The organism is Streptomyces sp. NPDC031225 (genome assembly GCF_055570355.1).
In genome coordinates this window covers 1-230,686 of the sequence record NZ_JBVIHJ010000014.1, presented here as the reverse complement: position 1 = coordinate 230,686, position 230,686 = coordinate 1, and the positions used below count along the sequence as shown (strand labels likewise).

General features: G+C 71.3%; 186 protein-coding genes and 2 pseudogenes (1 of these 188 cut by a window edge). 104 read left to right on the top strand and 84 right to left on the bottom strand.

The features are described from left to right. The 3 genes in view from ACZ48Z_RS24585 to ACZ48Z_RS24575 are tightly spaced (at most 53 nt apart) and all read left to right on the top strand, a layout consistent with a single transcriptional unit that may run on beyond the window. On the top strand, nt 1-210 hold the final stretch of the coding sequence (locus ACZ48Z_RS24585; protein ID WP_307671973.1) for a primary-amine oxidase. Its footprint begins 1,779 nt before the window's first position; the window shows 210 of its 1,989 coding nt (coding positions 1,780-1,989); the start codon falls outside the window, past its left edge; its stop codon occupies nt 208-210. Nucleotides 211-214: 4 nt separating this feature from the next. Continuing rightward, on the top strand, nt 215-652 hold the full coding sequence (locus tag ACZ48Z_RS24580) for a hypothetical protein (RefSeq protein WP_307671974.1): 438 nt from the start codon (nt 215-217) through the stop codon (nt 650-652). A gap of 53 nt (nt 653-705) precedes the next feature. Further along, nucleotides 706-1,458 carry an AMP-binding protein gene (locus tag ACZ48Z_RS24575; RefSeq protein ID WP_468738018.1) on the top strand — a complete coding sequence of 251 codons (753 nt, stop codon included), beginning with the start codon at nt 706-708 and terminating at the stop codon, nt 1,456-1,458. Between the two features lie 742 nt (nt 1,459-2,200). On the opposite strand, the gene ACZ48Z_RS24570 is transcribed toward ACZ48Z_RS24575, so the two are convergent. Genes ACZ48Z_RS24570 through ACZ48Z_RS24560 form a run of 3 tightly spaced genes read right to left on the bottom strand, consistent with a single transcriptional unit; the run spans nt 2,201 to nt 3,978 of the window. Continuing rightward, nucleotides 2,201-2,341: a hypothetical protein gene (locus ACZ48Z_RS24570; protein WP_468738017.1), complete on the bottom strand. Its 141-nt coding sequence runs from the start codon at nt 2,339-2,341 to the stop codon at nt 2,201-2,203. 59 nt (nt 2,342-2,400) lie between these two features. Continuing rightward, complete coding sequence (locus tag ACZ48Z_RS24565; protein WP_468738016.1) at nt 2,401-3,354, bottom strand: hypothetical protein; 954 nt, start codon at nt 3,352-3,354, stop codon at nt 2,401-2,403. 30 nt (nt 3,355-3,384) lie between these two features. Beyond that, nucleotides 3,385-3,978, bottom strand: a complete 594-nt coding sequence (locus ACZ48Z_RS24560; protein ID WP_468738015.1) for a site-specific integrase — start codon at nt 3,976-3,978, stop codon at nt 3,385-3,387. Nucleotides 3,979-4,028: 50 nt separating this feature from the next. On the opposite strand from ACZ48Z_RS24560, the gene ACZ48Z_RS24555 reads away from it, so the two are divergent. From ACZ48Z_RS24555 to ACZ48Z_RS24545, 3 genes are all read left to right on the top strand, one after another. Next, on the top strand, nt 4,029-4,418 hold the full coding sequence (locus tag ACZ48Z_RS24555) for a beta-xylosidase family glycoside hydrolase (protein ID WP_468738014.1): 390 nt from the start codon (nt 4,029-4,031) through the stop codon (nt 4,416-4,418). 154 nt (nt 4,419-4,572) lie between these two features. Then, complete coding sequence (locus tag ACZ48Z_RS24550; RefSeq protein ID WP_468738013.1) at nt 4,573-5,616, top strand: LacI family DNA-binding transcriptional regulator; 1,044 nt, start codon at nt 4,573-4,575, stop codon at nt 5,614-5,616. Between the two features lie 131 nt (nt 5,617-5,747). After that, on the top strand, nt 5,748-6,149 hold the full coding sequence (locus ACZ48Z_RS24545; protein ID WP_468738012.1) for a VOC family protein: 402 nt from the start codon (nt 5,748-5,750) through the stop codon (nt 6,147-6,149). Here the strand turns inward: ACZ48Z_RS24545 and ACZ48Z_RS24540 are convergent. Together ACZ48Z_RS24540 and ACZ48Z_RS24535 are read right to left on the bottom strand one after the other, a co-directional pair. Further along, complete coding sequence (locus ACZ48Z_RS24540) at nt 6,132-6,797, bottom strand: helix-turn-helix domain-containing protein (RefSeq protein WP_468738011.1); 666 nt, start codon at nt 6,795-6,797, stop codon at nt 6,132-6,134. The genes ACZ48Z_RS24545 and ACZ48Z_RS24540 overlap by 18 nt on opposite strands. 20 nt (nt 6,798-6,817) lie before the next feature. After that, nucleotides 6,818-7,759, bottom strand: a complete 942-nt coding sequence (locus tag ACZ48Z_RS24535; RefSeq protein WP_468738010.1) for an AraC family transcriptional regulator — start codon at nt 7,757-7,759, stop codon at nt 6,818-6,820. 81 nt (nt 7,760-7,840) lie between these two features. Between ACZ48Z_RS24535 and ACZ48Z_RS24530 the strand changes: the two genes are divergently transcribed. Then, nucleotides 7,841-8,677, top strand: coding sequence for an NmrA family NAD(P)-binding protein (locus ACZ48Z_RS24530; RefSeq protein WP_468738009.1), 837 nt, complete (start codon nt 7,841-7,843; stop codon nt 8,675-8,677). 174 nt (nt 8,678-8,851) lie between these two features. Here ACZ48Z_RS24530 and ACZ48Z_RS24525 read toward each other — a convergent pair whose 3' ends face one another. After that, nucleotides 8,852-9,994 (bottom strand): YihY/virulence factor BrkB family protein, encoded by a 1,143-nt coding sequence (locus tag ACZ48Z_RS24525; protein ID WP_468738008.1) that lies wholly within the window; start codon nt 9,992-9,994, stop codon nt 8,852-8,854. Between the two features lie 584 nt (nt 9,995-10,578). Between ACZ48Z_RS24525 and ACZ48Z_RS24520 the strand changes: the two genes are divergently transcribed. The 21 genes from ACZ48Z_RS24520 to ACZ48Z_RS24420 all read left to right on the top strand — a co-directional run bounded on the left by ACZ48Z_RS24520 (nt 10,579) and on the right by ACZ48Z_RS24420 (nt 34,734). After that, nucleotides 10,579-11,787 carry a heparan-alpha-glucosaminide N-acetyltransferase domain-containing protein gene (locus ACZ48Z_RS24520; RefSeq protein WP_468738007.1) on the top strand — a complete coding sequence of 403 codons (1,209 nt, stop codon included), beginning with the start codon at nt 10,579-10,581 and terminating at the stop codon, nt 11,785-11,787. 35 nt (nt 11,788-11,822) lie between these two features. Then, the gene (locus ACZ48Z_RS24515; RefSeq protein ID WP_468738006.1) at nt 11,823-14,291 is read left to right on the top strand and encodes a Pls/PosA family non-ribosomal peptide synthetase; all 2,469 of its coding nucleotides are present in this window, start codon (nt 11,823-11,825) and stop codon (nt 14,289-14,291) included. A gap of 53 nt (nt 14,292-14,344) precedes the next feature. Next, a complete protein-coding gene (locus ACZ48Z_RS24510; RefSeq protein ID WP_468738005.1) occupies nt 14,345-16,432 on the top strand; it encodes a non-ribosomal peptide synthetase in 2,088 nt (695 codons plus the stop codon). 13 nt (nt 16,433-16,445) lie between these two features. Then, a complete protein-coding gene (locus ACZ48Z_RS24505) occupies nt 16,446-17,432 on the top strand; it encodes a TauD/TfdA family dioxygenase (RefSeq protein ID WP_468738004.1) in 987 nt (328 codons plus the stop codon). Beyond that, the gene (gene sbnB, locus ACZ48Z_RS24500; RefSeq protein ID WP_468738003.1) at nt 17,429-18,460 is read left to right on the top strand and encodes a 2,3-diaminopropionate biosynthesis protein SbnB; all 1,032 of its coding nucleotides are present in this window, start codon (nt 17,429-17,431) and stop codon (nt 18,458-18,460) included. The genes ACZ48Z_RS24505 and sbnB overlap by 4 nt, the downstream gene beginning before the upstream one ends. A 31-nt stretch (nt 18,461-18,491) precedes the next feature. Beyond that, on the top strand, nt 18,492-19,475 hold the full coding sequence (sbnA, locus tag ACZ48Z_RS24495) for a 2,3-diaminopropionate biosynthesis protein SbnA (RefSeq protein ID WP_468738002.1): 984 nt from the start codon (nt 18,492-18,494) through the stop codon (nt 19,473-19,475). Nucleotides 19,476-19,876: 401 nt separating this feature from the next. After that, nucleotides 19,877-21,511, top strand: a complete 1,635-nt coding sequence (locus tag ACZ48Z_RS24490; RefSeq protein ID WP_468738001.1) for an acyl-CoA dehydrogenase family protein — start codon at nt 19,877-19,879, stop codon at nt 21,509-21,511. Nucleotides 21,512-21,814: 303 nt separating this feature from the next. Continuing rightward, nucleotides 21,815-23,104: a GAF domain-containing protein gene (locus tag ACZ48Z_RS24485; protein ID WP_468738000.1), complete on the top strand. Its 1,290-nt coding sequence runs from the start codon at nt 21,815-21,817 to the stop codon at nt 23,102-23,104. 149 nt (nt 23,105-23,253) lie between these two features. Then, entirely contained in the window at nt 23,254-24,549 is a 1,296-nt protein-coding gene (locus ACZ48Z_RS24480; RefSeq protein ID WP_468737999.1) for a hypothetical protein, read from the top strand. Nucleotides 24,550-24,660: 111 nt separating this feature from the next. Continuing rightward, nucleotides 24,661-25,233, top strand: coding sequence for a GNAT family N-acetyltransferase (locus ACZ48Z_RS24475; RefSeq protein WP_468737998.1), 573 nt, complete (start codon nt 24,661-24,663; stop codon nt 25,231-25,233). Nucleotides 25,234-25,360: 127 nt separating this feature from the next. Further along, nucleotides 25,361-25,444, top strand: a complete 84-nt coding sequence (locus tag ACZ48Z_RS24470) for a putative leader peptide (protein ID WP_349817346.1) — start codon at nt 25,361-25,363, stop codon at nt 25,442-25,444. A gap of 125 nt (nt 25,445-25,569) precedes the next feature. Then, a complete protein-coding gene (locus ACZ48Z_RS24465; protein WP_468737997.1) occupies nt 25,570-27,267 on the top strand; it encodes a nitrite/sulfite reductase in 1,698 nt (565 codons plus the stop codon). Further along, nucleotides 27,264-27,443: a hypothetical protein gene (locus tag ACZ48Z_RS24460; protein WP_468737996.1), complete on the top strand. Its 180-nt coding sequence runs from the start codon at nt 27,264-27,266 to the stop codon at nt 27,441-27,443. Before ACZ48Z_RS24465 ends, ACZ48Z_RS24460 begins: the two co-directional genes overlap by 4 nt. Further along, complete coding sequence (locus ACZ48Z_RS24455) at nt 27,440-28,147, top strand: phosphoadenylyl-sulfate reductase (RefSeq protein ID WP_468737995.1); 708 nt, start codon at nt 27,440-27,442, stop codon at nt 28,145-28,147. Before ACZ48Z_RS24460 ends, ACZ48Z_RS24455 begins: the two co-directional genes overlap by 4 nt. Next, a complete protein-coding gene (gene cysC, locus ACZ48Z_RS24450; RefSeq protein ID WP_468737994.1) occupies nt 28,147-28,710 on the top strand; it encodes an adenylyl-sulfate kinase in 564 nt (187 codons plus the stop codon). Before ACZ48Z_RS24455 ends, cysC begins: the two co-directional genes overlap by 1 nt. Continuing rightward, nucleotides 28,707-29,642 (top strand): sulfate adenylyltransferase subunit CysD, encoded by a 936-nt coding sequence (cysD, locus tag ACZ48Z_RS24445; protein ID WP_468737993.1) that lies wholly within the window; start codon nt 28,707-28,709, stop codon nt 29,640-29,642. Before cysC ends, cysD begins: the two co-directional genes overlap by 4 nt. A 2-nt stretch (nt 29,643-29,644) precedes the next feature. Continuing rightward, complete coding sequence (locus tag ACZ48Z_RS24440) at nt 29,645-30,982, top strand: sulfate adenylyltransferase subunit 1 (RefSeq protein WP_468737992.1); 1,338 nt, start codon at nt 29,645-29,647, stop codon at nt 30,980-30,982. Nucleotides 30,983-31,204: 222 nt separating this feature from the next. After that, a complete protein-coding gene (locus ACZ48Z_RS24435) occupies nt 31,205-32,308 on the top strand; it encodes an aliphatic sulfonate ABC transporter substrate-binding protein (RefSeq protein ID WP_468737991.1) in 1,104 nt (367 codons plus the stop codon). Nucleotides 32,309-32,320: 12 nt separating this feature from the next. Next, the gene (locus ACZ48Z_RS24430; RefSeq protein ID WP_468737990.1) at nt 32,321-33,130 is read left to right on the top strand and encodes an ABC transporter ATP-binding protein; all 810 of its coding nucleotides are present in this window, start codon (nt 32,321-32,323) and stop codon (nt 33,128-33,130) included. Next, entirely contained in the window at nt 33,117-33,995 is an 879-nt protein-coding gene (locus tag ACZ48Z_RS24425; protein ID WP_468737989.1) for an ABC transporter permease, read from the top strand. Before ACZ48Z_RS24430 ends, ACZ48Z_RS24425 begins: the two co-directional genes overlap by 14 nt. A gap of 4 nt (nt 33,996-33,999) precedes the next feature. Next, entirely contained in the window at nt 34,000-34,734 is a 735-nt protein-coding gene (locus tag ACZ48Z_RS24420; RefSeq protein WP_468737988.1) for a sirohydrochlorin chelatase, read from the top strand. A 4-nt stretch (nt 34,735-34,738) separates the two neighbouring features. Here ACZ48Z_RS24420 and ACZ48Z_RS24415 read toward each other — a convergent pair whose 3' ends face one another. Continuing rightward, on the bottom strand, nt 34,739-35,752 hold the full coding sequence (locus ACZ48Z_RS24415; protein ID WP_468737987.1) for a ketopantoate reductase family protein: 1,014 nt from the start codon (nt 35,750-35,752) through the stop codon (nt 34,739-34,741). Nucleotides 35,753-35,813: 61 nt separating this feature from the next. Here ACZ48Z_RS24415 and ACZ48Z_RS24410 point away from each other — a divergent pair, with 61 nt between their 5' ends. Then, the gene (locus tag ACZ48Z_RS24410) at nt 35,814-36,653 is read left to right on the top strand and encodes a transglutaminase-like domain-containing protein (protein ID WP_468737986.1); all 840 of its coding nucleotides are present in this window, start codon (nt 35,814-35,816) and stop codon (nt 36,651-36,653) included. Here ACZ48Z_RS24410 and ACZ48Z_RS24405 read toward each other — a convergent pair. Next, complete coding sequence (locus tag ACZ48Z_RS24405; protein ID WP_468737985.1) at nt 36,643-37,008, bottom strand: nuclear transport factor 2 family protein; 366 nt, start codon at nt 37,006-37,008, stop codon at nt 36,643-36,645. The two genes, ACZ48Z_RS24410 and ACZ48Z_RS24405, sit on opposite strands and share 11 nt — an antisense overlap. Then, nucleotides 37,001-37,549, bottom strand: coding sequence for a DUF1697 domain-containing protein (locus ACZ48Z_RS24400; protein ID WP_468737984.1), 549 nt, complete (start codon nt 37,547-37,549; stop codon nt 37,001-37,003). The genes ACZ48Z_RS24405 and ACZ48Z_RS24400 overlap by 8 nt, the downstream gene beginning before the upstream one ends. A 234-nt stretch (nt 37,550-37,783) precedes the next feature. On the opposite strand from ACZ48Z_RS24400, the gene ACZ48Z_RS24395 reads away from it, so the two are divergent. Next, nucleotides 37,784-40,048: an MMPL family transporter gene (locus ACZ48Z_RS24395; protein WP_468737983.1), complete on the top strand. Its 2,265-nt coding sequence runs from the start codon at nt 37,784-37,786 to the stop codon at nt 40,046-40,048. 52 nt (nt 40,049-40,100) lie between these two features. Here ACZ48Z_RS24395 and mgt read toward each other — a convergent pair. From mgt to ACZ48Z_RS24370, 5 genes and pseudogenes are all read right to left on the bottom strand, one after another. Further along, nucleotides 40,101-41,358 (bottom strand): annotated as a pseudogene (gene mgt / locus ACZ48Z_RS24390) (macrolide-inactivating glycosyltransferase). A gap of 84 nt (nt 41,359-41,442) precedes the next feature. Further along, nucleotides 41,443-42,222, bottom strand: coding sequence for an ErmE/ErmH/ErmO/ErmR family 23S rRNA (adenine(2058)-N(6))-methyltransferase (erm, locus tag ACZ48Z_RS24385; RefSeq protein ID WP_468737982.1), 780 nt, complete (start codon nt 42,220-42,222; stop codon nt 41,443-41,445). A gap of 265 nt (nt 42,223-42,487) precedes the next feature. After that, complete coding sequence (locus ACZ48Z_RS24380) at nt 42,488-43,759, bottom strand: ABC transporter substrate-binding protein (protein ID WP_468737981.1); 1,272 nt, start codon at nt 43,757-43,759, stop codon at nt 42,488-42,490. Continuing rightward, complete coding sequence (locus ACZ48Z_RS24375; RefSeq protein ID WP_468737980.1) at nt 43,759-44,592, bottom strand: carbohydrate ABC transporter permease; 834 nt, start codon at nt 44,590-44,592, stop codon at nt 43,759-43,761. Before ACZ48Z_RS24375 ends, ACZ48Z_RS24380 begins: the two co-directional genes overlap by 1 nt. Next, nucleotides 44,589-45,524 carry a carbohydrate ABC transporter permease gene (locus ACZ48Z_RS24370; protein ID WP_468737979.1) on the bottom strand — a complete coding sequence of 312 codons (936 nt, stop codon included), beginning with the start codon at nt 45,522-45,524 and terminating at the stop codon, nt 44,589-44,591. The genes ACZ48Z_RS24375 and ACZ48Z_RS24370 overlap by 4 nt, the downstream gene beginning before the upstream one ends. Nucleotides 45,525-45,735: 211 nt before the next feature. Here ACZ48Z_RS24370 and ACZ48Z_RS24365 point away from each other — a divergent pair, with 211 nt between their 5' ends. Beyond that, nucleotides 45,736-46,590, top strand: coding sequence for a phosphotransferase enzyme family protein (locus tag ACZ48Z_RS24365; RefSeq protein ID WP_468737978.1), 855 nt, complete (start codon nt 45,736-45,738; stop codon nt 46,588-46,590). A gap of 57 nt (nt 46,591-46,647) precedes the next feature. On the opposite strand, the gene ACZ48Z_RS24360 is transcribed toward ACZ48Z_RS24365, so the two are convergent. Next, nucleotides 46,648-47,553, bottom strand: a complete 906-nt coding sequence (locus tag ACZ48Z_RS24360) for a LysR family transcriptional regulator (protein ID WP_468737977.1) — start codon at nt 47,551-47,553, stop codon at nt 46,648-46,650. An 80-nt stretch (nt 47,554-47,633) separates the two neighbouring features. Here ACZ48Z_RS24360 and ACZ48Z_RS24355 point away from each other — a divergent pair, with 80 nt between their 5' ends. Next, nucleotides 47,634-48,617: a DMT family transporter gene (locus tag ACZ48Z_RS24355; protein ID WP_468737976.1), complete on the top strand. Its 984-nt coding sequence runs from the start codon at nt 47,634-47,636 to the stop codon at nt 48,615-48,617. Next, a complete protein-coding gene (locus tag ACZ48Z_RS24350) occupies nt 48,560-49,084 on the top strand; it encodes a YbaK/EbsC family protein (RefSeq protein ID WP_468737975.1) in 525 nt (174 codons plus the stop codon). Before ACZ48Z_RS24355 ends, ACZ48Z_RS24350 begins: the two co-directional genes overlap by 58 nt. 28 nt (nt 49,085-49,112) lie before the next feature. On the opposite strand, the gene ACZ48Z_RS24345 is transcribed toward ACZ48Z_RS24350, so the two are convergent. The 4 genes from ACZ48Z_RS24345 to ACZ48Z_RS24330 all read right to left on the bottom strand — a co-directional run bounded on the left by ACZ48Z_RS24345 (nt 49,113) and on the right by ACZ48Z_RS24330 (nt 53,508). Next, a complete protein-coding gene (locus ACZ48Z_RS24345) occupies nt 49,113-49,835 on the bottom strand; it encodes an exonuclease domain-containing protein (RefSeq protein WP_468737974.1) in 723 nt (240 codons plus the stop codon). 111 nt (nt 49,836-49,946) lie between these two features. Further along, complete coding sequence (locus ACZ48Z_RS24340) at nt 49,947-51,191, bottom strand: SAV2148 family HEPN domain-containing protein (protein ID WP_468737973.1); 1,245 nt, start codon at nt 51,189-51,191, stop codon at nt 49,947-49,949. Between the two features lie 114 nt (nt 51,192-51,305). Continuing rightward, complete coding sequence (locus ACZ48Z_RS24335; RefSeq protein WP_468737972.1) at nt 51,306-52,628, bottom strand: copper amine oxidase; 1,323 nt, start codon at nt 52,626-52,628, stop codon at nt 51,306-51,308. A 58-nt stretch (nt 52,629-52,686) separates the two neighbouring features. Then, nucleotides 52,687-53,508 (bottom strand): Tat pathway signal sequence domain protein, encoded by an 822-nt coding sequence (locus tag ACZ48Z_RS24330; RefSeq protein WP_468737971.1) that lies wholly within the window; start codon nt 53,506-53,508, stop codon nt 52,687-52,689. A gap of 194 nt (nt 53,509-53,702) precedes the next feature. Here ACZ48Z_RS24330 and glgX point away from each other — a divergent pair, with 194 nt between their 5' ends. The 3 genes from glgX to ACZ48Z_RS24315 all read left to right on the top strand — a co-directional run bounded on the left by glgX (nt 53,703) and on the right by ACZ48Z_RS24315 (nt 60,099). Beyond that, complete coding sequence (gene glgX, locus ACZ48Z_RS24325; protein WP_468737970.1) at nt 53,703-55,832, top strand: glycogen debranching protein GlgX; 2,130 nt, start codon at nt 53,703-53,705, stop codon at nt 55,830-55,832. A gap of 231 nt (nt 55,833-56,063) precedes the next feature. Further along, nucleotides 56,064-58,424 carry a malto-oligosyltrehalose synthase gene (gene treY / locus ACZ48Z_RS24320; RefSeq protein WP_468737969.1) on the top strand — a complete coding sequence of 787 codons (2,361 nt, stop codon included), beginning with the start codon at nt 56,064-56,066 and terminating at the stop codon, nt 58,422-58,424. Between the two features lie 424 nt (nt 58,425-58,848). Next, entirely contained in the window at nt 58,849-60,099 is a 1,251-nt protein-coding gene (locus ACZ48Z_RS24315) for a M14 family zinc carboxypeptidase (RefSeq protein ID WP_468737968.1), read from the top strand. Nucleotides 60,100-60,126: 27 nt separating this feature from the next. Here the strand turns inward: ACZ48Z_RS24315 and ACZ48Z_RS24310 are convergent, their stop codons facing one another. The 3 genes from ACZ48Z_RS24310 to ACZ48Z_RS24300 all read right to left on the bottom strand — a co-directional run bounded on the left by ACZ48Z_RS24310 (nt 60,127) and on the right by ACZ48Z_RS24300 (nt 62,604). Beyond that, nucleotides 60,127-60,552: an SSI family serine proteinase inhibitor gene (locus tag ACZ48Z_RS24310; protein ID WP_468737967.1), complete on the bottom strand. Its 426-nt coding sequence runs from the start codon at nt 60,550-60,552 to the stop codon at nt 60,127-60,129. Further along, nucleotides 60,549-61,898 carry a M14 family zinc carboxypeptidase gene (locus ACZ48Z_RS24305; RefSeq protein WP_468738050.1) on the bottom strand — a complete coding sequence of 450 codons (1,350 nt, stop codon included), beginning with the start codon at nt 61,896-61,898 and terminating at the stop codon, nt 60,549-60,551. Before ACZ48Z_RS24305 ends, ACZ48Z_RS24310 begins: the two co-directional genes overlap by 4 nt. A 154-nt stretch (nt 61,899-62,052) precedes the next feature. Beyond that, nucleotides 62,053-62,604 (bottom strand): FHA domain-containing protein, encoded by a 552-nt coding sequence (locus ACZ48Z_RS24300; protein WP_468737966.1) that lies wholly within the window; start codon nt 62,602-62,604, stop codon nt 62,053-62,055. Between the two features lie 173 nt (nt 62,605-62,777). Between ACZ48Z_RS24300 and treZ the strand changes: the two genes are divergently transcribed. Further along, on the top strand, nt 62,778-64,523 hold the full coding sequence (gene treZ, locus ACZ48Z_RS24295; RefSeq protein ID WP_468737965.1) for a malto-oligosyltrehalose trehalohydrolase: 1,746 nt from the start codon (nt 62,778-62,780) through the stop codon (nt 64,521-64,523). Between the two features lie 27 nt (nt 64,524-64,550). Here treZ and ACZ48Z_RS24290 read toward each other — a convergent pair whose 3' ends face one another. From ACZ48Z_RS24290 to ACZ48Z_RS24260, 7 genes are all read right to left on the bottom strand, one after another. Continuing rightward, nucleotides 64,551-65,078 (bottom strand): hypothetical protein, encoded by a 528-nt coding sequence (locus ACZ48Z_RS24290; protein WP_468737964.1) that lies wholly within the window; start codon nt 65,076-65,078, stop codon nt 64,551-64,553. Between the two features lie 81 nt (nt 65,079-65,159). Then, nucleotides 65,160-66,113 carry an aminoglycoside phosphotransferase family protein gene (locus ACZ48Z_RS24285; protein WP_468737963.1) on the bottom strand — a complete coding sequence of 318 codons (954 nt, stop codon included), beginning with the start codon at nt 66,111-66,113 and terminating at the stop codon, nt 65,160-65,162. A gap of 45 nt (nt 66,114-66,158) precedes the next feature. After that, nucleotides 66,159-67,283 (bottom strand): aminopeptidase P family protein, encoded by a 1,125-nt coding sequence (locus ACZ48Z_RS24280; protein WP_468737962.1) that lies wholly within the window; start codon nt 67,281-67,283, stop codon nt 66,159-66,161. A gap of 578 nt (nt 67,284-67,861) precedes the next feature. After that, complete coding sequence (locus ACZ48Z_RS24275; RefSeq protein WP_468737961.1) at nt 67,862-68,446, bottom strand: PDZ domain-containing protein; 585 nt, start codon at nt 68,444-68,446, stop codon at nt 67,862-67,864. Nucleotides 68,447-68,649: 203 nt separating this feature from the next. Further along, entirely contained in the window at nt 68,650-68,844 is a 195-nt protein-coding gene (locus tag ACZ48Z_RS24270) for a hypothetical protein (RefSeq protein ID WP_468737960.1), read from the bottom strand. Between the two features lie 217 nt (nt 68,845-69,061). Continuing rightward, nucleotides 69,062-71,221, bottom strand: coding sequence for a germacradienol/geosmin synthase Cyc2 (cyc2, locus tag ACZ48Z_RS24265; RefSeq protein WP_468737959.1), 2,160 nt, complete (start codon nt 71,219-71,221; stop codon nt 69,062-69,064). 334 nt (nt 71,222-71,555) lie between these two features. Beyond that, complete coding sequence (locus ACZ48Z_RS24260) at nt 71,556-72,437, bottom strand: TIGR03619 family F420-dependent LLM class oxidoreductase (protein WP_468737958.1); 882 nt, start codon at nt 72,435-72,437, stop codon at nt 71,556-71,558. Nucleotides 72,438-72,631: 194 nt separating this feature from the next. Between ACZ48Z_RS24260 and ACZ48Z_RS24255 the strand changes: the two genes are divergently transcribed. Next, nucleotides 72,632-75,895 (top strand): tetratricopeptide repeat protein, encoded by a 3,264-nt coding sequence (locus ACZ48Z_RS24255; RefSeq protein ID WP_468737957.1) that lies wholly within the window; start codon nt 72,632-72,634, stop codon nt 75,893-75,895. Here ACZ48Z_RS24255 and ACZ48Z_RS24250 read toward each other — a convergent pair. From ACZ48Z_RS24250 to ACZ48Z_RS24235, 4 genes are all read right to left on the bottom strand, one after another. After that, a complete protein-coding gene (locus ACZ48Z_RS24250) occupies nt 75,853-76,560 on the bottom strand; it encodes a class I SAM-dependent methyltransferase (RefSeq protein WP_468737956.1) in 708 nt (235 codons plus the stop codon). The two genes, ACZ48Z_RS24255 and ACZ48Z_RS24250, sit on opposite strands and share 43 nt — an antisense overlap. 239 nt (nt 76,561-76,799) lie before the next feature. Then, the gene (locus ACZ48Z_RS24245) at nt 76,800-77,951 is read right to left on the bottom strand and encodes a damage-control phosphatase ARMT1 family protein (RefSeq protein ID WP_468737955.1); all 1,152 of its coding nucleotides are present in this window, start codon (nt 77,949-77,951) and stop codon (nt 76,800-76,802) included. A gap of 91 nt (nt 77,952-78,042) precedes the next feature. Beyond that, complete coding sequence (locus ACZ48Z_RS24240) at nt 78,043-78,690, bottom strand: ScbR family autoregulator-binding transcription factor (RefSeq protein ID WP_468737954.1); 648 nt, start codon at nt 78,688-78,690, stop codon at nt 78,043-78,045. A 71-nt stretch (nt 78,691-78,761) separates the two neighbouring features. Beyond that, the gene (locus ACZ48Z_RS24235) at nt 78,762-79,682 is read right to left on the bottom strand and encodes a ScbA/BarX family gamma-butyrolactone biosynthesis protein (RefSeq protein ID WP_468737953.1); all 921 of its coding nucleotides are present in this window, start codon (nt 79,680-79,682) and stop codon (nt 78,762-78,764) included. 144 nt (nt 79,683-79,826) lie between these two features. On the opposite strand from ACZ48Z_RS24235, the gene ACZ48Z_RS24230 reads away from it, so the two are divergent. Beyond that, entirely contained in the window at nt 79,827-80,489 is a 663-nt protein-coding gene (locus ACZ48Z_RS24230) for a ScbR family autoregulator-binding transcription factor (protein WP_468737952.1), read from the top strand. Between the two features lie 99 nt (nt 80,490-80,588). On the opposite strand, the gene ACZ48Z_RS24225 is transcribed toward ACZ48Z_RS24230, so the two are convergent. Next, nucleotides 80,589-82,373, bottom strand: a complete 1,785-nt coding sequence (locus tag ACZ48Z_RS24225) for a S8 family peptidase (protein WP_468737951.1) — start codon at nt 82,371-82,373, stop codon at nt 80,589-80,591. Nucleotides 82,374-82,763: 390 nt separating this feature from the next. On the opposite strand from ACZ48Z_RS24225, the gene ACZ48Z_RS24220 reads away from it, so the two are divergent. Further along, a complete protein-coding gene (locus tag ACZ48Z_RS24220) occupies nt 82,764-83,699 on the top strand; it encodes a lytic polysaccharide monooxygenase (RefSeq protein ID WP_468737950.1) in 936 nt (311 codons plus the stop codon). 18 nt (nt 83,700-83,717) lie between these two features. On the opposite strand, the gene ACZ48Z_RS24215 is transcribed toward ACZ48Z_RS24220, so the two are convergent. Continuing rightward, complete coding sequence (locus ACZ48Z_RS24215; RefSeq protein WP_468737949.1) at nt 83,718-84,380, bottom strand: Tat pathway signal sequence domain protein; 663 nt, start codon at nt 84,378-84,380, stop codon at nt 83,718-83,720. Between the two features lie 670 nt (nt 84,381-85,050). On the opposite strand from ACZ48Z_RS24215, the gene ACZ48Z_RS24210 reads away from it, so the two are divergent. Together ACZ48Z_RS24210 and ACZ48Z_RS24205 are read left to right on the top strand one after the other, a co-directional pair. Further along, nucleotides 85,051-85,716 carry a DUF6230 family protein gene (locus ACZ48Z_RS24210; protein ID WP_468737948.1) on the top strand — a complete coding sequence of 222 codons (666 nt, stop codon included), beginning with the start codon at nt 85,051-85,053 and terminating at the stop codon, nt 85,714-85,716. Beyond that, nucleotides 85,716-86,225, top strand: coding sequence for a DUF6114 domain-containing protein (locus tag ACZ48Z_RS24205; RefSeq protein WP_468737947.1), 510 nt, complete (start codon nt 85,716-85,718; stop codon nt 86,223-86,225). Before ACZ48Z_RS24210 ends, ACZ48Z_RS24205 begins: the two co-directional genes overlap by 1 nt. A gap of 64 nt (nt 86,226-86,289) precedes the next feature. Here ACZ48Z_RS24205 and ACZ48Z_RS24200 read toward each other — a convergent pair whose 3' ends face one another. Further along, nucleotides 86,290-87,021, bottom strand: coding sequence for a Type 1 glutamine amidotransferase-like domain-containing protein (locus tag ACZ48Z_RS24200; protein ID WP_468737946.1), 732 nt, complete (start codon nt 87,019-87,021; stop codon nt 86,290-86,292). Between the two features lie 403 nt (nt 87,022-87,424). On the opposite strand from ACZ48Z_RS24200, the gene ACZ48Z_RS24195 reads away from it, so the two are divergent. The 5 genes from ACZ48Z_RS24195 to ACZ48Z_RS24175 are packed head-to-tail and all read left to right on the top strand — an operon-like array spanning nt 87,425 to nt 92,538. Then, nucleotides 87,425-88,441, top strand: coding sequence for a substrate-binding domain-containing protein (locus tag ACZ48Z_RS24195; protein WP_468737945.1), 1,017 nt, complete (start codon nt 87,425-87,427; stop codon nt 88,439-88,441). Between the two features lie 44 nt (nt 88,442-88,485). Further along, nucleotides 88,486-91,161 (top strand): sensor histidine kinase, encoded by a 2,676-nt coding sequence (locus ACZ48Z_RS24190; protein ID WP_468737944.1) that lies wholly within the window; start codon nt 88,486-88,488, stop codon nt 91,159-91,161. 10 nt (nt 91,162-91,171) lie between these two features. Then, a complete protein-coding gene (locus ACZ48Z_RS24185) occupies nt 91,172-91,594 on the top strand; it encodes a roadblock/LC7 domain-containing protein (protein ID WP_424884253.1) in 423 nt (140 codons plus the stop codon). Between the two features lies 1 nt (nt 91,595). Beyond that, on the top strand, nt 91,596-91,955 hold the full coding sequence (locus ACZ48Z_RS24180) for a DUF742 domain-containing protein (protein WP_468737943.1): 360 nt from the start codon (nt 91,596-91,598) through the stop codon (nt 91,953-91,955). Beyond that, on the top strand, nt 91,942-92,538 hold the full coding sequence (locus ACZ48Z_RS24175; RefSeq protein WP_468737942.1) for a GTP-binding protein: 597 nt from the start codon (nt 91,942-91,944) through the stop codon (nt 92,536-92,538). The genes ACZ48Z_RS24180 and ACZ48Z_RS24175 overlap by 14 nt, the downstream gene beginning before the upstream one ends. A 28-nt stretch (nt 92,539-92,566) precedes the next feature. Here ACZ48Z_RS24175 and ACZ48Z_RS24170 read toward each other — a convergent pair whose 3' ends face one another. Next, a complete protein-coding gene (locus ACZ48Z_RS24170; RefSeq protein WP_468737941.1) occupies nt 92,567-94,075 on the bottom strand; it encodes a M81 family metallopeptidase in 1,509 nt (502 codons plus the stop codon). A gap of 90 nt (nt 94,076-94,165) precedes the next feature. Continuing rightward, on the bottom strand, nt 94,166-95,371 hold the full coding sequence (locus ACZ48Z_RS24165; protein ID WP_468737940.1) for an ROK family protein: 1,206 nt from the start codon (nt 95,369-95,371) through the stop codon (nt 94,166-94,168). Nucleotides 95,372-95,553: 182 nt separating this feature from the next. Between ACZ48Z_RS24165 and ACZ48Z_RS24160 the strand changes: the two genes are divergently transcribed. Genes ACZ48Z_RS24160 through ACZ48Z_RS24140 form a run of 5 tightly spaced genes read left to right on the top strand, consistent with a single transcriptional unit; the run spans nt 95,554 to nt 101,681 of the window. After that, a complete protein-coding gene (locus ACZ48Z_RS24160; RefSeq protein WP_468737939.1) occupies nt 95,554-97,299 on the top strand; it encodes a peptide ABC transporter substrate-binding protein in 1,746 nt (581 codons plus the stop codon). Next, nucleotides 97,299-98,258, top strand: a complete 960-nt coding sequence (locus tag ACZ48Z_RS24155; RefSeq protein WP_468738049.1) for an ABC transporter permease — start codon at nt 97,299-97,301, stop codon at nt 98,256-98,258. The genes ACZ48Z_RS24160 and ACZ48Z_RS24155 overlap by 1 nt, the downstream gene beginning before the upstream one ends. 8 nt (nt 98,259-98,266) lie before the next feature. Continuing rightward, nucleotides 98,267-99,139, top strand: a complete 873-nt coding sequence (locus ACZ48Z_RS24150; RefSeq protein WP_468738048.1) for an ABC transporter permease — start codon at nt 98,267-98,269, stop codon at nt 99,137-99,139. Continuing rightward, nucleotides 99,136-100,785 carry a dipeptide ABC transporter ATP-binding protein gene (locus ACZ48Z_RS24145; RefSeq protein ID WP_468737938.1) on the top strand — a complete coding sequence of 550 codons (1,650 nt, stop codon included), beginning with the start codon at nt 99,136-99,138 and terminating at the stop codon, nt 100,783-100,785. Before ACZ48Z_RS24150 ends, ACZ48Z_RS24145 begins: the two co-directional genes overlap by 4 nt. Beyond that, nucleotides 100,782-101,681 (top strand): ROK family protein, encoded by a 900-nt coding sequence (locus ACZ48Z_RS24140; RefSeq protein ID WP_468737937.1) that lies wholly within the window; start codon nt 100,782-100,784, stop codon nt 101,679-101,681. The genes ACZ48Z_RS24145 and ACZ48Z_RS24140 overlap by 4 nt, the downstream gene beginning before the upstream one ends. A 136-nt stretch (nt 101,682-101,817) precedes the next feature. Here ACZ48Z_RS24140 and ACZ48Z_RS24135 read toward each other — a convergent pair whose 3' ends face one another. Next, complete coding sequence (locus ACZ48Z_RS24135) at nt 101,818-102,783, bottom strand: ABC transporter substrate-binding protein (RefSeq protein ID WP_468737936.1); 966 nt, start codon at nt 102,781-102,783, stop codon at nt 101,818-101,820. Nucleotides 102,784-103,152: 369 nt separating this feature from the next. On the opposite strand from ACZ48Z_RS24135, the gene ACZ48Z_RS24130 reads away from it, so the two are divergent. From ACZ48Z_RS24130 to ACZ48Z_RS24115, 4 genes are read left to right on the top strand one after another with little or no spacing between them, the layout of a single operon-like run. Next, complete coding sequence (locus ACZ48Z_RS24130; protein ID WP_468737935.1) at nt 103,153-105,864, top strand: sensor histidine kinase; 2,712 nt, start codon at nt 103,153-103,155, stop codon at nt 105,862-105,864. Continuing rightward, nucleotides 105,861-106,337: a roadblock/LC7 domain-containing protein gene (locus ACZ48Z_RS24125; RefSeq protein ID WP_328751262.1), complete on the top strand. Its 477-nt coding sequence runs from the start codon at nt 105,861-105,863 to the stop codon at nt 106,335-106,337. The genes ACZ48Z_RS24130 and ACZ48Z_RS24125 overlap by 4 nt, the downstream gene beginning before the upstream one ends. 37 nt (nt 106,338-106,374) lie before the next feature. Further along, nucleotides 106,375-106,824 (top strand): DUF742 domain-containing protein, encoded by a 450-nt coding sequence (locus ACZ48Z_RS24120; RefSeq protein ID WP_468737934.1) that lies wholly within the window; start codon nt 106,375-106,377, stop codon nt 106,822-106,824. Next, a complete protein-coding gene (locus ACZ48Z_RS24115) occupies nt 106,811-107,413 on the top strand; it encodes a GTP-binding protein (RefSeq protein ID WP_468737933.1) in 603 nt (200 codons plus the stop codon). The genes ACZ48Z_RS24120 and ACZ48Z_RS24115 overlap by 14 nt, the downstream gene beginning before the upstream one ends. A gap of 32 nt (nt 107,414-107,445) precedes the next feature. Here the strand turns inward: ACZ48Z_RS24115 and ACZ48Z_RS24110 are convergent, their stop codons facing one another. The 3 genes from ACZ48Z_RS24110 to ACZ48Z_RS24100 are packed head-to-tail and all read right to left on the bottom strand — an operon-like array spanning nt 107,446 to nt 109,957. After that, nucleotides 107,446-108,114 (bottom strand): ABC transporter permease, encoded by a 669-nt coding sequence (locus tag ACZ48Z_RS24110; RefSeq protein ID WP_468737932.1) that lies wholly within the window; start codon nt 108,112-108,114, stop codon nt 107,446-107,448. Beyond that, a complete protein-coding gene (locus ACZ48Z_RS24105; protein WP_468737931.1) occupies nt 108,111-108,818 on the bottom strand; it encodes an ABC transporter permease in 708 nt (235 codons plus the stop codon). The genes ACZ48Z_RS24110 and ACZ48Z_RS24105 overlap by 4 nt, the downstream gene beginning before the upstream one ends. Then, entirely contained in the window at nt 108,815-109,957 is a 1,143-nt protein-coding gene (locus tag ACZ48Z_RS24100; protein WP_468737930.1) for an ABC transporter ATP-binding protein, read from the bottom strand. Before ACZ48Z_RS24100 ends, ACZ48Z_RS24105 begins: the two co-directional genes overlap by 4 nt. Nucleotides 109,958-110,236: 279 nt before the next feature. On the opposite strand from ACZ48Z_RS24100, the gene ACZ48Z_RS24095 reads away from it, so the two are divergent. Beyond that, a complete protein-coding gene (locus tag ACZ48Z_RS24095) occupies nt 110,237-112,294 on the top strand; it encodes a mannosyltransferase YkcB-related protein (RefSeq protein ID WP_468737929.1) in 2,058 nt (685 codons plus the stop codon). 78 nt (nt 112,295-112,372) lie between these two features. Here ACZ48Z_RS24095 and ACZ48Z_RS24090 read toward each other — a convergent pair whose 3' ends face one another. The 3 genes from ACZ48Z_RS24090 to ACZ48Z_RS24080 are packed head-to-tail and all read right to left on the bottom strand — an operon-like array spanning nt 112,373 to nt 115,162. Beyond that, complete coding sequence (locus ACZ48Z_RS24090) at nt 112,373-113,095, bottom strand: FAD:protein FMN transferase (RefSeq protein WP_468737928.1); 723 nt, start codon at nt 113,093-113,095, stop codon at nt 112,373-112,375. Nucleotides 113,096-113,103: 8 nt separating this feature from the next. After that, nucleotides 113,104-113,811, bottom strand: a complete 708-nt coding sequence (locus tag ACZ48Z_RS24085) for an FMN-binding protein (RefSeq protein ID WP_468737927.1) — start codon at nt 113,809-113,811, stop codon at nt 113,104-113,106. Nucleotides 113,812-113,821: 10 nt separating this feature from the next. Next, the gene (locus ACZ48Z_RS24080; protein WP_468737926.1) at nt 113,822-115,162 is read right to left on the bottom strand and encodes a ferredoxin reductase family protein; all 1,341 of its coding nucleotides are present in this window, start codon (nt 115,160-115,162) and stop codon (nt 113,822-113,824) included. Between the two features lie 149 nt (nt 115,163-115,311). Here ACZ48Z_RS24080 and ACZ48Z_RS24075 point away from each other — a divergent pair, with 149 nt between their 5' ends. From ACZ48Z_RS24075 to ACZ48Z_RS24065, 3 genes are read left to right on the top strand one after another with little or no spacing between them, the layout of a single operon-like run. Further along, entirely contained in the window at nt 115,312-116,001 is a 690-nt protein-coding gene (locus ACZ48Z_RS24075; RefSeq protein ID WP_468737925.1) for a response regulator transcription factor, read from the top strand. Between the two features lie 38 nt (nt 116,002-116,039). Continuing rightward, a complete protein-coding gene (locus ACZ48Z_RS24070) occupies nt 116,040-117,455 on the top strand; it encodes a sensor histidine kinase (RefSeq protein WP_468738047.1) in 1,416 nt (471 codons plus the stop codon). A gap of 52 nt (nt 117,456-117,507) precedes the next feature. Beyond that, nucleotides 117,508-118,509: an NAD-dependent epimerase/dehydratase family protein gene (locus ACZ48Z_RS24065; protein ID WP_468737924.1), complete on the top strand. Its 1,002-nt coding sequence runs from the start codon at nt 117,508-117,510 to the stop codon at nt 118,507-118,509. A 132-nt stretch (nt 118,510-118,641) separates the two neighbouring features. Here ACZ48Z_RS24065 and ACZ48Z_RS24060 read toward each other — a convergent pair whose 3' ends face one another. Next, entirely contained in the window at nt 118,642-119,754 is a 1,113-nt protein-coding gene (locus tag ACZ48Z_RS24060) for a sensor histidine kinase (protein ID WP_468737923.1), read from the bottom strand. A gap of 2 nt (nt 119,755-119,756) precedes the next feature. Continuing rightward, complete coding sequence (locus ACZ48Z_RS24055) at nt 119,757-120,470, bottom strand: response regulator transcription factor (protein ID WP_468737922.1); 714 nt, start codon at nt 120,468-120,470, stop codon at nt 119,757-119,759. Between the two features lie 103 nt (nt 120,471-120,573). Between ACZ48Z_RS24055 and ACZ48Z_RS24050 the strand changes: the two genes are divergently transcribed. From ACZ48Z_RS24050 to ACZ48Z_RS24040, 3 genes are read left to right on the top strand one after another with little or no spacing between them, the layout of a single operon-like run. Continuing rightward, nucleotides 120,574-121,278: a glycosyltransferase family 2 protein gene (locus ACZ48Z_RS24050; RefSeq protein ID WP_468737921.1), complete on the top strand. Its 705-nt coding sequence runs from the start codon at nt 120,574-120,576 to the stop codon at nt 121,276-121,278. Then, nucleotides 121,275-121,883 (top strand): TIGR04282 family arsenosugar biosynthesis glycosyltransferase, encoded by a 609-nt coding sequence (locus ACZ48Z_RS24045; RefSeq protein ID WP_468737920.1) that lies wholly within the window; start codon nt 121,275-121,277, stop codon nt 121,881-121,883. Before ACZ48Z_RS24050 ends, ACZ48Z_RS24045 begins: the two co-directional genes overlap by 4 nt. Next, nucleotides 121,880-122,842, top strand: a complete 963-nt coding sequence (locus ACZ48Z_RS24040; protein WP_468737919.1) for a methyltransferase domain-containing protein — start codon at nt 121,880-121,882, stop codon at nt 122,840-122,842. The genes ACZ48Z_RS24045 and ACZ48Z_RS24040 overlap by 4 nt, the downstream gene beginning before the upstream one ends. A gap of 292 nt (nt 122,843-123,134) precedes the next feature. Here ACZ48Z_RS24040 and ACZ48Z_RS24035 read toward each other — a convergent pair whose 3' ends face one another. Further along, on the bottom strand, nt 123,135-124,361 hold the full coding sequence (locus ACZ48Z_RS24035) for a molybdopterin-dependent oxidoreductase (RefSeq protein WP_468737918.1): 1,227 nt from the start codon (nt 124,359-124,361) through the stop codon (nt 123,135-123,137). Between the two features lie 113 nt (nt 124,362-124,474). Between ACZ48Z_RS24035 and ACZ48Z_RS24030 the strand changes: the two genes are divergently transcribed. After that, a complete protein-coding gene (locus tag ACZ48Z_RS24030) occupies nt 124,475-125,815 on the top strand; it encodes a hypothetical protein (RefSeq protein WP_468737917.1) in 1,341 nt (446 codons plus the stop codon). A 42-nt stretch (nt 125,816-125,857) separates the two neighbouring features. Here the strand turns inward: ACZ48Z_RS24030 and ACZ48Z_RS24025 are convergent, their stop codons facing one another. The 4 genes from ACZ48Z_RS24025 to ACZ48Z_RS24010 all read right to left on the bottom strand — a co-directional run bounded on the left by ACZ48Z_RS24025 (nt 125,858) and on the right by ACZ48Z_RS24010 (nt 131,958). After that, complete coding sequence (locus ACZ48Z_RS24025; protein ID WP_468737916.1) at nt 125,858-126,994, bottom strand: C40 family peptidase; 1,137 nt, start codon at nt 126,992-126,994, stop codon at nt 125,858-125,860. A 133-nt stretch (nt 126,995-127,127) separates the two neighbouring features. Continuing rightward, entirely contained in the window at nt 127,128-127,658 is a 531-nt protein-coding gene (locus ACZ48Z_RS24020) for an RNA polymerase sigma factor (protein ID WP_468737915.1), read from the bottom strand. Nucleotides 127,659-127,737: 79 nt separating this feature from the next. After that, the gene (locus ACZ48Z_RS24015) at nt 127,738-128,403 is read right to left on the bottom strand and encodes a M15 family metallopeptidase (RefSeq protein WP_468737914.1); all 666 of its coding nucleotides are present in this window, start codon (nt 128,401-128,403) and stop codon (nt 127,738-127,740) included. A gap of 333 nt (nt 128,404-128,736) precedes the next feature. Next, nucleotides 128,737-131,958 (bottom strand): AfsR/SARP family transcriptional regulator, encoded by a 3,222-nt coding sequence (locus ACZ48Z_RS24010; RefSeq protein WP_468737913.1) that lies wholly within the window; start codon nt 131,956-131,958, stop codon nt 128,737-128,739. Nucleotides 131,959-132,548: 590 nt separating this feature from the next. Between ACZ48Z_RS24010 and ACZ48Z_RS24005 the strand changes: the two genes are divergently transcribed. From ACZ48Z_RS24005 to ACZ48Z_RS23990, 4 genes are all read left to right on the top strand, one after another. Then, nucleotides 132,549-133,538 carry a hypothetical protein gene (locus ACZ48Z_RS24005; RefSeq protein WP_468737912.1) on the top strand — a complete coding sequence of 330 codons (990 nt, stop codon included), beginning with the start codon at nt 132,549-132,551 and terminating at the stop codon, nt 133,536-133,538. Nucleotides 133,539-133,669: 131 nt separating this feature from the next. Further along, a complete protein-coding gene (locus tag ACZ48Z_RS24000) occupies nt 133,670-134,137 on the top strand; it encodes a hypothetical protein (RefSeq protein WP_468737911.1) in 468 nt (155 codons plus the stop codon). Nucleotides 134,138-134,377: 240 nt separating this feature from the next. Further along, nucleotides 134,378-135,424 carry a lysylphosphatidylglycerol synthase transmembrane domain-containing protein gene (locus ACZ48Z_RS23995; protein WP_468737910.1) on the top strand — a complete coding sequence of 349 codons (1,047 nt, stop codon included), beginning with the start codon at nt 134,378-134,380 and terminating at the stop codon, nt 135,422-135,424. 57 nt (nt 135,425-135,481) lie between these two features. Beyond that, on the top strand, nt 135,482-138,538 hold the full coding sequence (locus ACZ48Z_RS23990) for a beta-N-acetylglucosaminidase domain-containing protein (RefSeq protein ID WP_468737909.1): 3,057 nt from the start codon (nt 135,482-135,484) through the stop codon (nt 138,536-138,538). A 76-nt stretch (nt 138,539-138,614) separates the two neighbouring features. Here ACZ48Z_RS23990 and ACZ48Z_RS23985 read toward each other — a convergent pair whose 3' ends face one another. After that, nucleotides 138,615-139,379 carry a sugar isomerase domain-containing protein gene (locus ACZ48Z_RS23985; RefSeq protein WP_468737908.1) on the bottom strand — a complete coding sequence of 255 codons (765 nt, stop codon included), beginning with the start codon at nt 139,377-139,379 and terminating at the stop codon, nt 138,615-138,617. A 119-nt stretch (nt 139,380-139,498) separates the two neighbouring features. Here ACZ48Z_RS23985 and ACZ48Z_RS23980 point away from each other — a divergent pair, with 119 nt between their 5' ends. The 6 genes from ACZ48Z_RS23980 (at nt 139,499) to ACZ48Z_RS23955 (ending at nt 148,752) form a co-directional block, all read left to right on the top strand. Continuing rightward, nucleotides 139,499-140,383, top strand: coding sequence for a MurR/RpiR family transcriptional regulator (locus tag ACZ48Z_RS23980; RefSeq protein WP_468737907.1), 885 nt, complete (start codon nt 139,499-139,501; stop codon nt 140,381-140,383). Between the two features lie 110 nt (nt 140,384-140,493). Further along, nucleotides 140,494-144,708 carry a glycoside hydrolase family 38 N-terminal domain-containing protein gene (locus tag ACZ48Z_RS23975; protein ID WP_468737906.1) on the top strand — a complete coding sequence of 1,405 codons (4,215 nt, stop codon included), beginning with the start codon at nt 140,494-140,496 and terminating at the stop codon, nt 144,706-144,708. Then, nucleotides 144,705-145,367 (top strand): peptidyl-prolyl cis-trans isomerase, encoded by a 663-nt coding sequence (locus ACZ48Z_RS23970; RefSeq protein ID WP_468737905.1) that lies wholly within the window; start codon nt 144,705-144,707, stop codon nt 145,365-145,367. The genes ACZ48Z_RS23975 and ACZ48Z_RS23970 overlap by 4 nt, the downstream gene beginning before the upstream one ends. Before the next feature lie 117 nt (nt 145,368-145,484). Beyond that, the gene (locus ACZ48Z_RS23965) at nt 145,485-146,861 is read left to right on the top strand and encodes an extracellular solute-binding protein (protein ID WP_468737904.1); all 1,377 of its coding nucleotides are present in this window, start codon (nt 145,485-145,487) and stop codon (nt 146,859-146,861) included. A gap of 17 nt (nt 146,862-146,878) precedes the next feature. Continuing rightward, nucleotides 146,879-147,880 carry a carbohydrate ABC transporter permease gene (locus ACZ48Z_RS23960; protein ID WP_468738046.1) on the top strand — a complete coding sequence of 334 codons (1,002 nt, stop codon included), beginning with the start codon at nt 146,879-146,881 and terminating at the stop codon, nt 147,878-147,880. Next, on the top strand, nt 147,877-148,752 hold the full coding sequence (locus ACZ48Z_RS23955; protein ID WP_468737903.1) for a carbohydrate ABC transporter permease: 876 nt from the start codon (nt 147,877-147,879) through the stop codon (nt 148,750-148,752). The genes ACZ48Z_RS23960 and ACZ48Z_RS23955 overlap by 4 nt, the downstream gene beginning before the upstream one ends. On the opposite strand, the gene ACZ48Z_RS23950 is transcribed toward ACZ48Z_RS23955, so the two are convergent. Next, nucleotides 148,716-150,926 carry a glycoside hydrolase family 3 N-terminal domain-containing protein gene (locus tag ACZ48Z_RS23950; protein WP_468737902.1) on the bottom strand — a complete coding sequence of 737 codons (2,211 nt, stop codon included), beginning with the start codon at nt 150,924-150,926 and terminating at the stop codon, nt 148,716-148,718. The two genes, ACZ48Z_RS23955 and ACZ48Z_RS23950, sit on opposite strands and share 37 nt — an antisense overlap. Next, a complete protein-coding gene (locus ACZ48Z_RS23945; protein WP_468737901.1) occupies nt 150,923-151,990 on the bottom strand; it encodes an N-acetylglucosamine kinase in 1,068 nt (355 codons plus the stop codon). The genes ACZ48Z_RS23950 and ACZ48Z_RS23945 overlap by 4 nt, the downstream gene beginning before the upstream one ends. A 15-nt stretch (nt 151,991-152,005) precedes the next feature. Between ACZ48Z_RS23945 and ACZ48Z_RS23940 the strand changes: the two genes are divergently transcribed. Continuing rightward, nucleotides 152,006-153,301, top strand: coding sequence for a glycoside hydrolase 5 family protein (locus tag ACZ48Z_RS23940; RefSeq protein ID WP_468737900.1), 1,296 nt, complete (start codon nt 152,006-152,008; stop codon nt 153,299-153,301). A 118-nt stretch (nt 153,302-153,419) separates the two neighbouring features. Here the strand turns inward: ACZ48Z_RS23940 and ACZ48Z_RS23935 are convergent, their stop codons facing one another. The 7 genes and pseudogenes from ACZ48Z_RS23935 to ACZ48Z_RS23905 form a co-directional block, all read right to left on the bottom strand. Beyond that, complete coding sequence (locus ACZ48Z_RS23935) at nt 153,420-154,901, bottom strand: glycoside hydrolase family 3 protein (protein ID WP_468738045.1); 1,482 nt, start codon at nt 154,899-154,901, stop codon at nt 153,420-153,422. 374 nt (nt 154,902-155,275) lie between these two features. Next, nucleotides 155,276-162,916, bottom strand: a complete 7,641-nt coding sequence (locus ACZ48Z_RS23930) for an SDR family NAD(P)-dependent oxidoreductase (RefSeq protein WP_468737899.1) — start codon at nt 162,914-162,916, stop codon at nt 155,276-155,278. A gap of 119 nt (nt 162,917-163,035) precedes the next feature. Beyond that, nucleotides 163,036-163,242 (bottom strand): annotated as a pseudogene (locus ACZ48Z_RS23925) (AMP-binding protein); the annotation flags it as partial. Between the two features lie 288 nt (nt 163,243-163,530). After that, the gene (gene msrB / locus ACZ48Z_RS23920; protein WP_389097834.1) at nt 163,531-163,938 is read right to left on the bottom strand and encodes a peptide-methionine (R)-S-oxide reductase MsrB; all 408 of its coding nucleotides are present in this window, start codon (nt 163,936-163,938) and stop codon (nt 163,531-163,533) included. A 13-nt stretch (nt 163,939-163,951) separates the two neighbouring features. Then, nucleotides 163,952-165,343, bottom strand: a complete 1,392-nt coding sequence (gene murC / locus ACZ48Z_RS23915) for a UDP-N-acetylmuramate--L-alanine ligase (RefSeq protein WP_468737898.1) — start codon at nt 165,341-165,343, stop codon at nt 163,952-163,954. 43 nt (nt 165,344-165,386) lie between these two features. Further along, the gene (locus ACZ48Z_RS23910) at nt 165,387-165,860 is read right to left on the bottom strand and encodes an indole-3-glycerol phosphate synthase (RefSeq protein WP_468737897.1); all 474 of its coding nucleotides are present in this window, start codon (nt 165,858-165,860) and stop codon (nt 165,387-165,389) included. 160 nt (nt 165,861-166,020) lie between these two features. Further along, nucleotides 166,021-166,818, bottom strand: coding sequence for a pyrimidine reductase family protein (locus ACZ48Z_RS23905; protein ID WP_468737896.1), 798 nt, complete (start codon nt 166,816-166,818; stop codon nt 166,021-166,023). 37 nt (nt 166,819-166,855) lie between these two features. Between ACZ48Z_RS23905 and zapE the strand changes: the two genes are divergently transcribed. The 15 genes from zapE (at nt 166,856) to ACZ48Z_RS23830 (ending at nt 182,565) form a co-directional block, all read left to right on the top strand. Further along, nucleotides 166,856-167,962 carry a cell division protein ZapE gene (gene zapE / locus ACZ48Z_RS23900; RefSeq protein ID WP_468737895.1) on the top strand — a complete coding sequence of 369 codons (1,107 nt, stop codon included), beginning with the start codon at nt 166,856-166,858 and terminating at the stop codon, nt 167,960-167,962. Between the two features lie 195 nt (nt 167,963-168,157). Continuing rightward, nucleotides 168,158-168,553: a hypothetical protein gene (locus tag ACZ48Z_RS23895; RefSeq protein WP_468737894.1), complete on the top strand. Its 396-nt coding sequence runs from the start codon at nt 168,158-168,160 to the stop codon at nt 168,551-168,553. 112 nt (nt 168,554-168,665) lie between these two features. Beyond that, on the top strand, nt 168,666-169,244 hold the full coding sequence (locus tag ACZ48Z_RS23890) for a carbonic anhydrase (RefSeq protein ID WP_468737893.1): 579 nt from the start codon (nt 168,666-168,668) through the stop codon (nt 169,242-169,244). Between the two features lie 5 nt (nt 169,245-169,249). Continuing rightward, a complete protein-coding gene (locus ACZ48Z_RS23885; protein WP_468737892.1) occupies nt 169,250-170,731 on the top strand; it encodes a SulP family inorganic anion transporter in 1,482 nt (493 codons plus the stop codon). Between the two features lie 100 nt (nt 170,732-170,831). Beyond that, the gene (locus ACZ48Z_RS23880; RefSeq protein ID WP_468737891.1) at nt 170,832-171,608 is read left to right on the top strand and encodes a slipin family protein; all 777 of its coding nucleotides are present in this window, start codon (nt 170,832-170,834) and stop codon (nt 171,606-171,608) included. 121 nt (nt 171,609-171,729) lie between these two features. Beyond that, nucleotides 171,730-173,097, top strand: coding sequence for a PhoX family protein (locus ACZ48Z_RS23875; RefSeq protein WP_468737890.1), 1,368 nt, complete (start codon nt 171,730-171,732; stop codon nt 173,095-173,097). Nucleotides 173,098-173,175: 78 nt separating this feature from the next. Next, complete coding sequence (locus ACZ48Z_RS23870; protein ID WP_468737889.1) at nt 173,176-174,072, top strand: polyphosphate kinase 2 family protein; 897 nt, start codon at nt 173,176-173,178, stop codon at nt 174,070-174,072. A gap of 21 nt (nt 174,073-174,093) precedes the next feature. Then, nucleotides 174,094-175,611, top strand: a complete 1,518-nt coding sequence (locus ACZ48Z_RS23865) for an FAD-dependent oxidoreductase (RefSeq protein WP_468737888.1) — start codon at nt 174,094-174,096, stop codon at nt 175,609-175,611. A 61-nt stretch (nt 175,612-175,672) separates the two neighbouring features. Next, a complete protein-coding gene (locus tag ACZ48Z_RS23860; RefSeq protein ID WP_468737887.1) occupies nt 175,673-176,500 on the top strand; it encodes a polysaccharide deacetylase family protein in 828 nt (275 codons plus the stop codon). A gap of 9 nt (nt 176,501-176,509) precedes the next feature. After that, complete coding sequence (locus ACZ48Z_RS23855) at nt 176,510-176,689, top strand: hypothetical protein (RefSeq protein WP_468737886.1); 180 nt, start codon at nt 176,510-176,512, stop codon at nt 176,687-176,689. A 16-nt stretch (nt 176,690-176,705) separates the two neighbouring features. Next, the gene (locus tag ACZ48Z_RS23850) at nt 176,706-177,422 is read left to right on the top strand and encodes a peptidyl-tRNA hydrolase (protein WP_468737885.1); all 717 of its coding nucleotides are present in this window, start codon (nt 176,706-176,708) and stop codon (nt 177,420-177,422) included. 189 nt (nt 177,423-177,611) lie between these two features. Then, the gene (locus tag ACZ48Z_RS23845; protein WP_468737884.1) at nt 177,612-178,916 is read left to right on the top strand and encodes an MbnB/TglH/ChrH family RiPP precursor modification enzyme; all 1,305 of its coding nucleotides are present in this window, start codon (nt 177,612-177,614) and stop codon (nt 178,914-178,916) included. A gap of 237 nt (nt 178,917-179,153) precedes the next feature. Beyond that, the gene (locus tag ACZ48Z_RS23840; protein WP_468737883.1) at nt 179,154-179,936 is read left to right on the top strand and encodes a DUF4142 domain-containing protein; all 783 of its coding nucleotides are present in this window, start codon (nt 179,154-179,156) and stop codon (nt 179,934-179,936) included. Between the two features lie 104 nt (nt 179,937-180,040). Further along, complete coding sequence (locus tag ACZ48Z_RS23835) at nt 180,041-180,844, top strand: TIGR04222 domain-containing membrane protein (RefSeq protein WP_468737882.1); 804 nt, start codon at nt 180,041-180,043, stop codon at nt 180,842-180,844. Between the two features lie 116 nt (nt 180,845-180,960). Next, a complete protein-coding gene (locus tag ACZ48Z_RS23830) occupies nt 180,961-182,565 on the top strand; it encodes an alpha/beta hydrolase (RefSeq protein ID WP_468737881.1) in 1,605 nt (534 codons plus the stop codon). 14 nt (nt 182,566-182,579) lie between these two features. On the opposite strand, the gene hemQ is transcribed toward ACZ48Z_RS23830, so the two are convergent. Both hemQ and hemG read right to left on the bottom strand, forming a co-directional pair. Continuing rightward, a complete protein-coding gene (gene hemQ, locus ACZ48Z_RS23825) occupies nt 182,580-183,311 on the bottom strand; it encodes a hydrogen peroxide-dependent heme synthase (RefSeq protein WP_468737880.1) in 732 nt (243 codons plus the stop codon). Between the two features lie 4 nt (nt 183,312-183,315). Further along, nucleotides 183,316-184,755 carry a protoporphyrinogen oxidase gene (hemG, locus tag ACZ48Z_RS23820; RefSeq protein ID WP_468737879.1) on the bottom strand — a complete coding sequence of 480 codons (1,440 nt, stop codon included), beginning with the start codon at nt 184,753-184,755 and terminating at the stop codon, nt 183,316-183,318. A 157-nt stretch (nt 184,756-184,912) separates the two neighbouring features. Between hemG and ACZ48Z_RS23815 the strand changes: the two genes are divergently transcribed. Both ACZ48Z_RS23815 and ACZ48Z_RS23810 read left to right on the top strand, forming a co-directional pair. Continuing rightward, nucleotides 184,913-185,917 carry a DUF4349 domain-containing protein gene (locus tag ACZ48Z_RS23815; RefSeq protein ID WP_468737878.1) on the top strand — a complete coding sequence of 335 codons (1,005 nt, stop codon included), beginning with the start codon at nt 184,913-184,915 and terminating at the stop codon, nt 185,915-185,917. A gap of 27 nt (nt 185,918-185,944) precedes the next feature. Further along, the gene (locus tag ACZ48Z_RS23810) at nt 185,945-187,342 is read left to right on the top strand and encodes an FAD-dependent oxidoreductase (protein ID WP_468737877.1); all 1,398 of its coding nucleotides are present in this window, start codon (nt 185,945-185,947) and stop codon (nt 187,340-187,342) included. 19 nt (nt 187,343-187,361) lie between these two features. Here ACZ48Z_RS23810 and ACZ48Z_RS23805 read toward each other — a convergent pair whose 3' ends face one another. Next, the gene (locus ACZ48Z_RS23805; protein ID WP_468737876.1) at nt 187,362-187,688 is read right to left on the bottom strand and encodes a hypothetical protein; all 327 of its coding nucleotides are present in this window, start codon (nt 187,686-187,688) and stop codon (nt 187,362-187,364) included. Between the two features lie 135 nt (nt 187,689-187,823). Between ACZ48Z_RS23805 and ACZ48Z_RS23800 the strand changes: the two genes are divergently transcribed. Then, nucleotides 187,824-188,651: a rhomboid family intramembrane serine protease gene (locus tag ACZ48Z_RS23800; RefSeq protein WP_468738044.1), complete on the top strand. Its 828-nt coding sequence runs from the start codon at nt 187,824-187,826 to the stop codon at nt 188,649-188,651. Between the two features lies 1 nt (nt 188,652). On the opposite strand, the gene hemE is transcribed toward ACZ48Z_RS23800, so the two are convergent. Then, complete coding sequence (hemE, locus tag ACZ48Z_RS23795) at nt 188,653-189,720, bottom strand: uroporphyrinogen decarboxylase (RefSeq protein WP_468737875.1); 1,068 nt, start codon at nt 189,718-189,720, stop codon at nt 188,653-188,655. Nucleotides 189,721-189,836: 116 nt separating this feature from the next. On the opposite strand from hemE, the gene ACZ48Z_RS23790 reads away from it, so the two are divergent. The 3 genes from ACZ48Z_RS23790 to ACZ48Z_RS23780 all read left to right on the top strand — a co-directional run bounded on the left by ACZ48Z_RS23790 (nt 189,837) and on the right by ACZ48Z_RS23780 (nt 192,820). After that, a complete protein-coding gene (locus ACZ48Z_RS23790) occupies nt 189,837-190,505 on the top strand; it encodes a DUF3000 domain-containing protein (RefSeq protein WP_468737874.1) in 669 nt (222 codons plus the stop codon). Between the two features lie 238 nt (nt 190,506-190,743). Continuing rightward, nucleotides 190,744-191,406, top strand: coding sequence for a response regulator transcription factor (locus ACZ48Z_RS23785; RefSeq protein ID WP_328751191.1), 663 nt, complete (start codon nt 190,744-190,746; stop codon nt 191,404-191,406). Between the two features lie 133 nt (nt 191,407-191,539). Further along, complete coding sequence (locus tag ACZ48Z_RS23780) at nt 191,540-192,820, top strand: HRDC domain-containing protein (protein ID WP_468737873.1); 1,281 nt, start codon at nt 191,540-191,542, stop codon at nt 192,818-192,820. Between the two features lie 79 nt (nt 192,821-192,899). Here the strand turns inward: ACZ48Z_RS23780 and ACZ48Z_RS23775 are convergent, their stop codons facing one another. The 3 genes from ACZ48Z_RS23775 to ACZ48Z_RS23765 are packed head-to-tail and all read right to left on the bottom strand — an operon-like array spanning nt 192,900 to nt 195,981. Next, nucleotides 192,900-193,730 carry a carbohydrate ABC transporter permease gene (locus tag ACZ48Z_RS23775; protein WP_468737872.1) on the bottom strand — a complete coding sequence of 277 codons (831 nt, stop codon included), beginning with the start codon at nt 193,728-193,730 and terminating at the stop codon, nt 192,900-192,902. After that, nucleotides 193,727-194,668: a carbohydrate ABC transporter permease gene (locus tag ACZ48Z_RS23770; RefSeq protein WP_468737871.1), complete on the bottom strand. Its 942-nt coding sequence runs from the start codon at nt 194,666-194,668 to the stop codon at nt 193,727-193,729. The genes ACZ48Z_RS23775 and ACZ48Z_RS23770 overlap by 4 nt, the downstream gene beginning before the upstream one ends. Then, a complete protein-coding gene (locus tag ACZ48Z_RS23765) occupies nt 194,668-195,981 on the bottom strand; it encodes an ABC transporter substrate-binding protein (protein ID WP_468737870.1) in 1,314 nt (437 codons plus the stop codon). The genes ACZ48Z_RS23770 and ACZ48Z_RS23765 overlap by 1 nt, the downstream gene beginning before the upstream one ends. A 163-nt stretch (nt 195,982-196,144) precedes the next feature. On the opposite strand from ACZ48Z_RS23765, the gene ACZ48Z_RS23760 reads away from it, so the two are divergent. From ACZ48Z_RS23760 to ACZ48Z_RS23745, 4 genes are all read left to right on the top strand, one after another. Then, entirely contained in the window at nt 196,145-198,553 is a 2,409-nt protein-coding gene (locus ACZ48Z_RS23760; protein ID WP_468737869.1) for a glycoside hydrolase family 2 protein, read from the top strand. Then, nucleotides 198,550-199,587, top strand: a complete 1,038-nt coding sequence (locus tag ACZ48Z_RS23755) for a LacI family DNA-binding transcriptional regulator (protein ID WP_468737868.1) — start codon at nt 198,550-198,552, stop codon at nt 199,585-199,587. The genes ACZ48Z_RS23760 and ACZ48Z_RS23755 overlap by 4 nt, the downstream gene beginning before the upstream one ends. Nucleotides 199,588-199,705: 118 nt before the next feature. Further along, on the top strand, nt 199,706-200,932 hold the full coding sequence (locus ACZ48Z_RS23750) for a thiolase family protein (protein ID WP_468737867.1): 1,227 nt from the start codon (nt 199,706-199,708) through the stop codon (nt 200,930-200,932). After that, nucleotides 200,929-203,055, top strand: coding sequence for a 3-hydroxyacyl-CoA dehydrogenase NAD-binding domain-containing protein (locus ACZ48Z_RS23745; protein WP_468737866.1), 2,127 nt, complete (start codon nt 200,929-200,931; stop codon nt 203,053-203,055). Before ACZ48Z_RS23750 ends, ACZ48Z_RS23745 begins: the two co-directional genes overlap by 4 nt. An 82-nt stretch (nt 203,056-203,137) precedes the next feature. Here ACZ48Z_RS23745 and ACZ48Z_RS23740 read toward each other — a convergent pair whose 3' ends face one another. After that, complete coding sequence (locus ACZ48Z_RS23740; RefSeq protein ID WP_468738043.1) at nt 203,138-204,163, bottom strand: DUF8189 domain-containing protein; 1,026 nt, start codon at nt 204,161-204,163, stop codon at nt 203,138-203,140. A 70-nt stretch (nt 204,164-204,233) separates the two neighbouring features. Between ACZ48Z_RS23740 and ACZ48Z_RS23735 the strand changes: the two genes are divergently transcribed. Continuing rightward, entirely contained in the window at nt 204,234-204,599 is a 366-nt protein-coding gene (locus ACZ48Z_RS23735; RefSeq protein WP_468737865.1) for a PIN domain-containing protein, read from the top strand. A 244-nt stretch (nt 204,600-204,843) separates the two neighbouring features. Here the strand turns inward: ACZ48Z_RS23735 and ACZ48Z_RS23730 are convergent, their stop codons facing one another. From ACZ48Z_RS23730 to ngcE, 9 genes are all read right to left on the bottom strand, one after another. Next, a complete protein-coding gene (locus ACZ48Z_RS23730; protein WP_468737864.1) occupies nt 204,844-206,328 on the bottom strand; it encodes an amino acid permease in 1,485 nt (494 codons plus the stop codon). Nucleotides 206,329-206,465: 137 nt separating this feature from the next. Beyond that, nucleotides 206,466-208,385 carry a 1-deoxy-D-xylulose-5-phosphate synthase gene (gene dxs / locus ACZ48Z_RS23725; RefSeq protein ID WP_468737863.1) on the bottom strand — a complete coding sequence of 640 codons (1,920 nt, stop codon included), beginning with the start codon at nt 208,383-208,385 and terminating at the stop codon, nt 206,466-206,468. Nucleotides 208,386-208,508: 123 nt separating this feature from the next. Continuing rightward, nucleotides 208,509-209,819 (bottom strand): sugar ABC transporter permease, encoded by a 1,311-nt coding sequence (locus ACZ48Z_RS23720; protein ID WP_468737862.1) that lies wholly within the window; start codon nt 209,817-209,819, stop codon nt 208,509-208,511. Further along, nucleotides 209,816-210,607 (bottom strand): ATP-binding cassette domain-containing protein, encoded by a 792-nt coding sequence (locus tag ACZ48Z_RS23715; RefSeq protein WP_468737861.1) that lies wholly within the window; start codon nt 210,605-210,607, stop codon nt 209,816-209,818. The genes ACZ48Z_RS23720 and ACZ48Z_RS23715 overlap by 4 nt, the downstream gene beginning before the upstream one ends. A gap of 268 nt (nt 210,608-210,875) precedes the next feature. Further along, a complete protein-coding gene (locus ACZ48Z_RS23710; RefSeq protein ID WP_468738042.1) occupies nt 210,876-211,967 on the bottom strand; it encodes a sugar ABC transporter substrate-binding protein in 1,092 nt (363 codons plus the stop codon). A gap of 133 nt (nt 211,968-212,100) precedes the next feature. Continuing rightward, the gene (locus ACZ48Z_RS23705) at nt 212,101-213,300 is read right to left on the bottom strand and encodes an ROK family transcriptional regulator (RefSeq protein ID WP_468737860.1); all 1,200 of its coding nucleotides are present in this window, start codon (nt 213,298-213,300) and stop codon (nt 212,101-212,103) included. A gap of 193 nt (nt 213,301-213,493) precedes the next feature. Continuing rightward, nucleotides 213,494-214,417, bottom strand: a complete 924-nt coding sequence (locus ACZ48Z_RS23700) for a carbohydrate ABC transporter permease (protein WP_468737859.1) — start codon at nt 214,415-214,417, stop codon at nt 213,494-213,496. A gap of 4 nt (nt 214,418-214,421) precedes the next feature. Continuing rightward, nucleotides 214,422-215,348: a carbohydrate ABC transporter permease gene (locus ACZ48Z_RS23695; protein ID WP_468737858.1), complete on the bottom strand. Its 927-nt coding sequence runs from the start codon at nt 215,346-215,348 to the stop codon at nt 214,422-214,424. 16 nt (nt 215,349-215,364) lie between these two features. Then, entirely contained in the window at nt 215,365-216,825 is a 1,461-nt protein-coding gene (gene ngcE, locus ACZ48Z_RS23690) for an N-acetylglucosamine/diacetylchitobiose ABC transporter substrate-binding protein (RefSeq protein ID WP_468737857.1), read from the bottom strand. A 358-nt stretch (nt 216,826-217,183) separates the two neighbouring features. Between ngcE and ACZ48Z_RS23685 the strand changes: the two genes are divergently transcribed. Continuing rightward, the gene (locus ACZ48Z_RS23685; protein ID WP_468737856.1) at nt 217,184-220,978 is read left to right on the top strand and encodes a GH92 family glycosyl hydrolase; all 3,795 of its coding nucleotides are present in this window, start codon (nt 217,184-217,186) and stop codon (nt 220,976-220,978) included. A gap of 20 nt (nt 220,979-220,998) precedes the next feature. Then, nucleotides 220,999-222,960, top strand: a complete 1,962-nt coding sequence (locus ACZ48Z_RS23680; RefSeq protein WP_468737855.1) for an alpha-glucuronidase — start codon at nt 220,999-221,001, stop codon at nt 222,958-222,960. Here the strand turns inward: ACZ48Z_RS23680 and ACZ48Z_RS23675 are convergent. The 5 genes from ACZ48Z_RS23675 to ACZ48Z_RS23655 all read right to left on the bottom strand — a co-directional run bounded on the left by ACZ48Z_RS23675 (nt 222,954) and on the right by ACZ48Z_RS23655 (nt 229,246). Continuing rightward, entirely contained in the window at nt 222,954-224,963 is a 2,010-nt protein-coding gene (locus ACZ48Z_RS23675) for a beta-galactosidase (RefSeq protein ID WP_468737854.1), read from the bottom strand. The two genes, ACZ48Z_RS23680 and ACZ48Z_RS23675, sit on opposite strands and share 7 nt — an antisense overlap. Beyond that, entirely contained in the window at nt 224,960-225,583 is a 624-nt protein-coding gene (locus ACZ48Z_RS23670; RefSeq protein WP_468738041.1) for a YesL family protein, read from the bottom strand. Before ACZ48Z_RS23670 ends, ACZ48Z_RS23675 begins: the two co-directional genes overlap by 4 nt. 122 nt (nt 225,584-225,705) lie before the next feature. Then, nucleotides 225,706-227,361, bottom strand: coding sequence for an ABC transporter substrate-binding protein (locus ACZ48Z_RS23665; RefSeq protein WP_468737853.1), 1,656 nt, complete (start codon nt 227,359-227,361; stop codon nt 225,706-225,708). Nucleotides 227,362-227,396: 35 nt separating this feature from the next. Then, on the bottom strand, nt 227,397-228,269 hold the full coding sequence (locus tag ACZ48Z_RS23660; protein ID WP_468737852.1) for a carbohydrate ABC transporter permease: 873 nt from the start codon (nt 228,267-228,269) through the stop codon (nt 227,397-227,399). Further along, on the bottom strand, nt 228,263-229,246 hold the full coding sequence (locus ACZ48Z_RS23655) for an ABC transporter permease (RefSeq protein ID WP_468737851.1): 984 nt from the start codon (nt 229,244-229,246) through the stop codon (nt 228,263-228,265). Before ACZ48Z_RS23655 ends, ACZ48Z_RS23660 begins: the two co-directional genes overlap by 7 nt. A 226-nt stretch (nt 229,247-229,472) precedes the next feature. Between ACZ48Z_RS23655 and ACZ48Z_RS23650 the strand changes: the two genes are divergently transcribed. Next, nucleotides 229,473-230,477: an acetylxylan esterase gene (locus ACZ48Z_RS23650; RefSeq protein WP_468737850.1), complete on the top strand. Its 1,005-nt coding sequence runs from the start codon at nt 229,473-229,475 to the stop codon at nt 230,475-230,477. Nucleotides 230,478-230,686: the final 209 nt, after the last annotated feature.

Below are 230,686 nucleotides of genomic sequence, written 5' to 3'. Positions count from 1 at the left end.
GTGGTCCTGTGGCACACCTTCGGCCTCACCCACTTCCCGCGCCCGGAGGACTGGCCGGTCATGCCCGTCGACTACACCGGCTTCAAGCTCAAGCCCGTCGGCTTCTTCGACCGCAACCCCGCCCTCAACGCCCCGCGCAGCACGTCGTCGCACTGCGCGGAGAGCAAGCCCGACAGCTCCGACAACTCCTCGCACTGCCACGGGTCCTGACGCCATGCCGGCAACCACAAGGGCGTACGGGATCCCGCGCCGGGCGGCCACCGTGACCGCCGGCCTGTCCGCTCTCGTCCACGTCACCATGCTCACGCAGCACACCGGTGCTCTCGCCCTCGTCCTGCTGGTCCTGGCAATGGCCTGTCTGGGCTGTGCGGTCATGCTGCCGCGCTCGCCCGGGCGGCGGGAGTGGACGGTCATGGCCGTGCTCGGCGCCACTATGGTGATCGCCCACCTCGCGTGGCCGTCGTCCCGGCCCATGGCCGATCACATGAACGACATCCACGGGCAGGGCGGTGGCGACACCGCTATGCACCTCGCCCTCGTCCTGGCCGCCGCCGAGACGCTCCTCGCGCTGATCGGACTGCTCGTCCCGGTGCGGGCACGCTACGCAAGCCGCACGCGGGCGGGACACCTCACGCAAGAGCCGATCCACTGAACCCCGCGGCCCGGGTACCACCCCGGGCCGCCCCACACCCGGAAGGTGCGGTCATGCCGAATCTGGCGCACAACGTCGTGCTCGCCGCCGAGCGACACCCCCACCGCCCAGCCCTGCGGCTGGGCGACCGGACCTGGACCTACCGCGAGCTGGACGTCATGTCCGCCCGCGTCGCAGCGGCACTCACCGCCGACGGGCTGTGCCCCGGCGACCGTGTGGGCCTGATGCTGCCGAACGTGCCTTCCTTCGTTGTCCTCTATTACGGAATCCTGCGGGCCGGTGGTGTGGTCGTGTCGATCAACCCGCTGTTCAAGGCCCGTGAGGTGGAGTACTACCTCTCCGACTCCGGCGCCGGCCGCCTGTTCGCGGTGGACCAGGCCATGACGGAGGCCGAACCCGCCACGCGCGCCACGGGCACCCGGCTACTCCGTGTCGACCCAACCGACCTCACCACGCTGATGGGAGCGCATGAACCGCTGCCCACGGTGTGCGACCGCAGCGGTGACGCGACGGCAGCCATCTTCTACACGTCAGGCACCACCGGCCGCCCCAAGGGTGCCGAGCTCACCCACGACAATCTCATCCGCAACGTCGACGTCGTCACCCATCTCTTCGACCTCACCGAGCAGGATGTGGTGCTGGGCTGCCTGCCGCTGTTTCACATCTTCGGTCAGGGCTGTGCGATGAACACCGCCCTCCAGCAGGGTGCGTGCCTCGTACTGATCCCCCGCTTCGAACCGGCCTCCGTGCTGCGCGCCGTGGCCGAGCACGGGGCCGTCCGGGGGAGGCGGCCCCGTCGTCGGTGAGGTTGCGGGTCTCGAAGTACCGTCCGGCGCCTCGCTTGTGCTTCTCCAGCTCGACTCGGTAGATCCGCAGGCCGTCGATGCCGGCGTCCGGGGCCGCTTGCGGCACCTTCAACCGGTTGATCACCGACAGGTTCCAGCCGAGCTCGGCCATCAGCAGCACCCCCAGCGCGACCGTTTCCATCCGGGTCAAGAACAGCCGCTGCCAGGTGTGTTCGGGCCGCTCCCCGCCCAGCACCCGCGCATAGCGGGCGAGCACCCGGCCACGCTGGCGACGCACCCTGGTGTCGTGGGGCGCCTCACCGGTCCGGGCCAGACAGTCCAGCGCCTCACCCAGCAGCCATGTCTCGCTGCCGCGCGCGAACGTTCCCGACCGCCATTGGGCGAGGTGGCGGGCGTTGCCTGTGATCCGCAGATGCGCGGCACGGAACATGCGCCGCGCCGTGGTGACGAGTGCGTCGAACTCGGCCTCTTGGAAGGAGGCTTCCTTAGCCGTGGGCTGCAGGACGCGGCGGGCGAGCGCTTCCCGTGCCGCAGCGGACAGCCGCGGGTCGTCCAGCAGCAGCCCCCGCACGGTGGTGATCTGCCGGTAGCCGAACCGGGTGTTCTGGCGGCTGAGCCTCCACTGCTGCCACACCCCCGCGGTCAGCTGGTCGAGGTCGGCAACCGGTGCGTCCAGCGTGGCCAGGTACGCGGCAAACGCCTGCAAGGGCAGCCAGAAGTACCTGCTGCTGTGGTGGGAGGTTCACCGGCTCGGCACGCACCGCGCGGCGAACAGGCGGGCCAGCGACCGGCGCAAGGCGTCCTCGACCGGCAGAGTACCGAAGTCGTAGACCGCGACGGCTCCCGCTCGGTCTCGGTGCTCGACGACGAGGCCGTCGTCCATCAGAACCGGTGGTCTGCGCACCGGCGTTGTCGGCAATGGCGCCGTACGCCCGCGCCGGTTCATCCTGTCGTCCGCGGGGTGACCTGCAGCTTGGCGTCGATGTCCTGGATGCCCTCGGCCTCCCGTGCCAGACGCGCGAACACCTCATCCATCCCCTCTGCCGGCCGTTCCCCTTCGCCGAACGGGGGCGCGGTGGTCAGCAGCGACCGCAGCTGAAGGTCGGCGACCGGGGCCAGATACCGCTCGCGGGTCGTCTCAAGGAACGCATGACCCAACAGGTCCTGCACCATCCGCCACGGATCCCCGTACAGCAGCCGGTAGTCCCGCCGCTCCTCCGGGCTCAGACCGAACCGCCGGTCCAACAAGTGGTGCAGGATCACCAGCATGTAGAGGGCGAAGCTGTGCCGGCAGGAATGCGGCGTCGCATACGGCGCCCGGCTGCGATGCGGGTCCAGCCGATGCTCCGGCTCCGGATCCAGCACCGCCCGGCACCGCCGGTTCGCCGCCGTGAAGACGTTGTTCCACGAATGCGGCTGGAACGGCAGACCCATCTCATTCAGCCACAGCCACAACGGCTCCGGTCCCTCCGGGCCTTCGGTGTACCACGTCATCCGTTCGTCCGCGGTCGCCTCCGTCAGCGCGACGCGGCCCGTGACGCCTTGGTGGTCGCACCAGTACACCGTCGGCTTCGGTCCCCGGCTCACCCGGGTGACCAGCCGCATGCCCGGCACGCCGTCGTACCGGCCCCGCGCCTGGGCCTTGCGGATTGCCTCGGCGCGCGAGGAGTCGATGTAGTTCTCGATATCGCCCACCACATGAGCCTCGACGTAGTAGGTACGCGCCTTCTTGGAACGCGTGACCGCCGCCGCGAGGCGTCCCGTGTAGTAACGGCCGCCCTCCAGACGCAGTGACGGCACCTCGAACGTCAACAGGGAGGAGCCCTCCAACCGCCGCACCCCCGACGAGGTCAACAGGTGCACGAAGGCGACGTTGCGGTCCTCCAGGCGACCCACCCAGCCCGGCGCGGGAAGACCGTCAGTGCCCTAACCGCGCAGCCCAATGTCCACCCAGAGCCGGAACGTCCAGGGTGTCAGCCAGTGAACGTTGCTGCCCCAGGCGTCCTTCGCCTTCCCGTCCGGCACCTCGACGATCTGCCCACGCCGACCGACCACGCGATGCATCGGCACCGGGTTGCGCGGCAGGAACTCGTTCCCCGGCTTCGTCGCCCACGTGTACAGGTTCATAAGCGCAGCCAGTTCGCGATTCCACTTGTTCCCACCCACCCGCACCGGGTTCTCGGGCGCCGTCTGCCGCCAGAACTGGAAGTCGTCAACATCCGTCTCGACCGCCTGCGTCCAGACCTTTCGGCGCTGCCACAGAAAGTTGAGGAACAGGCAGAGGTCCGTGATGTAGTTCCGCTTCGTCTCTTTTGTGTATCCCCGGAAGGGGCTACGGCGCGTGTACAGCCTGACGAGCTCGTCGATGCGGTAGTCCGGCGCCAGCAAAATCGGGTCGCCGGGTCGGATGCCTGTTGACGCTTCGCGCTCCGCCAGATCAGTCCACCCTGCCAGAACAGGTGCCTGCGGTGGGGCGATCGGCGCCAGCTTGGGAACCCAGAAGACACGCCACTTGCTCATTCCGCCACCCTGTCAGATCGGCTTCAACACGCCGATTCAATAGGGATGGCGTGCCATCTGTCCCTCGACCTGACCTGACCTGGGCGGAGCCGGAGGGCGAGCAGCAGCGCGGTCAGCAGTGGCGGGGCGGCGGGCGGACCGTGCTCAGTCTGGTCGAGCGGGACGAGGAGGGCACCCGGCAGGTGGCGGTGGTCGACGTCGGCACGGAAAGCGCCGTCACGATCGGCGTGACCGTGGCGGACGGGGTGGCCCGGTTCTGGCGCGTGGGCGACGACGGTGAACGCACAGCCGTCGGTCCGGGGCTGGACTTCACCCGGCTCTCCGACGACCACGGGGCAAAGTTGCGGTTCACGGGCGCGATGGCCGGAATCCACGCGGTGGACCTGGTCGACGCGGCCTTCATCGCCGACTTCGGTGGGTTCCGGCTCAGCTGCGGATGACGTTCGCAGTTTCGAAAGCCATGCCGCCGTGAAGACCTGCGAAGCCTGACCTCTTCCCGACTCCCCCGGGCGAACCTAGGGTAGGAAGCGCTTACTGTTTCCGCGCTGGTCGAAACTTTCGTGGCCCACGGGCGGGCCGGAGAGGTGGTTCCCGATGGTCCGCACGGGGAGTGCGAGCGTGGCGGCCGGTCCCACGCTGGCGGTCGTCGCCCGGGAGGCGGGCGTGTCGGTGCCGACCGCCTCCAAGGTGGTCAACGGGCGGGAGGACGTGGCCCCCGAGACCCGCCGCCGGGTCACCGAGGCGCTGGACCGGCTCGGCTACGTCCGCAGACCCAGGTTCGACGCGGTGAAGGCGTCGGGGCTGGTGGACCTGGTCGTGCAGACGCTGGAGACCTCCTGGTCGGGCGCGGTGCTGCACGGGGTGGAGGCGGCCGCTCACGACGCGGGTCTCGAAGTGGTGGTCTCGGCGGGGCTGAACCGCACCCGGACGGGCCACCCCGACCGCGGCTGGATGGACAAACTCACCGCGCGCGGCTCCGCCGGGGTGCTGTTCAACCTCGCCGAGCTGACCTCGTCGCAGTACGGCCGGCTGGACCAGCACCGCATCCCGTACGTCCTGATCGACCCGGTCCTGGAGCCGCCGCCGGGCGTGGTCTCGGTGGGCGCGGCGAACTGGCAGGGCGGCGTGACGGCGACCGAGCACCTGCTCGCGCTGGGCCATGAGCGCATCGCTGTCGTCGCCGGTCACCAGCGCAGGATGTGCAGCGGGGCGCGGGTGGCGGGCTACCGTTCCGCGCTCGCGGCGGCGGGGATTCGGCAGCGCCCGGAGTACGTACGGCACGCAGGCTTCGACGAGAGCGCCGCCCACCGCCGCACCCTGGAACTCCTCGACCTGCCCGAACCGCCGACCGCGGTCTTCGTCTGCTCGGACCACATGGCACTGGGGGTGTACGAGGCGCTGGCCGAGCGGGGTCTGCGCGTCCCGGACGACATGAGTGTCGTGGGCTTCGACGACCTCCCCGAGGCCCGCTGGACCACCCCGGCGCTCACCACGGTCCGCCAGCCGCTGTCGGAGATGGCGGCCATGGCCCTGCGTCTCCTGGTCCGCATGATGGAGGGCGACCGCCCGGAGAGCACCCGGACGGAACTGTCGACACGGTTGGTGGAACGGGCGAGCACGGCCCCGCCGCGTGACTGACCCACGGTCCCGTGGACGGCGCTCGTGACTGACCCACGGCCCCGTGGACCGCGCTGACGGGCCGGTGGCCCTCGGCCGGCGTGTCCGATTCCTTCAAGACCGGACGTCGGGCCGCTGCGTACGGTGACGTCATGACTCCACGATTCGATGCCATCGGCCTCGTCGCCTCCGACCTGGCCGCCTCCGTCGCCTTCTACCGGCGGCTCGGGTTCCCCTTCGCCGAGGGCGCCGAGACGCAGCCGCACGCGGAGGCCGAACTCCCGGGCGGTGTGCGGTTGATGCTCGACACCGAGGAGACCGTGCGCTCCTTCCACCCGGGCTGGCGGGCACCGGCCGGCGGCAGCCGCACCGGGCTCGCGCTGCGCTGCGCGGACCCCGCCGAGGTCGACGCCGTGTACGAGGAGCTGGTGGCCGAGGGGTTCCACGGTGAACTCAAGCCGTGGAACGCCGAATGGGGCCAGCGGTACGCCTCCCTGCACGACCCCGACGGCAACGGCGTCGACCTCTACGCCCCGCTAGCCGGCGGCGAGTAGCCGCCCGAGCGGAAGCCCGGCCAACTCCCGTACGTCCCGGGCGAGATGGGCCTGGTCCGCGTACCCGGTCCGCGCGGCCGTCTCCGCGAACGGCACACCGGCCCGCGCCAGTGCCAGAGCCCGTCGCAGCCGCAGGATCCGGGCCAGCGTCTTCGGCCCGTACCCGAAGGCCACGAGCGAACGGCGGTGCAACTGGCGTGCGCCGAGCCCGAGTTCGTCGGCGGTCACGGCGACGGGGCGCCCCGCGTCGAGGGAGGTGACGAGGGTGCGCAGGACGGGGTCGGGCGGGGCGGCGCGCTCCAGGGCGATCTCTTCGAGGGCCGTGGCGGGGTCCGGGGACCTGGCGATACGGCCCCGCAGCCGCCGTACCTCGGAGGGCGGCCAGAGATCGGCCAACTCCACCCGGAGATCGCGTAGTTCATGGGCGGGCACCCCGAGGAAGGCGGGCGCGGTACCGGGCGGGAAGCGCAGGCCCGTCCAGGCGCTCGGGGTGCCCCCGGTGACGTAGGCGCGGGTGTCGGGCCCGGCGACGAGCAGCCGTCCTTCGTTCCAGAGCAGATCCATGCACCCGTCGGGCAGCACCCGTCCGGCGCCGTCACCGCTCCAGACGGCGGCACCCGTGAGCCGAGACGCCCTCTCCGTGTACACGGATCCAGGCTACGACGCGCTCAGCCTCCGCTCACCCGCAGTCGGTGCTCCTGCGGACTGACCCCGTACACCCGCTTGAACGCGCTGGACAGGGCGAACGCGCTGCCGTAACCGACCTGCCGGGCGATCGCGTCGAGTGTCGCGGAACCCTCCCGCAGCCGGTCCGCCGCCAACGCCAGCCGCCACCCGGTCAGATGGGTCATCACCGGCTCCCCCACCAGTTCGCTGAACCGCCGGGCCAGCGCCGCGCGCGACACCCCCGCCTTGGCCGCGAGGGAGGCCACCGTCCACGGGTGGGCGGGATCGTCCTGCACCAGCCGCAGCACCCGCCCCACGACGGGATCCGCCAGCGCCGCGTACCACGCGGGCGGCTCCGCCTCGGGCCGGGAGAACCAGGCCCGGAGCGCGGCGATGACGAGCAGGTCGAGCAGCCGGTCCAGGACGACCTCCTGTCCCGGCTCGTCGCGCACGATCTCCTCCATCAGGAGCGGGGTGAGCGGGCACTCCCACACGTCGGTGGTCAGCGACAGCAGCGGCGGCAGGGCGTCCAGCAGCCGGTTGCTGATCTCGCCCTCCATCAGGTACGTCCCGATGAGGACGACCGTCTCGCCGTCGAGCCGGTCGCCCCAGGTGCGTACGCCGAGGTCCATGGAGCCGTTCAGGACCCGGCCGTCGGGGTAGCGGCACTCCGCGCCGGGCAGGATCAGCGCCTGCGGGGCGGTCCCGGGGGCGTCGGCACAGGTGTAGGGGGCGGGGCCGCGGGCGATGGCGAGGTCGCCGGGGCGCAGCCGTATCCGTTCGCCGGTGTCGGGCAGGATCCAGGCGCCGCCGCGGACCAGCAGCATCACGGTCAACGGCGCCCGGTCCTCCACCCGCACCGCCCACGGCGGGTCGAAACACGCACGGATCATGAAGGCGCCACGCGCCCGGGGTCCTTCCAGCAGACCTGCCAGAGCGTCCATGCGGCCAGCGTAGACGCGCACGCATGGGAATGAGCCGTTCAGCGATGGCCCCTTGCCGGGAACGGCAGTTGACTCGACGGCATGACACAGGACACGGCGAACATGACGGTGGTGGTGACCGGCGCCTCGGGTCGTACGGGGAGCCGGGTGGCGCAGTCCGCGACGGCGGCGGGGCTCACGGTTCGGGCGGCCTCGCGGGCGCGGGGGTTCGACTGGCAGGACCGGTCGACGTGGGCGGGGGTCCTGCGGGGCGCCGACGCGGCCTATCTTGCGTACCCCTCGGACATCGGTGCCCCCGGCGCCGCCGGGGCGGTCGGGGCGCTCGCGCGGGAGGCGGTGGAGATCGGCGTACGGCGGCTGGTGCTGCTGTCGTCACGGGGGCAGGACCGGGCGCGGCACGCGGAGGAGGCGCTGCACGCGTCGGGGGCGCAGTGGACGGTCGTACGGGCTTCCTGGTTCGCGCAGAACTTCAGCGAGGGGCCGCTGGTGGAGGAGTTGCGGCTGCGCGGGGAGCTGGTGTTCCCGGCGGGTGAGGTGCGGGAGCCGTTCGTGGATGTGCGGGACATCGGGGACGTGGTGGTGGCCGCGCTGACGTCGGGCGACCGGTACGCCGGACAGACGCTCGCCGTCTCGGGTCCGCGTCTGCTGACGTTCGGCGAGGCGGTCGCGGAGATCGCGCAGGCGACGGGGCGCGAGCTGACGTACCGGGCGGTGTCGGCGCGGGCGTACGCGGAGCGCCTTGCGGGGTTCGGGGTGCCGGAGCGGGAGGCCGGGGCGTTGGTCGAGGCGTTCGAGCAGCTGCTGGACGGTCGTAACGCGTATCTGTCGGACGGGGTACGGGAGGTTCTGGGGCGGGAGCCGCGGGACTTCGGCGACTTCGCGAGGGAGGCGGCGGCCGCGGGGACCTGGAAGGGCTGACCCCGGGCCAGGGGAGCCGTGCTGATGTGGGCGCGGCTCCTGCGCCCATCGATCGGCCCGCGGCCGGCGGTCCACCCTTTCAGGAGCCCGCCGTTGCGCGGTGGGTGGGCCGTCGGACGCCCGGACGGGTGGGGGGCTGTGTCGACACGCGGCCGCCGCCCACGGCCTGCCCTCTCAGGAGCTCTCCGGCTTCTGCGGTGGGTGGGTCGTCTTCGCGTGGGTGCGGAAGCGGGACGTCACGTCCTCCGGGGGAAGGAAGCGGGACCAGCGTTCCGGGAACTCCGAGGGCATGTCCGGGTCGTCGGGGTCGGGGTCCGTGCCGTGGAGGGTGGCCGCCCGGGCCACGTACTCCGCGACCTGTGCCTCCCGCATCCGCTCGTTCGCCGCACGGGCCGCCGCCGTGGACGCCGCCGGCCACACGCGGTCGATCGCGGCGTTCATCGCGGCGCCCACCAGCACCGCGAAGGCCGAGACGCCGATCCACAGCAGCACCGCCACCGCCGCGGCCAGCGAGCCGTAGATCGTCGCGCCCTCGATGGTGCTCTGGAGGTAGATGCGCAGCAGGAAGCTCCCCAGCACCCACATGGCCAGCGCCACCAGGGCGCCGGGTACGTCCTCGATCCACGGTGAGCGCACCGGTACCGACACGTGGTACAGCGTCGTCAGGAAGGCGATGGACAGGATGATCACCACGGGCCAGTACAGGACCTGCACGACCGTCTCCGACCACGGCACGATCCGCACCACCGCGTCCGGACCCGCCACCATCAGCGGCAGCGCGATCGAGCCGATCAGCAGTGCCGCGACGAACAGCGCGAACGCGACGAGCCGGGTCTTGACGATGCCGCGGACCCCGTCGAGGCCGTACATGACGGTGATGGTGTCGATGAAGACGTTGACCGCGCGCGAACCGGACCACAGGGCGAACAGGAAGCCGACGGAGATGACGTCGGGACGGCCGCCCTTCATCACGTCGGTGAGGATCGGCTGTGCGATCTCCCGTACGCCCTTGTCGGAGAGCACGGTGCGCGCGGCGTCCAGGAGGTTGGCCTCCAGGCTGCTGATGCTGTCGGTGCCGGTCCAGTCGTCGACGTAGCCGAGCAGTCCGATGAGGCTGAGCAGCAGCGGCGGCACGGACAGCAGCGAGAAGAACGCGGCCTCCGCGGCGAGCCCGAGGATGCGGTACTCGATGCACGAGTTGACGGTGTCCTTGAGCAGCAGCCAGGCGGTCCTGCGCTTCGAGACGTTCCGGTAGAGGGCACGCGCCCGGTGGAGCCGCCCGGAGGTCTGCTGAGTGGATTCGCTTGCTGACTGCACGACCTAACGGTATCCGCCGTGGGAGCGTGCACTCATCCCCTGGTCCCGGTCCGGGCACACCCGTGCGCAGAACGCTCGCTCGTGTTCGGTTCCGTCATACCGCGGAAAACGCCGGGCAACCCCGCGGAAATCACCAAGCAAATCGAACCAATTTTCTGTCATGAACCCGGTGGCCGAAATGCGAGTCCCCGAAAAGCGGAACGCCCGACGATATATGAACCACCGATCGGGAGAATGTCCCGGTGACGCCACCTAACGGACCGAAAAGGCCATATAGGCAGCGAACGTTCGACGAGCGAGAAACCGCCATTGACTGAAACGCGCTTGACCCGTTCATGAGCGCCTCGAAACAATTCGGATTGCATTCTCAGGGCCCTGACCAAGGCCCCTACCGGCCACCCCGTCCCCGTCACGTGGTCACTCCAGGCACATAACGAACCGCTTCTCCTCTTATTTCATTCAGTGTCTCACGGCACTTCTCTTTCTTCCGACACACCGGAAGCACGGGGGTTCTGCATCATGATTCTCCGCTGCGCGGTGAACAGCCGGCGACATTCCTTCGTATCTCTCTCTGGAGAATTCGCATGCCTGTTCCGTACACACCGAAGCATGCCGTGCCGCGCATCGTGGGGGTCGATGTGGCGCGGGGCATCGCCCTGCTCGGCATGTTCTCCGTTCATGTGTTCGGCGCATTCGACGCGGCCGGATCGCCCACGTACGCCTGGATGTTCGCGGGCGGGCGTTCCTCGGCGACGTTCGCCGTGACGGCCGGGATCGGGCTGGCCTTCACGACGGGCGGCCGGTGGCCGGCGACCGGACGGCCCGCGACCGTCGCGGTGGCGGCGCGGGCCGGCGTCATCGCGCTGATCGGGCTGCTGCTCGGCTACGCCTCGCGCGCGGCGGACCTGGACGTGGACGTGATCCTGGTGTTCTACGCCCTGTTGTTCCTTCTCGCGATCCCACTGCTGGGCCTCGGCCCCCGGCTCCTGGCCTGTCTCTCCCTGTTCCTGGCCGTGGGGGCGCCGTTCGCCGTCCACGCGCTGCGGGGCGTACTGCCGGAGCCCGCCTTCGACGGCGATCCGACGCTCCAGGACGTGGTCACCGATCCGCTCGGACTGGTGTCCGACCTGCTCGTGCACGGCGACTACCCGGTGCTCGCCTGGACCGCCTATCTGTGCGCCGGACTCGCCCTCGGCCGACTGGACCTGACGTCACGAAAGACCGCGCCCCGGCTGCTCGGCGGTGGTCTCGCCCTGGCGGCCGGTGTCTGGCTGACGTCCTCCCTGGTCCTGTTCCGGTTCGACGGGCTACGGCACCTGTGGAGCGCGGAGTTCCCGGGCGCCTCCCGGGCCGAGGCCCTGTGGGACAGCCCCGACGGCGCGACCTGGTGGGCACTGCTCTCCCGCGCGCCGCACACCACCACGCCGTTCGACATGCTCCTCACCCTGGGCTCGGCGGCGGCGATCCTCGGCGCCGCCCTGCTGCTGACCAGGAGCACCCCTCTCACGCGGGCGCTCACGCCGCTCGCGGCGGCGGGCACCATGCCGCTGACCCTCTACACCGCCCATGTGCTCCTCCTCGCCACCGGCGCGCTCTCCCGCTCCCCCGAGCTCCTCTACGCCGTCATGAGCACCGGAGCGCTCCTCTTCGCCCTCTCGTGGCGGCACGTCGGGCGTGGCCCGCTGGAAACGGTCGTCGCAGGCGCGGCCCGGCGGTGTCGCGAGGCCGTAACACCACCGCGGTTCCCGGAACCGGTGGAGAGCCCGGCCCGACTTACCAAGCACACCGAATAGTCCATAAGACCAAAAGTGATGATCTAGGAGCTCAAGTGGTGGTAAATCCCGGCGAGATCACGACAGTCGCCCCGGCGGACGGCACCGCACAGGTCTTCGCCGAGGTGCTGGCCGGGGTCGTGAAGACGGAGCACGTCCCCCTCGACAGCCACTTCTTCGACGACCTGGGCGCCAACTCCCTGGTCATGGCGCAGTTCTGCGCCCGGGTCAGGAAGCGGGACGACCTGCCGTCGGTGTCGATGAAGGACGTCTACGGCCATCCCACGCTCCGCGCTCTGGCGGCGGCACTCACCGAGGGCCCGGTCACCGCACCGGCCCCCACGCGGCCCGCCGAGCCGCCCCCGCCGGAGGGCAGCACCGCGCGCTATGTCCTGTGCGGAGTGCTGCAGTTCCTGGTCTTCGCCGTGTACTGCCTCGGTGCCGGGACCGCCATGGCCGAGGGGTACTCCTGGATATCCGGCGGCGACGGCGTCCTCTCCGTCTATCTGCGCTCGCTGGTCTTCGGCGGCGCCCTGTTCCTCACGGTGTGCACCCTGCCCGTGGTGGCGAAGTGGGTGCTCGTCGGCCGGTGGAAGGAGACGGAGTTCCCGGTCTGGAGCCTCGCCTACGTCCGCTTCTGGACCGTCAAGGCGCTGCTGCGCGCCAACCCGATGGTCCTGTTCACCGGCAACCCGCTGTACGTCCTCTACCTGCGGGCCCTCGGCGCCCGCATCGGCCCCGGCGTCACGATCCTGTCCCACTCGGTGCCGGTCTGCACCGACCTGCTGACCGTCGGCGCCGGCACGGTGATCCGCAAGGACGCCCTGTTCCTCGGCTACCGGGCGCACGCGGGCCGGATCCGCACCGGCCCCGTCACCCTCGGCCGGGACGTCTTCGTCGGCGAGAAGACCGTCCTCGACATCGGCACCTCGATCGGCAACGGAGGCCAGCTGGGCCACTCCTCCGCGCTGTACGACGGCGCCGCGATCCCCGCCGGCCAGCGCTGGCACGGCTCGCCGGCCCGCCGCACCGACGTCGACCACATCCGCGTCCCCGCGGCCCGCTGCACCACCCCGCGCCGGGCCGGCTACGCCCTGGTCGCCCTGCTCCAGACACTGCTGGTGTACGTCCCGCTCGGCCTCGGCGGCACCTTCCTGGTGCTGGACCTGGTACCGGCGCTGGACCCGCTCCTGGAGCCGGACGCGAAGGAACTGGCGTCGACGGCCTTCTACGCCGAGGCGCTGGCCCTGTCCGTCGCCTTCTTCGTCGGAACGATCGTCCTGGGCCTTGTCACCGTGACCGTGCTGCCACGGGTGCTGAACCTGACGCTGCGGCCGGACCGGGTCTATCCGCTGTACGGCTTCCACTACTCGGTGCAGCGCGCGATCGCCCGCATGACCAACATCAGGTTCTTCAAGTGGCTGTGCGGCGACAGCTCGTACATCGTCCCCTACCTGCGGTCCATCGGCTACGACCTCTCGACCGTCGAGCAGACCGGCTCCAACTTCGGCACCGAGGTCGCGCACGAGACGCCGTACCTGGCCACCGTCGGCAGCGGCACGATGGTCGCCGACGGACTCTCGGTCCTCAACGCCGAGTACTCCAGCACCTCGTTCCGGGTGTCGCGGGTCTCGATCGGGGCGCGCAACTTCCTCGGCAACCACATCGCCTACCCGGTCGGCGGCCGTACCGGCGACAACTGCCTGCTCGCCACCAAGGTGTTGGTGCCTCTCGACGGTGAACTCCGTGAGGGCGTCGGCCTGCTGGGCTCGCCGCCCTTCGAGATCCCGCGCACGGTGGAGCGCGACACCCGCTTCGACCACTTCCGCGAGGGCGACGAGCTGCGCCGCCGCCTCTCGGCCAAGAACGGCTCCAACGCCCGCACGATGGCCCTGTTCCTGTTCCTGCGCTGGCTGCACTGGTTCCTGCTGACGGTGCTCGGCTTCGCGGCCGTCGACCTCTACGGCGGCCAGGGCGCCCGCGGCGGCCCGCTCATCGGCGGCTACCTGATGGCCGCCCTGCTGCTGACCACCTCCTACTGGGTGCTGGTGGAGCGCGTGATCACCCGGTTCCGGCCGCTGCAGCCGCGGCTGTGCTCCATCTACGACCCGTACTTCTGGTGGCACGAGCGGCTGTGGAAGGTGCCGGACCACCACCTCGCCGTGTTCGACGGCACCCCGTTCAAGAACCTCGTCTGGCGGGCGCTCGGTATGCGCCTGGGCCGCCGGGTCTTCGACGACGGCTGCTACGTCACCGAGCGCACGCTGGTCGCGATCGGCAGCGACACCACGCTCGGCCACCACTCCAAGGTGCAGGCCCACTCCCAGGAGGACGGCACCTTCAAGTCCGACCACATCGTCATCGGCGACGGCTGCACCCTCGGGGCGGGCGCGCTGGTCCACTACGGCGTCTCGATGGGCGACGGCGCCGTACTCGCCGCCGACTCCTTCCTGATGAAGGGCGAGGAGATCCCGCCGGGGGCGCACTGGGGCGGCAACCCGGCGGTGGCACCGCGCCGCGCCTGAACCGCCGCACCGCCCGCACGACCTGCACGGAAAGACACAGGGGGAAGAAAGTCATGGAAACAGTTCCGCACCCGGCACCCGGTCCGATACCGGAGGTCACGGAGTACGCGGTCCCACTGCCCGACGGCACACCGACCGACCCGGCCGCGCTGCTGACGGCCCACGCCAGGGTCCTGGCCGCCCTCTCGGGCGAGGCGCAGGGCGCGCCCGGCGACGACCTGCGGGTCACCGTCACCGACGGCACCCTGCGGCTGCGTCACCGCACCGGCGTCCTCGACGCCGCTGCCGCCGCCCGCATCGCCGGCTACCACCTCACCGCGCTGGCCCACCCGGACCGCACGAGCCTGCTGTCCGAGGACGAACTCCGCTTCCAGCTGGAGGAGTTGGCGGGTCCGGTCCGTGAACTCCCGGACCGGCGGGTGCACGAGCTCTTCGAGGAGCGGGTCCAGAAGCACCCGGACGCCGTGGCGGCCGTGGAGGGCGAGCGGCAGTGGTCGTACGCGGAGCTCAACTCCCGGGCGAACCAAGTGGGTCGGACGCTGCTGGCCCGTGGTCTCACGTCCGAGGGTGTCGTCGCCGTCGTCATGGAGCGCACCCTGGACTGGATGGCGGCGGTGCTCGGCGTGCTCAAGGCGGGCGGGGTGTATCTGCCGGTCGAACCGCACTTCCCGGCCGAGCGGGTCGCGAGGACGCTGTCCCGGGCGGGCTGCGAACTGGTCGTCACCGAACACGGCAGCACGGGCTCGCTCGCCGGTACGTCGGCCCGGACGCTGTTCGTGGCCGACGCGTACGCCGAGGGCCACCCGGACGGCGATCTCGGGATCCCGGTCCCGGCGGACCAACTGGCCTACATCTACTTCACGTCCGGCTCCACCGGCGAGCCCAAGGGCGCGATGTGCGAGCACGCCGGCTTCGTCAACCACGTCCTCGCCAAGGTCGAGGACCTGGGGATCGGCGAGCACGACGTGGTCGCGCAGACCGCGCCGCAGTGCTTCGACATCTCCCTGTGGCAGCTCCTCGCCGCCACCCTCGTGGGCGGGCGGACCCTGCTGATCGGGCAGGACACGATCCTCGACGTCCCGCGGTTCGTGGACACGGTGATCGGGGGGCGCGTCAACGTGCTCCAGGTCGTGCCCTCATATCTGGAGGCCGTACTAGCCGAGTTGGGGCAGCGGCCGCGTGAACTGGCCGATCTGCGGTGTGTGTCGGTGACCGGCGAGGCGGTGAAGCGGGAGCTGGTGCAGCGCTGGTTCGCCACCGCGCCCGGGATCAGGCTGGCCAACGCCTATGGCCTGACCGAGACTTCGGACGACACCAACCACGAGGTCATGGACCGGGTGCCGGACGGCGACCGGGTCCCGCTCGGCCGGCCGGTGCGCAATGTGCGCGTGTACGTCGTCGACGAGGACCTGGTGCCCGTGCCGCTGGGCGCGCCGGGCGAGATCGTCTTCTCCGGGGTGTGCGTGGGGCGCGGGTACGTCAACGACCCCGAGCGCACCGCGGCCGCCTTCATGGCGGACCCCTACCGGCCCGGCGAGCGGCTGTACCGCAGCGGCGACGTGGGGCGCTGGGGGGCCGACGGCAAACTGGAGTTCCTGGGCCGCCGGGACACCCAGGTCAAGATCCGCGGATTCCGGGTGGAGATCGGCGAGATCGAGAACGCGCTGCTGCGGGTGGACGGGGTCCGCGACGGGGCCGTCGTGGTCGTCCGGGGCACCCAGCTCGCCGCGTTCTGCGCCGGGCCCGAGCCGGTGGGCGCGGACGCGGTGCGGGAACGGCTGGCCGTGTCGCTGCCGTCGTACATGGTGCCGGCCGTCGTGCACTGGCGGGAGCAGCTGCCGCTGACCGCCAACGGCAAGACCGACCGCCGTACGCTCACCGCGCTCGCCGAGGACCTCGACGCCGGTGCGGCGGACGAGCCCGTGACGGCGGGCGAGCGGCGGCTGGCGGACGCCTGGGCCGAGGTGCTCGGTGTCCCGGCGGACCGCGTGGGCCGTCTCGACCACTTCTTCGACCGCGGCGGCAGCTCGCTGTCCGCCGTGCGTCTCGCGATCGCCCTGGACCGGGCGATCACCCTCAAGGACGTCGTCCGCCACCCGGTCCTCGCGGACCTGGCGGGCCTGCTCGACCGGAACAGCTGAAAGGAACACCGAGATGTCATCCACGAGTCTCCTTCCGCACCTCGATCCGGCTCCGGGCGGTCCACCGGTCCTGTACGCCAAGTCCGTCGTCGATCCGACGAGTTGGGCCGCCGAGCACCACGACCCGCTGCGTGCGCTCGTATCCGAACACGGCAGCGTCCTGGTGCGCGGGCTCGGTCTCGCCGACCCCACCACGACCGAGAGTGTCTTCCGGCGGCTGACCGACGGCCTGATGCCCGACCGTGAACCCTTCGCGCCCCGGCGCCGCTACGCGGACGGCGTGTACTCGACGACCAAGTGGCCGCCGAACCAGCAGATGTGCATGCACCACGAGATCAGCTACGGCCTGGAGTTCCCGGGTCTGCTGCTGTTCGCCTGTCTGGAGGCGCCCGGGTCCGGGGGCGCGACCGCGCTCGCCGACGCGTCGGCGGTGCTGCGGGACCTCCCCCGCGACCTGGTCTCCCGCTTCGAACGGGAGGGCTGGCTGCTGACCCGGTCGTACCACGAGGACATCGGCGCGTCGGTCGGGGAGGCGTTCGGCACGGACGACCGCGCGGCCGTCGAGCGGTACTGCCGCCGGCACGCCATCGAGTGCGCCTGGCAGAGCGACGGTTCCCTGCGCACCCGGCAGCGGCGCGGCGCGGTGCTCCGGCACCCCGGCTCCGGCCTGCCCTGCTGGTTCAACCAGATCGCCTTCCTCAACGAGTGGACCATGGAGCCGGAAGTGCACGAATACCTGGTGGACGTGTACGGGGCCGACGGACTGCCCTTCAACACCCGCTTCGGAGACGGCGATCCGATCGACGCGGACGTCGTACGGGCGATCAACGAGGTGTACGACGCCCACACCGTGCGCGAACCCTGGCAGGACGGCGACCTCCTGCTCGTCGACAACATCCGTACGGCGCACAGCCGCGAGCCCTTCGAGGGGCCGCGCGAGGTACTGGCCGCGCTCGGCGACCCGGTACTGCGCACCGACGGCGAGGTGAGCGGCGTATGAGCACCGTCGGCGCTCCCTCCTTCGCCCTCGTCACCGGCAAGCAGGTCCAACAGGCCCTGCACGGCCGGGAACCGGAGATCGCGGACCTCGTCGAGGCCGTGTACCGGCTGCACGGCGCGGGCGACTCGGTGAACCCCCCGTCGTACTTCCTGAGGTTCCCGGACCGCCCGTCGTCCCGGATCATCGCGCTGCCCGCCTCGCTGGGCGGACCGCTGCGGGTGGACGGTCTGAAGTGGGTCTCCAGTTTCCCGGAGAACATCGAGTCCGGGCTGCCGCGGGCATCCGCGGTGCTGATCCTCAACGACCCGGACACCGGCTATCCGTTCGCCTGTCTGGAGAGTTCGGTCATCAGCGCCACGCGCACGGCGTCGTCGGCGGCGCTGGCGGCCGGGAGGCTCAGCGCGGGCCGGGTCCGCCCCACCCGGGTCGGGTTCATCGGCACCGGGCTGATCGCCCGCTACATCCACACCCATCTCACCGCCACCGGCTGGGAGTTCGAGGAGACGGGCGTGCACGACCTGTCCGCCGAGAGCGCCGCCGGGTTCCGCGGGTACCTGGAGCGGTCCGGGGCGCCCGGGAAGGTGGCCGTGCACGACACGGCCGAATCCCTCGTCCGCTCCAGTGACCTGGTGGTCTTCGCCACGGTCGCCGGCGCACCGCACGTCCACGATCCGTCGTGGTTCGGCCATCACCCCCTGGTCCTGCATGTCTCCCTGCGCGATCTCGCCCCGGAGATCCTGCTCGCGTCCGCCAACTTCGTCGACGACGTCGAGCACTGTCTCAAGGCCGAGACCTCCCCGCATCTGGCCGAACAGCTCACGGGGAGCAGGGACTTCATCGACGGCACGCTCGACGACGTGCTGACCGGACGGGTGACCGTCCCGACGGACCGGACGGTGGTGTTCTCGCCCTTCGGACTGGGGGTCCTGGACCTCGCCGTCGGCAGGTTCGTCCACGACGAACTGGCCCGGCGCGGCGAACTGCACGTCGTCGACGGGTTCTTCAACGAGCTGCGCCGGTACGGCTGAACGATCAGTGGCGCATGAGGAGGGGGGCGTCATGCCCGTCATATCCGATCCTTCGGAGTTCAACGAGTCCGACCTCTACGTCGACCTGCGGGCGGCGCTGGAGCTACCGCTGTTCCTGAAGTGCGAGGGCTTCAACTTCGCCGGGTCCATCAAGCTCAAGGCGGCCCGCGAGATGGTGAACGCCGCCGAGCGCGACGGCACCCTGCGGCCCGGGTCGATCCTGGTCGAGTCGTCGTCGGGGAACCTGGGGGTGGCCCTGAGCGTGATCGCGGCGAGCCGGGGCTACCGGTTCCTGTGCGTGACCGACACCCGGTGCAACGCGGTGACGATCCGGCTGATGGAGGCACTCGGCACCCGGGTGCACGTCGTCATGGAGCCGAACCTGCACGACGGATACCTGGGCGCCCGGCTCGCCTATGTGCGCGCGCTGTGCGCCTCGGACGAGCGGTACGTGTGGCTCAACCAGTACAGCAACCAGGGGAACTGGCGGGCGCACTACCGCACCACCGCGCCGGACATCGCGCGCCGCTTCCCCGACCTGGACGTCCTGTTCGTCGGGGCCGGCACCACCGGGACCCTGATGGGCTGCGCCCGCTGGTTCTGGCAGTGGCGGCGCCCGGTGCGGATCGTTGCCGTCGACAGCGTCGGCTCGGTCACCTTCGGCGGGCCGCCCGGCGTCCGGATGATCCCGGGACTCGGCACCAGCGTGCCGCCGCAGCTGCTCGACAGGTCGTACATCGACGACGTGGTGCTCGTCGAGGAGCCGGACACCCTCCAGGCCTGCCGCCGGCTGGCCGCCCGGGGCTTCCTGTTCGGCGGCTCCACCGGCACGGTCGTCAGCGGCGCCCAGCAGTGGCTGTCCGCCCACGGCCGACGGGGCCTCACCGCGGTCGCGATCGCCCCGGACCTCGGCGAGCGCTATCTCGACACCGTGTACCGGCCGGGCTGGCCGCACGGCGTCCCCGAGGCGGACCCGGTGCACGAGCCGGCGGAGGTGATGGCCCACCTCGCCTGAGAGCCCGCCCCTCCACACAGCGCCCGGCCCGCCCCACCCGGCGACCGGGCGCCACGTCCACGCGGTAACGGGCGCGCGCACCCTGCGACCGGGCGTCGGCGTCGCGGGGTGACCGGCGCACACACCCCGCGACCGGGCACCCCCTCCGCGAGCCAACCGACGCACACACCCCCCACCGCCCGGCACCACCTCCCCGCGACACGACCGACGCACACCTCCGGCCTCCCGGCAGCCACCCGACCCGCGCACCCCCGACGACCAGCCACCACACCCACCGGACCCCCGCGCACACACCCGCCAACCGCGCACCACTTCCGCGAAGTGCCCGGCACACACACCCCGCGGCCGGGCGGCGGCGTCGTGAGGTGACCGGTGCGGTGCCCCGGGGTACTTTCGCAGGCATGGCAGGCACCACGCACACCGTGACCAACCAGCCCCCACCCCTGACCGGCTACGACGTCTACCGCGCCGACCGCGCCCTCACGGCGGCCGTCGAACGGCATCTCGACCCGGCCCTGCTCGACGAGGTCCACGGCGAGCTGTCGGCACTCGGCCGGGCCTGCGGCTCCGCGCAGGTGCAGGAGTGGGGCGCCCAGGCCAACGACAACCCGCCCCGGCTGCGGACCCACGACCGCCACGGCCACCGGATCGACGAGGTCGAGTTCCATCCGGCCTGGCACCGGGTTCTCGGCAAGGGCGTCGCCGCGGGCCTGACCGCCGCCTGGGCCCGCCCCGGCGGACATGTGCGCCGGGCGGCCGCGTTCCTGTTGTGGACGCAGGTCGACGCCGGCAACTGCTGCCCGCTGTCGATGACCCACGCGGCGGTGCCCGCCCTGCGCACCGACCCGGATCTCGCCGCCGAGTGGGAGCCCCGTCTCACCTCCATGGTCTACGACCGCGAACTGCGGCCCGCCCACCTGAAGGCGGGGGCGCTGTTCGGGATGGGCATGACGGAGAAGCAGGGCGGCAGCGACGTCCGGGCGAACACGACGTCCGCGCGGCAGCTGCCCGACGGCGAGACCTACGAGCTGACCGGCCACAAGTGGTTCTGCTCGGCCCCCATGTCGGACAGCTTCCTGGTCCTCGCGCAGGCCCCGGGCGGACTCACCTGCCTGCTCGTCCCCCGCGTCCTGGCGGACGGCACCCGCAACACGTTTCTCCTCCAGCGCCTCAAGGACAAGCTCGGCAACCGCTCCAACGCCTCCGCGGAGGTCGAGTTCGACGGAACCTGGGCCCGCCGTGTGGGCGACGAGGGGGACGGGGTCCGTACCATCATCGAGATGGTCGCGGCGACCCGCCTCGACTGCGCCCTGGGCTCGGCGGGCCTGATGCGCCAGGCCGTGGCCCAGGCGATCCACCACTGCACCCACCGCGAGGCCTTCGGCGGCAAGCTCGTCGACAAGCCGCTGATGCGCAACGTCCTGGCCGACCTGGCCCTGGAGTCCGAAGCCGCGACCACCCTCGCCCTGCGTCTGGCGGCCGCCCACGACACGGGCGGCGAACAGGAGCGCGCGTTCCTGAGGATCGCGGTCCCGGCGGCGAAGTACTGGATCACCAAGCGCTGCACGCCCCTCGTCACGGAGGCCGCCGAATGCCTGGGCGGCAACGGCTACGTGGAGGAGTCGGGCCTGCCCCGCCTGGTCCGCGAGTCACCGCTGAACTCGGTCTGGGAGGGCGCGGGCAACGTGCAGGCGCTGGACGTCGTACGGGCCCTGCGCCGGGAACCCCAGGCCCTGAACGCCTACCTCCTGGAGATCGGCGAGTCCCGGGGCGCCGACCGTCGCCTGGACGCGGCGACGAAGGACCTCTTCACCGAACTGGCCGATCTGGACGGCATCGAGGGTCGTGCCCGCCGCGTGACGGAACGCCTCGCGCTGGTCCTGCAGGGTTCCCTGCTCGTCCGCCACGCGCCCCCCGAGGTGGCCGACGCGTTCTGCGCGTCCCGCCTGGGCAGCGACGCGGGAACGGCCTTCGGCACACTGCCGACGAGCCTCGACCTGACGAGCGTGGTGGACCGGGCCGGGCCACAGGCCTGAACCCGACAGGTGCGCGGGGAACTGCGCGACCGGCCCGTACCGGCATCACGGGGGCGACCCCTGCCACGGGAGAGAACGGGGGTGGTGCTGCGCCGACACGGCACCACCCCCGTTGCGGCCCTCGGAGGCCGAAACACGCCGCTGCGAGACGGCGTTGGCCCAATTTTCAACCAGTGTGGGGCCCACCACCAGGGTTGCAGGGGGTTGCAACTTCCTGGCGTCTGTGGGCGGACGGTGCTCCTTCCTCGTAGACGACCGGCACTATGAGACGGACAGTCAATGGACCGGAGAACGGGAGGACCTGTGCCGCTCTCGCCGACACACGTGACCCAGCTTGCCGCCGTGGACTCGGCGCGCGCGGCCCGGGTACTGAGCGAGGTCCGCTCCGCCACGTTGTCCGGCCGGCGCGCACCGTTGGCCCCGCGCCCCGTGATCGAGGAGTCCTGGAGTCGCATGCGGCGCGGTGGCGTCGACCCCGACCACGATTTCCGGTCAGGGTTGTTGCCTCCCGAGGAGGTGCAGCGGCGCCGGGAGGGCACCCAGCTCCGGCAGATCCTGCCGGTGCTGCGGGAGGGGCTGCTGTCGGTCGCGGACGTCGCCCACCACATCATGGTGGTCGCCGACGAGGACGGCCGGGTGCTGTGGCGGGAGGGCAGCTCCCCCGTGCTGCGCAAGGCCGACGGCACCGGCTTCGAACTCGGCGCCGACTGGCGGGAGGACGTCGTCGGCACGAACGGCATCGGCACCCCGGCCGTGGTGCGCCGCCCCGTCCAGGTCTTCGCCTCCGAGCACTTCGTGCGTTCGCAGACCTCATGGACCTGTACCGGCGCCCCCATCAAGGATCCCCGGGACGGCCGCCTGATCGGCGTGGTCGACGTGAGCGGGCCGCTGGAGACGATGCACCCGGCGACGCTCTCCTGGGTGGACTCGGTGGCCAAGCTCGCCGAGTCGCGGCTGCGTGAACTGCATCTGACCTCACTGGAGCAACTGCGCGCCGTGGCGGCGCCCGTGCTCGCGCGGCTCGCCGGGCGGGCCGTGGTGGTGGACCGGGACGGCTGGACGGCGGCGGTGACCGGAATGCCGTATGCACACCGGATCGCGCTGCCCAAGTCGCTGTCGCCGGGCCGCCGGTGGCTGCCGGCGCTCGGGCTGTGCACGCTGGAGCCGCTGGGAGGCGGCTGGTTGGTGCGGGCCGCCGACCAGCCGGAGCCGCCCGGCGTCAGCCGTATCGTCCTCGATCTCGCCCATCCGCGCCGCTGGACGGTGACGGTGTCGGGCGGCGCGGGCACCTGGAGTCACGAACTGAGTCCTCGGCACGCCGAGTTGCTGTATCTGCTGGCCCTGCACCGTTCGGGGCGCAGTGCGGCGGGCCTGGCCGAGGACATGTTCGGCGATCCGGCCCGTACGGTGACCGTTCGCGCGGAGATGTCCCGAGTGCGGCGCTATCTCGGGGCGTTCCTGGAACATCGGCCGTATCGTTTCTGCGAGGACGCCGAGGTCGAGGTGCTGCTGCCGGGCCGCCCGGCCGACCTGCTGCCGCACTCCACGGCCCCCGCCGTGCTCGGCTCCCGTGCCTCCGAAGGGGCGAACTGAGCACCCCGAGTGTGCGACTTCCGCATAATTGCAGGGTCTTCGTCCCCATCGGCCCTCCACTGCCGTAGCATCCCCTACGGGTCACCCCACCTGCTCCTCGGTCAACGTACGGATCATCAGGCGCAGTTGGCCCGCCTCGGGAGGACGTTATGAAGCATCGTGGCAGACACCGCAGGCGCAGGCGGGGCCAGGCGCTGCGAGCCTTCCTGGCCGGGACCGCCCTCGCGCTGACCGGCGCCGCCACCATGATCAGTGCCTCGCAGGCCACGGTGGCCGCCAACCCCGGGACCCTGAAGCCGCTCACCTCGGCCGCGGAGACCGCCCCGCTGCGACTGAAGGAGACCCGGGTCCCGGAGCGCTCCCTGGACCGGCTCTCCTCCTCGATGGGACGTCCCGTCGGAGTCTCCGCCGTCCTCGACTCCGCCGACCGGAGCCTGCGGGACGCGATCGGCTGTACGGCCGACGAGCGCCGGGCACTGCCCGTGGCGCCTTCGGCCACCGCCGCGTACTGCTGGGACGCCGCCGACACCCGGTCCTGGCGGGCAGGCGCGGTCACCACCTCGGGGGACGCCGACGACGACGGCCTGTGGGGCGCCAACCGCGTGATCCTCTCCGCGTGGAGCCGCACCGGCACCGCGGAACAGGGCGGGGGCCTGGCCCGGGTCGCCTTCGTCGACGCCAACGACCTGAACCGGCTCACCTACTCCTGGGTGCTCCTCGCCGTCCCGGTCGACGGCGGGCGCGACTACCGCGGCCTCGTCTCCCAGATCACCGGCATGGTCTGGTACGAGAACAAACTGCTGGTGACCGCGAGCGGCCACGGCGGCGACGCGCTGTACGTCTACGACATGAACCGCATCCAGCGGGCCACCGTCCACAGCGGCGCGGTCGGCAGGGTGCGCGGCGGCTGGTCGGCGCACGGCGAGCAGTGGGTCCTGCCCGCCGTCGGCTCCTACCGCCTGACCGGCGGGGCGGGCGCGACCCGCCCCGACTACCTCTCCCTGGACCGCAGCACCGTCCCGGACAGCCTGGTCGCGAGCGAGTGGACCTCCAAGGACGACGACGCGAGCGCCCGGCTGTGGCGCTACGACTACAGCAGCGACCCCGGCCGCTCGGGACTGCTGGCCACCGACGCCGGCGGGTACGCGCGCGTGGCCGAGGCCTACACCTCCAAGGCGTCCGGCTCCGGGCCCGCCCTGTCGTACGACTCGCAGTGGTATCTGAGCCGCCCCGCCGTCACCGAGGGCGACCACGGCACCCTGTGGCGTCAGAACACCTCGGAGCCCGCGAAGGCCACCCGCTGCGGCGCGGACGAGTCACGGAGCTGCTGGAGCGGGGAGTCGGAGTCCCTGTCGTACTGGGAACAGACGGGTGACGTGTGGTCCCAGTCGGGCCGGGCCCTGTTCGCGCTGCCCCTGGGTTCGATCGAGAAGTCGCTCGGCTGACGAGGGCGCGCGGGGCCGTGTCCATCTGCGGCCCTGTCGCGTGGGCGTGGCCGGTCACGGCTGCGGGCACGCGATCGACAGACCGGCCGCCCGGATGATTCCCTGACCGGCATGCCCAACATCGCCGTGACCACCTGGTCCCTGGAACAGACCGCCCCGACCGATCTCCTGCCCGCCGAGGTCCCGCAGGGCGAGATCCGGATCGTCCGTGCCGAGGTGCCCTCCCCCGAGTTCAGCCGCTACCTCTACGCGTCGGTCGGCGGTGACATCCTCTGGACCGACCGGCTCTCGTGGACGTACGCGCAGTGGCAGCGGCATCTGGAGCGTCCCGGCGTGGAGACCTGGGTGGCGTACGACCACGGCACCCCCGCCGGTTACGTCGAACTCGGCCCGCAGGACGACGGTGTCGTGGAGATCGAGTACTTCGGCCTGATCCCGGCGTTCCGCGGCAGGCGGATCGGCGGCCACCTCCTCTCGTACGGCACCGCCCGCGCCTGGGACCTCGCGACCCGCTGGCCGGGTGTGCCGGAAACCAAGCGGGTCTGGCTGCATACATGCAGCAAGGACGGTGAGCACGCGATGGGCAACTACCTGCGCCGCGGCTTCCAGCTCTTCGACACCAAGGTCGAGGAGGAGCCCGAGGTGCCCACGCCGGGCCCCTGGCCTGGGGCTTACCCAGTCTGACCTGCGGGAACAAGAGGGCTCGCGATCTTTGTGACCAACGACACCATCGTCTTGCCTGTCGAGACAAGGGTGTCCACATGGCGGATAAAGCTGGACTGTGTCCAGAACGCCGTGACACGCTTCCGTCATGTCTGGAACTGGAATTGCCTTGGTGAGTCGGCGGCACGTCGATCTCGGCCGCATGTCCAGCGCCATCTGTCCGGTGCGCTGACGAGCCGCAGCGTCACCCGGCACATCCTCTCGTTCTCCTCCCCGCGCAATGTCGCGCAGGTACACCCATGCGCCCGTACGCGCAGGTAAGAGCCGCTTCCCGCCTGTCCCGAAGGACGTACAACGATGGCCGCCACCCCGCAGAACCCTGCCGCCGCAGCGCCCCGCCGCAAGGTGAGCCGTCACCGCGGTGAGGGTCAGTGGGCCGCGGGGCACCACACCCCGCTGAACGGCAACGAGCAGTTCAAGAAGGACGACGACGGTCTCAACGTGCGGACACGCATTGAGACGATCTACTCCAAGCGGGGCTTCGACTCGATCGACCCCAACGACCTGCGCGGCCGAATGCGCTGGTGGGGGCTGTACACCCAGCGCAAGCCCGGGATCGACGGCGGCAAGACCGCGATCCTGGAGCCGGAGGAGCTGGACGACAAGTACTTCATGCTGCGGGTGCGGATCGACGGCGGACGCCTCACCACCCAGCAGCTGCGGGTGATCGGCGAGATCTCGCAGGAGTTCGCGCGCGGCAGCGCGGACGTCACCGACCGGCAGAACATCCAGCTGCACTGGATCCGCATCGAGGACGTCCCGGAGATCTGGAACCGGCTGGAGGCGGTCGGCCTTTCCACCACCGAGGCCTGCGGCGACTGCCCGCGTGTCGTCATCGGCTCGCCGGTCGCCGGGATCGCCGAGGACGAGATCATCGACGGCACCTGGGCCATCGACGAGATCCACGAGCGGTACATCGGCAGCAAGGAGTTCTCCAACCTGCCGCGCAAGTTCAAGACGGCGATCTCAGGATCCCCGCTCCTCGACGTGGTCCACGAGATCAACGACATCGCCTTCGTCGGCGTCGAGCACCCCGAGCACGGCCCCGGTTTCGACCTGTGGGTCGGCGGCGGCCTGTCCACCAACCCCAAGCTCGGTGTCCGGCTCGGCGCCTGGGTGCCGCTGGACGAGGTGCCCGAGGTGTGGGCCGGTGTGGTCGGCATCTTCCGGGACTGGGGCTACCGGCGGCTGCGGACCCGCGCCCGTCTGAAGTTCCTCGTCGCCGACTGGGGCCCGGAGAAGTTCCGCCAGGTCCTTGAGGACGACTACCTGAAGCGCAAGCTGACCGACGGCCCCGCGCCCGCCGAGCCCTCGGGCCGCTGGCGCGACCACGTCGGGGTGCACCGCCAGAAGGACGGCCGCTACTACGTCGGTTTCGCCCCGCGCGTCGGCCGCGTCGACGGCGCCACGCTCACGAAGATCGCCGAGGTCGCGGAGGCGCACGGCTCGGGCCGGGTCCGGACCACCGTCGAGCAGAAGATGATCGTCCTCGATGTCGAGGAGGCGCAGGTCCAGCCGCTGGTGGAAGCCCTGGAGGCGCTGGACCTGACGGCCAGGCCCTCGTCCTTCCGGCGCGGCACCATGGCCTGCACCGGCATCGAGTACTGCAAGCTCGCCATCGTCGAGACCAAGGCGCGCGGCTCCCAGCTGATCGACGAACTGGAGCGCCGCGTCCCGGACTTCGACGAGCCGCTCACCATCAACCTCAACGGCTGCCCGAACGCCTGCGCCCGTATCCAGGTGGCGGACATCGGTCTCAAGGGCCAGCTGGTCCTCAACGACCGGGGCGAGCAGGTCGAGGGCTACCAGGTGCACCTGGGCGGCGCGCTCGGCCTGGAGGCCGGGTTCGGCCGCAAGGTGCGCGGCCTGAAGGTCACCTCCGAGGAACTGCCCGACTACGTCGAGCGCGTCCTGAAGCGGTTCCAGGCCGAGCGCGAGGAGGGCGAGCGGTTCGCCGCCTGGGCCTCCCGCGCGTCCGAGGAGGCCCTGTCGTGAGCGAGCGGGCCGCCCCCTTCTACTGCCCCTACTGCGGCGACGAGGACCTGCGTCCCAGCGAGCAGGGCCACGGCGCCTGGGAATGCGCGGCGTGCAACCGCGCATTCCAGTTGAAGTTCCTCGGGCTGCTCGCCCGGGGCCTTCAGCCCACCGACGCAGGGGGAGATCAGATATGACCGCGATCCAGGAAGAGCGCACGACCGACGACCTCAAGGCGCTCGCCGAGCAGGCGGGCCGCGACCTGGAGGACGCCTCCGCGCCGGAGATCCTCCAGTGGGCCGTCGACACCTTCGGCAAGAGCTTCTGTGTGACCTCCTCGATGGAGGACGCGGTGGTCGCCCACCTCGCCTCCCGGGCCCGCAAGGGCGTGGACGTCGTCTTCCTCGACACCGGCTACCACTTCGAGGAGACCATCGGCACCCGGGACGCGGTCGAGGCGGTGATGGACGTCAACGTCATCACGCTGTCGCCGACGCGGACGGTCGCCGAGCAGGACGCCGAGTTCGGACCGAAACTGCACGACCGCGACCCCGACCTGTGCTGCAGGATGCGCAAGGTCGAGCCGCTGGAGCGGGGCCTGAAGGACTACGTGGCCTGGGCGACCGGGCTGCGCCGCGACGAGTCCCCGACCCGCGCGAACACCCCGGTCGTCGGCTGGGACGAGAAGCGCCGGAAGGTCAAGATCTCCCCGATCGCCCGCTGGACCCAGGACGACGTGGACGCGTACGTCACCGAACACGGCGTTCTCACCAACCCGCTGCTGATGGACGGCTACGCGTCCGTCGGCTGCGCCCCCTGCACCCGTCGCGTCCTGGAGGGCGAGGACGCGCGCGCCGGCCGCTGGGCCGGGCGGTCCAAGACCGAGTGCGGGCTGCACTGATGACCACCACTGACAAGGAGTCGCACGTGACGACCGGAGCCACCGTCTGGCTCACGGGTCTGCCGAGTGCCGGCAAGACCACCATCGCGTACGAGCTGGCAGGCCGGCTGCGCGAGGAGGGCCACCTCGTCGAGGTGCTCGACGGCGACGAGATCCGCGAGTTCATCTCGGCGGGCCTCGGCTTCAGCCGCGAGGACCGGCACACCAACGTGCAGCGCATCGGCTTCCTCGCCGAACTGCTCGCCCGCAACGGCGTCAAGACCCTGGTCCCGGTCATCGCGCCCTACGCCGACAGCCGCGAGGCCGTCCGCAAGCGCCACCAGGAGAGCGGCACCGGGTATCTGGAGGTCCATGTGGCGACTCCGGTCGAGGTGTGCTCCGTACGCGATGTGAAGGGCCTGTACGCCAAGCAGGCCGCGGGCGAGCTGTCCGGGCTGACCGGCGTCGACGACCCGTACGAGGAGCCCGAGTCGCCCGATCTGCGGATCGAGTCGCAGAACCAGACCGTCCAGGAGTCCGCAGCGGCGGTCCACGCGCTGCTCACCGAGAGGGGACTGGCATGACGACCGTTGCCACGGCGGCGGAGGGTACGGACGCCCCGTACACCCTGTCCCACCTGGACGCCCTCGAATCGGAGGCGGTGCACATCTTCCGTGAGGTGGCGGGTGAGTTCGAGCGGCCGGTGATCCTGTTCTCCGGCGGCAAGGACTCCATCGTCATGCTGCACCTGGCCCTGAAGGCGTTCGCCCCGGCGGCCGTTCCCTTCTCCCTGCTGCACGTGGACACCGGGCACAACTTCCCCGAGGTCCTGGAGTACCGCGACCGCGCGGTCGCCAAGCACAGTCTGCGCCTCCATGTGGCCTCCGTACAGGACTACATCGACCGCGGTGTGCTCAAGGAACGCCCCGACGGCACCCGCAACCCGCTCCAGACCCTCCCGCTCACCGAGAAGATCCAGGCGGAGAAGTTCGACGCCGTCTTCGGCGGCGGCCGCCGCGACGAGGAGAAGGCCCGCGCCAAGGAACGCGTCTTCTCCCTGCGCGACGAGTTCTCCCAGTGGGACCCCCGCCGCCAGCGCCCCGAGCTGTGGAACCTGTACAACGGCCGCCACGCGCCCGGCGAACACGTCCGCGTCTTCCCCCTGTCCAACTGGACCGAGCTGGACGTGTGGCAGTACATCGCCCGCGAGGACATCGAGCTCCCCGACATCTACTTCGCGCACGAGCGTGAGGTGTTCGCACGCGGCGGCATGTGGCTGACCGCCGGCGAGTGGGGCGGACCCAAGGCCGGCGAGAGCGTCGAGAAGCGGCAGGTCCGGTACCGCACCGTCGGTGACATGTCCTGCACGGGGGCCGTCGACTCCGACGCCGTGACGCTGGAGCAGGTCATCGCCGAGATCGCCGCCTCCCGGCTCACCGAGCGCGGCGCCACCCGCGCCGACGACAAGATGTCCGAGGCCGCGATGGAAGACCGCAAGCGCGAGGGGTACTTCTAGCCATGAGCACCACCATCACGGAACTCGGCCTCACCGAGACGACCCTCCTGCGGTTCGCCACCGCCGGCTCCGTCGACGACGGAAAATCGACCCTCGTCGGCCGCCTGCTGCACGACTCCAAGTCGATCCTCACCGACCAGCTGGAAGCCGTCGAGCGGGTGTCGGCCTCACGCGGCCAGGAGGCCCCCGACCTGGCGCTGCTCACCGACGGCCTGCGCGCGGAGCGCGAACAGGGCATCACCATCGACGTGGCGTACCGCTACTTCGCCACGCCCCGGCGCCGTTTCATCCTCGCCGACACGCCCGGACATGTTCAGTACACCCGCAACATGGTGACGGGTGCCTCGACGGCCGAGCTGACCGTGATCCTCATCGACGCCCGCAACGGAGTCGTCGAGCAGACCCGTCGGCACGCGGCCCTCGCGGCGCTGCTGCGGGTGCCGCACGTGGTGCTCGCCGTCAACAAGATGGACCTGGTCGACTACCGGGAGCCCGTGTTCGCCGCGATCGCCGAGGAGTTCACGGCGTACGCCCTGGAGCTGGGCGTCCCGGAGGTCACCGCGATCCCGATCTCCGCGCTCGCCGGGGACAACGTGGTGGAGCCGTCCGCCAACATGGACTGGTACGGCGGCCCCACCGTCCTGGAGCACCTGGAGACGGTCCCGGTCACCCACGACCTGAGTCACTGCCACGCGCGTCTTCCCGTGCAGTACGTGATCCGGCCGCAGACCGCCGACCACCCCGACTACCGGGGCTACGCGGGCCAGATCGCCGCCGGTTCCTTCCACGTCGGCGAGCAGATCACCGTGCTGCCGTCGGGCCGTTCCACGAAGATCGCCGCCATCGACCTGCTCGGCGAGCCGGTCGACGTGGCCTGGACGACACAGTCGGTGACGATCCTCCTGGAGGACGACATCGACATCTCGCGCGGCGACCTGCTCGTGCCCAGCAAGGACGCGCCGCCGACCACCCAGGACATCGAGGCCACGGTGTGCCACGTCGCGGACGCCCCGCTGACCGTCGGCCACCGGGTGCTGCTCAAGCACGGCACCCGTACGGTCAAGGCGATCGTCAAGGACATCCCGTCCCGTCTCACGCTCGACGACCTGTCCCTGCACCCGCACCCGGGACAGCTCGTCGCCAACGACATCGGCCGCGTGAAGATCCGCACCGCGGAGCCGCTGCCCGTCGACTCCTACTCGGACTCGCGTCGCACCGGCTCGTTCATCCTGATCGACCCGAACGACGGCACCACGCTCACCGCGGGCATGGTCGGCGAGTCGTTCGCGTCCCCGGAGCCCGTCAAGGTCGAGTCCGAGGACGACGGGTGGGACTTCTGACATGAACTCCACCGACTACTTCTCCACGTTCGCGAAAGAGGGCGGCCGCGTAGGCAGCGGCGCGCTCGGCAGCGGGCAGGGCGGGGTGGCGCGATGTGTGCGCTGACGTACGCGCACCGCTTGCGCGCCCTGTCCCCCCACAGCCGTAGACGCAGACCTGCCGACCTCCCGGCCACGACCTGAGAGACCGTGACCGCCGGGCCTCCGAGAGGAACACCTCCCGTGCCTGCTTCATCCGCTCTTCGCCGCACCTTCGCGGTCATCGCCGCGCTCCCTCTGCTGACCCTTGCCGCGTGCGGTTACGGCTCCGATGCCAAGGACGACAGCTCCGCCAAGGTCGCCGCCGGGGCGAAGAAGATCGACGGTCTCGACTCCGTCAAGATCGGCTACTTCGGCAACCTGACCCACGGCACCGCGCTCGTGGGCGTCAACAAGGGCTTCTTCCAGAAGGAACTGGGCGCCACCAAGGCCTCCTACGCGACCTTCAACGCGGGTCCGTCCGAGATCGAGGCGCTCAACTCCAAGTCGATCGACATCGGCTGGATCGGTCCGTCCCCGTCGATCAACGGTTACGTCAAGTCGGGCGGCAAGAGCCTGAAGATCATCGGCGGTTCGGCGTCCGGTGGTGTGAAGCTGGTCGTCAACCCGGACAAGATCAAGTCCCTCAAGGACATCAAGGGCAAGAAGATCGCGACGCCGCAGCTGGGCAACACCCAGGACGTGGCGTTCCTCAACTGGATCGCCGACCAGGGCTGGAAGGTCGACGCGCAGAGCGGCAAGGGTGACGTCACGGTCGTCCGCACGGACAACAAGATCACCCCGGACGCCTACAAGTCCGGTTCCATCGACGGCGCCTGGGTGCCGGAGCCGACCGCGTCCAAGCTGGTCGCCGAGGGCGGCAAGGTGCTGCTCGACGAGGCGTCGCTGTGGCCGGACAAAAAATTCGTGATCACGAACATCATCGTGCGGCAGGACTTCCTCAAGGAGCACCCGAAGGCGGTCGAGGCCGTCCTGAAGGCGTCGGTCGAGGCCAACAAGTGGATCAACGCCAACCCTGACGAGGCGAAGGCCGCGGCGAACAAGCAGTTGGAGGCGGACTCCGGCAAGGCGCTCAAGCCCGCGGTCCTGGACCCGGCCTGGAAGTCGATCCAGTTCACCAACGACCCGCTGGCCGCCACGCTCAACACCGAGGCGGAGCACGCGGTCAAGGCCGGTCTGCTGAAGAAGCCGGACCTGAGCGGGATCTACGACCTCACGATCCTCAACAAGGTCCTCAAGGCCGACGGTGAGTCCACGGTCGACGCCGCCGGTCTCGGCACCAGCTGACCCCGGTCCCCGATGAGTTCCCAGGAGGTGACGACCATGGCTACGACCACAACGCTCGCCAAGGCCGACGAGTCCGTCGAGTACGCCGCCCGCCTTGAGCACGTCTCGAAGTCCTTCGCGGGACCGGGCGGGCAGCAGCTCGTCCTGGACGACATCACCATCGATGTCGCGCCGGGCGAGTTCGTCACCCTCCTGGGAGCTTCGGGCTGCGGCAAGTCCACGCTGCTGAACCTGGTGGCGGGGCTCGACGGACCGACCGCCGGCTCCATCACGACAGAGGGCCGCCCCGCCCTGATGTTCCAGGAGCACGCCCTCTTCCCGTGGCTGACCGCAGGCAAGAACATCGAACTCGCCCTGAAACTCAGGGGAGTTCCCAAGCCCGATCGGCGCGGCAAGGCCGAGGAGCTGCTCGAACTGGTGCGGCTGAAGGGCGCGTACGGCAAGCGCGTCCACGAACTGTCGGGCGGTATGCGCCAGCGGGTGGCTCTGGCCCGCGCGCTGGGGCAGGAGAGCAACCTGCTGCTGATGGACGAGCCGTTCGCGGCGCTCGACGCCATCACGCGGGACGTGCTGCACGACGAGATCACCCGGATCTGGGAAGAGACCGGAATCTCCGTCCTGTTCGTCACGCACAACGTGCGCGAGGCGGTGCGGCTCGCGCAGCGCGTGATCCTGCTGTCCTCCCGCCCCGGCCGGATCGCGCGCGAGTGGACGGTCGACATCCCGCAGCCGCGTCGTATCGAGGACGCGCCCGTGGCCGAACTGGCCCGTGAGATCACCGAAGAACTGCGTGGGGAGATCCGCCGTCATGGCCAGCACTGACACGACACCGGCCCAGGACGCCGGAAGCGTAGAGGCGGGCCTCGACGCGCTGGAGACCCACGCCACCGGCCGCCCCACCCTCCGCCAGACCTTCGTCGGCAAGATCCTGCCGCCGGTCATCGCGCTCGCGGTGGTCCTCGTGGTCTGGTCACTGCTGTACCCGGTCGTCGACGACCCCTCCAAGCTGCCCTCGCCGGCGGCCGTGGGCTCCACCTTCAAGGACGCCTGGCTCGCGGGCGACCTGCTCGGCTACATCTGGACCAGCGTCTCGCGCGGCCTGCTCGGCTTCTTCTTCGCCCTGCTCATCGGCACCCCGCTGGGCCTGATCGTGGCCCGGGTGAAGTTCATCCGGGCGGCCATCGGCCCGATCCTGTCCGGTCTGCAGTCGCTGCCGTCGGTGGCGTGGGTGCCGCCGGCCGTGATCTGGCTGGGCCTGAACAACTCCATGATGTACGCGGTGATCCTGCTCGGCGCGGTCCCCTCCATCGCCAACGGCCTGGTGTCCGGTGTCGACCAGATCCCCCCGTTGTTCCTGCGGGCCGGCCGCACGATGGGGGCCACGGGCATCCAGGGCATCTGGCACGTCACGCTGCCCGCCTCGTTGCCCGGTTATGTCGCGGGTCTCAAGCAGGGCTGGGCGTTCTCCTGGCGCTCACTGATGGCCGCGGAGATCATCGCCCAGTTCCCCGACCTGGGCGTGGGCCTCGGCCAACTCCTGGAGAACGGCCGCACCAACAGCGACATGGCCATGGTCTTCGAGGCCATCCTGCTCATCCTGTTCGTCGGCATCGCCATCGACCTGCTGATCTTCAGCCCGCTGGAGCGGTGGGTGCTGCGCAGCCGTGGCCTGCTGGTGAAGAGCTGAGTCCATGAAGCCCGTTCTCCTGGTCATCGCTCACGGCAGCCGCGATGCGCGGCACGCCGCGACGGTGCACGCCCTCGTCCGCCGGGTGCGCTCGCTGCGCCCGGACGTACGGGTGGAGACAGGCTTCCTGGACTTCAACATCCCGTCCGTTCAGGGTGTGTTGGAGTCCCTGGCGGCGGAGGGCGTTCGTGACGTCGTGGCGCTGCCGCTGCTGTTGACGCGCGCCTTCCACGCCAAGGCCGACATCCCCGCGGTGCTGCGGGACGCGCCGCCACAGCTGCGGATCCGGCAGGCGGAGGTGCTCGGCCCGTCCCCGCTGCTGCTGTCGGCGCTCGAACGGCGGTTGTACGAGGCGGGGTTGACGCCCGCCGACAAGTCCTCGACCGGGGTCGTGCTGGCCGCGGCGGGGTCCACCGACCCGGAGGCGATCGCAGTGATCGCTGACATCGCGCGGGAGTGGCGGCACACCGGTTGGTGCGCCGTGCGGCCTGCGTTCGCCTCCGCGGCTCTGCCCCGCACCGAGGACGCGGTGCGGGAACTGCGGGACCTGGGCTGTGCGAAGGTCGCGGTCGCGCCGTACGTCCTGGCCCCCGGCTTCCTGCCCGACCGCATCGCGCGGGGAGCGGCCGAGGCTGATGTCCTGGCCGAGGTGCTCGGGGCGGCTCCGGAGGTGGCGCGTGTGGTGCTGCACCGATACGACTCCGCGTCGGCGCGGGTGCTGTTGTCGGTGAGCGCGTAGGGCCTCAGCCCGCGCCGCAGGCCAGGTCGGCCAGCCGTACGAGTTCCCCCCAGGGCATCGAGCCGGCCTCCCTGCGCTCCCGGGCGAAGGTGTTGGCCAGGCGTTGGAGCAGTTCGTTCAGGGGCGTCGGTACGCCGTGCAGGCGGCCGAGCAGCACGATCTCGCCGTTGAGGTAGTCGGCCTCGATGGTGCCGGTGCCGCGGGTGAGGGACTGCCAGGAGGAGCCGCCGCCGCGCGGAGTGCCGGCCGGCGGCACGAGGTCGACCTTGTGGCCGCGCACGGCCCGCTGTTCCGCCGCGCTCGCGTAGGCGATCCCGGCGGCGTCGAGGACGGCCGCGCCCTCGGCCCGTACCCGGCCGACGAACCTCAGCGCCTCCTCGCCCTCGACGGGACCGGTGACGGCTTCCACGGCGTTGGCGAGGTTGGACAGCAGCTTGGCGTACTGCCAGCGCGCGAGGTCCGGCACGACCGGTGCCTCGAACGGCGCCTTCTCCAGGTCGGCGGCGATCCGCCGGGCGGTCTCGTCCGTTCCGTGCGGGTACACGCCCAGGTGGAGGATGCCGGTGAGCGGGCTGCCCGCGGCGGAGACGGCGCCGGGTTCCACGAAGGTCGCCGGCAGCCAGACGCAGACGCCGTACACGTGCCGGAAGCGGCGCAGGGCGATCCGCTGTCCCTCCACGCCGTTCTGCGCGCACAGCAGCGGCAGTCGCCCGGCCGCCGTGCCGCCGCCCTCGACCGGGACCGGTCCCCAGGTGTCCAGGGCGCCTTCCGTGTCCTGGGTCTTCACGGCGAGGACGAGCACGTCGTCGGCGCGCAGTACGCCGAGCCCGGCCGGTCCGTCCACGACCGGCAGCCGGTACGTGAACGCTCCGTCCGGCACCCGCAGTCGCAGTCCGCCGTCCCGCAGCGCCGCGTGGTGGGCGCCGCGCGCGACCAGCACGACCTCGTGTCCGGCCCCGGCGAGCCGCCCGCCGACGGCCCCGCCGACCGCCCCTGCCCCGATGATGACGTAGCGCATGGGACGAGCCTCGCACAGCGGTGTTGACCTTGTCCCTGGGGCAGGGTCGAGGGTCCTCGGCATGGACACCTACCTGGCGCACACGCCGTACAGCGACCCGGGGAACCCGGATGTCAGCGGGTTGCCGCGTGATCCCGGTGAACTCGCCCGTCTCGTACGGGGGTTGATCATTCACCGCGGGGAGGGCGAGCGCCTGCGGCACGAGATCGCACGGGAGTGGCTGCACCACGACGCCGAGTCGCGGTACGTCAGCGAAATCCTGCGGATCCTGCGCGAGCGCTCGAACCGGCCGCTCACCCGACCCCGGGAGTACGGCGAGCGGTTCGTCGGTACGTGCCGTGACTTCGCCCTGCTGCATGTCTCGCTGCTGCGGACGACGGGCACCCCGGCACGGGTGCGCGGCGGCTTCGCCACGTACCTGGTCGACGGCTTCCACGAGGATCACTGGGTCACCGAGTACCGGCTGCCGGACGGCAGTTGGCGGCTGGCCGACCCGCAGGTGCTGCACCCGGCCTACGATCCGGACTTCGATCCGCTGGATGTGCCGCGGGACCGGTTCGTCGTCGCGGGGGACGCCTGGCGGGCCTGCCGGGAGGGACGGGCCGATCCCCTGACGTTCGGGGTCAGCTGGCTCCACCGGATCAGGGGTCTCTGGTACGTCCGGTCGGCCGTCCTGCACGACCTGGCCGCCCTGAACGGCGTCGAGGTCCTGCCGTGGGACGGCTGGGGTCCCGAGATCCTCGACGACGCCTCCCTGACCGGGGAACAGTGCGCACTGATCGACGCGGTCGCCCGGGCGGACGACGAGCGGGGGCGGCTGTACGCGGACCCACGCCTGGCGGTGCCGGACGCGGTGACCTCGTACACCGCCCACAACGGCGTACGGCGGGTCACGCTGTGAACGGCGTCCCCTGGTGGAAGTAGACCAGCCAACCGCTCCGCGTGAGCCGCCACAGCGAACTGCGGTGCGTGCGGCGGCCGTTGTGCTCGGTGTCGAAGGTGAGGTGGACCAGACCGGGCGCGAGCTCGACCCCCTTCATCTCTGACACCGCGATCGGCCCGGCGCCCGTATCCGTCTCGTCGGCGAGGGCGGCGATGATCGACGCCCGGTCCCAGTGCCGGCCCGACGCGCCGAACTCATGGAACTCCGGGTGCAGCAGCGCGCCCACCAGCTCGGGCGAGGACCGCACTTCGGGGTCGAGCAGCCTCAACTCCCGTTCCACGGCGGCGGCTACGGCCGGGCCGGGGTCAGGCACCGGTCATCTCCACCAGCTTGACGACGGTGTTCCAGTTGCGGCTCGTGGCGATCAAGCCCTTGTTCAAGCGGGGCTTGGCCAGCTGCTCGGCGAGCTTGGAGCGGCCGAGGCCGTCCGGGGCGTACAGGTACAGGGCGCGGTCGCCGAGGCGGAACTCCTCCGGGAGGTGGGCGGCCCGGTCGATCTCGGCGAAGCGGTCCGCGTCGACGGGTGCCGAGAAGTAGGTGACGTGGAGCTGTCTGCCCTCCAGCTCGGCGGCCGGGAACGGGCAGTCCTCGACGATCGCCTTCAGGTAGGTGTGGTCGCGGACGATCACGTCGACCGCGAAGCCGAACCGCTCCTCGATCGCGGCCGCGAGCTCGGCGGTCAGGGTCTCCTCGTCACCGTGGTCGCTGGTGAACACCGCCTGGCCGCTCTGGAGGTAGCTGCGCACTCCGTCGTGACCGAGGCCTTCCATCAGCGCCCGCAGGTCGGCCATGGGGACCTTCCTGTTGCCGCCGACGTTGATTCCGCGCAGCAGCGCCGCATAGGTCGTCGTCATCCGCTCACCATAGGTCGGCTCCGGCGCGCACCCCGACCGCCTCCCCGCAGAAGGTCCGTTAGATGTAAGGGTCATGGTCCTCCCCAGTGCGGAGGGCGCGCGGTCCCTTGGGAGGAGTCCGCGGTCCTCGCACTTCACCGGAGAGCACGACGAGACGCGCTTATCCGCCCCATACCTTCGAAACGAAAGGTGACGGCAGGGGGCTGTCACCGCTCACGAGGGGGCAAGCCCATCATGGGGAACGGAGATACACGGGTGCGGGGCCTGGCCGCCCGGGCCGGCGGCTGGAGCGCGCGGCACCGATGGGCTGCCGTCGGCATCTGGGTGCTGTTCGTCGTCCTGGCGATGGGGCTCGGCTCGGCGGCGGGCCGGGTCGACGTCAAGGACAGCGATCAGCTGAAGGGTGAGACCCACACCGCCGCGAAGATCATCGAGGACGCCGGGATCGACGAGCCCGCCAGTGAGTCGGTGCTGATCCAGGCCGAGGACGCGGGCGGCAAGGCGACCGACGCCGACTTCAGGGCCGCCGTCACGGCGGTCGTCGAGGCGGTGGAGGGCACCGGCAAGGTCGCGGACGTGACCTCTCCGTACGACACGGGCACGATCTCGAAGGACGGCCGCAGCGCGCTCGTGCAGTTCGACATGCGCGGCGAGGCGGACACCGCGGGTGACCGGGTGGAGCCGGTGCTGAAGGCCGTCGAGGGGGTGCAGAAGGAGCACGAGTCGCTGCGGATCGAGGAGATCGGCGGCGCCAGCATGTCGAAGACGTTCGCCGACGCGTTCGGGGACGACTTCGAGAAGGCCGAGCTCTCCGCGGTGCCGGTGGCTCTCGGCATCCTGCTCATCGCCTTCGGTGCCGCGGTCGCGGCCCTGCTGCCGGTCCTGCTGGCCGTCACCGCGATCATGGCGACGATGGGTCTGATGGGCATCGTCAGCCATGTCATGCCGATGAGCGACACCGCCAACTCCGTGATGCTGCTGGTCGGTCTGGCCGTGGGCGTCGACTACTGCCTGTTCTATCTGCGCCGTGAACGTGAGGAACGGCAGGCCGGGCGGGACCCGCAGACCGCCCTGCGGATCGCCGCCGCCACCAGCGGCCGCGCGATCATCGTCTCGGGTGTCACGGTGTGCGTGGCGATGGCGGGCATGCTGTTCACCGGTCTCGCCGAGTTCGAGGCGATGGGCCTGGCCTCGCTGATGGTCGTGGCGGTCGCCATGGTCGGTTCCATCACCGTGCTGCCCGCGCTGCTCTCGCTGCTGGGCGAGCGGGTCGAGAAGGGCAAGATCCCCTTCCTGCACCCGGAGAGCCGGCTGCGCCGCAAGCGGGGTGGCAACCGGGAGAGCCGGTTCTGGACCGCCGTACTGAAGGGCGTCCTCGCGAAGCCCGTGATCTCGGTCGTGGTCGCGGCCGGTGCGCTGCTCGCCATCGCGGCTCCCGCGCTCGGCATGAAGACCCAGAACCTCACCCTGGACCAGCAGTTCGGCGACTCACTGCCCATCGTGCAGACGTACAACCGGGTCAACGACGCCTTCCCCGGCGGTTCCGCACCGGCCGAGGTGGTCGTCAAGGCGGCCAACATCAACGCTCCCGAAGTCACCGGCGCCCTCGCCGACTTCAAGGCGAAGGCGATCTCCTCGGGCGCCTCGCGCGGCCCGGTCGAGATCAAGCTGCACGACGCGCAGAACCTCGCATTCGTCTACGTCCCGCTGGTGGGCGGCTCCGACCTCGACAAGGCGGGCGCGAGCCTGGACAAGCTGCGCGACGAGGTGCGGCCGGCCACGCTCGGCAAGGTGGACGGCGTCGAGGCGCCGATCACCGGAGAGGTGGCCGGTTCCAAGGACTTCAACGACCAGTTGGGCGGAGCCGTCGTCCCCGTCTTCGCGTTCGTCGTGGTCTTCGCGTTCGGGCTGATGCTGCTGTCGTTCCGCTCCCTGACCGTCGCGATCACCTCGATCGTGCTCAACCTGCTGTCGGTGGGCGCCGCTTACGGCATCCTCGTCGCCGTCTTCCAGCACGGCTGGGGCGCGTCCCTGGTGGGCGCGGAGGGGGTCGGCGCCATCATCACCTGGCTGCCGCTGTTCCTCTTCGTGATCCTGTTCGGCCTGTCGATGGACTACCACGTGTTCGTCGTCTCGCGGATCCGTGAGGCGCACCTGCGGGGCCGCAGCACGAAGGACGCGATCCAGCACGGCGTGGTCACCACGGCCGGTGTCGTCACCAGTGCCGCCGTCATCATGGTCGCCGTGTTCGCGATCTTCGGGACGCTGTCCATGCAGTCCATGAAGCAGATGGGCGTGGGTCTGGCGGCCGCGGTGCTCATCGACGCGACGATCATCCGGGGTGTACTGCTCCCGGCGGTGATGGCACTGCTCGGCGAGCGCAACTGGTATCTGCCGAAGTGGCTGAACCGGCTGCCGGACTTCACCCACGACGAGGCCGCGGACGCCGTGGCGGTGCCCGTGGCGCGGGACGACGAGGGTGAGCGCGTGAAGGTCTGAACCCCCTTGTACTGAGGGCCCGTTGGTCACCGGGTAGCCAACGGGCCCTCACTCATGCGGGCAGTGCCGCCTCGATGAGGTCGGCCGCCCTGCGGGTGCCGCCCTCCCGGGCCGTCGCCGCCTGGATCTCCTTGAGTTTCCGGGCCACTTCGGGGTCGTCGACGAGGGCGAGGGCGGTCGCCCTGAGTGTTTCCGCGGTCGCCTCCTCGGTGTCGATCCGGCGTGCGACCCCGAGGGCCTCGAGCATGTCCGCGTTCCCGAACTGGTCCACGGCCTGCGGTACGGCGATCATCGGTGTGGCGGTCGCCAGTCCCTCCTGGCTGCCGCCCGCGCCGGCGTGCGTGACGAACAGGTCGGCCTGCCTGAGGATCGCCAACTGCGGTACCCAGGACCGCACTTCGACGTTGTCCGGTACGGCCCCGAGTTCGGCCGGGTCCACGTGCCTGCCGATCTGGAGCACGAGGTGCCAGCCGGGCAGGTCGCCGAACGCCTCGACGCACTCCCGGTAGAACTCCGGCCGCTTGGTGAAGGAGGAGCCGAGGGAGACGAGGGCCACCTTCTCCGCGGTGCCCGGCCGCTGCCAGTCCCCTTGCGCAGCGCGGTCACCCTGGCAGGCGCCGACGAAGGTGTACACGCTCTCGTCGACCCGGTCGGCGTTGGGCTGGAGCGCCTTCGGGATCAGGACGAGCGAGCGGTCGGGGCGGCCGGCGAAGGGGTCCGGGTGCAGGCCGACCACGTTCTCCTCCAACCAGCCCTGGAAACGCGCGTAGTAGGCCTGCCCGCGCTCGGTGCTCTTCGGCTCGGCCCACATCGGCTCGGCGACCTCCTCCTCGTAGCCCTCCCAGGCCACGAGGTTCGGCGAGAGGGAGATCGCCGGTACGCCCCAGCGGTGGGCGAGGACGCGGGCGGGGTATGCGGTGATGTCGTGCAGGACGAGGTCGGGCCGGTCCCCGTCGTACGCCTCGGCCAGTTGCGGCAGGGCCTGGATCGCGTCGGCGAGGAAGAGCTCGACGTGGTCGAGCAGTTCCGTGCCCCAGGCCGCCGGGTCGTCGTCGGGGCCGGGAAGCGTCGAGTTCCAGAGCTTCACCTCGGCCCCGGTCTCGGCGACCTTCTCGGCGAACAGGGGCGGAATGGCGTACGTGACCCGGTGGCCGCGCGCCACGAGCTCGCGGATCACCTCCAGGCTGGGGTTCACATGGCCGTGGGCGGCGATGGAGAACATGGCGATGTGCGAGCGAGTGGTCATGGCGAGAAGGCTATGCGAGACGAGACGTCTCGTACAATCTATTTCGAGGTGGCGCGAAGCGCACCTCAGGGGCGCGGGGCTGTGTCGATTTGCGGCTACCGCCGCGTGGGCGCGGCCGGCCCCCGCAAAGCCGCAGACGGCGAACAACTCATGGCACCAGCACCTCGTTCAGGCACAACCACTGCTCCGGCCCCACCTCACCGACGAGCACATGGCAGTCGAGCCTCGCGCAGCGAAACGCCGCGTCCACCCGGCGCCGGGGATGGGCGCGGCACAGGGACGCGTACAGCGAGCCGCCGACGCCGGAGAAGCCGAGCTCGACCAGGCGTCGCCAGTGGTGCTGGTCGGCAGCGGCGAGGAGTGGCCTTCGGCGCCGCTCGATCCGGATGATCCCGGCATCGACGCGCGGCACGGGCCGGAAGCCGTACCGCCCGACCCGGCCCACCAGACGCCACTCGTGCCGGGGCCAGCTCAGGACCGTCAGCAGGGTCCAACTGCCGTAGTCACCCGTGCGTTTGCGGGCGTACTCAAGCTGTGTGAGGAGTGTCGCGTCGGTGAGAGAGGGCGCCCGCAGACACCAGTCGACGATCGCGGAGGTACGGGAGAAGGGCACGTTCCCGACGACGGAGAAGGGTGTCCGGGGCGGTGTCGTCGCGAGGAAGTCCCCCGCGACGACTTGGACTTGGGGGACGGCGGCGAAACGGGCGCCCAGCCCCGGGACGAGCCGCTCGTCGATCTCGTAGGCAAGCAGCCGACGGCAACGAGGGGCGAGCATTGCTGTCAACGCGCCTTTGCCCGCGCCGACTTCGAGGAGCAGCGGGGACGTGTGCGGGTCCGGTACGGCGAGCCTCGCGAGCCGGGCGGCGGCCGCCGGGTCGGAGAGGAAGTTCTGCGAGAGCGCGCGGGAAACGCGAGAGGGGCGGGCCATGGCCTGCGGTCCTTGTCTTCCGGAGGTGGGGAGAAGGGCAGACGAGGGCCCTGACCGGAAGACAGAGAAGGGAGAACGCAGGTGAACCTAGCCGCGCGCGGTCAGCGGCGGCGGGCGTGACTCCCCGGGCCGGTCAGGGCTCCGGGGCCACGGCGCTTCCGCTGGGAATGCGCACAGCCCCGGCCGGGACCGGAGAAGGAGATCGCGTTGTTCGCTGCCACGGACGGGACGCTAGGGCGAGGAGTCCCGCCCGGGCAACGGGTTTTCAGCGCTGATAGCGGGCGAGCACCAGGTTTCCGTCGTCTTCGAGTCGTTTCCGCAGCTCAGCAAGGTCGATGGCGCCGCTGTAGTACTCCTGGAAGGCGGGTGTGGCGACCTTGTCCTTCCACTCGGGGTAGCCACGCACGGACTGTGCGGGCGCCGACCGGAGGTGGGAGGCGAGGGCGGTGCCGGTCGCCCAGCCGTCCTTCGCGGTGTGCAGGGCGGGATCGGCGAGCGCCTCCGTGCCGGTGGGCAGCATCCAGTCCCCCAGCGCCAGCCGGACCATGTTCTTCGGCTGGAGCAGGAAGTCGACGAACGCGGCGGCCTCCTTCTTGTGCGGGCTGTCCTCGGCGACGGACAGGGTCTGCGGGCTGACGCCCTGGGTGAGCCCGTCGGCGCCGGCCGGGGCGGGCAGCACCTGCCACCTGAAGCCCTTCGGGGCCTGCTGCGCGATCTGCTGGCGGTAGGAGAAGCCGAGCGGGACCATCGCGTACCTGCCGCCGAAGAAACCGGGCAGGGTGTCGGAACCGCCGCTGCCGAGCGTGGTGGGTGAGGCGCTGTGGTCGGTGTTCGCCTGGTCGTGGATCGTGCGCGGCACGGTCTCGTCGGCCTTCCCGAACCGGATGGAGACCTTGCCGTCGGCGCCCCGGTGGAAGAGCTGTCCGCCCGCCGACAGGGAGAGGTTGAGGGTCGCGGAGACGGGCTCCTTCAGCGGCCAGGCCACGCCGTACTTGCCGTCACCACTGAGCCGCCCGGTGATCTGCCGGAACTCCGCCCAGCTCCAGGGGTGTTCGGGGGTGGGGATCCGTACGCCCGACTCCTTCAGCCAGTCGGTGTTGGCGATCAGGACCCGGGGCTCCTGGAGGAAGGGCACGCCGTAGACGCCGTCGTCGAAGGTGGCCGTATCCCAACTCCGTTGCGGGATATCGGACTTGAGCCGCCGGGGCAGCAGGTCCGTGAGATCCGCGAGGTAACCGCCGTAGGCGAAGTCCGCGAGGTCGTCGGAGGCGTCGTGGATGATGTCCGGTGCCTCGCCGCCCTCGAAGGAGGTGAGCAGCTGGTCGTGAACGCTGTCCCAACTCCCCTGCACATAATCGACCTTGACGTCGGGATGGCCGGCGTTCCACTCCTTCACGAGTTCCTTGTTCGCCGCGACGGACTCCTCCTGCCAGGCCAGGGACTGGAAGCGGAGGGTGACGGGCCGGTCCCCGGACGCCGTGTGGGTGGTGCAGCCCGCGAGGAGCAGCATCAGGACGACGATCCACCGTGCACGCATCAGCTCTTCACCGCCCCGGTCAGCATGCCGCCCGTGATGCGCCGTTGGATGATCGCGAAGACGACCAGCGAGGGAAGGGTGGCGAGGAACGCGGCCGCCGCGAGCGGGCCGAGGTCGGCGACGCCCTCCGCGCCGATGAAGTGGGTGAGGACGACCGGCAGGGTCTGTTTCTCCGGTGTCTTCAGCAGGACCAGCGCGAAGAAGAACTCGTTCCACGCGGTGATGAACGCGAACAGTCCCGTCGCCACGAGCCCCGGCGCGAGCAGCGGTGCCGTCACCGACACGAGGGTCCGCAGCCGCCCGGCCCCGTCGACGGCGGCCGCCTCCTCCAGTTCCGTCGGCACGGCACGGACGTATCCGACGAGCATCCACAGCGCGAACGGCAGCGCCCACACGACGTACACCAGCACCAGGCCCGTGAGGGAGTTGATCAGCCGCAGGTTCTTCAGCACCAGGAACAGCGGGATGATCACCAGGACGATCGGGAAGGCCTGGCTGACCACCACCCAGCCCGTGGCGGCCTTCGCGAGCCGGGTGCGGTGGCGGGCCATGACGTAGGCGAGCGGGGTGGCGATCAGTACGGCGATCACGGCGGCGGCGAGCGCGGCGAGCAGGGAGTTGCCTGCGGCGCGCAGCAGGGGCTGTTCGTCGAAGGCCTGGCGGAAGTTGTCGAGGGTGGGGTGCCGGGGGATCCAGGTGGGGTGCAGACTGCCCAGCTCGCGCGGTGATTTGAAGGCGGTGGAGAGCAGCCAGAGGAAGGGGAAGGCGAGGAAGACGAGGTACGCGAGGAGGGCGGCGTACTGGCCGACGCGGCCGGTGGTGCTGGTCCTCATGCGTCGTCACCTCCCTTGAGGCGGCCCACGAGGAAGAGGGCGAGGAGGACGGAGACGACGGCGACCATCACACAGCCCATCGCGGCCGCGTAGCCGAACTGGCCGTAGCGGAAGGCCTCTTCGTAGGCGAAGAGCATGGGGAGGCGGGTGCGGCCGCCCGGTCCGCCGCTGGTCAGCACGTACACCAGGGCGAACGAGTTGAAGTTCCAGATGAAGTTGAGCGCGGTGATCGTGAGTGCGACGGGCTTGAGCGCGGGCCAGGTGACCGTGCGGAAGCGGCGCCAGGCGCCCGCACCGTCCATCGCGGCCGCCTCGTGGAGTTCACGCGGGGTGTTCTGTAGACCGGCGAGCAGGGTGACCGTGGTCTGGGGCATCCCGGCCCAGACGCCGACGACGATCACGGCGGGCAGCGCGGTGGACAGGCCACTGAGCCAGTCGCGGCCGTCGCCGAGGCCGAGGGTGCGGAGGGTCTCGTTGAGGACACCGGCGTCCGGGTTGTAGACCAGCCGCCACATCACACCGACGACGACCTCGGGCATGGCCCACGGGATGATCGCGAGGGCACGGGCGAGCCAGCGCAGCTTGAGATCCTGGTCCAGGAGCAGTGCGAGGCCGAGCGCCAGCAGGAACTGCGGGACGGTCACCCCGACCGCCCACACCAGTCCGATCCGGAACGACTCCCAGAACAGCGTGTCGTGCAGCAGGTCCTGGAAGTTCAGGGCCCCGATCCACCGCGTGGCCTGCGTGCGGCCCGACTGGGCGTCGGTGAAGGACAGCAGGATCCCGTACAGCAGGGGCCCCACGCTCAGCACCAGGATCGGGATCAGCGCGGGCAGCACCAGGAACCAGGCCCCGCGGTCGGAGGGCCGCCGCTCCCCCTCGGCGCGCGGTGGGCCCTGCGCCGGCCGCTTCGTCGCGGTCACCAAGGTCACGTAACGGGCTCCTTCGCACGGCTCGTGACGGTCCGGCCCCGGCCTGGGCCTCCGTCATGGTCGTGAAGGGCGTATGCACCGTCAAGGCAGCGCGCACACCCGTCCACCTGTGGGAATGCGAGACTGGCCGGGAGGATGGCGCGAACTCGACGCCGTTTCGCGGTGGCGGTGCACAGACATGCGCCGCATATCAGGACCGGGAGGCCGGACGATGGACGAGGCACGGGCACGAGACGTACTGGCCGCGGCTCAGGTGCTGCCGGGGTCGGCACGGCTGCTCGCCCTGGGTGAGAACGCCGTGTTCGCCGCCGGTGACCTGGTCGTCAAGGTGGGCCGCGACGCCGAACTCCTCGACCGGGCCCGCCGTGAACTGGACATCGCGGCGTGGCTGGCCGAGGCGGGGGTGCCGGCGGTGCGGGCGGCCGAACCGAAGGCCCGGCTGGTCGAGGGGCACCCGGTGACGGTGTGGCACCGGCTCCCCGACGCGGTACGGCCCGCCGGGCCGGTGGATTTGGCCGAACTGCTGCGGGTGGTGCACGCGCTGCCCACGCCGTCTTTCGAGCTGCCTCGCCGGGAGCTGCTGGGCGGTGTGGAGCGGTGGCTGCGGCTGGCGGGCGAGGCGATCGACTCCGCCGACGCGGCGTATCTGCGACAGCGGCGGGACGGTTTCGCTGCTGCGGCGGCAGCGGTCACGCCTCGTCTGGAGCCGGGGCCGATTCACGGGGACGCGCTGCCCCGCAATGTCCATGTGGGGCCTGACGGGCCGGTTCTCGTCGATCTGGAGACCTTCTCCTCGGACCTGCGGGAGCACGACCTCGTGGTGATGGCCTTGTCCCGGGACCGTTACGGTCTTCCGCCCGAAGCCTATGACTCGTTCACCGCCGCCTACGGGTGGGATGTGCGGGAGTGGGAGGGGTGTTCGGTGTTGCGTGGGGCTCGGGAGACGGCGAGTTGTGCGTGGGTCGCGCAGCATGCGGCGTCGAATCCGGCGGCGCTGGTGGAGTTCGAGCGGCGGGTGGCGTCGCTGCGGGACGGCGATTCGACTGTGCGGTGGTATCCGTTCTGAGCAGTGGGCGGGTGCGGGTCGTTTGTGGCTGGTCGCGCAGTTCCCCGCGCCCCTGGGTCAGTCGTCTGCGCCCTGGATCGATCGTGCTGCCGACTTCAGCTCAGCCAATACCGTGCGGACCGCCCTTCTCGCTGTCCTCTCCGGGCGATAAAGGGCGTCGATGTGGCGTCTCGCCTGTACGCCGCTCAGCGGCCTGAGTACCAGCGCCGGATGGCGGCGCGTCGTCCACCTGGGCATCAGCGCCAGGCCTCCCCCCGCTGCCACCGCCTCCGCCGCCACCGCGAACTCGTTGATGCGGTGGGCCAGATGGAGCCGTTGACCCGATGCGGCGGCGATCGCCTCGATGGTGGCCATGACCGGGAAGCCGTCGTGCACGGTGATCCAGGGCTCGTCGGCCACGTCATGCGGGGTCACCCGGCGCTTGACGGCCAGGGGGTGGTCGGCGGGCATCGCCACGTCCAGGGGTTCGTGCAGGAGCGTGGTCACCGTCACCGTGGGCGGCCAGGGCGGGGCGTGGTCCAGGCGGTGGGCCAGGACGATGTCGTACTCGCGGGTGAGGCGGGGGAAGTCCTCCTGAGCGACGTCCTCGTCGGCGAGTCCCACCACAGGGGCGCCGGGGGCGGCGAGGGCACGCAGCAGGAGCGGGAAGAACGCCGCGCCCGCACTGTGGAAGGCCGCCACCGAGACCTCGCCGTCGGGCCGGTCCACGAACTCCTCGACCGTGTGCCGGGCACGCGCCAGCGCCGTCTCCACCTCGATGGCCGCAGCCGCAAGGGCCTGCCCGGCGTCCGTGAGCGCCAGGCGGCGACCGTCGCGTTCGGTCAGCGGCACCTTGACCGAACGCTGGAGCAGCCGCAGCTGCTGTGAGATCGCCGACGGGGTCACCAGCAGCGCCTCGGCGACCGCGGTGACGCTGCCCAGTTCGCCCAGCTCCCGCAGGATCCGCAACTGCCGTTCGTCCATCACGACAGTGTAGAAGAACTAAAAGATCGTTTAAGGAACTGGTTCTGGGCTTCAGAGACGACGCGGTGCAGGGTGGGCAGGTGTCCGACGCCCGCCGTACCGACTCGGTACTCCTGCTGGTCGCGATCGTCTGGGGTTCGAGTTATCTCTCCGCCCAGACGGCGACGTCCGCTCTCCCTGTCCTGCTGGTGCTCTTCGCCCGCTACGCCCTGTCCGCGCTCGCCTGCCTGGGAGTCGTCGCCTCCTCCGGGCGAGGGCCGCGCCGGTGGACCCGCGAGGAGCTCCGGACCGGTGTGCCCCTGGGCCTCACCCAGGCTGCCGTCCTGCTCGTCGAGACCTACGGTGTCGCCCACACCAGCGCGGCCAACGCCGGGCTCATCATCAGCCTGACCATCGTCCTCACCCCCCTTCTCGACCGCGCCGGACACCCGGGCGGGCTGCCCGGCGTCTTCTACGCCGCCGCCGGTCTGTGCGTCCTGGCCGTCGGCCTCCTCATGGCGGGCAACGGCTTTCACGCCCCCCGCCTCGGCGACCTGCTCATGCTCGGCGCCGCGGTGGTACGGGCCGGCCATGTGGCCCTGGTCGGCCGGCTCACCGTGGGCCGGGCGATACGGCCACTGCACCTCACGACCGTGCAGACCCTCGTCGGCACGGCCCTGTTCCTCGTCCCGGCCGCACGGGACCTCCCGACCCTGGCCCACGCCGGGCCGGCCACCTGGACGCAGTTGCTGTATCTCGCCCTGTTCTGCAGCGTGTTCGCCTTTCTGGCCCAGACCTGGGCGGTCCAGCGCACCTCGGCCAGCCGGGCCAGTCTGCTGCTGGGCACCGAGCCGATCTGGGCCGCAGCGGTGGGGGTCGCCCTGGGCGGCGACCACTTCACCGTGCTGACCGGGCTCGGCGCGGTCCTGATGATCACCGGCACCTACTGGGGGCAGTCCGTGGAACGGGCCCACCGCACAACCACCCTGCTCCGCCACGAGGTTCACCCCAGCAAGGAGGACACCCGATGCCCGTCCACGACGCCCGTGACGTCTGCGGGACCCACGACGCCCACCACCTTCTGATCTCCCTGCTCGACGGCTCCTCCGTCCCCTACGAGCTCATCGACCATGAGCCCGAGGGCGCCACCGAGGCCGTGAGCGCACTGCGCGGGCACCACGCCTCCGAGGCCGCGAAGTGCATCGTGCTGCGGGTCGGGGTGGACCGCCGGACCACGCGACACGTCCTCGCGGTCGTCCCCGGGGACAGGCGGGTGGACCTGGACGCGATCCGCTCGCTGTTCGCCGCGCGCCATGTCGGGTTCAGCGACGCGGAGACCGCCGAGCGGCTGGCCCGCACGATCCCCGGCACGGTGCTGCCGTTCAGCTTCGATCCCGCGTTGGAGGTGGTCGCCGATCCGGACGTGGTGGCACAGCCTCGGCTGTACTTCAACGCGGCCCGCCTCGACCGCTCGCTGTGCATCTCGGGCGCCGACTACGAGCGGCTCGCCGAGCCCCGGGTGGAGCCGATCGCGAGCCCGCCGCCCGGGTGACGCCGCCCGCCGGCCGGGGCGTCCGGGATCACACCGTCTCGTCGGCCGGCTCGCGCAGCGGCCAGGTGCCGTCGACCACCGCCGTCGCGTCGCCCTTGCGGCGCAGGAAGCTCTGGAAGTCCGCCGCCCATTCCGCGTACCACTCGATCTGACGGCGGTGCAGGTCCGCCGGGCCGAGGGCGGCGACCTTGGGGTGGCGGTCGGCTATCGCGCAGGCCAGCCGGGCCGCGGCGAGGGCGTCGGCCGAGGCGTCATGGGCAGCGTCGAGCGGGACGCCGTACTCCGTGCAGACCGCTTCGAGGTTGCGCTTGCCGCGGCGGTAGCGGTCCACCGAGCGGTCGATGGTGTACGGGTCGATGACCGGGGCGGGGTCGAGGCCGCCCAGGCGCTCGCGCAGCGACGGCAGGCCGTACCTGCGCAGTTCGGCGGAGAGCAGGCTCAGATCGAACGCGGCGTTGTAGGCGACGACCGGGACGCCCGTCTTCCAGTAGCCGGCGAGGACGTCCGCGATGGACTCTGCGACCTGGTCGGCGGGGCGGCCCTCGGCACCCGCCCGCTCGTTGCTGATGCCGTGCACCGCGACGGCGTCCGCCGGGATCTCCACGCCGGGGTCCGCCAGCCACTCCCGGCGCCCGGCGGGCTGCCCTTCCCTGACCTCGATCACGGCTCCCGTGACGATGCGCGCCTCGAGCGGATCGGTGCCGGTGGTCTCCAGGTCGAAGCCGATCAGCAGCTCTCGGTGCCAGCCCATGGGCGGTCCCCCTTCTTGGTGGTGCTTTCCCCCAGTGGTCTCCACCTTCCCATGGGCCACTGACAATCGGATGGCCGCATTCCGCTCACCGCCCCTGCGCTTGGGGACACTTCAGGACACCGGACGCGAATCCGCCCAGTTCGTCTCGAACTCCTCGCGGTAGGTCGGGAAGAGGCCGCTGTCGTCCACATCGCCCGGCTTGACCACCCGGTTGCCGTTGCGCAGGACGAGGACCGGCGCCTCCATGCCCCGGGACCGGCGCAGGTAGGACTGCACGACCGCGATGCCGTCCGATCCGTCGCCGTCCACGAGGTAGGCCGTGAAGCGCGGGGTGTCGTCGTAGACCTGGATCTCGAAGGCGCCGGGGTCGCGCAGCCTCGACCGCACCCGGCGCATGTGCAGGATGTTCATCTCCACGGCGCGGCTCAACTCGCCGCGCTTCATGCCCAGTTCACGCTCGCGCCGCTTGACCGCGCTGGACGCCGGGTTCAGGAACAGCAGCCGCACCCGGCAGCCGGTCTCGGCGAGGCGGACCAGCCGGCGGCCGGAGAAGTTCTGCACCAGGAGGTTGAGGCCGATGCCGACGGCGTCGAGGCGGCGGGCGTCGCGGAAGATGTCCTCGGCGGGGAACTGCCGCAGCAGCCGCACCCGGTCGGGGTGCACGGCGACCACGTCGGCGTACCGGTCGCCGACCAGGTCCTCGACCGCGTCGACGGGCAGCCTGCGGGCGGACGGCACGTCGCCGCCGGCGCCGAGTATCTCCAGCAGCTTGGCCGAGGCACGCTCGGCCTGGCCGAGGACCGCCTCCGACAGGGCCCGGTTGCGGGAGACGACGTTGCGGGTGACTTCCAGCTCGTCCAGGGCCAGTTCGACGTCCCGGCGCTCGTCGAAGTAGGGCTCGAAGCACGGCCAGTGCTGCACCATCAGCTCACGGAGCTGCGGCAGGGTGAGGAAGCTCAGGGTGTTGTCGTCGGCCGGGTCGAGCAAGTAGCCCTTGCGACGGCTGACTTCACGCACGGCGACCGCGCGCTGGACCCATTCCTGTCCGGCGGGCCCGGCGGCGGCGACCACCCAGTCGTCGTGGCCGTGGACGGGTTCGTAGATGGGTCGCAGAACAGCGGCCACGACGGCCCGCAGCCGCTGTTCGACGAGGTTCAGCCAGATGTAGGCCCGGCCTGCCCGCTGTGCGCGCGTACGTACCTCGCGCCAGGCGTCGGCGTCCCAGTCCAGCTCCGGCCCGATGGTCGCTCCCGCGTCCATCGGACGTGCCAGGGACACCGTGCCGGGCGGGACGTCTGCGGAGTTCCCCTCGTGACCCTCGTCACCAGGGGGCAGCTCCAGCCCTCCCGAGCCCACCCGTGCACCGCCTTCCGCTCCCCCGAGCACTCCCGGGGGTCCGCCCCCACCCAACGATCAAGGAAGGGTACTCCGGGAGCGGTCGGCGGTGCAGCCGGATGGACAGGGTCAATCTCAACTACCGGGCTCCCAGTGTCCGTTCTGTCCGGCGAGCTCGGCGGGAGTGAGCGGATTCATGGCCGTGACGTCCCTGGGGGCGATGGAGAATCCCTGCCAGTGGACCGGCATGGGCTGCTGGTCCTCGTCGCGGGCGATGTGGTGGAAGCCCACGTTCATCCAGACCACCGGGTGCGTGAGGGCCTGGCCGTTGACCCACTTGTCGACGGAGTTGCCCGCTCCGGTACCGCAGTTGCCGGTGTTGTTGCTGGCGAACTGCTCGCACGGGTTGTACTCGGTGAAGTACACGTCGTGCTTGGTGAAGCTGCGGGCCGGGTACTTGGTGCTCGGGCCGGGGACGATCTCGTACGACCGCGGGTGCCAGTCCTTGTTCTTGCCGACCGCGCTGACCATGCGCCACCAGCGGTAGCTCTTGGCGTCGCCCGCGAGTTCCTTGGTGACCGGGGTGCGGGTGGTCTTGACGGTGGCGGTCTGCTGGCCCTGGGCGGCCGCGGCGACCGTCGAGTCGTACTGCTCGACGCGGTTCTTGGAGGAACCGTCGAGGGCGAAGTCCAGGCGCCAGAAGGCGTTGTGGCTGTGGCTGGTGGCCTGGGCGCGGGAGCCCTTGCCGATGGGCCAGCCGCGGCCGTCGCCGGCGTCGTAGTCCTCGTAGGAGAGGCTGCCGGTCGCGCCGAGGTTCATGGTGATGGTGCCGTCGTCCTGGAAGCGCCACTCGGTCATGTACTCGTACCAGCCGACCTGGTTGACCGAGTAGACGAGGAGGTCCTTGCCCTGGGCCTGGAAGACCTTGTTCGCGCTGTCGCCCTGCATGCGGTAGGCGTGGCCGCGCGAGCGCGTGGTGGTGCACAGGCCGTTGACGTTCGGGTGGTCCGGGTCCCAGGAGTCCGGGACCTTGACGCTCTTGATGGCGCCGCCGGGGCACTCGCCCGGGTCCAGGTTCATCAGGCCCTGCGCGAAGCCGAAGCCCGTCAGGTCGTCGTACTCGACGCTGCCGTCGTCGTAGGGGACGTGGATCTGGCCGAGCCGGGCGCTGTTGAGGACCTTGATCGGCGAGGCCTCGCCCTTGGGCTGGTAGGAGATGTTCTCCAGGACGAGCCCGGCCTTGCTGTCGTAGCGCCAGCACATCCGCCAGGTCGTGCCGCTGGACAGCTTCTGCTCGATCTTGTAGGCGGTGCTGCACTCCGCGGCCGCCGCCGCGGCGGCGGCCTTCGGCTGGGCTGCGGCCGGTCCCGCACCCGTCGTGACGCCGGCGGCCAGCGCGGCCACCGACAGGCCAAGCGCCGCGCGCCTGCCGGCACGACTGATTCTGTTGACGTGCATGAAGAAGTGACTCCCTTGCGGAAGGGGCGAGTTGGAAAAGTGGACCAACGGGCGGGGCTCAGCTGCCGAGCTTGGCGACCTTGCGGGCGCTCAGATCGATCACGAAGGCCCTGGCGTCGATCCAGGGGCCGTTCTTCACCTTCGGGAACAGCCGCACGCAGCGGTGCTCGCCGCACTTGTCGAGGACGGCCGGCTGGCCGTCCGGGACCGCCCGGTACACCGCGCCGGTGAGCAGCAGCTGGTCGGGAGAGGTGAGTTCCTTGCTGGTGGCGTCCTTGTAGTCGGACTTCAGGTCCGCGCCCAGCGGGTCGGCGATCAGAAGGCTCGCCGCCTCCGCGTACTCGGCTCCGCTCAGCGGCGGCTGGACGCCGTGCCGGCTGCCGGTCGCCACGACCTTGCCGCTGTCGAGGTCGACGGTGCGGGTGACGAGGGTGTCGTCCCGGTAGTCGTAGAACGTCACGTCCGCGCGCCGGGGCGCGTTCGGGTCGTCCAGTTCGTCGGCCTTGGGATCGGCGAGGTCGACGGTGAGCCGCTCGGGGCCGCGATCGCCCTCGACGTCCTCACTGGCCTTCATCATCTGCGGGCTGACGGCGATCTGCTCGACCCGCTGGATCTCGTCGTCGGTGAGCGGGTCGCGGCCCTTGCCCTTCTCCCCCTCGGCCGCCGGCGCCTTTTCGACGACCCCGGGCGCGACGGCCCCGTCCGCGCCCTGTCCGGCCTGCGCCGCGGACTGTCCCGCCGCTGCCGCCTTGCCGCCGCCGGTGTCGTCCGCCCCCGCCGTGCCCGGCAGGGTGATTCCGATCATCACGGCGGTCCCGGTGACCGCGATCGCCGCACCTGCCACCACCTTCCCGAGGTGGCGGTGCACTATCTTGCGCACATCTTCCCCCACTCCCCGGCCTGCTCCGGGAGTACGTGTCTGCCCCAATGGTTCGGCACAGAACGATCCTGTGATCGTCCTGTGCTCTGGTCAATGGGTAAGAGGGACGTAAGTCATAGGTGGTTCCCTCACTTTCGTGGACACTCGAACCCAAGGCGCCCCACGCGGCGCGGGACACCTGAAAGAGTCGGTTCATGCAGGTCTGGCCTGGAGAGGCATATCCACTCGGCGCCACGTACGACGGCGCCGGGACCAACTTCGCGGTCTTCACGGAGACCGCGGACCGAGTAGAGCTGTGTCTGCTGCACGACGACGGCTCGGAAACAGCGGTGGAACTGCGCGAGAGTGACGCGTTCGTCCGGCACGCGTACCTGCCCGGCGTGATGCCCGGACAGCGCTACGGCTTCCGCGTGCACGGCCCGTACGCGCCCGAGCGGGGCCAGCGCTGCAACTCGGCGAAGCTGCTGCTCGACCCGTACGCGCGCGCGATCAGCGGGTCCATCCGCTGGGGCGAGGAGGTGTACGGCTACCACTTCGACGAGCCCGACAAGCGCAACGATCTCGACTCGGCGCCGCACATGATGACGTCGGTCGTGGTCAACCCGTACTTCGACTGGGGCGACGACCGGCGGCCCCGGATCGGCTACCACGAGACGGTGATCTACGAGGCGCACGTCAAGGGCCTCACCATGCAGCATCCGGGGCTGCCGGAGGAGCTGCGCGGCACCTACGCCGCCCTGGCGCACCCGGCGATCATCGACCACCTGGTGGGGCTCGGTGTCACCACGCTGGAGCTGATGCCCGTCCACCAGTTCGTGAACGACCACCGCCTGGTCGACATGGGTCTGAACAACTACTGGGGCTACAACACCATCGGTTTCTTCGCCCCGCACAACGCGTACGCCTCCTGGGGCGACCGCGGCCAGCAGGTCCTGGAGTTCAAGTCGGCGGTCAGGGCGCTGCACGAGGCCGGTATCGAGGTCATCCTGGACGTCGTCTACAACCACACCGCCGAGGGCAACCACCTGGGCCCGACGCTGTCCTTCAAGGGGCTCGACAACCCGCAGTACTACCGCCTGACCGACGACCAGCGGTACTACATGGACACCACGGGCACCGGGAACTCCCTGCTGATGCGGTCCCCGCACGTCCTTCAGCTGATCATGGACTCACTGCGGTACTGGGTCACCGAGATGCACGTCGACGGCTTCCGCTTCGACCTGGCGGCCACGCTGGCCCGGCAGTTCCACGAGGTGGACCGGCTGTCGTCGTTCTTCGACCTGGTGCAGCAGGACCCGGTGGTCTCCCAGGTGAAGCTGATCGCCGAGCCGTGGGACGTGGGCGAGGGCGGCTACCAGGTGGGCAACTTCCCGCCGCTGTGGACCGAGTGGAACGGCATGTACCGCGACACCGTGCGGGACCTGTGGCGGGGCGAGCCCCGGGCACTCGCGGAGTTCGCGTCCCGGCTGACCGGTTCGTCCGATCTGTACCAGGACGACGGGCGGCGCCCGCTGGCCTCCATCAACTTCGTGACCTGCCACGACGGTTTCACCCTGCACGACCTCGTCTCCTACAACGACAAACACAACCAGGCCAACGGCGAGGACAACCGCGACGGTGAGAGCCACAACAGGTCCTGGAACTGCGGGGCCGAGGGCGACACGGACGACCCCGCCGTGCTGGAGCTGCGCGCCCGCCAGATGCGCAACTTCATCGCCACGCTGATGCTGTCCCAGGGCGTGCCGATGATCAGCCACGGCGACGAGGTCGCGCGCACGCAGCGCGGCAACAACAACGCCTACTGCCAGGACAGCGAGCTGGCCTGGGTGAGCTGGCCCGAGGGCGCCGGGGAGGGGGCGGGGCTCGGGGCGGAGCTGCTGGACTTCACGCGCGCGATGGTGTGGCTGCGCAAGGACCACCCGGTCTTCCGGCGCCGACGGTTCTTCCACGGGCGGCCCGTGGAGGGCACCCACGACGATCTGTCGGACATCGCCTGGTTCACCCCCGAGGGCAAGGAGATGACGCAGCGGGACTGGGACCGGGCCCAGGCCTCGGCGCTGACGGCCTTCCTCAACGGCAACGCGATCTCCGAGCCGGGTCCCCGCGGGGAGCGGATCACGGACGACTCGTTCCTGTTGATGTTCAACGCCTCGCCGAAGCCCCTGGACTTCGTGGTGCCGGTCGACCACGGCCGGCAGTGGGAGGTGGTGGTGGACACCGCCCGCCCGGACGGGGTACCGCCGGGCACCGGGGTGAAGGTGCAGGCCGGGGACCGGCTGACCCTGGTGGACCGCAGCCTGACCGTGCTCCAGCGGCCCGTCTAGGGCGTGTGCCGAACGGAGCGCCGTCCGCCGTAGGGCGGGACCGGCGGCGTCCGGTGCGTGCGATCGCGAGGCGGAGGGCCGCCCCGATACCGGGTGTATCGGGGCGAGCCCGACAACGAGCGTGCGTGCCGGGCGCCGCCGGGCAGGCGGGCCGGTCGAATCACACCCCGGGAGGGCACACATGGAGCACGGGATGACACGAAAGGCGGCAGGGCGGGTACGGAGAACTCCATGACACCTGAGCGATCCGACCCGGCGGTGCCGACGGCCACGTACCGGCTCCAGTTGCAGCCCGAGTTCCCGTTCGGGGCAGCGGCGGCGACCGTGCCCTACCTGGCCTCGCTCGGCGTCTCGCACCTGCACCTGTCCCCCGTCCTGGAGTCCGTGCCCGGCTCGACGCACGGCTACGACGTGGTGGACCACGCGCGCGTGCGGGACGAACTGGGCGGCGAGGACGGCCTGCGGGCCCTGTCGCGCACCGCGCGGGAGCACGGACTCGGCCTGGTGGTGGACATCGTGCCGAACCACATGGCGATGTCCCCGCGCCACAACCGTGCCCTGTGGGAGGTGCTGCGGGAGGGCCCGAAGTCGCCCTACGCGCGCTGGTTCGACATCGACTGGGAGGCGCAGGACGGGCAGGTGCTGCTGCCGGTGCTGGGCAACCCGGTCGGCGCGGAGCTCGGCAACCTCACGGTGGACGGCGAGGTGCTGCGCTACTACGACCATGTGTTCCCGCTCCGCGAGGGCACCGAGGAGCTGCCGCTGCCGCAGCTCCTGGACGCCCAGTGGTACCGCCTCGCGTGGTGGCGGCTGGCTCGCACGGAGCTCAACTACCGGCGTTTCTTCAGCATCTCGGAGCTGATCGGGCTGCGGGTCGAGGACCCCGAGGTGTTCGAGGCCACCCACGCCAAGATCCTCCAGCTGCTGCACGAGGGCGTGGTCGACGGGCTGCGGATCGACCACCCCGACGGTCTCGCCGACCCGGACGCCTACCTCCAGAGGCTGCACGAGGCGACCGGCGGACGCTGGACCGTCGTGGAGAAGATCCTGGCGGACGGGGAGCAGCTGCCCGCTTCCTGGCCGGTGGCGGGGACGACCGGATACGACGCCCTGAGGCACGTCGACGGCCTGTTCACGGACCCGGCTGGGTCCGGGGAGCTCCTCGGCCAGTACCGGCGGTTCGCGGCCCCGCAGACGGACCGCGGCGGCGACTGGGCCGCCACGGTACGGCGGGCGGCGTACAAGGTGATCACGCACGAACTGGCCGCCGAGACCGACCGGCTGACCCGGGTGGCCGCACGCGTGTGTGCCACGTCCCCGGAGCCCGCGCTGCGCGACCGCGCACCCTGGGCGCTGCGCACCGCGCTCCAGGAACTCCTGGTGCGGATGGAGGTCTACCGTCCCTACGGCTCCTCGGACGCCGCCGCCGTCGTCACCGAGGAGGCCGCGGCCGAGGCCCGGCAGGCGTTCGTGGTGCCCGAGGAGGCGGGCGCCGTCGACGTCGTACGGGATCTGGTGCTGGGGCGGTTCGGTGACGGGCCGGACCAGGTGGAGTTCCGGACGCGGTTCGCGCAGACGTCGTCGGCGCTGCGGGCCAAGTCCGTGGAGGACACGGCGTTCTACCGGTATGTGCCGCTGCTGTCGGCGACCGAGGTGGGCGGGAACCCCGGGCGTCCGGCCGTCTCGCCGGAGGAGTTCCACGCCTACTGCGGGCGCGTGCAGCGCGACTGGCCGCTGACGGGAACCGTGGTGACGACGCACGACACCAAGCGCAGTGCCGACGTGCGCGCGGCCCTGGCCGTGCTCACCGAGTGCCCGCAGTGGTGGGCGGACACGCTGGCCGAGGTGACCCGCACCGGCGAGGGCGTGCCGGACCCGCAACTGGCGTGGGCGGCCTGGCAGACGGTGTTCGGGCTCGGCCCCGCCGCCCCTGAGCGGGTGTGGGAGGCGCTGCTGAAGCATGTGCGCGAGGCGGGTCTGTACACGAGCTGGACGGAGCAGGAGCCCGCGTACGAGGAGACGGCGGAGGCGTTCGTCGCGTCCGGGCCGTGCGGACCGCAGGGCGAGCGGGTGGCCGGGCTGCGGAGCCGTCTGGAGCCGCACATCCGGGCGAACGTGCTGGGCACCGCCCTGGTGCAGCTGACGATGCCGGGGGTGCCGGACGTGTACCAGGGCACGGAGGCCGAGTACCTGGCGCTGGTGGACCCGGACAACCGGCGGCCCGTGCGGTTCCCGCCTCAGGACGCGGGCGACAAGGGCGCGGTGACGGCTGCCGCGCTCCGGCTGCGCCGGCGACGGCCGGAGGTCTTCGGGGACGGGGCGGCATACGTTCCGTTGGCGGCGGAGGGCTCCGCCGCGGCGCACTGCACGGCGTTCACCCGCTCCGGGGAGGTGGTCACCGCGGTGACCCGGCTGTCGCTGCGGCTGGCGGAGGCGGGCGGCTGGCGGGACACGGTGCTGCCGCTGCCGCCCGGTGTGTGGGCCGATGTGCTGACGCCGGGGCGGGAGTTCTCCGGGCACGCGCGCGTGGAGGAGCTTTTCGGGGAGCTGCCGGTGGCGCTGCTGGAGCGGGTCGGCGACACCGCGAGCTGAGTGGACCACGCGGTCCGCGTCGGCCGGGGCGAACCGTCCGGCGGCGTGCGCCACTTCGGTGCGCGCCGCGGCGTCGTCCCCGCGACCGGCTCACGCCCGCACACGCTCCCGGGGACCGTGCCGGCCGGCCGGCGTGCGGTGACGCGCGACGACGCGTGGTTCGCGCCGGTGCTCGCGGCGTCGGTACCGGTGCCCGGCGGGCGGTCCGCGAGGTGTTCCTGACGTCGGCCGGGTCTGCGGCGACGGGAGCGCCGGTCCGCTGCCGCGGGCGGAGCGGCGCGGCCCACCCTGCTGTCACCTACCGTCCTACCGGCTGACGGTAATTGCCTCTGGGCGCCCCCTGGAGCCTCCCCCACAGCGTCCTTGACACGTCGACCGGACCGTGGCGTACTGCGGATTGCGAAGCCGGGCGGATGTGTCGGGGGTGAGTCTCCTGCCGGAGCTGCGCTACCCCACGGTGTCCCAACTCGTCTCGTCCGCGCGGGCTCTGGCCGCACAGCGGCCCGGCGTCTGCCGCCTGAGGCAGGTCGGCGTCTCGCGCGCCGGCAGGCCCCTCCACGTACTGTCGGTCGGCGAGGCGCGCCGGGCCGTCCTGGTGGTCGCGGGCGCCCACTCCAACGAACCGGCCGGCGGCCCCGCGGCGCTGGCGGTGGCCGAACGGGTGCTGGCCGAGCGGGCGTTGAGGTCGGACACGTCCTGGCACTTCCTGCTGTGCGCGGACCCGGACGGCGCGAGTCTCCATGTCACCCCGGCGCCGCGCAGTCTGTTCGACTACCACCTGGGTTTCTTCCGCCCGGCCGGAGAGGAGCAGCCGGAGTGGGCGCCGTCGATGCTGCCGCCCGAGCGGCTGCCGCCCGAGACCCGTGCCCTGACCGGGGTGATCGACGCACTGCGGCCCTACCTCCAGGTGACCCTGCACGGCACCGATCTGGGTGGCAGCTGGGTGCAGTTGACGAAGGACGTCCCCGGGCTGGCCGAGCCGTTCGCCGAGTCCGCTGCGGAGCTGCACATTCCGGTGGAGACCGGTGCCTCGGACGCGGCGGGCTGGCCGGCGTCCGGGCCCGGGGTGCATGTGATGCCGGCGCCGGGAGCGGGGGCGGCGTACCCGAGCATGCCGGACGACGCACGTCTCAGCACCTGGTACCACGCGCATCGCTACGGCGGTCTCACCGCGGTCGTCGAGGTGCCGATGTGGGCGAGCGACCTGGTGGACGACCCGGCGCCGCATCCGGCGCCGGAGGCGGCGATGCGGCGGCTGGCGGAGCGTCTGCTGCGGGACTCCCGGGCGGTGGACCGGGTGCTGGCGGACGCGCGGCCCCGCCTGGAGGGTGTCGAGGGGCCGCTGCTGCGGGCCGCCACGTGGAGTCTGGAGCTGGTGCCGGGGCTGGCCGCGGACTGGATCCACACGCGCCCCGCCGACGAGACGAAGGCGTACATCGGCAGTGTGGACGCGTTCGCCCGCCGGCTGCCGCTGCGGGCGGCGGCCATGCTGCTGCGGGTCCTGCGGGAGAGCGACGACCGTGCCGCGCCGCGTCTCGAACGGCTTGTCAGGGTGTGGAGCGACGCCTTCGCGGAACGCTTCCGGGCCCGCTGGGTGCCGTTGGAGCACCAGGTCGAGCACCAGGCCCGCACGGTCGTGGCACTGGCGCGGCACGCGCGCGAACGGGCCCGCTGAACCGGCGCCGCTCCACTCGCGCGGGCGTCAGCCGTCCAGTGCGAAGACCGCCCCGGTGCGGGCCCCCATCACGCATCCGTTCGAGAAGGTCTGCCGGTACTCGACCGGCCGGCCGTTCCACTGCCCGCGCGCCTGGGCGGTGACCGGCGCGTAGAGCATCGGGCAGAGGACGTCGGCGGGCGGAAGGTCGGCGACGGAGCCGCCGACGGCGTCGAGTTGGGCGCAGGCCTCGGCGGCGCGGCCGTGGCCCTGGGGCGGGTCGCACAGCAGGAGGGTGCCGCGGGTGTCGCTGGAGCGGCTGTCGCCCTTGGTGACCATGAGGTAGAGGTAGTCGCCCCCGGCGGCGGTTCCGGCCGTCGCCGGGGCCGCTGCGGCGAGCAGCAGGGTGGCCGTGGCCGTGAGGCCCGCGCGGGTGGCTCGTCGTCGCGTTGTGGCTGTGATCGTGTACGTCATTCCCGATGCATCGGCACGGCGGCCTCGGATCCCCACCCGGACTCACCCGAACGGGAGCGGGCGGGCGCGTGCAGCGCGGCGAGTTCGAACGCGGCGAGCACGACCCGCGACTGGTACTCGATCTGCCGCGGGACCGGGATCCACTGCGCCCCGCAGCCGTCGCGGTAGTCGGCGCACCAGGCGTCGATGAGCCGGTCCAGTTCCGGGAGCGCTCCTGCCGGGCCGGCGCCCGCGCGGGTCACGAGCTGGTGCAGCAGCCCGGCCGTGCGCAGGGCGAGACGGCGCCCCGCGATGCGCAGGGCGGACAGGTGGCCGGTGCTGAGCGGCGGCAGCGGACGGACGCCGTCGGCGACGTCGGGGTCCCAGGCGTCGGCGAGTCCGGGGCAGACCAGTAAATAGTCCTCGACCGGGGCGAGCAGCCGTGCCGCGTCCGGGGCCCCCGAGACGTGCGGGCGGATCCGCGCCAGGACGTCCTCCAGGAGCCTCGCGTCGCGGCGCAGTGTGTGGCTGACGGTGCGCAGCACTGCGGCCGCGTCGGCGGGCGTGCTGCTGTCCTCGACGGCGGCCACGCCCCACATGGGCGCCTCGACGACGGCGGTCACGGTGCCGTACCGGTGCGGGTGGTACCAGGTCGACTCGACGGCGGCCTCGGTGATGGCGGCGTGCAGGTCGCCGCGGCGGGGCGGCGGGATCCGGTAGACGGCGGGGCCGAGGCACGGCCAGTACAGGGTGTCGTACGGGCCGAGCTCGCGCGGGATGCGCAGCAGGGCCGCGGTGTGGGCGACGCGGCGGGCGATGCCGGGCAGGTCGTGGGTGAGTTCGACGAAGCCGCCGCCGACGTCGACGCCGTGCAGGGAGCACTGGAGGAAGGGCCGCAGCTCGTCCTGGAGGGCGAGGAGGGTGCGGGTCTCCGGGAGCGCGGCGGCCTCCGCGCCGTCGGGCAGCCATTCCGGCTGTTCGCCGAAGCCCGGCCGGAAGAAGTTCCGGAAGTACCGGTCGAGGGAGTAGGGGCCGCGCAGCCAGCCCTCGTTGCGGCGCAGGCCGTCGGGGTCGAGGCAGAGCAGGAGGTTCCAGGTGGCGTCCGCCCCGACGGTGAGCCGGGGGTCGCTCAGGGCCCGCTCGGCCAGTCTGAGGACGGTGCCGCCGCCCACGGGCTCGTTGGCGTGCGGTCCGGCGACGACGAGTGCCTGGCGGCTGCCGTGGCCGATGGAGAGCAGCCACAGGGGGTTGCCCGCGCGGGAGGTGCCCGCCCGGCGCAGTCGGGCGTCCGCGGGATGGCGGGCCACGAGGGCCGCGGCCCGTGCGCCCAGCTCGTCGACGGTCGGGTAGCGGAGGAGGGGCGGCAGGGCACACCTCCACGAATGTGGTGCCGTCGATTCACCTGGTGTGCATGGTGTACGCACAGTCAGTCACGACTTGGGGGGTACGTCAACACCGCGCGGGGGAAAGGGTTTTGAACCGCGACGGCACGTAAAGCCCAGGCCAGAGGTGAGGTTGGGCTCAGTTGACGGAGAGCCGGAAGGCCATCCGCCCGAACCCGACCTGATCACCCTCGCGGACGACTGCGGCACCGGTGACCCGCCGCCCGTTCACCGTGGTGCCGTTGGTCGAGCCGAGATCCCGCAGCACCCACATGCCGCCCTGCCGGCTGAGTTCGGCGTGGACGCGGGAGACCGTCTCATGGGTCAGCCGCAGACCGTTCGCCGGGTCGCGGCCGATGCGCAGGGCGTGCCCGCTGCCGGGGTGCGGCAGCAGCAGTTTGGGCAGCCGCTCGGCCTGCCACGCCCTGCGCAGCCGTACGGTGAAGCCGGAGACCGCCTCGACGGTGCCGAACACCAGGCGGGAGACCCGGCTCTCCTGGGGCAGATCGGCGGTGAGCGCCGCGAGTTCGTCGGACCGGCGCGCGATGAGGGCCAGTTCCATGCGCCGCACGAACGTGTCGTGCGACAGGCGGCCCAGGGCGGCGCCGTCACGGAGCACCTTCAGCGCCTTGTCGCGCTCCGCGTCGGACAGCCGCGCGGGGTACGTGTTGAACTCGAAGGACGACGTCACGTTGGTGATTGTCGGGCAGTGAACCCCGGGTGTCCAGAAAACGGGACAACGGCCGCCACACGCGCGTGCCCGGCGACACCTGTCACAAACGGGGAGGATTCAAGGGCGGATGGATCTCGTTTGAAGCACGATGGACGGGCTACAACACGGGGAGCCGACGAAGGGGACCATCCGTGCAGTTCGAGGTGTGGGCACCGCAGGCCGGCCGTGTGACGCTCCATTGCGAGGGCGCCACACGCGCGTTGGAGCGCGATCCGGAACGCGCGGGCTGGTGGTGGGCGGAGGCGGCGGCCGGGGACGGCACGCGCTACGGATTCGCGCTGGACGACGGCCCGGTGCTGCCCGACCCGCGCTCGCGCCGCCAGCCGGACGGCCCGGACGGCCTCAGCGCGGTCGTCGAGCACGAACGGTACGCATGGCGTACGCGATGGGCGGGCCGTCCGCTGCCGGGCGCCGTCCTGTACGAGCTGCACGTGGGCACGTACACCCCCGAGGGCACCCTGGACGCGGCCGCCGCCCGCCTCGACCACCTCGTCGAACTCGGCGTCACCCATGTCGAGTTGATGCCGTTGTGCCCCTTCCCCGGGCGGCACGGCTGGGGCTACGAGGGCGTCTCCCTGTGGGCCGTCCACGAGCCCTACGGCGGCCCCGAGGCCCTCAAGCGTTTCGTCGACCGGGCCCATGAGCTGGGCCTCGGGGTGGTCCTGGACGTGGTGCACAACCATCTGGGGCCGTCCGGCAACTACCTGCCCGCCTTCGGTCCGTACTTCACGGACACGCACCACACGCCCTGGGGTTCCGCGGTCAACCTGGACGCGCCCGGCTCGGACGAGGTGCGCGCCTATCTGCTGGGCAGCGCCCTGTCCTGGCTGCGGGACTACCGGATCGACGGGCTGCGTCTGGACGCCGTGCACGCGCTGGCCGACACCCGCGCGTGCCATTTCCTGGAGGAGCTGTCGACCGCCGTCGACGCCCTCGCGTCCGAGCTGGGGCGCCCGCTGTTCCTGGTCGCGGAGTCGGACCTCAACGACCCACGGCTGATCACGCCCCGCGCGCAGGGCGGTCTCGGGCTGCACGCGCAGTGGAACGACGACTTCCATCACTCCCTGCACACCGCGCTGACCGGCGAGGCCCAGGGCTACTACGCCGACTTCGGCCGCGCCCCCCTCGCCGCCCTGGCCAAGACGCTCACCGGCGGCTACTTCCACGACGGCACCTACTCCAGCTTCCGCGGCCGGGGCCACGGGCGCCCGCTGGACCGTACGCGCGTCGCGGCGCACCGGCTGCTCGGCTACTCCCAGACCCACGACCAGGTCGGCAACCGCGCCCAGGGCGACCGGCTGGCGGCGTCCCTCTCCCCCGGCCTGGTGGCCTGTGCGGCGGCGCTCACGCTGACCGCGCCCTTCACGCCGATGCTGTTCATGGGCGAGGAGTGGGCGGCGGGCACCCCCTGGCAGTTCTTCACCGACCACACCGATCCCGAGCTCGCGGATGCCGTACGGCGGGGCAGGCGACGGGAGTTCGCGGAGCACGGCTGGGCCGAGGAGGATGTGCCCGACCCCCAGGACCCGGCGACCCGTGACCGCTCCTGCCTCGACTGGTCCGAGCTCGAACGCGAGCCGCACGCGCGCGTCCTGGCCTGGTACCGCCGGCTCCTGGCACTGCGGCACGAACAGCCGGACCTGACCGATCCCGACCTCGCCGACACCAAGGTCGCCCACGACGAGGCCCAGCGCTGGCTCGCCTTCCGCCGCGGGGACGTCCGGGTCGCCGTGAACCTCGCGAAGTCGACGGCGGCCATCCCGCTGGGGCCCCGCGAGGCCCGCGTCCTGGCGGCCTGGGAGCCCGTGGAGGCACCGGGCGCGGACGGGGTGCTGCAGGTGCCCGGGGAGTCGTGCGTGGTGCTGCTCCAGTCGTGATCTGACGAGTCCCCTCGGCTCCCCCGCTCACGCGAGGGCGGACACGGCGGCCGGTGCCCGGTGACGGGCCCGTATACGGAGACCGCGGACGACGATCACGCCCAGGCGGACGATGACCTCGCCGAAGGCCATGAGGACCAGGGCGGCCACCCATGCCTGCTCACTGGTGATGTCGTGAGCGGCGGAGAAGCGGGCCACGAAGGCCCCACCGGAGGCATGGGAGGACCAGACCGCGAAACCCAGGCGGAAGCCCATGCTGACCACCCACAGAGCCGCCGCGCCGAGGCTCGCCCTGACCCGTACGTGCCCGTCGGCGAACCGCACCCGGGTGACCAGGCCGCCTGCCAGCCCGAAGGCGACGCCGATCCCGGCGAACAGGCCGATCAGCAGCGGGTCATGGCCCGCGGTGGGGATGTGGTGCAGGTAGGTGGTCCCGGCCCAGGTGACCAGCGCGAGCGGCAGCAGGACCGTACGCAGCGTCAGTCTCTCCTCACGCAGTTGCCGGAAGACCACGAGGAGCAGTGCCACGTCGATGAGCCAGTCGGAGATCGTCATGCTTCGACTATCCGGCCGGGGCACGGTCGGGCACCTCAACCCAGGGGTGGAAGGAGGGTGGAAAAGAGCAGGTGGAGCCGCCTACACCTCCGTGTCGTCCGGCTCGTCCCGCAGTTCCGTGACCCGTTCCAGCAGGATCGCCTCCCAGGCGCGGCCGAGGCGGGTCCTCAGCAGGCCCGGCGAAGCGTCCCCGCGCCCCTTCAGGCCCGCGGCGAGGTGGATCACGGTGTCGCAGCGGGCGAGCCAGAGGCCGCGCAGACAGGGGCGGGCACCGTAACCGGCGAGGGTGGCGGCGCGGACGGCGGCGGGCGAGCCGACGGCGAGGGCGAGGCCCGCGATGTCCTCGGCGGGGTCCCCGACGACCGCGGCGGTCCAGTCGAGGACGCCCCGCACCCGGCCGTCGGCGCTGACCACGAGGTGCTCGCCGGTCAGGGCGTGGTGCACGAGGACCGCGCTGCCAGGTTGCGCGGCGAGCTGGACCGCGGCCGCGGAGGTGAGCTGCTGGAGCCGGGCCGGGTCGAACTCGTCGGCCGCGCGGAGGCGTTCGACGGCCCGTGCGGCCTCACGGCGCAGGGCCTCCAGGGAGCGCGGGGCGACGCGCGGGACGCCGAGTGCCTCGGCCCCCCGTACCGGCACCTCGCGCAGGCCCGTGAGCAGTCCGGCCAGGTCGGCCTCGCCGACGGCGGACACGTCGTGCTCCTCCGCCGAGCCGCCGGGCACCTTGGTGTCCAGGGTGTAGGCCAGCCCCGGTACCCACTCGCCGTGCGCGACGCTCGTGGGCACGGCGACCGGCAGGTGCGCGCGGACCAGGTCGCGCAGACGCAGCTCGCGGCGCCGGCGGACGGAGGCCGCCCGGTCGGGGGCGAGACGCAGCACATGGCGGGTACCGACCCACCAGGTGGAGTGCTCGCCCCCCGCGGCGACGGGCCGGATCTCGGGTCCGCCCGCGTCAGCCGCGCCGAGCGTGCTGTCCTTGAGCAGGGAACGGACCAGTCGGCGGACCGTGTCCGCGGTGGGTGTCGGTGCCTGGGTCATGGTCGCGCCGTACTCGTTCGAGGGGTGGAGGGCTCCTGGGCTCGGTCAGTCCACTATGACCATCTCGCGGGTCGTGTCGTTGAGCCTGCGGCCGCCGTCCTCGGTGACCGTGACGATGTCCTCGATGCGTACCCCGAAACGGCCCGGCAGATAAACACCGGGCTCCACGGAGAAGCACATGCCCGGGACCAGGGGCTGCTCCTCGCCCTCGATCATGTACGGCGGTTCGTGCGTGGTGACGCCGATGCCGTGCCCGGTGCGGTGGATGAAGTACTCGCCGTACCCGGCGTCGGCGATGACCGCGCGGACGGCCCGGTCGACCTCCTGGCAGGGCACTCCGGGCCGTACCGCGCGGAAGCCCGCCTCCTGTGCCGCGCGCACGAGGTCGTGCACCCGGCGCTCCTCGTCGGTGGGCTCGCCGACGTGGACCGTGCGGGAGGTGTCGGAACCGTAGCCGTCCTTGAGGCCGCCGAAGTCGAGGACGACCATGTCGCCGCGTTCGATGACCCGGTCGCCCACTTCGTGGTGCGGGTTGGCGCCGTTGGGCCCCGAGGCGACGATGGTGAAGTCGACCTGTGAGTGGCCGAAGCGGCGCAGCAGCTCCGCCAGGTCGGCGGCCACCTCCGACTCCCTGCGGCCACCGAAGGGAACGTTCCGGATCTCCTCGAACGTCGCGTCCGCGGCAGCGCCCGCGGCGGCCAGCAGCTCCAGCTCGGCCGCGTCCTTGATGGCGCGGAGCATCGGCAGGGCGTCGGTGAGGGAAACGTACGAGGTGCCGGGCAGGGCCTTCTGCAGGGCCAGCAGGTGCATGGCCCAGGCGTTGTCGCTGATGCCGAACCGGCCGCCGGTGTCCAGGAGGCCGGCGGTGACGGCGTAGGGGTCCTTGCCGTCGGTCCAGTCCCGCAGGGTCAGGGCGCTCGCGCCGGCGGCGTTGGCGGCGTCCGGGGCCTCCAGGGTGGGGACGACGAGGACGGGGTCCTGTCCGGGGGCGAGGACCAGCAGGGTGAGCCGCTCGGTGACCGCGGGGGGCGCGTATCCGGTGAGCCACACCAGGTCGGGCCCCGGGGCCACCAGGAGACCGGCGAGCCCGGCCTCGTCCGCCGACCGGACCGCGCGCTCCATGCGGGCCCTGTAGTCGTCGGCGGCGAAGGGCGCTGCGGTGCCGGTCATGCGGGCCTCCCGGGACGGGTCAAGGTCTGTGGGCAGCATCCTGCCCGGACGGCGTGGGGCGCGCGAGCCGATCGACACGACTTTCGGACGGACCGGACGCGGCGCGGGCCGTACGCGGGCGTCCGGCGACGCAGATCCGTCGGCGGAAGCGGCGAGGGATCGAAGACCTGTTCGGCGGTCCTGGTCCGGTGGAACGGCTCGGGGGCGTCGCTCCCGTCCTTCGGACCTCGGCCCCGTCGATTCGCTGCTCGACCGGCTCGACTCGGCCGCCCACCACCTGGAGCAGGCCCTCACGTGATCCGCGAGGCGGGGGGCACCGCACGGCCAGGGCATCGGACGTCACTGCGCGACTGCGCGCCCGGCACACGGAGGCCGCCGAGTGCCACCGGCAGGCGCACGCCCTCTACGCCCAGAACGGCGGCCGGGAGGGCGAGGCCGGGGCGCTCAACGGCCTGGACCAGGCCGGCCACGGTGACCGGTCCTGCAGGTGGCCCCGATGCCGTGGCTCATGAGGCGTCCTGATGAGACCGGGTCGACGAAAGTGGCCCTGCTGGGCATCGACCCCGAAGTGAGGACTTTCACGTGACCACACCCGGTACCGCCGTCAGTTGTTGGTACCCGCCGCTGCGGTGCCGGACCGTCAGGACGAGCTCGCGTCCGGGGCGGGCGCCCGCGACGGCTCGCGCGAGGTCGTCCGCCGTGTCGATCCGGGTCCGGCCGAGGGCGAGGAGTACGTCGCCCCGGACCAGGCCCGCCGTGTATGCCGGGCCCGGGATGTGGACGCCGACCACCAGGGCCCCGGCCTTCTCGGCGTCGACGGCCTCCAGGCCCAGGGTCGCGGTGGCGGGCGCGGGGCCGGCCGTCGGCTTCGTAGGGGACGGAGAGGGGCTGGGGTACCCGGTCGTGGCGGGGCTGCCGGGCTGCACTCCGGCCCGCTGCCGGAGTTCGGCCAGTTTGCTCATACCGATCACCGTGGCACCCACCGTTCCGAGGCCGACCCCCGTCAACAGCAGGACGGCTGCGACGAACAGGCCGCACAGCAGGGTCGTGAGCCGACGCCCCCGCCGACGCGCGGCGTGCGGGCGCCGGGCGGGCCCGGACGTCCGGGCACCGCCCGGCTCCTGACCGGGCATGGGCTTGGGACGCAACGCAGTCTGTTCCATGGATCGCCTCCGGCTGGATCACCACCGGCTGGTGCCTACCCGGTGCACCGGCGCCCGACGAGCCACGAACGAGTGAGACTGACGGCGGGTCAGGAACGGGCAGCGCCGGGAACGAACGCCGACGCGGTGCGCCTACGGCCCCCGCCCCCGGCCGTCCGGGCACCGGCACGAGCCGCGGTGGAGCCCGCCCGGCGCAGGGTGCGTCAGCCCGTGTGCCCCTCGCCGTGACCGCCGTACGCCCCGTCGAACTTGCCCATGATGCGGAGCATCTGACTCCCCGGGACCCGGTAGACGTCCTTGTGTCCCCGCTCGTTGGGCGCCGGCGGAATCGTCCTGGACGGGTCGACGGTGAGCGGGGTGCGGGTGCCGCCCACCGTCGCGTCGAAGCCCGTCACCACGTACGGATCCCGTGGGGCGCGAGGTTGAGGAAGCTCCGGCGATCTCCGTCTCGCGCAGCACATCGCCCGAGGCGGGGCGCGGGACGGGTGGGGCCCCGCCCGACGCGAGAAGCCCGGGCCTCCGAGAGAGGCCCGGGTGAACCGTCCCGGCAGGAAAGTCGCTGCCCCGGCCCGCCAGGGCAGGCCCAGAGGGGCAGCCCTGGCGGGAGGAGCCCCGTCAGCCCGCCACGGGGAGTGCCGGTGGGCGGTCCGGGAGGAAGCCGTGGGTTCGGCCGGACAGGTATTCCGCCTTGTAGCGGTCGACCGTGCGATGCCAGTGCAGGATGCCCGCCATCCAGTGCTGGAGGTCCTGGACGTAGCCCCGCATGACCTCGCGTGCCTCGTCCGAGAGCCCGAAGTCGTCGTAGACGACTGGCAGTTCGTGTGCGGCGACGTGCTCGAACTGCTGCATGCGCTGCGTCATCAGGTCGTGGACGACACGGAGCCCGGTCGGGTAGTCGATGCCGAAGAAGTTCTGTACGACGAGGATCGCGTTGTGGATCTCGCCCTCGTACTCGATCTCCTTCTGGTACGAGAAGACGTCGTTGAGCAGGCACGCGTAGTCGACGGCGGCGTTCTCCAGGGAACGCACCGGACCGCTGCGGTAGACCTCCGGAGGGACGGAGGGGCCGTGGCCCATCCGGCACATGCTCATGGTGAGGTCGGAGCCGAAGGTGGCGCGGCGCATCTCCAGGTAGTCGACGGGGTCCGGGATGCGGTGCTGGATCTGGTTGAGCAGTTCCCACACCCAGCTCTCGGTCATCACGTTCACGGCGTCCTTGAGGGTGCGCCGGTCATCGAGGGGCATCTCCGCCGTGGTGCGTGCCCACAGGTCGACCAGGCCGCGCTCCATGGCGTTCACAGGGACGATGACCTGCTCGCCGTCCAGGGGCATGCAGTCCGACAGGCGCTGTGTGGTCAGGCGGGCGGCGGCGAGGTCGCGGCGGCCGCCGTAGACGAGGGGGTAGTAGTCGTCGCCGTAGGTTCCCCAGGCGAGCCAGTCCGAGCTGAGGTCGAGGGCCTCGGCGCTCGCGTCCGGGTCGATGCCCGCGGAGCACAGGGGGAGGTCGGCCGCGGCGAGCCGGTCCTCGTCCCAGACGCCTTCCTGGAGCATGCCCATGCGGTGCGCCCACTCGACGAGGCGGGGCCGGGCGCCGGGCAGGTGCGGGCTGTGTTCCACCGCGAACGGCATGTAGAAGTCGGGCAGCAGGGACGGGCCGACCTTCTGGAACGGCACATGCGTGTGGGCGCGCAGCCGCTCGGCGCCGGCTGCGGCGAGCAGGGCACCGACGTCGGCGGCGGAGGTGCCCGCGCCGGTCGGTCCGTGCCACGGCTTGGCCGTCTGCGCGCGGGCGTTCATGTAGCGGCTGGAGCGCATGTGCCACTCGTGGCCGCCGGACTGCCAGTCCTGGAGTCCTTGCGTGTACCGGGCGACGGCGGCCCCCTCGCCCGGAGTGAGACCTGCCTCCAGGGCGACCGCGGGGACCTCGGTCAGCGCGGTGTGCTCGAACTGGTGGAGACGGGAGGTGAGGACGTCGTTGACGGTGTCGGCGGCTTCCTGGGTGGTGCAGCCGAAGAAGGTCTCCAGGACGAGGACGCCGTTGCTGAGCTCACCCTCGTCCTCGACCTCGCGCTGGTAGGAGAACAGGTCGTTGCGCAGGTGCACGGCGTCGGAGAACGTCTCCATCAGGACCCTCAGCGGACGCGATCCGGCCACGGAGGCGGGGACCTCGGCGGTCGCGTACTCCACGAGCCCGGCGGACCAGGGAGCGCCGCCGACCTTGCGGCGCATCTCGATGTACTCGACGGGGTTGGCGATCCGGCCCTCGTTGATGTTGGAGAGCTCCCACAGGGACTCGTTGAGCAGATGCTCGGTGGCGACCGCGAAGCGGCGGCGCCAGTCCGCGGACATCGACGGCACGGTACGCGTCCACAGGTCGGCCAGGCCCGCCTCGACCGGGTTCTCCGGCTCGGGCATCGGCGTCGACAGGTCCATCGGCATGAAGAGGGGCAGACGGTCGAGGTAGGCCTTGCCACCCGCGCGGTCCTGGGTGCGCTTGAAGATCTCCAGGAAGTGGTCGTCGAAGAAGAACACCCACACGTACCAGTCCGTGATGAGCGAGAGGGCGGGGCCGTCGCAGTCGGGGTGTGTGTAGGCGCAGAGCAGGCCGTAGTCGTGTGCGTCGAGGTCGGACTGCTCCCAGATCCCGGACCCCTCCAGCATGCCCATCTCGCGCGCCCACACGCTCGAGTGGGCGCGTGCCTCGTCGACGTGCGGGTTCAGCCGCGCGGGGTACGGCATGTAGAAGTGCGGGAGTTCGAAGGGCTGCTGCGTCATGAGCCGGGCCCTACCCAGGGCTCCCGAGGGCCATCCGCGGACCGGGACATGATCACACCATCGCGTGAATCAGGGGTGAATCCGGGCACGGCGAAGGGGATTTGTGACGTGGGAGGCGGCGCGGGCTCCCGGCAGGGCGGTCCCGGCACTCGTACCGAAGACGAACGGCACCCTCCGACCGCCGCCGCCTCCGCCGATCCACCTCCGTCGTACCGACTCGTGGGCGGCGGCACGACGGCGACGGCCCCGGGTCGCCGCCCCGGCCGGTAAGGCCGGTAAGGCCGGTACAGCGGGGCGTTCAGACGTCCGGAGCGCTCCGGACGCGGCCGAATCGTCACTCCCCCGAGAGATGCGGAAGAACCTCCTCCGAGACCCAGGCCAGCGCGTCGGACAACGCCTCGGCGGCGACCGGCAGCCATAGCGAGCAGGCGGAGAGTCCGCCGTCGGCCAGCTCCTGGAGCTCCTCCCGCACCCGCTCGGCGGTCGGTTCGGCTCCGCCCAGCAGGCGTCGTCCGGGCAGTTCCAGGGCGGCCTCGAAACCCGGGGGTACGAGTATCTGGCCCGCCGTCAGCTCCAGCGGGCCGGCCGGATCCCGCCGTGTCTCCGCTCCGAGCCCGGCCAACCGGCCCCGCACCTCGGCGAGTCCGGCCGCGTCGAGACCGGAGCCGTGCCATGCGTCGCCGTACCGCAGCGCCCGGCGCAGGGCCGCGTCGCTGTGGCCGCCGACCCACACGGGCGGTCCCCCGGGCGTGCGGGGCCGCACCCCCAGTCGCACCCCGGCGTCGTCCCGCGTCGGCCGGCCACGCCACAACCGCCGTACGGCGTCCAGCTGTTCGTCGGCACGGCGGCCCCGCCCGGCGAACGGCACTCCTGCGGCAGCGAACTCCGCCGTGTCCCAGCCGGTGCCCACTCCGAGGGTGAACCGGCCGCCGGAGAGCCGGTCGAGCGTGGCGGTCTGATGGGCGACGACGACCGGGTTGTACAGGGGCAGGACCAGGACGCTGGTCACCAGCCCGATCCGGGTCGTCGCTCCGGCCACGGCGGACAGCAGGACCAGCGGGTCCGGGGTCACACCCGCCGCCCCGGCCAGCAGATGGCCGCTCGCGATGACATGGTCGAAGCCCAACTCCTCGGCGGTGCGGGCGGTTTCGAGGACGTCGTCGATCTCGTCCTCGTGAGTGGGCCACAGCCGGTGCGGTGCGACTCCCAGACGCATACGGTGCGCCTCCCTCGGCGTCGAGGTGACAGGGGGTGGTGCATGGGGGGCAACACCACGACGGCTGCCTTTCGTCCCGGGCCGCCCCTTCCCTCGGGATCAAGTCCCCTTCCATCCGCGTGACATGAGAACCTGAGGACGGGAGAGGGGTTCGGACGTAACCGTCGAGGTGTGTGCCGACAGGGGGGTCCTCGATGTTCGGGGGAGAATTGTTCACCCAGACCGCTGCCGCCGCCGCGGGCACGATGGTCGGGCTGATGACCACGGACGCCTGGCAGGTGGCCCGGCACCGGATCTCGCGGATCCTGCGGCGGGAGGACGTGGCGCGGCTGGACGAGGCGCGGGCGGCGCTGAACGCGGCTCCGGCCGCCCGGCAGCAGGTCATCCTGCGGGAGCAGCGGGACGAGTGGGACGCGACGCTGCGCGGACTGCTGGCCCGTGACCCCGCGTTGTCCGACCTGCTGGCCGAGTTCGTGCAGGAGTTCTCCGGTGTGGCCCGCCCGCTCTTCATCCAGATCCAGCAGCAACCGGCCGCCCTGGAGACCCGCGCCCCCGGTGCGCTGACCGTCGCCCCTCCGCTGGGGCGCCTGGACCGGCGGGTACGGGGCCGTGAGTCACTGCTGGACACGCTCAAACAGCTGGTGGGCAAGCCGACTTCCGGTGTGCGGGTGCTGCACGGCATGGGCGGGGGTGGCAAGACGACCGTCGCCCTGGAGATCGCCGCGTACGCCGCCGCGCTCAACGTCGACGTGTGGTGGGTGACCGCGAAGAACCCGGCCGGGCTGAGCGCCGGAATGCGTGAGGTGGTGGCCGCGCTGGGCACGCCCGCCGACCTCATCGACCGTGCCTGGTCCGGGCGTTCGAGCGCGACGGATCTGCTGTGGCGGCGGCTGTGCGACACCGCGCACCCGTGGCTGCTGGTCGTGGACAACGCCGATGAGCCCGAACACCTCGCCCCCTACGGCAGGTTGTCGGAGGGAACCGGCTGGATCCGGCCGGCCGCGGAGCTGCCCGGTCTGGTGCTGATCACCAGCAGGGACAGCAGCCCGACGACGTGGGGGCCGTGGGCCACCCTGCATGCCGTGGACGCGCTGGAGGAGACCGACGCGGCCGAGGTGCTGTGGGATCTCGCCGGGGAGCGGGCCGGTTCGCGTGAGGACGCGCAGGACCTGGCCCGGCGGCTCGGCGGACTGCCGCTGGCCCTGCGGATCGCGGGCTCGCATCTCGCGGCGGCCTCCGCCTTCCCCGCCTGGCCGGGCACGACGACCGTGCGGACGTACGCCGACTATCGCGCGGCCCTCGACGTGCGCTTCACCGAACTCCTCGACGAGCACCCGCCCGGACGGCCGGGCAGCGACTACTCCGTCCCGGTGACCGGTACCTGGGAGCTCTCGCTGGACCTCCTGGAGCGGCGGGGCATCACCCAGGCCCGGCCGCTGATGCGGTTGCTGTGCTGTCTGGGCGAGGCGCCCGTCCCGCTGGTCGGTCTGATGCGTCCCGACCGGCTGGCGGACTCGTCGCTGCTGCCCGGCGTCACGCCCCAGGAGCTGTTCACGGCACTCACCTCGCTCGCCGACTTCGGACTGATCGAGCTGCACACCCCGCGCGGCGGCGACGACCACACGCGCACCCTGCTGATGCACCCGCTCGTCCGGGACGCCGGCCGGCTCCAGCGGGACCTCGCCGAACACATGCGGGAGTACGCGGCCGTCGTCGCCGACCTGGTCGTCTGCGCCACCGCGGAACTGAGCGAGGACGACCCGCGCGACTGGCCCCGCTGGCGGCTGCTGCTGCCGCACTGCGACGCCCCGCTGGCCCTGATCGGCGACCCGTACGAGGCGGACGACGCCCTCGTCTCGAAGGCGCTCAGGGCAGCGGCCGCCGGGGCCCGGCACCTGTTCCGGCGGGGCTGGCTGGACCGGGCGGAGGAGGTGCTGGAGGCGTGCGAGCCGGTCGTGCTGGCCTGCGGACCGCGCGATCCGGACGCGCTCGAAGTACGGTCCGCCGCCGCCCATCTGCTCCAGCTGCGCGGGCGGCTGCCGGCGGCGGAGTCGCTCCTTCGTACCGTCCTCGCGGACACCCGGGAGCTGTTCGGTGACGAGGCCGGCGAGACCGCGGACGCCCGGTACGCGCTCGCGAACCTGCTCTGCGACCGGGGGCGCCCCATCGAGGCGGAGACCGAGTACCGCGCGGTCCACGCCACGCGCCGGGTCCTGCTGGGCGAGCGTGATCCCCAGACCCTCGCGGCCCGCAAGGGCGTGGCCTGGATGGCCCGCTACCGAGGGCTGCTCGCGGAGGCCGAGGAGGACTACCGTCTCGTCCTGGACGCCTACCGCGAGACACTCGGTGCGAGCCACCCCGACACCCTGGTCACCCGTCACGAGATGGCCCAGGTGCTGCACGAGCGCGGCATGTTCCGGCAGGCGGAGCAGGAGCTGCGGGAAACCCACCGGGAGTGCGCCGACGTGCTGGGCGAGCGCCACCCGAACACGCTCGCCGTGCGCCATGACCTCGCGGACGTCCTGCGCGACCGCGGCCTCCTGGCCGAGGCCGAGCACGAGTTCCGTACGGTGCTCGGGCTGCGCGCCGACGCCTACGGCGAGGACCATCCGGAGACCGTGGCCGCCCGGCACGGCCTGGCCACCGTGCTGCGCGACCGGGGCTGGCCCGGCGACGCGGAGAACGAGTTCAGGGAGGTCTTCGAGGTCCGCCGCAGGCTGCTCGGCGACATGCACCCGCATACCCTGGCGGTCCGGCACAACCTGGCCGACCTGCTCATGGAGCGGGGCCAACTGGAGGCCGCCGAGACGGAGTTCAGGGAGGTGTACGCGGCGCGCAGGGAAGTGCTGGGCGAACAGCACCTGCTCACCCTGTCCGTACGGCACGGCGCCGCCCACGTCCTGCACCTGCGGGGCCGCACCGGCCGGGCCGAGACCGAGTACCGCACGGTCCTGGCGGACTGTGTCGACACCCTCGGTGCCCGCCACCCCGGCACCCTCGCGGTCCGGCACAACCTCGCCGACCTGCTCAAGGACCAGGGCCGACTGGCGGCGGCGGAACAGGAGTTCAGGGAGGTGTACGCGGCGCGCCGGGAAGTGCTGGGCGAACAGCACCTGCTCACCCTGTCCGTACGGCACGGCGCCGCCCACGTCCTGCATCTGCGCGGGCACGTCGAGCAGGCGGAGGCGGAGTACCGGACGGTGCTCGCGGACTGCGTGGAGACGCTGGGGCCACGGCACCCGGGGACCCTGGCGGTCCGGCACAACCTGGCCGACCTGCTGTGCCTGAAGGGTGAACTCGACGCGGCCGAGGCGGAGTTCATGGAGGTGCTGGAGGCCTGCGAGGAGGTTCTCGGTCTACGCCATCCAAGGACACTGGCCGCCCAGGAGGCGTTGGCCCGTCTGCGGTCCGACGATCAGGTGCCCAGCGATCCCGACTCCGCGGCGGCGGGCTCGTAGCCCGGGAAGCGGGCCGGGATCTGCCCGAGGTCCCACAGCGCGAGCGCCTTGTCGTCGTAGAAGTCGTCGGACTCGTCGTCGCCGATGACCTGGAGCGGTGCGGGCAGGCCGAAGGGAGCGAGCCGGAGGTTGATGGGCCGCCACCAGCCGGTGACGATGTCCGTGTTGGCGGCGGTCCGGGAGAAGCTGGTGGTGAGCAGATAGCGCGAGCCGCTCTCCCGGAAGCGGGTCAGCGCCTCCACCACGTGCTGGTAGGAGAAGTGCACGAGGGCGTCGCGGCACACGATGAGGTCGACGCGCGGCACGGGCTGGGCGGTGAAGTCGAGCAGCTGGAACTCCCGCCCCGGGCCGGGGTGGTGGGCGCGGTTGGCCTCGACGAGTTCCGCGACCACGTCGCCGCCGAGGTAGGAGGCGCCGTGCAGTTCGACGTACCGCATCCAGTTGAAGTCGCCGCAGGGCGCGTCCAGCACCGACCGGATGCCCAGGTCCTCGATGAGGGCGCCGAGTTGGCTGATGACCCGCTTCATGCGCTGGAGCTCGGAGCCCGGTCCCGAGCGGGTCTCGTCGGAGCCCCAGCGGTTGGTGCGGTAGATGTCCGTGAACACGTCGTGCAGGTCGGTCTCGTCACGGGCGTCCGTGACGTCGACATAGCGCCGAGCGTCCACGTCGTAGACGGGCTCCCCAGGATTCCTCAGGTACCGCGGGGTCAATGACGTCCTCTTTCGCTGCCCGTCGGTGGGACGTATGGCAGCCCACCGGTACACGTCGGCAGCATAGCTGTCAGGGCCGTTCCTGGATGAGCGCACGGCTCCCGCTCGTCCGCCGGAGCCGACCCTCCGCGGCGACGAGGGCGGCCTCCGTACGGCCGTCGCGCCCGGTGATCACGCAGTCGGCAACATAGCCGTCAGGGCCGTACCTGGATGAGCGCACGAGTGCCGCTCGTCCGCCAGCGCTGACCCTCCGCGGCGACGAGGGCGGCCTCCGTACCGCTGTCGAGGCCGGTGATCACATCGGACTTCAGCGTGCGCAGGGCGGCGACCGGTCCCGGGAAGTACGCGGTCACGTCGGCGAAGGAGGTGGTCGGCGGCCAGCGCCGGTCCCCCACGAGACGGCGGTAGTTGAGGTCTCCCTTCAGCACGGTCAATGCGGCCCCGCCGATCTCCGTACGAAGGTCGTCGGGCATGTCCGTGTAGGGCAGCGGAGCGCAGGAGAAGTCGTGCGCTCGGACGGCGAGCCGCCCGTCGGCCATGGCGTCCCACAGCAGGCGCCCGTACGCCGAGGCCTCGCCCGGCGCCCGCACGAGCCGGCGCAGGGCGTCGACCACGTCGGCGGTGGTCGCGTCGGAGACGTAGTAGGGGTGGGGCTTCACGTGCAGGACGGCCCGCTCGACACGGCCGTGGCGGAGGAGGTGGGCAAGGAGCAGCAGGTCGGGGATCAGCTCCCGGCCGGCGTTGTCGGCGATCAGGCAGAGCGTGCCGGCGCCGTCGAGCAGTGACCGCAGCCGGTCGCTGTCGTCGGCGACCAGATCCGGCACGGCGGCCCGTTCCTCGGCCGCCCCGTCGGAGAGCCGGAACCCGAGGTCGGCCCGGTTGCCCCACAACGACCCGTGCAGCAGGGCCGTTTCCCGCTCCTCGGCGGGCCGGGAGGCAAGCGTGTCCAGCGCCTCCAGCTCCCGGTCCGTCTCGGGGGATTCGAGCTCGGCGAGCTTGGCGGGCCGGAACGGGTCGATCCCGCGCCAGGGGCCGTCTCCGAAGTACCCGACGGCGTCGAGGAGCCGACGGTAGAAGTAGCTCTCGGACCACAGCCACGGCACGTCGAACCAGGAGCGGCCGATGTGGGCGTCGATGCCCCACTCGGCCCACGCGCCGCCCGGAAGGGGTTCGATCACGCCCTTGGTGCAGCTGTCGAGCAGTGCGTCGAGGCCGCGGTGCTGCTCGGGCCCGTAGGGGAACGCCTCCCGGACCTGCCCGATGATCGCGGGGTGCCGCTCGGCAAGCACGCTGTACGGAAAGGCCCCGGGTTCGTTGCCGAGGATGACGTCCGCGCTGAAAGACATGCGGCGACTGTAGTCACCCGGGAGCGCCGGGAACCGCGCGGCCGGCCGCGGACGGCCCGGGGCAGCCCGCCGCCCCGCACCGGAACGGCGCTCAGCCGCCCCGGGACTCCTGCTCCAACTGACTCACCAGAGCCAGATACCGCGCCCGCCGGTGCACGGGCACCAGCCCCCTGATCATCACGTGCCACATCTCCGCGAGCCGTCGCGGCTGCCGTCCCACCGGCTCCACATGGGGGCCCACGACCCGGGTGCCGACGAAGAAGCACACCAGTGAGTGGGCCACCGCGTCCACGTCGGTGTCGGGATGGAGATCGGACTCCTTGACCGCCCCGAGCAGCTTCCCCGTGGCCAGTTCCATCCACTCCGCGAACGGATGCCTGAGCGGCGGCCGCACCGCGACTCCCCCGGTGGCGAGCCGGAGGCCGGCGCGCAGGACGGGGCCCTCGACGGACAGTCGCGCTATCCCGAAGGTGATCCGGACCAGTGCCTCCAGCGAGGTGTATCCGCGGGCGTCGACGTCCCCCGTCACCTGCTGGGACGTCCGCGACTGGATCTCCAGGATGGCGTGGGCGAGATCGTCCTTGGCCGCGAAGTGGAAGTACAGCGCGCCCTTGGTGACTTGGGCGTGCTCGACGATGTCACTGAGACTCGTCGACTCATAGCCGCGACGGTCGAACAGATCGGCGGCGGCGTTGAGGATCGTCGCTCGGGTCTGTTCAGCGCGTAACTGCCTCGGCATCGACTAGCACACTCCTGTGACGCAAAAGAACGGGACATGCCGTTTGTTTCTCACTCCCTGTACACGATATCTCACCCCTCTGCGGCGCCCACTCGGCACTCGAAGGCCACCGATTCGCCTTGCAGCGCGACGACTTGTACGTCGCTGCCGGCGCCTGTGCTCACTTCCATCCACACTGGTTTGTCGAGCTCGGCGTACTGGTGAAACGCGGCGTGGAAGGACGTCGGCACCCACCGGTCCCCGCCGCCGTGTGCCCGTGCCGCCTGGCGGGCGGCCTCCAGGAGGAGCATGCCGGGGATGTGGTCCAGCGGATGGTCGAAGAAAACGGGGTGTGCGGTATCGACTCTCAGGCGCCAGCGGTCGGAGCGGGCGGTGGGTGACAGGAGCACGTCGGCGCGCAGGGCGCGTCCCACCGTGCCGGCCGGCAGCGGCGGGGGCGGTGGCTGTGGCAGCCGCAGGGCACCGACGTCGGCGGTGCGGCCCCGGCGCAGCCGACGGTAGACGGACTGGTTCGTCCAGCTCACGGCGATACGGCCGGTCGCGACGCGTTCGCCGCCCAGGCGTACGACGGCGTCGTAGCGCAGTGCGGTCGGGCGGCCGCCGCGGCGGCGGATCTCGTCGACGGTGATGTCGATGACGGGTTCGGCGGGGGCGGCGCCGACGGCCAGGTGCTCGGGGCGGGTGTCGACACGCAGTTCCTGGAGGACGAACTGATGACCGATCGGGACCTCGTAGGCGGCGTGGGCGAGGAGCGCTCCGCACTGGCGGACCGTTTCTGCAATGAGGAGCGGTTCATAGGCCGAACGGTCCGGGGACACGTGTAACTGGTGGGCGCGCGGCCACTGGGCGGTCAGCGTGAACCGGTCGGGGCCCGTCCTGGTCCAGCCGGTGAGGAGGGTCTCCGCGACGGCCACGCGGTGCACGAGTTCTCGGGGGACGGTCGCCGTCAGTGCTCCGGGCCGGGACTCCGTGAACTGCCGCGACTCTGACATGCTCCCCCTCGTTGCTCCGAAGCCGTGATGGACGGCGAGGTGCCCGTGCCGGTGAGCGATAGAGTACGAGGGATTCCGGTCTGTTTTCAATGTGATCCGATCGAGACCGGAAGAAACCCGACTCGGCGTATGGGAGGGGTTCTTATGGCGAGACAGGAGCGCGCCATCAGGACACGCAGGACGATCGTGGAGGCAGCGGGGGCCGTCTTCGACGAACACGGGTACGCCGCCAGCACGATCGCGATGGTGCTGGCGCGGGCCGACGTCACCAAAGGCGCCCTGTACTTCCACTTCCCCTCCAAGGAGTCCCTGGCGCAGGCCGTGCTCGACGAGCAGTTGTCGCTGGGCGCCGTACCGCCGCATCCGTGCAAGCTCCAGGAGATCGTCGACATGACGTTCGTCTTCGGGCACCGGTTGCAGACCAACTCGCTGCTGAAGGGGAGCGTGCGGCTGACCGTGGATCAGTGCGCACCGCCCGGCGTCGACCACACGGGGCCGTTCCGGCAGTGGAGCGAGCATCTGTCGGCGACGCTGCGGGCGGCCGGCGAACAGGGCGAGTTGCTACCGACGGTGGAGCCGCGGGACACGGCGGATCTGCTGGTCGGGGCGTTCGCCGGGGTGCAGTTGATGTCACGGGCGCTCAACGGGCGGGAGGATCTCGGGCACCGGATCTCCGTCATGTGGGCCCATGTGCTGCCGAGCATCGCGGTGCCGGGGCTGCTGATCGGCCTCGACAGCCGGCCCGACCGCGGGGCCCGGGTGCTCGCGTCCGTGGAGAGCGGAGCACTGGTGGGCGCCGAGGTGTGATGCGGCCCGGCCCGGGAGAACACACGCCCCGCCCCACGCACGACGGGCCGGCCGGTGCACCATCCGCACCGGCCGGCCCACTCGTTCGAGAGAGTTCGCTCAGAAGGTCAGCTTCCAGCTGTTGAGCGTGCCCGTGTCCTGCGCGGCCGTGTCCTGGACGCGGAGCTTCCAGGTGCCGTTCGCCGTCTCCGAGGACGCGTTCACGGTGTAGGTGGTGTTGACGTTGTCCGCCGAGTCGGAGGAGCTGGCCGCCTTGAGGCTGTACACCGTGCCGTCCGGGGCGACGAGGCCGATCACCAGGTCACCGCGGTAGGTGTGGGTGATGTCGACGCCGACCTGGAGGGTCGAGGGGGCGTTGCCGGTGCGGCCGGTGACGGCGATGGAGGACTCGATCGCCGAGCCGTTGTCCGGGACGACGACCGCGGTGGTGCTGGAGTAGGTCGTCCCCGTCGTCGTGCCGCCGCCGCTCACGGCCGCAACCGTCTTCGCCGCGTCGGCCAGGCCCGCGCCGCAGCCGCCGGAGCAGGCGCCGGGCAGCGGTCGGGCGTTGTTCTTGATGGCGGTCTCGATCTGCGCCGGGGTCAGCGAAGGGGCCGCCGACTTCACAAGCGCGACCAGGCCCGCGATGTGCGGGGTGGCCATGCTGGTGCCCTGGTAGTAGGCGTACGACTCCGAAGAGGCCGTCGAGGCACCGGAGTTGAGCGTGGACAGGATCCCGTTGGCGGTGCCGGTGCTGGTCTGGCCGCCGGGCGCCGAGATGTCCACGAGGGTGCCGTAGTTGGAGTACGAGGCCTTGGCGCCGGCACGGTTGGTGGCGGCGACCGAGATGATGTTGTTGCAGTTGCCCGGCGAGTGGCCGGAGACGTTCTCGTTGTCGTTGCCGGCCGCCACGGCGATGGTCGTGCCGCGGCTGACGGCGTTGTTGATGGCGGTCTGGGTCGCCGAGGTGCAGGCGCCGTCGCCGCCGAGGCTCATGTTGATGACCTTGGCGACATTGGTGTTGGCCGGCACGCCGGAGACGGTGCCGCCGGACGCCCAGGTGATGGCGTCGATGATGTCGGAGTCGTAGCCGCCGCACTTGCCGAGCACGCGCACCGGGGAGATCTTCGCGCCGTAGGCGATGCCCGCGACGCCCTTGCTGTTGTTGGTGACCGCGGCGATGGTGCCGGCGACGTGCGTGCCGTGCCAGGAGGAGCTGGAGGCCGGGATGCCGGAGCCGCACTCGTTGGCCGCGTAGTAGTCGCCCGGGTCGGCGGGGTTGCTGTCGCGGCCGTCGCCGTCGACGGAGACCGCGGTGTCGGAGATGAAGTCGTAGCCGCCGACGATGTTCGCGGCGAGGTCGGAGTGGGCGACGTAGCCGGTGTCGATGACGGCGACGGTCACGCCGGTGCCGGTGGACGTGGTCCAGGCACCCGGCACGTTCATGCCGGCGGTGGACTCGAACAGGTCCCACTGCTTGGCGTACTCGGTGTCGTTGGGGTCTGCCTGCGGCTTGTTGAGGCGGTCCGGTACGACGTAGGCGACCTGCGGGTCCGCCTTGAACTCGGCGACGGCGTCGGCGACTTCGGCCGTGCTGGGGTCGGCTCCCAGGTCCACGAGGGCGGCACCGGTGCCGAGGCGGCGCTGGAAGTCGGCGTCCTTGGCGGCGGCGTCGGCCTCGGCGGCCTTGTTCGACGTGGCTTCGGCGGCACCGGACTTGTAGCCGACGATGAGGCGCTCGGCCGGGGTGCCGGGGGCGGCCTCGGTCGACGCGGCCGGGACGGCGCTCCCCTGAACGGGGGCGTCCTGGGCGACGGCGACGGAGGCCGTGCCGACGGAGAGCAGGGCCGCGGAGACGGCTGCGGCGGATATCAGCTTCCGCCTCAGGGAGGGCGAGGTGCGCAAGGGCTTGCCTTTCGTGGCCGCGCTCCGGGGCAGCGCGGAGCGGCAGTCGAATCGCTTCGGCGATGAAGCGGCGAGGGGGGTGAAGCCAGGAAGGGGGGAGAAGCCGGCGGACACGACGGGCGGCCAGACGTGGGGTGCGTGACCCGTTCGGGGTTACCTGTGGGTCAGCTGAGATCGAACGATAGGCAAAGGGATGGTCATGCGGATACAGGGGAAACCCTTGACCCGCCCGGAAACCACCCCTGTCGGCGGCCGGTTGACCGGGGATGGCTCGCTTTGACCGCGTCTGCGCGCAGGCGAGCCGCCCGCCGTGCCGGTGAACGCGCGGGGCCTGTGTCCCGTACTGCACGGAAGCCCGTCTTTCCCGCGCCGCCCGAGGAGGAGTTCCGGATGGCCCGGACGCCCAGGACAACCGCCCGCCTTACGACCGCGTCGGTCGCCGTCGCGGCGCCACTGCTGCTGACCCTGTTCGCCGCGGCGCCCGCGCAGGCGCACGGCGCTCCCACCGATCCGGTAAGCCGGGTCTTCGCCTGCTCCCCCGACGGCGCCTCCTCGGGCACCGCCGCATGCCGGGCGGCCGTCGCGGCCAATGGCTCGCCCTTCACGGCGTGGGACAACCTGCGCGTCGCGAACGTGAACGGGCGGGACCGGCAGACGATCCCCGACGGGAAGCTGTGCAGCGGCGCCCTGCCCGCCTACCGGGGCCTGGACCTGGCGCGCTCGGACTGGCCGACGACACGCCTGTCCCCCGGCGCGTCACTGACCATGAAGTACGTCTCGACGATCCCGCACACCGGCACGTTCCGGATGTACCTCACCAAGCCCGGGTACGACCCGTCGAAGCCGCTGAAGTGGTCGGATCTGCCGGAGCAGCCGTTCGCGCAGGTGAAGGACCCGGCGCTGACCGACGGCGCGTACCGGATCAGGATGACGCTGCCCAAGGACCGCACGGGTCGCCAGGTGCTGTATACGATCTGGCAGAACAGCAGTACCGCGGACACGTACTACTCGTGCTCGGACGTGGTGTTCCCCGCGGCGGCCGAGGAGCGCGGGACGGACGCGGGCACCGCCGCGTCGCCGACCCCGTCCAAGGCCGCGAAGAAGGAGTCCGGGAAGAGTGCGGCGCCGTCCACTCCCGCCGCCACTCCCACGCCGACTCCGTCCGTGGTCCGTTCGGCGGACGCCGCCGCCCCCGAATCCTCTCCGGTGGCCGCCGACGCGGATCCCGGCTCCGGACCGTCCGCGCCCATGATGGCGGGCGGCGCCGCCGGAGTGCTGGTGCTCACCGGGGGCGCCGCCCTGGCGCTTCGTCTGCGCCGACGCTGAACTACCGCTTCAGGCAGGTCAGTTGACGTAGACCGCTTCGCCGCCGGTGGTCACCGGGCTGTACTTCGCGGTCCAGAAGCCGCTCGCCGGGCACAGCGAGGAGCCGGACGTCCGGGTGAACTGCTGGTTGCTGAAGGCGATGCTGTTGTCGGCGTTGGAGGCGGTGCCGGCGAGGCCGCCCGCCGCCTGGTAGACACAGCTGACGCTGCCCAGCAGGGTGCGCAGCACGACGGTCGTCTGGATGGCGGAACCGCTCGCCGGGGTCACGGCGACGGCACCGTCGGAGCCGACGGTGGTGGTGTACGGCAGGTTGTTGACCGTGATGCTGGTGACGCCGAGGACGCCGATCACGTTCGAGGTGCAGCTGCCGAAGGTCTGCGTGTCGAGCGACTCGGTCGCGGTGCCCGGCGCGGTGGGGTTGCCGCCGACGCCGACCGTGGCGCCGAACGTCGAGGCCGCACAGGTGATCCCGCTGGTTCCGGTCGCGGTGGAGTAGAGGGTCGCGGTGGTGCCGCTGGCCAGGGAGGCGTTGATGGACGCACCGTCGGCGACGTTGGTGCCGCCGAGACCGCCGGTGGTCAGGACCGCGACGTCGGCCGCCGCGGCAGGGGCGGCCGCGGCCACGGGCAGGGCGAAGGCGGCGGCAGCGGCGGTGAGGGAGAGCAGAGTACGGATACGCATGCGGGATTGCCTCTTTCATGAGGTCAGGGTGGGTTGGGGGGAGCACGGACGCGGGGTGGGCGTCCGCCGTTGCCGGTCCGTCACGCCTTCTCCGTACGTGACGGACCGGCAACGGCAGCCGGCCGGTGACCGGCCGGAGGCCCACTGGGGGAGGGCTCCGGCAGGACCGGGCGGGAGAGGGCGAACCCGGTACGACCAGGGGGGAAGCGGCCGTGCCGGGTGCCGTGGAGGATCGGACTCGGGCGGTGAAGAGCCCGTGAAGGACGAATGCTCCGGGAAAGCGGACGAGATGCCGCCCGACGGCTGGACCCGGCGCCACGGATCCTGGGGAAGCCACGAGAGTTGTAGACCTGATCATCCGTCAACGTCAAGATGCAGTGCGGGAGTTGATCAACGGAAAGCGGCTTTTTCCAGCCCTTCGACCGTTGTTGATCACGGGCAGCACATAATCGACACCCTTTACTCACAAGTCGCTTGACCCATGGTCGTAACCGCCGGTAACTTCCTCGGCGTTACTGCGGAGTACGAGAAAGGCCTTGCAGCCGCCGGGAGTTTGTGAGGAGGCGTGCGCCGCAGCCGCTGTCCGCGCCAGGACAGATCCAGCCACCGAAGCCGCAAACAACCGCACGTGAGCCCCACTTGCGTTGACTATGCCCCTTGGGAGCAGCACATGGCCTCGTCCGTCGGTACCACCTCTGAGACCCCCGAAAGCGGTTCCGCCCCCGAATCCTCCGACGGCCCCGCAAGACGCGGGCGGCTGTCGGGTCGCCGGGCCGCGATCATGGCCGTGCCGGCCGTCGCGATCACCGCCGGTCTCGCGATCATGACCGCCCAGGGTGCGCTGGGGGTCCAGTTCGCCATCTCCGGCATGCCGTTCACGGTCACCGCGACGCAGATGGACGGCACCGGGTTCGAGCAGTTCGGCGGCCTCGACAACATGGCGGACAACAGCCCGAACGCCGGCGACACCGGCGGTCAGGTCCTGATCGTGACCTCCGCCATCAAGAACGCGACGATCACCAAGCTGTGTCAGAGCGTCGACCTGGGCGGCACCAACCTGCTCATCAAGGCGGGCGCCGGTGACAAGAAGGTCGAGGCGACGGACCTGACCCTGGACTCGACCGATCTGACCGGTGACGCGTCCTTCACCAACATCGAGATCGGCAACGACGCCAGCACCCTCACCAAGGCGGGCGTGAAGGGCCCCCTCGGCGTCTTCAGCCAGCAGGCCGACACCGTCCACATCGCCAACCTGCGCCAGACCAACTACGCCACCACGGCGGCCGTGTTCAAGCTCCCCGGCCTCAAGCTCAGCTTCAGCGGCACGGGCTGCTGATGGCGACCCAGGAGCCCGAGGTCAGCGAGGACAAGTTCACCCGCTGGGTGTACGGACGTCCCTTCTTCGGCGGGCTGTGGCTGACCCTCGGCGGGGCATTCATCCTGCTCACCATGAAGGTCTCGCTGAAGGTGGTCATGCACGTCGGGATGCAGGGGCTGGCGGGTTACCTCCTGCCGATCCTGATGGTGGTGCTGGGCCTGCTGATCCTCTTCAGCCCCGAACAGCGCCTGTTCTACTCGGTCACCGGCGTGCTGGTCTCCCTGGGCACCTGGGTCACCTCGAACATGGGCGGCTTCATGGTCGGCCTCCTCCTGGGGGTCGCGGGAAGCGTCCTGACCTTCGCCTGGCTGCCCGACCTGGGCCCGCGGGTGAGCCGCAAGGACCGGCGCAGGCTCTCGCAGGAGGCGGCACGGGACGACTCGGCGACCGGGACGGACCGCCCCGGTGCGGGGACCGGCACGGCGCAGGCCGGGATGGCCGCCGGCACACCGCAGGCCGCGCAGTAGTGGGGGTGCGCGGGCCGCTGCCGCACCCGCACTCCCGGCGCCCGGACCGCACAGGCACCGCCCGTCACACGCCGGGCAGCCTGCGCGGTTCGAGGCGTTCCTCGACCGCCGTGTCGCCGTCGCGGGTGACGACGTAGGCGCCCTTCCCCGGGACCTCGGTGACCGCCTCGACGAGTTCGGTGCCGCGGTAGACCAGCCCCACGCCGTCGTCCGTGCAGTGGGTGGCCGGCAGGGTGCCGTCCGCGACAAGCCGGTGGACCAGCGGGCGGCGCCCCGGGTCGCTGTCGTAGTGCACCCCGTTGCCGTACGGCAGGAAGCCCAACGCGCCGGTGAGCGGCCGGAGTTCGGGGCCGTACGAATCGGTGGTGCCGCCCTCGAACCAGCACAGGGAGCCCGCACTGACCCCGCTCAGCACCACCCCGGACTCCCAGGCAGCGCGCATGACGCGGTCCAGGCCGTGCACCCGCCACACGGCGAGCAGGTTGGCCACCGAGCCGCCCATGACCCACACCACGTCCTGCTCCAGGACGGCGCCCTCGACGTCGTCCAGGTTCGGCATGGGGAAGAGCTGGAGCGGTGTGAGGTCGAAGCCGGCCACCCGGGCCGCCTCGTGCATCCGGGCCGTGAAGTGCTCGGCGTCCCCGATGGCCGTGCCGACGTACATCACGCGCGGCCTGCGTCCGTGGGCGCCCGACAGGTCGACGGCGTGGTGCACCAGGGCGTGGAACGACACCATGGTGCGCCCGCCCGCGCGGTGCCCTCCGGAGGTCGCGACGATCGTCGGTTCTGAGGCCATTCACATGATCCTAGCCAGCGGTCGCGCGAGCAGGGGCGTCCGCCCGACGGCGTCGGCCCCGGTCCACGGCCGCCCGCCGGACGTCCCCCCGGCCGACGACTCCCGGCCGCCGCCCGGCATCCCGCGCACCGCGGACGGGCGCGTACCGGAACGATCCGAGGGGACACGAGCCGCCGTACGGGCCATGAACGCCACCCCGCTACCGGCCCCTCCCGCTGCCCGCAGGCGTGAAGATCATTACGATGCGGAACCGAGAAGTCACTACAAGGGGCTGATCACTTGACTACCGGCGGTCACACGCGGTTGGCTCCTGGCCAGTGACAGTTCGACCGGCCGACGCGCCCGCGATCCGGCCGGGTTTTCGCGTTCCGCCTGCTCGGCCGCACAGCGAGGTGCCGCACCCATGAACACTCCTCCTCCACCTCGGGCTTCCTCAAGATCCGTGCGCGTGGCCGCCCTTGCCTCCGTCGCCCTTCTGCTGCTCGCCGGCTGCTCCGGTGCCGGCGGTGACTCCCGGCTCGACTCGGGCACGGGCGCGGCGCAGGGGGCGGAGACAGCCCGGCTCAGGATCGCCCTCATCACCCACGGCGGCGAGGGCGACTCCTTCTGGGAGCGCGTACGCAAGGGCGCCGAGGCCGCCGCCGCGAAGGACGGTGCCGATCTGACGTACGCGAACGACTCCGACCCCGCGGGCCAGGCCCGGTTGGTGCGCGACGCGATCGGCGACCGGGTCGACGGCATCGCCCTCACCCTGGCCAAGCCCGCCGCGATGAGGGCGCCGGTCGCCGCGGCCCGCGCTGCCGGCATTCCGGTGGTGGGCCTCAACTCCGGTATCGACGCCTGGAAGTCGCAGGGACTCCTGGAGTACTTCGGCCAGGACGAGAGCGTCACCGGCGCTGCCGTCGGGAACAAGCTGAACGAACTGAAGGCCAAGCACGCGCTGTGCGTCATCCACGAACGGGGCAATGTCGCCCTGGAGGCGCGCTGCGCCGGTGTGAAGAAGACGTTCGGCGGCGAGATGGAGAACCTGTACGTGGAGGGCACCGACCCCGACGCCGTGGACACCGTGCTCACCGCCAGGCTGCGCCAGGACCCCGGCATCGACGAAGTAGTCACCCTCGGCGCGCAGTTCGCGCTGGACGCCGTGGGTTCGGTGAAGGCGGCGGGCAGCAGGGCCCACGTCGCCACCTTCGATCTCAACGACGACCTCGCCAAGGCGATCCGCGCCGGGACCGTACAGTTCGCGGTGGACCAGCAGCCGTATCTGCAGGGCTACCTCGCGGTGGACGCACTGTGGCTGTACAAGACCAACGGCAACGTCAGCGGGGGCGGTGTGGCCCCCGTGCTCACCGGGCCCGCGTTCGTCACCCGGACGAACGTCGCCGCGGTCTCGAGGTTCGCCGCCGCCGGGACCCGCTGACCTCTCTCAGAAGACCCCCGCCCCCTGACCGCCCAAGGACGACCATGCCCGACCGGAAAGGTGCCCGGCGCCGCCTCGGCTCCATACGTCTCTCGCTCATCCTGCTGGCGCTGGTGCCAAGCGTCACCCTCACCGCCATGTGGGGCGTGACGACCACACAGCTGTTCTCGGAGGGCCTGCGGCTGCGCTCGCAGACGGAGCTGAGCAAGTCGACCGGCGCGATGGGCACCGAGGCCACCCTCGCACTGCAGGGCGAACGCGCGGTGTCCGCGGCCTGGTTGGCCAAGGTGCCGGGTTCCCAGGCCGCCCTGGAGGTCAAGCGGGCGCAGACGGACGCGGCCGTCACCGAGCTCGTCGAACAGTCCGACGAGATCCAGCGGGCACCGGGGCGCATCGCCGACAAGCTGTACTCGGTCCTCGGTTCGGTGGGCAGCCTGGAGTACTACCGCGGCCAGGTCGACCACCCCACCGACATCACCGCCGAGCAGGCCCTGGACCAGTACACGTCGATCATCGACGACCAGATCCACGCCTTCCAGCAGCTCTCGCAGGTCGACGACGGCGACCTCACCTCGCAGGCCGGACCCCTCGTCGCCCTCGAACACGCGGCGGAGCTGACCTCCCAGGAGGATGTGCGGCTCACCCTGGCCTGGCCGTCCGGCCATCTCGACGGGAAGGCGTGGACCGAGTTCGTGCAACTGGTGAACACGCGCCGGTGGCTCGTCGAGGACCAGATCGTGCCCGCGCTCAGCGGCAGTGCGAAGAAGCAGACCGAGCGGATCCTGGCGAGCGCCGACTGGCGGACCCTGACGGCCGTCGAGGACCAGGTGCTCGCCGCCCGGCCCGACGGGACGGGCCGGGTGGCCCTGCCGGACGCGCAAAAGCGGTGGTCGGCCGCGATGGCGCAGGTCTCCGTCCGCTACACCGCCCTGATCCGGCAGCAGACCTCGGGACTGCTGACCCGCAGCGCGGACAAGGCACGCGAGCAACTGCTGACGGCCGCCTCCCTCAGCGCCGGCGGACTGATCGCCCTGCTGATCTGCCTCGTCATGTCCTGGCGCATCACCCGCTCCCTGTCCCTGCGGCTGCGTGGCCTCAGGGAGGCCACGCTGAGCCTGGCCCAGGAGCGGCTGCCCGACGTGGTCGCCCGGCTGGAGCGGGGGGACAAGATCGACGTGGACCGGGCCGCGCCCGAGCTGGACTACGGCTCGGACGAACTCGGCCAGGTGGCCAAGGCGTTCAACGCCGCGCAGCGCACGGCCGTGGAGACGGCGGTGGAACTCGCCGACACCCGGCGCGGTTTCCAGAAGGTGATCCTCGGCATCGCGCGGGAGAGCCAGAACCTCGTCAACCTCCAGCTCAGCCGGCTGGACACCCTGGAGCGTCGGCACCAGGACCCCGACGTGCTGGAGGGACTGTACGAACTGGACTCCACGGCAAGCCAGTTGCGGCGGTACGAGGAGAACCTCGTCATCATCAGCGGCGGGCAGCCGCGGCGCAGCTGGACCGAGCCGGTCGCGCTGATCGACATCCTGCGCAGTGCGGTGGGTGAGGTCGCGGAGTACCAGCGGGTGGAGGTGCACACCGACGAGGAGGTGTGCCTGGCGCCGCCCGCGGTGGCCGACGTGATCCATCTGCTGGCCGAACTGATCGAGAACGCCACGCTGTACTCCCCCGCCCCGAGCCCCGTCGGTGTGCGGGCCGCGCTGGTCGCCAAGGGCCTGGCCGTCGAGGTCGAGGACCGGGGGCTCGGCATGTCCGAGGACGAGTACGGCGCGTTCAACGCCCACTTGGCCGAGGCCCCCAAGTTCGACGTGGTCGCCCTCGCCGACGACCTCCGTCTCGGCATGTTCGTCATCGCCCGCCTCGCCAACCGCCACGGCATCCAGGTGACGCTGCGGTCCTCGCCTTACGGGGGGACCACGGCGATCGTGCTGATCCCGCACGAGATCGTCGTCAGGGAGGACGCCGAGGCGCCGGACAGGGCCGACGCCGACCTCCTGGCCGCGAGGCTCGGGACCGGCGCGAGAAGGCCTGCGGAGGCGACGCGCACGACGGACGCCGGGGCTGCGGACGCCGGGGCTGCGGACGCCGCCGCGGAGGCACCGGGCTCCGCGGGCGCCGACGCCCAGGACGCCGAGTCCACGGCCCGAGCGGGGTCCGGGGCGCCCTCCCCCGCCACCGCTGCCGCCCCGGCTGCCGACGACCGCCCTGGCGGTCTCGTCCCCCTTCCCCGGCGGGTGCCCCAGACCAGCCTCGCCGTAGAGCTGCGCGAGGAGGCCCAGGCCGTCCACGAGGAAGCGGATGCCGAGGACTTCACCGCCGACCACGCGGCCTCCTCGCTCGCCGGCTTCCAGCGCGGCACGCTCCGCGCCCGGGACGAGGACGACGTCCTCGACACCTCGGACGGCCCGGTCGACCCGGCCACGCGGACCGGCCCGCTCAACGGCTCGCCCGACGGCCGGTCGGACCCTGCCGACCGGACCGGCCCCCGCGACGGCCCGAAGAGGGCGACCGTCGAGGCCGACCCGTTCGACGTGGCGAAGGAAGCGGTGACCGGCCGTGGGACCGGCCCGTCCGACATCGCCGAGGAAGTGACCTCCGCCGACGACGACCCCCTCGGCGCCCTCGAGGAAGCGGCCGCGGCCGAACCCGATCCGCTCGGTGTTCCGCACGACCCGGCCGTCGCCGCGCACGCTCCCCGCCCCGATCGCTCATGAAGGACACGCCATGACACGCCCCACCCCCGCCACGCACACCCAGCTGGACCAGCTGCTCACCGGACTCGTGGAGCGGGTCGCCGACGTGACGCAGGCTGTCGTGCTCTCCGAGGACGGGCTGGTCGTCAGCAAGTCCATCGGGTTCCTGCGCGACGACGCCGAGCGGCTGGCGGCGACCGCGTCCGGGTTGATGAGCCTGAGCAAGGGCGTCAGCATGGACTTCCGGGGCGGCCCGGTGCGCCAGGCGCTCATCGAGATGGCCAACAGTTTCCTGATCCTCACCTCGGCGGGACCCGGCGCCCACCTGGTCGTCCTGACGGGGCCGAACGCCGACGTCGGCGTGGTGGCGTACCAGATGAACATGCTGGTGAAGAAGATCGGCGAGCACCTCAGTGCGGCGCCACGGGCCGGCATCGGCCCCACCGGCGGATGAGGTGACCGACAGCGACGCGGCAGGCCGGCTGGTGCGGCCGTTCGCCCTGACCGGCGGGCGGACCAGGCCCAGCCGCGCCGACTTCACCCTCATCACCACGGTGACCGCGGTGGACCCACCCCCGGAACGGGCCCCCCGGCCGCAGCCCGAACAGGCCCGCATCCTGCGCCGGTGCGCCCGCCCGCTCGCCGTCGCGGAGCTGGCCGCGCTGCTCGACCTCCCGGTCAGCGTGGTCGTGATCATGCTGTGCGACCTGCTGGAGGCTGGTCTGATCACCGCGCGCCCACCGCGCCCCGTCTCACCCCGCACCACGGACCTGGACCTGTTGCAGAAAGTGAGGGATGGCCTTGGCCGGCTCTGAGACGCTCGCCGTCGAGACTGCTGGGACTCCCGCCGCCCCCGACACCGTCAAGATCCTGATCGCGGGGGGTTTCGGCGTCGGCAAGACCACCATGGTCGGGTCGGTCAGCGAGATCGCGCCGCTGCGCACGGAGGAACCCCTCACCGTCGCCGGCCTGGGCGTCGACGACCTCGCCGGGATCGAGCAGAAGCGGGCCACCACCGTGGCCATGGACTTCGGCCGGATCACCATCAGCGACGAACTCGTGCTCTACCTCTTCGGCACCCCGGGCCAGCAGCGGTTCTGGTTCATGTGGAACGACCTCGCCGTCGGCGCCCTGGGCGCGGTCGTCCTCATCGACGTGCGCCGCCCGGAGTCCAGCTTCGCCGCCGTGGACTTCTTCGAACGCCGCCGCATCCCGTTCGTCGTCGCCGTCAACGGCTTCGAGGGACGGCACCCGTATCCGGCCGAGGACATCAGGGAGTCCCTCGCACTGCCGGCGGGCGTCCCGGTGGTGCTGTGCGACGCCCGTCGGCGCGAGTCGTCCCGGGACGTGCTGATCACCCTCCTGGACCTGCTGATCGCCGAAGCGGTCGACGAGTAGGGGCCGAAGGGGCGCTGGGCCCGGCCATTCACTCGTCGGGTCCGGTCAACGCCTCGTCCGAGGGCGGGATCACCCGGGCCCCGAGGTCGGGATCGGGCATCTCCGGGTCGAAGGGGAACATCGGCCGGCGGATGCGGTGGTGACCGAGGCGTGGCAGGTCCTGGTCGACGCCGCCCGGGGTGAGGGCCATCTTCCAGTCGGCGGCCATCGCGAACAGCTCGGGCTCCAGGTAGCCGATCTTGACGAGGACGACGTCCGCCTCCCGCGGCTGCAACTCCAGGTCGGTGAAGTCGTGTTCGTGGTGGTACGGCTTCCTCAGCCGCGTCAGGATCACGTACACGCTCCCCACCCGCAGCACCGCCTCGGTCTGCGCGTGCCGGTCGCCGTGCCGGACGGCGTGGACCACGCCGGTCAGGGTGAGCGGGCCGGCGTGCCGGTCGTCGACCTCGGCGCCCGCGGTGACGGTGACCGTGGCCCCGACGCCGGCCTGTACGGCTGTGTCGACGGCGGCCGGGCCCGGCACGGAGGCGTAGATGACCACCGGTCCTGCGGGATCCCTGAACTCGGGCCGGGCCAGGACCTGTTGGAGCCCCCAGGTGACATCGCCCGCGCCGCCCGCGGTCGGGTTGTCGCCGGTGTCGCTGACGAAGTACGGGCGGTGCTCGGAGGCCAGGGCCGCGTCCAGACACTCCTCCAGGGTGCCGGTCGGGGCGACGAACTCGAAGTCGTGGCGGGCCTTCCAGAAGCCGTGGGCGAGCCGTTCGGCGCCGGTGGTCACGGCGTCCGCGGAAGGGCCCGTGACGACGACCGCGGCCCGGTTGCGGGGTTCGTCGGCCCAGGCGTAGCCGACCCAGATCGCCGCGTCCGTCACACCGTCGGCCGCCTCCACCTCGGCCACGGCGGCGTAGACGCTCTTCGCCGGTTCGATCCGGGTGGAGGTCTGCTCGCCCGCCAGGAGCACGGGTACCGGGATCCAGGCCTTGACGGGGCGGGGGGCTCCGGTGACCAGGTGGTCCACGAGGTTGCGGGCGGCCCGTTCCTTCGTCTCCATGGCGTCCTCGTGCGGGGCCATGCGGTAGCAGGTGATCAGGTCGGTGCGGTGGACGAGGTCGCGGGAGACGTTGCCGTGCAGGTCCATCGAGGTGGACACGACGGTCGCGGCGCCGACGACCTCTCTGATCCGGTGCAGGAGTTCGGCTTCGGCGTCGTCCAGGCCCTCCACGGTCATCGCGCCGTGGATGTCGTACCAGAGGCCGTCGACCGGGCCCATCCCGGCGAGCCGGGCGAGGAGTTCACCGGTCAGCTCGGCGTGGGCGGCGGCCGTGACCGTGCCTCCCGGCAGGGCCTTGCCCACGAGGGCGCCCCGCCAGTCGGCGGCATCGCGCAAGGGTTGGCCCGGGGCGAGGAAGGGGTAGCGGGTAAGAACGTCCTGTCCTCGTTGGGGGTGGAAGGCGGGGGCTTCGGTGCGGGCCGGGGAGAAGGTCGAGGATTCGATACCGAGGCCGGCTATGGCGATTACAGGGCGTGAAGGGGACACGGGTACTCCAGGTCGTCTGTTGGCTGCGGGTTCGTCGTGGCTTGTCGCGCAGTTCCCCGCGCCCCTGAAAAGCTCCAGTGACCGTCTGCATCAAACAGCTCCCGTGACCGTCTGCATCGCCTGCGCCAGCGCCCGCTGCAGCGCGAACTGGCCCGCTCCCGCCAGCCCCGCGTCCGCGCCCAGGGACGTGCGTTCGATCACCAGGTGCTGGGTCACCAGCGGATGGCAGCCCTCGTAGAGCTGACTGCGAACGGCCGCGACGAACGGTTCCAGGGTGGAGAGGATGCCGCCGAGGTACACCGCGTCGGGGTTGAAGAAGTTGACGTTGGCCGCGAGGACCTGGCCCAGGTAGCGGCCGGCCTGGCGGACCGCGCGGGTGGCCTCGGGGTCGGCGTCGATGGCGCGTCGTACGACGTCCTCGGTGCTCTCGACCTGAAGGCCCCGCTCCCGCAGGATCCGCACCAGTGCCGCCCCCGAGGCGACCGTCTCCAGGCAGCCCGTGTTGCCGCAGGAGCACGGGGTGTCCTGAGCGGCCTCGACGCGGACGTGGGTGATCTCCCCCGCCCCGCCGGTCGCGCCCCGGTACAGCCGGCCGTCCGCGATCACGCCCGCGCCGATCCCCGAGCCGACCTTCACCAGGATCGACTGCCGGCGTCCGGCGGGGCGGACACTGTGCTCGCCGACGGCCATGCAGTTGGCGTCGTTCTCGACGGCCACCGGGACGCCGAAGCGCTCCTCGAACCAGTCCCGGACGGGGAACCGGTTCCAGCCGGGCATGCGCGCGGGCAGGGTCACCAGGCCCGGCTCGACGTCGACCGGGCCCGGCAGGCACAGGCCCACGCCCCGCAGCCGCTCCCGTCCGTGCCCCTCGATCAGCGTCTGGAGCGTGTCCGCGAGACCGGGCAGCGCGGCCTCGGGTCCGTCCGCCGTGGCGAACGGCACCGTCGACACGTCGGTGAGGCCGCCACCGGGGTGCACGACCCCGACATGCGCGTGCTTGCCGCCGATGTCGGCCGCGACCGCGTATCCATCGCTGCCGCCGAGCCGCAGCACCTTGCGGGGCCGCCCGCCCGTGGAGGACCGGGTGCCCTCCTCGGCGACCAGGCCGCGGGCCATGAGCTGTCCGACCGCGAAGGACACCGTCGAGGGCGCGGCGCCGAGCAGTGCGGCGAGTTCCGTGCGGGTCGTCGCCTGGCCGGACGCGAGGAGTTCGAGGACACCCTCCGCGAGCGAGGAGAAGCCGGTGCCGTGCCGTCGGGGCGGGTGGGAATGCGCGGGCGGACTTTTTTCAAGCATGGACGAAGTTACTCCCGAATTCGGCGGCCGGGGCCTTGAGCGTAAGCCCGGAAGGCCTTTTTCCACTTTTTCCAGAACAGCAGAAACAGGCTTTTTACAGCGGCACGCCTGTTTCTTCCAACAGAGGGAGCGTTCACTGGCCCCACCGCCCGCTTTCCCTTCCCTGGTCCCAGGAGCACGCCATGTCCCCTGCCCGCCCGAGACTCCTCGCCGGTGCCGCCGCCCTCAGCGCGGGCACCCTGCTGCTGACCGCCTGTTCCGGATCCAGCGGCACGGCGTCGTCCTCGCACGACGCCGTCAACTACGCGCTGCCCGCGAACTTCACGCCGAACTGGATCCTGCCGATCGGCACCGCGGCCCACCTCAACACCAACAACATCTCCATCGCGAACACGCTGTGGGAGCCGCTCATCGCCTACGACGGCTCGACCGGCAAGATCGGCTGGAACAAGGCCGGTTCGGTCGCCACCGACGCCACCTTCGCCGCCGACGACAAGAGCGTCACGATCACCCTGGGCGACCGGCACTGGAGCGACGGAAAGCCGATCACCTCCGCGGACGTGAAGTTCTGGTTCGACCTCATCAAGGCGAACAAAGCCGCGTGGGCGGGCTACAACCCGGGCAAGGCCCCCGACAACTGGACGTCCTTCAAGACGGTCGACGACACCCACTTCACGATCACCTTCGACAAGGCCTACAACCCGCAGTGGATGCTCGCCAACGAGCTGAACTCCATCACCCCGCTGCCCCAGCACGCCTGGGCCGGGGGCCGGGACGCCAAGCAGGCCTGGACGTACCTCAACGACGCGGCGAAGAACATCTCCGGCTACGCCTCCGACCCGCTGTGGAAGACCATCAGCGGCCCCTACGCCGTCAAGTCCTTCTCCACCGCCGGCAAGGTCGTCCTGACCGCCAACAAGAAGTACGACGGCGGCGAGAAGGCGAGCATCCCCACGGTGAACCTGCTCCCGTTCACCACCACCGACGCCGAGAAGAACGCCCTGCGCTCCGGCGGTGTCGACTACGGCTACATCGAGGCGACCGACCTCGACCAGAAGGACAGCTTCACCGCGCAGGGCTACAGGGTGGAGCCGTGGTCGGGCTGGGCGATCACCTACATGCCGTACAACTTCAACAACCCGGCGATGGGCGCCGTGTTCAAGCAGCTCTACGCCCGTCAGGCCGTCCAGCACTCGATCGACCAGGCAAGTCTCGCGAAGGTCGTATTCAACGGCACGGCGGTGCCCGGCTACGGGCCGATCCCGCAGGGGCAGACCTCGGACTTCCTCTCGCCGGTGCAGAAGGACAACCCGTATCCGTTCTCGAACGACACCGCCACGTCGCTGCTGACGAGCCACGGCTGGACCGAGCAGGGCGGGGTCATGACCTGCTCCGAGCCCGCGAAGTGCGGTGCGGGCGTCGCCAAGGGCACGAAGTTCGAGATGCAGGTGCTCTCGCAGTCCGGCTCCGCGGTCACCGACAACATGATGAGCGCGATCCAGTCCTCGCTCGCGAAGACCGGCATCAAGTTCTCCATCAAGACGGCACCGGTCAACTCGGTGCTCTCGCAGACCCCGCAGTGCACGTCGGGGCAGTCGATCTGCAAGTGGCAGCTGAGTTTCTTCGGCACGGCCGGCAGCTGGTACTTCAACGCCTTCCCGACCGGTGACTCGCTGTTCCAGACCGGTGGCGGCTCCAACTTCGGCAACTACTCCGACTCGGACGTCGACAAGCTCATCTCGGCTACCACGACGTCGAGTTCGACCCAGGCGGTCCAGGACTACAGCGCGGCCCTCGCCAAGGAGCTTCCCGTGGTCTGGCTGCCCGAGCCGGACTACCAGATCTCCGTCGTGAAGAACGGACTCGGCGGCTTCTCCCAGGACTCGCTGGCCAACTTCCACCCGGCGCAGTGGAAGTGGACCAAGTAGTGGAGACGGTCCTCTATCTCGCACGGCGGCTGTCGCAGGCCCTCGCCGTGATCCTGATCGTGACGATCGTGGTCTTCTGCCTGCTGCACGCGCTTCCCGGGGGCCCCGCGCGCGGGATCCTCGGGCCGCAGGCGACGGCCGGGCAGATCGCCGCGTTCAACCACGAGCAGGGGCTCGATCGATCCCTGCCCGTGCAGTACGTCTACTACCTGCGCGAGTTGGCGCAGGGCGACCTCGGGACGTCGTACACGCTGAACGAGGCGGTGTCCCGGCTGATCGAGCAACGGCTGCCGAAGACCCTGGTGTTGACCGTGCTGTCCGCCGCCGTCGGGCTGCTGCTGGCGGTGCCGCTGGGGATGTGGCAGGCGGTGCGGCGGAACAAGCCGGCGGACTACGTCATCACGACGTTGAGCTTCGTCGCGTACTCGACGCCGGTCTACTTCCTCGGGCTGCTGCTCATCCTGCTGTTCACGCAGGTGCTGAGGTGGTTTCCGTCGCAGGCGCCCCAAGGGGACACGCTGGCGCAGGTGTTCGCGGATCCCGCGGGGCTGGTGCTGCCCGTGGTGACCGGGGCCGCGTCGATGGTGGCCGTGTTCAGCCGGTACATGCGGGGCGCGACCCTGGAGAACCTGTCGGAGGACTACGTGCGGACCGCTCGGGCGGGTGGGGCTTCGCAGTATGCGGTGCTCTTCCGGCATGTGTTCCGGAACTCGCTGACACCCGTGATCGCGATGCTCGGGTACTACGTGCCGGTGCTGTTCGGGGGTGCGCTGGTGGTGGAGCAGTTGTTCAACTACCCGGGGATGGGGCTGCTGTTCTGGTCCGCGGCCCAGTCGTCGGACTATCCGGTGCTGCTGGGGTGTGTGTTGGTGATCTCCGTCGCGACGGTCGTGGGGACGTTGCTTGCGGATGTCGTGCAGCGCGTTGTTGATCCTCGGGTGAAGGAGGGGCGGGCGTGAGTGGTCGTATTGAAAGCGTCCGCCAGTGGGGGCTTGTCGCGCAGTTCCCCGCGCCCCTGAAGGCGCGCTTCGCGCGCAACAAGCTTGCCGTGGCCGGGCTCGTGGTTGTCATCCTCTTCATAGGTTTCTGCTTCCTTGGGCCCCTTCTCCACTCCACCGATCAGACCCACACCGATCTCACCCAGGTGAACCTGGCCCCCAACGGCTCGCATTGGCTGGGTACCGACGCCGTCGGGCACGATCAGCTCGGGCGGCTCATGTACGGCGGGCAGGTGTCCCTGTCGGTCGGGCTGGCGGCCGGGGTGCTCGCCACCGTCATCGGGACCCTGTGGGGTGCCGTCGCGGGGTATGCGGGCGGGTGGGTCGACGCCGTGATGATGCGGGTCGTCGACGCGGGCATCGCCATCCCCGCGCTGTTCATCCTGCTCGTCGTGTCCGCCATCACCAGTCCCGGCACGGGCGGACTGATTCTCGTCCTGGGGCTGGTGTCGTGGCTCGTGCCGTCCCGGCTGGTGCGGGCCGAGACGCTCACGCTCAAGAACCGGGACTATGTGCTGACCCTGCGGGCCACCGGGGGAACCCACGGGCGGGCGATCCGCCGGCACATCCTGCCGAACTCGGTGTCCACGATCGTCGTCGCGGGCACCTTCCAGGTCGCCGACGCGATCCTGCTCATCGCCTATGTGTCGTATCTGGGCCTCGGCGTCCAGCCGCCGAAGACCGACTGGGGCGGCATGCTGTCGGCCGGGCTGACGGCCGCGTACTCGGGACGCTGGTGGCTGATCGTGCCGCCGGGCCTGGCGATCATCCTCGTCGTGTGCGCGTTCAACGCGATCGGCGACGGCCTGCGGGACGCCTTCGACGTGAGGGGACGCGCGTGAACATCCTGACCATCGAGGACCTCGGAGTGACCTTCTCCACGGAGACGGGTGACGTGCCCGCCGTGCGCGGGGTGTCGCTGGAGGTCCGCCCAGGTGAGACGCTCGCGCTCGTCGGCGAGTCGGGGTCCGGCAAGTCGACGGTGGCACTGGCCGCGATGGGACTGCTGCCGGGCAGTGCGCGGGTCTCGGGGCGGGTGACGGTCGACGGTACGGAAGTCGTCGGGGCGCCGGAGGCCTCGCTCACCCGGCTGCGGGGACGTACGGCCTCCATGGTCTTCCAGGAACCGGCCACCGCCCTCGACCCGCTGACCCGGGTCGGCGCCCAGATCGCGGAAGTCGTACGCAACCACCGGGACGTCTCCCGGTCGGACGCGGCGCGCGAGGCGGTCGAACTCCTGCGCCGCGTCGGGATTCCCGAGCCGGAGCGGCGGGCTTCGGCCTTCCCCTTCCAGCTGTCGGGCGGGCAGCGGCAGCGGGTCGTCATCGCCATGGCGATCGCCAACTCGCCGGCCCTGCTGATCGCGGACGAGCCGACCACCGCGCTCGACGTCACCGTGCAGGCCGAGATCCTGGACCTGCTGCGGCGGCTCGCGGCCGACTCGGGCACGGGCGTCCTGCTGGTCACGCACAACATGGGCGTGGTCGCCGACTTCGCGGACCGGGTCGCCGTGATGCTGCGGGGCGAGATCGTGGAGACCGGGCCGGTGGAGGAGGTGCTGCTACGGCCGCAGCACGCGTACACGCAGGCGCTGCTGGCGGCGGTGCCGCGACTGAGGGTCACCGGCACGGATGTACCGGCGGGCCCTGCGGAGGACACTGCCCCGGCCTCCGGGACGGATGCTCCCGTGGTGCGGCTCCGGGACGTGTCCGTGCGGTTCGGGCGGGTCCGGGCACTCGACGGCGTCTCCCTCGACGTCCGTCCCGGTGACACCGTCGGGCTCGTGGGCGAGTCCGGGTCGGGCAAGTCGACGGCGGCCAGGGTCGCGCTCGGGCTCATCGCGCCCGCCTCCGGTTCGGTGTCGCTGTTCGGCACCGATCTGGCCCGGGTCCGGGGCCGGAAGCGGCGGGCGCTGCTCGCCGGTGTGGGCGTGGTCCTCCAGGACCCGGTGGCCTCGCTGGACGCGCGGATGAGTGTGGCGGAGTGCGTGGCCGAGCCGCTCCGAATGCACCGCCGGGGCATGACGGGCGCCGAGCGACGGGCGCGGGTCGCGGAGGTGCTCGAACTGGTGCGGCTGCCGGGGGAGTTGGCGGCACGGGGTCCACGTGAACTGTCCGGTGGCCAGCGGCAGCGGGTGAGTCTCGCCCGGGCCCTGGTGCTCGAACCCCGGCTGCTCGTCGCGGACGAACCGACCAGCGCGCTGGACGTGAGCGTCCAGCGGACCGTGCTGGAGGTGATCGCCGAGCTGCAGCGGGAGCTGGGGTTCGCCTGCCTCTTCGTCTCCCACGACCTGGCCGTCGTGCAGGAGTTCGCCCGGCGGGTCGTCGTCATGCGGGACGGGCGGATCCAGGAGCAGGGGCCGACCATGTCCACGCTGCTGCACCCGGAGACCGCGTACACACGGCGGCTCATCGCGGCCGTACCGGTGCCGGATCCGGTGGTGCAGCGGCAGCGCCGCGCACAGCGGCAGACGGAGGTCACCGCGTGAAGGCGGTCGCCGGCGTCGACATCGGCGGTACGACCACCCAAGTGGCCCTGTGCGCGGAGGATCTGACCGTCGCGGACCGGCTGGAGGTGCCCACCCCCGCGGCGGCGGGCGGGGCCGCGATGGTGGACGCGGCACTGGACGCCGTACGCCTGCTGCTGGACCGTACGGACGCGCGGCTGCTCGGGGTCGGGGTCGGGGCGGCGGGTGTGGTGGACGCGCGGGCCGGGCGGGTCCTGGTCGCCAGTGACTCCTTCCGGGGCTGGGCCGGGTTCGCGGTGACGGCGGCGTTCGAGGAGGCGCTCGGGGTGCCGGCGTTCCTGGACAACGACGTCAACGCGTTCCTGCGCGGCGAGGCCACGGCCGGTGCCGTCGCGGGCGAGCCCCATGTGCTCGGGATGACCCTCGGGACCGGCGTCGGCGGGGCGCTGTGGCTGGACGGTGCCCTGTACGACGGGCCGCACGGCGCGGCGGGCGAGATCGGGCACATCCCGGGCTTCGGCGATCTGCCCTGCACGTGCGGGGGCCGCGGCCATCTGGAGACGCTGGCGTCGGGGCGGGCGATCGCGGCGCGGTACGGGGAGCGGACCGGGCGGGAGCTGAGCGCGCGCGAGGTGGCGGAGGTCTCCGACCCGGTCGCGCTCGGCGTGTACGAGGACGCGGGTGCCGCCGTGGCCCGAGCGCTGCTCGTCACGGCGGGCCTGCTGGACGTCACCACCGTCGTGATCGGCGGGGGCGTCAGCCGGTCCTGGCACCTTCTGGAACCGGCGGTCCGGCGCGCCCTGACCGCCGAACCGCCGGTCAGCGGACATCCGGTGACGGTGGTGCCCGCACTGCTCGGCGGGGACGCGGTGGCGGTGGGTGCGGCGGCGCGGGTGCGGGCGGAACTCGGTGTGTGACCGGGGAGTCCGCCGTCAGCGGGCGAGGTCCCACGTGGCCCGGGACGGTGGCGGCCGATGTGACCTCGTGAGAACGGCGCGGGCCTCCCCCGTGAAGGCGGGTGCCCGCGCCGGTTCCTCAGTGGGTGCGCGTGGGTCAGCCGAGGCCGTTCGTCTTCAGCCAGGCCTTCGCCACGTCCAGCGGGTCCTTGTTGTCCAGCTGGACCTGGGTGTCCATCTCGAGGAGCGCCTTGGTGTCCAGCTTGGCGGAGACCGCGTTGAGCGCGGCCACGCCGTCCGCGGAGACACCCGACTTGTAGACGAGCGGGGTCACGTTCGCGAAGCCGAAGAGGTTCTTGGGGTCCTGGAGGACGACGAACTTCTCCTTGATGATGGTCGGGTCGGTCGTGAAGAGGTCCGCGGCCTGCACGGTGTTCTTCTTCAGCGCCGCCTGGGTCAGCGGACCGCCCGCGTCGAGCGCCTTGAAGGACTTGAACTTCAGGCCGTACTCGGACTCCAGGCCGAGCAGACCCTGCTGGCGGGTCTGGAACTCCGGCGAGCCGCCGATGACCAGGTCGCCGGCGACGGCCTTGAGGTCGGCGAGGGTGGATTCGCCGGTCAGGCTGTACTTCTTCGCGGTTTCGGCGTTGAGGGTGACCGAGTCCTTGTCCTCCGCCGGCGCGGAGTCGAGCAGCGTCAGCTTGGAGTCGAGCTTGGCCTTGGCCGCGGCGTTCACGCCCTCGGCCGACTCCTGCTTGGCGTCCTTGTCCAGGTACGCCAGCAGCGAGCCGTTGTACTCGGGCAGGACGGTGATGGAGCCGTTCTTCAGCAGGCCGTAGGTGGTCTCACGGCTGCCGATGTTGGGCTTGTAGGTGACCTTGACACCCTTGGCCTTCAGGGCCTCGCCGTAGATGTCGGCGAGCAGGATGCTCTCGGCGAAGTTGTTGGAGCCGACGACGACGGTGTCGCCGCTGCCCGCGGCTGCGGTGTCCTCGGAGAGCGGGTCGGAGCTCTTGTCGGAGGACCCGCATCCCGCCAGCAGGACCGTGGTGGCGGCGAGCGCGAGGGCGGCCACGCCGGGGTTCTTCCTGAGGGGCCTGCGGTGTGCGGCGGTAGAAGTCACGATTCCCGTTCCGGAACTCAGGGGATGCAAGGTGGTTCAAGGGCGTTCTAGGGAGGAAGCCCTTGCACTGATCCAATCCAGCCAGTTCTCGGTCAGTCAAGACCGGCCTGGTCACAATTGGCGTCCATCCGTAGTCCGTTGTGAAGGAAGCGCGAAAGCGGCGCGCCGGGTGCCGCTCGGGTTGTAACGGATTCTTGACTCGGGGTGGCAGGAAGCGCTGTCCGAAGAGGCTGTAGTCTCGCCGAAGTTGGCGCCGGTCACACAGGCGTGCGGGAGCCACTCAGGTGTCCCTGTGCACCGTCCCGCAGCGATCAGAATCGGTGATGTGCGTTCTTGTACGCCGACCGAGACACCCACGAAGGAGGGCTGGTGTCCACGAACGAGGTGGGCGCGTCCACCCGGTCGGCACCGTCGCCGGCCCGGGGCGGCACCCGTGGCAGTCGCATCCGGGGCATCCGGGACTTCGCCGAGCGCTGGCCCTTCCGGCGCAAGCTGAACATCCTGGTGGGTGTGCCGCTCGCGGTGGTCGCCGCGCTGCTGGCGTACCTCTTCGCCGACCAGGTCGGCCAGTCCACCGACGCCTCGGACGCGGCCCAGCTGGTGCGTGACAGCGCCCAGGTCGCCAAGCTGGTGGGGCAGTTGGAGGCCGAGCACCAGCAGGCCGTCCTGCTCTCCGTGCGCCACCAGTCCACCTGGGACGGCCACGCCCCCTCGCAGACCGCCTACCGCGCGGCCCAGACCGCCGTCGACGACCAGGTCGAGAAGGTCCGCGTGACCTTCGGCGACCGGCTCCCGTACGACGAGGCCCAGGCCCTGCGCGAGGTCAACGGCCTGCAGGACCTGCGCAGCACCATCGAGAAGGCCTACCTCCCCGCCGACAACATCGACCCGGCCTACAGCGATGCCGCCCAGGGCCTCATCGACGGCCTCGGACTCGACCGCAACCCCTCGCTCGCGGCCACCTTCACCGGCAACCTGCTCGACTCGCTGCTGCGTGCCGACGCCGCGCACGGTTCCTTCGAGACCGGTGTCTTCTCCGCGACGACCGGCGACTCCAACGCCCTCATCGAGCTGATCGGCGCGATCGGCTCCTACGACGAGTACACCCACCAGGCCGACCGCTTCGGCCGGTTCGCCAGCGAGGAACAGGCCCAGGAACTCGGCGACATCGAGCACAACAGCGCCCAGGCGGCGATCTCCCGGCAGTACGCCGAGCTGCAGATCGACCCCAGCGCGCTGCAGGCGGGCTCGAACGCCGAGATCAAGCAGGCGTTCCAGACGGCGCTCGACTCCTATCCCGACTACCGCGCGCAGGCCCGGACCCGGCTGAAGACCACCACCTCGCTCATCGACCAGATCGCCGACCGCGCCGACGCCGCCTCCCGCAGCGCCCGTTCGAACGCCGCCTGGCTGCTCGGGGCCGCCCTGCTGGGCTTCGTGCTGTGGCTCGCCTTCTCCGTCGCCGTCCGACGCTCCGTGATCCGCCCGGTGCAGGCCCTGACCGGTGCCGCCAAGCAGGTCGCCGACGTGGCCGGCCGTGAGCTGGCGCGCGTCGCCGACGACGACACCGAGGACACCGGGACGCCGCGGCTCCAGGAGATGCCGGTCACCGCGAAGGACGAGATCGGTGACCTCGCCGACGTGTTCAACCAGGTGCAGACCACCGCGGTGGCCCTCCTCGAACGGCAGGTCCTCAGCCGCCGCAACGTCGCCGAGATGTTCGGCAACGTGGGCCGCCGGGTGAGCAACCTGACCACACGCCAGCTGGCGCTGATCGACGCGGTCGAGCGCGGCGAGACGGACCCCGCGCTCCTGGAACGCCTCTACAGCATCGACCACATCGCCGTACGTCTGCGCCGCAACGCCGACAGCCTGATGCTGCTCGCCGGCATCCGCGAGACGGTCCTCGACTCCGGGCCGCTCGCGCTCACCAACGTCGTCCGGGCCGCGCTCGGGCAGATCGAGGGCTTCCGGCGGGTGTCCCTGCAGGCCGGCACGGAGGTCATGGTCGAGCCCGACATCATCGGCGACCTCACCCTGATGGTGGCCGAACTCGTCGAGAACGCCGTGTCCTTCTCCCCCGCGGGAAGCCCCGTCGAGGTGATCGTCAAGGACAGCCACGAGGGTGCGCTGGTCGTGATCTCCGACCACGGTCTCGGCATGAGCGCCGAGCGCCTGGAGGAGGAGAACGCCCGCCTGATCCGCCGCGAGCGCCTCGACCTCGTACCGACGAAGGTCCTCGGCCTCTTCGTCGTCGGCACGCTGGCGCGCCGCTGGGAGGTGGGCGTGGCCCTGTCCCGCACCCCCGGCGGCGGTGTGACGGCCGAGGTGACGATCCCGTCGTCCCTGCTGCTCACGATGAGCCCGGTGGCCGAGGCTCCGGCGGCCGGCTCCCTTACGGCTTCCCCGGCGGAGCCGGCAGCGGGCCCCGCCCGCGCACGGACGGGTTCCGGACCGTCATGGGCCGTGGACGCGGACGCGGAGCCTGCCGCCGGTCCCGTCCGGTCGGGTGTGACGGCCGCGCAGGGCGAGTCCGGCCGTGCTGCCGTGCTCGCGAAGTCTGCCGAGACCGGCCCCGTGGCGTCGTCCTCCGACGACTCCGCTCCGCTGCCCCGCCGCGTTCCGCAGCGCGACCAGGCGGCCGCGGCCGCCGACGGCGGCGACGGACCAGGGAGCGAACCCGGCCCCGCCGCCGCCCCGTTCATCCCGAAGGCCCGCACCGGCGAGGCCGCGGCGTCCGCTCCGGAGCCCGTTGCCGGGACGCCCGGCGCCGACGGCGATGCCTCCGACGCCCGTCCGCTGCGCCGCCGGGTCCGCGGCGCCACGCTGCGCACCACCCTCGGTGCGGACGTCGTGCAGAAGACGGCCCCGTCCCGGCCCGCCGACGCGGACGCCGTACGCGACGCTCTCGACGAGTTCGAGGCGGCCGTGGAGCGCGCACACCGGGACACCGAGACCGGCAGCCACACCAGACCGGTGTTCAAGGCCGACAGGGCCGAACAGCCCGACGTGGAATCCCACCGGACCGCATCCGACCCCCCGCACGACCAGAACCACTCCCCGGAAGGAGCGGAGCAGTGAGCACGTCCACAGGTGACACGCCTACGGAAGGCACCACGCCCGCCGACCTGCAGGCCGCCGCAGCCGACTTCACCTGGCTGCTGAACCGTTTCGCGACGGAGACGGCGGGCGTCGTCGACGCCATCGCCGTGTCCTCGGACGGGCTGCTCATCGCGGTGTCGGAACTACGCGAGCACGCGGACTCCGAACGCCTCGCCGCGATCGTCTCCGGCATCACGAGCCTGGCCGCCGGTGCCTCCGGCAACTACGGCCTCGGCGGTCTCAACAAGGTCATCATCGATCTGGAGGGCGGCCATGTCCTGGTCTCCGCGATCGGCAGCGGCGCCGTGCTCGGCGTCGTGACCGACAAGGAGGCCAAGCTGGGCAACATCGCGTACGAGATGACGCTGTTCGCCAACCGGGCAGGCAGCGCGCTCAACCCCCAGCTCGTGCTCGAACTGAAGAACAGCGTCGGCGCCGCGTCGAAGCGCTGACCGGGCACCGCCCGGCCGGAGAGGAAGACACACAGCCATGGCGGACGGCCGCACTGAGAGCGGTGCAGGCGAGGCCGGCGGCACACCACCGGGCCCGGACCCGGCGGTCGGCCCCGTCGCCGCCGTACGGCCGTTCCTGGTGACCGCCGGCCGGGTGGCACCCGGTCCGTCCGGCCGGACGATGCCCGTCGAGACCCAGGTGGTGGCCACCGCCGAGGGGCTCGCCGAGCTCGACCGGCTCTCCTTCGAACAGCACGACATCGTCGCCGCGTGCCGGATTCCGCAGTCCATCGCGGAGATCGCGGCCCGGCTGCGGCTGCACCTGAACGTGGTCCGGATCCTCGCCGAGGACCTGCGCACGGCGGGGCAGCTGACGGTGCACGTGCCCGACACCGGCGTCACCCACGACGCGTCCGTCCTGCGCAGGCTCATCGACGGCCTGCGTGCCATCCCCGATTCACGAGGGGTACTCCGTGACACCGACTGATCCGGCTGCCCGGCCCTCGGCCGCGCAGACCGCCGCCGTACGACCGCCGCTGCCGGTCAAGATGGTGATCGCGGGCGGCTTCGGGGTGGGCAAGACCACCGCCGTGGGCTCGATCTCCGAGATCGAGCCGCTGACCACCGAGGCCGCCATCACCGAGGTCGCCGCCGGCGTGGACGACCTCAGTCACACGCCGCGCAAGACCACCACCACGGTCGCGATGGACTTCGGCTGCATCACCGTCGACCCGACCCTGAAGCTGTACCTGTTCGGCACGCCGGGCCAGGAGCGCTTCGGGTTCATGTGGGACGACATCGTCGAGGGGGCCCTCGGTGGTCTCGTCATCGTCGACACCCGCCGCCTGGACGACTGCTACGCCGCGGTCGACTACTTCGAGCACAAGCAGATCCCGTTCGCGGTCGCCGTCAACGCCTTCGACGGCAGGGTCGAGCACACCCTGGACGAGGTCCGCTGGGCCCTCGACGTCAACGACCGGATCCCGGTGATCGTCTTCGACGCGAGGGAGCGCGGCTCGGTGCGGGACGCCCTGCTGGTCGTCCTGGAGCAGGCGCTTGCACGCACCCGGGCGTGAGGAGGGCCGGGGGAACTCCCCCGGCCCGTCGCTCAGTTGACCCTGAGCACTCCGCGCGACACCGTGAGCCTGGTGATCAGCCAGAACACCGCCAGCGTCACCAGTGCCATGAGCGCGACCAGCGCGGCACCGCCCACGACCTTCTCGTAGTTGCGCTGGTAGAGCCCGTCCACGATGTACCGGCCGAGGCCGCCGAGCGAGACGTACGCCGCGATGGTCGCCGTGGAGACGATCTGGATGGCCGCCGAGCGCAGCCCGCCGAGGATCAGCGGGAGGGCGACGGGCAGTTCGACCCGCAGCAGGATCTCCGCCTCGTGCATCCCCATGCCCCGAGCGGCGTCCACCGGCGAGGGGTCGACGGACCGCATCGCCTCGTAGGTGGTGACGAGGATCGGCGGTACGGCGAGGACGACCAGCGGGATCATCACGTTGATCAGACCGAACCCCAGCGACAGGGTCATCAGCACCAGCAGACCGAAGGTCGGCAGCGCCCGGCCCGCGGTCGCGATGAGGGAGAGCGCGTTGCCGCCGCGTCCGTAGTGCCCGGTGACCAGGCCGACGGGCAGCCCGATCGCGGCGGCGAGGGCGAGCGCCTCCAGGGTGTACTGAACGTGCTCCCACACCCGCGTGGGGATGCCGTCGTAGCCGTGCCAGTGGGCACTGTCGCTGAAGAAGTTGCTGATGAAGTTGAGGATGTTCACCGGGCCGTGTCCTCCAGGGCGAGGGCGGCCGGGTCGGGCCGGCCGGCCTTCGGTGCCGAGTGCGCCCGCCGGGGCATCCACGGCGTCAGCAGCAGCCGTACGGCGACCAGCAGGCCGTCGACGAGGAGCGCCAGGACGGCCATGGTGAGCACGGCGTTCCAGGCGAGTTCGGGCCGGTTGTAGATGGTGGCGTCGTTGAGCAGGTTGCCGAGCGCGCCCTGGTTGCCGATGAGGGCGCCGACGCTGACCAGGCTGATGCTCGACACGGTGGCCACCCTGAGCCCGGCGATGATGGCGGGCACGGCGATGGGCAACTGGACCTGGACGTAACGGCGTACGGGGCCGAAGCCCATCGCCGTCGCGGCGGCCAGGGTCTCCTGCGGCACCGAGCGGACGCCGTCGACGATCGCCGGGACCAGGATGACGAGGGTGTAGACGGTGAGCGGGATCATCACCGTGAGTTCGGTCTGGCCGGTGTAGTCGATGAGGACCACGAAGAAGGCCAGCGAGGGGATGGCGTAGAGCACGGTCGTCACCCACAGCACGGGCGGGTACAGCCAGCGGAAGCGCACGCACAGCTGGGACAGCGGCAGCGCGATCACCAGCCCGACGAGGACCGGCAGCAGGGCCTCCCTGAGATGCAGGCCGATCAGACCGAGCCAGCTGTGCTGGAGGTCGCTGGGGATGTCGAAGAAGCCGTTCATCCGGCGGCCTCGGAGGCCGTGCCGTTGTCGCGGCCCTCCTCGTGGTGCGCGCCGCGGATGGCGTCGCCGATGGCCTGCTGGGAGACCACCCCGGCGACCCGCCCCTCGGCGTCGACCCCGACGGCCCATCCGGTGGGCGAGAGCACCGCGCAGTCCAGCGCGGCCCGCAGCGAGTCCGTACCGGCGACGAAGGGCCGCCCGTACGACAGCAGGCGCCCGGCGTCGATGCTGCCGGCGGTCAGGTTCCGCGGCTCACTCCATCCGAGGGGCCTGCCGTCCACGTCGGTGACGAGGAGGTAGGGGGACTCGGCCGCGCCGCGAGTGGCGATCTGCTCGGCGGTGGCGTCGACCGCGACGACCGGTCCGGTGAGCAGTCCGAGGCCCGCGGAGGAGAAGAAGGAGAGGCGCCGGACGCCCCGGTCGGTGCCGAGGAAGTCCTCGACGAACGCGTCGGCGGGACTGGAGAGCAGGTCGGCGGGCGGCGCGTACTGGGCGAGCTTGCCGCCGGTGCGCAGTACGGCGACCATCGTGCCGAGCTTGACGGCCTCGTCGATGTCGTGGGTGACGAAGACAATGGTCTTGCCCAACTCGCCCTGGATGCGCAGGAGTTCGTCCTGCAGTCCCTTGCGCACGATGGGGTCGACCGCCGAGAACGGCTCGTCCATCAGCAGGACCGGCGGGTCGGCGGCGAGCGCCCGGGCCACGCCGACGCGCTGCTGCTGGCCGCCGGACAGCTGGTAGGGGTACCGCTTGGCGAGCGAGCCGTCGAGCCCGACCCGCTCCATCAGCTCCCGTGCCCGCGCCCGCGCCTTGTCCTTGCCCCACCCCAGCATCCGGGGCACGGTGGCGATGTTGTCGACGATCGTGCGGTGCTGGAAGAGCCCGGCGTTCTGGATGACGTAGCCCATGGACCGGCGCAGCGTGTTGACCGACTGCTGCCGGCTGTCCTTGCCGTCGATCAGGATGGTGCCCTCGCTGGGTTCGACCATTCGGTTGATCATGCGCAGGGTCGTCGTCTTGCCGCAACCCGAGGGACCGACCAGGACGGTGATCGAGCGATCGGGAATCTCCAACGAGAGGCGGTCGACCGCCACCGTTCCGTCCGGGTACCGCTTGGTGACTGAATCTATCCGTATCAAAGCGCCGAATACCCTTCGGGTCTGGCAGAAGTTGTCCGCTTCGACCAGCTCAGCAGGTCGTCCGCCAGAGTCTAGACCGCTTGTGTTACGCCGTCGCGCGGAGGCCGTCCACCCGTTCGAAGCCCGCGAGCGGCCACGGCGGCGACGAAGCGAGCGCGAACTGTGGGCTGCCTGTGAGTCTCCTGATTCTCATCCCTCGTTCAGCGAAGCCACAGGGACCGCCCAGAACCGGACCCGATGGTCGTCACAACCACCGCTCGGAGACCTGGAGTACGTGCCATGACGACCCTCGCCCCACCGCCCGCGCCGACCGCCCAGGACGGCGGACACCGGGCCGCGCCGCCCACCCCGGGCAACCGGCTGCGCAGGCTGTTCACCGGTGCCCCAGAGGACCCCCGCTGGGCCCGCCCCACCCTCTGGGCGATCCTGGTGCTGGCCACGGCGCTGTACGCCTGGAACCTGTCGTCCATCACCGGCAACACCTTCTACGACGCGGCCGTCTGGTCCGGCACCAAGAGCTGGAAGGCGTTCTTCTTCGGCGCCCTGGACTCGGGCAGCTTCATCACGGTCGACAAGCCGCCGTTCGCCCTGTGGGTGATGGGCCTGTCGGCCCGGGTCCTCGGGTACGGCACCTGGCAGTTGATGCTGCCGATGGTCGCGGTCGGCACCGGTTCGGTGGCCCTGCTGTACCGCATGGTCAAGCGGGACTTCGGGGCCGTGGCGGGCACGATCGCCGCACTGGCGCTGACCCTCACGCCCATCACCGTCGCCATCACCCGGGACACCAACCCCGACCCGGTCCTGGTCTTCCTGATGCTGCTCGGCGCGGCCGCGCTGATGAAGGCCGTGCGCACCGGACGGCTGATGCCGCTGGTGTGGTCCGGCGTCGCGATCGGCTTCGCGTTCAACACGAAGATGATGCAGGCGTACGTCGTCCTGCCGGCCTTCTTCCTGGTCTACCTGTGGGCGGCCAGGGGCTTGCTCGGCCGCCGTATCCGCAACCTCGCCGTCGGCACCGTCGCGCTGGTCGTCTCCAGCGCCTGGTGGATGGTGGTCGTCGACCTCGTCCCCGCGTCCTCCCGGCCGTACATCGGCGGTTCGACCGACAACACCGTGTGGGACCTCGTCATCGGCTACAACGGCTTCGGCCGGATCTTCGGGGCGAGTTCCTCGGTGGGCTCGCAGGGCAACGGCGCGAGCTTCGGCGGTGAGGCGGGCCTGTACCGGCTGTTCAACAGCATCATGGGCGGCCAGATCTCCTGGCTGATCCCCTTCGCCCTGATCGCCCTGATCGCCGGTCTGGTGCTGCGCGGCCGGGCTCCCCGCACGGACGCCAAGCGGGCGGCACTGCTGCTGTGGGGCGGCTGGTTCGTCCTCCACTACCTGACCTTCGCCCTCGCCGAGGGCACCTTCCACCCGTACTACGTCACCGCCATGGCACCCGGTATCGCGGCCCTGGCCGGTATCGGCGGCGTGATGCTCTACCGGGCCTTCCGGGAGGGTTCGGCGGCGAAGTGGGCCTGGGTGCTGCCGGCCGCGATCGCGGTCAGCACGGTGTGGGCGGTCGTCCTGCTCCAGCGCGTCTCCGGCTCCGGGACGATCTACACGGTCGCCGAGGTCGTGACCGGGGTCGCGGGGGCGGTCGCGGTGACCGGGCTGCTGCTCGGCCGGTTCACCAAGCGGCACCGGCTCATGGGCGTCGCGGCACTGGCCGCGGTCGTCGCCCTGCTCGCCGGTCCCGCCGCGTACTCGGTGTCTGCGGCCACCTCCAGCACCAACGGCACCAACCCGACGGCCGGTCCGAACACGGGCGGCATGGGCGGGGGCATGGGCGGCGGAGGCCAGCGCCCGAGCGGCAGCGCGAACTCCGGCAGTCAGTCGATCGGACAGCCCCCGTCGGGCAGCGCCCCGTCCGGCAGCGGGTCCTCGACCGGAACCTCGACGAGGGGGTCCGCCGCCGCGTCCGAGTCGAAGACCGCGGGTGGCGGCATGGGCGGCGACACCCAGGTCTCCTCCGCGATGATCTCTTACCTGAAGAAGAACCAGGACGGCGCCACCTGGCTGGTCGCCGTCGCCACCGACCAGACCGCCTCCTCGCTCATCCTGGAGTCCGGTGAGCCGGTGATCTCCATGGGCGGCTGGTCCGGCTCCGACAACGCCATGACCCTCGCCAAGCTCAAGAGCCTGGTGAAGTCCGGCAAGCTGCACTACATCGTCGTCAGCGACTCCGGCCAGGGCTCCTCGAACTCCGAGATCTCCACCTGGGTCAAGAAGAACGGCACGGCGGTCTCCGCCTACAGCGGCCTGTACCGCCTGGACGCCTCCGACATCGGCTGACGGGCGCGCGCGGCGCGGGTGCACGGAGGGCGGGCCGCCGGTGAACACACCGGCGGCCCGCCCTCGTCGCAGATCTCCTCAGGCCGCTGCCGGAAATCCCGGCGTACGCAGCACTTGTCGCCCGGCGTCCACCGCGAAGACCTCGCAGCCGGGCAGGGCGGCGGCCCAGTCGACGCCCTCGGGGCCCATGGCGAAGGCCGCCGTGGCCACCGAGTCGGCCTCCGTCAGCGTCGCCGCCACGACGGTCAGGCTGAGCAGGCCCGTCGCCGGGCGGCCGGTGCGGGCGTCGAGGATGTGGTCGCCGCGTTCGTAGCGGGCGGAGGTGGCGACCGCCCCGGCGGTGAGCTCCAGGACCGTGCACAGCTTGTCGGCGTGTTCGGGGTGCCGTACGCCCACGCGCCAGGGGCCGCCGGCGGCGACCACGTCACCGCCGGCGTTCAGGACGAACCGTGTCGCACCGGAAGCCGTCAGCAGGTCCGCCGCCCGCTGCACCGCCCAGCCCTTGACGACCGCGCAGGGGTCGAGACGGCGACCGGGCAGCCGTACGTCGAAGGCGCCGCCGGTGGCCTTGCGGTAGTGCTCGCACAGGTCGAGGATCTCGCGCAGGTCGGCACTGAGGTCCTCCGAGGACAGCTCGCCTCGGTCGTACCGCGACACCTCGCTGTCGTCCTTGAACGGGCTGAACCGGGCGTCCGCCTCGCGCAGCCACGCGAAGGCCGCGTCCGCCGCCGACTCGGGGACGTCCTCGTCGTCGACCCGCAGCGAGACGGGGAAGCCCATGACGTGTTCGACGCGGTGCATCGCGGAGATCAGCCCTTCGCGTCGATCGCGGCCTGGAGGGACTCCTTGTAGCCGTCACTGGTGATGGTCGCACCGGAGACGGTGTCGATGTCCGCGCTCTGCGCCTGAAGCGTCTCCGCGACCAGCTTCGGCACGGCCGCGGTGGTCTGCGGATGGTTCGGCTGCTGGAGCATCTGGACGGCGCTGATCTTGTCGCCCTCGAAGGTCACCTGGACCTGGACGGTGCCCTTCTCCGTGTCGACCGCGGTGCCGTCCACGGTCTTGGACGACTGCTCTGTCGCGGAGGCGGACGGGGAGGACGCAGCGGCCTCGGACGCCGTCTTGGCGTTGTCGTCGATCGCGGCCTGGAGGGACGTCTTGTAGGCCTCGCTGGTGATCGTCGCGCCGGAGACGGTGTCGATGTCCGCGCTCTGCGCCTGAAGCGTCTCCGCGACCAGCTTCGGCACGGCCGCGGTGGTCTGCGGGTGGTCCGGCTGCTGGAGCGTCTTCACGGTGGTGATCTTCGTGCCGGTGAAGGTCACCTGGAGCTGGACGGGGCCCTTCTCCGTGTCGATGGTCGTGGTGGTGACCACGTTCGTACCGGACGTCCCGGAGGAGGACGACGAGGGGGCCGGGGTGGTGGTCGGGACGGTGGAGGTGGCGGCCGACGGCTGGTAGAGCCACACGGGGACCAGGCCCGCGATGCTCAGGACGACGACAGGTATGGCTCGTTTCACGGTGTCTTCCTCATCCCGCCAGGCTGAAGCGCTCGAAATGGGTCTGCGCCTTGGGCACGTTCAGCTCCCGCAGGCTGCCCAGCACGGCGTTCATCATCGGGGGCGGTCCGCACAGGAAGACGTCCCGGTCGGCGATGTCGGGCACGAGCCGTGCCAGCTCGCCCGCCGCCAGCTTGTCGGGCACCGGCGGGCCGGTGACCAGGTGGAGTTCGGCGCCCTTGGTGATCGCCAGGTCGCGCAGCTCGTCGTAGAGGACGGCGTCCCGGTCGGAGCCGACGCGGTAGATGACGACGGCGTGGCCGTGCAGTTCCTCCAGGAGGGCCCGGATGGGGGTGACGCCGACACCGCCGGCGATCAGGACGGACTCGGGGCGGGTGCGGTGCAGGGCGGTGAAGGCGCCGTAGGGGCCCTCGGCGAAGACACGGGTGCCGACCTTGAGGTGGCGCAGGGCGGCGCTGCCCTCGCCGGCGGCCTTGGCGGTCAGGCGCAGTGTCCTGCCGTCGGGGGCGGCGGACAGCGAGAAGGGGTTGGCCTGCCACCAGCGGTCGGCGGTCAGGAAGCGCCACAGGAAGAACTGGCCTGCGCGGGCGGGCAGTTGGTCGAGGTCCTTGCCGCTGATGTAGACGGAGACGACGTTGTCGCTCTCGGGGACGACTGCGGTGACCCGGAACTGGTGGCGCCAGTTCCGCCACAGCGGGAGCACCGCGCGGCCCAGGACGACCGAGCCGAGGGCGACGCCCCAGACGCCGTACCAGTAGGCCGTGGCGACGGACGAGGACGTGAAGGTCGTACCGACGGAGACCTGGTGGGTGAAGGCCAGGACCACGGCGACGTACGTGTACAGGTGGATGAAGTGCCAGGTCTCGTAGGCGAGGCGGCGCCGGGCGTAGCGGGCGGAGACCGCGCCGATCACGAGGATCAGGAAGAACGCGACGACCGCGCGCAGCACGCCCTCGGTGGTTTCCGCCAGGTCGACGATCTCGCCGATCGGGCCCACGTCGGTGCCGTCGGCGTAGCCGAAGCTGATGAAGACGACGTGCGCGAGGAGCGTCCACAGGAGGGCGAAGCCGGTCCAGCGGTGCCAGGAGGTGAGCCGGTCCATGCCGATGCGGCGGTCGAGCCAGGGCAGACGGGCCACGAGGACCAGCTGGAAGGCCATCACGAGGGCGGCGTACAGGCCGGTGAGGCGGCCGAGCACGATGAGCGCGTTGGAGGCGAAGCCCGCCTGGGTGAAGAACCAGGCGACCACCGCCGCGTTGGCGGCCAGCACGGCGTAGAGCCCGGTGCGGGCCACCACCCTGGGGCGTTTTATCGCCGTGGGGGGCGCAGGGGGCGATTGGACGGTCGTCACGGACTAGCTCCTTGATGGGGGCCTGGGTAACCGAGCTTCTCCGGCGGGAGCTGTCGATTCACTGTCGTACAACTTTCAAGAGCTTATCGATGTGCTCCCGGGGGCCACCCCGCTCTGGTTTTCCGCTCGCCGTGAAGCACTATGAGCAGGTGGAAAAAGTACGACTCCTCGTCGTGGACGACGACCCGCCGATCGCCGATCTCGTGGCGACGGTCGCCCGCTACGAGGGCTGGGAGGCGGTCACCGCGAACTCCGGCGAGGAGGCACTGAGCCGCGCCGCGGAGTTCCGTCCCGACATCGTCGTGCTCGACCTCATGCTGCCCGACATCGACGGGTTCGGCGTCCTGGACCGGCTGCGGCGCTCGGGGACGATGGTGCCCGTGGTGTTCCTCACCGCGCGGGACGCGGTCGCCGACCGGGTGGCCGGGCTGACCAGGGGCGGAGACGACTACCTGGTCAAGCCGTTCGCCGTGGAGGAGCTCATGGCCAGGCTGCGGACGGTGCTGCGGCGCAGCACCGGACCCGGCTTCCAGCGCTCGGTGCTCCAGGTCGCCGACCTCACGATGGACGAGGACACCCGCGAGGTGCGCCGCGGCGACAAACTGCTCACGCTCACCCCGACCGAGTACGAGGTGCTCAGGTACCTGATGCGCAAGTCGCCGACCGTGCTGACCAAGGCGCAGATCCTCGACCATGTGTGGGAGTACGGCTTCGGCGGGCGCTCCAACGTCGTCGAGCTGGTCGTCAGCAGGCTGCGCCGCAAGCTCGACGACACGGGCGAGCCGCTGATCCAGACCGTGCGGGGCTTCGGGTACGTGATCCGGCAGGCGGCCGAGTGAGGTCCCTTCTCGGCCGGCTGCGCTCCACCTACCGGCGGATGCGGCTGGGCACCCGCCTCGCGCTGGGGCTCGGGGCGCTGGCCCTGGTGGTGTTCGGCGTCGTCGGCACGGCCCTGACGACGTACATGCGGGACTATCTGTCGGCGCAGCTCAACGACCAGCTGTCGCTCGCGCAGACCGCCCAGTCGAAGAGCATCGCGGACTCCGGCACGCTGGCCGGCAAGAAGTACTGGGCCTGGTACTACGCGGTGTACGACGTCAAGAACGGCGTCCCCGAGCTGCGCAAGCCCGAGGATCCCACCGACCTGCCGACGGACGTCGACGAGTTCACCAGCGTGGCGAAGGCGCAGACGGTCGCGCACACCGAGGTGCTGGCCACCGAGCACCTCCGGGGCCAGGGCGACTACCGGCTGCGGGCCTGCGAGGTCGAGCCCGGGGTGATCCTGGTGAGCGCGGCTCCCATGGACGACATCGACGCGACCGTACGGCGGCTCATCACGGTCCAGGTCGTCGGCTTCGGGCTGGCCCTGCTGGTGCTGGTGGTGATCGGCCGCAAGCTGCTGCGGCGCGGGCTGAAGCCGCTGAGCGACATGGCGCACACCGCGCACGGCATCGCCCTGCACGACCTCACCGAGACGGCGTCCCGGCTGCCGCTGCGCGCGGACAAACGGGGCGGCGGTCCGGAGGTCGAGGAACTGCGGACCGCGTTCAACACCATGCTGGAGCACATCGACGACTCCCTCGCGGTCCGCGCGGAGGCCGAGCAGCGGCTGCGCCGGTTCGTCGCGGACGCCTCGCACGAACTGCGCACGCCCTTGATGTCCGTGCGGGGCTACGCGGACCTCTTCCAGTACGCCGCCGCGAACGCCCCCGAGGAGCGCGACAGGCACCTGGCCCGGCTGCGTGCCGAGGCCGCCCGCATGGGCTTCCTCCTGGACGACCTGCTGCTGCTCGCCCGACTGGACGCGGCGGAGGTGGAGACCCCGCTCAGGCCCGTCGAGGTGGACCTGGTCGAGCTGGTGGAGCAGGCGGCCGACGCCTTGCGCGCGAGCCACCCGGACCATCCGCTGACGGTGACGCCGGGCCCCCAGGCCCTGAAGCTGCGGCTCGACCCGCAGCGCGTCCGGCAGGTCCTCGACAACCTCCTCACCAACGCGGCCGTGCACACCCCGCCGGGCACCGGGGTGTCGGTCGGCGTTCGGGTGCGGGACGGGCACGCGCGGGTACGGATCGCCGACGCGGGCCCCGGCATCCCGGCCGCCGACCAGGAGCGGGTCTTCGACCGCTTCTACCGCGTCGACAAGGCCCGCAGCCGGGACCGGGGCGGCAGCGGCCTCGGCCTCGCGGTGGCCGTCTCCCTGGTCCGGGCCCACGGCGGCTCGATCGAGCTGGACAGCGAGCCCGGCGCGACGGTGTTCACGGTGTCGCTCCCGCTGAGTCTTACGAAGCCGTGACGTGACGGCGCGGACCGGGCGTCCGGGCCGGTCCGCGCCCTAGCTTGGGCACATGCGCGTACTGGTCACCGGCAGCGCCGGTTTCATCGGGTCCCCGATCGTCGAGGCGCTCACGGCGCACGGTCACGAGGCCGTCGGGTACGACGTCCGCACCGACCCGGCGTGCGACGTCCGGGACCCCGACGCCGTCCGGCGCGCCCTGGCCGGCGTGGACGCGGTGTGCCACCAGGCGGCGATGGTCGGCCTGGGCGTGGACTTCGCCGACGCCCCGCGGTACGTCTCCCACAACGACGTCGGTACGGCGGTCCTGCTAGCCGCGATGGCGGAGGCGGGGGTACGGCGGCTCGTGCTCGCCGGGTCGATGGTGGTGTACGGCGAGGGCCGCTACACCTGCGCCCGGCACGGAACCGTACGGCCGGGCCCGCGAACCGTCGCCGACCTGGACGCGGGGCGCTTCGAGCCGCCGTGCCCGCAGTGCGGCGCGGACCTCTCCCCCGGTCTGGTCGGCGAGGACGCCCCGGTCGACCCGCGGAACGTGTACGCCACGACCAAGCTCACCCAGGAGCACCTGGCGGCGGCCTGGGCACGGGCCACGGGCGGTACGGCGGTGGCGCTGCGCTACCACAACGTGTACGGCCCGGGCATGCCCCGCGACACCCCGTACGCCGGTGTCGCCTCCTTCTTCCGCTCGGCACTCGCCCGCGGCGAGGCACCCCGCGTCTACGAGGACGGCGGCCAGCGGCGGGACTTCGTGCACGTACGGGACGTGGCCGCGGCCAATGTGGCGGCGCTGGAGGCGAGTTCACCCACGGGCGCGCTCACCTCGTACAACACCGGCAGCGGCGAGCCGCACACGGTCGGCGAGATGGCACGGGCGCTGGCGGACGCGTACGGCGGACCCGCCCCGGTGGTCACCGGGGAGTACCGCCTCGGGGACGTACGGCACATCACGGCGGACTCGGCGCGGCTGCGGGCGCAGCTGGGGTGGAAGGCGGAGGTCGGATTCGCCGAGGGAATGCGGGAGTTCGCGGGCGCGGGGATGAGGGACGCGTAGCCCGCGGTGGACCGGTGGTGCCGCCCGCGAAAGAAAGCGGCCGCGGGCGGCATCACCTTTGCAGAGCGCCTCCGGCCGCGCCGCCCTGGCTGCGGGAGCGGCCAAGGAGGCATCTCGCCCGGCGAGCAGCGCTCAGGAAACCGTCGCCGGGAGCAGTACCTCGAAGCGGCAGCCGCCGGGCACGTTGCGTACGGTGGCCCGGCCCTCGTGGGCCTCGACGATGCCCCGGACGATGGCGAGCCCGAGTCCCGCTCCGGCGGGCGGTGTCCGTGCGTGCGTGCCGCGCCAGCCGGTGTCGAAGACGCGGGGCAGGTCCTCCTCGGGGATGCCTCCGCAGCCGTCCGTGACGGACAGGACGACCTCCTCGGCGCGGTGCTCGGCGGCGATCGCGACCGTGCCGTCGGCCGGTGTGCGGCGGATCGCGTTGACGAGCAGGTTGCCCAGGACCCGGCTCATCTCCTTGCCGTCCACCTCGACCGGCACGGCCGCCACCCGGTCGCCGACCAGCCGTACGCCGTGCTCGCGTGCCAGCGGGTCGACGCCGGCGAGCGCGTCCGAGACGAGGTCGTACAGGGAGATCCGGCTCGGGCTGAGCGCCAGCGCCCCCGCGTGGATGCGGGAGAGCTCGAAGAGGTCGCCGACCATGTCGTTGAGGCGCTCGACCTCGGTGCGGATCTGCCGCAGATAGCGGGCGGGGTCGGCGGCGACGCCGTCCTCAAGGGCCTCGGACATCGCGCGCAGCCCGGCGAGGGGGGTGCGCAGGTCGTGGGAGATCCAGGCGACGAGTTCACGCCGGGACGACTCCAGGGCGCGTTCCCGCTCCCTGGACTCGGCGAGCTTGGCGCTGGTCGCCTCCAACTCGCGGCTCAGGTAGGTGAGTTCGGCGGTCGTGGCACCGCCGGGCGAGGTGAAGTCGCCGCCGTCGCCGAAGGAGCGGGCGGCGAGCGCGAGGGCCCGGCTGCGGGCGGCGACCCAGCGGCCCAGCAGCAGGGCGGTGACGAGGGAGACGACGGCGGCCATCAGGACGACCGTCCACACGACGCTCAGGTCGTGCCCCGACAGGAACATCGCCTGGGCGACCGCGAGGGTGCCCGCGAGCATCGCGGTGACCGCGACGGCGGCGACCACGGTGAGGTGCAGGGCGAGCGAACGGCGCCGGATCAGCAGCAGCACGAAGGCGCCGAGGAGGCCGGCCGCGACGGCGCCGAGGAAGGAGTAGAGGGCGATGAGGAGGGTGTCGCGCATGGTCAGGCCTCCGCTTCCGGGCCGTCGAAGCGGTAGCCGACGCCCCACACGGTCTGGATCAGCCGGGGCCTTGCCGGATCCTCCTCGACCTTCCCCCTGAGCCGCCGCACATGGACGGTGACGGTCGACAGGTCACCGAAGTCCCAGCCCCACACCTCGCGCATCAGGTCCTCACGGCCGAACACCCGGCCGGGGTGCCTCAGGAAGAAGGCGAGGAGGTCGAACTCCCGAATGGTCAGGGCGAGTTCGACACCACCCTTGAGGGCGCGGCGGGCCACCGGGTCCACCGAGAGGCCGGCGGCGGCCAGGAGGCCGGACGGCTGGGAGGGGCGGGTGCGGCGCAGCACGGACTCCACGCGCAGCACCAGTTCGCGCGGGCTGAACGGCTTGGTGACGTAGTCGTCGGCGCCGACCTCCAGGCCCAGGATCCGGTCGTCCTCGTCGCCGCGGGCGGTGAGCATGATGACCGGGACGGGACCGCTCCCCCGCATCCGGCGGCACACCTCCAGGCCGTCCATGCCGGGCAGCATCAGGTCGAGGACCACCAGGTCCGGCCGGTGCGCGGCGGCGCGGGCGAGCGCGTCGGGGCCGTCGGCGGCCCGGTCCACGGCGTATCCGGCCCGGTCGAGGTACCCGGAGACCACCTCGGCGACGGTGGGGTCGTCGTCGACGACGAGGACCCTGGGCCGGATCTGTGCGTACTGCTGCTGCTCCATGCCGCCAGCCTCGCACCGGGCGCGCGAATGTGCGTCCGACGGCCGCCGACGTCCTTGTTTCGTAAGGAGCCGGAGTCCGGTTTGCCGTTTTTGCGCTCGTAGGGTGAACGTCGTGACGACCCCTTCCGCAATCGAACCGACGGCGTCCGTGGACGTCGTGCTGCCCTGTCTCGACGAGGCCGAGGCGCTGCCTTGGGTGCTGGAACGCATCCCGCCCGGCTGGCGCGCGCTCGTCGTGGACAACGGCTCCACGGACGGCTCGGCCCGTATCGCACAGGCTCTGGGCGCGACCGTCGTCCGTGAGGAGCGGCGCGGCTTCGGCGCCGCCTGCCACGCCGGGCTGACCGCGGCCACCGCCGACATCGTGTGCTTCTGCGACTGCGACGCCTCGCTGGACCCGGCGGACCTGGTGCCGTTCGTCCGCGAGGTCCTGACCGGCGACGCGGATCTGGTGCTCGGCCGGCGCCGCCCGCAGGCCCGGGGCGCCTGGCCGCCGCACGCCCGGGCGGGCAACCTCGCCCTCGCCCGGCTGCTGCGCCGCCGTACCGGGCTGCGCCTGCACGACCTGGGTCCGCTGCGGGCCGCCCGCCGCGAGCCGCTGCTCGCCCTCGGCCTGACGGACCGGCGCAGCGGCTACCCCCTCCAGATGGTGGTGCGGGCGGCCGACGAGGGCTGGCGGATCGCCGAGCACGACGTCCCGTACCACCCGCGCACCGGCGCCTCCAAGGTGACGGGCACCTGGCGGGGCACCTGGCAGGCGGTCCGGGACATGAGCCGCGTCCTGAACGAAGAGGGGGTCCACGCATGACCACACTGCTCGTCATCGCCAAGGAACCGAGGCCGGGCCGGGTCAAGACCAGGCTGACACCGCCCTTCACCCCCGAGGAGGCGGCGGCGCTGGCCGAGGCGTCCCTCGCGGACACCCTCGACGTGGTGGCCCGCACTCCCGCCCGGCGCCGGGTGCTGGTCCTGGAGGGCACGCCCGGCCCCTGGCTGCCGCCCGGCTTCGAGGTGGTAAGGCAGTGCCGGGGCGGTCTCGACGAACGGCTGGCCGCGGCCTTCGCGGGCTGCGAAGGACCGGCCCTGCTGATCGGCATGGACACCCCGCAGGTCACCGAGGAACTGCTCACGGTGGACTTCGCCGACTGCGACGCGTACTTCGGTCCTGCCGAGGACGGCGGCTTCTGGGCGCTCGGCCTGGCGGCACCGGATCCGTCGCTGCTGCGCGGGGTGCCGATGTCGACGCCTCACACGGGCGCGGCCCAGCGGGCCCGGCTGACCGGGCTGCGGGTGCGGGAGTTGCCGCTCCTGCGGGACGTGGACACGGCGTACGACGCGGAGGTGGTCGCGAGGCAGGCGCCGGGAGGGCGGTTCGCGGCGGTGCTGGGGCGGATGGCCGGGGTGGGCCGGTGAGCGAGGTCCGGGAGACGGTGGTGCGGGTCGGCCGGCAGACCGGCGGAGCCACTCCTGGCAGGCTTTCCGGCTCCGGCTCAGGAACCGACACGGCGCACCGGCAACGGGACCCCCGTCCCACGGGTACGGACGCGGACGCCCCGTGGACCCGGCTCCTCGACACCGCTCCCCCCGCCGATGCCGCACACACCTCGCACGACGACGGCACCTGGTCCTCCGACCCCTACACCCACGCCCTCCGCACCGGCCGGGGCCCGCTGTTCCTGCGCCGCTCCGACGGCCGGCTGCTCCTGCTCGAACTGGAACGCTGGTGTGCGGAGGCGGACGCGGCGGATCTGGAGGTGCTGCGGCGCTGTGAGGGTGCCGTGCTGGACGTGGGCTGCGGGCCGGGCCGGCTGGTCGCGGCACTCGGCGCACAGGGCCGGACGGTGCTGGGCATCGACGTGAGCGAGGCTGCTGTCGCCCGTACCGTCGCGCTCGGCGGGCAGGCCCTGCGGCGGTCCGTCTTCGAGCCGCTGCCCGGCGACGGCCGCTGGGGCACCGCGCTCCTCGTCGACGGCAACGTCGGCATCGGCGGCGACCCGCGGGCCCTGCTCGACCGGACGGCGGAACTCCTCGCCCCGACCGGCCTGTTGATCGCCGAGACGGTCACCGGACCCGACCTCGACGAGCGGGTCCAGGTGCATGTCACCGACGCCCGGGGAGCCGTCGGCAGCCCGTTCCCGTGGGCCCGGCTCGGCACCCCGGCACTGCTGCGGCACGCGGACAGCGCGCACTGGACGTGCGTGGATCAGTGGACGGCGGGCGGCCGTTCCTTCGTCTCCCTGCGCCGCCGCGGGAGCGTCGCCCCGCCCCGCCGTACGACGAACACCACCGCCGAGCCGCCGAACAGCACGGCCGTCACCAGCAGCCAGCGGGCCAGGAAGCCGTCCGGGGACAGGCCGGTCGCCAAGGCGTAGCGGTCGGCGACCCGCCCGGCGATCATCGGGAACCACACGAGCAGGAGCAGCAGGGAGAGGGCGGCGGGGACCCGGACGTACAGGACGTGCCGGCCCGCCGTCCGCACGAGGACACGGTCCGCCGCCGCGTACAGCGGCAGCAGCACCAGGTCGTGCAGGACGGCCGCCCCCACGAACCACAGGCCGACCCCGAACCAGTCGTCCGCGAGCAGCCGTACCCCCGCGTACCCGGCGAGCGCGAACGAGCAGACGAGCAGCAGGAGTTGGAGGGGGCGACCGAGGGGGATCCGCATCACAGGTCTCCGAACGTCAGCCGGGCCACCCACTTGGTGTTCAGCACACCGGGCGCCGCGGGCACGATGATCCGGGCCGGGTGGCCGTGATCGGGGGTCAGGTCCGCGCCGTTGACGGACAGGGCGAGCAGGGAGCGCGGGTCGGCGACCTGGTTGGCGCGCAGGGCGGCCCGCCGGAAGGAGCCGTGCCGTTGCAGCGACTCCACGAAGACGTCCGGCGGATCGTTCTCGTAGCCGACGAGCGCCGCGAGGTCCCGCAGCCGCACGCCGCGCCACGACTGGTCGGAGGTGGACCAGCCCTCCACGCAGGCGATGGGCAACGCCGAGCTGTGCAAGGGGAGTTGGAGGAGGTCGGCGCGGCTCAGGCGGACGGTGCGGCCCGCGCGTCCCACGACGACCAGCCGCCAGGCCTCCTCGCTCGTCTCGACCGGGTCGATCCCGGCGTACGCGGCGGTCTTGTTGATCTGGAAGCCACCGGGTCCAAAGGCCGGTTCGGCGCCGCCGTGCGGGGCCAGGAGGGCCGTTCGGCGGAGCACGCCGTCGAAGCTCCGCCCGGCCGTGGTGAGGAACAGCAGCAGCGAGCCGCCCCCGACGAGCCAGAGGGCACCACGCCGGGACACGGTCGGCTCGGCGGGGTCCGGTGACACCGGCTCGGTCTCCTCTTCCCGGAGTCGGCGCAGATTCCGCAGGGCGAGCGGCAGCTTCAGCACGGCGTGCGCGAGGAACGCGGCGAAGAACACCCACGCCCCGTAGAAGTGCAGCGGATAGAAGGAGCCCGGGAAGACGTAGTCGAGCTGGACGTTGAGGACTCCGGTCACGAACTCGAAGAGCGCGCCGCCGACCAGCAGCAGGAGGGAGAGCCGTTCCAGGGCGTGGGTGAGCGAGCGTGCGGGCGGCAGCGTGAACAGCTTGGGCGCGACCGACCACAGCTTGGCCAGCAGGACCGGGATCAGCGTGATGCCGAGGGTGACGTGGACGCCCTGGTTCAGCCGGTACAGCCAGTGCGGGTCGGTCGGCCAGGAGAAGAGGTAGAACCCGAGGAGCCCCTTGTCGGGGGTCTTGTCGTTCACCGGCGACAGGTCCGGGTTGTAGGCGGCGTACGACAGCAGCCCCGTCACGAACAGCAGCGTGATCCCGCCGAGGAGCACGACCCCGAGGACCGAGGTGAGCCAGGGACCTCGCAGCGGGCTGCGCCAGAAGGACGGGGAGAAGGGAGACCGTGCCATGCCCCGACCGTAGGCCCGGCCCGCCCCGGAATCGGGTCGGCGAACCATGACGAAAGTCTGACGTCAGCGCACGTCAGCCGCTCGGAGGCAGCCACGCGGCCTAGCGTTCCCCCGTGAACAGGAACCTCCTGCGTGACCTGTACGCGGCCGGGTGCGCCGCGGTCCTGGTGGTGGCCGCCGTGGTCGTCGGCCGGGCGATCCAGCACCGGGACGCCTCCCTCCGCGTCGACTGGCCGCCCCTGCTGGCGAGTTGGGATCCGCATGTGGGCCCCGGTACCCCGGCGGCGGTCGTCGTCGCGGCCGCGGTGGTCGTCCACGGCCCCACGCTCGCCGCCCGGCTGCCCTGGCGGTCCCTGCTGTTCGCCGTGTGGGGCGCGGGGATGGCATGGACCTGGTCCCTGGCCCTGGTGGACGGCTGGCAGCGGGGTGTCGCCGGGCAGTTGACGAGCAGGAACGAGTACGTCCCGGTCGTCGGCCGCTTCCACGACATCCCGGCGGCCCTGCGGGACTTCGACCGGCACATCCTGATCGGCTCCCCGGACAACTGGCCCGCCCATGTCGCCGGGCACCCCCCGGGAGCGACCCTCACCTTCGTCCTGCTGGACCGGGCCGGGCTGGGCGGCGGGGGCTGGGCGGGGGCCTGGTGCATCACCGTGGGCACGACGGCGGCGGTCGCGGTCCTGATCGCCGTACGGACCCTCACCGACGAGTCGCTCGCCCGCCGGGCCGCGCCCTTCCTGGTGCTGGCCCCGGCCGCGGTCTGGGTGGGGACCTCCGCGGACGGGTACTTCGCGGCGGTGGCCGCGTGGGCCGTCGCCCTGCTGGGCCTCGCGGTCCGGGGGCACCGGCCGGGACCGGCCGGCTTCGCCTCGGGGCTGCTGTTCGGGCTGACGGTGTATCTGTCGTACGGCCTCGCGCTCATGGCCGTCGTCGCGGGGGCAGTGCTGCTGATGGGGTCGCGTCGGCCCCTGGGGTTCGTCCTGGCCGGGTTCGTGCTGGTGCCGGTGGTGTTCACCGTGCTGGGGTTCGACTGGTGGGAGGCGTATCGGCTGCTCGTCACCCGGTATTACCAGGGCGCGGGCGGGGTGCGGCCGTACGGGTACTGGGTGTGGGCGAACCTGGCGGGCACGGTGTTCATCGTGGGTCCTGCGACGGTGGCAGGGGTGCGGAGGGCCGTCGCCCGGCTGATGAACCGCCGTCGCCCGTCGCACCTCGTCCCCGCGCCGCCGGACCGTGCCGGACCGCGGCTCGGTCTGCTGGTGTGCGCCGCGCTCGTGGCCCTGCTCGTCGCCGATCTGTCCGGGATGAGCAAGGCGGAGACCGAGCGGATCTGGTTGCCGTTCGCGGTGTGGCTGTTGCCGGCGTGTGCGTTCCTGACGGGGGCGCGGGGGTGGCTGGCCGGACAGGCCGTGCTGGCGTTGCTCGTCAACCACCTGTTGCTCACCGGGTGGTGAGGCCCGGCGCCGGACGACCGGCACCCCCGCGCGACGCGTCGGTCAGCAGGTGGCCACGCCGGGCAGCCAGTCCGGGCCCTTGATGTAGATGACGGTCATCCACGAGCCGTCGGTCAGCTTCGCCCAGGCGTCGTTGGTGTAGCCCTCGGCCGTGACCTGCTGGGCGTGGGCCTGGCAGACCACGTTGACCGTGGTCGGCTGCGCGAAGTAGTCGACCACGCCGGCGTTGACGTTCGGCTCGCTGTGGGTGCGCACGCCGGTGCCCCAGGTCTGGAACGCCGTGCTGCCACCGGACGGCGGCGGGGTGCTGCTGCCGCCGCAGTCCGGGATGCCGGGCAGCCAGGCGGGGCCCTTGATGTAGATGTTGGTCATCCAGGAGCCGTTGGCGAGCTTGGCCCAGGCGTCGTTGGTGTAGCCCTCGGCGGTCACGGTCTCCGCGTGCTCCTGGCACTGGACGGACACCTGGGTCGGTCCGGCGAAGGTGTCGACGGTGGCGGAGCCCACGCTCGGCGACCTGTGGGTGCGCACGCCGGTGCCCCAGGTCTCGAAGACCGTGCCGCCGTTCGCGGGCGGCGGGACGGGGGTGCCGGAACCGTTGATGCGGACCGCGCCCGCGTAGTCGCCGCCGGTGCGGGCGGACGTGACCCTGATGTGGGTGCCCGACTCGTACGCCTCGACCATCTGGCCGCCGCCCAGGTACATGGCGACGTGGTGGATGTGCCCGCTGCCCCAGAACATCAGGTCGCCCGGCAGCAGCGGGGCCGTGCCCTGCCCGGCGGAGAACCGGGCGGAGGCCTGCGAGGTGTGGAACTGGTCGTCGGCCGTGCCGTTGAGGAGGTCCTTGCCGGTCGCCCGGTAGTAGGCGTACCGCATCAGGCCCGAGCAGTCGAAGCCCTTGCGCTCACCGTCGTGGAGGCTGTCCGGGTCGGAGCCGTCGTAGTAGCCGTAGCTGGCGCCGGGCGTCGCGGCGTGGCCGCCGCCCCAGCTGTACCAGACGCCGATCTGCGAACAGGCCGCGTCGACGGCGGCCTGCGCGGTGGCCGAGGCGCCGGGTGCGAGGACGCCGCAGGTGGCGTCCTGGGCGGCGTGCGCCGGGGCGGAGAAGAACGCGGTGAGGGCGAGGGCCGAGGCGCCCAGGATCGCGCCGCTGGTCCGACGGCGCGTGCTGATGGTCTTCAAGGGGCTCTTCCTTCGTGGACGTTTCGAGGACGTGCGGGCACCGGGTGCCGGTGGCCCCGGGGAAGACGGACGGGTGACGCGGGTGGAGAACCCGGGTGGCTCACCCCACCCCCGTGGGGGTGTGCCACCCGGGTCAGTTGTGCAGCGCGGCGCGCATCTTGGCGAGGCCGCGCAGGCGGTTGCGCTGGACCGTGCCGCGGTGGGCGCCGAGGCGCTCCCCGGCCGTGTCGTGGGTGAGCCCCTCCAGGTCCACGAGGATCACCGCGGCGGCCTCCTTCTCGGAGAGCGTGCTCAGCAGCGCGAGCGCTGTGGCGGAGGCCTCGTAGGAGGCGAGCCCGCCGTCCCAGCCGGCTTCGGGCAGCTCGTCCGTGGTGCGTTCGCGGCGGGAGGGGTGCTGCCAGGAGTCGCGCAGCAGGTTGAGGGCGACGGCGCAGGTGTAGGCGTACGGGTGCTGCTGCCGCGTCAGGTTCTGGGTGCGGGCCCGTCGGGAGAGCCGCAGGTAGGTCTCCTGGAGCAGGTCGTCGGCGTCGTGCGGATTGCCCGTCAGGGCGAGCAGCCGTCTTCGCAGCCGTGGCATGTCGGCCGTGAACGACGCGTCGAAGTCCCCCGGGCTCATCCCGCGGTCGGTCTCGCGCGGCGACGGCGGACAGGTGGCGTGGCTCATGTGTTTCCCCCTTGCGGTGATTCCGTGCGGTGTTCTTCGTGCGGTGTTCTTCGTGCGGTGGTGTCCCGCTCTCCGGGGGTCAGGCCGGAGGGCGGGGCGGGTCGGCGGGGCCGTAGCGGGCGGCCGGTACGCGGCGCAGCAGGGCCCAGTACCGGTCGCCGTACGACCAGTGCCACCACTCGGTCGGGTAGTTGACGAACCCGGTCGCGCCGAGCGCCCGGCCCAGCAGCGCCCGGTTCGCGCGTGCCTCGGCGCTGACGCCGGGCCCGTCGGTGCGGCAGGCGCCCTCGCTCTCCTCCGGGGTGGCGTTGACCTCGGTGCCGAGCGGCAGTTCCCGGCCCGCGTGGTCGCACAGGGTCAGGTCGACCGCGCCGCCGCTGACGTGCGGGGCGACCTCGGGCGGCGAGATGTACGCGCTGGCCAGTTCGCGAATCCGCTCGGGCGTCGCGTCCGGGTGGGCCCGGCGCACGGTCGCCGCGTACTGCTCGAAGTAGCGGCGTTGGAGGGCCGGCGGCCGGTACCCCTCGACCACCAGCAGCCGGATCCCCGCGGGCAGCAGCCGCTGCGCCCGCACCAGCCGCTCCAGCACGCCGGACCTCAGGTGGGCGTAGCTGCCCTCGTCGTCGGCCTGCCGGGGATCGAGCCGTACCAGTCCCCCGGTACGCAGATCGACGAGCGGCTCCCCGCATTCGTCCGGTACGACCGCGGCGACCCGGGGATCGGCGAGCGTGATGATGTCTGTCACGAGAGAAGAGTCGCGGGCGCCCCTGCAATTGCTCTGCAGATCGCCTGCAAGAACCTGACCAGCGGTTCTACAGGACCCTGCAGGACCGAGGGGCGGTATCGGCAGACGACAGGGCCGGGCGGAACGGCCGGCCGGCGCGGGTGCGACGCGGCGGGGTCACCCGACCCGTCACACCCGGCACGGTGAGGGCCGCCCGCCGGGCATGGGCGCCGGGCGCCGCCACGTGCTCCGCTGCATGCCCGGGGCCGGGCCGCGCCGGCATCTCGCGCGGAGCGACACCGGCACGCGGCCCCCAGCGTGTGTGCCGGGCGCCGCGGAGATCCATCGGAAGGGCTAGGCCCGCTCCCGTGCCTCCCGCGCGTCCAGTTCCCGGAAGACCCCCATGGCTTCGGCCCGTGCGTCCGAAGCCGACCGCTCGTCCCCCTCGGCCTCCCGCACCTCCGCCAGGTCCCACAGCGTGCGCGCCCGCCAGAGCGGGAGCCGCAACGCCTCCCAGCCCGACAGCGCCCGCTCCAACGGCTCCCGCGCGCCGTCCGTGTCGCCGGCCGCGAGATGCCACTCGCCCAGCGTCCGCAGCACCAGCGCCTCGCCGAACCGGTCCTGCCGCTCCCGGGCCAGCTCCAGGCAGCGCCCGAGCCGTTCGCGTGACTCGTCCAGGCGGCCCAGCCGCAGCTCCACCTTGGCCAGGGACTGCTCCGTGTACATCACGCCGAACGTGTCGTGGAGCTCGGCGAAGACCCGCAGCGCGTCCCGCAGCAGCCGCTCGGCGTCCGCCCACGCGCCCTCCGCCCGGTGGCACAGGGCCAGTGAGCGCACGGTCAGCGCCTCCCCGTGCCGGTCCCCCTCCGCGCGGTACAGCTCCACGGCCTGCGCCATGGCCGCGCGGGACTCCGGGCCGCGGCCCTGCTCCCGGTGCACGCAGCCGATGCCGTACAGCACCCGGGCCCGGGCGGCACGGTCGTCGGCCGGCACGTACCGCGCCAGGGCCGCGTCGAGCAGCTCCGACGCCTCCGCGTAGCAGGCCTGTTCACGCCGGGCGGTGGCCATGCCGACGAGAGCCTGAGCCATCCCCCGCGGCACGTCGTCAAGCGCCTCGAACAGTCGCAGGGCGTCCCGGAAGTAGGTGTAGGACTCCTCGAACTCGTCCTGCTCGTAGCGCAGTTGGCCCAGTCCGGCGAGCAGCCATGCCTCACCCTCGCGGTCCCCGCTGCGCCGCACCGCCGCCATCGCCGCGGCATGCGAGCGGGACCAGGCGTCGAACTGGTTGTACAGCGCGACCGAGCTCGCGATCAGTGCCCCGGCGAGGTCCCGGGCGGCCCGGTCCAGCCGGTGGTCGGCGCAGTACTGCACGGCCGCCAGCAGACCGGTCTGTTCGGCGGCGAACCAGGCCGCGGGCCGCGCGAGCAGGTCTTCCTCGGCCTGCGGATCGAGGGGATCGACGGGTCGTACGGCCTCCGGTTCGGGGAAGTAGCGTGCCGCGCCGCCGGGGCCCTTCGCCGCGGCCTGCTCGGCCAGCCCCAGCCAGCACGCCACGAGACGCAGCACGGCCGCCGACCGCTCCTCGGCGCTCTCCTCCGACAGACAGCGTTCGCGGGCGTGTTCGCGGGCCAGGTCGTGGATGCGGTAGCGGCTGCGGCCCGTGCCGTCGACGCCGATCACGTCGATGAAGTGGCAGTCCACCAGGCGTTCGACGGCCTCCTCGGCCTCCTCGGTGCCGATGTCCAGCAGGGGACCGGCGATCCAGGCCGCGAAGTCGGGCAGGTCGAGCAGGGCCAGCCGGCGCAGGGCGCGCCGCTCCTGCGGGTCGAGGTCGGCGTAGCCGAGTTCGAGGCTGGTGCGCAACTCCAGGTCCCCGGCGCGCAGTTCGTTGAGCCGGAGCCGCTCGTCCCGCAACCGGGCGGCGAGCCGGCCGGGCCCCCAGTGCGGCCGGGCCGCGAGCCGCGCTCCGGCGATGCGTACGGCGAGCGGCAGCCGCCCGCACAAGGAGACGATCTCGGCGGTCTGTTCCGGTGCGGCGCGGACGCGGTCCGCTCCGGCCACCCGCCGGAGGAGTTCGAGGGCCTCCTCCTGGTCGGGAACGGTCAGTTCGAGGTGGGCCGCTCCCTCCAGTGCCACCAGCCGGCGCCTGCTGGTGACGAGCACCGCGGAGCCGGGTCCTGGCGGCAGCAGCGGCCGTACGTGTGCCTCGCCGTCGGCGTTGTCGAGGATGAGCAGGATGCGGCGGTGCCCGGTGTACGTGCGGTACAGCCCCGTCAGTTCCTCGACCGAGCTCGGCAGCGTCTCGGGTTCGGCGCCCATGGCGCGCAGCAGCCGGGCGAGGGCGTCGGCGGGCTGCAGGGGCGCGGTGTCGGCGGCCCGCAGGTCCACGAACAGGCGGCCGTCGGGGAAGAGTTCGGCGGTGCGGTGGCCGACGTGGACGGCGAGCGCGGTCTTGCCCGTTCCGGAGCGTCCGGAGATCACCCCGATCGGCGGGGCGGTACGGCCCGTGTCGTCGACCGAGCCCAGCAGCGAGACGGCCCAGGCCACTTGGTCCGACCGGCCGACGAAGTCGGCTATGTCCGGGGGGAGATGGGAGGGGGCGGGTCGTGCGGGTGGGTCCGTCGCGGTGCCGTCGGCCGCCGTACGGCCCGTGGTCTGCTGCCGGGTCTTAGAGGCACCGGCCGCCTCCTGGGCCCGAGGCCGGCTGTCGGTGCCGAGCGGTGAGGCGGGGTGGGGTGGCCGGTCCGGGCCGGACGGGGAGGGGGTGTGCGGCCGGCGGCCGGTGCCCGTCGGCGACGGGTCCCGGGGCCGGGGGCCGGTGCCGTGGAGTCCGGGGTCGTCGGTCAGTACCGCCTTGTGCAGGGCCCGCAGTTCCGGCCCGGCGTCGATGCCCAGTTCCTCCCGCAGGACCTCGCGGCCCTCCTGGTAGGTGCGCAGGGCGTCGGAGACGCGTCCGGTGCGGAACAGGGCGGTCATCAGCTGGCCGCGCGGCCGTTCCCGGAGGGGGTGCGCGGCGACGTGGGCGAGCAGGGGCGCGATCGTGCGGTCCGCGCGGCCGAGCTCCAGGTGCAGGCCGAAGGACTCCTCCTGGGCGACCAGCCGCAGTTCCCCCAGCCGGGCCGCCTCGATCCGGGCGAAGGTCTGTCCCAGTCCTTCCAGGGCCTCCTGGCCCCGCCACAGCCCGAGCGCCTCGGAGAGCAGGTCGGCGGCCTCGTCCGTGTGGCCCCGGGCGGCCGCGGTCCGGCCGGACACGAGCAGGTCCTCGAAGCGGCGGGCGTCGACCTGGGAGGCGTCGAGACCGGCGACGTAACCCGGCGGCCGGGTCAGGATCACCTCGGCCGCGCCGACGCGGGCCAGTGCGCGCCGTACCGCGGAGACGTGCGTGGCGACGAGGGCGCTGGCGGTCGCGGGGGCCTGCTCGTCCCACACGCAGTCCACGAGCCGTTCCGTGGAGAGGACCTCACCCAGGTGGACGACCAGTGCGGACAGGACCGCCAGGGGTCTGACCCCGCCGAGCGGGGCCCGTCGGTCGCCCTGCCACACCTCCACAGGACCGAGCAGACGTACCTGGAGCATCGTTCCCCGTTCGCCGTACCGCCCGCTCCACGGATGCGTGTTCGACGATATAGACGGACGGTGTCCGCAGACGACTGGAACGGCGCAGACCTGGCCGGATCCAGACAGTCGGCAGCCGTGCGCGGACCCCTGAGAAGGGCCTGACACCCGGCGCGGCGGAGCCTTCCTCCCGGCTTCCCCCGGACGACGGTTGGCTGGATTTCGACAGCACGCAGAGATGCCCCTCACCTGAGGGACGGCTGGGCCCGGCCGCTCGTATGAGGGCTCACCGATATTTCTCGCGTCGAAGATTCCTGTGCGTCCCGTGCCACACGCGGTTCCGGCCGTCGCCCGGCCGGCGTCGGACGCGGCTGCCTGCCCCGCAGCCGGTACGTCGCCGGCCCTCCGCCCCGTCGTCACCCGGCGTGCTCCGCCGCCCGCAGAAGTCGGCAGGCGAAGAAGCAGGCAGTGAGGACGGATCGCGAGCCGTCCTCGTATGACCGCCGGCGCAGGAAAAGAATTCGGCGGTCCAGGGTCATACGGACGCGGCTTCCGAGGCGTCAACGGATCGTGAGAGCAACCCAGTTCGACTTCGCCCCGGGAGCATGCCGATGAAGCGCGCCGACGCCCTACGCCGGACGGTGGTACCGAGTGGACGCAGCACGCGACGCGCACCCACCGCCGTGGGCGTGATCGCCGCGCTGGCCTCACTCGTGCTGACCGGTTGCGCGGCGGACACCGACGCGGCCCACCGCGCCTCGCCGTCCGCGAGGGCCGACGCCACCGGGGCGGCCGACAAGCTCACCTACTCGCAGGACCTGCGGATCTCCGACGCCGAGCAGCACCTCATCACGGTCTGCATGAGGAAGCAGGGTTTCCGCTTCCAGGAGGAAAAGCCGCTGAGCCTCGATGAGAGCCGGCCGGTCGGCTACGTCCAGGACGACATCGACTGGGCGCGCAGGCACGGCTACGGCAGCCGGATCGCGGCGAAGGAGGACCGCACCCGCCTGCGCAACCCCAACATCGCCTACCGCAAGTCCCTTTCCCGCTCACGCCAGAAGGCCTTCGACATCGCGATGGACGGCGGCCGGGACGCCGTGGTGCTGAAGTCGCCGACGCCGTCCGGCGGCACGATCAGCAAGCAGTCCGGCGGCTGCGCCGCCCAGGCCGAGGAGCTGCTGTACGGCGATACGGCGGCATGGTTCCGCTCCGACGTGACCGTCAGGAACCTGCGCCCCCTGTACGTGGACAAGCTGCTGCGCGACAAGGAGTTCACCGGCGCGGTGAGCGCCTGGTCGCAGTGCATGAACAAGGCGGGCCACCCCTTCCCCGACCCCGGCGCGGCACGCGATTCCACCCGCGAGCACAGCGCGGAGCAGACCCGGACCGCGGAGGCCAGGACCTTCGCGAACGAGACCCGGATCGCGGTCGCCGACGCCACCTGCGCCCGCTCCGTCTCCCTGCGTGCGATCGGCGAGCGGCGCGAGGCCCGCTACGTCGGTGAACTGGCCGGAAAGTACGGCCACGCCCTCGACGCCCACCTTCGGATGGAGCGGCACGCCCTGGCCGTCGCCGAACGCACCGTCCCGGCCCGCACCTGATCCAGGTCGCGCCGGCCCCCGACATCCGTGGCCCCGTGTCACGGACAGACCCCGCGACGACGCTCGCGGACCATCACCGCACCCATCCCACCCACGCCTCCCACGAGGCGCAAGCAGAACAGGAATCCGTCATGCGCAAGCTGACCGTCTCCCTCGCCACCCTGGGCCTCGCGGTCCTCGGCATCGCCATCCCGGCCGCCGCCCACGCGGGTCCCGGCTGCAACGCCAACTGGAACGCGCACGGCCGCGACGGCGACGTCCGAGCCTGGGACGGCACCGACTGCGGCGGCACACTCCTCGGCGTCACCGCGGGCAGCGACCCCTCGTGGGGCGACAACCTCGGCCCCTTCCAGGGCAGCGACGAGAACAGCGCCTCGTCAGTGATGAACAGCGGCTTCGTCGGCGGCAAGGACGTCGTGGCCTTCTACTGGCTCGACAACTACAGGGACACCTCGTACGGCTGCCTCCTGCCGGGCGAGAAGTACGTGGACGACCTCAGCCGGGACCACTTCACCAACAACGAGAACATGAACAACAACATCCAGTCGCACACCTGGGTGGCCTCGACCGCCTGCGCCCCGGGCTCCTTCATCAGCTGAATCCCCCTGTCGCAACCCTGGTTCGCTTGGTCGCCCCGGCATCCCGAAAGGGTGCCGGGGCGACCCGTTTTCGACACCGGCGCCCCACCCCGTGTCGCCCACCCGCCCGCACTCCTTCGACTGCCGGACATTTGAACGTCACACCGAGCGGGAACGTTTCCCTCGTCCCCTCTGCATCGCCTTGCCTCCGTCATGCCCCTTGTCCCGCACGGGATGTGACGCGAAAGGACGACGTGCGCCGTGTCCCTGCTTCCGCTCGAAGGTCCCCCGGGCCCGCTCCCCGCCCCGGCCCCCGCCGCCGCTCCTCCCCCGGCCTGCGCCCCGGCCCCCGCCCCCGCCGGTGCCCGCCGCTCCCTGACCCGTCTCACCCGCCGGCTGCTCACCCTGCTCCCCCTTCTCCTCATCGGCATCTGGGCGGTGCTGGACTGGCGTGCCCTGTACGACGGCACCGCGCGGCTGGCCACCGCCGACCCCTGGTGGCTGCTCGTCGGGCTCTTCTACACCTGCCTGGGCTGGATCTCCGCGTCCGTCGTCCGGCAGGGCGCCCTGCCCGAGCGCCTGCCGCCAGGCCTGCTCGGCGCCTCGCAGTTCGCCGCCGGTGCCGCCAACCACGTACTGCCGGCGAGTCTCGGCGCCCACGCCGTCACCCTGCGCTTCCTCCAGGGGCAGGGCATCCCGCTGGCCCGGGCCACCGCCTCGCTCGCCCTGTACGCACTGGTCAGGCCGATCGCCAAAACGCTGGTGCTGCTCGGCTTCCTGGTCGCACTGCCCGGTCTGCTGCGCCTCGGTGACCTCGTCCCGGACCGGCGCATGCTGTTCCTGCCCGCGGTGGCCGCGGGCCTCGGACTCGGCGGCACACTCCTGCTGCTGACGCTGATCCGTCCGCTGCGCCGCCCCGCGGCCGCGTTCGTACGCACCGCCCTGACCGACGCCCGCCTGCTGCACACCATGCCGAGCCGCGTCCTCGCCCTGTGGGGCGGCGCGGCCGCCGCGCCGCTGCTCCAGGCGAGCGTGATCCACGCGGTCGGCACCTCGCTCGGCATGACGCTGTCCTGGGCACAGGTCGCGTTCGCCTACCTCGCCGCGAGCACCGCGGTCGGCTCGGTGCCCGCACCCGGCGGCATCGGGCCGGTCGACGCGGCCATGGTCTTCACCCTCGCCGTCTACGGCGTTCCGGTGAGCCTCGGCACGGCGGCACTCATCGGCTACCGCGTCCTGACGGTGTGGCTGCCCTTGTTGCCGGGCGTGCTGTGCATGTCCGCCCTCGTCCACCGGAAGGTGTTGTGAACCTCCGGAAACATCCGCACCATTGAATGATGCATTCAACACTCCTAGCATTCTCAGGTGGATTCATTCATCAATCTCAGATGCATGGCCGCCGCCCTGCTGCTGGCCCTCGGCCTCGCCGCCCCTGCGGTCCCCGCCTCGGCCGAACCCCGGCCGTCCGTGCCGGAGGTGTGGCCCACCCCCCAGAAGATCACCGCCGGACCCGGCCGGCTCCCCGTCCCCGACCGGGTCGTCGAGGTCGTCGGCCCCGGCACCGACCCCTCGGCCCGAAGGGTCGTCGAGACGGCCCTCAAGGCTGCCGGGGCAGACCGCATCACCGCCGTCCACGCCGGTGACCGGCCGCCCGCAGCCGCCCTGACCGTCTATCTCGGCGGCCCCGGCGAGAACACCGCCACCGCGAAGGCCCTCGAACGCCTCGGTGCCGCTTCCCCGTCCGGTCTCCCCGCCGGCGGTCATGTCCTCGTCTCCGGCCGCAGTCACGGCCGGGCCCTCCTGGCCCTCTCGGGCGTGGACACCACCGGCACCTTCTACGCGGCCCAGACTCTGCGCCAACTGCTCGACGGCAAGCGCGAGTTGCCCGTGGTCACGGTGCGGGACTGGCCAACCGCCGCCCTCCGCGGGGTCATCGAGGGCTTCTACGGCACCCCCTGGACGCACGCCGAGCGCCTCGCCCAACTCGACTTCTACGGCCGTACGAAACAGAACGTATACGTCTACTCCCCCAAGGACGACGACTACCTGCGCGCCCGCTGGCGCGACGAGTACCCGGCCGCCGAACTCGCCCGGCTGAAGGAGCTCGTCGACCGGGCCGACGCCGACCACGTCCGCTTCACCTACGCCCTCTCCCCCGGTCTCTCGGTCTGCTACTCCTCCGACGCCGACGTCACGGCGCTCACCGCGAAGTTCGACTCGCTGTACGCCATCGGTGTCCGGTCCTTCGCGATCCCCCTGGACGACATCAGCTACACGAAGTGGAACTGCCCCGAGGACGAGCGGGAGTTCGGCACGGGCGGGGGAGCGGCCGGTGCCGCACAGGCTCGTCTGTTGAACACCGCGTGGCAGCGGTTCTCCGCCGGCCACACCGGACTCCAGCCGCTTGAGATGGTCCCCACCGAGTACTCCGACCTCGCCGACTCCCCGTACAAGAAGGCCCTCAGGGAGCAGCTCGACCCGTCGGTGGTCGTCGAGTGGACCGGCGTCGGCGTCATCGCGCCCACCATCACCACCGAGCAGCTGAAGCAGGCCCGCGAGGTCTACGGCCACCCGGTCCTGGTCTGGGACAACTACCCGGTCAACGACTACGTCACCAGCCGTCTCCTCCTCGGGCCCTACACCGGCCGGGAACCCGGCGTGGCCGCGGAAGCGACCGGTGTGACCGCGAACCCGATGGTCCAGGGCGAGGCGAGCCGGCTCGCGCTGTTCACCTCGGCCGCCTACCTGTGGAACCCGCACGCCTACGACCCGCGCCGGGCGTTCCTCGCGTCGGTCCGGGACCTGGCGGTGCCCGGGGCCGCCAAGTGGCTGCGGATCTTCGCCGAGAACAACTACTCCTCCCAGCTCGACCCCACCGAGTCGCCGACCCTCACCCGGCTGATCACCGCCTTCCGCACGGCGTACGAGCAGAACAGCGGTCTCGGCCGGGCGGCGGCCGCGTTGAAGTCCTACTTCACCGACATGGCCGCCACGCCCGCCCAGTTGCGCGCCCACCTCGACAACCCGGGGTTCCTCGACGAGACCTCGCCCTGGCTCGGCAAACTCGGCAACTACGGGACCGCGGGCGGGACGGCCGTGGACCTGCTGCTGGCGAACAAGCGCGGTGACGCGGCCGCGGTCGCGACGTACTGGAAGCAACTCCAGCAGGAGCGGAAGGAGTTGGACGCGATCCCGCAGCAGGTCTCGCCGGGCGTGATGGACCAGTTCCTGTACACGACGATGCTGGAGAACGCCCCCGACCCGGGCGTGGACGCCTCCTTCTCCCCCAGCTCGCTGTCACTGAAGCCCGGAGCCTCCGCGACGGTCACCCTGCACCTGTCCGACACGCAGGCCAAGACCGTCAGTTGGAAGCTCGACGTACCCGAGGGTGTCACCGCCACGCCTTCCGAGGGCACGGCGACCACCCCGGCCGCGGTCACCGTCACCCTCACGGGAAGGACAGAGGGCGTGCACCCGGTCGTCGTCGAAGGCACCGGCATCCTCGACCGCGCACTCCCGGTCCAGGTCACCGACGGCACCGGCACACCGCGAGCCCTGACGGCCAACTTCAGTGGTGCGTCGGTGAGTTCGATCGATCTGTCGACGGACACGACGACGAACATCGCCGTCGGCGACAACCCGGGCGAGGTCGTGGTGAGCGCGGACGGGCGTACCGCGTACGCGGCCAACCAGGGCTCGAACACGGTCAGCGTGATCGACGTGGCGAACGGCAAGGTCACCGCCACGGTCGCCGTCGGCAAGGTCCCCGCCGGTCTCGCACTCACCCCGGACGGCGGCACCCTCTGGGTCGCCAACTACACCGACGGCACAGTGCAGTCGATCGACACGGGCACGCTGAAGACCGGTACACCCGTATCCGTCGGCTCCGGCCCCGAGAACATGGCGATCACGCCCGACGGCAGGACCCTGTACGTGGCGAACATCCACGACGACACGGTCAGCCCCGTCGACCTCACCACCGGCAGGGCGGGCACGGCGATCCCGGTGGGCCCCAGCCCCTTCAACGTCGTCGCCGCACCCGACGGCAGAACGGTGTACGTCTCCAACTCCGGCGGCTCGACGGTGACCCCGATCGACACGGCGACCGACGAGACCGAGCCGACCCTCCTGGTCACCGGCCAGGCGTACGGACTCGCCCTGTCACCGGACGGCCGCACCCTGTGGGTCAGCCCGAGCAACGGAGACACGATCACACCGGTCGACACGGTGACCGGCGCCCCGGGCACCACGGTCAAGGTGGGCAAGTCGGCCTTCGACGTGGCTCTCAACTGGAACGGCACCACGACGTACGTGACGACAGCCGACACAGACGCCTTGGTACCGATCGACGTCGCCTCGGGGACAGCAGGGCCCTCCTTCAGCACCGGTGCCTATCCACTGGCGGTGGCGCTGACTCCCTGAAGGGGCGCGGGGAACTGCGCGACCGGCCCCCACCGGCCCGCAGCTCCCCGCGATACCCCAAAAACCCCAGAAACCCCTACGTGGCCGTACGCCGAACCCGCCCCGCATACCGCTTCTCCAACTCCAGGTTCCCCTCGAACCCACCGGGCACGTTGGCCGACACATAAACCGGCGGCCGCTCCCCCGAGGCGAGCAACAACCCCGAGGCCTCCGCCACCGCCATCTGCACCAGCATCACCCCGGTCAGCGTGGACAGCGCCCCCACCGCCCCACCCCCCGGCAACGACAGCAACGCGTCCCCGACCGGCGCCGCGTTGTCCAGCACGACATCCGCCAGGTCCACGAGCTTCTTCCCGCTCGCGTGCCCGGCCGGCACGGCCGCCGTGTGGGTGAGAGACGTGATCGCGAGGATCCTGTGCCCCTGCTCCTTGGCGTGCAGGGCCATCTCCACGATGACGCTGTTGACTCCGGAGTTGGAGATGATGACGAAGAGATCCTGGGTGTTCGGGGCGGCCAGGTCGTAGAGACGGACCGCCACTCCCGGCTCGCGTTCGAGGAGCGGGTCGTCGAGGACGCTCGGTGCGTCACCGCCGTAGAGGACGAGGTCGGACATCTGGAGCCGGTTCGTGGGCACCAGGCCACCCGCCCGGCCCGCGACCTCCAGGACCATCGCCTGGGAGTGGCCGGTACCGAAGGCGTGGATCACGCCGTCGGCGCGGATGCAGTCGGCGATCAGCCCGGCGGCGCGGCGTACGTCCTCGCGGGCGGCCTCGGTGACGTGACGGAGGACGTCCAGGCTCTGTTCGGCGAAGCCCTGGGCGCTGACTGACTCGACGGACACGCAACACTCCCCACTGATGGATTGAACCACCATACAATCACCAAACGGTGAATCAATAAACCATAGAGCGGTCCTGGTATTCAATCAGTGGCCGAAAGGGTGGCTGATACCTTCCTTGCATGCCTCCGACCGACGTCACGACCCTGATCCGCACCGAACTGCCCCGGCTGGCCGGTTCACTGCGGAAGGTCGGCGAGCTGATCCTGGAGGATCCGGCCGCCGTCACCCACTGCTCGGCCGCCGAGCTGGGCCGCCGCACCGGCACCTCGCAGGCCACGGTGACCCGATTCTGCCGGGCCATCGGCCTGGACTCCTACCAGCATCTGCTGATCGAGCTGGCCCAGGAGCGCGGCCGCGGCGAGGTCTCCGACTGGGGCTCGGCCGAGATCGGCCCCGACATCTCGCCGGACGACAGTCTGGAGCGGGTCGTCCAGGTGGTCGGCAGCGCGGACCTGCGGGCGATCCAGCAGACCATCGAGCGCATCGACCTCGACGCCCTGGAGCGCGCGGCCCAGTCCCTGGCCAAGGCCCGCCGTATCGACGTGTACGGCGTGGGCGGCAGCGGCGCGGTGGCACAGGAGACGGAGACACGGCTGTTCCGTATCGGCTGCCAGGTGCGCGGCTGGACCGAGGTGCACGGCGCGGCCACCTCCGCGGCCCTGCTCACCCCGGCCGACGTGGCCATCGGCATCTCCCACTCCGGTGCGACCCGCGAGACCCTCGAACCCTTCGAGATGGCCAAGGAGCGGGGCGCGACCACGGTCGCCATCACCACGGACCCGCGTTCCCCGCTGGCCAGGGCAGCCGACGTCCGGCTCATCTCCGCGGCCTCGGAGACCAGTTTCCGCACCGGCAGCATCGGCGGCCGGCACTCCGTCCTGATGATCGTGGACTGCCTCTACGTCCGGGTCGGCCAGCTCGCCTACCAGCGCGCCAGCTCCTCGCTCGCCCTCACCGACCACATCACCCCGCAGCACGCGGTGAAGGCACGCCGCTCGCGTTGACCGTGTCCGATCATGCATGGATGAACCACCGAGATAACGCGAGGATGGTTGTTTGAATCATCCCTTCGGTGCCAGGATGGGGCTCCCCCGAGCCATCTCGTAGGAGCCCCATGCGCGTCATCTCCGTTGAGTCGACCGAGTTGTTCGTCGGCACCCCCGAGCAGCCGCTCCAGGTGGTGGCGGCCGGCATCGAGCACCTCCCGGGCCGCTCCGTCCGCGTCACCGTCGAGGGACGCGGCGTCGGGGAGACGGTGGTCACCGTCGGCGAGGACGGCACCGTACGCGCCGAGATACCGGTGACCGGCACCGGCGGACCGATCACGGTCACCGCGGCCGACGGCGACGAGACCGCGAGCGGCACCGGCGAGTTCACGGTCGCCGAGCCCGGCTGGACCATGTTCATGGTCAGCCACTTCCACTACGACCCCGTCTGGTGGAACACCCAGGGCGCCTACACCGAGACCTGGGACGTCGCCGACGACCCGGCCGGCACCGGCCTGCCGGCCCGCACCTTCGACTCACGCGGCCAGTCGGGCATGAGCCTGGTCCGGGCCCACTCCGACCTGGCCCGGCGCGACCCGGCATACACCTTCGTACTGGCGGAGATCGACTACCTCAAGCCGTACTGGAACGCCTTCCCGGAGGAGCGGGGCTTCCTGCGCGAGCTGATCCGCACCGGCCGTGTCGAGATCATGGGCGGCACCTACAACGAGCCGAACACCAACCTCACCGGCGCCGAGGCGACCGTACGCAACGCGCTGTACGGCGACGGGTACCAGCGCGCGATCCTCGGGGCGTCCCCTCAGACCGCCTGGCAGCTGGACGCGTTCGGGCACGACCCGCAGTTCCCCGGGCTGATGGCCGATGCCGGGGTGACCTCCAGCTCGTGGGCGCGCGGGCCCTTCCACCAGTGGGGGCCCACGCTCTCCGTGTTCGGCGAGGAGCCGCGGGATCCGCAACGGATGCAGTTCCCGGCCGAGTTCGACTGGATCGCCCCCTCGGGGCGCGGGATCCTCACCGCGTACATGGTCAACCACTACGGCGCCGGCTGGCGGATCGACAACGCGCCGACGCTGTCCGAGGCGGAGGCCGAGGCGTTCAAGCTGTTCCAGGGGCTCAAGAAGGTCGCCCTCACGCGCAACGTGCTGCTCCCGGTCGGCGGGGACTACGCGCCGCCGTGCCGCTGGGTGATGGACATCCACCGGGACTGGAACGCCCGTTACGTCTGGCCGCGGTTCGTCTCCGGCATCCCTCGGGACTTCTTCGCCGCCGTGCGCGCGGAGTTGGACGCCGAGGGCCGCAAGGCCTCGCCGCAGACCCGGGACATGAACCCGGTCTACACCGGCAAGGACGTCTCCTACATCGACACCAAGCAGGCCCAGCGCTACGGCGAGACCCTGCTCGCCGACGCGGAGGCCTGGGCGACGCTCGCCTCGCTCGTCACCGGTCACGCCTATCCGGACGCGGCCCTCGACAAGGCCTGGCGGCAGCTCGTCTACGGCGCCCACCACGACGCCATCACCGGTTCCGAGTCGGACCAGGTGTACATCGACCTGCTCACCGGCTGGCGGGAGCTCGTCGACCTGGCCGAGACCGTGCACGCCGACGCGACGAAGGCCCTGGCCGACCGGGTGGAGCCGGGCACCGGACCCGATCTGGTGGTCTTCAACTCCTCGACCTGGCAGCGGCAGGACGTGCTCACCGTCGACGACCCGGGCCTGGTGCCCGTCGGCGACGACTTCCAGCCGCTGCCCGCCGTACGCGAGGAGGACGGCAGACTCACGGTCGTCGTACCGGAGGTACCGGGTCTGGGGCTGAAGACCCTGCCCCTCGCGGCCGGTTCCGTCCCCCGGTGGACGCCCGGCGAGGGTGCGACCATCCGCAACGAGTTCTACGAGGTGACGGTCGACCCCGCGCGCGGCGGCGCCGTGAGCGGTCTGCGCGCGCTCGCGGAGGGCGGCCGGGACCTCCTGCCCGCCGGTGACATCGGCAACGAGATCGTCGTCCAGGAGGAGTTCGCGAGACACCCCCGCTTCGGCGAGGGCCCCTGGCACCTCACCCCGACCGGAACGACCGCCGCCCGCAGCGGTGACGTACCGGCGGAGATCGATGTCGAGCACTCCCCGGCGGGTTCACGCATCACCGTCCGCGCCGACCTCGGTCTCTTCACCTGCACCCAGCGGCTGACCCTGTGGCGGGGCGTCGACCGGCTCGACCTCTCCACCACCGTCGACGGCTACGACGGCGCCGACCGCCTCATCCGGGTCCGCTGGCCCTGCGACGTACGGGGCGGGCTGCCCGTGCACGAGGTCGCGGACGCCGTGATCGGGCGCGGGTTCGGGTTCGTCGACGTGGACAGCGAGCAGTTCCCGTGGACGCTCGACAACCCGGCCCACACCTGGTTCGGGCTGGGGTCCACGGCACGGGTCGCGCTCAAGGACGACTCCGGCACCCTGCTCGGCCAACGGGCCTTCGGAGTCGCCGAGTTGGTGTACGCCGACTGGGAGGAGGCCGGTGAGCTGGGCGCCCCCCTCGCGGCGGCCCTCGTCCGCTCGGGTGTCACCGCGACCTCGACCATCGCGGGCGGCCCCCGCTACGGCGACCTGGAGATCGACTCCAACCTCCCCGACATCCGGATCGCCGTCGGCGGTCCCGAGCGCAACACCCTGGTCGCCGAGGCCCTCGCCATGGACCCGGCCGCCGACCGCGAGGTGCGCCGACAGGTCGCCGAACGGGGCGTGGCGGCCGTCTGGGTCGCACCGCGCGCCTCCCTGCGCGAGGAGTGGGTGCCCGGCGCCGACCTGCGCGACCTGGAACGGCTGCCGCTGCTGGTGATCGCGGGCGCCGACCCCTCGGGCGACGCGAAGGCGGTCGACACCCTGATCGCGGACCTGGACGACTTCACCGTCACGGCCACCGCGGCCGGCGGCGGCGAGGCGCTGCCGCCGGGCGACGCCTGGGACGGGCGCGGCTTCGCCGTCCTGAACCGCGGCACACCCGGCTGCGTGGTCACGACCTCCGGCGACCTCTACATGTCCCTGATGCGCTCCTGCACCGGCTGGCCGTCCGGCGTCTGGGTCGACCCGCCCCGCCGTACCACCCCCGACGGGGCGGGCTTCCAGCTCCAACACTGGTCGCACACCTTCGAGTACGCCGTCGTCGCGGGCGCCGGTGACTGGCGGGACCTCGAACTCCCGGCCCGGGGACACGAGTTCAACCACCCGCTCACCGCCCGGGTGCGCGGCGACGGTGGGACCCCGCTGCTCCCCAGGAAGACCTCCCTGCTGGAGGTGGAGCCGGCCCGCGAGGTGATCCTCGACGCCCTCAAGCCGCTGGGCTCCCCGCTGGCCCGGGGCAGCGCGGCACCCGTGGATCCGGGGCGCGGGGTCGTGGTCCGGGTGCACGAGGTGAACGGACGCCCGGTACGGGCCCGGGTGCGCGGACCGGTCGCGTGGACGGAGGGCGCCCGCGCGGACGTACTGGAACGGCCCGGGGAGTCACTGGCACCCGACGGCGAGGGGACCCTGGAGACGGCTCTGACCGGCTTCGAGGTGGCCACCCTCCTGGCCACGCCCCCGCAGGCGCCCGAGCCGACGACCGACCCCGGCGTCGCCGCCCACGAGCCCGCGCAGCCCGTCCACACCCGGTACTGGCTCCACAACTCCGGCCCGGCCCCACGCGGCAACATGCCTGTGTCCGTCTACGTCTCCCCCACCGCCCTCACCGCCACCGGCCCCGTCACCGCGACCGTCCGGGTCGGCTCCGAACTCACCGACACGTCGGCGGCCGGCACGGTGGTCTTCGAGGTACCGCCCGGCTGGTCCGCCGAGCCCGCCGAACTGCCGTACGCGCTCGCCCCCGGCGGGTTCTCGCTGGCCGAGGTGACGGTGACACCGCCGCCGGACGCCGCGCCGGGACGGCACTGGCTCACGGCGAGGCTGTCGTACGGCGGCCAGACCTACGAGGACGTCGTCGGCCTCGACGTGCCGGGCGGTCCGCCCGCCGGGCAGGGGCTGACGTGCGAGCTGGACGCCGACCGGGTCACCGTACGCAGGGGTGAGCGGGCTCAGGTTCCGGTGAGCCTGCGGAACACCACGCGGGGCCCGGTCGGCGGACAGCTGTGGGCGGTGTCGTCCTGGGGCACATGGCCGGGCGTCGGCCCGGGCCTCCAGGGCTTCACGGTGCCGGGCGGCGAGCGGCTGGAGTCCGTCATCGAGGTGGACGGCTCACTGATCCCACCGGGCTCCTACTGGCTGATGGCGAAGGCCGCGTGGAACGGCCACGTCGGGTACACGAGGGCGATCCCCCTGGAGGTGACTCCGTGACGCCCGAACACGCCGCACTGATAGACGGCGACCCGATCCCGGCAGAACGGGTGAACTCCTTCCTGGGAACACCCCCTGGGGGCGCGGGGAACGGCGCGACCAGCCACGACGAACCCGCACCCGCCCGACGACCCCCCGAGGCACCCTCCGTCGCGAGACAACGCCGCCGCTGGGCCACACAAGTGATCGTCACCGACGAACTCGCCCGAAGGGCCTGCGCCGACCGGGGCCTGGACGTACCGGAAGAGGTGTCACCCGCCTCCGTCCTGGCCGTCGCCGAGACAGACGTGGCAGACCTCGGCAGCATCGTCGCCGCGGCGCTGGCCCACTCCCCCGCCGCCCGCACTCTCCTCGCCGCCCTGGAAGCCGAGCAGAGGGTCCCGGAGACCGCCGTACGGGACTACTACGACCGCAACCAGGACCGCTTCCTCACCCCGGCGGCGTTGAGGCGAGGCGTCACCCCCTTCGACGGGGCGGCCCCGGAGGACGTACTGCCGTACGAGGCGGTCCGCGAGGGCATCTCACGTGAACTCCACCGTGCGGCCGGCCGCCAGGCCTTCTTCGGTTGGCTGGACCAGGCCCGCAGCCACGTGACCTACTCCCACGGGCACGAACACCCCGGCGACCCCTCGCACCCGGACCACGAACACCGTCACTGATCTCGTACGGAACCTAAACGCAACACGGGAAACCATTGACCTCCGATGAATTCTGGTCCACCTTTTCATCAATCGGAGTCGGAGTTGGTTCATTGAACCAGCCGTGGAGGGCATCACATGCGCGCAAAGAGACTGACCCGCACCCTGACCTGTATCGCCGCCCTGTCGCTGACGGCCGCGGGCTGTGGCCTGTCCGGGGGCGGATCCGACAGCGGTGACGCCACCGCCGGCGGCTGCAAGGTCGACAAGGGCAACGTCGGGTCGGGCAAGCTCACCGGTGAGGTCAAAGGCAACATCACCTTCCAGACCACCAACCTGAAGAAAGACTTCGGGGACTTCTTCAACGGAGTGATCAGCGACTTCGAGAAGGCCCACCCCGGCACCAAGGTCAAGTGGATCGACGACCCGGGTGACAACACCTTCACCAGCCGGACCGTCGCCGACGCCCAGGCCTGCACGATGGCCGACGTCATCAACGTCAACGCGCCGACGGCGACCGCCCTCACCAAGGCCGGCTACCTGCTCGACATCGGCACCAAGGACCCGGGCGCCGTCAAGCCCTTCGTCCCGTCGTTCTGGAAGACCGCCACCTTCGCCGACGCCTCCGGCAAGTCGATCCACACCACGCTGCCCTGGTACACCGGCGGTGTCCTCCTGACATACAACAAGGACCTCCTCGACAAGGCGGGTGTCGACCCGGCGAAGCCGCCGACCAGCATCTTCGGGCTCTTCGCCGACTACGAGAAGGTCGCAAAGGCCGCCGACGGCAAGTACTTCGCGACGATGGCCAACCCGATCTGGCGCATCCCCGCCGACTTCGACCAGATGGGCATCAAGGTCCTCTCCCCCGACGGCAAGTCCGCCGTCTTCGGCGACGACCCGCGCACCACCCAGTGGGTGGCGTGGATGGCGAAGCTGTACAAGGAGGGCGCGATGCCGAAGGATTCCCTGTCCTCCAGCAACGACCCGTCCACGCTGTACAGCCAGGGCAAGGTCGCGTACGGCTCGACGAACCCGAGCTTCGTGCGGTTCGTGAAGCAGAACAGCCCGTCCGTCTACGACAAGACGGCCGTCGGCCAGCAGCCCTACGACGCGCTCGGCCGCGCCTCCGCCGGTGCCCCGCAGTACATCTCGGTCGCCGCGACCAGCAAGCACGCGCCGGTCGCCCTGTCGTTCGCGGAGTTCCTCACCAACGCCGAGAACCAGACGGCCTGGTGCAAGGACCCGGACGTGGTGATCTTCCCGACCACCACCGAGTCGCTGAACGACCCGTTCTTCCAGAACGTCACCGGCAGCGACCCGTTCTCACAGGCCCGCAAGCTCGTCGCCGACCAGCTCAAGACGGCCTCCACCAACCAGACCAGCCTCTCCCCGGCCGTGCAGAACGCCATCGTGTCCCAGGTGCAGCTGGCCATGCAGGGCAAGAAGAGCGCGGCGGATGCCGTGAAGGACGCCCAGGAGAAGTCGAACGAGCTGCTGAAGCAGGGCAGCTGACGGTGACGGCACAGACCATGAAGCCGGCGTCCGGCGTGGCGGAGTCCCCGACCCCCACGCCGGGCCCGGGCCCCTCCCGCCTCCGCCGACTCGCCAGGGCCGCGCTGCCCGGTCCCGCTCCCGGGGCCAACGGCGCGGCCATGTACCGCCGTTGGTGGCTGCCGTGGCTGTGGACCGCCCCCGCGATAGCGTGCGCGGTCATCTTCGGGGTGTTCCCGTTCCTCAACACGGTCCTGCTGTCGTTCACCAACGCCAAGCCGCTGGGCGGCACCGCGGGTTTCGTCGGACTCGACAACTACACGCGGATGCTCCAGGACGACGACTTCTGGCTCGCCACCCGCAACAGCGTCCTGTACGCGCTGATCGTCGTGCCGCTGATGGTGCTGCTGCCGCTGATGCTGGCCGTCCTGGTGGAGAAGAACCTGCCCGGCATCGGCTTCTTCCGCTCCGCCTTCTACACCCCGGTGCTCGCCTCCAGCGTGGTCGTGGGCCTGAGCTGGCAGTGGCTGCTCGCGGACGACGGACTGGTCAACACCTGGCTCCAGAAAGCCCACTTGATCAGGTCGGCGATCCCGTTCCTCTCGGACTCCTGGCTGATCCTGCTGTCCGCGATGGGCCTGACCCTGTGGAAGGGCCTCGGCTGGTACATGGTGTTCTACCTGGCCGCCCTCGGGAACGTGCCCAAGGAACTGCACGAGGCAGCGCAGATGGACGGCGCCGGTGCCGTGCGCCGCTTCTGGCACATCACGGTCCCCGGTGTACGGCAGGCCATGATGCTCGTCGGCACCCTCACCGGCATCGGCTCGCTCAGGGTCTTCACCGAGATCTACATGCTCGGCAGCTCCACCGGCGGCCCCGGCGGCGCCGACCGCACCCTGCCGTTCTACATCCGGGACGTGGGCCTGGACCCGATCACCGGCAACGCGGGATACGGCTCGGCCGTCAGCGTGGCCCTGTTCGCGCTCACGCTGGGGCTGACCCTGCTGGCGCAGCGTCTGACCAAGGAGGACGAGGCATGAGCACGGCTCTGGACAAGCGCCGCGTGGTGCCGCGCTGGCGTGACTACGGCCGCCCGCGCGAGCTCGTCGTCCGCTATCTGCTGCTCTTCCTGGTGCTCGGCCTCACCGTGGGCCCGCTGCTGTGGCAGCTGCTGGCCTCCCTGAAGGGCACGAGCGAGGACGTCTTCGGCGCGGACGCCACCCTGCTGCCGCACCACCCGACGCTGCGCGCCTACCGGACGGTCTTCGACCAGGTGCCGGTGTGGTCGTACATCAAGAACAGCCTGATCGTGGTCGCCCTGTCGATCACCAGCCAGCTGGTCTTCTCCACCACCGCCGGCTACATGCTCTCCAAGCCCGCCTGGAAGGGCCGCAAGTCGGTCTGGGTGGTGCTGGTCGCCTCGATGATGTTCCCGTTCGAGTCGATCATGGTGTCGCTGTTCATCAGCATCCGCGACCTGGGCCTGGTCGACCACCTGGCCGGTGTGTGGCTGCCCGGCTTCGTCGGCGCCATCAACGTCCTCCTCATGCGCGGCGCGTTCCTCGCGGTCCCGCGCGAGATCGAGGACTCGGCCATGCTCGACGGCGCCAACGAGTGGCAGCGCTTCCGGTACCTGTATCTGCCGTCCGCGTGGGGCGCGATCCTCGTGGTCGTCATCAACACGTTCATCAGTGCCTGGGACGACTTCCTGTGGCCGCTGATCGTGCTGCGCTCCGAGAGCAACATGACACTGACGCTGGGGCTTTCGCGGCTGCAGAGCTCGTCGTTCGGCTACGACCAGCGGATGGTCATGGCCGGTTCGGTGATCTCGGTGGTCCCGGTGCTGCTGCTGTTCGTGATCACTCAGCGGTGGTTCTACAAGGGCGTGTCGTCGGGGGCCGTCAAACTCTGACCCCGTACGTCGAGCGCCTCGCGGGCCGACGCGGCGACCCTGATCTCGACCGTGCCGCCGATGCCCTCCAGGGGCAGCGTGACCGTACGGCGCTCGCCCGGCGCCAAACCGACACCCTCGAACGCGCACAGTTCGAGGGTGCGCGGCCAGGTGGCGGCGATCAGGCGACGCAGATACACCTGGACGACCGAACGCCCGTACCGGGCACCGGTGTTGGTGACGTCGACGGTGACCGTCGCGCCGTCGGTCGTGGGCTCGCCGTACGCGAAACTCGTGTACGAAAGACCGTGCCCGAAGGAGTACCGCGGCTCGGCGCTCTCGTCGGCGTATCCGCCGTACTCGGTGTCCTTGTGGTTGTAGTAGACGGGGAGCTGGGCCGCCGAACGGGGGACGGACACGGGCAGCCGGCCGGCCGGTTCCGCGAGCCCGAGCAGGATCTCGGCGATCGCCTCGCCGCCCCACGGGCCCGGGTACCAGGCGGTGAGCAGCGCGCCCGCGGTGTCGGGCACGACATGCGGGCGGCCCTGGACCAGGACGACGGCCGTGGGCGTGCCCGTCGCGACGACGGCGTCCAGGAGCGCGTACTGGGCCCTGCCGAGCCGCAGCCCTGCCAGGTCGACGCCCTCGCCGCAGGTCATCTCGGACACGGCCGACAGCGCGGCCCCGTTGGTGTCGAACTCGGTCTCGGGGGTACGGGCGCTGCTGCCGCCCAGCACCAGGACGGCCAGGTCGCAGGCGGCGGCCGCGGCAACGGCCCCGGGGATCCCGGAGAGGTCGTCGCCGGTGAGGGCGCAGCCGCGGGCGTGGCGGATGTCGGTGCCGGGCGGTGCGAGCCGCCGCAGGGCGTCGAGGACGCTGCTTCCGGTGCCGGGGCGCTGGGGAGCCGTGTAGTCGCCCGACTGGTGGGCGGTGGTGGCGGACTGGGGGCCGATGACGGCGATGCGGGCCACGTTCTCGCCGACGGGCAGGATGCCGTCGTTGCGCAGGAGTGTCACGGCGGCCCGGGCGAGTGCCCTGCTGAGGTCCCCGCTGCCGGTCGGCGCGGTCGCGGCCGGCCGGCGTCCGTCGAACAGCCCCAGGCGGAACTTGAGCCGCAGGACGCGGGCGACGGCGGCGTCGAGGGTCTTCTCGCTCACCAGACCGCGCTCGACCGCCTCCTCCAGATGTGTGAAGCCCTCGTCCCAAAGGCTCAGGTCCACACCGGAGTTGAGGGCGAGGGCGCCCGCTGAGACCTTGTCGCCGGTGATGCGGGCCAGCCGGTCGACGGCGAGGCCGTCCGCCATGACGAGCCCTTCGAAGCCCCAGTCCTCGCGCAACAGGCCGGTGAGCAGGGCGCGGTTGCCGGAGCAGGGCATCCCGTCGACCTCGTTGTACGCGGCCATGACGGCGGCGGCGCCCGCGCGGACCCCGGCCCGGGCGGCGGGGAGGTGGATCTCGCTCAGCTCACGCCAGCCCAGTTCGGACTCGGCGGAGTTGCGGCCGCCGACGGTGGCGCCCTGGCCTGCGAAGTGCTTGAGGACGACAGGGGCCTTGTCGGGGGCGAACTCGGCGTCCGGGCCCTGCATGCCCCGCACCAGCGCCCGGGTCAGCCGGGCGGCCAGGTGGGGGTCCTCGCCGAAGCACTCCTCGGTGCGGCCCCAGCGCGGGTCGCGGGCGATGTCGAGGGCGGAGACGAGGGCCACGTGGCCGCCGCGGGCGCGCAGTTCGGCGGCGGCGTGGGCGGCGGCACGTTCGTACAGGTCGGGGTCCCAGCTGGCGCCGATCGCCAGGTTGACGGGCAGGACCGTGCCGTCGAGGGCCATGAGGCCGTGCGGGACCTCCTCGACGAACAGTGCGGGGATGCCGAGCCTGCTCCGGTCCACGACATGCCGCTGCACCAGCTCGGCGAGCGCGGTTCCGTCCTCGGCGCCGGGTCCGCTCCCGTGCGTCACGCCGGACCAGGCGTCGGCGCGCTGGAGGCCGTACAGGGCGCCGAGCCCCTCGAAACGGTCGGTCTCGGCGCGCAGCGCGTCGGTGAGTTCGAAGCCACCGTCGGGGGTGCGGCGGTAGGCGTCCCAGCCGTACATCCGCTGGTTGAGCTGGCCGACCTTCTCCCGCAGGGTCATCCGGGCGAGGAGGTCGCTCACCCGGGCGTCGACGGCGGCGGTGGGATCGCGGTACACGGCGTCACTCATGACCGGTGCGCCAGACGGGCGAGAGCGACCGCGCCGGGACACCCGTCGGCCACCCAGTCGAGGCTGAGCCCGTGCGCGTGGAGCCCTTCGGTCAGCGGGGCCGTGAGCGGGCCCTCGGGTCCGAGGAGCCCGCCCGTGGCGACGATCCGCTCACCGGGGCTCGGGTCCAGCGCCCGTACGGTGTCCAGCAGATGGCCGGCCGCCTCGCCGAGGATCTCCTGGGCCACGGCGTCCTTCTCGGCGGCCGCCTCGGCGACCAGCGGGGCGAAACGCGCCAGCCGGATCGGCGGATCCGCCATCACGGCGGGCAGCAGATGGCGGCGGAAGTCCTCACGCCGGGCGCGTGACCAGCCGGGGACCCCGGTGAGGTGGGGGGCGGTGTCGCTCGGCGTGACGGTGCCGCCGTGGTCGTACGACGGGATTCCGCATGTGGGGAGGACGTCGACGGGCAGGCCGAGGGTGCGGCCGACCCAGCCGGCGAGGATGGTCGCGCGGCCGCGGCCGTCGGCCATGCGCAGGGCGGCGCGTACCGCGCTGCGGCCGATCCAGAAGCCGCTGCCCTCGTCGCCGAGGAGCCAGCCGTCGCCGTCCACGGTGGTCGTGGCGTGCCGGCCGGTGATGCGCATGGCGACCGCGCCGGTGCCCGCGACCAGGGCGAGGCCGTCGGCCGGGGTGCCGGGGGCCGAGGCGAAGGCCGCCTCGATGTCGCTGCACACGCCGACCGGGACGGCCGGGACGCCGAGGCGGCGCAGGGCCTCGGTGAGGGCGGTGCGGGCCCGGACGGTGCCGGGGTCCTGCGCGGAGGCGGCCGTGGCGCCCGCGAAACCGCCGGTCACGGCGACGACCCGGGCGCGCACCGGCTCGGGGACCACCTGGGCGAGCGCTTCGGTGAGGTGCTCGGTGAGCTGCGGGAGGGGCACGGTGAGGGCGTTGCCGGGGCCGCCTGCGGACTCGTCCAGCACCCGGCCGTCGGCGGCGTCGGCGAGGACCGCGCGGGTGCGGGTGCCGCCGGCGTCGAGGCCGATGACCAGGCCGCCCGATTCGTGGTTCAAATAATTACCCATCGATGACTATGGTGATTGATACATTCGCCCAGGACAAGAGCAGGACCAGGGCAGAACAGCCGCGGACCGAGGTCGGACCGGGCCGAACCCGAGGAGGATCCCATTCCCACGCTCCGCTTCGGCGTCAACTACACGCCCCGCCACGGCTGGTTCCACGCCTGGCACGACTTCGATCCCGGCCGCACCCGCGAGGATCTCGCCCAGATAGCCGGGCTGGGCCTCGACCACATCCGGGTCTTCCACCTCTGGCCGCTCCTCCAGCCCAACCGCACGCTGATCCGCACCGCCGCCGTCGACCAGCTGGCGCGGCTGGTCCACCTGGCGGCCGAGGCGGGCCTCGACGTCATGGTGGACGGCGTGCAGGGCCACCTGTCGAGCTTCGACTTCTACCCGGAGTGGACCCGCAGCTGGCACCACCGCAACGTCTTCACCGACCCGGAGGCCATCTCGGCCCAGGCGGACCTGCTCCGCACGCTCGGCCGCGCCCTCGCCGGCCACCCGAACCTCATCGGTCTCCAGCTGGGCAACGAGCTCAACAACCTCATCGAGCACAACCCGGCGACGGCCGGCGAGGTCGACCACTACCTGGACTCGCTGCTGGCCGCCGCGCGTGCCGGCCTGGGCCCGGCCGGCCTGGTCACACACTCGGCGTACGACGCGGCCTGGTACGGCGACGACCACCCCTTCACCCCGGAGGCCTCGGCCCGCAAGGGCGACCTCACCACCGTCCACCCGTGGGTCTTCTCCGGCGGCTGCGCCCAGCTGTACGGCCCGCGCTCCCCCGAGGTCCTGCACCTCGCCGAGTACGGCACGGAACTGGCCAAGGCCTACGCCGAGGATCCGTCCCGCCCGGTGTGGATCCAGGAGACGGGCGCCCCCGAGCCCCACATCCCGGCCGCCGACGCCCCCCACTTCGCCCGCGAGACGATCCTCAACGCGTCGGGGTGCCAGAACCTGTGGGGCGTGACGTGGTGGTGCTCCCACGACGTGGACCGGGCCCTGTCCGACTTCCCGGAACTGGAGTACACGCTGGGGCTGTTCGACGCGCAGGGCAGGCGGAAACCGATCGCGGAGGCCGTGGCGGCGACGGTGGCGGAGCTGCGGACGGGCCCCGCGCTGCCCGAGCCCCGCGACACGGCCCTGGTCCTGGACTGCACCGCGTCCACCCGGTCGGTGTCGGGCCCGGGCGGGGCGTACTTCGAGGAGTGGATGGGCCTGCGCCGGCAGGGCGTCCGCCCCGCGGTGGTACTGGCGGAACGGGCGAAGGACGCCGGGTACCTCGCCGCCCGCGGAATCCACAAGCTCATGTAGAAGGTCGTGCGGAGGTCGTGAGGGCGACGGGGCACCGGCTGCCGGGCTACGCCCACCGGGCGAGTTTCACGCTCGTCCCCTGCCCCCCGGGGAGCGCGACAAGGCTCCGCAGCCGCACCTACGGCCTGGCGCCCAACACCTCTGCCATCGCCCGCAGATTGGCCTTCCCGCGCCCGTACGAACACAACATCGCGCTCTCCTCCGGCAGGCCGGTGGCAACCCGCACCGCCCCCGGCCGCCGGGCCACGAGCGCGTCCCGTACACGGGCCTGCCAGGGATACAGACCGGCATCGCACGTGGCCACGACCAGCGGCGCGGCTCCGGTCCTGACCAGGATCTCCTCGACCACACCGTCCGGATCGGCCGGCTCCCCGGCGACCGCCGTGCCCGTGGCCGTCGGGTCGACGGCGAGCACCTCGGTCAGCAGATCCTCCCCGCCCCAGTTGAGCGCGGGGTGCGGGGCCGGGAACAGGTCCACGACATGCGCCCCCGACACGGCTTCCGGCACGGCATGCCCGCGTACGGCACGCCGGGCCGCCTCCAGTCCGGCCTCCGCGTCCCACGCCGTGACCATCGCGTCCGGTGTCGCATACCGCTCGACCAACCGCTGCACCCGCCGGGCGGCCTCCCGCACCCGTTCCTCGCCCAGCACCCCGTCCCGCAGCGCCTCCAGCACGGCGTCGCGGCACTCCAGGCTGACCCCCAGATCCGGTACGGCGACGATGACCTGGTCCGCCCCGGCGGCCAGGGCGATGCGCGCGCCCGCGGCCTCCCCGTACAGGTCGGCGATCGCCTTCATCTCCAGCGCGTCGCTGACCAGCACCCCGTCGAATTCGAGCTCGTGCCGCAGCAGGTCACCGAGGATGCGCCGGCTGAGCGTCGCAGGGCGGTTCGCATCGAGGGCCGGGAAGACGACGTGTGCGCTCATCAGCATCGGCACCCCCGCGGCGATCGCCGCCCGGAAGGGTCCGAGGTCGAGTTCGTCGAACGGCCGCGGGTCCACGGCGAGTTCGTGGTGGCTGTCGGTGACGGTGCCGCCGTGCCCGGGGAAGTGCTTGGCGCAGGAGGCGACGCCCCGTGCCTCGGTGGCCGCGATCCAGGCGGCCAGGTGCCGGGAGACCAGGTCGGGGTCGGTGCCGAAGGCGCGGGTGCGCACGATCGGGTTGTCGGCCTGCCGCTGGATGTCGGCGACGGGGGCGTAGGAGGCGGTGATGCCCAGCGTGGCCAGGTGGCCGGCGAGCGCGTCGGCGCAGCGGGCGGTGAGGTCGAGGTCGTCGACGACACCGAGGGCGTAGGAGCCGGGGACCTCCGGGGCACCCGCGGCCACCAGGTGTCCGATGCCGCCGCCCTCGTTGTCGATGGCGACCAGCAGGTCAGGGCGCAGTGCCCGCAGGGTGTCGGTGAGCCGGCGCACCTGTTCGGCGTCGCGCACGTTGCGGGTGAACAGGATGACCCCGCCGAGCCCGCGGTCGATGAGCCGCTTCAGGGTGTCGGGGACGGCCGTGGTCCCTTCGAACCCGGCGACGAGACAGCGGTGTGCGGCCTCGTCGAGGTCGACGGGGAGTGCGGTGCGGGCAAGCGGGCGCTCGGTGTGGGTCACTCCTGGAATCCTCTGGCTCACCCAGCCGAAAGTCAACACACCCATGGCTGGACCATTCACATGAGGGGACGCGCAGTCGCACCGACCCGCCGGTGCCGGTGACGCCCGAGGTCCGGTCCGGTGAGCGGCGATCCGGCCCAACCCGTCCCCGGAGAACGTTAGTTGCCCGGACTCGGCCGCGCCGGAGGTGTCCGGCGGGTCGCCGCAGCGGGCCCGCTACGGGAGGCCTCTGCCGGTGCGGAAGGTCTCACCGACGAGCTTGGTGGACAGCAGCGGCTTCACTCCCGGCGCAGGAGGTGTGCGGGGGCAGGGGGAGACGCGCGGTCAGCAGGGGGAGACGCGCGCGGTCAAGGGAGTCATGCCGGGTCGTGGGGTCACACGGTCAGCCAGGCGCGGATCGCCGCGGCGGTGGGGCCGGCGTCCTGGTGGACGACGGTGTAGTGGTCGCCGGGCACGTCGGCGCTGTCGTGGGGCAGCGGCCAGTGCGGCAGCCAGTCCCCGTCGGCGTCGATGCTCCGCATCTCGGGGGTCGGACGGCCTCGCAGCAGCAGCGTGGGCACAGGGCCGGGGGCACGGACCGGGGTGGGTGACGGTCCGGAGGGCGCTGTGGGGTCCCATCCCTCCAGCACGCGCGCATAGCCGCCGCCCGCGATCAGCAGCGAGTCGTCGAACTCCTCGACCACGTCGTCCGGCAGGGCGGCCCCCGCGGCCATCAGGGCGAGTGCGCGTGCGTCGCCGCGCCGCAGCAGGCCCGCGTGGGAGTCGATCAGGACGGCACCGGCCGTGGGCTCTCCGGCACCGGCCAGATGTCGGGCGACCTCGTGCGCGATCACCCCGCCCGCGCAGTAGCCGACCAGCACCACGGGGCCGCCCCGGGCGATCTCGCGCACCGCGTCGGCATGCGCCCGCACCAGCGTGTCCATCGAGTCCGGGACCGCCCTGCGCGCCCCGAACCCGGGATGCTCCAGCAGGATCAAGTCCCTTTCCCCGTCGAACTGTCGGGCCAGTCCGGTGGGCACGCGGTGGAAGGGGGCGAGGTAGTCGGGGACGTACACCAGAGCCGCAGCGGTACGCCCGCCGGCCGCTCCCGCGTCGCCGCCACGGGCGAGCCGGACGGGCTCGACGGTGTGGTGGGCGCGGTCGGCGGCGGTGAAGGAGGGCAGGGCGTACGAGGCCACGTACCGCAGGGTCATCGCTTCCAGCGGACCCTGCTCGCGCAGGACACGGTGATAGACGGCACTGAACCCGTAGGAAGGGGTGGGGAGTTGCCCCGCTGCCTCCGGGTCGGCGCTCTCCGGTGCGGCCGGCACCCCGGGTCCGGCCTGCGTCCCGGGTCCGGCCGGCACCCCGGGTCCGTCCGAGGCCTCCGTGCCGGTGTCCGGCAACGCGCCCGCGTCCCGCAGCGCGGCAAGGACGTGCACCGCCAGCGCCTTGAGCGTGGGGTGTTCGAAAACGACCGACGGCGCCAGCCGCACCCGCGTGAACGCGCTGAGCCGGTTGCGGAACTGAAGGGCGGTCAGCGAGTCGAAGCCGAGCTGTCCGAACTCCCGGTCGGCGGGGAACGCGTCCGCGTCCGGGAAGCCGAGCACCGCCGCCAGTTCGGTCCGCAGCAGACCGGCCAGCACGCTCTCGCGGTCGGCGTCGGGAGTGGCCAGGAGCGTCTTGCGCCAGGCACCGGGAGCCTGGTGGGCCGCCGACGCGTCGGGCGCCGGGGCCGGGCCCGCCGGAAGCAGGTCCCCGAGCACCGGCGGCACGGCCGGGCCGCCCGCCGTCACCCGGCCGAACGGAACGGTTACCAGCACCGGTTCCGCCGTGCGCAGCGCGGCATCCAGCAGTTCGACACCCTCCTGCTCGGTGACCGCGGGCACCCCGCCCTCGGCGAGCAGGTCCGGAGCGACCCGGCCCGCCATGCCCTCGTCGTGCGCGGTGGTCCACGGACCCCACGCCAGGGACTGCGCGGGCAGGCCCCGGGCGACCCGGTGGGCGGCCAGCGCGTCGAGGAAGCCGTTGGCAGCCGCGTAGTTGGACTGCCCCGGCCGGCCCAGCACACCGGAAACCGAGGAGTACAGGACGAACGCGACCGGCTCCAGACCCTCGGTCGCCTCGTGCAGATGCCAGGCGGCGTCGGCCTTGGGCGCCAGCACCCCGGCGACCCGTTCTGGCGTCATCCCGTCCACCACGCCGTCGTCCACCACTCCGGCCAGATGGAACACGGCGGTCAGGGGCGGCTCGCAGGAGGCGACCAGCGCGTCGACGGCGGCCCGGTCACTCACGTCACAGGCCACCACCCGCACGCGCGCGGGCAGTTCGGCCGCCCAGTCGGGGGTACGGCCGTGGCGGCTCGCCAACAACAGGTGCCGTACGCCGTGTTCGGCCACGAGGTACCGGGCGAGGCTCGCCCCGAGCGCGCCGGTGCCGCCGGTGACCAGCACGGTGCCGTCGGGGTCGAGGGCGAGTGGCCCGGCCGGCACCGAGGCCGCTGTGGTCAGCCGGGGCACCAGGACCGTGCCGTCGTGCAGGGCGAGTTGGGGTTCTCCGGTGCGCAGGGCCGCTTCCAGCGCGGCAGGCGTGGCGGTACCGCCGCGGAGGTCGACCTGCACGATCCGGCCGGGGTGCTCGGACTGGGCGCTGCGCACGAGTCCGGCCACCGCGGCCTCGGCCGGGTCCGGGTCGTCGCCGGTGGCGTGGTGGGTGAGCACCAGCAGCCGGCCCGGGCGGGCGTCGGCGACCCAGTCGCGTACATGGGCGAGCACGGCCGTGACGAGGTCCCGGACGCGGCCCGGCATGTCCGGGGACGGGTCGGCCGACAGGTCTGCCACGTCGAGCAGTTCGTGCGCGGTGTCGGCCTGGCCGGTTTCCGTCGCGGGCCGCCAGGTCACCTTGTACAGCTCCGCTGGCCGGACCTTCGTCACCCGGGTGACCAGGGACTCGACGCCGGCCAGCGGGCGTCCGTCCGTGCCGGTCAGCGTCACCCGGACCTCGTCCGGCCCGAGCCGTTCCAGACGCGCCCTCGCCCTGGTGGCACCGGTCGCGTGCACGGTGACCCCGGTGCAGGCGAGCGGGACGCGTACCTCACCCGATCCGGCGCCGGACCCCTCGGCGAGGAGCGCGGCGTGCAGTGCCGCGTCGAAGAGCGCGGGATGCAGGGCGTAGGAGCCGGCGTCGGACGCCTCCGACGGCTGCAGCGCCAACTCGGCGAAGATCTCGGTGCCTTGCCGCCACAGCGCGGTGACCGCGCGGAAGGCCCTGCCGTAATGGTGTCCGTGGGCGGCGAGCCGCGGATAGTCGACCGCGACCTCCTCGGCGCCGACAGGAGGCCACGGCCCGGACGGAGCCGCCTCGCCCGCGACCGCGGATGCGTCCCGGTCGTCCTGCCCGGCCGGCCGGGCGACCGTCGCCGTGGCGTGCCGGGTCCATGGTCCCGCCGTGTCGGCCGTCCGGGCCCACACCGTGACCCGCCGTTCCCCCTCCTGGTCCGGGGCGTCGGCGACCACCTGGATCCGCACTTCGTCGGACGCGGGCAGCACCAGCGGTTCGTGGAAGGCGAGTTCGGACAGCCGTGCGGAGCCGGTCGCCGCCCGGAGGGCCAGTTCGGCGTACACCGTCGCGGGCACCAGCACCCGGTCGCCGACCACATGGTCCGCGAGCCACGGCTGACGCACGGTGGACAGCACACCGCTGTACCGCGTCCCGGGCCCGTCGGCGTCCGGCTGCCCCTCGCCGACGAGCCCGTGGCCGTCGCCGCCATGTTCCTGAGGGACGTCGAGCCCCTGAGGGACGTCGAGCCAGTAGCGCTGCCGCTGGAAGGGGTATGTCGGCAGCGGACGCCGCCGGGCGCCGGTACCGGCGTACACGGACCGCCAGTCCACCGGCACGCCGTGCACATGCAGCTCCGCAAGGGCCACGGCCGTGTCGGCGCCGCGGGTGAACAGCGCCCCGGAGTCCGGTTCGACGCACTCCTCGGCCGCCGTGCTCAGCGCCGCCGACGGGCCGGCCTCCACGTACGCCGTCGCTCCCGCCCGCGCCGACCACTCCACCGCGTCGGCGAAGCGCACGGTCTCGCGCGCCTGCCGTACCCAGTACTCGGTGGTCCGGACGGCGTCCGGCTCGGGGCGGCCGGTCAGCGTCGACACCACCGGCAGGGACGGCCGGTGGTAGGTCACCGACTCGGCGACCTCCCGGAACCGGTCCAGCATCGGGTCGATCAGCGGCGAGTGGAAGGCGTGGCTGACCCGCAACCGGGTCGCCGTGCGCCCGAGTCGGGCGGCCAGTGCAGTCACCACCGTTTCGTCGCCGGACAGCACCACGGACTCGGGTCCGTTGACCGCCGCGACGGCGACGCGGGCGCCGGGCATCTCGTCGAGGCACTTCACCACGTCGGCCAGCGGCGCCCGTACGGCGGTCATCGCGCCGCCCGCGGGCAGTTCGGCCATCAGCCGGCCGCGCGCGGCCACCAGCCGCACCGCGTCGGTCCGCGAGAACACCCCGGCGATGTGGGCGGCGGCCAGCTCGCCGACGGAGTGTCCGATCAGGAAGTCCGGTCGGACACCGCAGTCGGCGAGCAGGGCGTGCAGCGCGACCTCGTAGGCGAACAGGGCGGGTTGGGCGTAGTCCGTGCGGTGCAGGAGGTCGCTGTCGGGGTCGTCGATCACCTCGCGCAGGGGGCGGTCGAGCAACGGGGTGAACAGGTCGCACAGTTCGGTGAAGACCGTGTCGAACACGGGGTGGGCCGCGGCCAGTTCTCGTCCCATCGCGGTCCGCTGCGCACCCTGGCCCGGACAGAGCAGTGCCACCTTGGGGTTGCCCCGCGCGATGCCCTTGCGCAGCGCGGGACCTTCGTCGCCGTCGGCCAACTCCCGCAGACCGGCGAGGAGTCCACCGGCGTCGGCGGCGAGCACGGCGGCGCGGCGGGGCAGTGCGGCCCTGGTGGTCGCGAGCGAGTACGCGACGTCCAGGGCGCCCGTGTCGCCGTCCACGTCGGCCAGCGCGACCGCCAACTCCCGGGCGTGGGCGCGGAGTCCGGCCTCGTCGCTGCCGCTGACCAGCCAGGGGAGGGTGCCTGGCAGGCCCGAGCGGACGTCCCCGGAGTCCTCCACCGCATCCTGCGGCTGCCGGGGTTCCTCGATGATCACGTGCGCGTTGGTCCCGCCGATCCCGAACGACGAGACCGCCGCCCGGCGCGGCCGGTCCCGCGCGGGCCAGGGCCGGCCCCGGTCCAGCAGCCGTACCGCTCCCTCGGACCAGTCGACGTGCGGTGACGGCTGCTCGGCGTAGAGGGATCTGGGCAGGGCGCCGTGGCGCATCGCCTCGATCATCTTGATGACGCCGGCCACTCCGGCCGCGGCCTGGGTGTGCCCGAAGTTCGACTTGACCGACCCCAGCCACAGCGGGTCGTCCGGGTCGCGGTCCTGGCCGTAGGTGGCCAGCAGGGCGCCTGCCTCGACGGGGTCGCCGAGCGCGGTCCCGGTACCGTGGCCCTCGACGACGTCGACGTCGGCGGCGTCCAGTCCGGCGTCGGCCAACGCCAGCCGGATCAGCTCCCGTTGGGCCTCGCCGTTGGGGGCGGTGAGTCCGTTGGACGCGCCGTCCTGGTTGACGGCGGAGCCGCGCAGCACGGCCAGTACCGGATGCCCGTTGCGACGGGCGTCGGACAGCTTCTCCAGCAGCACCAGGCCGACGCCCTCGGCCCACGCGGTGCCCTCCGCGCCGTCCGCGAACGACCGGCAGCGCCCGTCCGCCGCCAGCCCGCGCTGCCTGCTGAACGCGACGAACGGCTTCGGACTGGTGAGGACGGTCACCCCGCCTGCCAGCGCGAGCGTGCACTCGCCCGCCCGGAGCGCGGTGGCGGCCAGGTCCATGGCGACGAGGGAGGACGAGCAGGCCGTGTCGATGGTCAGGGCTGGTCCGCGCAGGCCAAGGACGTAGGAGATCCGCCCGGAGGCCACGCTGCCGGAGGAGCCGACGGCGAGGTGCGACTCCAGCGCGTTCGGCGGCATATCGGCGCCGTATCCGCCGTGCATGAGGCCGACGTAGACGCCGGTGGCGCTGCCGCGCAGCGAGGGCGCGGGGATGCCCGCGCGCTCCAGCGTCTCCCAGGCGACCTCGAGGAGCAGCCGGTGCTGCGGGTCGGTGGCCGTGGCCTCGCGCGGTGAGATACCGAAGAACAACGGGTCGAAGTCGGCGGCGTCGGTGAGGAATCCGCCGCGTCGGGTGTACGTCGTCCCGAGCCGGTCGGGGTCGGGGTGGTAGAGGGCGTCGACGTCCCAGCCGCGGTCGGCCGGGAACTCCCCGGTGGCGTCGACGCCGTCGGACACCAGCCGCCACAGGTCCTCGGGCGAGTGCACCCCGCCCGGGTAGCGGCAGCCGACGGCCACGATCGCGATCGGTTCGGCGGCGGGACCGCGGGGCGGGAGTGTCGTCGCGCGGGTGCCGCCGAACAGGCGATCGTCCAGGTGCGCGGCGACCGCGGCGGGGGTCGGGTGGTCCCAGACCAGGGTGGCGGGCAGCCGCAGTCCGGTGCGGAGACCGAGCCGGTGCCACAGGGTCATCGCCCCCATGGAGGTGAGCCCGAGGTCGGCGAAGGCGGCGTGGGGGTCGATCGCCGCCGCGTCGGTCACGGGCGCCTCACGGCCGACGGCCGCCCGGCCGGCGGAGGGAGCCGTGGAGGCCGCGGCCTGTCCGCCGGCCGCAGGTCCACCGGCCGCGAGCGCCCCGCCGATCGCGGCGGTCTCCGCACACACCAGTTCGGTCAGCGCGGCCCGTCGTTCCCCCGGTGTCCGCTCGGCGAGGCCCGCGAGTGCCTCTTCGGCCGGGCGGGCGGCGAGCCCTTCCCGGAGGACGGCCCGCCGGGGCTTGCCGGCCGCGGTGCGGGGGATGGCCGGGGTGAACAGGATGTCGTCGGGCACCTTGTGCGCGGAGAGCACCTCGGCGCAGGCCCGCAGCAGACCGCCCGTGTCCAGGGCCGGCTCCCCCGGTACGACGAACGCGACGGGGACTTCACCGAGCAGCGGATGCGGCCGTGCCACCACGGCAGCGTCCAGCACTCCGGGCAGCCCGCACAGCACCTGCTCGACCTCCACGGGGTCGACGTTCTCGCCCCCGCGGACGATACGGTCGTTCGCGCGCCCGGTGACGGTGAGGCACCCGTGCTCGCCGAACCGCCCCAGGTCACCGGTGCGGTACCAGCCGTCGCGGGCCGCCTCGCCCCCGCCGTGAGCACCGGGCCCCTCGTGATAGCCGAGCATGACGCCCGGCCCGCGCACCCAGATCTCCCCTTCGGCGCCGACGACCTCCGCTCCGCTGCCGGGGTCGACGAGCCGCACCTCCATGCCGGGCAGCACGGTGCCGCTGCTCCCCCGCACCCGCGGTCCCGTCAGCGACTCCATCGCGATCTTGCCGCAGGTCTCGGTACTGCCGTACCCGTCGAGCAGCGGCGCCCCGAAGCGCCGCTCGACCCGCTCCCGCAGCTCCGGGCCGCTCGGTGCCCCGGCGGTCACGCACACCCGAAGCGAGGGCACCTCGCCCAGTCCGGCGTCGAGCAACTGCTGGTAGGTGAGCGGCACTCCGCCCAGGACGGTCGGCTCGTACTGCTCGATCAGCCGTACCAGTGCCGCCGGTTCGCGGTTCGCGGTGATCCGCGCGCTCGCTCCCACCACGGTCGTGCCGAGCACGCAGAGCGAGTGGGCGTAGGTGTGCGAGAGCGGCAGCGGCCACAGCAGCCGGTCGTCCGCACAAAGGCCCAGCCGGGGCACATAGCAGGCGACCGGCGACCACAGTGCGGACCGCTGGCTGGCGACGGCCGCCCTGGGGGTGCCGGACGTGCCGGAGGTGTAGAGCAGCCAGGCCGGCTCGTCCAGACCGAGGTCGTCACGGGGAGCGGGTGAACTGCCGTCCGCCACAAGGTCGTCGAAGTGCTCCACACCCTCCGGGGCGGGCCCCTCTCCGGTGACCACCAGTCGCGGTGACCGCTCTCCGACCACACTGGCGATCCGCGCCAACTGCCGCCGGCCGACCACCAGTACGTCCGGGTCGCAGTCGGCGAGCAGCGCCGCGAGTTCGGCGTGGGTGTGCCGCGCGGGCTCAGCGGCACACCCACGGCGGCGGCCCGGACCGTGGCGAGCAGTCCCTCGACCAGTTCCACGCTGTTGTCGAGGCAGAACGCCACCCTGGCCCCGCGCCCGACGCCGAGCGCACCCGCCAACCGCCTTGTCCGCAGCTCCAGTTCGGCCCAGCTCACCTGCCGCCGGTCGTCGGCGAACGCGAGCTTGTCACCGTGGCGAGAGGAGTTCTCGACCAGCGACTCCACCACCGGCCGGACCTCGACCACTCCCCCGACCCGCATCGGGCCTCCCTCCGGATCACCGAGTCCGCACCGTATCCCGCCGACGCGGCCGACACCGCATCTCAAGTGGGCTTCGGACAACCGGAGTCGACCGGATCGAGCCACCAAGGCAGGCCCGGCCGGGGGGAGTCGGCCGAACCGGAGCGGGACAAGTCACGACGGGGGGCCACCGAGCGCCGTCGGCCTCCCGCCCGGCCACACAGCGACGCGCCGTACGCACACGCGTACGGCGCGTCGGCCACCGACGACCTGTCGTCGGCCCGAGTCCGTGTCAGCCTTCGGCCGGTGTCAGCCCTCGTCCGCCGTCAACCGCAACGAGATGCTGTTGATGCAGTACCGCTGGTCCGTGGGCGTGGCATACCCCTCGCCCGCGAACACGTGCCCGAGGTGCGAGCCGCAGCGCGCGCAGCGCACCTCGGTCCGCACCATCCCGTGGGTCCGGTCCTCGATCAGCTCGACCGCGTCGGTGTCCTTCGGGTCGTAGAAGGACGGCCAGCCGCAGTGGGACTCGAACTTCGTGGTGGAGGTGAACAGTTCGGCGCCGCAGGCGCGACAGGAGTAGACGCCCTCGGTCTTGGTGTCGGTGTACTCACCGGTGAAGGCGGGCTCCGTCGCGGCCTGCCGCAGGACGGAGTACTCGGCCGGGTTCAGCTCCGCCCGCCACTGCTCGTCCGGCTTTTCGACGTCGTACGACATGAAGCTCAGCCCCTTACTTCGCGAGACGGTCCAGGATCAGCGGGCCGAGGTCGGTGACATCGCCCGCGCCCATGGTGAGAACGAGATCACCCGCCTTCGCCATTCCCGCGACCACCGACGGCACCTCCGCCGCGTCGTGGACCGGTGTCACGTCCGCCCCGGCGGCCCGCGCCGCCTCGATGATCAGCTCGCTCGTCACCCCGGGGACCGGGTCCTCGCGGGCCGGGTAGATGTCCAGGACGACCGAGCCGTCGGCCAGCGCGAGCGCCTGGCCCATCTCCTTGCCGAGTTCCTGCGTCCGCGAGAACAGGTGGGGCTGGAAGACGACCAGGATGCGGGCGTCACCGGCCGCCGCGCGCATGGCCTCCAGGTCCGCCGTCATCTCGGTGGGGTGGTGGGCGTAGGAGTCGATGACCTGCACTCCCGCCGCCTCGCCCTTCAGCTGGAGGCGCCGCTTGACGCCGGTGTACGCGGCGAGGGCGGGCGCCAGCTCGGTGGCAGGGACCCCGAGCGCGACACCCGCGGCCAGCGCGGCCACCGCGTTGTGCGCGTAGTGGCGGCCGGGCACGGAGACCGCGAAGGTGAGCTCCGCACCGTCGAGCAGGACGGTGACCTCGCTCTTCAGCCCCTGCGGGACGACCGACAGCACGCGTACGTCGGCGTCCTCGGCGTCGCCGTACGTCACCACGCGCACGTCGCGGGCCGTGACCCGCCGGGTCAGCTCCCGAGCCCCTTCGTGGTCCGCGTTGATCACCAGGGTGCCGCCCTCGGTGACCCGCTCCACGAACGTCTCGAAGGACTCGTAGATCTCGTCCATCGACGCGTAGTTGGCGTGGTGGTCGAGTTCGACGTTGAGGACGATCGCGACCTCGGGGGCGTACTTGTGGAAGCTGCGGTCCGACTCGTCGGCCTCGGCGACGAAGATCTCGCCGTCGCCGTGCAGGGCGTTGGAGCCGGGGGCGTCCAGGTCGCCGCCGATCGCGTACGAGGGCCGCAGCCCCAGCGCGGACAGGGAGACTGCCAGCATCGAGGTGGTGGTCGTCTTGCCGTGGGTGCCCGCGACCGCGATCGGCCGCAGTCCGTCCATCAGCGAGGCGAGGGCGTCGGACCGGTGCACCACGGGGATGCCGAGCTCGGCCGCCCGGGCGAGCTCCGGGTTGTCGGCCCGGATCGCCGACGACACGACGACGCAGGTGGCGTCGGACGCCAGGTGTTCCGCCGCGTGCCCGATGTGCACGGTCGCCCCCAGAGCGCGCAGCGCCTCGGCGGTCGCGGACTCCTTGGCGTCACTGCCGGCCACCTTCGCGCCGCGCTGCGCGAGGATCTTCGCGATCCCCGACATCCCGGCCCCACCGATCCCGATGAAGTGCGGTCGGTCCATGGCGGTAGGAAGGCCGGGTGCCATGCGTGTGTCTCCCCAAGTGGTGCGGTACGGATGCGGGGCCAGCCTATGCCTTGCTGTGCGAGAACAGCTTCAGCACCGGTACGCCCACCTTGTGACGTGCGCGGGACGCCCAGTCCCGGTGGAAGAACTCCTCCACGTAGTGGGGGTCGGTCAGGACGATCACCTCGTCGGCGCCGGTCTCCTCGACCAGCCGCTTCAGCGCGTCCAGGGGGTGGTCCTCGATGAGCCGTCCCTCCGCCGCGCTCCCGGAGACTCTGAGCGCCTGGAGGGACACCTCCAGTGCCTGTTGTCCCACGCCCTTCGCGGCCTCGCCCTCGGGCGTCTCCCGCTCCCGGACCGCCTCGTCCAGCTCGCCCAGTGCCACGTCGTCGATGGCCCGGAGCAACCGGTCGGCCTGGTCGCCCCGCGGCTGGAGCAGCACATGGAACGCGACGGACTCGTCACCGTGCAAGGTGGTGACGAACTCCACGTCGGCGGACGTCAGAGCCTTCTCGATCATCAAAACGCTGGTGAACACCGGGCGTCCCCTTCTCTGCGCTGTGCGCTCTGCGGAAACCATCCTGCCCCGTGATCGCACGGGTACTGCCGGATTCAGTGTGCCCGCCGGAAGCCAACCGGAACGACAGATTCCGGCGATGTCGGCGTCAGCGTGACTGCTCGAACTCGCGTCCGAACAATCACGCCCTGCGGTACCTGCTGAAGAGGAATCCGTCCTCCTCCAGCAGGGAGTCCAGTGCGAACCGCGCCGGGACCGCGACCGACGGCCCCCCGGCGATGCGCTGCGCGCCCCCCGCGGTGAGCATCGGGGACAGGGTGAGACAGAGCTCGTCGAGCACACCGGCGGCCACCAGCTGGCCCAGCAGCCGGGGGCCGCCCTCGGTCAGCAGCCGGGTGTGCCCGAGCTCGGCCAGCGCCCGTACGGCCCGCGCGGGGTCCACGCCGGCGCCGTCCCCGGCGATCACCACCCGCGCGCCCGCCTTCTCGGCCGCGGCGATCCTGTCCGGGGCCGCCGCGGCACCCGTGAGGATCAGCGTGGGCACCAGGGGCGAGGTGTACAGCGGGAGCGAGAAGTCCAGGTCCAGGCTCGCGGTGATCACCGCGATCGCCGGAACCGGGCCCTGTCCGGCCGCCTCCCGCATCCCCGCGAACTCGTCACGCGCGCGTGCGGGCCGGTACCCCTCCTGGCGTACCGTTTCCGCACCGGCGATCACCACGTCCGCCAGCGCCCGCAGCGTCCCGAAGATCCGCATGTCGGTCGCGGTGGAGATGGGCTGCGAACGGCCGTCGTGCTGGGCGGCGCCGTCGAGCGTGGAGACCATGTTGGCGCGGAGCCAGACCCCGGGGGTGCCGGGGCCGGGGCCGAGATCGGGGTACGCGTAGGCGGCGGCCAGCTCGTCGAGGCTCCAGTCATGGCCGGACCCCGGTTCCGGGCTCCGGGCCGCTGTCTCGTCGGTCACAGGGAACAGGCGTCGCATGTCGTGCAGTGTGGCACGGCCCTTAGCATGGTGAACCGTGTCTACTTCCCCCGCCGCGTCCGGGTTCGGCCCGATAGCCGACACCGCCCCGCCGTCCCTGTGCGACCGTGAGCCGCACGTCCCCGCGGACCGGCTGGTCGCCGAGATGGTGCCGCCGCCGCGGTTCGACTCGGTGCGGTTCGACACGTACATCCCGGACCCGAACCAGCCCACCCAGACCGAGGCCGTCCAGGTCCTCGCGGGCTTCGCTGCGGGGCTCGGCGGCGCGCACGCGCTGGGCGGCGGCAAGCGCGGCTTCCTCGGTTTCGGCAGGCCCAAGGCTCCGAAGACCCCGGCGGGCCCCCGAGGCGTCTACCTGGACGGCGGCTACGGCGTCGGCAAGACCCACCTGCTGGCCTCCCTCTGGCACGCCACCCCCGCCGAACCGTCCCTCAAGGCATTCGGCACCTTCGTCGAGCTGACCAACCTGGTCGGCGCCCTCGGCTTCCAGAAGACGGTCCAGACGCTCTCCGGCCACCGCCTGGTCTGCATCGACGAGTTCGAGCTGGACGACCCCGGCGACACCGTTCTCGTCTCCAGCCTGCTGGGCAAGCTGGTCGACGCGGGCGTGGCGCTCGCCGCCACCTCCAACACCCTGCCGGGCAAGCTCGGCGAGGGCCGGTTCGCGTCCGTCGACTTCCTGCGCGAGATCCAGGGCCTCGCGGCGCACTTCCGGCCCCTGCGCATCGACGGCGAGGACTACCGCCACCGTGGGCTGCCGGAGGCGCCGGCGCCGTTCGCCGACGAGGAGGTCACGAAGGCGGCGTACGCCACCGAGGGCGCCTCGCTCGACGACTTCCCGGGCCTGCTGGCACACCTGGCCAAGGTCCACCCGAGCCGGTACGGCGCCCTGACCGACGGGCTGAAGGCGGTGTGCCTGACCGATGTCCAGCCGGTGCCGGACCAGTCGACGGCACTGCGGCTCGTGGTGCTCGCGGACCGCCTCTACGACCGCGAGGTGCCGGTGCTGGCCTCCGGCATGCCCTTCGACCGGCTGTTCAGCGAGGAGATGCTGAACGGCGGTTACCGCAAGAAGTACTTCCGTGCGATATCCCGGCTCACCGCGCTGGCCCGCGACGCGAAGGGCCTGGTCGAGGGAGCCTGAGGCGCTTTCTAGCGCCCCAACTCCACAAGATCAAGAGCCGGTTCGCGCCAGACACCCGGCGCGCTTCAGCCTCTCTTCAGCTCGAAACGTTAAGTTAACCCTGCAAACAACTTTGCCGAGCTAAGGTGTTTCTTGACCAGTCATTGACCAGCGGTTGGCCAGACCTAGAAGTGAGAACTACCGGGAGGGGGGCGCATGTTCCGAGGTGCGACGGCACGGACCGTGGTCACGACCCTCGCCGCCGTCCTGCTCGCCCTCCCGTTCTTCGCATCGACCGAGGCCTTCGCATCCGCGCACACAGGCCGTCAACTTGAGGCCAAAGCTCAGCCCGGAATCAAGCTCTCCGGCAAGGCACTGCGCGCCGAGGCCGCCTCGAAGCGCCACTGCAACCCCGTAGGGGATCCGACCGGTCCCCTGCGCACCCGCGACCGGCACCGCGCCGTCGGTTTCGCCCCCGCGGGGCCCGAGCGCCCGCTGTCGGCCCAGGAGCCGGCGGCCACCGCCACGAAACAGGTCGCGTCCGGCGGGTTCACGCTGTCCAGACCCTCGACAGCCCATACCCCGGCGGCACTTCAGGTCTTCCGCTGCTGACAGCAGAGCAGTCCCCCACCCCTGTTCCCCCACCTGTCATGTAAGCCCGACGCGCACCTCGCGCGCCGGGCACGTCCGACGCGCCGCTCGGCGCGCCAGGAGGAGTCCCCCCATGCAGCCCCTCATCGACAACGCCCGCACGTTCGGACAGCGCCCTGAGGAGTTCGCCAAGCTGGCCGAAGGTCAGTCCCCCCAGGTTCTGTTCATCACCTGCTCGGATTCCAGGGTCGTCCCGGCCCTGATCACGGGCGCCCGCCCGGGCGAGCTCTTCGAGCTGCGCACCGCGGGCAACATCGTCCCCCCGTACGGCTCCGAGCACCCCACCAGCGAGGCGGCCACCATCGAGTACGCCGTGGAGGTACTGGGCATCCGCGACATCGTGGTCTGCGGACACTCCCACTGCGGCGCCGTCGGCGCCCTCGTCCGCGGCGACGACCTGGACGCCGTGCCGGCCGTGCGCGACTGGCTCACCAACGCCACCCCGCGCCCCGCGGGTGCGGCCGAGGACCCGTGCGTCACCGAGGGCGTGCAGAGCCACGTCCTGGCCCAGGTGCTGCGCCTGCGGTCCTACCCCTGCATCGAGAAGAAGCTGGCCGAGGACCAACTGACCCTGCACGCCTGGTACTACGAGGTGCACACGGGCGCGGTGCGCGTCCACCGCGCCGAGACCGACGCGTTCGAGGGTCTGTGATCGCCATGATGACCAAATACCCTCACCTGCGGCAGGACTTCGCCGCGTCCCTGGTCGTCTTCCTGGTCGCGCTCCCGCTCTGTGTGGGCGTGGCCGTCGCCTCCGGTGTCCCGGCGGAGCTCGGACTCGTCACCGGCATCGTCGGCGGTCTGGTCACCGGTTTCCTGCGGGGCAGCAGTCTCCAGGTCTCCGGTCCGGCCGCCGGTCTGACGGTCCTCGTCTTCGAGGCGGTCGACGAGTTCGGGCTGCCCGCGCTCGGTGTCATCGTGCTGAGCGCCGGTCTGATCCAGCTCGCCATGGGCGCCCTGAAGCTGGGGCGCTGGTTCCGGGCGATATCCGTCTCCGTCGTCGAGGGCATGCTGGCCGGAATCGGCCTCGTGCTCATAGCCGGCCAGCTGTACTCCGCGGCCGGACTGAAGGCGCCCACCACCGGTGTCGACAAGATCCTGGGACTGCCCGGTGCCGCCGTCGACGCAGTCGGCAGCACCACCGCGCTCACCTCGCTCGCCGTCGGCGCGGGCACCGTCGCGGTGCTGGTGCTGTGGAAGAAGCTGCCCAAGAAGGCGCAGACCGTGCCGGGCGCGCTCGCGGCGGTCCTGCTGGCCACCGTGGTCACCCAGGTCTTCGGCCTGTCGATCGCCACCGTCGAGGTGAACGGCCTGCTTGACTCCATCCAGCCGCCCGGCTCGGAAGCCTTCGGCGAGCTGGCCAACCCGGCGATCTTCGGCACCATCCTCGCGTTCACCCTGATCGCCTCCGCCGAGAGCCTGTTCAGCGCCGCCGCCGTGGACCGGCTGCACGACGGTCCGCGCACCGAGTACGACAAGGAGCTCATGGCCCAGGGCGCGGGCAACGCAGTCTGCGGCGCGCTCGGCGCCCTGCCCATGACCGCGGTCATCGTGCGCAGCTCCGCCAACGTCCAGGCAGGCGCGAAGACCAAGGCGTCCCGGGTCATGCACGGCGTATGGCTGCTGCTGTTCGCGGCCCTGCTGCCGTCGACCCTCGCCCTGATCCCGCTGCCCGCGCTCGCCGGCATCCTGGTCCACGCGGGCTTCAAGCTGATCCCCTTCCGGGGGATCGTGACGCTGTGGCGCGGTCACCGCGGTGAGGCACTGATCCTGGTGGTCACGGCCGTCTCGATCGTCGCGGTGAACATGTTCGAGGGCGTGCTCATCGGTCTGGCGCTGTCCGTCGCCAAGACCGCCTGGGAGGCCTCGCACCTCAAGCTGGAGATCGTCGACAAGGGCGCGGGTCCCATCCAGGCCCACCTGTCGGGCAACGCGACCTTCCTCAGGCTGCCGAAGATCCTCGACAGCCTGGAGTCGCTGCCCCAGGACCGGCCCGTGGAGCTGGACCTGTCCGGCCTGCACCACCTGGACCACGCCTGCCGTACGGCGCTGGAGAACTGGGCCGAGCGGCACAGCTCGGTCGGCACGGAACCGGTCCGGGTCACCGAGCCGGAGCCGGCGCGGGTCACCGCCCCGTAGCCCGCGCCCGCCTGGTCCGGAGCCGATCGTGGCCCCGGACCAGGCACCGGGCATATCGTGGCAGGAGCAGACATAAGCACCTCTCGACGAGGAGGTCGCGATGCTCCCAGAGCTGTTGGCGGCGGCCGCGGCGACCGGTTCCGCGGCGCTCGTCTACGTCGCGGCGGCGGCCCGGGTCGTCAAGCAGTACGAGCGCGGGGTGGTCTTCCGCCTCGGACGCCTCGCGGGCGAGGTGCGCGAGCCCGGATTCACGCTGGTCGTGCCGTTCGTGGACCGGCTGTACAAGGTGAACCTTCAGATCGTCACGATGCCCGTGCCTGCCCAGGAGGGCATCACCCGGGACAACGTGACCGTGCGCGTGGACGCGGTCGTCTACTTCCGGGTCATCGACGCGGCGAGCGCCCTCGTCAAGGTCGAGGACTACAAGTTCGCCGTCTCCCAGATGGCCCAGACCTCGCTGCGCTCGATCATCGGCAAGAGCGAGCTGGACGACCTGCTGTCCAACCGCGAGAAGCTCAACGAGGGCCTGGAGCTGATGATCGACAGCCCGGCCGTCGGCTGGGGCGTCCAGGTGGACCGCGTGGAGATCAAGGACGTGTCCCTGCCGGACACGATGAAGCGCTCCATGGCCCGCCAGGCCGAGGCCGACCGTGAGCGGCGTGCCCGGATCATCAACGCGGACGCCGAACTGCAGGCCTCCAAGAAGCTCGCGGAAGCCGCCAAGGAGATGTCCGAGCAGCCCGCCGCACTCCAACTCCGGCTGCTGCAGACGGTCGTCGCGGTGGCCGCCGAGAAGAACTCGACACTCGTCCTGCCGTTCCCGGTGGAGTTGCTGCGGTTCCTGGAGCGGGCGCAGGAGCATCCGGCCGGAAAGTGACGCGAGGGGACGGAGCGGGGCCGGGAGGGGACACGCTACGCGCGTGGTTCACGGAGCCCGGCCCAGGTGATAGACACAGCGGAGTCACAGTCCTGTCCGCCAGCAGGAAGGTTGCTTCTCCATGTCCGCAACACGACGTCAGGTCCTCTCCCGCTCGGCCGCCGTCGGGGCCGGCATCGCCTTCACCGGCGCCCTCTCCGAACTCTTCGCCGGCACCGCCGCCGCCCAGTCCCTCGGCCACACCGGCTACGGCCCCCTCGTCCCCGACCCCAAGGGCCTGCTGGACCTGCCGAAGGGCTTCCGCTACAAGGTCCTCTCCCGCGAGGGCGACCAGCTCCGCTCCGGCGAGGGCAAGGTCCCCTCCAACCACGACGGCATGACCGCGCTGCCGGGCAGACACGGCCGGGTCCACCTGGTCCGCAACCATGAGAACCGCGTCACCGCGGCCATCGCCGTCCCGACGGTCGCTGGTCTCACCTACGACCCGGCGGGCAAGGGCGGCTGTACGGCCCTCACCCTGGACAGCCACGGCAACGTGCTGTCGGAGCGGGTCGCCATCGCCGGTACCGCCGTCAACTGCGCGGGCGGGCCCACCCCTTGGGGCACCTGGCTGACCTGCGAGGAGACCGAGGACAGGGCCGGCACCAACGGCTACACCAAGGACCACGGCTTCATCTTCGAGGTCGACCCGGTCGACCCGCACCGCTCCGGCGCCGTACCGCTGACCGCGATGGGCCGCTTCCAGCACGAGGCGATCGCGATCGACCCGAAGCGCGGCATCGTCTACGAGACCGAGGACGCCTTCCTCAAGCCCTTCGGCCTCTTCTACCGCTTCCTGCCCAACAGGCCCGAGGGCGGCCTCGGTTCGCTGCGCGCGGGTGGCCGGCTCCAGGCGATGCGGGTGCCGGGCGTGCCGGACCTGTCCGCGATCCAGGAGACCGGTGCCTGCTTCGAGGGCATCGAGTGGGTCGACGTACCGGACCCGCTGGCCACCGAAACCCCGGTCCGGCTCCAGGACTTCGGCCCGAAGGGCATCACGCACGCCCAGAAGCTGGAGGGCTGCTACTGGGGCGGGAAGAGCGTCTACTTCGTCTCCTCGTTCGCGCACAGCGCCGAGGGTTCGGCCGCCGACCACTTCGGGCAGATCTGGCGCTACGACCCGTCCGCGCGCCGGCTGACCCTGGTGATCGTGTTCGGCCCGGACACCGATGTGCAACTGCCCGGCGAGTCCCCCGACAACATCTGCCTCGCCCCCAGCGGCGGCCTGATGGTGTGTGAGGACGGCAACGGCGCCCAGCACGTCTTCGGTGTCACCCGGCACGGCGAGGTCTACGCGATGGCACGCAACGCGCAGAACATCGGCACGCCCGAGGCCCCGGAGTGGGGCGAGTTCGCCGGCGTCACCTTCTCCCCCGACGGGCAGACGATGTACGTCAACTGCTACACGCCCGGGACGACCTTCGCGGTGACGGGGCCCTGGCGCAGGTAGCCGCCTCCGCGACGGCTGGCGCGCCCCGGTCCCCCGGCGCAGGATCGAGGGACCGGACCCGGCCGGAAGGGGTGCCCCATGGCGAAGAAGGGCTCGAAGTCCCACGCGTCCGAGAAGAGCGCGAAGGCCCGCGACGAGACCGACCTCCGCGAGCTGCTGCGCATACCGGGCGGCAAGCCGGTGGATCTGTCCGCGTACGACGCCCGGGAGACCCCGGCCGGTCCCCGTGACAAGCAGGCGGGCCGGGCCGCGACGACGGCGCTGGCCACTCCGCTCGCCGACCTCCAGGAACGTCTGTGGGCGGCGAGCGCGGCTGGCGACAGGCGCCGGATCCTGCTGGTGCTGCAGGGCATGGACACCAGCGGCAAGGGCGGCACGGTCAAGCACGTCATCGGCGTGTTCAACCCGTCCGGCTGCCGCATCCACGCCTTCAAGGCACCCACGCCCAAGGAACTCGAACACCCCTTCCTGTGGCGCGTCAGAAGGGCCCTCCCGCAAGCCGGCGAGCTGGGCATCTTCGACCGCTCGCACTACGAGGACGTCCTCATCGCCAAGGTCCGCGAACTCGCCCCGCCGGCCGAGATCGAGCGCCGTTACGACGAGATCAACCGCTTCGAGAAGTCCCTCACCGACGACGGCGTCACCGTCGTCAAGTGCTTCCTGCACATCTCCTACGAGGAACAGCGTGACCGGCTCCTCAAGCGCCTGGACCGCCCGGACAAGCACTGGAAGTTCAACGTCTCGGACATCGACGACCGCGCCCTGTGGCCCGCCTACCAGCAGGCGTACGAGACCGCCCTGGAGCGCTGCTCGACACCGCACGCCCCCTGGTACCTGGTCCCCGCCGACCGCAAGTGGTACCGCAACTGGGCGGTCAGCCGGCTCCTGCTGGAACACCTGTCGGCGCTGGACCCCCAGTACCCGGAGGCGGCCTTCGACGTGGAGGAAGCCCGCAGGCGGCTGCTCGAAGGGTGATTCCCGGGGTACTCGGGGCGCATGACCGAGAACCGGCACGTCAAGGGCTCGTACTGGCTGGAGACCGCGCCCGGCGGGTCCCGGCCGCCGCTCACCGAGGATCTCGACGTCGACGTCGCCGTGATCGGCGCCGGGATCGCCGGGCTCAGTACCGCGTGGGAGCTGGTGCGGGCCGGAAAGCGGGTCGCGGTCCTGGAGGCCGGGCAGGTGGCGGCCGGGGTCACCGGGCACACCACCGCCAAGCTGACCGCCCTGCACACGCTGATCTACGACAAGCTGCGCCGCACACGCGGCCCCGAGGGCGCCCGGCTCTACGCGCGCTCACAGAGCGAGGCGATCGAACGGGCCGCCGAGATCGCGGAAGAGCTGGGCGTCGACTGCGACTGGGAGCAGCGCGACGCGTACACCTACGCCTGTGACGAGGGCCGGGTCGAGGAGCTGCGGGCCGAGGCGGCGGCCGCCCGGGAGGCGGGGCTGCCGGCGTCGTTCGTGACGGAGACCGGGCTGCCGTTCCCGGTGGCGGGCGCGGTGCGGGTCACGGGTCAGGCGCAGTTCCATCCGCGCAAGTACCTGCTGGCCCTTGCCGAGGATCTGGTCGCCTCCGGGGCCGCCGTGCACGAGCACACCGCCGTCCTCGGCCTCGACGAGGGCGAGCCGTGCCGGCTGTCGACCGACACCCGGGCCACGGTGACGGCCCGGGACGTCGTGGTCGCCACCCACTACCCGATCTTCGACCGGGGCCTGCTGTTCGCCCGGCTCTCCCCGCGCCGTGAGCTGGTCGTCGCCGGGACGATCGACCGGGATCGGGATCCGGACGGCATGTACATCACGCCGGAGGAGGGCACCCGCTCGGTCCGTACGGCTCCCTGGAGCGCCGACCGGCGCCTCCTCATCGTCACCGGCGAGCACTTCACCCCCGGCACGGGCGACACCAGGACCCGCTTCGACCACCTGTCCGCCTGGGCCACCCGGCGCTTCCCCGGTGTGGATCTCACCCACGCCTGGGCCACCCAGGACAACGACCCCACCGACACCGTGCCGCTCGTCGGCCCCCTGCACCCGGGCGCCCGGCACGCCTACGTCGCCACCGGCTTCGGTGGCTGGGGCATGAGCGGCGGGATCATGGCGGGCCGCCTCCTCACGGCGCTGATCACCGGCGAGGAGTGCGCGTGGAGCGAGCTCTACGACCCCCGCCGCCTGCTCTCGGCGGTCCGTGAGGCCCCGTCCTTCCTCAAGACCCAGGCGCAGGTGGCCCGTCACTTCGTCGGCGACCGCCTGCGTCCCGCACCCCCGCTGGAGTCCCTGCCGCCCGGGGAGGGTGCCGTGGTCCGCGTGGACGGCGACCGCCTCGCGGTCTACCGCGACGAGGCCGGCGCCCTGCACGCCCTGTCCCCGCGCTGCACCCACCTGGGCTGTCTGGTCTCCTTCAACGGCGCCGAGGACGCCTGGGAGTGCCCCTGTCACGGCTCCCGCTTCGACACGGACGGCAAGGTGATCCAGGGCCCGGCGACCCGGCCGCTGGAGCAGCGGGACATCTGAGCGGGTGACCTCACGGCCGGGCCGACCGTGCATATAAGCCACATCACCATACGTTCGTACGGTGATCACTCCCGTACGCCGTGCCCTCGCCGTCTGCGCCCTGGGCGCCGCACTCGCCGCGTGCGCCACGCACGCGCCCCCAGCCGTCCGAGCGGCGGCGCCCACCACGACCACCGCGTCCCCGTCCGCGCCACCCACCCTCGCCCCCGGCCCCGGCGGCCTGACCCCCGTCTTCACACACGGGTCCCGCACCCACGGCAGGACCGTCGCGCTGACCTTCGACGCCGACATGACCGCCGGCCAGGGCGCCCGGGCCGCGGCGGGCGAGCACTTCGACAACCCGGGGCTGATCGCGGCGCTGCGGGCGCTGAAGGTGCCGGCCACCGTGTTCATGACCGGGAGATGGGCCGAGGAGTACCCGGACCAGGCCCGTTCCCTCGGACGGGATCCGCTCTTCGAGGTCGCCAACCACTCCTACAGCCACTACGCCTTCACCGACGACTGCTACGGGCTGCCGACGGTGTCCGGTGACCGGATGCGGTCGGACGTGGAGCGGGCGTACACGGCGTTCCGGGCGGCGGGGGTGCCGGACGCGATGCCGTACTTCCGCTTTCCCGGCGGCTGCTACGACCGGCGGGCGCTGCGGGCGCTGACCCCGGTGGGCGTGACCGCGGTCCAGTGGGACGTGGTGAGCGGGGACGCGTTCGCGACGGACGCGGAGGCTGTGACCCGGCAGGTGCTGGAAGGGGTGCGGCCGGGGTCGGTGGTGGTCATGCACTGCACGCGCAGCGCCGCACCGACGACGGAACGGGTGGTGCGGGCGGTGGTCCCGGAGCTGCGTGCGCGGGGCTTCCGGTTCGTGAAGGTGTCCGAGCTGATCGAGTCCTAGGCTGGAGGTATGAGCGAGGAGTACTGCACGACCGGCGACGTGCCGAAGCCGCCGGTCGCCGAGGGGCCGCCGTACGCGGAGTGCGTGCTGTGCCGCAAGCCGACGGAGTATCCGGAGTCGCACAAGGGGATCACGCTGTGCCCGGTGTGCGAGTGGCAGGAGGCTCAGCGGACGGCCTGTTCGGGGTGACCTTAGGGTTGTCCGGGTGAGCCACGACGTGACGCCCTCCACCGACAGCCCCTTCCACTCCGAGCCGACCGCACGCGACGAGGCACCGCAGTTCGTGCTGCCCCTGGTCGTGCGGATCGAGCGGGACGCACCGCCCGCTCGCACCGACGCCCTGGAGACCGCCGCCCGCGCGGTTCTCGTCATGCTCAGCGATGAGCGTTCCGCCGGCGACGGCGAGTGGGCCGAGGTCATGCGGGACTGGCAGGACGCCCGCATCCGCAAGGTGGTGCGGCGGGCCCGGGGTGCCGAGTGGCGGCGGGCCGAGGCGCTGCCCGGGATCACCGTGGCGGGGAAGTCGGCCCAGGTGCGGGTGTTCCCGCCCGTGCCGCTCGACGGCTGGCCCAAGGAGCTGGCCAAGCTCCAGGTCTCCGGCACCGACCTCGACGATCCCGAGCCGCCCGTGGCGGCGGACCCGACGGCACCCGTGCTGTGGCTCAGCCCGGACCTCGACATGTCGGCCGGCAAGGCGATGGCCCAGGCCGGTCACGGCGCCCAGCTCGCCTGGTGGGAGCTGTCGGACGAGGAGCGGACCGGCTGGCGGGACGCCGGGTTCCCGCTCGCCGTACGGACCGCCGACGCCGGCCGGTGGGGTGAACTCACCACGAGCGGGCTGCCGTTGGTCCGTGACGCCGGTTTCACCGAGATCGCACCGGGCTCCTGCACGGTCGTGGCGGACCATCCGGCGCTGCGGTGAACCGGCTCGACGGGCGGGCCGGGGTGCGCGGCCGCGGTGGACCTTCCGGGGTGTGAGATCACCGGCCGCCCCTGCCCGAACCTCAAATGTTGCTCTGAACGTCCCGTGGGCACGGTTCGCACCCGCGGCCCGGGGCCATACCTCCGTCACACCGGGCGGGCGGTCGGAGAGAACGGGGAGGGGACGGACATGGAGCGACTGGGAACGGGCATCGGATGGCGGCCGGAGATCGCGGACGCCGTGGAGGGCATGGCGGGCATCGACTGGGTCGAGGCCGTGGCCGAGAACGTCTGCCCCGGGCATCTGCCCGAGTCGCTGCGACGGCTGCGCGAGCGCGGGGTGACCGTCGTCCCGCACGGCGTCTCGCTCGGACTCGGCGGCGCCGAGCGGCCCGACGCCGGGCGGCTGACCGCGCTGGCCGAGCGCGCCGAGGCGCTGGGCTCGCCGCTGGTCACCGAGCACATCGCGTTCGTCAGGGCGGGCGGCCCGCTCACCGCCTCCCCGCGTCTGGAGGCCGGACACCTGCTGCCCGTCCCCCGCACCCGGGACGCCCTCGACGTCCTCTGCGAGAACATCCGGATCGCGCAGGACGCGCTGCCGGTGCCGCTCGCCGTCGAGAACATCGCCGCGCTCATCGCATGGCCCGGTGAGGAGATGACCGAGGGGCAGTTCCTGTACGACCTCGCGGACCGGACGGGGGTGCGGCTGCTGATCGACGTGGCCAACCTGCACACCAACCACGTCAACCGCGGCGAGGACCCGGCCCGCGCGCTCGCCGAACTTCCGCTGGAGGCCATCGCCTACGTCCATGTCGCGGGCGGCTTCGAGCGGGACGGGGTGTGGCACGACAGCCACGCCCACCCGGTCCCGCGGCCGGTCCTCGACATCCTCACCGACCTCTCCTCCCGCCTCTCACCGCCGGGGGTGCTGCTGGAGCGGGACGAGAACTTTCCCGAACCGGGTGAACTGGAGCGGGAGTTGGCAGCGATCAGGGAGGCGGTGGAGAAAGGGGGTGGCGCAGCGGCCCGCGGTGCGTGGCGTCCTGCCGTCACCGAGGGGCCGTCGGGCGTTCCGACGGAACCCGCCCGGCAGCGGGTCGCCCTCGCCCAGACCGCGTTGCTGTCCGCGCTCGTGGCCGGGACGCCCGGGCCGGAGGGGTTCGACCGGGCGCGGCTGGGGGTGCAGGCGCGGGCGCTCGCGGGGAAGCGGGCGGACGTGGTGGCGAAGGTCGCGCCCGAGCTGCCGGTGATCCTCGGGGCGGTGTACCGGCCGGCGTTTCTGGCGTACGCGCAGGGCCGGCCGATGACGGACGGGTACCGGCGGGACGCGTTGGACTTCGCCGAACACCTGGTGCTGGGCGGCGAGCCGGGGGACGCGAGGGTGCGGCGGGAGCTGCGGGAGTGGTGGCTGGAGCGGTCGGGTCCGGTCCCGAGGTCACGGCGACCGGGGGTGCGGTTGACGCGGGCCACGCGCAGGGTGCTGCTGCGGCGGTGACGGCGTGCCGCCCGCTGCGGTGTGCCGGGAATAACACCACAACCACTCCGCACATCCGACCTCTACGTTTCGCCCCCATTCCTCCAGGAATTCCACCCCGTTTACCCTGCCCTTTCGCCCCGTCTCGCCCCCGATGCAACCATTCGCTCCCGTACGGCAGTTGACGTTGACCCGGCAGTAATATGTCAACCCCGCACCTGAGACTCCCTAGCGTGCGGTGCCGCAACAGGAGGCACCATGCGATCGCGACCGCCCGTCAAGGGGCGAGGCATCTTCACCGGCACCGGCGTCATCATCACCGGCCTGGTGGCGACCGTCGTGGCGTTGCTCATCCCGATGTGGACCTACGCCGACCGCTCGGACACGGGACTGAGCGTGCTCAGCGCCGGGACCGTGACGACGCCGTACGGCCCGCTCTCCGCACTGGACCGGGACTTCGTCACGAAGGTGCGGCTGGCGGGGCTGTGGGAGCTGCCCGCGGGTCAGCAGGCGGAACAGAAGGGGACGACCCAGGCCGTACGGACGGCCGGCGCGCACCTCGTCGAGGGACACACCTTCCTGGACGCACGCGTGCGTGACGTGGCGTCGAAGCTCGGACTCGCCCTGCCTAACGAGCCCAGCGACCAGCAGAAGCAGTGGCTCGCCACCCTGAACCAGGCCCAGGGCGTCGACTACGACCGCCAGTTCGCCAACATCCTGCGCCTGGCGCACGGCAGGGTGTTCTCGGTCGTCGCCCAGGTCCGTGCGAGCACCCAGAACTCCCTGGTCCGCGCCCTCGCCGACGACGCCAACACCACCGTGCTGGACCACATCAAGGTCCTGGAGGCGACCGGCTACGTCGACTTCGCCACCCTGGCCCAGGAGTTGGCCGCCGGCAGCGCCCCGCCACTCGTCAACTCCCCGGCCCCGGCCGGCCCGACGGCCGACCCCGGCATCGTCGTACCGGTCACCCCGTCGCCGTACGCGACGCCCTTCTCCCTGCCTCCGGCCGCCTCCAGCCCGGCGCCGGTTCCGTCGTAGCCGGATCGCTTCCGGACAAACGGAACGTCACACACCGACAACACTCCGTCCGGATCGTGAACAGGCCATGGCGCCTCCGGGAGCCTTTGGCATAGAAACGCGGCATGTTCTGGGTTCTTCTTCTGCTGCTGGCCTGGGCCGCCACCGGCACCGCGTGTACGCGGCTGTGCCTGGCCGCCGTACACGCGGCGGCCGCGGACGCGGATGCCCGGGCACACGATCTGACGCTGTACGAGGCCGCGTTCCTGTCCGGCGGCCCCCGGCGGGTCGCGGACCTGACGCTCGTCTCCATGGCCCGCCAGCACCGTCTGCTGCTCGCCCGCACCGGCTGGGCTACCGTCGTCGATCCGCGCGGGCGCGACGAGATGGAGCGGACCGTCATCGGTGCCATCGGGCCGGAGGGACAGTCCCGGATCGCGCCGGTGCGCGCCGACGCGGCCTCCGCGGACGCGGTGCGCAGCCTCGCCGACCGGCTCGTGGACGCCGGTCTCGCCGTGCCCGACAACGCCAGGTCCGGCATCGCGGCGGGGGTCCGCCAGGTGCGGCTGGCCGCCGTGGCCGTGGTCGCGCTGGGCGCCGTCGCGCTGCTGACGCCGGCCCCGTCGGAGATGCCTCGGCACCTGGTCGCCCTCTGGTTCGCGCTGCCTCTCACACTGAGCCTGAGCTGCCTGGCCATCGCCCGGGTGGAGGTCCACCCGTACTCGCGCTGGGCCTCCCCGGCCGGTCAGCGGCTGCTCGGCGCCCTGAGCCGGCGATCCGGCGGCACGCCCGAGCGGACGTACCTCACCTCCGTCGCCGTACGCGGCATCAGCGCCGTCGCCGAACCGGACCTGCGCGCGGCCTTCGCCCACCGTGAGCACCCGGGCGAGGTGCACCTCGGGGGCCACCGCGAGCAGCGGCGCGACTGAGCGCGCCCGGGGGCGCACGGAGGCATTGGGGCCGACATCGGCGGGGCGGTGCTTGCCTTCGCCCGCACCCGAACGAAACTTCCCCTTTGTCGCTGCCGCGCACCGAAGGGATACCGATGAGAGCTCCCGCCCTCTACACGGCCGCCGGTTCCTTGCTCCTGACCACACTCGCCGCAGGCCCGGCCGGAGGCGCGCCCGCCGCCCCGGGCGTGGCGGAACTGCACGGCACCGCCATCGCCGCCGCGCGCGCAGGGACGGCCGGGGTCCGCTTCGGCGCCTGCCCCGAGGCCGAGGACCTGCCCGGCACCGTGCGGTGCGGCACGGTGTCCGTCCCGCTCGACTACGCGCACCCCGACGGCAAGCAGATCAAACTGACCGTCAGCCGGGTGCGGGCCACACAGAAGGACCCGCACAACAGCAAACACCGGGTGCCCCGGCAGGGCGCCCTGGTCTACAACCCGGGCGGCCCCGGAGCCTCCGGCATGTACTTCCCGCTGATCGGCGCCCTGCCCGAGTGGAAGGGCCTCGCGGCGGCCTACGACCTCGTCGGCTACGCCCCGCGCGGGGTGGGCCGCTCGGCACCCCTGTCCTGCAAGGACCCGAAGCACTTCTTCACGGCCCCCACGCAGGCGCCGGCCCACCCCTCGCAGTCGTACAAGAAGGAGCGCATCGCCCAGGCGAAGGCCTACGCGCGCGGGTGCGCGAAGCGGGCGGGCGCGGCCCTGCGGCACTTCACCTCCCTGAACAACGCCCGCGACCTGGACGTCCTGCGGGCCGCGCTGGGCGAGCAGCGGCTGACGTTCATGGGGGCGTCGTACGGGACCTACTTCGGCGCGCTGTACGCGACGCTCTTCCCCTCGCATGTGCGGCGGATGGTGTTCGACGCGGCCGTGAACCCGGACCCGGAGCAGGTCTGGTACCGCAACAACCTCGACCAGTCGGCGGCGTTCGAGGAGCGCTGGGCGGACTTCCGCGAGTGGGTCGCCCGGCACGACGACGTGTACGGCCTCGGGGACACGGCCGAGGAGGTGCTGCGCAGCTACGAGAAGGCGGCGGCACAGCTGGCCGCCGAACCGGCCGGCGGGAAGGTCGGACCCGGGCAGCTGCAAGGAGCGTTTCTGTCGACGGGGTACTACGACGACTTCTGGCCGCATCGCGCGCAGGCCCTGTCTGCCTATCTCAAGGGCGATCCGAAGCCGTTGATCCAGCAGGCCGGGCCGCACCAGGAGGCGGCGAAGGAGGCGGAGAACTCCAGCGCCGTCTACACGGCCGTCGAGTGCAACGACGCGCCCTGGCCGACGGAGTGGGACGTGTGGGACCGGGACAACACACGGCTGGCACGGGTGGCGCCGTTCGAGACGTGGGACAACGTGTGGATGAACCTGCCCTGTGCGTACTGGAGCGCCCCACGTCAGCAAGCCCTCGACGTGCGCACGGGGGCCGGTGAGTTGCCGCCGACGTTGATCCTCGCCGCGGAGCGGGATGCCGCCGCGCCCTACGAGGGGGCCCTGCAGTTGCACCGGCGGCTGTCGGGGTCGGTGCTGGTGACCGAGCGGGACGCGGGCACGCACGGCATCGCGGGCGGCCCGAACGCCTGCGTCAACGGATACCTGGACGCCTATCTGCTGGAGGGCCGCCTCCCGGTGCGGCGCGCCGCGTGCGCCCCGCACCCCGAGCCGAAGCCGAGCTCCCGGGAGGCGGCCGTCGAACCCGCCCGCTGATCAGCACTCGCTGATCAGGCGAGGCCCGCCACGAGGTCGCCGATGTCCTTGCGGCGGCCCGTGTAGAACGGGACCTCCTCGCGGACGTGCATACGGGCCTCCGACGCGCGCAGGTGGCGCATGAGGTCGACGATCCGGTGGAGCTCGTCGGCCTCGAAGGCGAGGATCCACTCGTAGTCGCCGAGCGAGAAGGAGGCGACGGTGTTGGCGCGGACGTCCGGGTAGCCGCGGGCCATCTTGCCGTGGTCGGCGAGCATGCGGCGCCGGTCCTCGTCGGGCAGGAGGTACCAGTCGTAGGAGCGGACGAAGGGGTAGACGCTCACGTAGTCGCGCGCGTTCTCGTCGGCCAGGAACGCCGGGATGTGCGAGCGGTTGAACTCGGCGGGGCGGTGCAGTGCCATGTTGGACCACACGGGCTCCAGGGCGCGCCCCAGCTTCGTGCGGCGGAAGAGGTTGTACGCCTCCTGGAGCTGGTCGCTGGTCTCCGCGTGCCACCAGATCATGACGTCGGCGTCGGCGCGCAGCCCGGACACGTCGTAGGTGCCGCGGATGGTGACGTCCTTGGCGGCGAGCTGGTCGAACAGCTCCTGGACCTCGTCGGCGTAGCCCGTGCGGTCCTCGGGGAGCACGTCCTTCAGCTTGAAGACGGACCAGAGCGTGTAACGGATGACCTCGTTGAGGTCCTTGGCCAGCTTGCCCTTGTTCGGGACCCTGCCGGACTCGGGGGTGGGGGCGTCGTTGCTCATGGCCTCATTCTCCCGCTCCGCCGTGCAGACTCTGCACCGGGTTGGCCGTGAGCTCCCGTACGGCGGTCGGGTCGCCCTCGATCTGGTCCACGGCGGCGTAGGCGCTCGCGATGCAGGCCGGGATGCCCACGCCGTCGTACTGCGCGCCGCACAGCGCGAGGCCGGGGACCTTGGCGACGTGCTCGCGGATGCGGGTCACGCGCGCGTGGTGGCCGACGGGGTACTGGGGAAGGCCGTCGGTCCAGCGGGTGACGCGGGTGTCGAGCGGGGTGGCGTCCAGCCCGGTGGCCGCTTTCAGATCGGTGCGGGAGACGTCCACCAGGCCGGCGTCGTCGCGCTCCAGGATCCTCGTCTCGCCGTGGCGGCCGACGGAGGTGCGCAGGACGACGACGTCCGGGTTCTCGTCGGCGATCCAGCCCCACTTCTGGGAGGCGAAGGTGGCCGCCTTGATGGTGCGGCCGTCGACCGGCGGGACGAGGAAGCCGCTGCCGGCGGGGAGGGCGGTGTCGGAGCGGCGGTAGGCGAGGCTGACCAGGGCCATGGACGCGTACTCGACGGTGTCGAGCTCGGTGGCGGCCTCGGGGGCCTCGGCGCGCAGGAGTCCGGCGGCGGCCGGGGCGGGGGCTGCGACGATCACGGCGTCGGCGTGCAGGACTCGGTCCCCGGCCACGACCCTCCAGCCGCCGGACGCCTCGCGGCGCAGCTCGGTCACCGGGGCGCCGGTGACGATCTCGCCGCCGCGCGCGCGGACCGAGTCGGCAACGGCGAGCGGGAGGGTGCCCACGCCGCCCCGGATGCCCGTGAACACCGGGCCGGTCTGCTGGTTGGCCGCCATCTTGGCCTGGATCTCTCGGACGCCCTCGGTGAGCGAGGTGTGGGTCCTGGCGACCTGGAAGAGCTGCGGGACCGCCGAGCGCATCGAGATGCGGTACGCGTCGCCCGCGTACACGCCGCCGAGGAGGGGTTCGATGAGGCGGTCGACGACCTCGCGGCCCAGACGCGCCGCCACGTACTCGCCGACGGCCACATCGTCGCCGACCTCGGTGCGGGGCAGCTCGGCGTCCTGCCCGATGCGGGCGAGCCCCTCGTCGGACAACACTCCGGCCAGCGCGTCGGCGGTGCCGGGGACGCCCATGACGTGGCCCTTGGGCATGGGACGCAGGGCACCGCGGGTCCAGATCGAGGCCGTCGCGGTGGCGGGCGGCTGAAGGCGCTCGTCGAGGCCCACCTCACGCGCGAGGGCCACCGCCTCCGGTCTGCGGGCCAGCATCGACTCGGCGCCGAGGTCCACGCGCGCGCCCGCGATCTCGCCGGGCAGCAGCTTGCCGCCGACGCGGTCCGACGCCTCCAGCACGGTGACGCGCGCGCCGCGCTGCAGCAGTCGGTGGGCCGCGGCCAGTCCCGCGATGCCGGCTCCGACGACGACCACCTGTGATCCGCTCATGGCCCCAGCCTCTCAGACCCCACTGACAGGCCACCGGCGGCCCGGTGTCCTTCACGAGTCCCGACCGTGACCGCATCGGAACCACCGGACTCCAACGTTCGCGACCACTCCGGCGTCGAAGGAGCGTCAGTTGTCCACGACTCTCGGGGGAACGCCCATGCCCACATCACGTTCACGACGTTCACGCCGTTCCGTACGTCCCGTCCAGACCCTGGCCGGGCTCCTGCTGGCCACGGCTCTCGCGCTGACCGGGTGCAGCGGGGGCGCCAACTCCAGCAGCGACGGCGGCAGCGCCCTGTCCGACGACAAGGCCGCGCAGAGCGAGGCGAAGGGCGCGGCCGGCGCCGAGGACAGCGCCGGCGGCAAGCAGGCCACCGCCGCACCCCAGGCCGCCGCGAACCACATCATCCGCACCGCCACGCTGACCGTGCAGGTCAAGAACGTGCCGAAGGCGCTCGCCGCGGCCCGCACCAGCACCGAGAACGCGGGCGGTTTCGTCGGCAAGGAGTCCACCTCCCGCGACGAGGAGGGTGCGGAGCAGACACAGGTCGTGCTGCGGGTGCCCGTCGAGAAGTACGACGAGGTCCTCACCGACCTGCAGGGCACGGGCAAGCTCCTGGAGCGCACCGCGAACGCGCAGGACGTCACCGACCAGGTCGTCGACGTCGAGAGCCGGATCGCGACGCAGCGCGCGAGCGTGGCGCGGATCCGGGAGCTGATGGACAAGGCGACGAAGCTGAGCGACGTGGTCACCCTGGAGGGTGAACTGAGCACCCGCCAGGCCGACCTGGAGTCGCTGCTCGCCCGTCAGGCGACCCTGAAGGACCGCACGACGCTGGCCACCATCACGCTGTCCCTGTCCGAGTCGCCCGTCGTCAAGGCCGAGGAGGACGACGACCCCGGTGTCGTCGACGCGCTCGCGGGCGGCTGGGACGCGTTCGTGACCATGCTGCGCTGGATCGTGGTGGCGGTGGCCGCGGTGCTGCCGTTCCTCGCGGGGCTCGCACTGCTCGTACTGGTGTGGCTGCGGCTGATCCGGCCCCGGCTGGCGCGCCGGCCGGCTCCCGTGGCCGCCTCGACCGCGCTGGGTCCGCTGCCGACGGCACGGCCCGTCCCGGACCCGGAGGCGGGATCCGCGCGGGGGCAGGGCGAGCAGGACTGAAATGCCGCGCCCTCGTAGCGTGTTCGCATGAACATGAGCCGTACGCGGGACACGAGGGAACGTCTGGTAGTGATCGGCGCCGACGCCGCGGGGATGTCCGCGGCGTCACAGGCGCGCCGGCTGAAGGGGCCCGACGAACTGGGGATCGTGGCGTTCGACCGGGGCCACTTCAGCTCCTACTCGGCGTGCGGCATCCCGTACTGGGTGGGCGGCGACGTCACCGAGCGGGACCGGTTGATCGCCCGTACTCCCGAGGAGCACCGGGCCCGCGACATCGATCTGCGCATGCGCACCGAGGTCCTGGAGATCGACGTCGACGGACGGCGGGTCCGCGCGCGTGACCTGGAGTCCGGGGCCGAGTCCTGGACGCCGTACGACAAGCTCGTGATCGCGACCGGTGCCCGTCCGATCCGCCCGGACATGCCGGGCGCCGACGCCGCCGGTGTGCACGGGGTGCAGACCCTCGACGACGGCCAGGCGCTCATCGACACGCTGGCACGCACGCGTGGCCGCAGAGCGGTGGTCGTCGGGGCCGGATACATCGGTGTGGAGATGGCCGAGGCCCTCATCAACCGTGACTACGAGGTGACGGTCCTCAACCGGGGCGGCGAACCCATGTCCACGCTCGACCCGGACATGGGCCGTCTGGTGCACGAGGCCATGGAGGGCATGGGCATCACCATGGTGAACGACGCCGAGGTGACCAAGGTGCTCACGGGCGAGGACGGCCGGGTCCGCGCGGTGGCCACGCAGGACGGCGAGTACCCGGCGGACGTGGTGGTGCTCGGCATCGGCGTCCGCCCGGAGACGACGCTCGCGAAGGCGGCCGGCCTGCCGCTGGGCAGCCACGGCGGCCTCCTGACCGACCTGGGGATGCGGGTGCGCGGTCACGAGGACATCTGGGCGGGCGGCGACTGCGTGGAGGTCCTCGACCTGGTCTCCGGCCAGGAGCGGCACATCGCCCTGGGCACCCACGCCAACAAGCACGGCCAGATCATCGGCACGAACGTGGGCGGCGGCTACGCCACCTTCCCCGGCGTCGTCGGCACGGCGGTCAGCAAGGTCTGCGACCTGGAGATCGCCCGCACCGGGCTGCGCGAGAAGGACGCCCGCCGGGCGGGCCTCCAGTTCGTCTCGGTCACGATCGAGTCCACCAGCCGCGCCGGCTACTACCCGGGCGCGTCCTCCATGACGGTGAAGATGCTCGCCGAGCGCCGCACGGGGCGGCTGCTCGGCGTGCAGATCGTCGGGAGGGAGGGCGCGGGCAAGAGGGTCGACATCGCGGCGGTGGCCCTGACTGCGGGGATGACGGTGGAGCGGATGACGGCCCTGGACCTGGGGTACGCGCCGCCGTTCAGCCCGGTGTGGGACCCGGTGCTGGTGGCTGCCCGAAAGGCCACCGCGAAGGTGCAGGCCTCCTCCTGAGGGCGTCAGGGCCCGAGGGCTACGCCGTCCCGTTGATCCGCTCGATGGCCTGGCGGGCCTGGTCGGCCGGTGGGCGGGGCGGCAGCGCCGACACGGAGGCACTGGTGCTGGTGGGCATCGCGGCCGGCTGTTCACCCCCGGGCTTGGCGTGGGCGGCGGACCGGGTGGACCTGAGCCGGTTGCTCACCGCCTCGTCGAGCGTCACCGGACGCTGCATCTGGGACGCCAGCCGCCCGGCCTCCTGACCGAGCCTGGCCACGTCCTCCCACGGCAGCCGCACCACCAGGGAGAGCTCGGCTTCGCCGTCGGGGAGAGCGTGCATCGGAGGAGTAATACGGTCGTTCATCGCTGTTCCTCACGTAGTCCCCACGGCCCGCCTTCCCCGTGCCGCGGGCGGTTGAGGAGTCATACGCACGCGTGCGTGCGGGTGTTCACCGGTACGGCACCGATTCGCCGGGCCCATCGCGGGCACTACTTCCTTGTGGTCATCCCCGTCCATGACATAAACCCTGTGCGCCGCACCCCCTGGGTGACGCATGCGCTCATCGCCGCGAACGTCCTCGTCTTCCTGTACACGCCCGGCCTGGCCGGCTCCGTGGCGGGCGACAGCAGCGTGTCGCAGCTCTGTCATCTCCAGGCGTTCCTGGACCAGTACGCGGCCATCCCGCAGGAGTTGATCCACCACCAGATGCCGCACCTCGTCCCCACGGGCGACGTCGGCACGAGCGCGCAGGGCGCGACGGGCTGTGTGGTGGCCCCGCCGGACTACGACAAGTCCCCGGCGCTGTCGGTCCTGACGGCGATGTTCCTGCACGGCGGCTGGCTGCACCTGCTGGGCAACATGCTGTTCCTGCTGATCTTCGGCAACAACGTCGAGGACCGCATGGGCCATGTGCGCTTCGCGCTGTTCTACGTCGTCTGCGGCTATGCGGCGTCGTACGGCTTCGCGCTCCTCAACGACGACTCGGGCGACCCGCTGATCGGCGCGTCCGGGGCCATCGCCGGTGTCCTGGGCGCCTATCTGGTGCTGTACCCGAAGGCCAGGGTGTGGGTCCTGGTGCCGTTCCTGGTGTTCCTGCCGCTCAGGCTGCCCGCCTGGCTGGTGCTGGGCTTCTGGTTCGTGCTCCAGGCGGTGTACTCGTCCGGCGAGGGCGTCTCCGCGGCGGGCACGGTGGCGTACGCGGCGCACGTCGTGGGCTTCCTCGTCGGCATGCTGCTCGCCTGGCCGCTCAAGGCGGGCACTCCCCCGCCGCCGGAACCGCGCGGCCTGCTGTTCGGCAGGAGGGCGCGGCCCCGGCACACGTGGTGACTCAGCGCGCGGTGCGGGTGTGGACGTACTCCACGAGCCGGGTCAGCGCGTCCGGGTCGGTGGCCGGCATGACGCCGTGGCCGAGGTTGAAGACGTGGCCCTCCAGGCCCTCGGCCGACTCCAGGACCTCGCGGGCCTTGGCCTCGACCGCCGCCGTGGACGCGAACAGGACCGTCGGGTCGATGTTGCCCTGGAGCGCCTTGCCGGGGCCCACACGGCGGGCGGCCTCGTCGAGCGGGACGCGCCAGTCGACGCCGACGACGTCCGCGCCGGCCTCGCCCATGAGGCGGAGCAGTTCACCGGTGCCGACGCCGAAGTGGATGCGCGGGACGCCGTATCCGGCGACCGCGTCGAACACCTTTGCGGAGGCGGGCAGTACCGAGCGCCGGTAGTCGACGGGGGCGAGGGCGCCGGCCCACGAGTCGAAGAGCTGGACCGCGGAGGCGCCGGCCTCGATCTGGACCTTGAGGAAGGCGGCCGTGATGTCGGCGAGACGGTCGAGCAGGTCGGCCCAGAGCTCGGGGTCGCCGTACATCATCGCCTTGGCGTTCTCGTACGTGCGCGACGGTCCGCCCTCCACGAGGTAACTCGCGAGGGTGAAAGGTGCGCCGGCGAATCCGATGAGGGGGGTCGACCCGAGCTCGCGGGTCAGCAGGCCAATGGCCTCGGTGACGTAGGAGACGTCCTCGGGGGTGAGGTCGCGCAGCTGTGCCAGGTCGGCACGGGTACGGATGGGGCGCTCGACGACCGGGCCGACGCCGGGCTTGATGTCGAGGTCGATGCCGATGGCCTTGAGCGGGACGACGATGTCGCTGAAGTAGATCGCCGCGTCCACGTTGTGGCGGCGGACCGGCTGGAGGGTGATCTCGGTGACCAGCTCGGGCCGCGTGCAGGACTCGAGCATCGGGATGCCCTCGCGGACCTTGCGGTACTCCGGAAGTGAGCGCCCGGCCTGCCGCATGAACCAGACGGGGGTGTGCGGCACGGGTTCGCGCCGGCATGCCTTGAGGAAGGCGGATTCGTACGTGGCTGTCGGCGGCTTGCCCGCGGGGCTCTCGTTGGCGCTCACGGGGCAAGTCTTGCATGGCGCCGGTGCGGCTTTGACGGGGCGTGGGCTGTGCCACGTACGCCGAAGTGCGGGTGTCTAGGAGCGCACCGGGCCCCGGTTCCCTTTAACCTTCCCGCATGGCTGCGGCTCAGGAACGACTGTCGGACGGCACGGGTGGGATGGACGACGCGAAAGCGGGAGACCGGGAGGGGAGCGGTGCGGCTCCACCGGCCTTCCAGGCCGCGGTTCAGGCACTGCGCACCAGTCGGCTGCGGCCGCAGATCGAGATCGAGTCGACGCGGGCACCGCAGCGGCTCGCCCCGCACGCGTACGCCCTGGAGGCCACCGTCGTCGACGGCGACCAGGACCTCGCCGACGGCCGGCTGGTGCTGCTGCACGACCCGGACGGGCACGACGCCTGGCGGGGCACCTTCCGGCTGGTGACGCTGGTGCGCGCGGAGCTGGAGCCGGAGATGGCCGCCGATCCGCTGCTGCCCGACGTGTGCTGGTCCTGGCTGACGGGCGCCCTGGCGGCGCGCGGGCTGTCGTACGGCGAACCGAGCGGCACCGTGACGCGGGCGAGCTCGCACTACTTCGGCGGTCTGTCCGAGCGGCCCGCTGCCTCGCAGATCGAGATCCGTGCCTCCTGGACGCCCCGTGAGGGCCTGGGCGGGGTGCCGGACATGGGGGCGCATCTGGTCTCCTGGTGCGATCTGCTGGCCCAGGTCGCGGGTCTGCCCCCGGCCGGCCCGGGCGACGCGTCGGTGGTGACGCTGCCGCAGCGCCGGGACCCCCAGGCGCGCTGACGGACCGGTGCACGGGCAGGAATCCGTCCACCCGTCCGGCGCATCAATTTGTCGATACGGCCACTTTCAGTCAGGAGTGAACCGTCGAACGAACCGATGTGTTCACCGAACGATCGACCGTACGTCCGAATTGCACTAATTGTTACTCACTAGATCGTGATCATTCTCTAAAGGACGCCGGGTCCGGTGCCGAAGACGTCTGTGACCTTCCAAGCCGTCCCGCACCCCAGGAGGCCCGGTGTCCGTTCTCCTCGAGCAGCCCGCAAGCCTGGTCGCCTATCGCCCGAACAAGCCCACCGCCATGGTGGTCGTGGCCGACCCACGTGTCCGCTCCACCGTCACCCGTCATCTCTGGGCGCTCGGTGTGCGCGATGTCATCGAGGCCTCGTCCGTGGCGGAGGCCCGTCCCAGAATCGCCAACCCCCGCGACATCTGCATCGCCGATGTCCATCTCCCCGACGGCTCCGGCCTGACCCTGCTGTCCGAGACCCGCGCGGCGGGCTGGCCCAACGGCCTCGCCCTCTCCGCGGCCGACGACATCGGCGCCGTACGCAACGCCCTCGCGGGCGGCGTCAAGGGCTACGTCGTCACCGGCACCCGGACCAACCTCGGGCTCCCCACCCGACCGGGCGCCGCACCCATCGGCGCCGCCGCCGCCCGTATGCACCGCCGCCCCCCGGGTTCCCCGAGCCACCCGGGCGGCTACCGCGAGCTCTCCGGCCGTGAGGTCGAGGTGCTGCGGCTGGTGGCCGAAGGGCAGTCCAACAAGGCGATCGGTGTCTCGATGGGGCTGTCCGCCCTGACCGTCAAGAGCCACCTCGCCCGGATCGCCCGCAAGCTCGGCACGGGAGACCGTGCCGGCATGGTGGCGGTGGCTCTCCGTACCGGCATCATCCACTGAGGCTCTCGCGAGCCTCGCTGTTCACGGACGTGAACCAGAGCTTTCACCGGGCTGACTGGTTTACGACCCTCAGGCGCCTGCCGACGGAACGTTCCGTCGGCAGGCGCTGTCCATACACAGATACCCTTGACATGTGACCGACGCCCAAGAGACCGCAGCAGACATTTCACTGCGAACCACCGGAGGCGGCCCTCCGGACGATGGCGGATCTTCTGCAGCGGAGGCGCCGATCCCTCTGCTGGAGCCGCGCGAGGGCATTCCGCCCGTGATCGCCGACGCGGACGCGTTGGCCGAGGCCGTCGCCGCGTTCGCCGCAGGTTCCGGACCTGTCGCCGTCGACGCCGAGCGGGCGTCCGGCTACCGCTACGGACAGCGCGCCTATCTCGTGCAGCTGCGCCGCGCGGGCGCGGGCACCGCGCTCATCGACCCCGTGGCCTGTCCCGACCTGTCGGCGCTCGGCGAGGCACTCTCCGGTGTGGAGTGGGTGCTGCACGCCGCCACCCAGGATCTGCCCTGTCTGCGCGAGATAGGCATGGTTCCCTCGCGCATCTTCGACACCGAGCTGGCCGGGCGGATCGCCGGATTCCCCCGGGTGGGGCTCGGCGCGATGGTCGAGAGCGTGCTGGGCTTCGTACTGGAGAAGGGCCACTCGGCCGTCGACTGGTCGACCCGTCCGCTGCCCGAGCCGTGGCTGCGCTACGCCGCCCTCGACGTGGAACTTCTCGTCGATCTGCGGGACGCGCTGGAGAAGGAACTGGACCGGCAGGGCAAGCTGGAGTGGGCGCTGCAGGAGTTCGAGGCGATCGCGGCCGCGCCGCCGGCCGAGCCCCGCAAGGACCCCTGGCGCCGCACGTCCGGGATGCACAAGGTGCGACGGCGTCGGCAGCTCGGTGTCGTGCGGGAACTGTGGGAGACGCGGGACCGGATCGCCCAGCGGCGGGACGTGTCGCCGGGCAAGGTGCTGTCCGACACGGCGATCGTCGAGGCGGCGCTCGCACTTCCGGTGAACGTGCACGCGCTGGCCGCGCTGAACGGGTTCGGGCATCGGATGGGCCGGCGCCAGCTGGACCAGTGGCAGGCGGCCGTCGACCGGGCCAAGGCCCTCACCGAGGCGCAGTTGCCGCAGCCCGGTCAGCCGGTGACGGGGCCTCCGCCGCCGCGCGCCTGGGCCGACAAGGACCCTGCCGCTGCCGCTCGGTTGTCTGCGGCTCGTGCGGCTGTGTCCGCGCTGGCCGAGAGCCTCAACATGCCTCAGGAGAACCTGATCACTCCGGACACCGTGCGGCGGGTCTGCTGGGAGCCGCCGACGGAGGTGACCGCCGAGTCGATCAGCGAGGCGTTGGCGGGATTCGGCGCTCGGGCCTGGCAGGTGGAGCAGGTGACGCCTGTGCTGGTGGCTGCGCTGTCCGCCTAGCCGCCGTGGGGATTTCTCCGGCCACGGCGGCTGCGGGTCGGCTGAGGTCGGTGGCCCGGTTCCCCGCGCCCCGGGGGAGTCACCTGGTCGCGCCCCTCATGAAGCCGTTGTAGATGAAGCGCTGCAAGCTCAGGAAGACGATCAGGGTCGGCAGGATCACCAGCACCGCTCCTGCCGAAATGACCTCCCAGTGGGCCGCGTAGGGGCCTCTGAAGCGGAACAGCGACGTCGAGATCACGCCAAGATCTTCCGAGGGCATGTAGAGGAAGGGGATGTAGAAGTCGTTGTATACGGTGATCCCCTTCACTATGACCACGGTTGCTATGGCCGGCTTCAGCAGCGGGAAGATGATCTTTCGGTAGATCGTGAAGGCGTTGGCTCCGTCCAGGCGCGCCGATTCGTCCAGCGAGACCGGGATCGAACGGACGAACTGCAGGAAGATGTAGATCGAGACGATGTCCGTGCCCATGTAGAGGGCGATCGGCGCCCAGAGACTGTCGAACATGCCGAAGCTGTTGACGATCTGGAACGTCGCCACCTGGGTCGTGACGCCGGGAACCAGGGCCGCTGTCAGGAAGAGCACCACCACCAGCTTCTTGAAGCGGAAGGTGAAGCGGTCGATGGCGTAGGCCGTCATCGAGCCGATGAGAACGGTGCCGCCGATGGAGACCAGCAGGATGATCGCCGTGTTGGTGAAGGCGGTCAGCATCTCGCCGTCCTGGAACGCCGTCACGTAGTTGTGGAAGTTCAGCAGGTCGTGGGGCAGGTCCAGGGCGCCGCCGGTGTTCGCCATCTCCTTCTCCGTCTTGAGGGAGGTGAGCAGGACGACCAGGAGCGGGAGCAGGACGACCACGGTCGCGGCGATGAGCGACACGTAGACGAGGGTGCGGACGACCGTACGGCGCGTCATACGAGGTCCACCTTGTCGTCGGGGACCAGGCGCCGCTGCACCCAGGTCACCAGCAGGATGATCAGCAGGAGGACGATGGCGGCCGCCGAGGCCAGGCCCGTCTTGTTGAAGCGGAACGCCAGGTTGACCGTCTGGATCACGAAGGTCTCGGTGCCGGTCGCGCCGCCGGTCATGATGTACGGGATCTCGAAGACCGAGAGCGAGCCGGAGATCGAGAGGATCACCGTCAGGGTCAGGACGGGCTTGATGCCCGGCGCGATGATGTGGCGGAACTGGTGCCAGCGGTTCGCGCCGTCCAGCTCGGCCGCCTCGTACAGCTCCCCCGGGATGGACTGGATCGCGCCCAGGAACAGGACGAAGTTCAGGCCGAGGTAGCGCCAGACGGAGACTCCGGCCAGCGAGGTGTTCGCGGAGCCCGGGGTGCCGAGCCAGGCGTGGTCGGTCTTCACCCCGATCAGGCTCAGCACCGAGTCGAGGGTGCCGCCGTCCTGGAAGAAGTAGAGGAACACGAAGCCGATCGCGACCCCGTTGATCAGGTACGGGAAGAAGAGCACGCCCTTGAAGAAGTTCCGGAAACGGACGTCGAAGCTCAGGATCGTCGCGAAGTAGAGCGCGAGGACGATCTGGACCACGGAGGCGGCGAGGTAGTAGCCGCTGACCCAGAACACCTCGAAGAGGTCGGGGCGGGTGAAGACCTCCTGGTAGTTCTCGGCGCCCGTGTAGTGCAGGACGGGGCTCACGCCGTCCCAGTCGGTGAAGCTGTACGCGATCATGTTGAGGAGCGGCGCGTAGGTGAAGGTGACCAGCAGGGCGAGCGGGGCGATCAGGAACAGCCAGGGCGTGACGCCCTGCCAGACGCGGGTGCGACGCGAGGGCGGTGCCGGGACGGGGGCGGCCGGGATCACCTCCACGGCCGCCTTCTGTGTGGTGTCCGTCATCAGGACCCCAGGTTCTTCTGGCTGTCCGTCCAGCGCTCGCTGAGGTCGGCGAGGAAGTCGTCGAGGCTGCCCTTGCGGGCGCCGCGGGCGAGGTCGACCAGTTTCTGGCGGTACTCCGGGGCGAAGATCCCGACCTCGGAGTCGTTGTCGATCTGCTTGACCTTCGCGCCCTGGGCGTCGTCCAGTTCGATGAACTTCACGCCCTGGTCCTCGTACGGCTTGAGGACCGACGGCAGCGGGGCGTCCTTGACCGGGGGAAGGGCGAGGTTGTCCTCGACGTAGGTGGACTTGTCGGTGAACCAGTCGATCCAGGCGCGGGCCGCCTCCTTGTACTTGGAGTGGACGTTGACCGCCTGGTTGTAGTCGGGGCCGATGGTCGCGCAGAACTTCCCGCCCGTCTGGGCCGGGAAGGGCATGAAGCCGATGTCGTCCGGGTTCGCGCCGGCCTTCTTCGCGGCGTCCTGGAACTGCACGATCGCCCAGGTGCCGAGCCACTGCGTGGCGATCTCGCCCTTGGCGGTGCGGGGCTTGGACTCCTCCCAGTTGCTGGTCGTCGGGTCCTTCTCGATCAGTCCCTCGTGGACGATGTCGTACAGGAGCTGGTCGCCGACGCGCAGGTCCGCGCCCTTCGCCCAGGGGTCGCCCTCGGCGAGTTTGTCGGTCGCCTTCGGGTCACAGGTCACCGCGCCGTCGACCTGCGTCCACTGCGACAGCGTCCAGCCGGCCGAGAAGTTGGTGTAGTACGGGATCGCGTCGGTCTTCGCCTTGATGGCCTTGAGGTCGGCGACGAACTCGGCCGGGGTGGTGGGCCATTCGGTGACGCCGGCCTCCTTCCAGATCCGCTTGTTGTAGACGAACCCGGGGCTCACGGCGACGGGGCTCTGCCCGTAGACCTTGCCGCCGACGGTGGTGAAGTCGGTGAAGCGGTACTTCTTCTCGCGCTCCTGCTGGGTGCCGAGCGAGGCGAAGAACCTCGGGTAGTCGGTCTTCTTGATGACGGCCGGGATCAGCAGCACATCACCGTAGTTCTCGGTGTTCATACGGATCTTGACCTCGGCCTCGTAGTCCGTGATGCCCTCGAACTCGACCTTGACCTTCGGATAGGTCTTGTTGAACTCGGCGGCGTACTTCTTCAGCGTGCCGTCCTGCACGAGGTCGGTGCGGACGGTGAGGACCTTGATGGTTCCGGTGACCTTCGACGGGTCGTCGGCGGCCTTGGCGTCGGCTCCCTTCGAGGACCCTCCGGTGCCGGTGCACCCGGGGATCAGCAGGGCGGCACCCACGGCCATGGCCAGGACTGTACGGCGGTTCATGTGCATCAGCTCCGTTCACGGGGCGGACGAGCACGAGCGGGTTGGCTGGTTCGGAACTCTGACAACGTTTTCTTAACCGGTAAAGTCCCTATCTCGCCAACGATGCCAACGACGTCAAAAAGTGTCCGCAGCACAGAACTTGATCGGTTTAGGGAGTGTGTACATGCTTCAGGCCACACCGCTCACCGAGGGATGGATCCTGCGCCACTCCGACGGCACCGTGGACGAACTCCCGGCCGTCGTGCCGGGCTGCGTGCACACCGATCTGCTGGCGGCCGGAGTGATCCCGGATCCCTTTCTCGGCCGCAACGAGACCGAGGTCGCGTGGGTGGGACGGCGGGAGTGGACCTACGAGACCGACCTGGCTCCCGCGAACGGGCACGAGCAGACCGACCTCGTCTTCGACGGACTGGACACCGCGGCCGAAATCCAGCTGGACGGTCAACTGCTGGGCCGGACACGGAACATGCACCGCTCGTACCGCTTCGACGTGACCGGCCTGTCGGGGCGGCTGAGCGTGCGGTTCGTCTCCGCCTACGCGGAGGCCGAGGCGATGCGCGGGAAGCTGGGTGAACGGCCCGGCGCGTACGCCGAGCCGTACCAGTACATCCGCAAGATGGCGTGCTCGTTCGGCTGGGACTGGGGGCCCACGCTGGTGACCGCCGGGATCTGGCGGCCGGTGCGCCTGGAGCGGTGGTCGACGGCCCGGATCGCCCGGGTGCGGCCCCTGGTGACCGTCCAGGAGGGCACGGGCGTCGTGGAGTTGGCCGTGGACGTCGAGCGGGCCCAGGTCGAGGCGCCCCTGACGGTCGAGGCCTCGGTGGGCGGGGTGCGGGCGCGCGCCGCGATCGACGGGACCTCGGGGACCGTACGGCTTCAGGTGCCGGACGCGCGACGGTGGTGGCCGCGCGGATACGGTGAACAGCCGCTGTACGACGTCGAGTTGACACTGCTCGACGAGGACGGGCCGCTTGACGTGTGGCAGCGCCGGGTGGGCTTCAGGACCGTCGAACTGGACCGCTCGGCCGACGAGCACGGCAGCGGGTTCACCCTGGTCGTCAACGGCGAGCGGATCTTCGCGCGCGGCGTGAACTGGATCCCGGACGACGTGTTCCCCTCCCGGATCACCCGCGAGCGGTACCGGGAGCGGCTGCGGCAGGCGGCCGGCGCCGGTGTGGACCTGGTGCGGGTCTGGGGCGGCGGGATCTACGAGAGCGAGGACTTCTACGACGCCTGCGACGAACTGGGGCTGCTGGTCTGGCAGGACTTCCCGTTCGCCTGCGCGGCCTATCCCGAGGAGCAGCCGCTGCGGGGTGAGGTGGAGGCGGAGGCCCGGGAGAACGTCGTACGGCTGATGCCGCATCCCTCGCTCGTGCTGTGGAACGGCAACAACGAGAACCTGTGGGGGTTCCGGGACTGGGACTGGGAGACGCGGCTCGCCGGGGACTCCTGGGGCGAGGGGTACTACCTGGGCGTACTGCCGCGGGTGGTGGCCGAGTTGGATCCGACACGGCCCTACTCGGCGGGCAGCCCCTGGTCCGGGTCGTGGGAGCACCATCCGAACGACCCCGCGCACGGGACGCACCACTCGTGGGAGGTGTGGAACCGGGAGGACTACGCCGAGTACCGGAGTGAAGTGCCGCGCTTCGTGGCCGAGTTCGGATGGCAGGCGCCGCCCGCCCACGCCACGCTGGCGCGAGCGATGGCCGGGGAGGAGCTGGCTCCGGACTCCCCCGGTGTGCTGCACCACCAGAAGGCGGACGACGGGAACGGAAAGCTGGAGCGGGGGCTGGCCCGGCATTTCCCCGTGCCGCACGGGGACTTCGACCGCTGGCACTACCTCATGCAGGTCAACCAGGCACGGGCCGTGGCCACCGGGATCGAGCACTGGCGGTCCCACTGGCCGGTGTGCGCGGGGACGGTGGTGTGGCAGCTCAACGACTGCTGGCCGGTGACCAGTTGGGCGGCGATCGACGGGGACGGGCGGGAGAAGCCGCTCTACCACGAGCTGCGGCGACTGTACGCGGACCGGATGCTGACGGTACAAGTGCGGGGTCGGCGGACGGTGTTGGCGGTGGTGAACCAGGCGGGCGAGCCGTGGGCGGGGGTACTTCGGCTGCGGCGCATGTCGGTCGAGGGTGAGACGATCGACGAGACCGAGGTGCCCTTCCATGCGGACCGACGGGCCGTCGCCGAGGTGGCCGTGCCGCCCGAACTGGTGCCTGCGGGACCCAAGGAGTTCCTGGTGGCGGACGCGGGCGGGCTCGGCGGGGCGGGCCGGGTGCCGGATGGGTTGCGGGCACTGCACTTTCCCTCGCCGGACCGTGACATCCCCTACCCCCGGCCCGAGTTCGACGTGTCGGTCGCGCCAGGTGCCGTGACGGTGACGGCCCGGACCCTCGTACGGGATCTGCTGCTCCAGGCCGACCGGCTGGATCCGGCGGCGCGGGCCGACCGGGGGCTGGTGACGCTGCTGCCCGGGGAACGGGTGACCATCGGGGTGAGCGGCTGGGAGACTCCTGATGCGGACGCCGCCCGAGCCGCCCTGTACTGCCTGGAGCCCAGCCGATGACAGCCCAGCCGGCCTCTCGCGTCACCATCAAGGACGTCGCCGCGCGCGCCGGTGTGTCCAAGGGGGCCGTGTCGCTGGCCTTCAACCACAAGCCGGGGCTGTCGGAGCCGACCCGGGAGCGGATCTTCCGGGCCGCGCGCGAGCTGGGCTGGGCGCCGAACCTCACGGCACGGACGCTGGCCGGGTCGCGGGTGGACGTCGTGGGGCTCGCGATCTGCCGGCCGGCGCGGCTGCTGGGGCTCGAACCCTTCTACATGGAGTTCGTGTCGGGCGTGGAGAGCGTGCTGATCGAGCGGAACTGCTCGCTGCTGCTGCGGCTCGTGCGGAACGTGGAGGAGGAGGTCGGCCTCCAGGAGACGTGGTGGCGGGGACGGCAGATCGGCGGGTCGATCCTGGTCGACTTCCGGGCGGACGACCCGCGCGTCGCGGCGGCCGAGCGGCTGGGGATGCCGGTGGTGGCCGTGGGGCACCCCTCGTTCACCGGGACCCTGACCTCGGTGTGGACCGACGACGCCACCGCCGTGACGGAGGCCGTGCGGTATCTCGCGGCGCTGGGACACCGGCGGGTCGCCCGGGTGGGCGGTGCGGCCGCCCTGGGGCACACGGCGACCCGCACGGCGGCGTTCGACGAGGCCGCGAGGACGCTGGAGCTGGCGGGGGCCTGGCAGGTCACCACCGACTACTCGGGAGAGGCCGGCGCGCGGGCCACCCGGTCACTGCTGACCGCGGCATCGCAGGACCGGCCGACGGCGATCGTCTATGACAACGACATCATGGCGGTCGCCGGGTTGTCGGTCGCCGCGGAGATGGGCCTGAACGTGCCGCGAGACGTCTCCCTGCTCGCCTGGGACGACTCCCAGCTCTGCCGGCTCACCCACCCCACGCTCTCCGCGATGAGCCATGACGTGCACGGATTCGGTGCGGACGTGGCCCGTACCCTGTTCGGCGTCATCACCGGAGAGGGTCCGGGATCGCATCCGGTGCCCACTCCCGTACTGACGCCACGGGGTTCCACGGCGCCTCCCGCGGTGTGACCTTCGCCGCTCCGGGCTCCAGGGGTGTGCAGGTACATTACCCGCAAGTAGCATGGACCTGAGCGCGCGCTCAGCGCGGCCGCAGCAGTGCAGATCCCGCATCTGGAGGAGAGCCATCGTGCCTCGTACCGTCAAGGATGTCGTCTTTGTCGACGGCGTCCGCACCCCGTTCGGCAAGGCGGGCCCGAAGGGCATCTACCACGAGACCCGCGCCGACGACCTTGTCGTGAAGGCGATCCGGGAGCTGCTGCGCCGCAACCCGGGTCTCGACCCGAAGAAGATCGACGAGGTCGCCATCGCCGCGACCACGCAGATCGGTGACCAGGGACTCACCATCGGCCGCACCGCCGGAATCCTCGCCGGTCTGCCGCAGTCCGTACCCGGTTACTCCATCGACCGCATGTGTGCCGGTGCCCTGACCGCCGTCACCTCGGTCGCCGGTTCCGTGGCCTTCGGCGCCTACGACATCGCCATCGCCGGTGGTGTCGAGCACATGGGCCGCCACCCCATGGGTGAGGGCGTGGACCCCAACCCGCGGTTCGTCAGCGAGAAGCTGGTCGACGAGTCCGCCCTGTTCATGGGCATGACCGCCGAGAACCTGCACGACCGGTACCCGACGATCACCAAGCAGCGCGCCGACGAGTACGCCGTGCGCTCCCAGGAGAAGGCCGCCAAGGCGTACGCCAACGGCAAGATCCAGGCCGACCTGGTGCCGATCTCGGTACGCCGCACCAGCCCCGAGGCCGGTGAGACCGGCTGGGGTCTGGTCACCGCCGACGAGCCGATGCGCCCGGGCACCACCCTGGAGAACCTCTCCGGTCTGAAGACGCCGTTCCGTGTCCACGGCCGGGTCACCGCCGGTAACGCCGCCGGTCTGAACGACGGCGCCACCGCCTCCCTCATCGCCTCCGAGGACTTCGCCCGCGAGAACGACCTGCCGGTGAAGATGCGCCTCGTCTCGTACTCCTTCGTGGGTGTCGAGCCGGAGGTCATGGGCTACGGCCCGATCCCGGCCACCGAGAAGGCGCTCGCCCAGGCGGGCCTGTCCATCTCCGACATCGGCCTGTTCGAGATCAACGAGGCCTTCGCCGTCCAGGTCCTCGCCTTCCTGGAGCACTACGGGATCGCGGACGACGACGCGCGCGTCAACCAGTACGGCGGCGCGATCGCCTTCGGTCACCCCCTCGCCTCCTCGGGTGTGCGTCTGATGACGCAGCTGGCCCGTCAGTTCGAGGAACAGCCCGAGGTCCGCTACGGCCTGACCACCATGTGCGTCGGCTTCGGCATGGGCGCGACGGTCATCTGGGAGAACCCGAACCACAAGGACGCCGGAGGCAGCAAGTGAGCACCACTGAGCTCTTGAAGGGTGCGGCCGAGCTGTTCCCGGACGAGGTAGTCACCCAGGCGCACGTACGCCACCTGGACCTGCCCTTCAACGCGGGCCGTTTCGCGCTCATCACGCTGGACAACGGCTTCGACCACACCAAGCCGACCACCTTCGGCCCGGCCTCGCTGGCGAACCTGAACACCGCCATCGACCAGGTCGAGAAGGAGGCCTCGGCCGGCGAGATCATCGGCGTCGGCATCACCGGCAAGCCGTTCATCTTCGCCGTCGGCGCCGACCTGAAGGGCGTCGAGCTCCTCAAGGAGCACAAGGACGCGCTCGCCATCGGCAAGGGCGGCCACGAGGTCTTCAAGCGCCTCGCCGACATCGCCGTGCCGACCTTCGCGTACTACAACGGTGCCGCGATGGGCGGTGGCGTCGAGGTCGGTCTGCACTGCACCTACCGCACGGTCTCCGCGGCCCTGCCCGCCTTCTCGCTCCCCGAGGTCTTCCTCGGCCTGGTCCCCGGCTGGGGCGGCTGCACGCTGCTGCCGAACCTGATCGGCGCCGAGAAGGCCGTCTCGGTCATCATCGAGAACTCCCTCAACCAGAACAAGCAGCTCAAGGGCGTCCAGGTCTACGAACTGGGCATCGCAGACGCGCTGTTCGAGGGCGCGGACTTCCTGGAGCAGTCCCTGCTGTGGACGGCGTCCGTCCTCAAGGGCGAGATCGTCGTCGACCGCCCGGTGATCGACCGCGGTGAGGCCTGGGACCAGGCCGTCGCCAAGGGCCGCTTCATCGCCGACTCCAAGGTGCACGGGGCCGCTCCGGCCGCCTACCGCGCCCTGGACATCATCGAGGCCGCCAAGAACGGCGACCTGCAGCAGGGCTACGACGCCGAGGACCAGGCCCTCGCCGACCTGATCATGGGTGGCGAACTGCGCTCCGGCATCTACGCGTTCAACCTGGTGCAGAAGCGCGGCAAGCGTCCCGCCGGTGCGCCGGACAAGTCGCTCGCGCGTCCGGTCACCAAAGTGGGCGTCGTCGGCGCCGGTCTGATGGCCTCCCAGCTCGCGCTGCTCTTCCTGCGCCGCCTGGAGGTGCCGGTCGTGCTGACCGACATCGACCAGGAGCGCGTCGACAAGGGTGTGGGCTACGTCCACGCCGAGATCGAGAAGCTGCTCGGCAAGGGCCGTATCAACCAGGACAAGGCCAACCGCCTCAAGGCCCTGGTCACCGGTGTGCTGGACAAGGCGGAGGGCTTCTCCGACGCGGACTTCATCATCGAGGCCGTGTTCGAGGAGATCGGCGTCAAGCAGCAGGTGTTCGCGGAGGTCGAGGCGGTCGCCCCGGCGCACGCGATCCTCGCCACCAACACCTCCTCGCTGTCCGTCTCGGAGATGGCGTCGAAGCTGAAGAACCCCGAGCGGGTCGTCGGTTTCCACTTCTTCAACCCGGTCGCGATCCTGCCGCTCCTTGAGATCGTCCGCGGCGAGCAGACCGACGACGCCTCGCTGGCCACGGCGTTCTCCGTCGCCAAGAAGCTGAAGAAGACCGCGGTGCTGGTCAAGGACGCCCCGGCGTTCGTCGTGAACCGCATCCTCACCCGCTTCATGGGCGAGATCCAGAACGTCATCGACGAGGGCACCCCGGTCGCCGTGGCGGAGAAGGCGGTGGAGCCCCTGGGCCTGCCCATGTCGCCTCTCGTCCTCCTGGAGCTGGTCGGTCCCGCGATCGGCCTGCACGTCTCCGAGACCCTCAACAGGGCCTTCCCGGAGCGCTTCACCGTCTCCCCGAACCTCGCGGCCGTCGTCAAGGCGGGCAAGCGCGGCTTCTACGTCTACGACTCCGGCAAGCCGGAGCTGGACCCCGAGGTCGCCGCCCTCCTCAAGCAGGGCGATGTCGTCCTGTCCGAGGAGCAGGTCCGTGACCGCGTCCTGGACGCCGTCGCCCAGGAGATCGGGCTCATGCTCGACGAGGGCGTCGTCGCCGAGGCCCAGGACATCGACCTGTGCCTGATCACGGGTGCCGGCTGGCCCTTCCACCTGGGCGGCATCACGCCGTACCTGGACCGCGAGGGTGTCTCCGAGCGGGTGAACGGCAAGAAGTTCCTGGCTCCGGGGCTGGCCTCGGTTCCGGCGTAACACCCAGGCAGCTGAAGAGGGCCTCCGCTGCGGCGGGGGCCCTCTGTCGTACTCTGTGCACCGGACGGGGGCGGCTGGGCGCTCAGACCTCCTGCCAGGCCGCCAGGGCCAGGCCCGGCTCGTCCTTCTGCCGGGCGACCCGCAGTTCGCCCTCGGGGGTCACCGTCGCGGCGACGATACGGCCGTCCGCGTCCTCGGCGAGGGCCACTGCCGTGTCCACGGGGAGCTGCGGTCCGGACTCCGTCCACCACAGGCCCGCCGACTCCTGCTCGGTGGGATAAGCGGCGAAGGCGACCCGGCCGGAGGCCGAACGCTGGGCGAGCAGCGTGCAGTCGTGGCCCTCCAGGGTGCAGCGCAGCAGGGCCGCCGGGCCGGGGCCTGCCGCGGCGAGCAGGGGGGCGGGTCCGATGTCCGGACGCAAGGCGTAGTACATGCCCTCGGGGTCCGCGAAGAACAGCGTGGTGTGCTCCTTGGAGGTGGGCAGCGCGCTCAGGGTGCCCGGTTCGACGCGGACCGGCAGCGGGTCGGCCGGTACGGGAGGCGCGCCGGGCTCGTCCTGGAGCCAGCGCAGGATGCCGGTGGCGGTGGTGGCGTACAGCTCGACCCGGCCCGACTCCCCCGTCACCGCGGTCAGTTCACCGGGCGCCTCGGAGCCCTTGAGGGCGGACCAGGCGCTCCAGCCGCCGCGCTCCTTCTGCACGAGGGCGCGCACGCCGCCGCCGCGGTCGCCGACGAAGACATGGGCCCTCCCCTCCGCGTCGACGGCCACGGCGGGCACGCCGGTGCGCGCACCCGCCTTGTCGGGGTGGCCGACCGGGATCCAGTCGAGGGCGGCGAGGTGGACGCGGAAGTGGGTGGAGTGCACGAGGCCCGACTCCTTGGCCTTGGTGGGGCGCCAGGAGACGAGGTGTGCGTAGCCGTTGGCGCCCTGGCCCACGGCGAGTGCGGGGTGCAGACGCTGCTCGCCGCCGACCTTGCGCCAGGGCGACCAGGTGCCGCCGGGTCGCTGCTCGGCCCGGCACCACACGGCCTCGTCACGGGTGGTGTACACGCCGAGCCGGCCGTCCCGGGCGCGGATGAGCCAGTTGCCGTTCACTGTACGGACCATGGACACGGGCCCACTCTAATCGGGCGGCCGGTACCGCCTCCCGGCGGGCCGGTCGTGGGACGCTGGGGCCATGAGTGACGTGCTGCTGGTCGTCGTGGACGCCGCGAATGTCGTCGGGTCGGTGCCGGACGGGTGGTGGCGGGACCGGCGGGGAGCGGCGGAGCGGCTGCGGGACCGGCTCGCGGTGGACGGGGTGCCCGGGCGGGACGGCGCCGTGGAGATCGTGCTGGTGGTGGAGGGGGCGGCTCGGGGGGTGGAGTCGGTGCAGGGGGTTCGGGTGGAGAGCGCGCCCGGCAGCGGGGACGACCACATGGTGGAGCTGGTGGCGGGGGCGGGTGAGCGACGGGTGCTGGTGGTCACGGCCGATCGGGAACTGCGGCGGCGGGTCGCCGAGTTGGGGGCCGAGGTTGCGGGGCCGCGGACCGTACGGCCCTGAGCGTCGTCGTCCGACTGCGGGCCGGTGGGGGCTGGTCGCGCAGTTCCTCGCGCCCCTGAAAACGGTGGGTGCAGCTGGGCAGGCCCTCACTGCACCCACCCAGGGGCGCGGTGAACGGCGCGACCGGCCCGCAGCGACCGGCTGCGGTGCGGCCCCTGGGTGGCTGGGCAGGCCCTCACTGCACCCACCCAGGGGCGCGGGGAACGGCGCGACCGGCCCGCAGCCGACAACGGATCCCCGGGAGTTACTTCGTCTCGGTCTGCTGGTTGAGGCGGCTGTGGGTGCGGCCGTAGAGGAAGTACACGGCGAACCCGAGCACCATCCAGATCCCGAAGCGGAGCCAGGTCTCGGCCGGCAGGTTGAGCATCAGCCACATGGAGGCCAGGACCGAGACGATCGGGACGACCGGGACCCAGGGGGTGCGGAAGGCGCGGGGCAGGTCGGGGCGGGTGCGGCGGAGGATGGCGACGCCGATCGCCACGACCACGAACGCGAACAGCGTGCCGATGTTGACCAGTTCGGCGAGCTCGCTCAGGGGCGTGAAGCCCGCGACGATCGCGATGATCACGCCGAGCAGGATGGTCGGGCGGTGCGGGGTCCGGAACTTCGGGTGGACGTGGGAGAAGAACGTGGGCAGCAGTCCGTCGCGGCTCATCGCGAAGAACACCCGGGTCTGGCCCAGGAGCAGGATCATGCAGACCGTCGTCAGGCCCACCGCCGCCCCGAAGCTGATGAAGCCCGCGAACCAGGGGTGGCCGGTGGCCTTGAAGGCGTCGGCGAGCGGGGCCGTGATGGACAGGTCGGTGTACTTCTGCATGCCGGTCACGACGATCGACACGGCGACGTAGAGGGTCGTGCAGATGAGGAGGGAGCCGAGGATGCCGCGCGGCATGTCGCGCTGCGGGTTCCTGGTCTCCTCGGCGGCCGTGGCGACGACGTCGAAGCCGATGAAGGCGAAGAAGACGACCGAGGCGGCCGTGAAGATGCCCATCACGCCGAAGTTGGCGGGTGCCCAGCCGAACATCAGCTGGATGAGCGGGGACTGGAGGCCGCTGCCCGCTTCCACCGGCTTGGACTCGGGGATGAACGGGTCGTAGTTGCCGCTCTTGACGAAGAAGGCGCCCGCGATGATCACGACGAGGACGACCGTCACCTTGACGGCGACGACGATCGAGGTGACGCGCGCGGACAGCTTCGTGCCGAGCACGAGGATGCCGGTGAGCACCAGGACGAGCGCGGCGGCGAGGATGTCGAAGCCGAAGCCGTCGGCCCCGTCCCGGCCGCTGAGCACCTCCGGCAGGTGCCAGCCCGCGTTGTCGAGCAGCGAGGCGATGTAGCCGGACCAGCCGACGGCGACCACCGCGGTGCCGAGCGCGAACTCCAGGACCAGGTCCCAGCCGATGATCCAGGCGGGCAGTTCACCGAGGGAGGCGTACGAGAAGGTGTACGCCGATCCCGCCACCGGGACGGTGGAGGCGAACTCGGCGTAGCAGAGCGCGGCGAGCGCGCAGACCACGCCGGCGACGACGAAGGCCAGGGCGACGGCCGGGCCGGCGTTGTTCTTGGCGACGGTTCCGGTCAGGACGAAGATGCCGGTGCCGATGATGACGCCGACGCCGAAGACGGTCAGATCCAGCGCGGACAAGGATTTCTTGAGCGCGTGCTCCGGTTCCTCGGTGTCGCGGATGGACTGTTCTACCTTCTTCGTCCGGAAGAGGGTGCTGCTCACGGGTACCTCCCACGCTGTGTCGTCCTCGACATGATCGAGAGGGGGCGTAGGTCGTATGCCCCGGCGCGGGCGGATTCACGCGAACGGGCCGGCCCCACCACTGTCAAGAGTGGCGTGACCGGCCCATCCGGGTGCGTCTAGTCGCGGGCGGGCTCCACTTCGGCCCGTGCGTCGTCGTACCGGCCGTCCAGCTTGGAGACCAGGCCGGTGACCTGGCGGGCGATGTCGGGCGCGGTGAGCCCGATCTCCGCCATGATCTCGGCGCGGGAGGCATGGTCGAGGAAGCGCGGCGGGATGCCGAAGTCACGCAGCGGAATGTCGACGCCCGCGTCGCGCAGGGCCTGTGCGATCGCCGAGCCGACGCCGCCGACGCGGGAGTTGTCCTCGACGGTGACGACCACGCGGTGCCGCTCGGCGAGCGGGGCCATGGCCTCGTCCACCGGCTTGACCCAGCGCGGGTCGACGACGGTGGTGGAGATGCCCTGCTTGTCGAGGAGCGAGGCGATCTCCAGGCACATGGGCGCCAGGGCTCCGACGGAGACGAGGAGCACGTCCGGGGTGTCGGTGCCGGGCTCGCGCAGGACGTCCATGCCGCCGACGGTGCCCACGGCGGGTACGGCGGGGCCGACGACGCCCTTGGAGTAGCGCAGCACGGTCGGCGCGTCGTCGACCTGGACGGCCTCGCGCAGCTGGGCGCGCAGCTGTTCGGCGTCGCGCGGGGCGGCGAGCCTGAGCGTCGGGACGACCTGGAGCATCGACATGTCCCACATGCCGTTGTGCGAGGCGCCGTCGTCGCCGGTGACGCCGGCCCGGTCGAGCACGAAGGTGACTCCGCACTTGTGCAGGGCGACGTCCATGAGGACCTGGTCGAAGGCGCGGTTGAGGAAGGTGGCGTAGACGGCGAAGACGGGGTGCAGTCCCCCGGTCGCCAGGCCCGCCGCGGAGACGGCGGCGTGCTGCTCGGCGATGCCGACGTCGTAGATCCGGTCCGGGAAGGTGTCCGCGAACTTCTTCAGGCCGACCGGCTGGAGCATGGCGGCCGTGATGGCGACGATGTCCTCCCGCTCCCGGCCCAGCTCGACCATCTCGTCGCCGAAGACGGAGGTCCAGCTGGCGGCGGAGGCCTTGACGGGCAGGCCGGTGTCGGGGTGGATGGGGCCGATGCCGTGGAAGCGGTCGGCCTCGTCCTGCTCGGCGGGCTTGTAGCCGCGGCCCTTCTCGGTGAGGCAGTGCACGATGACCGGGCCGCCGAACCGCTTGGCGCGGGCCAGCGCCGACTCCAGCGCTTCGAGGTCGTGGCCGTCGATGGGGCCGACGTACTTGAGGCCGAGGTCCTCGAACATGCCCTGGGGCGCGATGAAGTCCTTGAGGCCCTTCTTGGCCCCGTGCAGGGTCTCGTACAGCGGCCGGCCGACGACCGGGGTGCGCTCCAGGAGGTCCTTGCCGCGGGCCAGGAAGCGCTCGTAGCCGTCGGTGGTGCGCAGGGTCGCGAGGTGGTTGGCGAGGCCGCCGATGGTCGGCGCGTACGAGCGCTCGTTGTCGTTGACGACGATGACGAGCGGACGGTCCTTGGCGTCGGCGATGTTGTTCAGCGCCTCCCAGGCCATACCTCCGGTCAGGGCGCCGTCACCAATCACGGCGACGACGTGGTCGTCCCGTTTGAGCACCTGGTTGGCTTTCGCGAGGCCGTCGGCCCAGCCGAGGACGGTCGAGGCGTGGCTGTTCTCGATGACGTCGTGCTCGGACTCGGCGCGCGAGGGGTAGCCGGAGAGGCCGCCCTTGGAGCGCAGCTTCGAGAAGTCGTGGCGCCCTGTGAGCAGCTTGTGCACGTAGGACTGGTGTCCGGTGTCGAAGAGCACCCGGTCCCTGGGCGAGTCGAACACCCGGTGCAGCGCGATGGTCAGCTCGACCACACCGAGGTTGGGGCCGAGGTGGCCGCCGGTCTTGGAGACAGCGCCGACGAGGAAGCTCCTGATCTCCTCCGCCAGCTGGTCCAGCTCCTCAAGGCTGAGCCGGTCCAGATCACGCGGTCCCCTGATACGGGTCAGCAGCGGCACCCGTGCCTCCTTGCATTAGAGCTGATCGAGCTTGCCGGGCGGGTCCGAGTCTAATGTTCCCCGACATGCCGGTCGCCCGGCACCTTGTGGGGTACCGGGCGACCTGACGGGGCCGAGCAGCGGTTATCCGCGACCAGCGGCCTTCTGAGACCTTCGCGACACGGAGTCGATGACGACGGCGCCCAGCAGAACGCCACCGGTGATCATGTACTGGATCGACTGGTTCATGTTCAGCAGGTCCAGGCCCGTCTGGATGGACTGGATGACCAGCATGCCCAGCAGTGCCGACCACACCGAGCCGCGCCCGCCGAACAGCGACGTACCGCCGATGACGGCCGCCGCGATGGCGAGCATGAGGACGTTGCCGGTACCGGCGCTGAGCGTCGCGCTCGCCGTCTGACCGGCGAAGAACATGCCGCCGATCGCCGCGAAACCGCCGGAGATGGCGAACACGGTGATACGGACGATCGGCACGTTGATACCGGCGCGGCGGGCGGCTTCGACGTTTCCGCCCAGCGCGAAGACCTTGCGGCCGAAGGTCGTACGGCGCAGGACGAAGTCCACGACGACCAGGGCGGCGAGGAAGATCACCAGGGAGTTGGAGACGCCGGCCGCGTTGTTGAGGACGGCCGCGGCGACGAAGGAGGCGATCGCCAGGGCGCCGACGCGCACGAGGATCTCGCTGGTGGGACGGAAGGGGACGCCCGCGGCCTTGCGACGGCGCTGCTCGTTGAAGTTGCCGACGAGGCTGAGCACGACGCCGAGGCCGGCCAGCAGGTAGGCGCCGACGATGGCCTGGTCCATGAAGAACGAGCTCTGGCCGAGCAGGTGGATCGGACCCGTGTCGGACGGGATGTTGATGGTGCCGCTGTCGCCGAGCAGCCACAGCATCAGGCCGTTCCAGCCGAGGAGGCCCGCGAGGGTGACGACGAAGGCGGGAACGCCGATCTTCGCGAAGAACCAGCCGTGCAGTGCGCCGGCGGCGACGCCGGTGAGGATGCCGAGGACCAGCGCGAGCCAGGTGTTCATGCCGTGGTTCACCACGAGCACGGCGAAGATGGTGGACGCCAGGCCGCTGAGGGAACCGACCGACAGGTCGATCTCGCCGAGCAGCAGGACGAACACCAGGCCGATGGCGATCATGCCGGTGGCCGAGAGGTAGTAGCTGACGTTCGAGAGGTTGTCGGCGCTCAGGAAGCGGTCGTTCTGGAACTGGAAGATCGTCCAGATGATGATCAGACCGATCACCACCGGCAGGGAGCCCAGCTCACCGCCCTTGACCTTGCGCGTGAACTCGGTCCAGTAGCCCTTGAAGCCCTCTTCGCGGACCAGCAGCCGGGGGTCGACGACGGAGACCGGCGCGGCGGTGGGGTCGTCGGCGGGCGCGACCGTGGTCGGCGTCTCCGTCTTGGAAACCTTGGATGTGTCGCTCACTTCGCGGCCTCCGTGCTGCGACGCCCCGCACGACGGGTCACGGCGTTTTCCGTGGCTCCCGTGATCGCGGAGATGATCTCTTCCTGACTGGTGTCCTTCACCGGGAAGGACCCGTTGTTCCTGCCCAGACGCAGCACGGCGACGGTGTCGGCGACGGCCTTCACGTCGGCCATGTTGTGGCTGATGAGGATGACGGCGAGGTCGCGCTCGCGCAGCCGCTCGACCAGGTCGAGGACCTGTGCGGTCTGCTCGACGCCGAGAGCGGCGGTGGGCTCGTCGAGGATGACGAGCTTGGGGTCGCCGACCAGGGCACGCGCGATGGCGACGACCTGGCGCTGGCCACCGGAGAGGCTGGCGATCGGGATGCGCACGCTCGGGATCCGGATGGAGAGCGTGCTCAGCAGCTCACGCGCCTTCTGCTCCATCGTGACCTCGTCGATGGCGCCGCGGTGCAGCAGCTCGCGCCCGAGGAACAGATTGCCGACCACATCGAGGTTGTCGCACAGGGCGAGGTCCTGGTAGACCGTCGCGACGCCGAGTCCCTGGGCGTCGTGCGGCTTGTCGATGCTGACCGGCTTGCCGTCCCACTCGATGACGCCCTCGTCGATGGGATGCACACCGGCGATCGTCTTGACCAGCGTGGACTTTCCTGCGCCGTTGTCGCCGACCAGGGCGACCACTTCTCCGGCGTGAACCTCCAGCTCTACATCGGTGAGGGCCTGGACCGCACCGAATCGCTTGGAGACTCCGCGCAACGCCAGCACGGGCGTAGCGGACACGTGAACCATCTCCTTCGCCGCCTGACCGGCGGGGATGCCGCGCTTGGGGTAAGCCGCGGAGGGTTGTGCTGTGCGGCGCTCGTCGGACGAGTCGCGCCGTAAGCACCGATTTACAAGTCGAACATGCGCGCGACCGATGCCTTCTGGCAACGGTTGCGTCCGCCATGTTTCCGTCCGGTGCCCGCCCCGCAGCGGGGTATGAAGGCGGTGCGGGCACCGGACAGGCTCTGTGTCCACCAGGGCGTGTTCGCGAGGAACACGCCCTGAGGGCGGCTTCTTACTGGAGGCCGGCCTTCTTGCACGCGGCGGCGTAGTCCGCGGTGCAGATGTCGGTGACCTTGTACAGACCGTCCTTGACGACCGTGTCCTTGATGTTCTTCACGGTCACCGAGACCGGGGTGAGCAGCTTCGCCTGGACCTTGTCACCGGAGCCGCTGGTGACCTGGGTGTCGGCCAGGGACTTGATGTCCTTGCCCTGGAGCAGGTTGACGGCGAGCTCGGCGGCGGTGTCGGCCTCGGGCTTGTAGGCCTTGTAGACCGTGGAGGACTGGGTGCCGGCGACGATCCGCTGGATGGCGGCGAGCTCGGCGTCCTGACCGGTCAGCGGGATGCTGCTGATGCCCGCGCCCTTGAGCGTGTTGGCGATACCACCGGCCATGCCGTCGTTGGCGGCGTAGACGCCCGCGATGTTCTTGGCGCCCAGCTGGGTGATGGCCGCGGACATCTTCTGCGCCGCGACGGTGTCCTTCCACAGGCCGGACTGCTCGTAGGCGATCTTGACCTTGCCGTCGAGGACCTTGTGCGCGCCTTCCTTGAACTGGCCGGCGTTCGGGTCGGCGTCGTCACCGTTGATCATGACGACGTTCGCCTTGGGGGTCGCCTTGGAGCCGAGGGCGTCGAGCAGGGCCTGACCCTGGAGCTCGCCGACCTTGACGTTGTCGAAGGAGACGTACGCGGAGACCGGGCCCTGGGCCAGACGGTCGTACGCGACGACCTTGACGCCCTTGCTCACCGCGGAGGCGATGGAGGACTTGATGGCGGCGGAGTCCTGCGCCGAGACCACGATCACCTTGACGCCCTTGGTGACCATGCTGCTCATCTGCTGGGCCTGCTTGGCCGGGTCGGCCGCGGCGTTGGCGTAGGAGACGGTGCAGTCGCTGCACAGCTCCTTGACCTTGGCGACGAAGTACGGCTTGTCGAACTTCTCGTACCGCGCGGTGACGTTGTCGGGCAGCAGCAGGCCGATCGACTTGCCGCCGGACCCGGAGCTGCTGCTGTCACTGCCGCTGTTGTCGTCGCCGGCCTTACCGCAGGCGGCGACCGAGACGGCGAGCGCCGAGATCGCTACGGACACGGCGGCGCGACGCATGAGCGTGTTCACTTTTGAAACCTCCCTGACGAGGCCGCGTCGTTGCGGCCGAGGTGGCTGGAAGTCAACTCGGCCACACGTGCGACGTCAAGAAGTAAATACTTAACGAGATGGCAACGGCGTCCTGCGTTCTCTAAGTGAAGGCAGGTGTCGCTGCATGCAGCGTGCTGTCCAAAAGGGTCGAATCACCCATCTCACTGAGTGCGAGGGCGAGTGCTCCGAGCACCTCCGCACGGCCTCCAAGTGCCCCGGGAAGCACGCTCAGTTGGCGTGCCGCACTGGGGATCGCGTAGCGGCCGACCGACTCCCTGATCGGCCCGAGCACCAGCTCACCGGCCTCGGCGAGATCACCGCCCAGGACGACTCGGCTCGGGTTCAGCAAGTTGCAGAGATTGGCGACTCCACTGCCGATGTGTCGGCCGACGTCGGCGATCACCCGACGGCAACCAGGGTCTCCGTCCCGCGCGAGTCGTACTACGCCTTCCATGGTCAGGTCGGTGCCGTGGCTGGACTGGAGCAGCGGCAGCACATAGCGCGCGGCCGCGAAGGTCTCCAGGCAGCCGCGGTTGCCGCAACGGCAGACGGGGCCGGACTCATCAAGAGTAATATGCCCGATTTCTCCCGCTGTGCCACCTGGACCGCGATAGATCTGGCCGCTGATCACCAGTCCGGCGCCCACACCGCTCGCGACCTTGATGTACGCCAGGTCCCGTACCCCCCGGCCGCTGCCCCAGACCAGCTCACCGAGGGCGCCGAGGTTGGCGTCGTTGTCGACGTGCACGGACACGCCGAGGCGCCCCCCGAGCTCCTCCGCGGGCTTGGTGCCGATCCAGCCCGGCAGGATCGCCGAGGAGCCCAGCGAACCGGACTCCAGATCGATCGGACCGGGGACGCCGAGGCCCACCCCGGCGATCTTCGAGCGGTCCACGCCGGTCGCCTCGATCAGCCGGTTGACCAGCTGTTCCGCCCGGTCGAAGCCCTGTGTGGAGGAGGCGTCCACGTCCAGCGGCTCGGACTCCTCGGCCAGCACCTGATGGGCGAGGTTGCCGACCGCGACGCGCAGATGGGTGTGCCCGAAGTCCACCCCTATGACGATGCCGGCGTCACCGCTCAGGGACACCGCTCGGGCCCGCCTGCCGCCCGCGGATGTGGGCGTGACCTCAACGGTTCCGCCGTCCTTGAGCTCGCGGACGATGTTGGAGACGGTCGCGGCCGACAGTCCCGTGGTCCGTGCGATCTCCGCCTGCGTGAGCGACCCGGCCAGCCGGACGGCCCGGACGACCCGCTCCAGGTTGGCTCGGTGCAGCGACGACTGCGACCCCGGAGTCTCCACGACGACCTCCTGCGCGCGGGGCCGCATCGATGAGACCCCGTCTATGTCCAACTAGTGAACTCTAAGCTGAGCCGTTAGGGTCGCCTCCCGTCAAGAGGTTGAACAGTATCCGCGTTCCCGCCCATGCCGAGGGGGCGCCGCCCGTTCAAGATCTGGATCTTGAAGAGACAGCGCCCGCGCGGGCCGCCCGGGTCTACTTCAGGGCGCCCGCAGTGAGCCCGGCCACCACCTGCCGCTGGAAGACGATGTAGGCGGCGAGGACCGGGATCATCGCCATCACCAGGCCGGCGAACAGACCCGACCAGTCGCCCTTGTAGCCCTGGCTGGCCGCGAGTTGCACCAGCCCCTGGGTCAGCACCCGCTTGTCCGGGTCGGTGTTGAGCACCGTGGGCAGCATGTACTGGTTCCACTGGCCGAGGAAGTTGAAGATCCCCACGCTGATCAGGCCCGGCTTGGCCATGGGCAGCATGATCTGGAAGAACGTCCTGGAGTGCGAGGCCCCGTCCACGAAGGCCGCCTCCGCCACCGAGCTCGGCAGGGTGCGGAAGAACGCGGTGAGGAAGAAGACCGTGAAGGGCAACGAGTAAGCGATGTAGACCAGGATCAGCCCGTGGATCGTGTTCAGCAGGCCCATGTTGTTGACGACGTAGAACAGCGGAACCAGCGCCAGCATGATCGGGAAGCTCATGCCGCCGATGAACAGGTAGTAGATGAATCGGTTGCCCGGGAAGTCGAACCGGGCCAGCACGTAGGCCGCCATGGAGCCGAGCACCAGGGTGCCGATGAGTGAACCCGCCACCACCAGAATGGTGTTCAGGAAGTAGTCGCTCATGTTGGCATCGGTCCAGGCGCGCGCCCAGTTGTCGAAGTGCAGCTTGTCCGGCAGCGCCCAGGGCGAGTTGAAGATGGAGCTGTCGTCCTTGAAGGACGTCATCACCGCCCACAGCAGCGGCATCACGACCATGACCGACCAGAGGATCAGGACGCCGTGCGAGAAGACGTTGAGGACGTTGCCGTCCTTCTTCGCCTTGCGGGGCGGCTCGGCCGGGCCGTCGGTCTTGGTCACGGGGACACCGGGCTCGGCCGGTACGGGGGCGGGGGTCTCGGTCGTCTTCATCGGATCAGTACTCCAGCCGCTCGCGTCGGCCCAGCCGCATCACGAGGGCGGCGAACGCCAGCGTGACGACGAGCAGGGCGACGCCGATGGTGGTGGCGTAGGCGGCCTGTCCGTCACGGAACGCCTTCTGGTACACGTACAGGACCATGACGGTGGTCGAGTAGTCGGGACCGCCGGGCCCGGTCGTCATGATCTGTACGACCGCGAACGACTCGGCACCCAGCGCGAGGATGCCCATGTAGACCCAGCCGGACTGCACGGTGTCCCACAGCAGCGGCAGGGTGATGCGGAAGAACGTGCTGGCCCGGCCCGCCCCGTCGAGCAGCGCGGCCTCGTACAGGTCCGCCGGGATGGAGGCCATGCCGGCGGAGAACAGGACCACGAAGAAGCCCACCGTGGACCACACCAGCACCGCCATGACGGCCCACAGGGCGAGGCTCGGGTCGCCCAGCCACAGGGGCTGGACGCTGCCGAGCCCGATCCCCCGCAGCACCGAGTTGATCGACCCGCTGTCCGGGTTGTACGCGAAGGCGAACAGCAGGGCGACGATCGCGATCGAGAGGACCTGCGGGAAGAAATAGACGATCTTGTAGAAGGAGGAGCCCCGGACGCCGGTGACGACCGGGCCTCCCTTCCTTTTCCGTCCGCCGACATTGATCATGAAGGAGAAGAACAGCGCCAGGCTGATCGTCACCAGCGGCAGCACGAGCGCGAAGATCAAGCTGTGCTGCAAGGACTTCCAGAAGATCTCGTCGTCCAGCATCCTCCGGTAGTTGTCCAGGCCGACCATCTTGAATTCGGGGCTCAGGCCGGTCCAGTCCGTGAACGAGTAGTAGATGGACTGGATGAACGGCCATACCACGAATAGCGCGTACAGTCCCAGGGGCAGCGCCAGAAACCCCACGATGAACCGGTACTTGCCGTGCTGCATCGCTGCTCCGTCGCTGTTACTGGTGCTTGTAGTGCTTGATCGACGAGTCCTTCGCGGCCGCGTCGGCGTAGCCCTGGATCTTCTTGATGGCCTCCGCCGGAGTGAGCCGGCCGGCCATCATCTCGCCGAGACCCGCCACCCCGATCTGCTCCTTCTGGAGCTGTACGTACCAGTCCTGCAGACGCGGGTTCACCACGTTGTCGCCGGCCAGCTTCAGCGCCGCCACACCGGACTTGAGGCCCGGGGTGAGGGTGATGCCCTCGGTGCCGCCGTTGTAGGCGGTCAGCGACTTCACCTTGGACGTGAAGTTCTTCGAGGACGCCTCGCTGAGCATGATGCGCAGCTGCTCCATGCCGCCCGCGGTGTTCTTCGCCTTGGCCGGGACGATGAAGGGCTCACCGCCGGAGGCCCAGATGGTGCCGAAGGGCATCTTGTCGGAGGAGTCGATGCCGGTGGGCGCGGAGACCGCGAGGTCGAAGTCCTTGGGGATGACGTTCGCCGACTCGTTCTCCACCCAGGAGCCGTTCGGGATGAACAGCGCCTTGCCCTGGGCCCAGGCGGTCTGGGACTGGATGTGGTCGAGACCCGGGGTGCCCTTGAGGACGTAACCCTTCTTGTAGAGCTCGTAGTAGGCCTCGAAACACGCCTTGACCGCCGGGTTCTTCCAGGCGTTCGGCTCCAGGTTGTCGATGGCGTCCAGGACCTCGACACCGCCGACCTTGCCGATCATCGGGTACAGCGAGAAGGGGAGGTAGTACGGGTACTTGCCCGCGTACGTCCAGCCCGCCATGCCCTTCTTCTTGGCCTTCTCGCACACGGCGAGCATCTCGTCCCAGGTCTTCGGGTACTCCGCGTCGAGCGAGTCCAGGGCCTTCTGCGAGTACCAGACGCCGTAGACCGTGTACGCGTAGTACATGATCCACACCGGGTCGCCGTCGAACTGGCCCATCTCGACGATCCCGGGGCGCAGGGTGTCGCGGACCTTCTTGTTCGGGTCGTCGTAGGACGGCGCGTCCAGGAGCGGGGTGAGGTCGGCGAGCTGCTTCTTGCCGACCAGGACGCCCATGTCCATCTGCTCGGCGCCCGAGTTGTCGATGAGGTCGGGCGGGGTGCCCTGGTTGAAGCGGGGCTGGAGCGTGGACTGGATCTTCTGGGTGGCGGAGAACTTCACCGTGGCCTTGGGGAAGTTCTTCTCGTAGATCTTCACGGCGTCCTCGGCGTACTCCTTGCCGAAACCACCGTCGAACAGGACGAACTCCATCTGCGCCGTGTCGTTGACGGCCAGCGGGTTCTTGGCGGTCTTCTTGCCCGCCTTGGCCTTGTCACCGCTGTCGTCGCCGCCACTGCTGGCGCAGGCGGACAGGAAGCTCATCGTCGGGACGGAGATCAGTCCGAGCGCGGCCGACCGTTTGATCAGATCTCGGCGGCCTACACCTGCGGAGCCGTTCGTGTCGTTCTCGGCGGTAGTGGATCCCATGCTCAAGTCCTCGCCTTCTCCAGGACTCAGGCGGTGAACCGGATCCTCCCGGCACCGCGGTCAGGTCAAGCAGGTTCGTGCAGGAGGTTCGTGAAAGAGGGGTGAATTGCCGACAGGTATAGTCCACTTCCGGTCGGCGGAGCAAGATCGAATGCAAGGTTGGCCATGGGTCTTTTCCGAGTTGAGACCTCACGGAAATATGAGCGCCCTGTGCGAAGCTTGCCGGAAAAATCCGCGACATAGGCCCCGAATGGCGCAGTCAACCCCCTTGACATCACTATGCACTTGGGCCACTACTGATCCTTGCACGACATTGCTGACAACGTTGTCCGTCCTCGTGCAGGGAGGGTACTCGCCGATGGATCGGTACCGAAATCGACTCGGACGGAGTACGGCGGTCGTGATCACGGCCGCCTTTTGCGTGACGGTGGCCTCGCTGGGCGCGGCGGTCGCCCTGCCCGGGGCCGCCCCTCGGGCCGACGGGGAGTTCACCTCGTCCTTCGAGGCGGGCGACCCCGCCCCCGACTGGATCAACAGCGTCGACGACGGCAGGGCCTCGGGCGTCGACGGCGGCTACAGCACCGGCATCCCCGGCAATGTCACCGACCACGTCACGGACGTCCGGGCGAGCGCCGAGAACACCGGCGGCGGCGAGGTGAAGGAGAACCTCGTCGACGGCGAGCCGGGCACCAAGTGGCTGGTCTTCGCGTCCACCGGCTGGGCCGAGTTCGACCTGGACAAACCGGTCAAGGCGGTCACCTACGCGCTGACCTCGGCCAACGACTTCGCCGAGCGGGATCCCCGGGACTGGACGCTTGAGGGCTCGGCGGACGGCAAGGACTGGAAGACCCTCGACACCCGGACGGGTGAGACGTTCGCCGAACGGTTCCAGACGAAGTCGTACGACATCCCGCAGGACGCCGTCGCCGAGTACCGGCACTTCCGGCTGGACATCACGGCGAACAACGGCGCCTCCGGCCTTCTCCAGCTCGCCGACGTGCAGTTCTCCACGGGCGGAGGCGGCGGGCCGGTGCCGCAGGACATGCTCTCGCTGGTCGACCGGGGGCCGAGCGGGTCGCCCACGGCGAAGGCGGGCGCCGGATTCACCGGAACGAGAGCGCTGCGTTACGCCGGTCGGCACACCGCGGACGGCCGGGCGTACTCGTACAACAAGGTCTTCGACGTGGACCTGGCGGTGGACTCGCGGACCCGGCTGTCGTACCGGATCTTCCCCTCGATGGCCGACGGCGACCGGGACTACGACGCGACGAACGTGTCGGTGGACCTCGCCTTCACCGACGGGACCTTCCTGAGCGGCCTCGGGGCGCGCGACCAGCACGGATTCACGCTCTCACCGCGGGGACAGGGCGCCTCGAAGGCGCTCTACGTCAACCAGTGGAACAACGTGGTCTCGCGGATCGGGTCGGTCGCGGCCGGGAAGACCGTCGACCGGATCCTTCTCGGGTACGACTCCCCGGGCGGGCCGGCGAGGTTCCGGGGCTGGCTGGACGACGTGACGCTGGAGCGGGCCGCGCCGGAGAAGCCCAAGGCACATCTGTCCGACTACGCGCTCACCACCCGGGGCACCCAGTCCAGCGGCGGCTTCTCGCGCGGCAACGACTTCCCGGCGACCGCCGTCCCGCACGGTTTCAACTTCTGGACGCCGGTGACCAACGCGTCCTCGCTGAGCTGGCTCTACGACTACGCCCGGGCCAACAACATCGACAACCTGCCGACGATCCAGGCGTTCAGCGCGAGCCACGAGCCGAGTCCGTGGATGGGCGACCGGCAGACCTTCCAGGTGATGCCGTCGGCCGCCTCCGGAACCCCGGACACCGGCCGTGAGGCGCGGGAGCTGGCCTTCCGGCACGAGAACGAGACCGCGCGGCCGTACTACTACGGGGTGCGGTTCGAGAACGGGCTGAAGGCGGAGATGGCGCCGACCGACCACGCGGCGGCCCTGCGCTTCACCTACCCGGGCGACGACGCGAGCGTGCTCTTCGACAACGTCACGGACCAGGCGGGGCTGACGCTCGGCACGTCGGCGGGTGTCGTCACCGGGTACTCCGACGTCAAGTCCGGGCTGTCGACCGGGGCCACGCGGCTCTTCGTGTACGGGGTCTTCGACCGGCCCGTGACGGACGGCGCGTCGAGCGGGGTCAAGGGGTACATGCGGTTCAAAGCCGACGACGGGGCCGTCACACTGCGTCTGGCGACCTCTCTCATCAGCCTCGACCAGGCCAAGGACAACCTGCGCCAGGAGATCCCCGACGGCACGTCCTTCGAGACGGTGCGCGACCGGGCGCAGCGGCAGTGGGACCGGCTGCTCGGCAAGGTCGAGGTCGAGGGTGCGACCGAGGACCAGCTGACCACCCTGTACTCCAGCATGTACCGGCTGTATCTGTACCCCAACTCGGGCTTCGAGAAAGTGGGTTCGGCGTACCGGTACGCCTCGCCCTTCTCGCCGATGCCGGGTCCTGACACCCCGACGCACACCGGGGCGAAGATCGTCGACGGCAAGGTGTACGTCAACAACGGTTTCTGGGACACCTATCGGACGACCTGGCCGGCGTACTCGCTGCTGACGCCCTCTCAGGCGGGCGAGATGGTCGACGGCTTCGTCCAGCAGTACAAGGACGGCGGCTGGACCTCGCGCTGGTCCTCCCCCGGGTACGCGGACCTGATGACCGGCACCTCCTCGGACGTCGCCTTCGCGGACGCGTACGTCAAGGGTGTCGACTTCGACGCGAGGTCGGCGTACGACGCGGCCCTGAAGAACGCCACGGTGGCGCCCCCCTCCTCCGGCGTGGGCCGCAAGGGCATGGCGACCTCGCCCTTCCTCGGCTACACCGGCACGGACACCCACGAGGGCCTGTCCTGGGCCCTGGAGGGTTACGTCAACGACTACGGCATCGCCCGGATGGGACAGGCGCTGTACGCCAGGACCGGCGAGAAGCGGTACAAGGAGGAGTCGGAGTACTTCCTCGACCGGGCCCGGGACTATGTGAACCTCTTCGACCCGAAGGCGGGCTTCTTCCAGGGCAGGGACGCGGCGGGCAAGTGGCGTGTGGAGTCGTCGGGTTACGACCCCCGCGTGTGGGGCTACGACTACACCGAGACCAACGGCTGGGGCTATGCCTTCACCGCCCCGCAGGACAGCCGGGGTCTCGCCAACCTCTACGGCGGCCGCAGCGGGCTGGCGGAGAAACTGGACGAGTACTTCGCGACGCCCGAGACGGCCTCACCCGACTTCGTCGGCTCCTACGGTGGTGTCATCCACGAGATGACGGAGGCGCGGGACGTCCGGATGGGCATGTACGGGCACTCCAACCAGGTCGCCCACCACGTCACCTACATGTACGACGCGGCCGGTCAGCCCTGGAAGACACAGAAGAACGTCCGCGAGGTGCTGTCGCGGCTCTACGTCGGCAGCGAGATCGGGCAGGGCTACCACGGTGACGAGGACAACGGCGAGCAGTCGGCCTGGTATCTGTTCTCGGCCCTGGGCTTCTACCCGTTGGTGATGGGCAGCGGCGAATACGCCGTCGGCTCACCGCTGTTCACCAAGGCGACGGTCCATCTGGAGAACGGCCGCGAGCTGGTGGTCCGGGCTCCGAAGAACAGCGCACGCAACGTGTACGTGCAGGGACTCGAGGTCAACGGCCGCACGTGGACGTCGACTTCACTCCCCCACTCGGTACTGGCCAAGGGTGCCGTCCTGGACTTCGACATGGGTCCCCGGCCGTCGAAGTGGGGCACGGGCAGGCACGCCGCGCCGGTGTCGATCACCCAGGACGACAAGGTGCCGACGCCGCGTGCGGATGTGCTCACCGGCGACGGGGCCCTGTTCGACAACACCTCTGCGACGGACGCGGCCGTGACCTCGGTGGATCTGCCGGCGTCCCGGCGGGTCAAGGGCGTGCAGTACACGGTGACTTCGTCCTCGGACCACACGAAGGCGCCGACCGGCTGGACACTCCAGGGCTCGGACGACGGAACCACGTGGAAGACCCTCGACCGGCGGTCCGGGGAGTCCTTCGCATGGGACCGGCAGACACGGGCGTTCACCGTGAGGTCCCCGGGTACGTACGGGAGGTACCGCCTGGTGCTCGACGGCGAGGCGGTCGTGTCGGAGGTCGAACTGCTCGCCTGAGCACGTGCGTTGGGGGTTCCATGCAGGGTGTCGATCCGGCCTGGCTGCCGGACGGTGTGTTCCGGCCGATCGGCACCCGGCGGACCCTGATCCGCGGCTCGGGTCCGCTGGTGGACACGGTGCACGGCGAGGTGACGGAGGCCTGCGCACGGTTCGGTGGCAGCGTCTCCCGTGAACCGGGTTCGCACGACCTGGTGTTGGAGCTGGACGGCGACGACGGCTCCGAGGGGTTCCGGTACGAGCGCGGTGACGGATGCACGACCGTCACCGCGACCGGTGCGCGCGGACTGCTGTACGGATTCTTCCATGTGGTGCGGCTCGGGGAGGCGGCGTTCCGGGGCGCGGCCCGACGCGAGGAGCACCAACCCGGGACGGCGCTGCGGATGCTCGACCACTGGGACAACGTGGCCGTGCATCCGGTCATGGGCCAGGTGGAGCGCGGGTACGCGGGCGGATCGCTGTTCTGGCGGGACGGCCGGGCGCGCGGTGACCTGGACCGGGTGCGTGCGTACGGCAGGCTGCTGGCGGCCTGCGGGATCAACGCCGTGGCCGTCAACAACGTCAACGTGCACGCGGCCGAGGCGCGGCTGCTGACCGAGCGGATCGGTGAAGTGGCCGCCATCGCGGGCGCGTTGCGGCCGTACGGCATCCGGACGCACCTGTCGGTCACCTTCGCGGCGCCGGTCGTGCTGGGCGGGCTGCCGACCGCGGATCCCCTCGACGGGGCGGTGCGGGCGTGGTGGGCCGAGGCGGCCGCGCGGGTGTACGCGGCGATCCCCGACTTCGGCGGGTTCGTGGTGAAGGCCGACTCGGAGGGACAGCCCGGTCCGTTCGCCTACGGCCGCACGCATGCCGACGGTGCGAACATGCTGGCCGCCGCTCTGGCGGTATCCGACAGCGGCTGCGCCGCGGGGTACGGCGGTACGGTCCACTGGCGGGCCTTCGTCTACGACCACCGCCAGGACTGGCGGGACCGCTCGACGGACCGGGCGCGGGCCGCGTACGACCATTTCGTGCCGCTGGACGGGGAGTTCGCCGACAACGCCGTCCTCCAGGTCAAGCACGGGCCGCTGGACTTCCAGGTGCGGGAGCCGGTCTCACCGCTGATCGGGGCGATGCCGCGCACACGGCTTGCGGTGGAGCTGCAGGCCACGCAGGAGTACACCGGGCAGCAGCGGCACGTGTGCTGGCTGGGGCCGATGTGGAGCGAGGTGCTGCGGTTCGGGATCGACGGGGAATCCTCGGTGGGTTCCAGGGCGCGCGGTGGGCTGGTCGCCGTCTCCAACGTCGGGGACGACCCGTTCTGGACCGGGCATCCGCTGGCTCAGGCGAACCTGTACACCTTCGGCCGGCTGGCCTGGGAACCGGCCGCGGATCCGCGGGGCATCCTCGACGAATGGATCGCGCTCACCTTCGGGGACGGTCCGGCAGCGGGGGTGCGCGCCGTGCTGACCGGTTCGTGGCGGACGTACGAGAAGTACACCGCTCCCCTGGGCGTGGGCTTCATGGTCCAGCCGGGGCACCACTACGGGCCGAGCGTCGACGGCTACGAGTACAGCCCGTGGGGCACCTACCACTTCGCCGACCGGGACGGCATCGGCGTGGACCGGAGCGTGGCGAGCGGGACCGGGTACGCGGGGCAGTACGCGAAGCCCTGGGCCGAGGTGTACGAGTCTCGGGAGACCTGCCCCGACGAGCTGCTGCTGTTCTTCCACCACGTGTCGTACGGGCACATGCTGAAGAGCGGCAAGACGGTGATCCAGCACATCTACGACACACACTTCGAGGGTGTCGAGGAGGTCGAGGCGGCCCGGGAGGTGTGGGCCTCGCTGGCGGAGCTCGTGGATCCGGCGCGGCACGCGCGGGTGACGGAGCGGTTCGGGGAACAGCTCCGCAGTGCCCGCGAGTGGCGCGATCAGATCAACAGCTACTTCTTCCGCAAGTCGGGGGTGCCGGACGCGCGGGGGCGGCACATCTACTGAAGGCGCAGGACGGCGACGCCCCGCGGGTCGAGAGTGAGCGGGGCGCCCGTCGCCGTCCGCTTCCCCGTGAGCAGATCGGTGGCGGTGGCGTGGGCCGTCAACCGGGCCGGCTCCGCTGTGTGGTTGAGAAGGAACAGCAGCCGGGTTCCGTCGGGGGCTGTCCTGGCCGCCGTCTCCAGTCCCTCGTGGCCGGTGTACGGGCCGATCAGGCCGTGGCGGGCCAGGACGCGGTGGACCACCCGGTTCACGCCCGGCTGGTCGAGGGCGGTGGCGATGTACCAGCCCTCGCCCTGCCCGTACTGGTTGCGGGTGACGGCGGGGGTCCCCGCGTAGAAGTCGGCGCCGTACGTGGCGACCGTCTCGGCCCCTCGCAGCCGCACGATCTCGAAGACGAGCCGCCCCTGCGAGCCGAGCTCCGGGACGGGCTGGGTGAACTCCGTTGGGCGCGCGTCCCATTCGTCGATCCGGATGCCCATGAGGGGCGCGAGGGGGCCGGGGACGTCGGCGGGGAAGGCGCGGTCGTGTGCGTCGACGCGGCCGGAGAGGAAGGTGGTGAGGACGGTGCCGCCGCGGGCCGCCACCGCTTCGAGGCGGGCGGCGAGGTCGCCCTTGACCATGTGCAGGACGGGGGCGAGGACCACGTCGTACGGGGTGAGGTCGGCGGTGTGCGGGACGACGTCCACGTCCGCGCCGGCCTCCCGGGCGGCGCGGTAGTAGGCGTGGACCACCTCCTGGTACCTGACCAGCCGCGAGGGGCCGTCGGAGATCTCCAGGGCCCACCAGCTGTCCCAGTCGAAGAGCAGCGCGGTGCGGGCGGGGGTGCGGGCGCCCAGAGACGCGTCGCCCATGACCTCCAACTCGCGTCCCAGCTCGGCCACTTCACGGAAGACACGAGTGTCGTCGCGGCCCGCGTGGCCGATCACCGCCCCGTGGTACTTCTCGCAGGCGCCACGGGAGGCGCGCAGCTGGAAGTACAGGGCCGCGTCGGCGCCGTGAGCGATCGCCTGGAAGGTGGCCAGGCGCAACTCCCCCGGCCTGCGCAGCGGGTTGACGTCACGACAGGCCGTCGTGGACGGGGTCTGCTCCATCAGCCAGAACGGAGACCCGTCCTTGAGGCCCCGCATCAGGTCGTGGGCCAGGGCGGCCCAGGTCGGCGGGGCGTCGAGGGGCGGGTAGCTGTCCCAGGACGCGAAGTCGAGATGGGGCGCCCAGCGGTGGTAGTCGAGGGGGCGAAACATGCCCATGAAGTTGGTCGTCACGGGGGTGACCGGGTCATGGGCGCGGATCACCTCCTTCTCGGCGAGGAAGCAGCCGAGCAGCGCGTCGGTGGTGAAGCGGAAGTAGTCGAGCGTGATGCCCTGGAAGGCGGTGTGGTCGGGACCCCGCCAGTGCTCGGTCAGGGCGCTCGGGGGCTCGATCTCGGCCCAGTCGGTGAAGCGGTGCGACCAGAAGGTGGTCCACCAGGCGTCGTTGAGTGCGTCGAGGCCGTCGTACTTGTCGCGCAGCCACTCGCGGAAGGCCTCCGCGCACAGCTCGCAGTAACAGACGCCGCCGTACTCGTTGTTGATGTGCCAGGCGAGCAGCGCCGGGTGGTCGGCGTAGCGTTCGGCGAGCCGGGCCGCGATTCCCGTGGCGAGTCTGCGGTACGCCGGTGAGCTGGGGCAGAAGTTGTGGCGCTGGCCGTAGCGATGTCGGCGGCCCTCGAAGTCGGTGCGGTTGACCTCGGGGTACTTGCGCGCGATCCAGGGCGGCAGGGCGGCCGTGCCGGTGGCCAGGCAGACGTGTCGGCCCTCGGCGGCCGCGCGGTCGAGGATGCGGTCGAGGTCCGTGAAGTCGTGGGTGTCCTCGGCGGGTTGGGTGAGGGCCCAGGAGAAGACGCCGACGGTGAGGGTGTCGATACCGGCCCGGGTGAACAGGCGGTGGTCCTCGTCCCGGACGTCCTGCGGCCACTGTTCGGGGTTGTAGTCACCGCCGTACGGGATCTTGGCGCTCGACGGGCTCATACCGTGAAGTCCTCCTGGGTCTCGGCGATCACCGGACGGCTGCTGTGCAGCAGGGACAGCAGGAACGGGGCGGCCAGCAGGGCGGGCAGGGCCTCGGTCAGTACGACGGTTGCGGTGGCGGCCAGGACGAGCAGCGAGGCCGCTTTGAGGGTGGCGCGGCCGTGCCGGAAGAGGAAGTGACCGGCGAGGCGTGCGGTGTCCCTGGCCCGGAAGGCGAACAGGGCGGTCAGGACGAGCGCGTGCGCGCCCCAGAGGAGGGAACCGGCACCGATCGCCGCGAGCAGGACCGCCCACCAGCCGGGCAGGCCGGTGGCCGAGAAGTGGGTCAGCGTGAAGGCGATGACCGTGAGCCAGGCCAGCAGCGGGAACCACAGTGTGAGCGAGGGAAGCGCGTTGAGGCGCCAGCCGCGCCAGTAGGCCCGGGCCGGGTGGAGGTCGGCGAGGTCGCGGTCGCGGTGGTGGAGGGCGTACAGGGCGGCGGCCGTAGCCGGGCCGAGGGGCAGCAGGCATACGGCGGCGAGGGGGAGGTTGGCCGGGTCGGGACCGAGCAGGAGCAGTCCCGCCAGTCCCGGGGAGGCCGCGACGAGCAGCAGGGCCTCGACGGTGACGAGGGTGTGGATGAGGGCGGCGGCGCGGGAGAGGGGGCCGGTGCCGAAGGAAACGGCGGAGCCGGTGGCCGGTGCCGTGGTGTCGCGGGCCGGTGCCGCCCACTGACCCGTCTGCCGGGAGCCGGTGCTGAGGATCACCCGTTCTCCTTCTTGAACCGTTCGTGGGCCTTGTTGTGCAGGTCGACGAGCTGCTGCATGTTCTTCGACTTCAACTCGGCGACGTGGGCGTCCCATTCGGACATCGGCCGCTTGCCGAGGACGAACTTGAGGGTGTTCTGGATGGCGGTGTCCTTGAGCGGGGTGTCCCAGAGGGTGGCCTGTTCCTGCTCGAAGGACTGCAGCGGGTGCGCCGGGTCGACGGGGAGTTGCCTGCGCTGGGACATGACGTCCTGGAACTTCTTCTCGTCCGGGCCGAAGTTGGAGGAGACCAGCTCCCAGCTGCCGCCGTAGGTGAAGACGCCGTTGAAGAACCCGTAGTCCTTCTGGAGGTCCTTCGGGGCGTCGGGGTCGGAGCCCATGAGCGAGATCCCGGGCTCCAGCGTGTACTTGCCGCCGGACTCGGTGTAAGTGACGCCTTCCACGCCCCACTTGCAGAACTTCTGGCCTTCGTCGGAGTACCAGAGCCAGTCCACGAACTGCATCATCGCGACGAAGGTGTCGCTCTTGAGGGCCTTGCTGGAGATCATGAGGCCGTTCTCCAGCCGGATGCCGCTCAGCAGGATCGGGCCTGCCGGGCCGAGCGGCACCGGGACCATCTCGATCTTCGAGCCCTTGACCTGCTTGCCCAGGTTGTAGCGGTAGTTCTGCACCAGCTCCTGCGGGTTGGCGCTGATCACATAGGACTTCTCGGCCAGCAGTTTCTGTATGGCCTGGTCGTCCTGCTGGGTGAAGCTCTCGGGGTCAAGGAGCTTCTCGGCGACGACCTTTCTCAGGTACTCGATCATCTGCCGGTAGGCGTCCTGGGTGGCCGTGAAGACGAACTTCTGCGCCTTGGTGTCGAAGCTGATGTTGTCGTAGTTCCAGCCGGCCTTCACGCCGTGGGCCTGTCCGAGATAGCCGAACAACGCCCCGCACGGGAAGGGGGTGTTGGTGCTCCAGCGGTCGGTCCACGGGTATTTGCCGGGGTACTCCGCCTTGAGCGCCTTGAGGACGTCGTACACCTCGTCCCAGGTGTTCGGCAGGGCCAGCCCGTGCTTGTCGAGGATGTCCGTGCGGAAGGACAGCGAGTAGCCGGACTTGGGCCGCTCGTGCAGGCCGGGCAGCAGGTAGTACTTGCCGTCGGACTGGCGGATGGAGTCGAGTTCGGGTTCAAGGCGCCACTTCTTCACCTTGTCCCGGAAGTTGGGCATCAGGTCGACGTACTCGCTGACGGGGAGGATCGCGCCCGAGGACACGAAGGCGACCTCGCCGGGGTGGTACGTCTTCGGGATGATGGCGGGGGCGTCGCCCGCGCCGATGAGGACGCTGCGCTTCTTCTCGTAGTCGGCCAGCGGTACGTCGAGGGGCTTGACGGTGATCCCGGTGCGCTTGGTGACCTCCTTCCAGAACAGCCAGCTGCTCTTGAGGGGGTAGACCGGGTTGTCGTTGTGCAGCATCGAGAAGGACAGTGCCTTGGCTGCCTTGAACTGCTGGCCGGCCCGGTAGTCCTTCATCGCGCCGTTCTGCTTCTTGGAGAGGTCCTTGGAGTCGCCTCCGTCGTCGCCGCTGCCGCAGCCGGTGAGGCCGGCGAGGCCGATGAAGCCCGCGGCGGCCAGGATCTGACGCCGCGACAGCTCTCCTGCGTTCTTCACGGGGACTCCCTTGGTGCGTAGCTGAGGTGGGGGTGTCAGCCCTTGACCGCGCCGAGCATCACGCCCGAGACGAAGAAGCGCTGGACGAACGGGTACACGCAGATGATCGGGAGCGCGGTGAGCACGATCGTGACCGCCTGGATGCTCGCGCCGACCTGGCTCAGCTCCGCCGTACTGGCACCGGCGTTGCCGCCGCCGGTGGCGCCCGCGATGAGGTTGCGCAGATAGACGGTGACCGGCATCAGGTCGGAGTGGTCCATGTAGAGGAACGCGCTGAACCAGGAGTTCCAGAAGGACACCGTGTAGAAGAGCACCATGGTCGCGACGACCGCCTTGGACAGCGGCAGCACGACCCTGAGCAGGATGCCGTAGGTGTTGAGGCCGTCGATCTGGGCGGCCTCCTCCAGTTCGGCCGGCAGGCTCTCGAAGAAGGCCTTCATCACCAGCAGGTTGAAGACACTGATCGCGTTGGGCAGGGCGATCGCCCAGACGCTGTTCTTCAGTCCGAGGCTGGTGATCAGGACGTAGTTGGGGATCAGGCCGCCGGTGAAGAACATCGTGAACACGGCGATGCCGACGAGGACTCCGCGCCCCTTGAGGTGCTTCTTCGACAGGACGTAGGCGTAACAGGTCGTCAGGACCATGGCGATGGCGGTGCCCACGACGGTGTAGAAGACCGTGTTGCCGTAGTTCCGCCAGAACATCGAGTCCTGGAACACGATCTTGTACGTGGTGAGGTTGAACCCCCTGGGCCACAGGGTGACTTCGCCGGCCCTGATCTGGCGCTCCCCGCTGAAGGACCTCGCGACGATGTTCACGAACGGGTACAGGGTCACGACCACGACGAGGGTGAGGACGACCCCGTTGACGCCCTGGAAGACGCGGGTGGAACGGCTCGGCCTCACCACAGGCTGGTCCCCACCGTGCGGCGCGACAGGGTGTTGGCGGTCATGATCAGGAACAGGCCGATGACCGCCTCGAAGAGGCCGATGGCGGCGGCGTAACTGAAGCTGTTGGACTCGACACCCGCCCGGTACACGTACGTCGAGATCACGTCGGCGGTCGGGTAGGTCAGCGGGTTGTACAGCAGCAGGACCTTCTCGAAGCCGACGGCCATGAAGGTGCCGACGTTGAGGATCAGCAGCGTGATCATGGTGGGGCGGATGCCGGGCAGGGTGACGTGCCAGATCTGCCGCAGACGGCCCGCGCCGTCGATGCGCGCGGCCTCGTACAGGTCCTCGTCGATGGTGGTGAGCGCGGCGAGGTAGAGGATCGTGCCCCAGCCGGCGGTCTGCCAGATCTCGGAGCCGACGTAGATCGTGCGGAACCATTCGGGTTCCTGGATGAAGCGGATCTCGTCGTGGCCGAGCAGGCCGAGGGCGTGGTTGACCGGGCCGTCGGTGGCGAGCATCTGCAGGGTGAGGCCCGCGACGATGACGATCGACAGGAAGTGCGGGAGGTAGGACACCGACTGCACGAACCGCTTGAGGGAGCGCCGGCGCACCTCGTTGAGCAGGAGCGCGAGGACGATCGGGATGGGGAAGCAGAACACGAGCGTGAGCCCGCCGAGCCACAGGGTGTTGCGGAACACCTGCCAGAACGTCGGGTCGCTCAGGAACATGCGCACATAGCGCAGGCCCACCCAGTCCTCGCCGAACATCGAACCGCCGGGCTGGAAGCGCCGGAAGGCGATCACGTTGCCGATCATCGGCAGATAGCGGAAGACCAGGAAGAACAGCAGCGGCAGGACGGCGAGGGAGTACAGCTGCCAGTCGCGACGCAGCGCCCGGCGCCGGTGGCCACGCCGGGCGGGACGACGGGTGACCGCTCCCGGTGGGTCTTCGATGCCGGACGGTGGAGAGGCCGACTTGACGGATGTGCTCATGCTCGGTCCTCTCAGACGGAGGCACGGAACCGAAACTTTCGAGCTCTTACCGGTAACTTCGCGGCAACTTAGAGGCATCGAGAAAGCGCTGTCAATGGGTCACGCATGAGATACCTGGGGTGAGGGCGAGGCATGGGAGCCTGCGGGAGCGGGGTAGAACCGCGACACCAACTCCCTTTCCCCTCCGCAAGTTTCATTACTTGGACCGATTCATGCGAGGTGCCCTGTGCCTGCGTTCGATCTGCCGCCGACGGAGCTGGAGCGGTACCGCCCCGATGTCCGGGAACCCCCGGATTTCGACGAGTTCTGGCGTGACACCCTGAAAGAGGCGGCACAGGGCGACCCGTTGGTGTCGGTGCGCCCGGTGGACAGCGGCCTACGACTGACAAAGACCTGGGACGTCACCTTCCGGGGCTTCGCCGCCGATCCGGTGCGCGCCTGGTACAGCAGACCCGCCGGAGTACGCGAGCCACTTCCGGCGGTCGTCGAGTACGCGGGCTACGGTCGCGGCCGCGGCCTGCCGCACGAGCGGCTGACCTGGGTGAACGCCGGTTACGCGCATCTGCTGATGGACAACCGCGGCCAGGGCGACCAGTACGGCAACGGTGGCGCGACCCCCGACCCGCACGCCTCGGCACCGGGCGGGCCGGGCCCCGCGGCACGCGGACTGCTCGACCCGCGCGACTACCACTACCGCCGCCTGATCACGGACGCGGTGCGCGCGGTGGCCGCGGTGCGGGCGCTGCCGGGTGTGGACGGGCAGCGCGTCGCGGCCGTCGGCAACAGCCAGGGCGGCGGTCTCGCGCTGGCCGTCGCGGGACTCGTGCCCGACCTGGCGGCAGTCCTGGTCACCGCGCCCTTCCTGTGCGGCATCCGGCGCGCCCTGGACCTCACCGACGCGAGCCCCTACGGCGAGATCACCGCGTACCTCACCGTGCACCGGGGCGCGGAGGAGGCCGTGTATCGCACGCTCTCGTATGTGGAGGGCGTCTCCTTCGCCCGGCGCGCTGCCGCGCCGGCCCACTTCGGGGTGGGCCTGCGCGACACGGTGTGCCCGCCGAGCGGGGCGTACGCGGCCTTCAACCGCTACGGGGAACTGGCCGGCGCGGACCCCCGCAAGGAGATCCACGCCTATCCGTACAACGGCCACGAGGGCGGCGACGCGGTGCACGTGCGCCGCCAACTCGACTGGTTGGCGGGGGTGTTGGAGATCAGCCGGCCGTCAGGGTGAACATGTGCGGGCCGGCCCCTCGCTTGTGATGCTCTTGCCTGCGGCGCACTGAACGCCTTCGCGGCGAAGACGTACGTCGCCAACTGCCGTCGGTGCCCCCTGTGCCGACACGGTCGTGGGGGGGGGGGGGGGGGGGGGGGGGGGGGGGGGGGGGGGGGGGGGGGGGGGGGGGGGGGGGGGGGGGGGGGGGGGGGGGGGGGGGGGGGGGG

Bases quoted from the DNA above. Each gene is read 5' to 3' on its own strand.
- ACZ48Z_RS24580 (WP_307671974.1), top strand. From the start codon at position 215: ATGCCGGCAACCACAAGGGCGTACGGGATCCCGCGCCGGGCGGCCACC.
- ACZ48Z_RS24575 (WP_468738018.1), top strand. From the start codon at position 706: ATGCCGAATCTGGCGCACAACGTCGTGCTCGCCGCCGAGCGACACCCC.
- ACZ48Z_RS24570 (WP_468738017.1), bottom strand. From the start codon at position 2,341: ATGGACGACGGCCTCGTCGTCGAGCACCGAGACCGAGCGGGAGCCGTC.
- ACZ48Z_RS24560 (WP_468738015.1), bottom strand. From the start codon at position 3,978: ATGAGCAAGTGGCGTGTCTTCTGGGTTCCCAAGCTGGCGCCGATCGCC.
- ACZ48Z_RS24550 (WP_468738013.1), top strand. From the start codon at position 4,573: ATGGTCCGCACGGGGAGTGCGAGCGTGGCGGCCGGTCCCACGCTGGCG.
- ACZ48Z_RS24545 (WP_468738012.1), top strand. From the start codon at position 5,748: ATGACTCCACGATTCGATGCCATCGGCCTCGTCGCCTCCGACCTGGCC.
- ACZ48Z_RS24535 (WP_468738010.1), bottom strand. From the start codon at position 7,759: ATGGACGCTCTGGCAGGTCTGCTGGAAGGACCCCGGGCGCGTGGCGCC.
- ACZ48Z_RS24530 (WP_468738009.1), top strand. From the start codon at position 7,841: ATGACACAGGACACGGCGAACATGACGGTGGTGGTGACCGGCGCCTCG.
- ACZ48Z_RS24520 (WP_468738007.1), top strand. From the start codon at position 10,579: ATGCCTGTTCCGTACACACCGAAGCATGCCGTGCCGCGCATCGTGGGG.
- ACZ48Z_RS24510 (WP_468738005.1), top strand. From the start codon at position 14,345: ATGGAAACAGTTCCGCACCCGGCACCCGGTCCGATACCGGAGGTCACG.
- ACZ48Z_RS24505 (WP_468738004.1), top strand. From the start codon at position 16,446: ATGTCATCCACGAGTCTCCTTCCGCACCTCGATCCGGCTCCGGGCGGT.
- sbnB (WP_468738003.1), top strand. From the start codon at position 17,429: ATGAGCACCGTCGGCGCTCCCTCCTTCGCCCTCGTCACCGGCAAGCAG.
- sbnA (WP_468738002.1), top strand. From the start codon at position 18,492: ATGCCCGTCATATCCGATCCTTCGGAGTTCAACGAGTCCGACCTCTAC.
- ACZ48Z_RS24490 (WP_468738001.1), top strand. From the start codon at position 19,877: ATGGCAGGCACCACGCACACCGTGACCAACCAGCCCCCACCCCTGACC.
- ACZ48Z_RS24480 (WP_468737999.1), top strand. From the start codon at position 23,254: ATGAAGCATCGTGGCAGACACCGCAGGCGCAGGCGGGGCCAGGCGCTG.
- ACZ48Z_RS24475 (WP_468737998.1), top strand. From the start codon at position 24,661: ATGCCCAACATCGCCGTGACCACCTGGTCCCTGGAACAGACCGCCCCG.
- ACZ48Z_RS24470 (WP_349817346.1), top strand. From the start codon at position 25,361: ATGTCTGGAACTGGAATTGCCTTGGTGAGTCGGCGGCACGTCGATCTC.
- ACZ48Z_RS24465 (WP_468737997.1), top strand. From the start codon at position 25,570: ATGGCCGCCACCCCGCAGAACCCTGCCGCCGCAGCGCCCCGCCGCAAG.
- ACZ48Z_RS24455 (WP_468737995.1), top strand. From the start codon at position 27,440: ATGACCGCGATCCAGGAAGAGCGCACGACCGACGACCTCAAGGCGCTC.
- cysC (WP_468737994.1), top strand. From the start codon at position 28,147: ATGACCACCACTGACAAGGAGTCGCACGTGACGACCGGAGCCACCGTC.
- cysD (WP_468737993.1), top strand. From the start codon at position 28,707: ATGACGACCGTTGCCACGGCGGCGGAGGGTACGGACGCCCCGTACACC.
- ACZ48Z_RS24440 (WP_468737992.1), top strand. From the start codon at position 29,645: ATGAGCACCACCATCACGGAACTCGGCCTCACCGAGACGACCCTCCTG.
- ACZ48Z_RS24430 (WP_468737990.1), top strand. From the start codon at position 32,321: ATGAGTTCCCAGGAGGTGACGACCATGGCTACGACCACAACGCTCGCC.
- ACZ48Z_RS24425 (WP_468737989.1), top strand. From the start codon at position 33,117: ATGGCCAGCACTGACACGACACCGGCCCAGGACGCCGGAAGCGTAGAG.
- ACZ48Z_RS24420 (WP_468737988.1), top strand. From the start codon at position 34,000: ATGAAGCCCGTTCTCCTGGTCATCGCTCACGGCAGCCGCGATGCGCGG.
- ACZ48Z_RS24415 (WP_468737987.1), bottom strand. From the start codon at position 35,752: ATGCGCTACGTCATCATCGGGGCAGGGGCGGTCGGCGGGGCCGTCGGC.
- ACZ48Z_RS24410 (WP_468737986.1), top strand. From the start codon at position 35,814: ATGGACACCTACCTGGCGCACACGCCGTACAGCGACCCGGGGAACCCG.
- ACZ48Z_RS24400 (WP_468737984.1), bottom strand. From the start codon at position 37,549: ATGACGACGACCTATGCGGCGCTGCTGCGCGGAATCAACGTCGGCGGC.
- ACZ48Z_RS24395 (WP_468737983.1), top strand. From the start codon at position 37,784: ATGGGGAACGGAGATACACGGGTGCGGGGCCTGGCCGCCCGGGCCGGC.
- erm (WP_468737982.1), bottom strand. From the start codon at position 42,222: ATGGCCCGCCCCTCTCGCGTTTCCCGCGCGCTCTCGCAGAACTTCCTC.
- ACZ48Z_RS24380 (WP_468737981.1), bottom strand. From the start codon at position 43,759: ATGCGTGCACGGTGGATCGTCGTCCTGATGCTGCTCCTCGCGGGCTGC.
- ACZ48Z_RS24375 (WP_468737980.1), bottom strand. From the start codon at position 44,592: ATGAGGACCAGCACCACCGGCCGCGTCGGCCAGTACGCCGCCCTCCTC.
- ACZ48Z_RS24365 (WP_468737978.1), top strand. From the start codon at position 45,736: ATGGACGAGGCACGGGCACGAGACGTACTGGCCGCGGCTCAGGTGCTG.
- ACZ48Z_RS24360 (WP_468737977.1), bottom strand. From the start codon at position 47,553: ATGGACGAACGGCAGTTGCGGATCCTGCGGGAGCTGGGCGAACTGGGC.
- ACZ48Z_RS24350 (WP_468737975.1), top strand. From the start codon at position 48,560: ATGCCCGTCCACGACGCCCGTGACGTCTGCGGGACCCACGACGCCCAC.
- ACZ48Z_RS24345 (WP_468737974.1), bottom strand. From the start codon at position 49,835: ATGGGCTGGCACCGAGAGCTGCTGATCGGCTTCGACCTGGAGACCACC.
- ACZ48Z_RS24335 (WP_468737972.1), bottom strand. From the start codon at position 52,628: ATGCACGTCAACAGAATCAGTCGTGCCGGCAGGCGCGCGGCGCTTGGC.
- glgX (WP_468737970.1), top strand. From the start codon at position 53,703: ATGCAGGTCTGGCCTGGAGAGGCATATCCACTCGGCGCCACGTACGAC.
- treY (WP_468737969.1), top strand. From the start codon at position 56,064: ATGACACCTGAGCGATCCGACCCGGCGGTGCCGACGGCCACGTACCGG.
- ACZ48Z_RS24310 (WP_468737967.1), bottom strand. From the start codon at position 60,552: ATGACGTACACGATCACAGCCACAACGCGACGACGAGCCACCCGCGCG.
- ACZ48Z_RS24290 (WP_468737964.1), bottom strand. From the start codon at position 65,078: ATGACGATCTCCGACTGGCTCATCGACGTGGCACTGCTCCTCGTGGTC.
- ACZ48Z_RS24285 (WP_468737963.1), bottom strand. From the start codon at position 66,113: ATGACCCAGGCACCGACACCCACCGCGGACACGGTCCGCCGACTGGTC.
- ACZ48Z_RS24280 (WP_468737962.1), bottom strand. From the start codon at position 67,283: ATGACCGGCACCGCAGCGCCCTTCGCCGCCGACGACTACAGGGCCCGC.
- ACZ48Z_RS24275 (WP_468737961.1), bottom strand. From the start codon at position 68,446: ATGGAACAGACTGCGTTGCGTCCCAAGCCCATGCCCGGTCAGGAGCCG.
- cyc2 (WP_468737959.1), bottom strand. From the start codon at position 71,221: ATGACGCAGCAGCCCTTCGAACTCCCGCACTTCTACATGCCGTACCCC.
- ACZ48Z_RS24260 (WP_468737958.1), bottom strand. From the start codon at position 72,437: ATGCGTCTGGGAGTCGCACCGCACCGGCTGTGGCCCACTCACGAGGAC.
- ACZ48Z_RS24255 (WP_468737957.1), top strand. From the start codon at position 72,632: ATGTTCGGGGGAGAATTGTTCACCCAGACCGCTGCCGCCGCCGCGGGC.
- ACZ48Z_RS24245 (WP_468737955.1), bottom strand. From the start codon at position 77,951: ATGTCTTTCAGCGCGGACGTCATCCTCGGCAACGAACCCGGGGCCTTT.
- ACZ48Z_RS24240 (WP_468737954.1), bottom strand. From the start codon at position 78,690: ATGCCGAGGCAGTTACGCGCTGAACAGACCCGAGCGACGATCCTCAAC.
- ACZ48Z_RS24235 (WP_468737953.1), bottom strand. From the start codon at position 79,682: ATGTCAGAGTCGCGGCAGTTCACGGAGTCCCGGCCCGGAGCACTGACG.
- ACZ48Z_RS24230 (WP_468737952.1), top strand. From the start codon at position 79,827: ATGGCGAGACAGGAGCGCGCCATCAGGACACGCAGGACGATCGTGGAG.
- ACZ48Z_RS24220 (WP_468737950.1), top strand. From the start codon at position 82,764: ATGGCCCGGACGCCCAGGACAACCGCCCGCCTTACGACCGCGTCGGTC.
- ACZ48Z_RS24215 (WP_468737949.1), bottom strand. From the start codon at position 84,380: ATGCGTATCCGTACTCTGCTCTCCCTCACCGCCGCTGCCGCCGCCTTC.
- ACZ48Z_RS24210 (WP_468737948.1), top strand. From the start codon at position 85,051: ATGGCCTCGTCCGTCGGTACCACCTCTGAGACCCCCGAAAGCGGTTCC.
- ACZ48Z_RS24205 (WP_468737947.1), top strand. From the start codon at position 85,716: ATGGCGACCCAGGAGCCCGAGGTCAGCGAGGACAAGTTCACCCGCTGG.
- ACZ48Z_RS24200 (WP_468737946.1), bottom strand. From the start codon at position 87,021: ATGGCCTCAGAACCGACGATCGTCGCGACCTCCGGAGGGCACCGCGCG.
- ACZ48Z_RS24195 (WP_468737945.1), top strand. From the start codon at position 87,425: ATGAACACTCCTCCTCCACCTCGGGCTTCCTCAAGATCCGTGCGCGTG.
- ACZ48Z_RS24190 (WP_468737944.1), top strand. From the start codon at position 88,486: ATGCCCGACCGGAAAGGTGCCCGGCGCCGCCTCGGCTCCATACGTCTC.
- ACZ48Z_RS24185 (WP_424884253.1), top strand. From the start codon at position 91,172: ATGACACGCCCCACCCCCGCCACGCACACCCAGCTGGACCAGCTGCTC.
- ACZ48Z_RS24165 (WP_468737940.1), bottom strand. From the start codon at position 95,371: ATGCTTGAAAAAAGTCCGCCCGCGCATTCCCACCCGCCCCGACGGCAC.
- ACZ48Z_RS24160 (WP_468737939.1), top strand. From the start codon at position 95,554: ATGTCCCCTGCCCGCCCGAGACTCCTCGCCGGTGCCGCCGCCCTCAGC.
- ACZ48Z_RS24120 (WP_468737934.1), top strand. From the start codon at position 106,375: ATGGCGGACGGCCGCACTGAGAGCGGTGCAGGCGAGGCCGGCGGCACA.
- ACZ48Z_RS24105 (WP_468737931.1), bottom strand. From the start codon at position 108,818: ATGAACGGCTTCTTCGACATCCCCAGCGACCTCCAGCACAGCTGGCTC.
- ACZ48Z_RS24095 (WP_468737929.1), top strand. From the start codon at position 110,237: ATGACGACCCTCGCCCCACCGCCCGCGCCGACCGCCCAGGACGGCGGA.
- ACZ48Z_RS24090 (WP_468737928.1), bottom strand. From the start codon at position 113,095: ATGCACCGCGTCGAACACGTCATGGGCTTCCCCGTCTCGCTGCGGGTC.
- ACZ48Z_RS24070 (WP_468738047.1), top strand. From the start codon at position 116,040: ATGCGGCTGGGCACCCGCCTCGCGCTGGGGCTCGGGGCGCTGGCCCTG.
- ACZ48Z_RS24065 (WP_468737924.1), top strand. From the start codon at position 117,508: ATGCGCGTACTGGTCACCGGCAGCGCCGGTTTCATCGGGTCCCCGATC.
- ACZ48Z_RS24060 (WP_468737923.1), bottom strand. From the start codon at position 119,754: ATGCGCGACACCCTCCTCATCGCCCTCTACTCCTTCCTCGGCGCCGTC.
- ACZ48Z_RS24055 (WP_468737922.1), bottom strand. From the start codon at position 120,470: ATGGAGCAGCAGCAGTACGCACAGATCCGGCCCAGGGTCCTCGTCGTC.
- ACZ48Z_RS24045 (WP_468737920.1), top strand. From the start codon at position 121,275: ATGACCACACTGCTCGTCATCGCCAAGGAACCGAGGCCGGGCCGGGTC.
- ACZ48Z_RS24035 (WP_468737918.1), bottom strand. From the start codon at position 124,361: ATGGCACGGTCTCCCTTCTCCCCGTCCTTCTGGCGCAGCCCGCTGCGA.
- ACZ48Z_RS24020 (WP_468737915.1), bottom strand. From the start codon at position 127,658: ATGAGCCACGCCACCTGTCCGCCGTCGCCGCGCGAGACCGACCGCGGG.
- ACZ48Z_RS24010 (WP_468737913.1), bottom strand. From the start codon at position 131,958: ATGCTCCAGGTACGTCTGCTCGGTCCTGTGGAGGTGTGGCAGGGCGAC.
- ACZ48Z_RS24005 (WP_468737912.1), top strand. From the start codon at position 132,549: ATGAAGCGCGCCGACGCCCTACGCCGGACGGTGGTACCGAGTGGACGC.
- ACZ48Z_RS24000 (WP_468737911.1), top strand. From the start codon at position 133,670: ATGCGCAAGCTGACCGTCTCCCTCGCCACCCTGGGCCTCGCGGTCCTC.
- ACZ48Z_RS23980 (WP_468737907.1), top strand. From the start codon at position 139,499: ATGCCTCCGACCGACGTCACGACCCTGATCCGCACCGAACTGCCCCGG.
- ACZ48Z_RS23975 (WP_468737906.1), top strand. From the start codon at position 140,494: ATGCGCGTCATCTCCGTTGAGTCGACCGAGTTGTTCGTCGGCACCCCC.
- ACZ48Z_RS23965 (WP_468737904.1), top strand. From the start codon at position 145,485: ATGCGCGCAAAGAGACTGACCCGCACCCTGACCTGTATCGCCGCCCTG.
- ACZ48Z_RS23960 (WP_468738046.1), top strand. From the start codon at position 146,879: ATGAAGCCGGCGTCCGGCGTGGCGGAGTCCCCGACCCCCACGCCGGGC.
- ACZ48Z_RS23955 (WP_468737903.1), top strand. From the start codon at position 147,877: ATGAGCACGGCTCTGGACAAGCGCCGCGTGGTGCCGCGCTGGCGTGAC.
- ACZ48Z_RS23950 (WP_468737902.1), bottom strand. From the start codon at position 150,926: ATGAGTGACGCCGTGTACCGCGATCCCACCGCCGCCGTCGACGCCCGG.
- ACZ48Z_RS23945 (WP_468737901.1), bottom strand. From the start codon at position 151,990: ATGGGTAATTATTTGAACCACGAATCGGGCGGCCTGGTCATCGGCCTC.
- msrB (WP_389097834.1), bottom strand. From the start codon at position 163,938: ATGTCGTACGACGTCGAAAAGCCGGACGAGCAGTGGCGGGCGGAGCTG.
- murC (WP_468737898.1), bottom strand. From the start codon at position 165,343: ATGGCACCCGGCCTTCCTACCGCCATGGACCGACCGCACTTCATCGGG.
- ACZ48Z_RS23905 (WP_468737896.1), bottom strand. From the start codon at position 166,818: ATGCGACGCCTGTTCCCTGTGACCGACGAGACAGCGGCCCGGAGCCCG.
- ACZ48Z_RS23895 (WP_468737894.1), top strand. From the start codon at position 168,158: ATGTTCCGAGGTGCGACGGCACGGACCGTGGTCACGACCCTCGCCGCC.
- ACZ48Z_RS23890 (WP_468737893.1), top strand. From the start codon at position 168,666: ATGCAGCCCCTCATCGACAACGCCCGCACGTTCGGACAGCGCCCTGAG.
- ACZ48Z_RS23885 (WP_468737892.1), top strand. From the start codon at position 169,250: ATGATGACCAAATACCCTCACCTGCGGCAGGACTTCGCCGCGTCCCTG.
- ACZ48Z_RS23880 (WP_468737891.1), top strand. From the start codon at position 170,832: ATGCTCCCAGAGCTGTTGGCGGCGGCCGCGGCGACCGGTTCCGCGGCG.
- ACZ48Z_RS23875 (WP_468737890.1), top strand. From the start codon at position 171,730: ATGTCCGCAACACGACGTCAGGTCCTCTCCCGCTCGGCCGCCGTCGGG.
- ACZ48Z_RS23870 (WP_468737889.1), top strand. From the start codon at position 173,176: ATGGCGAAGAAGGGCTCGAAGTCCCACGCGTCCGAGAAGAGCGCGAAG.
- ACZ48Z_RS23865 (WP_468737888.1), top strand. From the start codon at position 174,094: ATGACCGAGAACCGGCACGTCAAGGGCTCGTACTGGCTGGAGACCGCG.
- ACZ48Z_RS23855 (WP_468737886.1), top strand. From the start codon at position 176,510: ATGAGCGAGGAGTACTGCACGACCGGCGACGTGCCGAAGCCGCCGGTC.
- ACZ48Z_RS23845 (WP_468737884.1), top strand. From the start codon at position 177,612: ATGGAGCGACTGGGAACGGGCATCGGATGGCGGCCGGAGATCGCGGAC.
- ACZ48Z_RS23840 (WP_468737883.1), top strand. From the start codon at position 179,154: ATGCGATCGCGACCGCCCGTCAAGGGGCGAGGCATCTTCACCGGCACC.
- ACZ48Z_RS23835 (WP_468737882.1), top strand. From the start codon at position 180,041: ATGTTCTGGGTTCTTCTTCTGCTGCTGGCCTGGGCCGCCACCGGCACC.
- ACZ48Z_RS23830 (WP_468737881.1), top strand. From the start codon at position 180,961: ATGAGAGCTCCCGCCCTCTACACGGCCGCCGGTTCCTTGCTCCTGACC.
- hemQ (WP_468737880.1), bottom strand. From the start codon at position 183,311: ATGAGCAACGACGCCCCCACCCCCGAGTCCGGCAGGGTCCCGAACAAG.
- hemG (WP_468737879.1), bottom strand. From the start codon at position 184,755: ATGAGCGGATCACAGGTGGTCGTCGTCGGAGCCGGCATCGCGGGACTG.
- ACZ48Z_RS23815 (WP_468737878.1), top strand. From the start codon at position 184,913: ATGCCCACATCACGTTCACGACGTTCACGCCGTTCCGTACGTCCCGTC.
- ACZ48Z_RS23810 (WP_468737877.1), top strand. From the start codon at position 185,945: ATGAACATGAGCCGTACGCGGGACACGAGGGAACGTCTGGTAGTGATC.
- ACZ48Z_RS23805 (WP_468737876.1), bottom strand. From the start codon at position 187,688: ATGAACGACCGTATTACTCCTCCGATGCACGCTCTCCCCGACGGCGAA.
- ACZ48Z_RS23790 (WP_468737874.1), top strand. From the start codon at position 189,837: ATGGCTGCGGCTCAGGAACGACTGTCGGACGGCACGGGTGGGATGGAC.
- ACZ48Z_RS23775 (WP_468737872.1), bottom strand. From the start codon at position 193,730: ATGACGCGCCGTACGGTCGTCCGCACCCTCGTCTACGTGTCGCTCATC.
- ACZ48Z_RS23770 (WP_468737871.1), bottom strand. From the start codon at position 194,668: ATGACGGACACCACACAGAAGGCGGCCGTGGAGGTGATCCCGGCCGCC.
- ACZ48Z_RS23765 (WP_468737870.1), bottom strand. From the start codon at position 195,981: ATGAACCGCCGTACAGTCCTGGCCATGGCCGTGGGTGCCGCCCTGCTG.
- ACZ48Z_RS23760 (WP_468737869.1), top strand. From the start codon at position 196,145: ATGCTTCAGGCCACACCGCTCACCGAGGGATGGATCCTGCGCCACTCC.
- ACZ48Z_RS23755 (WP_468737868.1), top strand. From the start codon at position 198,550: ATGACAGCCCAGCCGGCCTCTCGCGTCACCATCAAGGACGTCGCCGCG.
- ACZ48Z_RS23740 (WP_468738043.1), bottom strand. From the start codon at position 204,163: ATGGTCCGTACAGTGAACGGCAACTGGCTCATCCGCGCCCGGGACGGC.
- ACZ48Z_RS23735 (WP_468737865.1), top strand. From the start codon at position 204,234: ATGAGTGACGTGCTGCTGGTCGTCGTGGACGCCGCGAATGTCGTCGGG.
- ACZ48Z_RS23715 (WP_468737861.1), bottom strand. From the start codon at position 210,607: ATGGTTCACGTGTCCGCTACGCCCGTGCTGGCGTTGCGCGGAGTCTCC.
- ACZ48Z_RS23710 (WP_468738042.1), bottom strand. From the start codon at position 211,967: ATGCGTCGCGCCGCCGTGTCCGTAGCGATCTCGGCGCTCGCCGTCTCG.
- ACZ48Z_RS23700 (WP_468737859.1), bottom strand. From the start codon at position 214,417: ATGAAGACGACCGAGACCCCCGCCCCCGTACCGGCCGAGCCCGGTGTC.
- ACZ48Z_RS23695 (WP_468737858.1), bottom strand. From the start codon at position 215,348: ATGCAGCACGGCAAGTACCGGTTCATCGTGGGGTTTCTGGCGCTGCCC.
- ngcE (WP_468737857.1), bottom strand. From the start codon at position 216,825: ATGGGATCCACTACCGCCGAGAACGACACGAACGGCTCCGCAGGTGTA.
- ACZ48Z_RS23685 (WP_468737856.1), top strand. From the start codon at position 217,184: ATGGATCGGTACCGAAATCGACTCGGACGGAGTACGGCGGTCGTGATC.
- ACZ48Z_RS23680 (WP_468737855.1), top strand. From the start codon at position 220,999: ATGCAGGGTGTCGATCCGGCCTGGCTGCCGGACGGTGTGTTCCGGCCG.
- ACZ48Z_RS23675 (WP_468737854.1), bottom strand. From the start codon at position 224,963: ATGAGCCCGTCGAGCGCCAAGATCCCGTACGGCGGTGACTACAACCCC.
- ACZ48Z_RS23655 (WP_468737851.1), bottom strand. From the start codon at position 229,246: ATGAGCACATCCGTCAAGTCGGCCTCTCCACCGTCCGGCATCGAAGAC.